The organism is Polynucleobacter rarus (assembly GCF_003072505.1).
GTDB lineage: Bacteria > Pseudomonadota > Gammaproteobacteria > Burkholderiales > Burkholderiaceae > Polynucleobacter > Polynucleobacter rarus.
This window is the reverse complement of the sequence record NZ_NTGB01000001.1, coordinates 1958969-2189654: the sequence shown is the minus strand read 5'-3', so window position 1 is coordinate 2189654 and position 230686 is coordinate 1958969. Positions and strand designations below refer to the sequence as shown.

At 41.1% G+C, this 230686-nt stretch carries 223 protein-coding genes and 2 pseudogenes (2 of these 225 cut by a window edge); 117 read left to right on the top strand and 108 right to left on the bottom strand.

Features of this window, described 5'->3' with window-relative positions; all coding sequences use genetic code 11:
- The 5 genes from AOC35_RS10425 to AOC35_RS10400 all read left to right on the top strand — a co-directional run.
- A protein-coding gene (locus tag AOC35_RS10425) for an HpcH/HpaI aldolase/citrate lyase family protein (RefSeq protein WP_108647026.1) crosses the window boundary here: on the top strand, positions 1-438 show its end. Its footprint begins 474 nt before the window's first position; the window shows 438 of its 912 coding nt (coding positions 475-912); the start codon falls outside the window, past its left edge; it ends in the stop codon at positions 436-438.
- The gene (locus AOC35_RS10420; protein WP_108647025.1) at positions 438-1379 is read left to right on the top strand and encodes a Gfo/Idh/MocA family protein; all 942 of its coding nucleotides are present in this window, start codon (positions 438-440) and stop codon (positions 1377-1379) included. The genes AOC35_RS10425 and AOC35_RS10420 overlap by 1 nt, the downstream gene beginning before the upstream one ends.
- Positions 1380-1658: 279 nt before the next feature.
- The gene (locus tag AOC35_RS10415) at positions 1659-2042 is read left to right on the top strand and encodes a GlcG/HbpS family heme-binding protein (protein ID WP_108647024.1); all 384 of its coding nucleotides are present in this window, start codon (positions 1659-1661) and stop codon (positions 2040-2042) included.
- 406 nt (positions 2043-2448) lie between these two features.
- A complete protein-coding gene (locus AOC35_RS10405) occupies positions 2449-2880 on the top strand; it encodes a VOC family protein (protein ID WP_108647022.1) in 432 nt (143 codons plus the stop codon).
- 5 nt (positions 2881-2885) lie between these two features.
- Entirely contained in the window at positions 2886-3848 is a 963-nt protein-coding gene (locus AOC35_RS10400; RefSeq protein ID WP_108647021.1) for a Bug family tripartite tricarboxylate transporter substrate binding protein, read from the top strand.
- Positions 3849-3878: 30 nt separating this feature from the next.
- Here the strand turns inward: AOC35_RS10400 and AOC35_RS10395 are convergent, their stop codons facing one another.
- On the bottom strand, positions 3879-4574 hold the full coding sequence (locus AOC35_RS10395) for a DUF6088 family protein (protein ID WP_108647020.1): 696 nt from the start codon (positions 4572-4574) through the stop codon (positions 3879-3881).
- A 254-nt stretch (positions 4575-4828) separates the two neighbouring features.
- On the opposite strand from AOC35_RS10395, the gene AOC35_RS10390 reads away from it, so the two are divergent.
- Positions 4829-5086, top strand: a complete 258-nt coding sequence (locus tag AOC35_RS10390; protein WP_245898480.1) for a hypothetical protein — start codon at positions 4829-4831, stop codon at positions 5084-5086.
- A gap of 72 nt (positions 5087-5158) precedes the next feature.
- The gene (locus tag AOC35_RS10385) at positions 5159-5359 is read left to right on the top strand and encodes a hypothetical protein (RefSeq protein WP_159077553.1); all 201 of its coding nucleotides are present in this window, start codon (positions 5159-5161) and stop codon (positions 5357-5359) included.
- Positions 5360-5461: 102 nt separating this feature from the next.
- On the opposite strand, the gene AOC35_RS10380 is transcribed toward AOC35_RS10385, so the two are convergent.
- The 3 genes from AOC35_RS10380 to mdoH are packed head-to-tail and all read right to left on the bottom strand — an operon-like array spanning position 5462 to position 9922.
- Positions 5462-6343, bottom strand: a complete 882-nt coding sequence (locus tag AOC35_RS10380; RefSeq protein WP_108647018.1) for a class I SAM-dependent methyltransferase — start codon at positions 6341-6343, stop codon at positions 5462-5464.
- A gap of 22 nt (positions 6344-6365) precedes the next feature.
- The gene (locus AOC35_RS10375; protein WP_108647017.1) at positions 6366-8141 is read right to left on the bottom strand and encodes a glucan ABC transporter ATP-binding protein/ permease; all 1776 of its coding nucleotides are present in this window, start codon (positions 8139-8141) and stop codon (positions 6366-6368) included.
- Complete coding sequence (gene mdoH, locus AOC35_RS10370) at positions 8141-9922, bottom strand: glucans biosynthesis glucosyltransferase MdoH (protein ID WP_159077552.1); 1782 nt, start codon at positions 9920-9922, stop codon at positions 8141-8143. The genes AOC35_RS10375 and mdoH overlap by 1 nt, the downstream gene beginning before the upstream one ends.
- Before the next feature lie 89 nt (positions 9923-10011).
- Here mdoH and AOC35_RS10365 point away from each other — a divergent pair, with 89 nt between their 5' ends.
- The 3 genes from AOC35_RS10365 to AOC35_RS10355 are packed head-to-tail and all read left to right on the top strand — an operon-like array spanning position 10012 to position 12508.
- Positions 10012-11013 (top strand): zinc-dependent alcohol dehydrogenase, encoded by a 1002-nt coding sequence (locus AOC35_RS10365; protein ID WP_245898479.1) that lies wholly within the window; start codon positions 10012-10014, stop codon positions 11011-11013.
- A gap of 9 nt (positions 11014-11022) precedes the next feature.
- Positions 11023-11424: a 6-pyruvoyl trahydropterin synthase family protein gene (locus AOC35_RS10360; RefSeq protein ID WP_108647015.1), complete on the top strand. Its 402-nt coding sequence runs from the start codon at positions 11023-11025 to the stop codon at positions 11422-11424.
- Between the two features lie 16 nt (positions 11425-11440).
- Entirely contained in the window at positions 11441-12508 is a 1068-nt protein-coding gene (locus AOC35_RS10355; protein WP_159077551.1) for a glycosyltransferase family 4 protein, read from the top strand.
- On the opposite strand, the gene AOC35_RS10350 is transcribed toward AOC35_RS10355, so the two are convergent.
- From AOC35_RS10350 to AOC35_RS10340, 3 genes are all read right to left on the bottom strand, one after another.
- Entirely contained in the window at positions 12501-13316 is an 816-nt protein-coding gene (locus AOC35_RS10350; RefSeq protein ID WP_245898478.1) for a RibD family protein, read from the bottom strand. The genes AOC35_RS10355 and AOC35_RS10350 overlap by 8 nt on opposite strands.
- 137 nt (positions 13317-13453) lie before the next feature.
- The gene (locus AOC35_RS10345; protein ID WP_108647013.1) at positions 13454-13999 is read right to left on the bottom strand and encodes a cytochrome b; all 546 of its coding nucleotides are present in this window, start codon (positions 13997-13999) and stop codon (positions 13454-13456) included.
- 51 nt (positions 14000-14050) lie between these two features.
- Positions 14051-15058 carry a tripartite tricarboxylate transporter substrate binding protein gene (locus AOC35_RS10340; protein ID WP_108647012.1) on the bottom strand — a complete coding sequence of 336 codons (1008 nt, stop codon included), beginning with the start codon at positions 15056-15058 and terminating at the stop codon, positions 14051-14053.
- 77 nt (positions 15059-15135) lie between these two features.
- Between AOC35_RS10340 and AOC35_RS10335 the strand changes: the two genes are divergently transcribed.
- The 24 genes from AOC35_RS10335 to AOC35_RS10220 all read left to right on the top strand — a co-directional run bounded on the left by AOC35_RS10335 (position 15136) and on the right by AOC35_RS10220 (position 42035).
- Positions 15136-15765 carry a glutathione S-transferase family protein gene (locus tag AOC35_RS10335; RefSeq protein WP_108647011.1) on the top strand — a complete coding sequence of 210 codons (630 nt, stop codon included), beginning with the start codon at positions 15136-15138 and terminating at the stop codon, positions 15763-15765.
- Positions 15766-15775: 10 nt separating this feature from the next.
- The gene (locus AOC35_RS10330) at positions 15776-16942 is read left to right on the top strand and encodes an enolase C-terminal domain-like protein (protein ID WP_108647010.1); all 1167 of its coding nucleotides are present in this window, start codon (positions 15776-15778) and stop codon (positions 16940-16942) included.
- Positions 16943-16988: 46 nt separating this feature from the next.
- Entirely contained in the window at positions 16989-17891 is a 903-nt protein-coding gene (locus AOC35_RS10325; RefSeq protein WP_108647009.1) for an alpha/beta hydrolase, read from the top strand.
- A 61-nt stretch (positions 17892-17952) separates the two neighbouring features.
- Positions 17953-18549 (top strand): cupin domain-containing protein, encoded by a 597-nt coding sequence (locus tag AOC35_RS10320; RefSeq protein WP_108647008.1) that lies wholly within the window; start codon positions 17953-17955, stop codon positions 18547-18549.
- Positions 18550-19554, top strand: a complete 1005-nt coding sequence (locus tag AOC35_RS10315; RefSeq protein ID WP_108647007.1) for a Bug family tripartite tricarboxylate transporter substrate binding protein — start codon at positions 18550-18552, stop codon at positions 19552-19554.
- A 22-nt stretch (positions 19555-19576) separates the two neighbouring features.
- Positions 19577-20140, top strand: coding sequence for a carboxymuconolactone decarboxylase family protein (locus AOC35_RS10310; protein WP_108647006.1), 564 nt, complete (start codon positions 19577-19579; stop codon positions 20138-20140).
- A gap of 122 nt (positions 20141-20262) precedes the next feature.
- Positions 20263-21453, top strand: a complete 1191-nt coding sequence (locus AOC35_RS10305) for an amidohydrolase family protein (protein ID WP_108647005.1) — start codon at positions 20263-20265, stop codon at positions 21451-21453.
- A gap of 117 nt (positions 21454-21570) precedes the next feature.
- The gene (locus tag AOC35_RS10300) at positions 21571-23313 is read left to right on the top strand and encodes a CocE/NonD family hydrolase (protein ID WP_245898477.1); all 1743 of its coding nucleotides are present in this window, start codon (positions 21571-21573) and stop codon (positions 23311-23313) included.
- Between the two features lie 258 nt (positions 23314-23571).
- A complete protein-coding gene (locus AOC35_RS10295; RefSeq protein ID WP_108647004.1) occupies positions 23572-24726 on the top strand; it encodes an ABC transporter permease in 1155 nt (384 codons plus the stop codon).
- Positions 24726-25478, top strand: coding sequence for an ABC transporter ATP-binding protein (locus tag AOC35_RS10290; protein ID WP_108647003.1), 753 nt, complete (start codon positions 24726-24728; stop codon positions 25476-25478). The genes AOC35_RS10295 and AOC35_RS10290 overlap by 1 nt, the downstream gene beginning before the upstream one ends.
- Complete coding sequence (locus tag AOC35_RS10285) at positions 25475-26413, top strand: MlaD family protein (protein WP_108647002.1); 939 nt, start codon at positions 25475-25477, stop codon at positions 26411-26413. The genes AOC35_RS10290 and AOC35_RS10285 overlap by 4 nt, the downstream gene beginning before the upstream one ends.
- A complete protein-coding gene (locus AOC35_RS10280) occupies positions 26410-27069 on the top strand; it encodes a hypothetical protein (protein ID WP_108647001.1) in 660 nt (219 codons plus the stop codon). The genes AOC35_RS10285 and AOC35_RS10280 overlap by 4 nt, the downstream gene beginning before the upstream one ends.
- An 87-nt stretch (positions 27070-27156) precedes the next feature.
- Positions 27157-28698, top strand: coding sequence for an efflux transporter outer membrane subunit (locus AOC35_RS10275; RefSeq protein WP_108647000.1), 1542 nt, complete (start codon positions 27157-27159; stop codon positions 28696-28698).
- Between the two features lie 7 nt (positions 28699-28705).
- On the top strand, positions 28706-29923 hold the full coding sequence (locus AOC35_RS10270) for an efflux RND transporter periplasmic adaptor subunit (RefSeq protein WP_245898476.1): 1218 nt from the start codon (positions 28706-28708) through the stop codon (positions 29921-29923).
- 49 nt (positions 29924-29972) lie between these two features.
- A complete protein-coding gene (locus AOC35_RS10265) occupies positions 29973-33050 on the top strand; it encodes an efflux RND transporter permease subunit (RefSeq protein WP_108646999.1) in 3078 nt (1025 codons plus the stop codon).
- A 103-nt stretch (positions 33051-33153) separates the two neighbouring features.
- Positions 33154-34410 carry an MFS transporter gene (locus AOC35_RS10260; protein WP_108646998.1) on the top strand — a complete coding sequence of 419 codons (1257 nt, stop codon included), beginning with the start codon at positions 33154-33156 and terminating at the stop codon, positions 34408-34410.
- Between the two features lie 28 nt (positions 34411-34438).
- Positions 34439-35428, top strand: a complete 990-nt coding sequence (locus AOC35_RS10255) for a Bug family tripartite tricarboxylate transporter substrate binding protein (RefSeq protein ID WP_159077550.1) — start codon at positions 34439-34441, stop codon at positions 35426-35428.
- 11 nt (positions 35429-35439) lie between these two features.
- Positions 35440-36831 (top strand): MmgE/PrpD family protein, encoded by a 1392-nt coding sequence (locus AOC35_RS10250; protein ID WP_108646996.1) that lies wholly within the window; start codon positions 35440-35442, stop codon positions 36829-36831.
- 3 nt (positions 36832-36834) lie between these two features.
- Positions 36835-37908 carry a 2-hydroxyacid dehydrogenase gene (locus AOC35_RS10245; RefSeq protein ID WP_108646995.1) on the top strand — a complete coding sequence of 358 codons (1074 nt, stop codon included), beginning with the start codon at positions 36835-36837 and terminating at the stop codon, positions 37906-37908.
- Positions 37909-37933: 25 nt separating this feature from the next.
- Complete coding sequence (locus AOC35_RS10240; protein WP_108646994.1) at positions 37934-38806, top strand: amidohydrolase family protein; 873 nt, start codon at positions 37934-37936, stop codon at positions 38804-38806.
- 52 nt (positions 38807-38858) lie between these two features.
- Positions 38859-39662 carry an SDR family NAD(P)-dependent oxidoreductase gene (locus AOC35_RS10235; protein WP_108646993.1) on the top strand — a complete coding sequence of 268 codons (804 nt, stop codon included), beginning with the start codon at positions 38859-38861 and terminating at the stop codon, positions 39660-39662.
- 9 nt (positions 39663-39671) lie between these two features.
- A complete protein-coding gene (locus AOC35_RS10230; RefSeq protein ID WP_108646992.1) occupies positions 39672-40652 on the top strand; it encodes a Bug family tripartite tricarboxylate transporter substrate binding protein in 981 nt (326 codons plus the stop codon).
- A 57-nt stretch (positions 40653-40709) separates the two neighbouring features.
- Positions 40710-41237 (top strand): carboxymuconolactone decarboxylase family protein, encoded by a 528-nt coding sequence (locus tag AOC35_RS10225; RefSeq protein ID WP_108646991.1) that lies wholly within the window; start codon positions 40710-40712, stop codon positions 41235-41237.
- Between the two features lie 36 nt (positions 41238-41273).
- Positions 41274-42035 (top strand): molybdate ABC transporter substrate-binding protein, encoded by a 762-nt coding sequence (locus tag AOC35_RS10220; protein WP_108646990.1) that lies wholly within the window; start codon positions 41274-41276, stop codon positions 42033-42035.
- Positions 42036-42086: 51 nt separating this feature from the next.
- On the opposite strand, the pseudogene AOC35_RS15750 reads toward AOC35_RS10220, so the two are convergent.
- From AOC35_RS15750 to AOC35_RS10165, 12 genes and pseudogenes are all read right to left on the bottom strand, one after another.
- Positions 42087-42905 (bottom strand): annotated as a pseudogene (locus AOC35_RS15750) (cyclase family protein).
- Between the two features lie 84 nt (positions 42906-42989).
- Positions 42990-43124, bottom strand: a complete 135-nt coding sequence (locus AOC35_RS15950; protein WP_483878504.1) for a hypothetical protein — start codon at positions 43122-43124, stop codon at positions 42990-42992.
- Positions 43125-43139: 15 nt separating this feature from the next.
- Positions 43140-43565, bottom strand: coding sequence for a PIN domain-containing protein (locus AOC35_RS10210; RefSeq protein WP_108646989.1), 426 nt, complete (start codon positions 43563-43565; stop codon positions 43140-43142).
- Between the two features lie 2 nt (positions 43566-43567).
- Complete coding sequence (locus tag AOC35_RS10205) at positions 43568-44047, bottom strand: helix-turn-helix domain-containing protein (protein ID WP_108646988.1); 480 nt, start codon at positions 44045-44047, stop codon at positions 43568-43570.
- Between the two features lie 153 nt (positions 44048-44200).
- Positions 44201-45400, bottom strand: coding sequence for a Fic family protein (locus tag AOC35_RS10200; protein ID WP_108646987.1), 1200 nt, complete (start codon positions 45398-45400; stop codon positions 44201-44203).
- A 157-nt stretch (positions 45401-45557) separates the two neighbouring features.
- Positions 45558-46394 (bottom strand): alpha/beta fold hydrolase, encoded by an 837-nt coding sequence (locus tag AOC35_RS10195; protein ID WP_108646986.1) that lies wholly within the window; start codon positions 46392-46394, stop codon positions 45558-45560.
- 44 nt (positions 46395-46438) lie between these two features.
- A complete protein-coding gene (locus AOC35_RS10190; RefSeq protein WP_108646985.1) occupies positions 46439-47422 on the bottom strand; it encodes a Bug family tripartite tricarboxylate transporter substrate binding protein in 984 nt (327 codons plus the stop codon).
- A gap of 56 nt (positions 47423-47478) precedes the next feature.
- Entirely contained in the window at positions 47479-48282 is an 804-nt protein-coding gene (locus AOC35_RS10185; protein WP_108646984.1) for an alpha/beta fold hydrolase, read from the bottom strand.
- Between the two features lie 35 nt (positions 48283-48317).
- Positions 48318-49349 (bottom strand): amidohydrolase family protein, encoded by a 1032-nt coding sequence (locus AOC35_RS10180; protein ID WP_108646983.1) that lies wholly within the window; start codon positions 49347-49349, stop codon positions 48318-48320.
- Positions 49350-49361: 12 nt separating this feature from the next.
- The gene (locus AOC35_RS10175) at positions 49362-50372 is read right to left on the bottom strand and encodes a Bug family tripartite tricarboxylate transporter substrate binding protein (RefSeq protein WP_108646982.1); all 1011 of its coding nucleotides are present in this window, start codon (positions 50370-50372) and stop codon (positions 49362-49364) included.
- Between the two features lie 21 nt (positions 50373-50393).
- The gene (locus tag AOC35_RS10170; protein ID WP_108646981.1) at positions 50394-51365 is read right to left on the bottom strand and encodes a Bug family tripartite tricarboxylate transporter substrate binding protein; all 972 of its coding nucleotides are present in this window, start codon (positions 51363-51365) and stop codon (positions 50394-50396) included.
- A 37-nt stretch (positions 51366-51402) separates the two neighbouring features.
- A complete protein-coding gene (locus AOC35_RS10165; RefSeq protein WP_108646980.1) occupies positions 51403-53016 on the bottom strand; it encodes an FAD-dependent monooxygenase in 1614 nt (537 codons plus the stop codon).
- Between the two features lie 178 nt (positions 53017-53194).
- Here AOC35_RS10165 and AOC35_RS10160 point away from each other — a divergent pair, with 178 nt between their 5' ends.
- From AOC35_RS10160 to AOC35_RS10145, 4 genes are read left to right on the top strand one after another with little or no spacing between them, the layout of a single operon-like run.
- Positions 53195-53917, top strand: a complete 723-nt coding sequence (locus tag AOC35_RS10160; RefSeq protein ID WP_108646979.1) for a class II aldolase/adducin family protein — start codon at positions 53195-53197, stop codon at positions 53915-53917.
- A gap of 23 nt (positions 53918-53940) precedes the next feature.
- Entirely contained in the window at positions 53941-54921 is a 981-nt protein-coding gene (locus tag AOC35_RS10155) for a Bug family tripartite tricarboxylate transporter substrate binding protein (protein ID WP_108646978.1), read from the top strand.
- Positions 54922-54948: 27 nt separating this feature from the next.
- Positions 54949-55962, top strand: coding sequence for a Bug family tripartite tricarboxylate transporter substrate binding protein (locus tag AOC35_RS10150; RefSeq protein WP_108646977.1), 1014 nt, complete (start codon positions 54949-54951; stop codon positions 55960-55962).
- 32 nt (positions 55963-55994) lie between these two features.
- The gene (locus tag AOC35_RS10145) at positions 55995-56984 is read left to right on the top strand and encodes a PhnD/SsuA/transferrin family substrate-binding protein (protein WP_108646976.1); all 990 of its coding nucleotides are present in this window, start codon (positions 55995-55997) and stop codon (positions 56982-56984) included.
- Here AOC35_RS10145 and AOC35_RS10140 read toward each other — a convergent pair.
- Genes AOC35_RS10140 through AOC35_RS10130 form a run of 3 tightly spaced genes read right to left on the bottom strand, consistent with a single transcriptional unit; the run spans position 56981 to position 60668 of the window.
- Positions 56981-58372 carry an SGNH/GDSL hydrolase family protein gene (locus tag AOC35_RS10140; protein WP_108646975.1) on the bottom strand — a complete coding sequence of 464 codons (1392 nt, stop codon included), beginning with the start codon at positions 58370-58372 and terminating at the stop codon, positions 56981-56983. The genes AOC35_RS10145 and AOC35_RS10140 overlap by 4 nt on opposite strands.
- Positions 58372-59277, bottom strand: a complete 906-nt coding sequence (locus tag AOC35_RS10135; protein WP_108646974.1) for an SGNH/GDSL hydrolase family protein — start codon at positions 59275-59277, stop codon at positions 58372-58374. The genes AOC35_RS10140 and AOC35_RS10135 overlap by 1 nt, the downstream gene beginning before the upstream one ends.
- Positions 59277-60668 (bottom strand): MBOAT family O-acyltransferase, encoded by a 1392-nt coding sequence (locus AOC35_RS10130; protein ID WP_108646973.1) that lies wholly within the window; start codon positions 60666-60668, stop codon positions 59277-59279. Before AOC35_RS10130 ends, AOC35_RS10135 begins: the two co-directional genes overlap by 1 nt.
- Positions 60669-60926: 258 nt before the next feature.
- Here AOC35_RS10130 and AOC35_RS10125 point away from each other — a divergent pair, with 258 nt between their 5' ends.
- Positions 60927-61592: a cytochrome b/b6 domain-containing protein gene (locus AOC35_RS10125; protein WP_108646972.1), complete on the top strand. Its 666-nt coding sequence runs from the start codon at positions 60927-60929 to the stop codon at positions 61590-61592.
- A 40-nt stretch (positions 61593-61632) separates the two neighbouring features.
- Here the strand turns inward: AOC35_RS10125 and AOC35_RS10120 are convergent, their stop codons facing one another.
- The 4 genes from AOC35_RS10120 to AOC35_RS10105 all read right to left on the bottom strand — a co-directional run bounded on the left by AOC35_RS10120 (position 61633) and on the right by AOC35_RS10105 (position 64309).
- Entirely contained in the window at positions 61633-62088 is a 456-nt protein-coding gene (locus AOC35_RS10120) for a c-type cytochrome (protein WP_108646971.1), read from the bottom strand.
- Between the two features lie 154 nt (positions 62089-62242).
- On the bottom strand, positions 62243-62533 hold the full coding sequence (locus tag AOC35_RS10115; protein ID WP_108646970.1) for a nucleotidyltransferase family protein: 291 nt from the start codon (positions 62531-62533) through the stop codon (positions 62243-62245).
- 46 nt (positions 62534-62579) lie between these two features.
- A complete protein-coding gene (locus tag AOC35_RS10110) occupies positions 62580-63374 on the bottom strand; it encodes an aspartate racemase/maleate isomerase family protein (protein WP_108646969.1) in 795 nt (264 codons plus the stop codon).
- On the bottom strand, positions 63332-64309 hold the full coding sequence (locus AOC35_RS10105) for a Bug family tripartite tricarboxylate transporter substrate binding protein (protein WP_108646968.1): 978 nt from the start codon (positions 64307-64309) through the stop codon (positions 63332-63334). The genes AOC35_RS10110 and AOC35_RS10105 overlap by 43 nt, the downstream gene beginning before the upstream one ends.
- Before the next feature lie 157 nt (positions 64310-64466).
- On the opposite strand from AOC35_RS10105, the gene AOC35_RS10100 reads away from it, so the two are divergent.
- Positions 64467-65456: a Bug family tripartite tricarboxylate transporter substrate binding protein gene (locus tag AOC35_RS10100; RefSeq protein WP_108646967.1), complete on the top strand. Its 990-nt coding sequence runs from the start codon at positions 64467-64469 to the stop codon at positions 65454-65456.
- 28 nt (positions 65457-65484) lie between these two features.
- On the opposite strand, the gene AOC35_RS10095 is transcribed toward AOC35_RS10100, so the two are convergent.
- A complete protein-coding gene (locus AOC35_RS10095; protein ID WP_108646966.1) occupies positions 65485-66270 on the bottom strand; it encodes a fumarylacetoacetate hydrolase family protein in 786 nt (261 codons plus the stop codon).
- An 81-nt stretch (positions 66271-66351) separates the two neighbouring features.
- On the opposite strand from AOC35_RS10095, the gene AOC35_RS10090 reads away from it, so the two are divergent.
- Positions 66352-68019, top strand: coding sequence for a thiamine pyrophosphate-binding protein (locus AOC35_RS10090; RefSeq protein WP_211307505.1), 1668 nt, complete (start codon positions 66352-66354; stop codon positions 68017-68019).
- A 32-nt stretch (positions 68020-68051) separates the two neighbouring features.
- Here AOC35_RS10090 and AOC35_RS10085 read toward each other — a convergent pair whose 3' ends face one another.
- The 7 genes from AOC35_RS10085 to prpB all read right to left on the bottom strand — a co-directional run bounded on the left by AOC35_RS10085 (position 68052) and on the right by prpB (position 75192).
- Positions 68052-69059: a tripartite tricarboxylate transporter substrate binding protein gene (locus AOC35_RS10085; protein WP_108646964.1), complete on the bottom strand. Its 1008-nt coding sequence runs from the start codon at positions 69057-69059 to the stop codon at positions 68052-68054.
- Between the two features lie 80 nt (positions 69060-69139).
- Positions 69140-70132 carry an alpha/beta hydrolase gene (locus AOC35_RS10080; RefSeq protein ID WP_108646963.1) on the bottom strand — a complete coding sequence of 331 codons (993 nt, stop codon included), beginning with the start codon at positions 70130-70132 and terminating at the stop codon, positions 69140-69142.
- Between the two features lie 51 nt (positions 70133-70183).
- Complete coding sequence (locus AOC35_RS10075; protein WP_108646962.1) at positions 70184-71005, bottom strand: alpha/beta hydrolase; 822 nt, start codon at positions 71003-71005, stop codon at positions 70184-70186.
- A gap of 12 nt (positions 71006-71017) precedes the next feature.
- The gene (locus AOC35_RS10070) at positions 71018-72100 is read right to left on the bottom strand and encodes a 4-oxalomesaconate tautomerase (protein ID WP_108646961.1); all 1083 of its coding nucleotides are present in this window, start codon (positions 72098-72100) and stop codon (positions 71018-71020) included.
- A gap of 48 nt (positions 72101-72148) precedes the next feature.
- Entirely contained in the window at positions 72149-73135 is a 987-nt protein-coding gene (locus AOC35_RS10065) for a tripartite tricarboxylate transporter substrate binding protein (RefSeq protein ID WP_108646960.1), read from the bottom strand.
- Between the two features lies 1 nt (position 73136).
- Positions 73137-74306: a 2-methylaconitate cis-trans isomerase PrpF family protein gene (locus tag AOC35_RS10060; RefSeq protein WP_108646959.1), complete on the bottom strand. Its 1170-nt coding sequence runs from the start codon at positions 74304-74306 to the stop codon at positions 73137-73139.
- Between the two features lie 4 nt (positions 74307-74310).
- A complete protein-coding gene (gene prpB / locus AOC35_RS10055) occupies positions 74311-75192 on the bottom strand; it encodes a methylisocitrate lyase (RefSeq protein WP_108646958.1) in 882 nt (293 codons plus the stop codon).
- A 113-nt stretch (positions 75193-75305) separates the two neighbouring features.
- Between prpB and AOC35_RS10050 the strand changes: the two genes are divergently transcribed.
- The 7 genes from AOC35_RS10050 to def all read left to right on the top strand — a co-directional run bounded on the left by AOC35_RS10050 (position 75306) and on the right by def (position 81775).
- Positions 75306-76304: an ABC transporter substrate-binding protein gene (locus tag AOC35_RS10050; protein WP_108646957.1), complete on the top strand. Its 999-nt coding sequence runs from the start codon at positions 75306-75308 to the stop codon at positions 76302-76304.
- Between the two features lie 48 nt (positions 76305-76352).
- On the top strand, positions 76353-76985 hold the full coding sequence (locus AOC35_RS10045; RefSeq protein WP_108646956.1) for a carboxymuconolactone decarboxylase family protein: 633 nt from the start codon (positions 76353-76355) through the stop codon (positions 76983-76985).
- A 68-nt stretch (positions 76986-77053) separates the two neighbouring features.
- The gene (gene ppk2 / locus AOC35_RS10040; protein ID WP_108646955.1) at positions 77054-77884 is read left to right on the top strand and encodes a polyphosphate kinase 2; all 831 of its coding nucleotides are present in this window, start codon (positions 77054-77056) and stop codon (positions 77882-77884) included.
- 27 nt (positions 77885-77911) lie between these two features.
- Positions 77912-79666 (top strand): IlvD/Edd family dehydratase, encoded by a 1755-nt coding sequence (locus tag AOC35_RS10035; protein WP_108646954.1) that lies wholly within the window; start codon positions 77912-77914, stop codon positions 79664-79666.
- Positions 79667-79801: 135 nt separating this feature from the next.
- Positions 79802-80059: a helix-turn-helix domain-containing protein gene (locus AOC35_RS10030; RefSeq protein ID WP_159077549.1), complete on the top strand. Its 258-nt coding sequence runs from the start codon at positions 79802-79804 to the stop codon at positions 80057-80059.
- A complete protein-coding gene (locus tag AOC35_RS10025; RefSeq protein ID WP_159077548.1) occupies positions 80046-81245 on the top strand; it encodes a type II toxin-antitoxin system HipA family toxin in 1200 nt (399 codons plus the stop codon). The genes AOC35_RS10030 and AOC35_RS10025 overlap by 14 nt, the downstream gene beginning before the upstream one ends.
- A 5-nt stretch (positions 81246-81250) precedes the next feature.
- Positions 81251-81775 carry a peptide deformylase gene (gene def, locus AOC35_RS10020; protein ID WP_108648798.1) on the top strand — a complete coding sequence of 175 codons (525 nt, stop codon included), beginning with the start codon at positions 81251-81253 and terminating at the stop codon, positions 81773-81775.
- Here the strand turns inward: def and AOC35_RS10015 are convergent.
- On the bottom strand, positions 81744-82505 hold the full coding sequence (locus AOC35_RS10015; protein WP_108646951.1) for a nucleotide-binding protein: 762 nt from the start codon (positions 82503-82505) through the stop codon (positions 81744-81746). The two genes, def and AOC35_RS10015, sit on opposite strands and share 32 nt — an antisense overlap.
- Positions 82506-82664: 159 nt before the next feature.
- Complete coding sequence (locus AOC35_RS10010; RefSeq protein WP_108646950.1) at positions 82665-83639, bottom strand: tripartite tricarboxylate transporter substrate binding protein BugD; 975 nt, start codon at positions 83637-83639, stop codon at positions 82665-82667.
- 186 nt (positions 83640-83825) lie between these two features.
- Here AOC35_RS10010 and AOC35_RS10005 point away from each other — a divergent pair, with 186 nt between their 5' ends.
- The 9 genes from AOC35_RS10005 to AOC35_RS09965 all read left to right on the top strand — a co-directional run bounded on the left by AOC35_RS10005 (position 83826) and on the right by AOC35_RS09965 (position 92476).
- Positions 83826-84689: an HTD2 family dehydratase gene (locus AOC35_RS10005; RefSeq protein ID WP_108646949.1), complete on the top strand. Its 864-nt coding sequence runs from the start codon at positions 83826-83828 to the stop codon at positions 84687-84689.
- Positions 84690-84708: 19 nt separating this feature from the next.
- Positions 84709-85872 carry an acyl-CoA dehydrogenase family protein gene (locus AOC35_RS10000; RefSeq protein ID WP_170107047.1) on the top strand — a complete coding sequence of 388 codons (1164 nt, stop codon included), beginning with the start codon at positions 84709-84711 and terminating at the stop codon, positions 85870-85872.
- A 2-nt stretch (positions 85873-85874) separates the two neighbouring features.
- A complete protein-coding gene (locus tag AOC35_RS09995; protein ID WP_108646947.1) occupies positions 85875-87053 on the top strand; it encodes a CaiB/BaiF CoA transferase family protein in 1179 nt (392 codons plus the stop codon).
- A gap of 76 nt (positions 87054-87129) precedes the next feature.
- Positions 87130-87378, top strand: a complete 249-nt coding sequence (locus tag AOC35_RS09990; RefSeq protein ID WP_108646946.1) for a prevent-host-death family protein — start codon at positions 87130-87132, stop codon at positions 87376-87378.
- Positions 87379-87753: a type II toxin-antitoxin system death-on-curing family toxin gene (locus AOC35_RS09985; RefSeq protein ID WP_211307504.1), complete on the top strand. Its 375-nt coding sequence runs from the start codon at positions 87379-87381 to the stop codon at positions 87751-87753.
- 85 nt (positions 87754-87838) lie between these two features.
- A complete protein-coding gene (locus AOC35_RS09980; protein ID WP_108646945.1) occupies positions 87839-89215 on the top strand; it encodes an MmgE/PrpD family protein in 1377 nt (458 codons plus the stop codon).
- Complete coding sequence (locus AOC35_RS09975) at positions 89212-90054, top strand: HpcH/HpaI aldolase/citrate lyase family protein (protein ID WP_108646944.1); 843 nt, start codon at positions 89212-89214, stop codon at positions 90052-90054. Before AOC35_RS09980 ends, AOC35_RS09975 begins: the two co-directional genes overlap by 4 nt.
- Before the next feature lie 138 nt (positions 90055-90192).
- The gene (locus tag AOC35_RS09970; RefSeq protein ID WP_108646943.1) at positions 90193-91410 is read left to right on the top strand and encodes an alpha/beta hydrolase family protein; all 1218 of its coding nucleotides are present in this window, start codon (positions 90193-90195) and stop codon (positions 91408-91410) included.
- A gap of 10 nt (positions 91411-91420) precedes the next feature.
- Entirely contained in the window at positions 91421-92476 is a 1056-nt protein-coding gene (locus tag AOC35_RS09965; protein ID WP_108646942.1) for an amidohydrolase family protein, read from the top strand.
- A gap of 123 nt (positions 92477-92599) precedes the next feature.
- Here the strand turns inward: AOC35_RS09965 and AOC35_RS09960 are convergent, their stop codons facing one another.
- Together AOC35_RS09960 and AOC35_RS09955 are read right to left on the bottom strand one after the other, a co-directional pair.
- The gene (locus AOC35_RS09960) at positions 92600-93979 is read right to left on the bottom strand and encodes a mechanosensitive ion channel domain-containing protein (protein ID WP_108646941.1); all 1380 of its coding nucleotides are present in this window, start codon (positions 93977-93979) and stop codon (positions 92600-92602) included.
- A gap of 18 nt (positions 93980-93997) precedes the next feature.
- On the bottom strand, positions 93998-95782 hold the full coding sequence (locus AOC35_RS09955; protein WP_108646940.1) for a cache domain-containing protein: 1785 nt from the start codon (positions 95780-95782) through the stop codon (positions 93998-94000).
- 201 nt (positions 95783-95983) lie between these two features.
- Here AOC35_RS09955 and AOC35_RS09950 point away from each other — a divergent pair, with 201 nt between their 5' ends.
- Positions 95984-97057, top strand: coding sequence for an ABC transporter substrate-binding protein (locus AOC35_RS09950; protein WP_108646939.1), 1074 nt, complete (start codon positions 95984-95986; stop codon positions 97055-97057).
- Positions 97058-97211: 154 nt separating this feature from the next.
- Entirely contained in the window at positions 97212-98096 is an 885-nt protein-coding gene (locus AOC35_RS09945) for an NAD(P)-dependent oxidoreductase (protein WP_211307503.1), read from the top strand.
- Between the two features lie 84 nt (positions 98097-98180).
- Here the strand turns inward: AOC35_RS09945 and AOC35_RS09940 are convergent, their stop codons facing one another.
- The 13 genes from AOC35_RS09940 to AOC35_RS09880 all read right to left on the bottom strand — a co-directional run bounded on the left by AOC35_RS09940 (position 98181) and on the right by AOC35_RS09880 (position 109106).
- Positions 98181-98657 (bottom strand): cupin domain-containing protein, encoded by a 477-nt coding sequence (locus tag AOC35_RS09940; RefSeq protein ID WP_108646938.1) that lies wholly within the window; start codon positions 98655-98657, stop codon positions 98181-98183.
- A gap of 90 nt (positions 98658-98747) precedes the next feature.
- Positions 98748-99800, bottom strand: a complete 1053-nt coding sequence (mnmH, locus tag AOC35_RS09935; protein WP_108646937.1) for a tRNA 2-selenouridine(34) synthase MnmH — start codon at positions 99798-99800, stop codon at positions 98748-98750.
- A gap of 103 nt (positions 99801-99903) precedes the next feature.
- Complete coding sequence (locus AOC35_RS09930) at positions 99904-101112, bottom strand: MFS transporter (RefSeq protein ID WP_108646936.1); 1209 nt, start codon at positions 101110-101112, stop codon at positions 99904-99906.
- 105 nt (positions 101113-101217) lie between these two features.
- The gene (gene ccmI / locus AOC35_RS09925; protein WP_108646935.1) at positions 101218-102420 is read right to left on the bottom strand and encodes a c-type cytochrome biogenesis protein CcmI; all 1203 of its coding nucleotides are present in this window, start codon (positions 102418-102420) and stop codon (positions 101218-101220) included.
- On the bottom strand, positions 102417-102899 hold the full coding sequence (locus AOC35_RS09920) for a cytochrome c-type biogenesis protein (RefSeq protein WP_245898475.1): 483 nt from the start codon (positions 102897-102899) through the stop codon (positions 102417-102419). Before AOC35_RS09920 ends, ccmI begins: the two co-directional genes overlap by 4 nt.
- 58 nt (positions 102900-102957) lie before the next feature.
- Positions 102958-103473, bottom strand: a complete 516-nt coding sequence (locus AOC35_RS09915) for a DsbE family thiol:disulfide interchange protein (protein WP_108646933.1) — start codon at positions 103471-103473, stop codon at positions 102958-102960.
- Positions 103470-105413, bottom strand: a complete 1944-nt coding sequence (locus AOC35_RS09910) for a heme lyase CcmF/NrfE family subunit (RefSeq protein ID WP_108646932.1) — start codon at positions 105411-105413, stop codon at positions 103470-103472. The genes AOC35_RS09915 and AOC35_RS09910 overlap by 4 nt, the downstream gene beginning before the upstream one ends.
- Positions 105410-105883, bottom strand: coding sequence for a cytochrome c maturation protein CcmE (gene ccmE, locus AOC35_RS09905; RefSeq protein WP_108646931.1), 474 nt, complete (start codon positions 105881-105883; stop codon positions 105410-105412). The genes AOC35_RS09910 and ccmE overlap by 4 nt, the downstream gene beginning before the upstream one ends.
- Entirely contained in the window at positions 105880-106032 is a 153-nt protein-coding gene (ccmD, locus tag AOC35_RS09900; protein WP_108646930.1) for a heme exporter protein CcmD, read from the bottom strand. The genes ccmE and ccmD overlap by 4 nt, the downstream gene beginning before the upstream one ends.
- A complete protein-coding gene (gene ccmC / locus AOC35_RS09895; protein ID WP_108646929.1) occupies positions 106029-106814 on the bottom strand; it encodes a heme ABC transporter permease CcmC in 786 nt (261 codons plus the stop codon). The genes ccmD and ccmC overlap by 4 nt, the downstream gene beginning before the upstream one ends.
- A 20-nt stretch (positions 106815-106834) precedes the next feature.
- Positions 106835-107545 (bottom strand): heme exporter protein CcmB, encoded by a 711-nt coding sequence (gene ccmB / locus AOC35_RS09890; RefSeq protein ID WP_108646928.1) that lies wholly within the window; start codon positions 107543-107545, stop codon positions 106835-106837.
- Between the two features lie 2 nt (positions 107546-107547).
- Positions 107548-108192: a cytochrome c biogenesis heme-transporting ATPase CcmA gene (ccmA, locus tag AOC35_RS09885; RefSeq protein WP_108646927.1), complete on the bottom strand. Its 645-nt coding sequence runs from the start codon at positions 108190-108192 to the stop codon at positions 107548-107550.
- 5 nt (positions 108193-108197) lie between these two features.
- Positions 108198-109106, bottom strand: a complete 909-nt coding sequence (locus AOC35_RS09880) for an alpha/beta fold hydrolase (RefSeq protein WP_108646926.1) — start codon at positions 109104-109106, stop codon at positions 108198-108200.
- A gap of 399 nt (positions 109107-109505) precedes the next feature.
- Here AOC35_RS09880 and hemA point away from each other — a divergent pair, with 399 nt between their 5' ends.
- On the top strand, positions 109506-110816 hold the full coding sequence (hemA, locus tag AOC35_RS09875) for a glutamyl-tRNA reductase (protein WP_108646925.1): 1311 nt from the start codon (positions 109506-109508) through the stop codon (positions 110814-110816).
- Positions 110817-110836: 20 nt separating this feature from the next.
- Complete coding sequence (dxs, locus tag AOC35_RS09870) at positions 110837-112720, top strand: 1-deoxy-D-xylulose-5-phosphate synthase (protein WP_108646924.1); 1884 nt, start codon at positions 110837-110839, stop codon at positions 112718-112720.
- A 27-nt stretch (positions 112721-112747) separates the two neighbouring features.
- Here the strand turns inward: dxs and ybiB are convergent, their stop codons facing one another.
- From ybiB to AOC35_RS09795, 15 genes are all read right to left on the bottom strand, one after another.
- Positions 112748-113665, bottom strand: coding sequence for a DNA-binding protein YbiB (gene ybiB, locus AOC35_RS09865; protein WP_108646923.1), 918 nt, complete (start codon positions 113663-113665; stop codon positions 112748-112750).
- 7 nt (positions 113666-113672) lie between these two features.
- A complete protein-coding gene (locus AOC35_RS09860) occupies positions 113673-116516 on the bottom strand; it encodes a nitrate reductase (protein WP_108646922.1) in 2844 nt (947 codons plus the stop codon).
- Positions 116509-116859 (bottom strand): nitrite reductase small subunit NirD, encoded by a 351-nt coding sequence (gene nirD / locus AOC35_RS09855; protein WP_108646921.1) that lies wholly within the window; start codon positions 116857-116859, stop codon positions 116509-116511. Before nirD ends, AOC35_RS09860 begins: the two co-directional genes overlap by 8 nt.
- Positions 116849-119302: a nitrite reductase large subunit NirB gene (gene nirB, locus AOC35_RS09850; protein ID WP_108646920.1), complete on the bottom strand. Its 2454-nt coding sequence runs from the start codon at positions 119300-119302 to the stop codon at positions 116849-116851. The genes nirD and nirB overlap by 11 nt, the downstream gene beginning before the upstream one ends.
- On the bottom strand, positions 119299-120594 hold the full coding sequence (locus AOC35_RS09845) for a CmpA/NrtA family ABC transporter substrate-binding protein (protein ID WP_108646919.1): 1296 nt from the start codon (positions 120592-120594) through the stop codon (positions 119299-119301). Before AOC35_RS09845 ends, nirB begins: the two co-directional genes overlap by 4 nt.
- Positions 120595-120832: 238 nt before the next feature.
- Positions 120833-121723, bottom strand: a complete 891-nt coding sequence (locus AOC35_RS09840) for an isocitrate lyase/PEP mutase family protein (protein ID WP_159077547.1) — start codon at positions 121721-121723, stop codon at positions 120833-120835.
- Positions 121720-122226, bottom strand: coding sequence for a LeuD/DmdB family oxidoreductase small subunit (locus tag AOC35_RS09835; RefSeq protein WP_159077546.1), 507 nt, complete (start codon positions 122224-122226; stop codon positions 121720-121722). Before AOC35_RS09835 ends, AOC35_RS09840 begins: the two co-directional genes overlap by 4 nt.
- Positions 122223-123506: a 3-isopropylmalate dehydratase large subunit gene (locus AOC35_RS09830; protein WP_108646916.1), complete on the bottom strand. Its 1284-nt coding sequence runs from the start codon at positions 123504-123506 to the stop codon at positions 122223-122225. The genes AOC35_RS09835 and AOC35_RS09830 overlap by 4 nt, the downstream gene beginning before the upstream one ends.
- Before the next feature lie 21 nt (positions 123507-123527).
- Positions 123528-124505: a Bug family tripartite tricarboxylate transporter substrate binding protein gene (locus tag AOC35_RS09825; RefSeq protein WP_108646915.1), complete on the bottom strand. Its 978-nt coding sequence runs from the start codon at positions 124503-124505 to the stop codon at positions 123528-123530.
- Between the two features lie 32 nt (positions 124506-124537).
- Positions 124538-125506, bottom strand: a complete 969-nt coding sequence (locus AOC35_RS09820) for a Bug family tripartite tricarboxylate transporter substrate binding protein (protein ID WP_159077545.1) — start codon at positions 125504-125506, stop codon at positions 124538-124540.
- 57 nt (positions 125507-125563) lie between these two features.
- Positions 125564-126565: a Bug family tripartite tricarboxylate transporter substrate binding protein gene (locus AOC35_RS09815; RefSeq protein WP_108646913.1), complete on the bottom strand. Its 1002-nt coding sequence runs from the start codon at positions 126563-126565 to the stop codon at positions 125564-125566.
- A gap of 2 nt (positions 126566-126567) precedes the next feature.
- Positions 126568-127623, bottom strand: coding sequence for an Ldh family oxidoreductase (locus tag AOC35_RS09810; protein ID WP_108646912.1), 1056 nt, complete (start codon positions 127621-127623; stop codon positions 126568-126570).
- Positions 127620-128753 carry a mandelate racemase/muconate lactonizing enzyme family protein gene (locus AOC35_RS09805; protein ID WP_108646911.1) on the bottom strand — a complete coding sequence of 378 codons (1134 nt, stop codon included), beginning with the start codon at positions 128751-128753 and terminating at the stop codon, positions 127620-127622. The genes AOC35_RS09810 and AOC35_RS09805 overlap by 4 nt, the downstream gene beginning before the upstream one ends.
- Before the next feature lie 25 nt (positions 128754-128778).
- Entirely contained in the window at positions 128779-129525 is a 747-nt protein-coding gene (locus tag AOC35_RS09800; RefSeq protein ID WP_108646910.1) for a GntR family transcriptional regulator, read from the bottom strand.
- 43 nt (positions 129526-129568) lie between these two features.
- Positions 129569-130492, bottom strand: coding sequence for an SMP-30/gluconolactonase/LRE family protein (locus AOC35_RS09795; protein WP_108646909.1), 924 nt, complete (start codon positions 130490-130492; stop codon positions 129569-129571).
- A 177-nt stretch (positions 130493-130669) separates the two neighbouring features.
- Between AOC35_RS09795 and AOC35_RS09790 the strand changes: the two genes are divergently transcribed.
- From AOC35_RS09790 to aptA, 4 genes are all read left to right on the top strand, one after another.
- Positions 130670-131596 (top strand): 3-hydroxyacyl-CoA dehydrogenase family protein, encoded by a 927-nt coding sequence (locus tag AOC35_RS09790; protein ID WP_108646908.1) that lies wholly within the window; start codon positions 130670-130672, stop codon positions 131594-131596.
- 33 nt (positions 131597-131629) lie between these two features.
- Positions 131630-132508 carry an enoyl-CoA hydratase-related protein gene (locus AOC35_RS09785; protein ID WP_108646907.1) on the top strand — a complete coding sequence of 293 codons (879 nt, stop codon included), beginning with the start codon at positions 131630-131632 and terminating at the stop codon, positions 132506-132508.
- Between the two features lie 12 nt (positions 132509-132520).
- Positions 132521-133744 carry a CaiB/BaiF CoA transferase family protein gene (locus tag AOC35_RS09780; protein ID WP_108646906.1) on the top strand — a complete coding sequence of 408 codons (1224 nt, stop codon included), beginning with the start codon at positions 132521-132523 and terminating at the stop codon, positions 133742-133744.
- 138 nt (positions 133745-133882) lie between these two features.
- Entirely contained in the window at positions 133883-135226 is a 1344-nt protein-coding gene (gene aptA / locus AOC35_RS09775; RefSeq protein WP_108646905.1) for an omega-aminotransferase AptA, read from the top strand.
- Positions 135227-135246: 20 nt separating this feature from the next.
- Here the strand turns inward: aptA and AOC35_RS09770 are convergent, their stop codons facing one another.
- The 7 genes from AOC35_RS09770 to AOC35_RS09740 form a co-directional block, all read right to left on the bottom strand.
- Positions 135247-135501 carry a DUF2442 domain-containing protein gene (locus AOC35_RS09770; protein WP_108646904.1) on the bottom strand — a complete coding sequence of 85 codons (255 nt, stop codon included), beginning with the start codon at positions 135499-135501 and terminating at the stop codon, positions 135247-135249.
- Between the two features lie 114 nt (positions 135502-135615).
- Positions 135616-136590 carry a Bug family tripartite tricarboxylate transporter substrate binding protein gene (locus AOC35_RS09765; protein ID WP_108646903.1) on the bottom strand — a complete coding sequence of 325 codons (975 nt, stop codon included), beginning with the start codon at positions 136588-136590 and terminating at the stop codon, positions 135616-135618.
- Positions 136587-137594 carry a Gfo/Idh/MocA family protein gene (locus AOC35_RS09760; RefSeq protein WP_108646902.1) on the bottom strand — a complete coding sequence of 336 codons (1008 nt, stop codon included), beginning with the start codon at positions 137592-137594 and terminating at the stop codon, positions 136587-136589. The genes AOC35_RS09765 and AOC35_RS09760 overlap by 4 nt, the downstream gene beginning before the upstream one ends.
- 46 nt (positions 137595-137640) lie before the next feature.
- Positions 137641-138765, bottom strand: a complete 1125-nt coding sequence (locus AOC35_RS09755) for a mandelate racemase/muconate lactonizing enzyme family protein (protein WP_108646901.1) — start codon at positions 138763-138765, stop codon at positions 137641-137643.
- Positions 138766-138792: 27 nt separating this feature from the next.
- Complete coding sequence (locus AOC35_RS09750) at positions 138793-139683, bottom strand: NAD(P)-dependent oxidoreductase (protein ID WP_108646900.1); 891 nt, start codon at positions 139681-139683, stop codon at positions 138793-138795.
- Positions 139680-140798, bottom strand: a complete 1119-nt coding sequence (locus AOC35_RS09745) for a TRAP transporter substrate-binding protein (RefSeq protein WP_108646899.1) — start codon at positions 140796-140798, stop codon at positions 139680-139682. Before AOC35_RS09745 ends, AOC35_RS09750 begins: the two co-directional genes overlap by 4 nt.
- 1 nt (position 140799) lies before the next feature.
- A complete protein-coding gene (locus AOC35_RS09740; protein WP_108646898.1) occupies positions 140800-141021 on the bottom strand; it encodes a hypothetical protein in 222 nt (73 codons plus the stop codon).
- A gap of 137 nt (positions 141022-141158) precedes the next feature.
- Here AOC35_RS09740 and AOC35_RS09735 point away from each other — a divergent pair, with 137 nt between their 5' ends.
- The 4 genes from AOC35_RS09735 to AOC35_RS09720 all read left to right on the top strand — a co-directional run bounded on the left by AOC35_RS09735 (position 141159) and on the right by AOC35_RS09720 (position 145253).
- Entirely contained in the window at positions 141159-142769 is a 1611-nt protein-coding gene (locus AOC35_RS09735; protein WP_108646897.1) for an NAD(P)/FAD-dependent oxidoreductase, read from the top strand.
- A 29-nt stretch (positions 142770-142798) separates the two neighbouring features.
- Positions 142799-143800 carry a Bug family tripartite tricarboxylate transporter substrate binding protein gene (locus tag AOC35_RS09730; RefSeq protein WP_108646896.1) on the top strand — a complete coding sequence of 334 codons (1002 nt, stop codon included), beginning with the start codon at positions 142799-142801 and terminating at the stop codon, positions 143798-143800.
- Positions 143801-143869: 69 nt separating this feature from the next.
- The gene (locus AOC35_RS09725; RefSeq protein WP_108646895.1) at positions 143870-144691 is read left to right on the top strand and encodes a peptidylprolyl isomerase; all 822 of its coding nucleotides are present in this window, start codon (positions 143870-143872) and stop codon (positions 144689-144691) included.
- Positions 144692-144923: 232 nt separating this feature from the next.
- On the top strand, positions 144924-145253 hold the full coding sequence (locus AOC35_RS09720; RefSeq protein ID WP_425440644.1) for a zinc ribbon domain-containing protein: 330 nt from the start codon (positions 144924-144926) through the stop codon (positions 145251-145253).
- Between the two features lie 216 nt (positions 145254-145469).
- Here the strand turns inward: AOC35_RS09720 and ahpF are convergent, their stop codons facing one another.
- Positions 145470-147047 carry an alkyl hydroperoxide reductase subunit F gene (gene ahpF / locus AOC35_RS09715; protein WP_108646894.1) on the bottom strand — a complete coding sequence of 526 codons (1578 nt, stop codon included), beginning with the start codon at positions 147045-147047 and terminating at the stop codon, positions 145470-145472.
- 127 nt (positions 147048-147174) lie between these two features.
- Positions 147175-147738 carry an alkyl hydroperoxide reductase subunit C gene (ahpC, locus tag AOC35_RS09710; RefSeq protein ID WP_108646893.1) on the bottom strand — a complete coding sequence of 188 codons (564 nt, stop codon included), beginning with the start codon at positions 147736-147738 and terminating at the stop codon, positions 147175-147177.
- Between the two features lie 122 nt (positions 147739-147860).
- Between ahpC and AOC35_RS09705 the strand changes: the two genes are divergently transcribed.
- On the top strand, positions 147861-148751 hold the full coding sequence (locus AOC35_RS09705) for a hydrogen peroxide-inducible genes activator (RefSeq protein ID WP_108646892.1): 891 nt from the start codon (positions 147861-147863) through the stop codon (positions 148749-148751).
- A 32-nt stretch (positions 148752-148783) separates the two neighbouring features.
- Positions 148784-149578, top strand: a complete 795-nt coding sequence (locus tag AOC35_RS09700; RefSeq protein ID WP_108646891.1) for a DODA-type extradiol aromatic ring-opening family dioxygenase — start codon at positions 148784-148786, stop codon at positions 149576-149578.
- 108 nt (positions 149579-149686) lie between these two features.
- On the opposite strand, the gene AOC35_RS09695 is transcribed toward AOC35_RS09700, so the two are convergent.
- Positions 149687-150964 (bottom strand): NRAMP family divalent metal transporter, encoded by a 1278-nt coding sequence (locus AOC35_RS09695; protein ID WP_108646890.1) that lies wholly within the window; start codon positions 150962-150964, stop codon positions 149687-149689.
- A 235-nt stretch (positions 150965-151199) separates the two neighbouring features.
- Between AOC35_RS09695 and AOC35_RS09690 the strand changes: the two genes are divergently transcribed.
- The 3 genes from AOC35_RS09690 to AOC35_RS09680 all read left to right on the top strand — a co-directional run bounded on the left by AOC35_RS09690 (position 151200) and on the right by AOC35_RS09680 (position 155254).
- A complete protein-coding gene (locus AOC35_RS09690; protein WP_108646889.1) occupies positions 151200-153515 on the top strand; it encodes a heavy metal translocating P-type ATPase in 2316 nt (771 codons plus the stop codon).
- Positions 153516-154020: 505 nt separating this feature from the next.
- Positions 154021-154554, top strand: a complete 534-nt coding sequence (locus tag AOC35_RS09685) for a helix-turn-helix domain-containing protein (protein WP_159077543.1) — start codon at positions 154021-154023, stop codon at positions 154552-154554.
- Positions 154547-155254, top strand: coding sequence for a VapC50 family PIN domain-containing toxin (locus AOC35_RS09680; RefSeq protein WP_108646887.1), 708 nt, complete (start codon positions 154547-154549; stop codon positions 155252-155254). The genes AOC35_RS09685 and AOC35_RS09680 overlap by 8 nt, the downstream gene beginning before the upstream one ends.
- 153 nt (positions 155255-155407) lie before the next feature.
- Here the strand turns inward: AOC35_RS09680 and AOC35_RS09675 are convergent, their stop codons facing one another.
- Both AOC35_RS09675 and AOC35_RS09670 read right to left on the bottom strand, forming a co-directional pair.
- Positions 155408-156256: a 3-hydroxybutyryl-CoA dehydrogenase gene (locus tag AOC35_RS09675; RefSeq protein ID WP_108646886.1), complete on the bottom strand. Its 849-nt coding sequence runs from the start codon at positions 156254-156256 to the stop codon at positions 155408-155410.
- Positions 156257-156323: 67 nt separating this feature from the next.
- On the bottom strand, positions 156324-156704 hold the full coding sequence (locus tag AOC35_RS09670; RefSeq protein WP_108646885.1) for a nuclear transport factor 2 family protein: 381 nt from the start codon (positions 156702-156704) through the stop codon (positions 156324-156326).
- Between the two features lie 103 nt (positions 156705-156807).
- On the opposite strand from AOC35_RS09670, the gene otnI reads away from it, so the two are divergent.
- Entirely contained in the window at positions 156808-157608 is an 801-nt protein-coding gene (gene otnI / locus AOC35_RS09665; RefSeq protein WP_108646884.1) for a 2-oxo-tetronate isomerase, read from the top strand.
- Between the two features lie 102 nt (positions 157609-157710).
- On the top strand, positions 157711-158313 hold the full coding sequence (gene ribA, locus AOC35_RS09660) for a GTP cyclohydrolase II (protein WP_108646883.1): 603 nt from the start codon (positions 157711-157713) through the stop codon (positions 158311-158313).
- Between the two features lie 20 nt (positions 158314-158333).
- Here the strand turns inward: ribA and AOC35_RS09655 are convergent, their stop codons facing one another.
- The 4 genes from AOC35_RS09655 to uraH form a co-directional block, all read right to left on the bottom strand.
- Positions 158334-158843: an ureidoglycolate lyase gene (locus tag AOC35_RS09655; RefSeq protein ID WP_245898473.1), complete on the bottom strand. Its 510-nt coding sequence runs from the start codon at positions 158841-158843 to the stop codon at positions 158334-158336.
- Positions 158840-159847 carry an allantoicase gene (gene alc, locus AOC35_RS09650; RefSeq protein ID WP_211307502.1) on the bottom strand — a complete coding sequence of 336 codons (1008 nt, stop codon included), beginning with the start codon at positions 159845-159847 and terminating at the stop codon, positions 158840-158842. The genes AOC35_RS09655 and alc overlap by 4 nt, the downstream gene beginning before the upstream one ends.
- A gap of 14 nt (positions 159848-159861) precedes the next feature.
- Positions 159862-161046, bottom strand: coding sequence for a urate hydroxylase PuuD (locus tag AOC35_RS09645; RefSeq protein WP_108646881.1), 1185 nt, complete (start codon positions 161044-161046; stop codon positions 159862-159864).
- A gap of 118 nt (positions 161047-161164) precedes the next feature.
- Positions 161165-161518: a hydroxyisourate hydrolase gene (gene uraH / locus AOC35_RS09640; RefSeq protein WP_108646880.1), complete on the bottom strand. Its 354-nt coding sequence runs from the start codon at positions 161516-161518 to the stop codon at positions 161165-161167.
- 174 nt (positions 161519-161692) lie between these two features.
- On the opposite strand from uraH, the gene puuE reads away from it, so the two are divergent.
- The 6 genes from puuE to AOC35_RS09610 all read left to right on the top strand — a co-directional run bounded on the left by puuE (position 161693) and on the right by AOC35_RS09610 (position 167408).
- Positions 161693-162622 carry an allantoinase PuuE gene (gene puuE, locus AOC35_RS09635; protein WP_108646879.1) on the top strand — a complete coding sequence of 310 codons (930 nt, stop codon included), beginning with the start codon at positions 161693-161695 and terminating at the stop codon, positions 162620-162622.
- Between the two features lie 38 nt (positions 162623-162660).
- Positions 162661-163167, top strand: coding sequence for a 2-oxo-4-hydroxy-4-carboxy-5-ureidoimidazoline decarboxylase (uraD, locus tag AOC35_RS09630; protein ID WP_108646878.1), 507 nt, complete (start codon positions 162661-162663; stop codon positions 163165-163167).
- Positions 163168-163318: 151 nt separating this feature from the next.
- Positions 163319-164344, top strand: a complete 1026-nt coding sequence (locus AOC35_RS09625; protein WP_108646877.1) for an ABC transporter substrate-binding protein — start codon at positions 163319-163321, stop codon at positions 164342-164344.
- A complete protein-coding gene (locus AOC35_RS09620) occupies positions 164344-165141 on the top strand; it encodes an ABC transporter ATP-binding protein (protein WP_108646876.1) in 798 nt (265 codons plus the stop codon). Before AOC35_RS09625 ends, AOC35_RS09620 begins: the two co-directional genes overlap by 1 nt.
- On the top strand, positions 165138-165896 hold the full coding sequence (locus AOC35_RS09615; RefSeq protein WP_108646875.1) for an ABC transporter permease: 759 nt from the start codon (positions 165138-165140) through the stop codon (positions 165894-165896). Before AOC35_RS09620 ends, AOC35_RS09615 begins: the two co-directional genes overlap by 4 nt.
- 141 nt (positions 165897-166037) lie before the next feature.
- Entirely contained in the window at positions 166038-167408 is a 1371-nt protein-coding gene (locus tag AOC35_RS09610; protein ID WP_108646874.1) for an 8-oxoguanine deaminase, read from the top strand.
- A gap of 8 nt (positions 167409-167416) precedes the next feature.
- Here the strand turns inward: AOC35_RS09610 and gpt are convergent, their stop codons facing one another.
- Positions 167417-167932 carry a xanthine phosphoribosyltransferase gene (gene gpt / locus AOC35_RS09605; protein ID WP_108646873.1) on the bottom strand — a complete coding sequence of 172 codons (516 nt, stop codon included), beginning with the start codon at positions 167930-167932 and terminating at the stop codon, positions 167417-167419.
- Positions 167933-167959: 27 nt separating this feature from the next.
- Entirely contained in the window at positions 167960-168988 is a 1029-nt protein-coding gene (locus AOC35_RS09600; protein WP_108646872.1) for an aromatic ring-hydroxylating oxygenase subunit alpha, read from the bottom strand.
- A 251-nt stretch (positions 168989-169239) separates the two neighbouring features.
- Here AOC35_RS09600 and AOC35_RS09595 point away from each other — a divergent pair, with 251 nt between their 5' ends.
- The 5 genes from AOC35_RS09595 to guaD all read left to right on the top strand — a co-directional run bounded on the left by AOC35_RS09595 (position 169240) and on the right by guaD (position 176547).
- Positions 169240-170358 (top strand): porin, encoded by a 1119-nt coding sequence (locus tag AOC35_RS09595; RefSeq protein WP_108646871.1) that lies wholly within the window; start codon positions 169240-169242, stop codon positions 170356-170358.
- A gap of 82 nt (positions 170359-170440) precedes the next feature.
- Complete coding sequence (xdhA, locus tag AOC35_RS09590; protein ID WP_108646870.1) at positions 170441-171931, top strand: xanthine dehydrogenase small subunit; 1491 nt, start codon at positions 170441-170443, stop codon at positions 171929-171931.
- The gene (gene xdhB / locus AOC35_RS09585) at positions 171924-174221 is read left to right on the top strand and encodes a xanthine dehydrogenase molybdopterin binding subunit (protein ID WP_108646869.1); all 2298 of its coding nucleotides are present in this window, start codon (positions 171924-171926) and stop codon (positions 174219-174221) included. Before xdhA ends, xdhB begins: the two co-directional genes overlap by 8 nt.
- The gene (xdhC, locus tag AOC35_RS09580) at positions 174214-175248 is read left to right on the top strand and encodes a xanthine dehydrogenase accessory protein XdhC (protein WP_108646868.1); all 1035 of its coding nucleotides are present in this window, start codon (positions 174214-174216) and stop codon (positions 175246-175248) included. Before xdhB ends, xdhC begins: the two co-directional genes overlap by 8 nt.
- Positions 175249-175251: 3 nt before the next feature.
- Positions 175252-176547, top strand: a complete 1296-nt coding sequence (guaD, locus tag AOC35_RS09575) for a guanine deaminase (protein ID WP_108646867.1) — start codon at positions 175252-175254, stop codon at positions 176545-176547.
- A 125-nt stretch (positions 176548-176672) separates the two neighbouring features.
- On the opposite strand, the gene AOC35_RS09570 is transcribed toward guaD, so the two are convergent.
- The 3 genes from AOC35_RS09570 to AOC35_RS09560 are packed head-to-tail and all read right to left on the bottom strand — an operon-like array spanning position 176673 to position 179806.
- The gene (locus AOC35_RS09570; protein ID WP_108646866.1) at positions 176673-177752 is read right to left on the bottom strand and encodes a BMP family ABC transporter substrate-binding protein; all 1080 of its coding nucleotides are present in this window, start codon (positions 177750-177752) and stop codon (positions 176673-176675) included.
- A gap of 28 nt (positions 177753-177780) precedes the next feature.
- A complete protein-coding gene (locus tag AOC35_RS09565; protein WP_108646865.1) occupies positions 177781-178710 on the bottom strand; it encodes an ABC transporter permease in 930 nt (309 codons plus the stop codon).
- The gene (locus tag AOC35_RS09560; RefSeq protein WP_108646864.1) at positions 178700-179806 is read right to left on the bottom strand and encodes an ABC transporter permease; all 1107 of its coding nucleotides are present in this window, start codon (positions 179804-179806) and stop codon (positions 178700-178702) included. The genes AOC35_RS09565 and AOC35_RS09560 overlap by 11 nt, the downstream gene beginning before the upstream one ends.
- A 238-nt stretch (positions 179807-180044) precedes the next feature.
- Between AOC35_RS09560 and AOC35_RS09555 the strand changes: the two genes are divergently transcribed.
- From AOC35_RS09555 to AOC35_RS09440, 24 genes and pseudogenes are all read left to right on the top strand, one after another.
- Entirely contained in the window at positions 180045-181586 is a 1542-nt protein-coding gene (locus AOC35_RS09555; RefSeq protein WP_108648794.1) for an ABC transporter ATP-binding protein, read from the top strand.
- Between the two features lie 257 nt (positions 181587-181843).
- On the top strand, positions 181844-183103 hold the full coding sequence (urtA, locus tag AOC35_RS09550) for an urea ABC transporter substrate-binding protein (protein WP_108646863.1): 1260 nt from the start codon (positions 181844-181846) through the stop codon (positions 183101-183103).
- A gap of 55 nt (positions 183104-183158) precedes the next feature.
- Entirely contained in the window at positions 183159-184784 is a 1626-nt protein-coding gene (gene urtB, locus AOC35_RS09545) for an urea ABC transporter permease subunit UrtB (protein ID WP_108646862.1), read from the top strand.
- Positions 184781-185893, top strand: coding sequence for an urea ABC transporter permease subunit UrtC (gene urtC, locus AOC35_RS09540; protein ID WP_108646861.1), 1113 nt, complete (start codon positions 184781-184783; stop codon positions 185891-185893). The genes urtB and urtC overlap by 4 nt, the downstream gene beginning before the upstream one ends.
- Positions 185894-185895: 2 nt before the next feature.
- The gene (urtD, locus tag AOC35_RS09535; RefSeq protein ID WP_108646860.1) at positions 185896-186765 is read left to right on the top strand and encodes an urea ABC transporter ATP-binding protein UrtD; all 870 of its coding nucleotides are present in this window, start codon (positions 185896-185898) and stop codon (positions 186763-186765) included.
- Positions 186766-186768: 3 nt separating this feature from the next.
- Entirely contained in the window at positions 186769-187461 is a 693-nt protein-coding gene (urtE, locus tag AOC35_RS09530) for an urea ABC transporter ATP-binding subunit UrtE (RefSeq protein WP_108646859.1), read from the top strand.
- Positions 187462-187488: 27 nt separating this feature from the next.
- Positions 187489-188364, top strand: a complete 876-nt coding sequence (locus AOC35_RS09525) for an urease accessory protein UreD (RefSeq protein ID WP_108646858.1) — start codon at positions 187489-187491, stop codon at positions 188362-188364.
- Positions 188365-188379: 15 nt separating this feature from the next.
- Positions 188380-188682, top strand: a complete 303-nt coding sequence (ureA, locus tag AOC35_RS09520) for an urease subunit gamma (protein WP_108646857.1) — start codon at positions 188380-188382, stop codon at positions 188680-188682.
- 8 nt (positions 188683-188690) lie between these two features.
- Complete coding sequence (locus tag AOC35_RS09515; RefSeq protein WP_108646856.1) at positions 188691-189266, top strand: HupE/UreJ family protein; 576 nt, start codon at positions 188691-188693, stop codon at positions 189264-189266.
- Between the two features lie 9 nt (positions 189267-189275).
- Complete coding sequence (locus AOC35_RS09510) at positions 189276-189581, top strand: urease subunit beta (RefSeq protein WP_108646855.1); 306 nt, start codon at positions 189276-189278, stop codon at positions 189579-189581.
- The gene (ureC, locus tag AOC35_RS09505; RefSeq protein WP_108646854.1) at positions 189578-191278 is read left to right on the top strand and encodes an urease subunit alpha; all 1701 of its coding nucleotides are present in this window, start codon (positions 189578-189580) and stop codon (positions 191276-191278) included. The genes AOC35_RS09510 and ureC overlap by 4 nt, the downstream gene beginning before the upstream one ends.
- 9 nt (positions 191279-191287) lie before the next feature.
- On the top strand, positions 191288-191851 hold the full coding sequence (gene ureE, locus AOC35_RS09500) for an urease accessory protein UreE (RefSeq protein WP_108646853.1): 564 nt from the start codon (positions 191288-191290) through the stop codon (positions 191849-191851).
- Positions 191852-191869: 18 nt separating this feature from the next.
- Positions 191870-192562 (top strand): urease accessory protein UreF, encoded by a 693-nt coding sequence (locus AOC35_RS09495; protein ID WP_425440643.1) that lies wholly within the window; start codon positions 191870-191872, stop codon positions 192560-192562.
- A gap of 3 nt (positions 192563-192565) precedes the next feature.
- A complete protein-coding gene (gene ureG, locus AOC35_RS09490; protein WP_108646851.1) occupies positions 192566-193195 on the top strand; it encodes an urease accessory protein UreG in 630 nt (209 codons plus the stop codon).
- A 94-nt stretch (positions 193196-193289) separates the two neighbouring features.
- On the top strand, positions 193290-194075 hold the full coding sequence (locus AOC35_RS09485; protein ID WP_108646850.1) for a substrate-binding domain-containing protein: 786 nt from the start codon (positions 193290-193292) through the stop codon (positions 194073-194075).
- Positions 194076-194104: 29 nt separating this feature from the next.
- On the top strand, positions 194105-194893 hold the full coding sequence (locus tag AOC35_RS09480; RefSeq protein WP_108646849.1) for an HpcH/HpaI aldolase family protein: 789 nt from the start codon (positions 194105-194107) through the stop codon (positions 194891-194893).
- A gap of 115 nt (positions 194894-195008) precedes the next feature.
- A complete protein-coding gene (locus tag AOC35_RS09475; RefSeq protein WP_108646848.1) occupies positions 195009-195620 on the top strand; it encodes a TetR/AcrR family transcriptional regulator in 612 nt (203 codons plus the stop codon).
- 18 nt (positions 195621-195638) lie between these two features.
- Positions 195639-197426, top strand: a complete 1788-nt coding sequence (locus tag AOC35_RS09470) for an acyl-CoA dehydrogenase C-terminal domain-containing protein (protein ID WP_108646847.1) — start codon at positions 195639-195641, stop codon at positions 197424-197426.
- A 17-nt stretch (positions 197427-197443) separates the two neighbouring features.
- Entirely contained in the window at positions 197444-199882 is a 2439-nt protein-coding gene (locus tag AOC35_RS09465) for a 3-hydroxyacyl-CoA dehydrogenase/enoyl-CoA hydratase family protein (RefSeq protein ID WP_108646846.1), read from the top strand.
- Between the two features lie 27 nt (positions 199883-199909).
- Positions 199910-201106, top strand: a complete 1197-nt coding sequence (locus AOC35_RS09460; RefSeq protein WP_108646845.1) for an acetyl-CoA C-acyltransferase — start codon at positions 199910-199912, stop codon at positions 201104-201106.
- A gap of 118 nt (positions 201107-201224) precedes the next feature.
- Entirely contained in the window at positions 201225-201983 is a 759-nt protein-coding gene (locus AOC35_RS09455) for an OmpW/AlkL family protein (RefSeq protein WP_108646844.1), read from the top strand.
- A 156-nt stretch (positions 201984-202139) separates the two neighbouring features.
- Positions 202140-203817 (top strand): annotated as a pseudogene (locus AOC35_RS09450) (long-chain-fatty-acid--CoA ligase).
- Positions 203818-203830: 13 nt separating this feature from the next.
- Positions 203831-204802 (top strand): NAD(P)H-dependent flavin oxidoreductase, encoded by a 972-nt coding sequence (locus AOC35_RS09445; protein WP_108646843.1) that lies wholly within the window; start codon positions 203831-203833, stop codon positions 204800-204802.
- Between the two features lie 26 nt (positions 204803-204828).
- The gene (locus tag AOC35_RS09440) at positions 204829-205968 is read left to right on the top strand and encodes a methyltransferase (RefSeq protein WP_108646842.1); all 1140 of its coding nucleotides are present in this window, start codon (positions 204829-204831) and stop codon (positions 205966-205968) included.
- A 28-nt stretch (positions 205969-205996) separates the two neighbouring features.
- On the opposite strand, the gene AOC35_RS09435 is transcribed toward AOC35_RS09440, so the two are convergent.
- The 5 genes from AOC35_RS09435 to AOC35_RS09415 form a co-directional block, all read right to left on the bottom strand.
- Positions 205997-206920, bottom strand: coding sequence for an EamA family transporter (locus AOC35_RS09435; protein ID WP_108646841.1), 924 nt, complete (start codon positions 206918-206920; stop codon positions 205997-205999).
- A gap of 2 nt (positions 206921-206922) precedes the next feature.
- The gene (locus AOC35_RS09430) at positions 206923-207681 is read right to left on the bottom strand and encodes an SDR family NAD(P)-dependent oxidoreductase (RefSeq protein ID WP_108646840.1); all 759 of its coding nucleotides are present in this window, start codon (positions 207679-207681) and stop codon (positions 206923-206925) included.
- Between the two features lie 2 nt (positions 207682-207683).
- Positions 207684-208091 carry a hypothetical protein gene (locus AOC35_RS09425; protein WP_108646839.1) on the bottom strand — a complete coding sequence of 136 codons (408 nt, stop codon included), beginning with the start codon at positions 208089-208091 and terminating at the stop codon, positions 207684-207686.
- Positions 208088-208366, bottom strand: coding sequence for a hypothetical protein (locus tag AOC35_RS09420; RefSeq protein ID WP_108646838.1), 279 nt, complete (start codon positions 208364-208366; stop codon positions 208088-208090). Before AOC35_RS09420 ends, AOC35_RS09425 begins: the two co-directional genes overlap by 4 nt.
- A gap of 107 nt (positions 208367-208473) precedes the next feature.
- Entirely contained in the window at positions 208474-209190 is a 717-nt protein-coding gene (locus tag AOC35_RS09415; RefSeq protein WP_108646837.1) for an alpha/beta hydrolase, read from the bottom strand.
- 179 nt (positions 209191-209369) lie between these two features.
- Between AOC35_RS09415 and AOC35_RS09410 the strand changes: the two genes are divergently transcribed.
- From AOC35_RS09410 to AOC35_RS09400, 3 genes are read left to right on the top strand one after another with little or no spacing between them, the layout of a single operon-like run.
- Complete coding sequence (locus AOC35_RS09410) at positions 209370-209861, top strand: cupin domain-containing protein (protein ID WP_108646836.1); 492 nt, start codon at positions 209370-209372, stop codon at positions 209859-209861.
- A 53-nt stretch (positions 209862-209914) separates the two neighbouring features.
- Positions 209915-210907, top strand: coding sequence for a Bug family tripartite tricarboxylate transporter substrate binding protein (locus AOC35_RS09405; RefSeq protein WP_108646835.1), 993 nt, complete (start codon positions 209915-209917; stop codon positions 210905-210907).
- Positions 210908-210959: 52 nt separating this feature from the next.
- On the top strand, positions 210960-211796 hold the full coding sequence (locus AOC35_RS09400) for a metal-dependent hydrolase (RefSeq protein WP_108646834.1): 837 nt from the start codon (positions 210960-210962) through the stop codon (positions 211794-211796).
- Positions 211797-211900: 104 nt separating this feature from the next.
- Here AOC35_RS09400 and AOC35_RS09395 read toward each other — a convergent pair whose 3' ends face one another.
- From AOC35_RS09395 to AOC35_RS09380, 4 genes are all read right to left on the bottom strand, one after another.
- Complete coding sequence (locus AOC35_RS09395; RefSeq protein ID WP_108646833.1) at positions 211901-212248, bottom strand: FKBP-type peptidyl-prolyl cis-trans isomerase; 348 nt, start codon at positions 212246-212248, stop codon at positions 211901-211903.
- A gap of 44 nt (positions 212249-212292) precedes the next feature.
- Positions 212293-212685: a hypothetical protein gene (locus tag AOC35_RS09390; protein WP_108646832.1), complete on the bottom strand. Its 393-nt coding sequence runs from the start codon at positions 212683-212685 to the stop codon at positions 212293-212295.
- Between the two features lie 4 nt (positions 212686-212689).
- On the bottom strand, positions 212690-213964 hold the full coding sequence (locus AOC35_RS09385) for a serine hydrolase domain-containing protein (RefSeq protein ID WP_108646831.1): 1275 nt from the start codon (positions 213962-213964) through the stop codon (positions 212690-212692).
- An 87-nt stretch (positions 213965-214051) separates the two neighbouring features.
- On the bottom strand, positions 214052-215176 hold the full coding sequence (locus AOC35_RS09380; RefSeq protein WP_108646830.1) for an RNA-guided endonuclease InsQ/TnpB family protein: 1125 nt from the start codon (positions 215174-215176) through the stop codon (positions 214052-214054).
- Between the two features lie 623 nt (positions 215177-215799).
- Between AOC35_RS09380 and AOC35_RS09375 the strand changes: the two genes are divergently transcribed.
- Positions 215800-216747 (top strand): Bug family tripartite tricarboxylate transporter substrate binding protein, encoded by a 948-nt coding sequence (locus tag AOC35_RS09375; protein ID WP_108646829.1) that lies wholly within the window; start codon positions 215800-215802, stop codon positions 216745-216747.
- A 60-nt stretch (positions 216748-216807) separates the two neighbouring features.
- Here AOC35_RS09375 and AOC35_RS09370 read toward each other — a convergent pair whose 3' ends face one another.
- The 3 genes from AOC35_RS09370 to AOC35_RS09360 are packed head-to-tail and all read right to left on the bottom strand — an operon-like array spanning position 216808 to position 220373.
- Positions 216808-219105 carry a xanthine dehydrogenase family protein molybdopterin-binding subunit gene (locus AOC35_RS09370; protein WP_108646828.1) on the bottom strand — a complete coding sequence of 766 codons (2298 nt, stop codon included), beginning with the start codon at positions 219103-219105 and terminating at the stop codon, positions 216808-216810.
- Positions 219106-219108: 3 nt separating this feature from the next.
- Complete coding sequence (locus tag AOC35_RS09365; RefSeq protein WP_108646827.1) at positions 219109-219567, bottom strand: (2Fe-2S)-binding protein; 459 nt, start codon at positions 219565-219567, stop codon at positions 219109-219111.
- Between the two features lie 20 nt (positions 219568-219587).
- A complete protein-coding gene (locus AOC35_RS09360) occupies positions 219588-220373 on the bottom strand; it encodes an FAD binding domain-containing protein (protein WP_108646826.1) in 786 nt (261 codons plus the stop codon).
- 193 nt (positions 220374-220566) lie between these two features.
- On the opposite strand from AOC35_RS09360, the gene AOC35_RS09355 reads away from it, so the two are divergent.
- Entirely contained in the window at positions 220567-221727 is a 1161-nt protein-coding gene (locus tag AOC35_RS09355; protein ID WP_108646825.1) for an acyl-CoA dehydrogenase family protein, read from the top strand.
- Between the two features lie 33 nt (positions 221728-221760).
- Positions 221761-222459, top strand: a complete 699-nt coding sequence (locus AOC35_RS09350) for a haloacid dehalogenase type II (protein ID WP_108646824.1) — start codon at positions 221761-221763, stop codon at positions 222457-222459.
- Here the strand turns inward: AOC35_RS09350 and AOC35_RS09345 are convergent.
- The 9 genes from AOC35_RS09345 to AOC35_RS09305 form a co-directional block, all read right to left on the bottom strand.
- Complete coding sequence (locus AOC35_RS09345) at positions 222456-223874, bottom strand: MmgE/PrpD family protein (RefSeq protein ID WP_108646823.1); 1419 nt, start codon at positions 223872-223874, stop codon at positions 222456-222458. The two genes, AOC35_RS09350 and AOC35_RS09345, sit on opposite strands and share 4 nt — an antisense overlap.
- Entirely contained in the window at positions 223871-225265 is a 1395-nt protein-coding gene (locus tag AOC35_RS09340; protein WP_108646822.1) for an MmgE/PrpD family protein, read from the bottom strand. The genes AOC35_RS09345 and AOC35_RS09340 overlap by 4 nt, the downstream gene beginning before the upstream one ends.
- Before the next feature lie 11 nt (positions 225266-225276).
- Entirely contained in the window at positions 225277-226275 is a 999-nt protein-coding gene (locus AOC35_RS09335) for a Bug family tripartite tricarboxylate transporter substrate binding protein (protein WP_159077542.1), read from the bottom strand.
- Between the two features lie 171 nt (positions 226276-226446).
- A complete protein-coding gene (locus AOC35_RS09330; protein ID WP_108646820.1) occupies positions 226447-226911 on the bottom strand; it encodes a cupin domain-containing protein in 465 nt (154 codons plus the stop codon).
- 33 nt (positions 226912-226944) lie between these two features.
- Positions 226945-227841, bottom strand: coding sequence for an NAD(P)-dependent oxidoreductase (locus AOC35_RS09325; RefSeq protein ID WP_108646819.1), 897 nt, complete (start codon positions 227839-227841; stop codon positions 226945-226947).
- An 8-nt stretch (positions 227842-227849) separates the two neighbouring features.
- Complete coding sequence (locus AOC35_RS09320) at positions 227850-228299, bottom strand: MaoC/PaaZ C-terminal domain-containing protein (protein WP_108646818.1); 450 nt, start codon at positions 228297-228299, stop codon at positions 227850-227852.
- Between the two features lie 23 nt (positions 228300-228322).
- A complete protein-coding gene (locus AOC35_RS09315; protein ID WP_108646817.1) occupies positions 228323-229513 on the bottom strand; it encodes a CaiB/BaiF CoA transferase family protein in 1191 nt (396 codons plus the stop codon).
- A gap of 9 nt (positions 229514-229522) precedes the next feature.
- Complete coding sequence (locus tag AOC35_RS09310; protein WP_108646816.1) at positions 229523-230665, bottom strand: acyl-CoA dehydrogenase family protein; 1143 nt, start codon at positions 230663-230665, stop codon at positions 229523-229525.
- Positions 230666-230683: 18 nt separating this feature from the next.
- A protein-coding gene (locus AOC35_RS09305) for an HpcH/HpaI aldolase/citrate lyase family protein (RefSeq protein WP_108646815.1) crosses the window boundary here: on the bottom strand, positions 230684-230686 show its final stretch. Its footprint extends 873 nt past the window's final position; only the last 3 of its 876 coding nucleotides appear in the window; the start codon falls outside the window, past its right edge; its stop codon occupies positions 230684-230686.

Genomic DNA, 230686 nt, shown 5'->3' with positions numbered 1-230686 from the left:
ATGAATGTCTCACTTGGCGCTACTTGGACAAGTCCTGGTCCTGAGATGATGTTTGTTCGCCAGTTCTCTTTAGTGTCTGCCAGAGCTGCAAATTTTGATTGCCCACTAGACGGTGTGTTTGCGAATGTGAAAGATCCAGAGGGATTCAGAAGTGATACACAACTGTCTAAGCGTTTAGGCTATCGTGGTCGTACTGTGATTCACCCCAATCAAATTGAGGATGCGAATAATATCTACACGCCAACTGCTGCTCAAATAGAGTATTACTCAAGGGTAGTGAGCGCGTATGAAGAAGCTCTCACTCGTGGTGTTGCAAGTACAACGGTCGACGGTAAGTTAGTCGATTTGGCGATGTCCAAAACGGCACAACGTTTATTGGATCATGTGGCGGCAATTAAAAATATCGAGGCTATTACTGGCTTTGTAGGAAAACCGTAATGATCAATGCAGCTATTTTTGGTTTAGGTCGATGGGGTCGAAATCTTGTTAATGCCGTTGAGCACAGTGAAGTCGTTCGCTTTAAAAAAGCAGTCGTTACGAACCCCTCCAAGCATTTAGATTTTGCAAAGGAAAAGCATTTAGAGGTCACCGCTGATCCAAATGAAGTCTTACTTGATCCCTCAATTGAGATGATTGTCTTGGCAACTCCTCATCTTTTACACCTACCTCAAATAACTGCCGCCGCAAAAGCGGGGAAAGCAGTTTTTTGTGAAAAGCCACTGGCATTGAATTTAGAGGAAGCCCAGCGGGCAGTAGCAGTTTGCCAAGAGCATCAGGTCTTGTTGGGAGTTGGTCACGATAAGCGCTTTTGGCCATCGATGCAACATGTGCAACAGGTTGTTAGGTCGGGGGAGCTTGGTAAATTGAGCCATATTGAGGGGATCTTTACCAATGAGAATTTAAAAAACTTCCAAACCTCTTGGCGTGATCTACCAGAAAATGTACCTGGTGGAAATTTAACAGCAACCGGCATTCATATCGTGGACGCTTTTACGAACTTAATGGGCCCTATCAAATCCGTCGAAGGTATTTATCGTCAAATGGATGGCGGCACGATGGATACTCTGGCCTTACTAGTCGATTTTGAATCGGGTGCAACAGGACTTCTATCTTCGCCAAGGCCGTCACCAGTATTTTGGCGTGTGCATGTGTTTGGCCAACAGGGCAACATCGAAGCTCGGGGACCATTGCAAAGTATTCAGAGCATGTCAGGTAAAGAGGCGGTCGTCAAAGAATTTGCCCCGATTAATGCCTTACAGTTTCAACTTGAGGCCTTTGCACGAGCAATCGAAAATAAAACGGATTACCTGATTTCTCCTGCCGAGATTTTAAACACGGTGGCAGCATTTGAAGCAAGTAGTAAGGCTGTTGATTCATAACACTTCATCGAATAAATTAAGTGTTATGAGTAATTCATTTAATAGGACTTAGTTGTTTAAGTCCTACTAAATTACCTTGAAACAATCGTCTCAGGGTTTACTCCTCTTACGAAAATAGGAAGAGGAGCTTAGGATGGGATAAATTAACATAATGGAGATAAAGATGAAAAAGTTTTCAAAATTACTAACTCAATCAGTTGTGTCATGTGTAGGATTCATGCTTGTTGCCAGTTCGCAGGCTCAGCTTCTGAACCATAAAGATATCCCGCTTCAATTGCCATGACGATGGCTCAGACGGCAATTGCTACTTGTAAAAGTAATGGTTATGGAATATCAGTCAGTGTAGTTGGCAGGAGTGGAGAAATCATTGTTCAAGTGCGTGGTGATGATACTGGAATGCATACAGTTGAAAATAGTTTCAGAAAAGCTTATACAGCGCGAACCTTTCGTGTGCCATCCGGTGAGATTGTGACTCGCTTAAAAAATGACCCAAGCTTTGCCTTAATCCATCTAAGTAATATTATCGCTAATCAAGGAGGATTACCTATTAAGTTTGGTGATGAAACAATTGGCGGTATAGGGATCTCTGGCGCACCTGGCGGTGATAAAGATGAAGCTTGTGCAAAAGCTGCTTTAGATAAAGTAGCAGATCAACTTAAATAGCCTAAGGTGATTTTGAAGGGTATCAACTGCGTTTAGTGGCAAGAGCTAAATAAGATCATATCGGGCATCTTATTTAGCTTCAAAAATTTAATTACAAACCTTAAAGATGATACCAAGTTTGTAGGCGCTTAATTTAGGTTGCCGGAGCAGACTTGAATAAAGAAATTGCATTATGCACATTCCATTGCTCTGCAAATTTTTTCTTGTGACCGCTAGCCACTTCCAACATCATATGAAATATTTCCCAACCTATCTCCTCAATAGATAGATGCGATTCCATCCTATGCAAAAGTTAACAAGGACGAAAATGTACAAGTAGATTGAACGGCTGTATAAGACACCGTTGAAGGTATGTTGTAAGATGTTTTTAAAGAATAATTGAATTCTTAAAAATATGGAGACAAAAATGGCTAAACTTCGACACATTACTCTGACAGTTGAGGACCCTGAATCCGCCGCTCAATTTTATATAGACACTTTTGATATGAAAAGAGTGGGTGGCACTGATTGGGAAAATGCGAAAGGAGTTTACTTGAGTGATGGCACGGTAAATTTGGCCTTACTGAAGTATAAAAATGATACTTCTGCAGGTGAGCGGGGCGCTAACTTTGTGGGGATTCATCATTTAGGATTTTGGGTAGATGATGTCAGTCAAACCAGAAAATCGCTAGAAAAAAATGGTGCTACCTATTGGATGGGGGATGTCAGACATGACGGCGGATTTTATGAAGTCAAATACTTTGATCCCAATGGAGTTGTCGTAGATATTAGCGAACATGGTTGGAAGGGCGCTACCAAAGATGTCATCCCAACGCCAATAGAAAATTCAACGAAGTGATTACCATGAAAACGCTTATAACTAGCTTGCTACTTTGTTTGATCGTCCCATTTGCTTGGGCACAAAACTACCCAGCTAAAACTATAAAAATGGTTGTTCCCTTTGAAACTGGTACACCCGATTCATTAGCTCGGATTTTGGCAAAAGAATTAACCTTAAAAAATAATCAATCTTTTTATACTGAAAACCACCCCGGTGCAAACGGTATTATTGGTACTGATTTAGTCGTCAAATCTAAACCGGATGGATATACGCTCTTAGTTACTTCATCATCAATTGTGGTGAATCCTAGTTACTATAAGAAACTACCTTTTGATTTAAAAAAGGACTTAATCCCAGTGACTAATCTTGGGAATGTCGAAGCACTGCTGGTAGTGGTCAATGCAAAATCATCCTATAAAAATCTGAATGATTTCTTGAAATTTGCCAAGGATCCCAAAAATAAAGTCTCTTACGGAAGTCCAGGCAATGGTAATCATTTACATATTTCGAGTGAATACTTTAATCAGAAAATGGGTTTAGATATGACCCATATTCCTTATAAGGGGGCTGGTCCTGCGACGACTGCTCTTTTGGGCGAACAAATTCAAGTATTAATTACGACGCCACCATCCGTGCTTCCCTACATTAAGGATGGAAGATTTAAGGCGATTGCTTACACTGGTCTAAAACGGGCATCTTTTCTACCAGATGTTCCCACCATTGCAGAACAAGGGTTTCCTAACTTTGAAATTGATGGTGGCTGGTTTGGTTTATTTACAACCGCTGGAACACCACCCGATACGGTCAATAAAATTCAACAACTGATTCAACAGGCTCTTGAAAATAAATCAGTAAAAGATAGTATTGTTCAAATTGGTTTAGACCCAGTGATTGATAGTCCAGATCATTTCAAAGCCTTTGTAGAATCTGAGCAAACTAGATATGCCGAGAGATTGAAATTACTTAATATCAAAGCACAAGAGTAAGAGCCTCAAGAATTTTAAGTAAATTGCTACTCATCTTTCATCGGTTTGTTGAGCGTTAGGTATTTGGGATAGATCTTTAGAAAGATCCTTAAGAAAAGGATGCATCCAAGTTGGTAAGTTTGACAGATTCTTTTTTAGATCCCGCTGAATGCTTGCACCAGCTTTAGGGTCATTAAGAATCTTGAATATGCTTGCTTTAATCTCAGCCTGAGTAGTGGAATTTTTTTCTTTAATACTATCCTTGAGCCAGTGAAGGGCCTGAACTAACCGCATTGCAGGTCGATCCGCCCAAATAAGCCTGCTAGGTGATGTCAGTTTGAACTGAATTGTGAGATTTCCAATTTGAATAGGCTTTATACGGGTATCGGTGTGCACAATAACCTTACCAGGAATAGCATTGGTTAGACCTAGATCATTGGCCGCTGTCATTCCATCAATTAGCATACGCGCACTATCACGCCTAGAAATGGCCCAGATTACATTTTGATAGTTGGGCTGAACGATTTTTCCAGTTAAAGGATTAACACGCGGACGATCATATAAGCCGTGATCGATACGACGCAAGTCACCCTTATTAGTTAGACGCTGTAAGGTTTTATCTACTGCACTACGACTGCCTAAATCGAGAAAATCTCTCGCTGTCCAAACCTTATCGGCTTGGCTACGGTTAATCCGCCGAGTAATCAGCTTATTAATAGTTGTTTTATGATTAACTAATGTATTCATAGTCTTTAAATTATATACAAATATCGGACAATATTAGTATAATTTTTTTGATATAAAACATAAGGTTAAATGAAGAATAAAATTTATTGGATTAAGGAGAAATAAGAGTTGTTCAAAAACTAACGGAAATTAATTCTCGATACAAAGTCTAATTTGGGATAAATAACCATGTCGATAACCTGCCTATTTAAATTATGTAATATTTAAATTTGTAAGGAAAAATATGAGTAGAAGTCTAAGAAAAACCCCCATCTTTGGAATCACAAACTCGTTGGCGTTGTCACGAGCGGACTGCTATCAGTCAAACGCCATTTTCTGATCTAGATAGTTACCTGACAATTCCTGAAAATCAAGTCAGTAATACTTGGGATATGGGAAAAGATGGGAGACAATATTGGCCAATTCAACGTCAGAATAAGATAGCTATCATGGTAGCGAAAACTTTAGCTAACTCCCCAAGAGAAATTCAAAAGATAAAGGAGCGACTGCTACACAAGTGGAATTCCAAATAAAAACAATCATTAATTATCTTAATAATGTTTGTTTGGAGTTCATGACAAAATTACTAAAAAAGGAATCGGATCGTGCAGATGACTAAACGCAACTTGTGTAATGAAATTATTGAAGGATTTGAAAGTCTAAAAAAGTCTCGTTTGATAAAAACTACTTTGCCAGGGTTTGAAAAAGAGTTAAAAACAAAGCCAACTTTAAGTTCAAAAACAGTAAAAGTAATTAGGAATCAATGGAATTTTTCAAAACAAGAATTTGATGACCATCAAGAGTAATGTTGGATAATAAAAACCCTACACCTAAAAGATTCGATTTAGGATTGCTTTAAGTAATACCTGTTATTTTCATCGAATAACTATTTATTAACTTTTAGGTTTTTAAGCTTTGTAGGAAAAAAAATCGATATGCCCGATTTCGCACTGATCTGCTTGTATCCTACTCTGCTCCCACTGATTGACTGAAGTCTGTGATACAGAGCCTATTTCTCTCACTGCCTTAGCACTACCAATGGCTAACTGTTCAATTAAAGCTTGATCTTGGTGATCTAAAACCCAAGGACTAGGAGCACAAACTGTAGTGAATTGTTGCGCACGTAGTAAGTTTTCTAGACATTGCGTAGCTGCTGGTCCCAAGGCAGAACCAAAACCTTTATCGGTTCGTTGATGTTCATGAAAAGCCTTCAAAATTTCAGCGTCAATGACTTGGGCAGGACTCCACTTTTCTACGCCGTCATAAGTAAGTACCGTATAGAGGGGCTTTGATAAATGGGCACAAAATTGGGTAAGCCAAGGTTGCGCTACAAGGTCAAAGAAAGCCGCCGCAGTAATCAGATCAGCAGGTTCATTCAGAATTGCTTGATAGTCATTGAATAAGTCGACATATTTAAACTTTACGACAATTGTTTTATTCTCTTTGAGTATTGATATTGGTTTGATGGTATCTAAGAGATTCACAGATGATTCATCAGTAGGCATATTTATTTCGCGATCAGCCCAAGCAAGAAGGGTAGAGCGAGCAACATTCAAAAGTGTTAAATCATAATCGACTAAAGTCCAATATTGAACCGAGTTGATGTGTGGTGCTAAAGCGCGTAAATTAGAGCCGGTACCAGAACCTAAATCAGTAATATGGACCGAACCAGGATATAAAGTTTTGATTTTCTCAAGATAGTTAAGTACTTGGGCTTGTAGGTCAAGATTACGTGATCGATGGTCTACAGGTTCACGTAAACTAAGCCAGTCAGCTGAAAAACCACTCATGAATTATCCATTCGCTTCATATTTATTTAATTAACTTATTCATTTCAGCCACGAGACCATATTGTTGTCGCATGATTTCAGTAAAACGTCCGCCCTGTTGATATAGCCTCTCGAAGCTGCCAGATTCAATGACCTTGCCGGCATCCATCACTAAAATATGATTCGCTTGCCGTATAGTACTTAATCGATGCGCAATCACTAGCGTACTACGCGAGTGCATAACTTCTGCTAAAGCATCCAGTAAACTTTCTTCGGTGGAAGTATCTAGGGCGCTAGTCGCTTCATCCAAAATTAAAATAGGAGCATCTTTTAATAGTACACGAGCGATTGATAAGCGCTGACGCTCGCCCCCGGAGAGGGTTCTACCACGCTCACCAATAAGTGTATTAAAGCCTTCAGGTTGACGCTCAATAAAATGTAATGCTTGTGCTCGAATACAAGCTTCTCGGACTTCATCATCACTCGCATCTGGAGATCCTATTCTGATGTTATCTGCGATTGAGCGATTAAATAAGAGTGGTTCTTGAAAGACAACGCCAATATTACGTCGTAGTGCACTTAGCTGCAAGTCCCGAATATCGATTCCATCAATCGTAATAAAACCAGACTGGGGATCGAAAGCCCGATAAAGTAGGCTAAGTGCTGTAGATTTTCCAGCCCCTGAAGCACCTACCAAAGCAATCGTTTCGCCTGATTTAATAGCAAAGCTCAAATGATCAACGGCTTTTTGTTGCGAATTGTAAGAAAAGCTGACTTGATGAAATTCAACCAAGCCTACGACACGTCCAGGATCGATAGCATCTTGACGATCTTTAATTTCTGGATTCGTATCGAGAACGTCAAAGAATTCTCTTAAGCGTGGTGCGTCGGTCGCTAGCTTGTTTGCAAATGCGATGACCTGCTCAAGGCGACTAATAATGATGCCAGCAAAGGCCACAAAGGAGACGATTTCACCCATCGTGATCAAAGATTGAGTAAACAACCAAACACCAAGAGCGATAATACATAAAACGCTAATAGTGGTCGCTGAGCGTGTGAGAACTGTCACAACTGCCCACCAGTAAAGTACTGGAAATTGGGCCCCTAAAACGCGCTGGCTAATTTTTTTGATCGACTTAAGTTCAATCTGAATACGCGCAAAACTTTGAACTAAAGCAATATTGCTCAGCGTATCTGAGGTGAGTTCAGCTAAATCAGAATGGTTGCTTTCAATTTGTAGTTGAAGGGCTTGAGTTTTACGTAAAATAAAATGGGTTAAAAATCCAAATACAAGACACAGTATGATGAGAACACATGCGAGCCGCCAATTAATATAGAGTGCGACCGGCACCAAAATAATGAGCGAAACAATTGCCCCAAGGTTCTCTCGAAAAAAACTCAGCCAAAGCCACCAAAGAGTATCAGTACCCTGCAGCATAATTTTCATTAACCGTCCAGAGTGCGTTCTTGCTTGTTGCGCTAAAGGTAAATGCAACACGTGTTCAACATATTCTCTTAATACGGTATGTCGTCTGTGGTGCGCTAGTCGATCGGAAAATAAAGCAATGCCTGTTGAGCCAGCAATTGTAAAAAGACCAAAGCCAATCCATATAATGAGAAGAGGCGCAACGGAATCCCAAGTTGCTGTTAAAGAGGCGTTAGGAGTCCGAGTTAAAACATCAATGACCTTCCCAAATAAAATAGGTTCAGCGAAAAGTGCGCATGCCATTACCATATTTGCAAATGCTAGTAACCAACCGAGACGCTGGTCTGGGCCCAATAACTTTAGCGCACGATAGTAAATGTTAAAAAAGCTCATTACGTATTTTTTAGCTGAGGCAAATCTAATTGAAGGGCGTTAAGTTGCAAGGGAAGTAAATCGATAGGGGGCGCAATTTCTTCAGGTAAAGATAAAAGTTGACGACGCATCATAAAACGACCAAGCCACGGCTGAGAGGTGAGCACAACTAAAGGTGCTGCAAATAAGAGGCCGCCAAAGAAAAGCAAACCGTAGATAAGCGTCGCTGGGTGCGTAAAATACAACATACTTGTTAGAACAACACCAAGAACGGTGTGAGGCCAAAATTGGTGGAGTGCATCTAATATAGAAATTGAATGATCGTCCCGCGCATGTGCAGACCAACCTCCCTTTTTCCCAAAGACCAAACGCGTAATGAACATTGTATGATTGAGCCAAGTAATAGGTGTCATCAGCAAGGAAAAAACCATCTCTAATAATAGGCTGATCGTAAAGCGCCATCGTCCCCCAAAGTCTTTACTTTTCGAGGTACGCAAAAGCACATCCAGGGCACCAGTCGTTTTAGGCAAATACCACATCATTAAGGTAACTACTAGTAAGGTAAAAAAATAATTTTCATTAATCAGATTAGCAGGCGTTGTACTTAAGCTAATAGCAACGGTACAAAGTAGAATCATGGCAATCCATGCCGGTGATCCAAAAAACATCGTGATTGCCAACACTAACTGGATACGATTTACGGGCAAAAGATTCGGTAAATTGAGTAATTTAAAATACTGTAAATTCCCTTCGCACCAACGTAAATCACGACGAATATATTCCGTTAAGGTGGGAGGGTTTTCTTCCCAGCTAGCATCTTCTTGTGGATAAATTCTGACCTCATAGCCAGCACGACGCATTAGAACTGCTTCAATCAAGTCATGACTAAGAATCGGTTTTGGTTCGCCAGATCGACTTTTTAAAGTTGGTAACTCACAGAACGACATGAATGGTGCTAGTCGGATCAGAGCATTATGGCCCCAGTAGGGTCCGCAGTCTGCTTGCCACCAGGCCGAGCCCATCGTGAAGGAGCGCATGCCAAGACGCATACCGTATTGGAATAAGCGTGTAAATGGACTACTAGAGGGTAAGCCAATCACTAAGCCCTGAAGAATGCCTAAACGCGGATTTGCTTGCATCATACGAACTAGTCGAGTGATAGCGCGACTAGTCATAAAACTATCAGCATCTAGTACTAAAGCAAAGTCATGATTCTTACCCCAACGCTGGCAAAAATCAGCAATGTTGCCTGCTTTATAACCAGCATTATCTTCTCTGCAGCGATAAGTGATTTTGACCTGCTCATGGTACTTTTTGCAAAGTCCATCAAAGTTGGTGCGCTCTTCAATTGCAATGGTTTCCTCATTGGTATCGCTGAGTATGTAGATATGAAAAAAAGGACCAAGTTGATCATTCACTAAACCATCAAGCATCACCTGGAGATTCCGAATTAATCGCTCTACGGATTCATTTCGTACACACAGAAGAATGGCCGTGGAATATGACAGTGGGGCAGTGTCCTGCTCACGCATACTTGCTGGCAAAATAATTTTAGTTGGATCTTTGAAACATTGGCAAAGCAAGAGTCCGATAATGGCATTCCAAAAACCAACTACCATCCAAGGCAAGATTAAGGCAAAGAGCCCTAAAAATAGGAAGTGCACCATGAGTGGAGTATCTAGTGCCAAGCTTTTATGAACTAGAAACAACATTAAAAATGCAGTCGTTAGCGATAAAGTAGAAAAAATTACTCGTCTTAGAGTGATGGCTGAATCAGAGACTATTTTTGTAGGAGGATTCAAATTATTCACTCTAGCTAACTTATAATATGCAAAATGCCTCAATAGTATAGAGTAGCTCGAAGTTTTTCACTTATCACTTAGGATTTTTTGTGCCACACAATGCAGCCACTTCTTCGAATGCAATCCTAAGTCAGTCTCTTTGGTATGTTGCCCCGGAATGTGCTGAAATTCGCTCCGAATCTCTTGCGCCATTACCTCATCAATTTCTGCGTGTCCGTGCTCTTTTTGGGTCTCTTAGTCGTGGTACTGAATCTTTAATTTATCGTGGGCTCGTACCAGAGTCGGAATATTCCCGCATGGCAGCCCCCTGGATGGGTGGCACATTTCCATTTCCAGTAAAGTACGGTTACTCAAATGTAGGTCTGGTCGAAGAGGGTCCTACTGAGTGGCTTGGTCAACGGGTTTTTGCCCTGCAACCCCATCAAACTTTGTATCAAGCAGATATGCAAAATGTAGTCCTGTTGCCGGAAAAAGTGAGTTCTGAGCGCGCTGTTTTAGCAGCGAATATGGAAACAGCCCTCAATGCAGTGTGGGACGCCACACCCGGTCCCGGTGATCGAATTGTGGTCGTTGGTGGTGGTGTAGTGGGTTGTTTGATTGCTTATTTATGTGGGCACTTGCCTAGCGCTGAAGTCACTTTGGTTGATATCAACCCTGAGCGAGCAACGATTGCAAGACAATTAGGCGTCAATTTTTCTCTACCGGAGGCGGCGCCGTCCGATTGCGATGTAGTATTTCATTGCAGTGCAAGTGCTGCCGGACTCGCAACGGCGATGATGGCTGCTGGCGACGAGGCAACCGTGCTTGAGATGAGTTGGTATGGCGATCGTCAAGTTCAAGCGCCACTTGGGGGTGCGTTTCATAGTCGTCAAATTCGCTTACAGTCGAGTCAGGTTGGTCATGTTGCTGCCTCACATCGCCCCCGCTGGACTCATCGACGCAGATTACAAGCCGCCATCAACATGTTACATGATCCAAGACTGGATGTTTTGCTTGAACCTGCCGTTCATTTTTCTGATTTACCCGATCGATTACCCGATCTTCTTGGTACGCGCAGTACTGCGTTGTGCTGTTTAATTCGTTATCCTTAAGGAACTACTATGTTTACAGTTGAAGTACGCGATCACATTATGATTGCCCACTCATTTCGCGGTGAAGTATTTGGACCCGCACAAGCTTTGCACGGCGCAACCTTTGTGGTTGACGCCGCTTTTATTTCTAAAGAACTTGATGAAAATGGCATTGTGATCGACATTGGCTTAGCACTGGATGTTTTAAAGGCAACTCTAAAGCCGATTAATTACTGTAATTTAGACGACCGTCCTGAGTTCAAGGGAGTGAATACGACGACGGAGTTTTTGACGAAGTACATTTTTGATCAACTTGCAGCAGCAGCGCGTGCAAAAGGCTTAGGTCGTAATGGTTCTGAATTACACGCCATTCGAGTAACGATTTCTGAATCCCATGTTGCGCGTGCTTGGTACGAGGCAGCGATTCATTAAGCTTCAAATTAGCGACATGCCGCAGCTGATTTTTGTTTATCCAGGCGACTTAAATACCCCTACAGGTGGTTATGCCTATGACCGGAAAATAATTGAGGGACTTAAGCAACTTGGTTGGCAAATTCAGTTAATCAGTCTCGGGGAAGGTTATCCTTTCCCGACGGATGGCCAAGTAGCGTTTGCAAAAAGCAGTTTAATGAAGCTCCCTGAAGGCGTACCGATGGTAATCGATGGATTAGCTTTAGGGGTTCTTCCTAATCTTGCTGCTGAGCTTGCAAAGCGACATCCCCTGATTGCATTAATCCACCACCCCTTAGCGTTTGAGTTGGGATTAACTGAAGTAGAAATAAAGTCATTGATGCTAAGCGAGACGCAAGCGTTGCAGCAAGTTAATCAAGTGATTGTGACTAGTCCGGCCACGGGTCGTGATTTAAGTGAACACTTTGGTATTACTCCAAAAATCATCGATGTAGTTTTGCCTGGAACAAATCGCAATCCTTTTCAGCCAATAAAGATACAAAAAAATTCAGATCACCTTGAGCCAGTTCATTTACTTTCGGTTGGATCCATTATTCCGCGTAAGGGCTTTGATTATTTAATGGCGGCACTCGCACCCTTGCTTGATTTACAGTGGACTCTTACGATTGCCGGTGACACCTCACGGAATACTGCAGCCTATGAACGTTTGATGATGGACATTCAGCGTTTTCAATTAGAGGAGCGGGTTAAGATTCTTGGCGCAGTGAGTAATCAAGAATTAGATGTACTGTATGCCAATGCGGATGTATTTGTATTGCCATCTCTTTTTGAAGGCTACGGTATGGTGTATGCCGAGGCAATGAGTTATGGCTTACCGATTATTGCAACAACCGGGGGTGCAATACCAGATACTGTACCACCGGAAGCCAGCTTACTGGTTCCGCCAGGCGATATTCCCAATTTAACTGCTGCCTTAAAAACTTTAATACAAGATTCTTCATATCGATCCCGCTTGTCTGACGGCGCATTACAAGCAGCAATAAAGCAACCAACTTGGGATCATGCATCACAGCTATTTGCTACTGTGCTGACTCATCTTATTTAGTATTGAGCGCAACTCTTTGAGTTTGTAAATCGCAATCGAAAACAACATCATTGCCGAGTTGGTGTGTTTGTATTGCTAGCCTTAAGGCTTGATCCATATGCTCAATGGGGGGTAGATTAAAACTGAGTCGACCTGACCCCATAATAATAGGCGCCACTATTAAGTGCAGGCGATCAAGGCATTTTGCTACTATAAAACGTGAAACAGTTTCAGCGCCACCCTCAATTAAAACGCGTTTGAGTGAGTGCAAATTCAAGCTTTTTAATATTAAGGCAGGATCAATTGCGCCACTTACTGCGGGAAGCATAATTAATTCAACTTGCGGAGGTGGGCTTGCCGTAACGCCTTCTGCAACAATCCATATTTTTTTCACCCCATCATCTTGCCAAACCAAGTGCTGATGCGAAAGACGTGCTCTTGGATCAATCACCACACGAGCAGGATTTCTCCCTTTGATTTGTCTAACCGTAAGTTGGGGATCATCTGCTAGCGCTGTGCCAACTCCAATGACAACCGCATCAACTAGTGCCCTTAACTGATGAAGGTGGGTTAAACCCGTCAGGCCATTCACATATCTTGATTGACCCGTAACCGTTGCAATTCGACCATCCAAAGTTTGGCCGATTTGACCTACTACGACCATGTCATCTAAAGTTGGGTTGCGTAAGGGCTCAAAAATAGCTTGTAAGGGTGAGATAGATAGCGGCCCATTGCCAAAAAAATTGACTAAAAATTCATCCCACTCTTGTTGTTTCTGGAGCGATAGGTTACTAGCAGGAGGAGATGACGCAAGCTGGGTTGAGAACACTATCGGAAGACCTTATTTACGGATTTTACTAAGCAAACTACGCACTGCACAATTTACCATAAGGTCAGGCAATTTGTTTGAGGGAGGAATTTTGCACTACATCGGATTCTGATGCGTAAAACCCTGCAAAAATAATCTTAGCGTCTAAACCAAATACGCTCAAATATCTCATCTTTTTTCAACCACAAGTGGCCGAGTCCAACAGTGATATGTCCTAAGGTAATGCCAATGAGAACAAAAACAAGATAGCCGTGGATCTCAAATAATTGTTTAGCCAAAGCTTCATCTTTGGGAATGCCAGGCATGCCAGGTAGATAGTAATCACCAATTGTGATCAGCGCCGGATAAGCAGTAACCCCAGCCCAGCCAAAGAGGGGTGCCAGAAACAATAACAAGTACAAAGAGCTTTGTACTGACTTGGCTAATAGTATTTGAATAGGAGAAAAGTCTTCAGGGTAGGGCGGTCTTTTCGAAATTGATTTGGTTAGAAGACGCACACCCGTAATCATTAGAACCAAAAAACCAATGAATTTATGCCAAGCGTACAGAGTATTTGTTAGTTCATCCCATAGATCGGCATCTGAGCGACTAGTCATCCAAAAGCCCAAGATAAGCAATCCGATGATTAACGCGGCAGAAAGCCAATGCATCAATCGCAGACTGAAAGAATATCGTTGCGTCATGAATTACCTCTTTAGATTTAAGTAAATAGACTAGTCCAGTTTTACAATGACTTAATCAGGTTTGATATTACCTACTTTGACCACCTTAGCCCACTTATCCACTTCTTGTTGAATAATCTGGGTTGTTTGTTCAGGTGTTGGAGTAAGAATAATATAGCCTAAACCAACTAGTTTTTCGCGCATCACTGGCTCTTGCACAATCTTTGTAATTTCCTGATTCAGGTAATTCACAATGGCTTTTGGAGTACCTGCGGGAGCGGATATAAATTGCTGGGTATCGCCTTCAAACTCAGGAAAGCCAGCTTCACTAATGGTTGGTACATTCGGGATGCTTGTAAAACGTACTTTACTCGTAATCGCTAGGGGAATGAGTTTGCCTGCATTGATCTGTGCCATGGCTGGCGGCAATGCAGAAAATCCGACAGGTACCTGATGACCCAATACCGCTTGCAAAGCAGGACCACCACCGTTGTATGGAATGTGTTTCATATCCAAGTTGCCACGAATCTTTAATAATTCCATACTGAGGTGCGGACCAGTTCCATTGCCAGGAGTTGCATAATCAATCTTGCCTGGATTGGCTTTGGCAAATGCGATGAAATCTTTAAAGTTTTTCGCAGCAAAATCAGGGCTTGCAACGAGCACATTCGGTGAACTGACAGGCATTGCTACGGGTGCAAAATCTTTTAATGGATGAAAGCCTGGATTTTCATACAAAGATGGGTTGATGACGTAGGCACTACTCATGAGTAATAAGGTATAACCATCGGGTGCTGATTTAGCAACTTGTGCAGCGCCGATATTGGCGGCACCACCGGGTTTGTTTTCGACAATAAAGGATTTACCAGAGTTTTCGGAGAGTTTTTGGGAGAGGAGCCTAGCAATAATATCTGAGGGACCACCAGGCGCAAATGGCACAATAATTCGAACCACTTTATCTGGATAGCTTACGGAGTTAGAACTTGCAGATTGGCTTTGGGCAGTCGTTGGAATCAACCAAAATAATTGAAAAAAAACTAAGGGTAATATTTTTTTTATACCCTGCACTCGAAAGATCATCTGAAGCTCCTAAAAATAGTAAATACTCTTCTATATCGTCTATCATATTAGTATAAATAACAAATATGGAGATATAAATGGATGAATTAATCCTTTGGGGGCGTCTGAACTCAATAAATGTCCAAAAAGTTTTATGGACTAATGAAGAACTTGCGATTCCATTTCAACGTATTGATGCGGGTTTGCAATTCGGCGTGAATAAATCGGCCGATTATTTACAAAAAAATCCCAATGGCTTAGTGCCCATGATTGATGACAATGGGTTCATCCTTTGGGAGTCCCATACTATTATGCGTTACTTGGCTAAAAAGCATGACACAAGTGGGCAAGTGTTTCCGACAGATCCTTTGATTCAGGCGAAGATTGAACAGTGGCATGACTGGTACAACACCGTCTGCTGGCCACCAATGAGAACATTATTTTGGGGCTATGTGAGAACACCTCTGGCGGAGCGTAATCCTCAAGAACTTGAAAACGCGCGCCAACTCATGATTAAGGTCCTAACTATTTTGGAAGAGCAACTTGGTAAATTCAAATATGTGGCCTGTGATCAATTTACGTTAGCAGATATTCCAGTTGCGTTAGTTGCCTATCGTTGGTTCAATATACCAATTGAGCGACCAAGTTTTCCGAATGTGGATCGCTGGTACCAAGAAGTGAAACAACGCCCTGGTTTTATCAAATATTCATCTGATCCATTGAATTAAGAAGAGTTTTATGAAGATAGTCGATATTCGAGAAATTGCCATTCCTTTAAAGTCCTCCTTACGTAATTCCGTCTTTGACTTTAGTGAAATGACAACTTCTGTGGTGGCAGTTATTTCTGACGTGATGCGCAATGGCAAACCTTTAATTGGGTATGCATTCAATTCAACTGGACGTTATGCCTGCGGCGCACAAATGCGCTCCCGTTTAATCCCTAGAATTTTAAGCGCTAGTCCGGATGAGTTATTGGACGCTAGTGGCGTGAACTTTGATCCAGCGAAAATTTTTGCCAGAATGATGCTACGTGAAAAACCAGGCGGACATTCTGAACGATCTGTGCCAATCGGTACGATCGAAGTAGCCGTTTGGGATTTAGTGGCTAAGGTTGCTGATAAGCCCCTGTACGCTGTTTTAGCTGAGCGCTTTAATCAAGGTAAGATTCCGACCAAAGTGCCTTGTTATGTTGGTGGTGGTTGGTACGCGCCTGGTAAAGGAATACCTGAGCTAAAAGAAGAAATCCAGCGTCGTAAAGATGAAGGCTATACCGTCATGAAAGTAAAAGTCGGTGGCGCTCCACTCAAAGAGGATTTATTAAGATTAGATGCCGCAATTGAAGTAATGGGTTCAGCCAATAGTATTGCTGTGGATGCCAATGCAGCTTGGCAACGTGAGAGTGCGCTTACTTATACTAAAGCGCTTGCTCCTTATGGTCTACGTTGGTTAGAAGAGCCAACTGATCCACTAGACTATGCGCTATTGGCAGAGTTATGTGGTTTTTATGAAGCCCCGATTGCGACAGCAGAAAACTTATTTTCGACCCAAGATATACGTAATTTGATTCAGTTTGGTGGTCTGCGCAGTGATCGGGATATTATCCAAATTGATGTGCCTCAGTCCTACGGTATTACCCAGTTTTCTAGAACTTTAGAAATGATGGCTGAAAGAAAATGGGCCAGATCTCAAGTTTTCCCCCACGGTGGTAATTTAATGACTCTTGCTATTGTTGCTGGCTTTGGTCTAGGTGGGTGCGAAGCATATCCAGATGTGTTTGGAGCATTTGCTGGGTTTGCGGATGATTCGATTGTGACGGAAGGTTTTATCAATTTGTCGGATCGACCCGGAATTGGTTTTGAAGGGCAGAATCAACTCTTTAGTCTGATGCAAACTATTAACAACTAAAGATGATGTAGTCGTTTGTTAAAAAGTATTTTAAAAATGGAGACTTATGTTTACGACTTATAAAGAGGCAGCAAATGCCCAAGCGTTAACTGGTGTGAAGTCAGCTGATCCGCTTACTCAACCGCTTGACCAAGCTCGTTTGCAGCAAGACGAGTATTTCAAGACACTCAATCAAAATTTGCCAGAAGTGGCGAAAATTGAGGACCGATTCATTGCGGGACCCGTCGGGGATATTCCAATTCGATTAGTCTATCCATCTTTGGGGGCACCTAGCAATTATTTAATCTTTATTCGCGGCGCAGGATTTTGGGCTGGGTCACTCGACTCTCACGCCCGCACTATGCGCACCTTAGCGCTTGAAAGTGGTTGTGTAGTATGTGGCATTGATTATCGCCGCGCGCCAGATTTTCACTTTCCAGTACAGCGTAATGAAGTGATTGCTGTCGTGGAATACTTAAAGGCACAACAGACGAGCCTGGGCATTCATGGTCAACCGGTCTTATTTGGCGAGTCTGCTGGAGCAACGATTGCACTCAGCACTGCTCAAGCACTGCGAGATCAAAAGAAGAATGAGTTAGCTGGCTTGATTTTGTTCTACAGTAATGCGGGTGGTTTTAAACCTAAAGCCAGAGAATACTCACAGTGGGTATGGAAACAGTATTTAGGGCCGAGTAGAGCCTTAGACGATCAAGCAGCAACGCCACTTTTGGCGAGTGTTGCAGGTTTGCCACCCATTTGGCAAGGTGTCGGGGCTGATGATCCACTGATTACTGATACTCAAAAATTAGCTGACCAATTAGATGCGATTGGAGTTGATGCACAAATGGTTACTTACCCTAACTTGCCGCATGGTTTTTTAATGTGGACTGGAAGTCTGCAACCGGCACTCGACGCGTTAAAAGAGAGCGTACAAGTCATGAAGCAATTTTTTAGTAGTAAGGGTAGTTGATTGAAATTCAATAAATACCAGTAGTAAAAATAAAAAACATCAAAATTGAGGAGACAAAGATATGCAAAGATGGACCCCAACCCAAGAAGAAATGAAAAAACAAATTGCACGCTTTAATGAAATCGTGCCTGTCAAAAAACACCACTTAGAAGAAAAGGGTATCCCGCCAGAAGTATTAGAAATGATTATGGCAAAGACCACGCGTAATGTAATGTCACCGGGTCCTCTGCCAGGTCAACTATCTCCGAAGCCAGCTGTGACGGGTGGTGAAGCGGGCGTGTTTCGTTTAGGGATTGCTACCTGTCCACCAAATCAAGGTCCTGGGTTACACGTGCATTACAACACGGAAGAAACCTTCATGGCGCTTACTGGTCGTTGGGAAATTCAGTGGGGTGATTTCGGTGAAGAGTCCATTATTCTTGAGCACTTAGATTTAGTAGCGATGCCTAAGGGTGTCACGAGACGGTTTATTAACCGATCAAATGAAGATGCCCATTTAATGGTCATCATTCAGGGTAAGCGCGAAGAATTTGATGATGTCGATCGTGTGCCACAAACTGCTGAGAATATTGCTCAAAAATATGGCCAAGGCATGGTTGAGAAGTTACAAAGTATGGGCTGGAAATTTACCATTGGTGTTGAACCAGAGGGGCAATAAATGCCGAATTTTCGATTACGACGGGGCGTTCTGCGCGCCAGCGCTTTAGCCCTTGGCTACCCATTGCTGAATGCCAACGCCCAATCAGATATCAGTAAATACCCATCTCAGCCGATTAAGGTGATTGTGCCATTTGCCGCTGGCGGTACGCTCGACGTTGCTCTGAGGCCGATAAGCCAAGCCTTACTTGAAAATCTTGGTCAAACAATCTTGATTGATAATCGTGCCGGTGCCAATGGCATGATTGGTAGTGATTTGGTTGCTAAAGCAAACCCTGATGGTTACACATTACTAGCAGTGACAGCTTCTTTTGCACTCAATCCTAGTATCTATAAAGATATTAAATATGATGTTTTAAAAGATTTCACACCGATTACCTGCATCATGCAAGGTGTTGGTTTTGTCATGGTAGTCCACCCTTCTCTGCCGGTGAAAACAGTGCAAGAATTTATTGCTTACGAAAAAAAATCGAATCAATCCGTTGCCTATAGTTCTCCTGGAGTTGGCAACACGATTCATATTGCTAGTGAACTGTTTAACCAAAAGACAGGTACCCATATGTTGCATGTGCCCTACAAAGGCAGTGCGCCTTCCTTAAACGCATTAGTTGGAGGAGAAGTACAAGTTGCAATCATGCCACCTGGGATTGTGATGCCATTTATTCGAAGTGGTAAGTTACGTGCGATTGGTTTTACTGGCGAAAAACGGCTTCCAGAGTTACCCGATACGCCGACGATGGCAGAAGTTGGCATTAAAGATATGGTATTTCAGGGGACTTGGATGGGGTTGTTTGGTCCCGCTAATTTACCGAAACCCATTGTTGAGCGCTTGAATAAGGAATTCACAAAAGTTCTTCAACAACCAACACTAAAACAAACTCTAACAAACTCCGTAGCAGGCTATGTACCGGATGGTGGTACACCAGAGCAGATGGCAAAACTACTTCGAGAAGATGTCAAAAGATATTCCGAGATATTACAGAAATTAAATATTCAACCCTCTTAAATGAAAAACGAAAGTTCAACACATGACAAATACAACACCTAGATTTCCACACTTACCGGTTGAATCTTTATCACCAGAACAAAAAGTTGTTTATGACAAACTCGTTAATGGACCGCGTAAAGGGATTCGTGGACCTTTCGGGGCGCTCCTGCGTAATCCAACACTCGCCGATCGGGTCAGTCAATTAGGGGACAGTGTCCGCTTTGAGAGTAGTTTGCCAGACACAATCCGAGAAATGATGATTTTGATGGTAGCGAGATTTTTTAAAGCAAGATACGAGTGGCATGCGCATGGCATGATTCTCAAAGGACTTGGTTTTGCGGATGACAAAATTGAGGCGATTGGTCGACGTCAGCGTCCAGAGGGACTCACTGAAGATGAAACGATCGTGTTTGATTTTGTGACTGAGTTACTGAACGATGGTGAAATCACTGATCCAACGTTTGATAAAGCGAAGTCTCGCTTTGGTGAAATCACAGTGCTAGATATTCTAGCGACAGCGGGTTATTTTGGTTTTGTATCAATGATTCTGAATGCGATTCGTCTGCAAGTACCGGAAGGCGGCATGATTATGCCGGAAGACTGAAAACTAGGATGATTCTATTTTTTTAAACTGAGTAAAAACCCCTATATCACCTTATATTGAATTGATTAAGATGGTTTGAGTAAAACTTTTGCATTACTAACTATAACTATCATGGAGACAACATGACATCAAGACGTTCATTTCTTAAAAATTCTGTTTTTTCAGGCATCTCTTTTTGTTCCTGCGCGATGTTAGATAGCGCCTTTGCCCAATACCCCTTAACGGAAGAGCAAAAACGCTTAGTGGCCATCACCAAAGATGCTGGTAATGATCCTAAAAACAACTATCGTCATCCTAATATGGGTAATAAGCGCAAGCCTACTTACATTGACGGTAGACGTATTACGACGATAGATACTCATGCTCACTGTTTTTTCCCTGAAGCAGTCGCTTTAGCCGGTGAAGGAGCCAATATTAATGCTTCTGTCAAAGGTGGCCCACAACACTACATCCCAATGAGTAATCGTGAGGCCGTACAGTATCGCCTCGATACGATGGATGCGATGGGTATTGATATGCAGATATTATCCGTCAACGTCTTTTGGTATAACAAATCAAGAGAAATCGCGACCGAGATTTGCCGGATTAATAACGAAAATTTAACAGCTCTTTGCTTAGCTCATCCTGGAAGATTTGCTGCTTTTGGTTGCATCGCTATGCAATTTCCAGACTTAGCTGTTAAACAACTCGAAGCACTCATGAAAATGCCGGGGATGAAAGGTGCAGCGATTCAGGCAAAAATGTTGGAAACAGATTTTTCTGACCCGATGTTTGAGCCGGTTTTGGCGAAGGCAGAAGAACTCGGTGCAGTGTTATTTATGCACCCACAAAGTACCCCTCAATTAGCAAATCGTTTCAAAGGTAATGGTTGGTTATCAAATACGATTGGCAATCCGCTTGATACAACGATTGCTTTAGAGCACTTAATTTTTGATGGTACTTTAGATAAGTTTCCAAATTTAAAGATTCTTGCCCCGCATGGCGGAGGATTCTTAGGATCCTACGCACCTCGGATGGATGTGACTTGCTTCATCTCACCAACTAACTGTAATCCAAATATTGTGCTCAAGAAAAAGCCAACGGAATACCTGAAGCAGATTTATTTTGACTCATTACTCTTTACTCCAGAAGGGTTACGCCATTTAGTTGCAGAAGTTGGGGCTAGCCAAGTCATGATTGGTACAGATCAACCAATTCCTTGGAATGATGACCCTATTACACACATTTTGAATACACCACTCTCAAATAAAGAGAAGGCGCAAATTTTAGGATTAAATGCAGCGCAGTTATTTAAAGTACAAAGTTTTTTCTAAATTAGTAAGTTAATCAATCCGGGAAAATCGCTGAATGATTTTTCCGGTTTTTTTTTACTATTGATTAAAATCAAATTCTAAAGAAAATAAAAAATAAACAATAAACAAGGAGATGTAATGAGTTTTAAAACAGAAATTCGAGCAGGTATGAAGGTTGATTGGGATGTGCCTATTCGCATGGATGACGGCATTGAAGTGCGTGCCGATATTTTCCGTCCCATTGCGGATGGTAAGTATCCCGTGATTATCACTTATGGTCCCTATGCAAAATACCTCCATTTTGAACAGCTTTATAAAACCTGCTGGGATCGAATGATTGAAACCTTTCCTGAAGTGGGTGATGGTTCAACTAATCAATTTCAATCTTGGGAAGTCGTGGATCCAGAAAAATGGGTACCCGATGGCTATATCTGTATTCGGGTCGATTCACGGGGTTGTGGCAGATCGCCTGGTTATGTAGAACTTTGGAGTGCTCGCGAAGCGCAAGACTTTGCAACTTGTATCGACTGGGCAGGAGTACAACCATGGTCCAACGGTAAAGTCGGGATTAATGGTATCTCGTATTACGGTATGAACCAGTGGCAAGTTGCCGCATTGCAACCAAAGCACTTAGCCGGAATTTGTATTTGGGAAGGTGCGAACGACTTTTATCGCGATTTATCACATCATGGCGGTATTCTTTGCAACTTTATCGAAAATTGGTACGACATGCAGGTGAAGTCAGTACAGTATGGTTTAGGTAAAAATGGTTACCGTAGTAAATTAACTGGTGATTGGGTCTCTGGCCCTGAAACCCTAACAACTGAAGAGCTTGGCGCAAATCGTTTTGATTTTGGTGGACTCACTTTTGAACATGAATTTGATGATGAGTTTTGGAAAAGCCGCACGCCTGACTACAGCAAAATCAAGGTACCGTTACTATCCGCAGGCAACTGGGGTGGACAAGGATTGCACACCAGGGGTAACGTAGAAGGCTTCTTGAACGCAGCCTCAGAAGATAAATGGTTAGAAATGCACGGTATCGAGCATTGGACCCATTTTTATACGGATTATGGTCGTAGCTTACAAAAACGCTTTTTTGATTACTTCTTAAAAGGTGTTCAAAACGATTGGCCAAGCCAACCAAAAGTCTTTTTACAAGTAAGACATCCGGGAGAGAAGTTTGTCCCTCGTGCCGAAACTTCTTGGCCACTCGCTAGTACGCAGTGGACTAATATGTACCTTGATGCAAGCAATCAGACTTTACAGACGAGTGCACCTCAAACCGCAGCCCAAGTTTCGTACCGGGGTTTGTCTGAAGGTTTAACCTTTTTGACGCAACCATCTGATCAAGACATGGAAATTACCGGTCAACTTGCCGCAAAATTATTTGTCTCTTCCAGTACGCAAGATGCGGATATGTTCATCATTATGCGTTTGTTTGATGCCAATATGAAGGAAGTGACTTTCCAAGGTGCGCTGGATCCGAATACACCGGTAGCGCAAGGTTGGTTAAGAGCTTCGCACCGCGCCTTGGATGCAGAGAAATCTAAACCCTATCGCCCTTATCATCCACACTTGAAGCGCGAAATGCTCACTCCAGGTGAGATTTATGAGTTAGATATTGAGATTTTGCCAACTTGTATCGTTATTCCAGCAGGTTATCGAATTGGTTTAACAGTGCGTGGTAAAGATTATGTCTATCCTGGTGCAACCGGTGCTAAATTGTCGAATATGAAACACCCATTTACTGGAGTTGGCCCATTCACGCACAACCATCCAAAAGATCGTCCGCCTGAGATTTTTGATGGTCAAGTAACCTTACACACTGGTGGGGCGCATCAGTCCTACTTGTTATGCCCGGTTATTCCTAAAAAATAAAGAGAACCTTTCTTCTTTTTAGGTAGTTTGTAGCTTAAACAGATTTGAACTTTGGGAGTAATACCCAAAAATCAAATCTGTTTTGCATTACTGAGGCACTTACCTCTATTAATAAGGTTTTAATCTGCCGCGATTAAAATTTGAAATGTTAAGATGAATGCTTAGCAAGTCATTATTCGGATTATTGTTTACTAATAAATCGACTTGTTCTCTTTAAATGACATATTGATAACCTAGTCAGCAAATCTTGATAGAAGTATGCTAAAAACAAAAAATCAATCTTCTAATGCAACTTGGCATCTTTACAGTCCCGCTTTAGCGAAGTTAGAGCTACAAGGTATTCTCAATATTCATGCTCTTCAAGATTGTTGGCGAAAGATTCGTAACGCTCAAGATGAATGGTTACAACTTTCCGCAACATCTCAACATTTAGAGATTGATGCGTCTAAAGTGACCTATCTAGACGGCGCTGGCGTTGCTTTTTTGATTGATGTGCAACACGCTCAAGTAAAGGCGCAAAGAGAAATAAAAATTGTTGGTCTAGCAGAACGATTTCAGCCACTATTAAAACAATTTGAACCGATTGAAAAATTTTTCCCAAAAGACACTGCACCAAGCAATGATGGTTTTATTGTTAGTTTAGGTAAAACTACAGCAAATATTTTGGAAGATGCGAAATTATTGATCACCTTTATCGGTCGATTACTGTCTGATTTGGTTTGGGCAATTAGTAATCTAGAGAAGGTACGTTGGCAGGACTTTGTGGTCGCGGCAGTGCAGGCCGGTATTGCTGCCATACCCATCATCGCCTTAGTATCTTTTTTAATTGGGGTGATCTTGGCGTTTCAGTCCGCAGTCGGAATGCGTCAATTCGGCGCTCAATCATTTGTGGCGCCTATCGTCTCCTTGGGGATTTTTCGAGAACTAGGTCCACTCATTACTGCTATTTTGTTAGCTGGTAGGTCATCGGCTGCTTTCGCGGCTGAGATCGGCACCATGAAAGTCAACAATGAAGTGGATGCATTAACCACTGCGGGCCTCAATCCCATGCGGTTTTTAGTAATTCCTCGAGTGCTTGCTGGCATATTAGTTGCACCCATTTTGACTATTTTTGCTAATTTAATCAGTGTTTTCGCGGTATGCTTCACCATGACGGCATATAAAATACCATTTATTGCATCTTATAACGGCCTTTTAAATACTATTCATCTCAACGATATTTTTTCAGGATTATTGAAATCTATTTTGTTCGGAATTGTTATTTCAGGGGTTGGTTGTATGCGTGGCATGCAAACCGGTACTGGAGCTGCTGCAGTTGGCATTGCTACGACAAGAGCGGTGGTGAGTAGTATTGTGATGATCGTCGTGGTTGACGGTATCTTTGCCTATATTTCTACAAAGACAGGTTTTTGATGAGCGTACTAGAAGTTAAAGATCTTACTGTCGGTTATGGGTCAAACATATTGTCTAAAAATCTGAACTTTCAAGTCAAAGAAGGTGAGATTTTTGTTATTTTAGGTGGATCAGGATGCGGCAAATCGAGTTTACTCAAAAATCTCTTTGGGCTTTATCAACCTATTGCTGGTGAGATATTTATCGACGGAGTTGATATTACTAAAGCCACCGGTGAGGAATTGCAAGAGATCATGACTCACTTTGGCGTCATGTACCAACAGGGCGCCTTATTTGGTTCGATGAGTCTGATTGATAACATTAAGTTGATGATGCAAGAGTATTGCACCCTAGATGATGATGCGATTACTTTGATTGCTAGATGCAAATTGGACTTAGTTGGTTTATTGCCCTACGAGCATTTTATGCCAAATGAAATTAGTGGCGGTATGCAAAAAAGAGCAGCCATCGCAAGGGCCATGGCCTTAGATCCTAAAATCCTATTTTTAGATGAGCCATCTGCTGGTTTGGACCCCGTTACATCTGCTGAGCTGGATCAAACAATTACTGATTTATCGAAAAATTTAGGTATTACCTTTGTCATCGTGACGCATGAGCTTGCTAGTATTGAAGCCATTGCAGACCATATTATTATGCTGGACAAAGCGTCGCAGAGCATTATTGCCAGAGGAGATCCAAGGCAATTAAAACTTGAAAGTCGTGACCCTCGGGTGCGCAAATTTTTTAATCGTGAAATGGGTAATCTCAAATGAAAAATCCTAATGCAGCTTATTATCGACTGGGACTTTTTGTATTAGTTGGAATTTTTCTGGCGATTGTACTAACTGTGGTTTTTAGTTCCGGAAAGTTATTTAATAAAACCTATGTAGTTGAAACTTATGTGGAAGGATCAGTTACTGGCCTAGATGTTGGAGCATCGGTGCGTTACCGAGGGGTACGCGTTGGCAAAGTGAAATCAATTCAATTATCGAGTGCTTTATACGAAGTTAAATTAGCACAATTAAGTCGCCATGATTATGTGGTGGTGCGCATGGAGCTTGAAGAAGAGCAAATCAAAGAAAGTGATATCGAAGATTTAATTGCCAAAGATTTGCGAACTCAAATGAAGAGTCAAGGTTTGACAGGAGTTAATTACATTGAACTCAACGTCATTAAAGACATCGCAAATTATCCAGCGCTTGTTTATGAGTGGCGACCAATTAATCCAGTTATCCCGTCCTTGCCTACCCAAACAGATATGGTAATAGGTGCAGTTCAAAAAGCGATCAATGCAGTCGATAACCTTAATTTAGATGAGACGAAGCAGCAATTAGAAACATTAATTAGTAATATGAATCTATTAATTGCGGGCGACAATAAAAAAAATCCAGGCTTAATTGCCACGGTTACTGAGTTAGATAACTTGTTGGTAAGTGTCAACAAGTTATCTAGCAATCCTGAGATTGGTAATGTCATCAAACACACAGCTGACTCTGCTCTTTTGGTTCGAAATCGATTAAGTAGCGGTGACAATGATACGCAAATGACATTGAATCAACTCAAAATCATGGCAGAACAACTGAACGATCTATCCCGCCAATTAAGCAGAAATCCATCGGGTGCCATTTTAGGGCCGGTACCTGCGAAAATTCAAATACCTTCAAATGTTAATTCTGGCGTTAATTCTGCTATTGAGACATCAAAATGAATATCATCAAACTCTTATCATGTTGCACCGTTTTAGTACTCAGTGCTTGCAGTATTACTAAACCTATTGATGAAGTAAAGCAATGGCGTTTATTACCAACTCGCACTGCAGAAGTCAGTTCTACAAAAGCTAACTTCTGGATTACGCAAGGCAATATTTCAGTTGTTTCGCCATTTGATACCAAATCTTGGGTTTTTATGGTCGATGAGGCAAGATTTCAGAAAGATTTTTATAACGAATACATTTCGATGCCTGGTGAAATGATTACGACCGCAACCCGTCAATGGTTGGAAGAGTCGGGTATCTTTCAATTTGTGAACACCAACAACAATAACCTGTTTGCCAATTATGTTTTACAGGGTAACGTAGAGGAGTTGTTCATCGATATTCGTAAAGAGCCTAAAGTAGTAATTAGGATTAACTACTTATTAACTACCAATTTAGATCTTGAAAATCCTATCGTACTCAGAAAAACCTATATGGCCTCAGAACCGATTCTGAATCGAGTCGAAAGTCGAGATATTTTAATTGCACAAGAAATAGCACTAGGAAAGATTTTTTCTCAACTAGAAGGAGATTTAGCGCAAATTAGCACCAATGTAGTGAAAAATCCGGCAAAAAAACCAATCCCTAGTACTATCGATAAGAAGAAGTGAAAATACCATCTCACCATCAGATTTCACGTCAAAATGATATGATGACGTTTAATTTCATTGCAATACTAAAAATACCTAATTTCATACATGATCAAAAAAACTGTTATTTCTGTTAGGTCTACAGCCATTTTGGGTACGATATCAGTGCTACTCAGCGCATGTGCTGCTGGTCCAGATTATCAGTCTCCAGCGCTGCCTAGCTTTTCTTCCCTAGATGCCAAAGCAACTTCCCGTGAATTAACCAGTGTGCCTAACACCGCTGGTGGATCGGCACAACGGATTGAACCCACACTTTTAGTTCCTTCTCAGTGGTGGAGTGAGTTTCAATCGGATGCTTTAAATCAGTTAGTTCAAGTCGCCTTAGAAAAAAATCCAAGCTTAGCAGCTGCAGACCGAAGTCTTTTAGCGGCTCAAGAAAACGCAAATGCCCAATACGGCGCCTTGTTTCCTGCCATTTCAGCAACAGGTAATGTGTCTCGTAATTCTTACCCGCCTGCTACTTATGGACAAACTAGTGGTAACAATAATACCTATAACCTGTATGGAGCTGGGGTAAACGTCAGCTATCGCCTTGACTTAACAGGTGGCGTCCGTCGTCAAATAGAAAGTGCTTTAGCGCAAGCTGATTTTCAAAAGTACCAATTAGAAGGTGCTTATTTAAGTTTGACCTCCAATGTGGTTGCTACTGCGATTCGTGAAGCATCTCAACGAGAGCAGTATGATGCGCTTGCAAAAATTCTGGAATCACAACAAGATTTTGCTAAGTTAGTGGCTAAACAGTTTGAAATCGGTGCTGTTTCACAAATTGATGTGAGTTCACAAAATACCTTAGTGGCTAATACCCAAAGCCAATTACTTACTTTTGAAAAAAATCTAGCGATTACGCAAAATCAGTTAGCTGCCTTATTGGGTGGATATCCTGGAACTGTTATAGCGAAACGCTTGGATTTAAAAAGCCTACAATTACCAAAGCAAATTCCTGATTTAGTACCCTCTAATTTAGTCGCGCAACGTCCGGACATATTAGCGGCTGAAGCTTTAGTTAAATCAACGAACGCTCAATTTGGTGTGGCAACAGCCAATTTATTACCCCAAATCAATTTAACAGCAGGCCTAGGTACTAGTGCCTTGTTGACCGATATGTTGTTTGGCCCACAGGCGACAATTTGGACCTTAGGCGCTGGACTTACTCAGCCACTCTTCCAAGGAGGCGCTTTAGTTGCTTCTCGTCGTGCAGCAAAGGCTAATTATGACCAAGCTGCTCTCAACTATGAAGCAGTGGTTACCAATGCATTTACAGAGGTATCGAATTCCTTAAAAGCATTAGAGGTTTCTGCTAGGAATTTACAAGCAAGCGCTGCTGCAGAAAAAAATGCTGGGATCAATCTGCGTTTAGTCGAACAGCAATATCGTTTTGGTACTGCTAACTACTTAGCGGTCTTAAATTCTCAAACCCAGTACCAACAAGCAAAAATTAATCTCATTAATGCTCAGGCCGATCGTTTCGCCTATTCTGCAGCTCTCTATGCCGCTTTAGGCGGAGGTTGGTGGGATCGTGCAGGACCAGCATCCTTACGTGTTAACGGGCAAACTAATTCCCAAATTTCTCAAACGCAATTATTGAAGTGAAAAGATTATGAATATGACTACTACAACGACTGACTCTAGTTCAAAAAACTCTTCAAAGTCACCAATGCGTAAAAGAATGATCATTATGCTGGTTAGCGTTGGTGTTTTGATGGGCCTCATTATTGCCTTTAACGTCTTTAAAGGCATCATGATTAAAAAATACATTGCTGGGGCAGGTATTCCTCCACAAACAGTGAGTTCAACTAAAGCCGAGTCTTTAGTTTGGCAGCCTCAATTAACTACTGTTGGTAATGTGAGAGCGTTTCGTGGTGTTGAGTTGGGAACTGAGGTTACTGGCCTAGTTAAAGAAGTATTGGTTAAATCGGGTCAAGAAGTAAAAAAAGGCGATTTACTGATTGAGCTCTCACAAGATGCTGATCGTGCTCAATTGCAAGCACTACAAGCCCAAGCTGAATTAGCCAGGGTGATTAATGAACGTGATCGTGCACAGTTAGAAATCAATGCAATTAGCAAAAATGCTTTTGATTCTAGCCAAGCTGATTACAAAGCAAAATTAGCACAAGTTGCCCAACAAACTGCACTTGTTGAGAAGAAAAATTTACGTGCCCCATTTGCTGGCAAAGTGGGCATTGTTTCAATCAATCCTGGTCAGTATATTAATACGGGCGATAAACTTTTTACGATTCAAACAGTTGATCCTGTCTTTATTGACTTCACTTTGGCTCAAACTACTTCAGAAAGCATTAAGGTTGGACAAGTTATCAATGTGAAGGCTGAGGGGATTAATAAAAACTTCACGGGCAAAATCACAGCAATTAGCCCTAAGGTGGACCCCAATTCTAGAAATATTCAAATTGAAGCTTTAGTTAGTAATTCTGACAAAAAACTTTTCCCAGGCATGTTTACCAACGTTCAAATTGAATCTGGAGAAAAAGTTAAATACATCACTATCCCTAATACTTCTATAGCTTATAACCCTTATGGTTCGATGGTTTATGTGGTAAAGCGCTCTGAGGCAACTCCAGGCAGCGATGCTTCGAAGGATAAAGATGCTAAAGATACAGCCCCTAAGCTCATTGCCCAACAAGTATTAGTTACTACAGGACCTACACGTGGCGATCAAGTTGCCATCTTGAGTGGTCTTGCTGAAGGGGCTGAAGTGGTTACTTCAGGACAGTTGAAATTAAATACAGGAACACCGCTCATTATTAACAATAGCGTAATCCCTGCAAATAATATCAACCCAACTCCGCAGGAAAAATAATGCTTTGTTATTTTGCTAAATTGTTGAATTGTAAGAAAAGAGTCAAAGTATGAATTTCACCGACGTTTTTATTAAAAAACCAGTAATGGCTTTAGTGGTAACTTTTTTGATTATCTTGTTAGGGTATAAGTCTTTTACTAGCTTACCATTTAGTGAATATCCAAAAACGCAAAACTCAACCATCACAATCACGACAGCTTATTACGGCGCTGACCCACAAACGATTGCTGGTTTTATTACACAGCCACTAGAAGGTGCAATTGCGCAGGTTCAAGGGATTGACTTTCTATCTTCAACTAGTGTTAATGGCCTATCAACCATTATTGCAACATTGAAGTTGAACTACGATGCCAACGCCGCATTAGCCAATATTACAACTAAGATTACTTCTGTCAAGAATCAATTACCACCGCAAGCACAAGCTTCTGTCATGGACATTAAGACAGGACAATCTCTAGCGGCGATGTATATGGGATTTAATAGTGAAAATTTTGAATCAAATAGCCTAACTGATTATTTATTACGCGTTGTCAAGCCAAAGCTGGATGCAGTGGAAGGTGTACAAAATGCTGAAATCTTGGGTGGTCGTAAATTTGCGATTAGAGCTTGGTTAGACCAAGATAAGATGGCCGGCTTAAATGTGAGTGCCGGTGATGTTTATAAAGCACTAGCTAGTAATAACTATTTGTCAGCCGTTGGTACCACCAAGGGCGATATGGTTAGTATCGATTTAAAAGCGAATACCGATTTACAAAAGCTTGAGGATTTTAATTCTCTTGTTATCAAGGCTAATGGCACTGACATTGTTCGCCTCAATCAAATTGCTACTGTGACCTTAGGCTCTGAAGATTACAGTGTCAATGTGCAGTTTAGTGGTAAACAATCTATTTTTATTGGTATCAATGCCGCTCCCAATGCGAATGTGCTTGATGTTGCAAAAAATGTGCGAGAAGTGTTTCCTGGTCTAGTTAAAGATCTACCAGAGGGCGTCAAAGGTCAAATTGTGTATGACTCCACGAAGTCAATTACCGCATCGATTAAACAAGTAGAGCATACGATTATTGAAGCTCTTGTGATTGTGACGGTCGTCATTTTCCTCTTTATGGGTAGCTTTAGAGCGATTGTAATTCCGATTGTTGCGATGCCACTCTCATTAATTGGTACCTTTATTGTGATGTCGGCCCTTGGTTATTCTTTAAACCTTTTAACTTTGTTAGCCTTCGTTCTGGCGATTGGTTTAGTTGTTGATGATGCGATTATTGTGGTGGAGAACGTTGATCGCCATTTAAAAGATGGTAAATCACCCATGGAGGCAGCCCTTTTGTCTGCTCGCGAGTTAGGTGTGCCGATTTTTGCCATGACCATCGTCCTCGTCGTAGTGTTTATTCCGATTGGCTTTCAAAAAGGGATTACCGGCGCATTGTTCTCCGAGTTCGTCTTTACCTTAGCGGGTTCTGTGGTGATTTCTGGGATTGTTGCGCTGACCTTGTCGCCGATGATGTGTTCTAGATTACTCAAGCATGACCATAATCCGAGCAAGTTCTTAAGAACAATTGATGGTCTGTTCTTGAAGTTAGAAAATGGGTTCCGTGTACGCTTAAGAAGCTTACTGACTACATGGCAAGTTTTAGTCATTATGGGTGCTTTGATTCTCCTCTCTTTGGGCTATTTATTTTCGACTGCAAAAACCGAATTAGCACCAACTGAAGATCGTGGCTTAATTTATTTGAGTATGACAGGTCCACCTAACGCTACCGTGAACCAAATGCAAACCTACGCAAATCAATTGTTTGAAATCTCTTCAAAAGAAAAAGAATTTATGCAAATGTTCCAGTTAACGTTTGCCAATAGCGGTTTTGGTGGTGTTCTGTTAAAGGATTGGGATGAGCGTTCGAAAGATTCTCTAACGGTCCAAAAAGAACTTCAGCAAAAATTTGCAAGTGTTGCTGGTATTCGGGCGCAAGCCTTCCATATGCCAGCGCTTCCAGGCGCAACTGGCGCACCACTGCAAATGATTATTAAAACGACTGAGCCCTATGAGAACTTAAACGAAGTTACCCAAAAGGTAGTTGAAAAACTCTATAAAAGTGGCCTGTTCTTCTTCGTTGATAGTGATTTAAAAATTAACAAACCACAAGATATCTTAGAAGTAGACAAAGACAAAATTGCTGCTTTAGGCATGACCCAGCAAGATGTAGCGAATGAATTGTCGATTGCAATGTCTGGTGGATACGTCAATTATTTTGCCGCAGCGGGTCGTTCATACCGAGTAATTCCGCAGGTCTTACAGGTGAATCGTTTGAATACCGATCAGATTTTAAATCAAACCATCCGTACCCTGAAAGGTGATTTGATTCAGGTCAGAAGTATCGCTAAGATTGTTCATAAGGTCATTCCTACCTCAATTAATCACTTCCAACAGCTGAATTCAGCACAACTGGTCGGAGCATTTTTACCGACAGTCTCTGAAGGTGAAATAATTGATTTTGTAACGAAAACGATTTACGAGGTAGCGCCCACGGGTTATTCAGTCGATTACTCAGGTCCAACTCGTCAATCTGTGCAAGAGTCCGGTGGCTTTGTGGGGATTATGCTGTTCTCCATTGCGATCGTATTCTTAGTGCTTGCTGCGCAGTACAATAGTTTCCGCGACCCGATTGTGGTTTTAGTCTCAGTACCAATGGCCATTTTTGGCGCCTTAATTTTCATTAATTTAGGCTGGACAAGCATTAACATCTATACCAAAGTCGGTCTGGTGACCCTGGTTGGGTTAATCAGTAAACACGGAATTTTGATTGTAGACTTTGCTAATCATTTGCAAGCAGAAGGTCGTTCAAAACTTGAGGCCATTATCGAAGCGACTAGTATTCGTTTAAGACCAATTTTAATGACGACGGCTGCGATGGTATTTGGGGTGATTCCATTAGTATTAGCTTCCGGAGCAGGAGCTGCTGGTACTAGTTCGATGGGCAAAGTGATCTTTACTGGTCTATCGCTTGGTACCTTCTTTACTTTGTTTGTGGTACCTGCGATGTATTATTTTTTAGCGGCAGATCACCATACCCAATTAAAAGAAGCCTCACAGGGTGATACACCGGATGGCTCTGAAGTTGTTTCAACGCACTAATGATTAATAATATAAGTGGCTCTACTCTTTCAAACAATTGAAAGATGTCAACTGTAAAATAGCGAAGTTCAATCACAGATTGAGCTTCGCTTAAAATGCTTCTATGCAATCAAAAAAATCAACCAATAAAACATTTAGAGACTTATTAATCTATCGTATTGCCTCAACCATTAGTTATCAAATGATGATGGTGGCAGTGGGTTGGCATATCTTTGAAATTACCAATGATGTGGTTTCACTTGGCTTAGTTGGGCTTGCTGAACTTGTCCCTTATTTTTTGTTTGCACTCTATGCGGGGCATGCGGTTGACTACTACTCTCGCAAACTCATTGCTTTTTTAGCCTGCCTTTTGCATGTGATAGTTGGCGTGTTTCTGATGTTTGTTGCGATGGATTATTTACAACCAGCGAGCGCCCTCATTTATCTTGGGGTAGCTTTTTTAGGTATTGGGAGAGCTTTATTAAGACCATCTTATCAGTCTCTATTTGGTGAGTTAATTCCACGCGAAGAAACGCCTAAATACTCTGCATACGCATCATCTGCTTTTCAAGCCTGCGTGGTAAGCGGTCCAGCTATCGCCGGTATATTAATTGGGTTGATTGGGCTAGAGTGGACGTATTTTATTTCTGGTGTTGTAGCCGTTTTTGGCATGTATGCCATTGTGCTGATTGATGAGAAGAAACATGTCAGTATGGAACATAAAAATCAATTTTTTAAAAGCTTAAAGATTGGTTTAAGTTATGTAAAAAATCATCATTTACTACTCACCACGATGTCGCTGGATATGATGGCTGTCCTCTTTGGTGGCGCTGTGTCGATGCTGCCAGCCTTTGTCAAAGAGGTACTTCATGCTGGACCAGAGGCTTTAGGAATTTTACGTGCCGCGCCCGCAATTGGCTCGATGTTAACGGGTTTTTATCTGGCTCGGCATCCGATCTTAAAATATTCAGGCAAATACATGATTGCCGCAGTAGCAGGTTTTGGCTTTTCTATCATAGCCTTTAGTCTGAGTGAAACGCTCTTTCTCAGCGTAGTTTTCTTATTCTTGACTGGATTTTTTGATTCTATTTCAGTAGTGGTTCGCTCCGCGGTATTTCAGTTAACAACCCCTGATCAAATGCGGGGCAGAGTGAGTGCGATTAATGGGATTTTTGTAGGTTCTTCGAATGAGTTAGGCGCACTTGAGTCCGGTGTTGCTGCAAGTTTAATGGGTCTGATTCCTTCGATTGCCTTTGGCGGTGCTGTCACAGTTGTAGTCGCTGCCGTAACTTATTTTTTTGCTCCAACCCTGCGAAAAATGGATTTAAAAGATTTAATAGAACAACATGCCCATGATCCAAAGCCTGAAATAGTAAAATAATTAACAAATAAAATAGAGGAGATGCAATTTGAGTTCTACCCATTTCAAGCGGGTATTGGTAGTTATTGGCGCTTATTTAAGCGCCTTTACGATAACAATTGGTATGGTCCAAGCAAAGGATAACTATCCAAACCGGACAGTTCGATTTGTGATTCCACACGCACCTGCCGGTCCAGCAGATTTGGTAGCAAGAGAACTTTCTCATTATTTATCTTCTAAATGGGGCGAGTCAGTCATTAATGACAATCGTTCAGGAGCAAATGGCAGTATTGGCGCTGAAATAGTTGCTAAAGCTCCTGCAGATGGGTACACCCTACTTTTAACTTCGATGGGCGTGGTGGCGGTAAACCCAAGTTTAAATAATCTTAAATTTGATCCTCTAAAAGATTTAACACCGATCGCCCTCGTCGCTAATTCTTCGAATGTATTAGTTGTATCGCCGAGTCTTGGCGTTAATAATCTACAAGAGTTTATTCGGTTGGTTAAAGCGAATCCTGGCAAGATGAATTTTGGTTCTGCAGGGGTTGGTACTGCCAGTCATTTATCGATGGAATTATTAAATCAAACAGCTGGTTTAAAAATGTTACATGTACCCTACAAGGGAGCTTCCCCAGCTTTAACAGATTTAATGAGTAATCAGGTTCAGGCATTTATGTCAGGCACAACAGGGGCTCTGCCTTATCTCCAGTCAGGAAAACTCATTGCTCTAGCTGTTACGAGTTCTGACAATATTGCCATATTGCCGAACGTGCCGCCGATTGCTAAAACACTTCCAGGATTTGAACTCGGTAATTGGTATGGTCTTTTTGCCCCAGCTGGAACGTCTAAAGAGCTTGTTCAACAAATCAGTCAAGATGTACAAGCCATTTTGCAATCATCAGATGTAAAAAAGAATTTATTTAAATCCGGTTTTGAACCAGTACCAAATCAAACCCCTGAACAATTTGCTCAGTTCGTAAAACGTGAAGTCGATCGTTGGTCCAAAGTTGTTAAATCTAGCAATCTTCAAGCAAACTAAATATATCCACAATGACAATTACCCAAGAACTCGTAAGACAATGCCTAGAAGGCCTTCCTTCCAAAATCACTAGCCGCGAACTCGAAGCTGCAAAAAACTGCATGATTGATAGTATTGCCTGTGCCTATACAGCCTATCAAGAAAAACCAATTGAAATCCTTAAATCTCTTTACCTTGATGGTGATGCTGGCAAGGCTGATTGCACTTTAATTGGTTACGGTAAGTCTGGTAGAGCTGCTGATATTGCACTCATTAATGGCACGATGATTAGTTTGCAACTCTTTGACGACAATCAAGCAGAAATGCGTGGCCATCCGTCAGGACCTTTACTGCCAGCTGTTTTAGCAGCTGCTGAAATAGCAGATGCGAGTATTGAGGAAGCATTAAAAGCATTTGTGATTGGCTACGAAGTCGAATGTCGATTTGGTACCATCTTAAATCCAACCCATTATGAAAATGGCTGGCACGCAACCTGCACTCAGGGTAGTTTGGCCGCAGTTGCTGCCGCTGGATATTTATTGAAATTAACGCCTGAACAAATGGCCTATGCCTTTGGTATTAATGCTTCTCAAGCAAGTGGTGTAAGGCGTAACTTTGGCACCATGACGATGTCGATGCATAGTGGTATTGCCGCAAGCAATGGTCTTAAAGCCGCTCAATTAGCCAAATTAGGATTTACCGGGGACCCTGAGATATTTGATGGAAAAATGAGTTTTGGCGATGTCTTTGCTAAAGATTGGAATAATGATTTATTAAAAGAGAACTTGCCAGAGTGGGGAGCTCCTTTTTTTATTGTCAAACCTGGTCCAACTTTTAAGTTATATCCTTGTGGTCGCCCTCCACTATTTGCGGTTGACGGCGTCTTACTCTTAAAAGAAAAGTTTGGCGTCAAACTGAGCGATGTGAAAAAAATCGTGGCAGAAGTGAGTTTTCTGTATCCAAGAACGCTTATTCATACGCGTCCGGTGAACGGCTTACAAGCAAAAGCTTCCTTAGAGTACTGTATTGCGACGAGCCTGGTTGACGAGCGACCCGTCTTAAATTCTTTCACGGATGAAGCAGTAACAAGAGCTGACGTGAAAGAATTGATTGAGCGTATCGAAGTAGTGGTGCCAGCGCATTTATCAGAGGATGTTCCGGCAGTTCGTAAAGCGCCTTTTGATCAACCGGTAACTATTACGATGCACTTGCATGATGGCCGAGTCATTAGTGAAACGGTACCTATTCACAAAGGTTCACCAAAAAATCCTGCGAGTAGCCTCGAGCTGCAAAATAAATTCCAAGATTGTTTAAGCTTATATTGTGAATCTAGTCAAATTCAGACAATCCTAGAGGGCATTGATCAACCGTCTATGAAACTTCGCGATTGGATGAAGTTGTTAGAGATTAAAAATAAAGGTTAAGTCATGCTTAAAATATTAGTTGAAGAGGACCGAATTCTGCGCTTAATGCAGGTTCTCTTAGATCCTAGTTGCTCTACTGAGCGAATCGCAGCCTTTGCTGATTTTAATTCTACTGATCAATCTGACTTTCAGGGTTGGTTAGAGCAAATGAGGACTCTTTTACCGAAACTATATCCTGCGCAAATTGTCTTGTTCCAAACTGAAGAAGAAATGCGTAGTCATTTGCCGGATACGGATGTCCTGATTGTGGAGAGTTCAAACGTTGGAGTGGCTGAATTAGACTTGGCTAAGCGCCTAAAAATAGTTCAAAATTTTGGTCAATTACATTTTAATGTTGATGCTAAAGCCTGTGCTGAGCGCGGCATTGAGGTTTTGACGCTGCGCAGAAGAACGAATATTGCGATGGCTGAACATACGATGACCTTACTATTATCGATGGCAAAAAGAATGCCTCTGATTAGCGGGCTAGTCACGACCGATCGCTTAGCGCAAGCAGGTTATCCCCTTCGACCTTATGACAAGAGACATACTGCGGGTGCTAATTTTGGTCGTATTCCTCAGTTGAAAACGATTTCAGGTATGCGATTAGGTCTTCTTGGTTTGGGTGAAATTGGCTATGAAGTAGCTCCCTTAGCGAATGCTTTTGGTATGCAAGTTTCTTATCATAAAAGATCGCGTTTGCCGACCTCAATAGAAGAAAGCTTACGACTTCAGTATTTAGATGTAGAAGCGCTATTTGCAGAAAATGACTTTGTGAGTGTACACATTCCTTTTAACGAAGAAACGACTGGGCTTGTCAATAAAAAGCTTTTAGAGTTGATGCCCCATGGTTCATTTTTAATTAATACTTCTCGCGCTCAAATCGTGAATGAAAAAGATTTAATTGAAGTTTTACAAACTGGTCGTATAGCAGGAGTCGGACTCGATGTGATGCGCCAAGAGCCGGCAGCAGAAGATGACCCTTTATTACAATTTCCTCAAGTATTAGTAACACCGCACTTAGGGGGTGCTTCAAGAATGAATGGTTTAAACGATGCACAGGAGATGTTACTGCGCATCCAAACTTATCTATCTTAATTAACTCAATGGACTAATTATCATCATGACAGAATTAATTAAAACTTACTTAGACGACATCTCACCAGTTAGCTTGAAGTTACCTGCTGGAGCCTGTGATTCCCACTTTCATATCTTTGGACCAGCCAATGTTTTTCCATACGTTGAAACGCGTAATTTCACACCGGTCGATGCTACCAAAGATCAACTCTTTGACTTACATCATCGTTTAGGTATTGACCGCGGCGTGATCGTACAAACTGCATTTCATGGCTATGATAATTCCGCAACGGCTGATGCTATAGCAGCAAGACCAAATGACTATTTAGGTGTGGCCTTAGCACCCGCAGTAATTAGTACGGAAGAGCTAAAGAAACTATACAAGCAGGGTTTTCGAGGTGTTCGTTTTAATTTTATGGCGCACTTAAAAACCAAAGATTCGATGGAAGATATTTTGGCATTAACGCACCGTCTTGAACCTTTAGGGATGCACCTACAAATTCATTTTGAGCCAAGCCTCGTGCATTCATTGAGTAGTGAGTTAAAAAAATCGGCTGTGCCCGTCATGATTGATCATATGGGCCGGGTAGATGCGAGTTTGGGAGTTAATCATCCCGATTTCCAAGGGTTACTGCAACTAATGAAAGATCCGAAATTTCACATGAAAGTAAGTGGCTTAGATCGTATTTCAAAGGTTCCACCATACGAAGACGGTATCCCTTTTGCCAAAACTTTAGTGGATGAGTTTACTGATCGTTGTGTTTGGGGAACGGACTGGCCACACCCTAATCATCACCATATTCCAGACGACGCAGTACTCGTAAATTCCATTGCTCGAATTGCCGATAATGCAGAAAAAATCGAGCATATAATGGTTAAAAATCCCGAGCAGTTTTATGGCTTCGGCGCTTCTAATTAAAAATTTGTAACTAAAGCAGATTCCATTTAAATTAACTTTAAAAGAAAAAATAATGAGTACAGGAAGATTAGCAGGCAAAGTAGCATTAATTACTGGCGCAGGTTCAGTGGGTCCAGGCTGGGGCAATGGTCGTGCGAGCGCAATCCGATTTGCAGAAGAGGGCGCACTCGTTTTTGCAACAGATATTGATCAATCTAGATTAGATGAGACCTTAAAACTAGCTGGTGATTTAGCCCCAAGAATTAAGACAGGTATTGTGGATATTTTAAAATCAGCTTCGATTGAGCAAATGGTAAAGGAATGTATCGCTACTTATGGCAAGATTGATATTTTAATGAATAACGTAGGTGGTTCAGCAAAAGGTGGTCCAGTCGAAATGCCTGAGGAAGTTTGGGATACGCAAGTAGATTACAACTTAAAGAGTGTCTTTTTAACTTGTAAATATGTCTTGCCACACATGGTTGCTGCCAACTCAGGATCGATTATTAATATGGCATCTACCTCTGGTATGCGTTGGACCGGGGCAGCACAGGTTGCCTATGCTGCCACGAAGGCTGGCGTGATTCAACTCTCGAAAGTCGTCGCAGTGCAATACGCCAAACAAAATATTCGGGTCAACACCATTGTGCCAGGTCAATTGCACACCCCAATGGTAGAGACACGTTTAGCAGGTCAGAGAGCGGGCGGCGATGTACAAGCACTTCTCGCACAGCGTCAGTCTAGAATCCCTTTGCCATTTATGGGCGATGGACGGGATACTGCTAATGCAGCAGTATTTCTAGCTTCAGATGAATCTAGATTTATTACGGGCACAGAAATTGTGATTGATGGTGGTATGTCTGCACGTTGCGACTAAGGAAAAATAATGAAACGAATACTTGATAAAAAAATACTCAATAAAAAACTAGTTCAATTTGGTTTGTGTGCTGTAGCAGTTTTCTCTTCAAGTTCTTTTGCACAAACGAACTCCATCAAGATGCTCGTTGCCTTCCCACCGGGCGGTCCCGTTGATTTTGTGGCTAGGACTGTTGCAGAACCACTCGGTAAAGAGCTAGGCGTGCAAATTATTATTGAAAACAAACCGGGTGCGAATGGGGCAATCGCTGCTGAGTATTTGGGTGCCAACCCAGCAGACGGCAAAGTGTTATGGTTTACCAGTGCGGGTGCCGTTGTAATTAATCCTGGCCTATACGAAAAACTTCCCTATAACCCTTTAAAAGATTTAGCGGCTATTTCTTTGGTCGTGAATAACGTTGAAGCCCTTGTCGTCAATCCGGCCAATCCTGCCAATAATGGTGTGGAATTCGTAGCGCTAGCTAAGCAACGCGACGTGACAATGGCATCATCTGGTACAGGTAGTGTGCCCCATTTAGCGATGGAGCAGTTAGCGGACTCTACTAAGGGACGTTTCTTACACATCCCTTACAAAGGTGCTGCTCCCGCAATTACCGATGTAATGGGTGGACATGTAGACGGTTTCTTTGGCGATATACCTGGTTTAATTTCTTACATCAAGTCGGGTAAATTAAAAGTAATCGGTATTGCAGCACCGAAGCGCAGTAGCGTTTTGCCAGATGTCAAAACCTTCGCAGAATTGGGGATCCCGGGTGTGGACTCCAACAATTGGTATGCTTTATTTGCCAAGGCTGGTACTCCCAAAGCAGAAATTGATCGAATCAATGCGGCGATGAAAAAAGCATTAGCCAATGAAGCAACCAAATCAAAGCTCTTAGCCTCTGGTGCAGAACCCGTTGGATCTAGCCCTGAAGAACTAGATACGATTATGAAATCAGATATTACTAAATGGACTAAATTGATCAAAGCGAAAAATATTAAGCCAGAGTAAACATATTTGAGTGAGTGGTTACTTTTAATGAGAAGATGAATTTTAAGGGTTGTAGACATGCAAAAAAGAATCTCACCAGTTGAACCAGGTAGTCGTCCTGAACTAGCTGAAATCGAAGCGAATATCTTAAAAGAAAGAGGCAGAATCTCGCCCCTTTACCAAACTTTGCTCAATAGCCCAGCTATTGCTCATGGTTGGGAGACTTTATTAACCGCGATTCGTAATAAAAATTCACTACCAGCATCAATCCGTGAAATGATTATCTTGCGCGTTGCTATTATTAACCGTGCGCCTTATGAATTTGATGCGCATGTGCCACATGCCTTAAAAGCCGGAGTTTCTAACGAACAACTCGACGCTCTAAAGGCACCGACTTTTGCACAAATCCCGTCAATTTTCACTGATCTAGAAATGGCAGTTCTACGTTTAACGGAAGAGATGACACTGCAAATTCAGGTTCCTGATGAGGTGTTTGAGCCTATTCGCGCGAGTTATAACGATCAAGAAGTATTGGAGGTAGTGACTACAATCGCTGCTTACAACATGGTTTCAAGACTTCTAAATGCATTACATGTAGGGCATTAACATCGCGTTCAATTCATAAATATATGGGAGATCAATATGTCACATCGAATTTTCAAATTACTAAGTGCCTTGAGTTTTTGTTTACTCGGAACTCTTTCACAAACCATCATGGCAGCTGATCTCAATGTAATGGCATCGGTTGCCTTTAAAGATGCATACTTAGAAATGCAACCAGAGTTTGAAAAAATTACTGGTAAAAAAATTAATACACTGTGGTTACCAACCGTAGAAATAATGAATCGCTTGAAAGCGGGTGAAAAATTTGACCTAGTGATTATGTCTTCAACCAACGTTGAACAACTCATGAAAGAAGGCAAACTACTGAATGGCACAAGACAAGATTATGTGAAGTCAGCAATCGGTGTCGGAATTCCAAAAGGCTCCAAAAAGCCTGATTTAAGTACTGCACAGTCCACCAAAGAAGCCTTACTGAATGCTAAATCTGTCGGTTATTCAACTGGCCCGAGCGGTGTTTATTTGGCAGCTTTATTTGATCGCATGGGTATTGCTGAAGCCTTAAAACCAAAATTGAAAATTGTGCAAGGTGAGCCAGTTGGCGCATTGGTTGAGCGTGGTGAAATTGAGCTTGCCTTACAACAAATTCCTGAAATATTATCTGTGCCGAAAATAGATTATGCTGGACCATTACCGGCAGAACTAAACAGTACAACCATTTTTTCATTTGTACTGATGGATACTCCGAAGAGTAAAGATTTGGTATTGGCCTGGATGGATTTTTTAAGAACACCTAAAGCAGTGCCGATTATTAAAAAGTATGGACTCAATCCTGCTTGGTAAATCCTTGCTTTTTATTGAAGCTCCTAATTTTAGGAGCTTTTTTTATACATATCAATCTTGTCGAATGGCAGCCACAATTCGCAAAGGTCCTCCGCTACCACCAGCAATTTTCATGGGTAAAGCTACGATGTAAGCTCCTTTTACAGGGATAGAATCGAGATTAGTTAAATTTTCAAATCCAGAAATATTATTGCCAAGTAATATGCGGTGAGTTTGAAAATCCTTCGACTGTCCATAATCAATACTTGCTGTATCAATGCCGACGGATTTTGGTAAGCGATTTTCTACCAGCCAAGTACTTGCCTGGGCTGAAATCCCCGGAAAGTGTAGTTCTGGAATAGCTTCCATACCCTTTTTATCAGTGCCGAAATATTCTTTTCTGTTAGGGTAAAACTTTGCGTATCCAGTATTAAATAAAACAATACTACCCTTCGGAATTTGGCCATTTGCTGTTTCCCAATCAATCAAGTCTTGAGGGCTAATCAGGTAATCAGGATTATTTTGAGTCTTGGCACTGACGTTAATTACTACGGCATAACCAGTTAGAGAATCGAGAGGAATTTGATCGACTGTCTAGCCTTTTTCTGCAAAATGAATGGGCGCATCTAAATGCGTGCCACCATGTTCTGGAGTACTAATGGTATAAGAAGAGTAAAAAAAGTTACCAGGAGTTTGCCCTTTAAATTCCTCAGTATGCTCAAAGCCTTTGACATTATTGGGCCAATAAAGAGTGGATTCATCATATGAGTGCGACAAGTCAACCCATTTCGCTTTATTGAAATCTATAGCTTGATTATTCTTGGAGGGAGAACAGGCGATAAGTCCAAGTGAAAGAAGTAAAGCAAATAATAAAGATGTGGATGTGCGCATAATCGTTATTCCTTTAATGTTAAGTCTTATTTATTTAATTGTAAAAAATTATACAAAGTATCTGTTTTAAGAACTTTAAATCCGTTAAATTAATCTTAGTAAATGATCAGCAGTTTTTGGCAATCCTACTTTTTTCATGGAATCTATAAATTCAATCTTGCTTATTTGGGGATTTGAATTTCTTTTTCTTAAACATTCCATAATTTCAAGAGCTTTCAGAGGCTCTAAAGATAATTAAAGCATCACAAAGTCGTCGGGATGTAGAGTCTTTATACCGTATTTCTCCAAGGTTTTAGAAGGAAAATCTTTAATGTTTTTTGTTAATATAAAGTCAACATCCCCGGCTATTGCAGCAGCTAAGACATGCCGATCATCAGGGTCTGGAAGTTGTAACGAGGATATCAATTTTTGGTAGCTTGATTTTTTAATTTCCCAATCAGGAATTGCTTGGTGCATTTTAAGTAAGCGGAATTTAACTTTATTCAAAGAAATATCGGGTCGATCTCGAAGAAGTGATCTAGTCCATTCATCATCAATATGTTTAGTCCATCTTGCTGAATAGGCTTCCTGCCATGCAAACTCAATTAGTAAATTAGCGATCGTTACTGGATAAAGAACACAAGCATCTAATAAAGCAGTAAATCTTGTTCTAAAAACCATCTCTAATTTAGGCCTAACTCTTGGGACTGGTTGATTAAATCTTGCATCGCATTATTTTGAATTTCTTTCATCTTCTCCTTATAGTTTAATAAATCGTCACTATTCACTCTGCGATGAGACCCTACTGTTGAGAATGGAATTTTCCCTTCTTTAAGTAACTTTGTTAAAAATGGTCGTGAAACATTTAATATACTTGCAGCCTCTGCGGTTGTAAGCTCTCGACTTTGAGGGATTAGTAAGAACCTTTGTCCCTCCGCTAAAGCGCCTAGAGTATAAGCAATCAATTGAAGTATTTTTGGAGGTAATCTTAAAATTGGGGTTTCATCAGTGATGACAAATTGATCCTTATTGAGTAAGGCTAATTTATCTGGGCCGGAATGATTTAGAGCAGCTAAGATGCTTTGTTGTGCAGTTCTTGCTAAATCAGACTCCTTTTTATTGAGAAATTCATTATTAAAGTGTTTGTCGATAATTTTTGTCATGTTGCACCCTTGGTAAAAAGAAAAATGCTTATCAAGCAATATTAACTGAAATAAGTGTAACAAGTGTAATATCTTATTTAAATTAAGGGTTTTAAAATAGATTTTGACATCAGTACTAGAACTAATGTTTGAGAACTGCCAGGGAATTATCAACTACTCATCATTTGTGGTTGCTGCCTCAGGATAGAGATTAGGCATTAGAAACTGTAAGGCGCTCAATGGAAATGCAAATTGGACAGGGGATTTATGGTTCTTACTTTTCACTAATCCGGTATCAATCAAGCGCGATAGTAATGACCTTGCAGAACGTTCACCCAACCCCGTCATCTGTAAAAATTCTCCTCTTTTCAAAGGTCCAGCTATGAAGAGATGGTAGAGAGGCATGATTGCTTCTCTACGAATCAATTTATCTTGTGTCGACCAATAAATGATAAGTGCCTCAATATGATTTTTCATATTACTTAGATCGAGCATTTTTTCCATGAAACTTACTTGGTCGTTAGCGATTTTTAGAAACCAATCGCACCATTCCCATAGAGCTTTTTCACTTAAATTACCTCTACCATCGAGGTCACCTTGTCTAGGAGAGTCAGCGGCTGAAAGGTATGCATAATAGGAGTCACGATTGCGAGCAAGTCCTCGGTTCATTGACCACAGTCCTTTTGTTAAGGGAAGCAAAGCTAAATGGGTTTGTAAACGTACAGCCCTGCCGTTACCATCCAAGAAAGGATGAACCCACATCGCCCGTTGGTGTTCACAAGCAATTGAAATGACACCTTGCTGAAAGTTGCCTGATTTTGCGTAAACTTGATCCATTCTTTCTAAAAAATGAGGAACGCTACTCCAAATCGGTGGTTCATGGTTACCAACGATGACATCTTCATGCCGAATATGGCCGGGCTCAATAATTCTGCCATCAGAAGTGGTTCTATCTTGAGTTACAAGGCGACTATACAAAGCTTGGTGAGCATTCACTAAAACAGTGGATTGAAGAGTGGTATCTAATCCAAAAGAAGAAAATTTTTCAAGTTCTTTCTCAGCATCAATATATGCGATGGCGATTCTTTGAAGTTTTGCAGTGTTTGGCTGATCAGAAAAGTCCTTTACCAACGCACGCTCAATATTTGCTGGATGAGTGCTTTGGCCTTCGATACGATTCGAATAATAGGAGTTCATCGAGCGAACTAGTTCTTGAATGGATGCAATTGTAGTGAAATGAATACCATTACCTAAGCGGGCAGATTTTTGGATAAGTTCGTCAGCCTGCGTACGCAGTATTTCAAGCTTCGTTTGGGGCAACAAAGGCTCAAATTGATGTATTTTTGAATAATGAAAAGATGAATTTTGATTCATTTTTGCCGGTAAAAATGCCAGTAAAAAATTAAATAATATCCAATATTAACAGTAATTTAAGAAAATAAAAAGACTTATTTTTTAATTTTTTTTGCCGGTAAATTTTCCGGTAAATTACTTCTTCTCAGTTACGAGAAAAAGTAATCTCCAGATACTTTTATAGATTTTTTTGCATGAACTCGTGAAACTTATCTGCCATCTGCGGGTAGTAGTCCTTCCACATCGGGAAATGGATTAAATCAATATCTTGATCTTCTATCGGCAACTGAAATAACTCACTATTCGGGATTAATTCTGCAGCAGCTAGTCCGTTGACACTAGCGTGGGTTTTATCATTGCCCGGAATCACTAAGACTGGTAATTGATAAGCTTCTAATTCAGCATTCTCCATCCCCATCACTGGGCTTCTTGGACCTAGTAAGAATTTTCCTAACCAATGTTCCATTTGTGCAATGTAAACCTGGGGATCCATTTTCATTAAGTAGTCGCGGTTTGCAGGATTAAGGGCTAAGCGATCTTGATAAGGCAGTGTTTCACATAGGCCAGCCATGCCGCCTTCTTTCACTGCATTAATGTATTGCAAATAATACATATTGGGTAACCGTCCGGCAGCAAACTCTCCACCCGTAACACGCATTAAAAGTAAACCACGCACAGCTTCGGGGTGTCTACGTTTTACCAGCATACAAAGTCTTGCACCTGCGGAGGAGCCACTGAAAAATGCAGGCAGAGCACCTAAGCTTTTCATTAGTAGATATAAATCATCTGCCCAAATTTCCTCTTCTCCTTCGTCACCCTCATATAGCATTTGGGAGGCGCCAAGATTTCTGCGGTCATGTACCACCACCCGATAGCCATGCTTCGCAATCGTTTGGGCAAATAAAACCATCTCTTGATGGCTATTACGTCCGCCAGAATTTAAAGCTAACCAAGGGCCCTCAGTACCAAGCACTTCATAAAAAATTTGTACACCACGAATATCAGCGTAAGGCATTTCGATTACTTTCTATCAAGATATTTAATAAGGCAATGATCAATTTATTCAATTTTAATATTGGCATCTTTAATCACTTTGTCCCATTTTGTGACTTCACTACGCACAAACTGTTTAAAGCTTTCTGGACTCTCACTACCGATGTCATAGCCATAAGTAGCTGCCTGAGCTTTATAGGCATCCGTACTCATTACTTTATTTAAGTCAGTAAATAACTTCGTAACCACGGCCGCAGGTGTGCCTTTAGGTACGAAAATACCATTCCAACCAGAAGCTTCTACACCTGTTAAGCCAGCTTCAGCGAGAGTTGGTACGTCAGAAAGAATATTAATACGCTTAGAACCTGCAACACCTAAAGCTTTTAATTTGCCACTTTTAATATGCTGAGCAATGACTACGGGAGCTAAATAAGCAACCATCACATGTCCACCCAATAAATCAGGCATTTCAGCACCAATTGCTTTGTAAGGGATTTCTGTCATTTTGATACCAGCTCTTGATTTGGTAAGCTCACCCAAGAGTTGAGTAATGGAACCGGCGCCGCCAGAAGCTGAAGTAATTTTCTGTGGATCTGATTTAGCAAGAGCGAGAAATTCTTTTAAATTATTTACACCTAGCGATGGATGCACCACCATCACTAACGGCACACTGACAACTCGTGTCACTGGCTCTAAAGCATCACCCAATTTACAACAAGTATTCTTTGTTAATAGATCATTCAGAGCGTTATTTACATTACCATGGAATAAGGTATATCCATCAGCAGGAGCCCGCGCCGCTTCAGCAGCGCCTATTGCACTATTCGCGCCAGGTTTGTTATCAATAATAATTTGCTGACCAAATAGTTCGGATAGGCCAGGTATTAAATCTCTAGCAGCATTATCCACAGCACTGCCTGGTCCAGCTGGTTCAATGATTTTGACGACCTTATTGGGATAGTTTTGTGCAATACCAGGAAGTGAGCAGAACATCATCAGTCCTGTAAGGCTGATTAATAAACTCTTTTGTAATAGTCGCTGTTTGATCATGCTGTCTCCATTATTTTGTTGAATCGTTCTTTGATAACTTATTTACTTTTTCTACCTTAGGCGCTTTGCGACACTTTAAGTAAAAAGCCCTTCATAATTTCATTAAATCCTGCTGGGTTTTGTAAATTCGCAATATGCGCAGCCCCAGGCACTGGTGTGTAGTAAGCATTTGGTATTTGCTCTGCAATAGCTCTCATGATTGGTTCAGGACCACCCACTCTATCCTCAGCACCACCCATTAACATAGTAGGAACTTTGATTTTCCCGAGTTGACTTTCTACATCAAGACCTACAAAGGCACTGACGACCCCTAGATAACCTTCGGTACTCGTGCCACGAATCATCTGTCTAACCGCTTCTAATTTTTCTGGATAAGCTTGTTTGAATGATTCTGAAAACCAACGTTGGGCAGTGTTTTCGACAATCGCTTCAATCCCACCTTGTTTAACTGTATCCATTAATTGATGCCACATCGCGGCAAACTCTGGCACCATTTTTGACCTGCAACAGCAAGGCAGTAGACTCAATAAACGATCCGAATGATTGATTCCCATCGCTAAAGCAATCGAGGCGCCAAGACCTAATCCAGTTAAATGGCTTTTTTGAATACCTAATGCATCCCACAGTGCAATTAAATCTGCGCTGAGGAGTTCAATCGAGTAAGGAGCTGGAGTCGCAGCGGTTTTACCCTGTCCCCTGAGGTCATATCTGAGGATCTGAAAATCATCTTTTAACGCAGCGACTTGATCTACCCACATCGTTGTATCGTTAGTGATGCCTGTGACCATAGTGAGCCATGGACGATTTGGATTGCCGTCAATCTCGTAATGCATTTGAATGCCGTTTGCTGTAATCAACATATTCTTTCCGATTTCTTTTAATTTATTAGTGAGGATTATTTGAAGTAGTCTTGTTTCATGAGTCCTGCTGCGTTACCACAGCATACTTTGTGAATATCTTCAGGAGAAAGTCCTACTGAAAATACGGATTTAATACCTTCACGAATGTACATCTCGCCACCTTCAGGATCAAAAGGACAGTCGCTAGCAAACACCACATGTTCGCTACCAAAAAAGTCCAAGCCACATCGCAGCGCCGACGCAGAACCGCCAAGAACGGTGTCGCCATAAAACATCTTGAAGTAATCAATTGGGGCTTTTTTTAAATTTTTTAAAACATCTTTTTCTGCACCATCTGCACTTCTTGCGCCTAACTGTGCCCAAAGTGTTTCAGCTCGACCACCGAAATAAGGTAGCATGCCACCGCAGTGATGGGTGATTAATTTTAGGTTTGGAACCTTATCGAACAAGCCCGAAAAAACCATACGTGTCATAGCTAGACTCGTTTCAACAGGCCAACCTAATACCTGCCAGAACTCATATTTCGATTTTTCTTCATCAACATAATCAGGCTTGTTTGCCAGCCGAATAGGATGCATCCAAATAGGTAACTGATAATGATTTGTCATGCGCTCAAAAATTGGCAAGAACTCAGGATTATCAATTGCCCGACCATTGACGCTGGTTAAAATTTGCACTCCAACAGCCCCCATCTGATTAATTGCAAAGTCCATTTCTTCGATTGCAGCCGCTGGGTTATTCATAGGTAGACTGGCCACAAAACTAGGGAACTGATCAGGCCAAGTTTGACACATCTCATACATTCCCTCGTTGGCAATTCTAGCGAGCTTAGGAGATAAATCTGGGCCACCTAACATGTCTGGTGAGGGAACGGCAAGTGAAAGAATCTGTTTGACCTGAGGCCATTTTTTTAACATTTCTACACGAGCAGGAATATCCCAGAGTAGTTTTAAGCTGCTCATGCGCTTAGCAAGACCAGGGTCACTACTATGAACTTTCATTTCCTCTAAATATTTCAGAGGCATGACGTGGTTGTAAATATCAATACAAGGTTGATTCATGTCCATAAATTATCTTTTTTAGTCTTGGGTAATATGCGCTTGCGTTACAACATTCTTCCAGCGTTGCATATCGGATTTCATCAAGGTACTCAGCTGATCAGCATTCATTAGATTGACGAAAATACCTTGTTCTTTTAATTGTTTTTTCACGTCATCTAGTTCCATGACTTCTGTAAAGTCTTTATATAATTTATTTTGAATTTCTTTAGGGGTTCCAGCAGGAGCTAAGAGCCCATACCAAGGGAATAGATTTTCAAATTCAGGGATACCTTGTTCTACAAAAGTTGGGATTTCAGGCAATAACTCTGAGCGCTTAGAACCAGTAACGGCTAACATTTTTATCTTGCCTGCCTTTGCAAAAGGTAATAGCGAGTTAAAGGTCGCAATCATGACTTGTACTTGACCACCAATCAGATCCGTTTGAGCTCCAGACAGACCTTTATAAGGAACGTGGACCAAATCTAAGCCCTTCAGATTTTTGAGTAACTCCATCGACAAATGGTGTGGTGTCCCGCTACCTGGTGTCCCATAATTCATTTTGCCTGGCTTACTTTTAATCAAGGCAAATAAACTATTTAAGTCTTTAGCTGGCACGTCATTATTAATCGCTAAGCCATAACTGGAGGTTGCTAATCTAGCAATCGGTGCTAAATCACGGATCGGATCATAGGGTAAGGATTTATAAATGGACGGCGTCATCGTAATCGTATCAATCGCCATTAATAAGGTCAGTCCGTCTGGGGGCGCTTTTGCCACCTTATCTGTTCCTAAGTTACCACTCGCACCAGGTCGATTCTCCACAATCACAGCTTGTTTCCAGCGCTCCGATAATTTAGGGCTAATAATACGAGCAATCGTATCGCTACCACTGCCTGAGGTAAAAGGCACCACTAAGGTAACGGGTCTACTCGGATAGTTTTGCACATCTGTTTGAGCATGACCTGTAAAAGAAAATGTCGCAATAACGGTAGCCACAATTCCGCAAACAATCGAGGAAGATCTTAATCTCCAAAGAGGGTAATTTTTCATAAGAAGCTTTCCCAGATACGATTAGTCAATCGACATTTTTGCTTGTTTAACGATGACTTCAAATTTCTTTGATTGGAGTTCAGCATCTTTTGTCACTTCAGAAGGAGTTGTTAACCAAGGTTCAAAGCCAAAAGTTGCCATATTCTTTTGCACATCTGGATCTTTGAGAGCAATCAACGTTTCTTGATGAAATTTATCGATGGCCGCTTTAGGAGTTCCCCTTAAAGCGTAGATTGCCACCCATGTTTTGAGTTCGAAATTCTTCGGTCCACCCGCTTCAGATACGGTAGGGATATCGAGATAGCCAGTTAAGCGCTTAGGAGCAGCGATACCCAAAAATTTCACTTTTTTGGCACGGAAAAGAGGGCCAGCTGAGGCAGCAGTACCAAAGGCCCAGTCGACTTCACCGTTCGCAACGGCGTTATAGACAGAAGGTAAATCCTTGTAGGGAACATGGTTCATTTGGGCGCCAATTTCCGCTTCAAACATTGCGGCACCAACGTGACCAGCACTACCCACACCCCAAGAAGCAAATGTCAAAGCACCACTTTTTTCTTTAGCAGCAGCGACGAGATCGCCGACGGTATTCCACTTAGAGTTCGCAGGAACAACGATAAAGAAATTGGTCCAATACAGAGGGGCTGCTGGTTCAAAGTCCTTATTAAAATCAAAGGGCATTTTTTTAAATAAATGCTGTTGTAAGGAAACATGGGTGTTGTCGACTTGTAAAAAGGTATAACCATCGGCAGCTGATTTTTTCACTGCATCAACCGCAAGCCAGCCATTGGCACCAGGACGATTATCCATAATGATGGCTTGACCAACTTGTTTTCCCATTTTATCCCCCACATTACGCATGAGGGCATCAGGGCCGCTGCCAGCAGAGAATGAAGTCACAATCCGAATCGGTTTATCGGGATAGTTTTGCGCCTGAGCAGTAAGAGTGCTAGCAATGAAGCTAAAAAATAAAGCTGTTTTTATAAAAAAATTCATGTTTGCCTCCTCCAAAAGAGAGATGATGTACTAATCTTTAATGTTGACCACTGATTTTATATAGGAATACTTTAGCATCATTTGCTATCTCATCACCAGTCCAAGCGACATGCTGATCGGGGCGAATCAAAGTAAAGCGTTTTGGATACAGCTGTCCAATGGCTGATTCGGTCGGATGAATAACTTTTAATGGAATTCTCAGTTCCTGGGCCGCAATAATTAAGGACTCAGCTGCCGGATGAGAATTTTGATCGGAGAACAACAATGTAAAGCCCATGCCAAAATGATCGTATAGAGAAGATCCGTCGTGTAGCCAAGCATGAGGGGCTAGACAACCAGCGCGCGAGGACGGAACATAATTGATGAAATCATTCTCAGGGTAGGGTTGACCGTCATACAACATTACCGGTGAATGTTCGTAACGATATCCAAGAATTACACCTAAGGTCGTAAATTCGCGCATTTTAGAACGCTCAATTTGTTGACCAATTTGTTGTCTTAGGGTTTCACCGTTTGCGTCATTATCTTCAAGTCCTTCGCGCCACAACTGATTACCAAGAACGGCGTGGTTGACAACTGCTTCGTTCATCACTAAGTCATGCACTGGTCGGCGCTCTAATTCGTAACTATTAAGCAGTTCTGTTCCACCCCAACCCTGCAGATTGGCAGCAATTTTCCAACCAAGGTCAACACCGTCAGCAATCCCCATATTCATGCCGTAACCACCAAAAGGTGGATGTAAGTGACAAGCATCACCCGCTAAAAATATTCTTCCTTTGCTATAGTGAGTGGCAATGAGTCTGCTAGCAATCCATTCGTCCGAGGAGAGCACTTCGTAAGGTAGGTCAATACCAGTCGATTTTTTAATCAGCTCTGTAGCGCCGTTCAAATCAAATTTTGCATCTTTATCGACCCCAGTTGGCATAAAGAACCAACGATCACGATCCATCGGCCCAATTAAGCCGGGAGCCTCTGGGTTCACTTGCCAATACATAATAGCTGGTCCAAGCTCATGCGCCTTATCCAAACCAGGGGCACTAAACACAATATTGTAATTTTTGGATAAACCTTGTTGGCCTTCCATTTTGGCATCAATCACTTCTCTGACTTTCGAGCGAGAACCATCGGCACCAATTAAATAAGCGCATTGAATTTGCGTAATATCTCCAGATTGGCGATTTTTATACGAAGCAAGGACATGTTGTGGGGTATTTTGTACTTCTAGTAACTCTGTATTAAATAGAATCTTCACGCTAGGCAAAGTTAAGGCATAAGCCCGCATGACTTCCTCAACGGTATATTGCGGAATCCACTGCGAATGTTCTGAGTACAAAGGGTTACGTCCAGGGGCACAATAAAATGAGTTCTCAAACCGCATCAACTCATAACCAGATAAACGGGTACAGAAAACGACGTTCGATGGATAGTTAAGACCTAAAGGGGAGGCTTTGCGTAATTGATCAGCAATGCCCCAACGACGAAAATGCTCTCTCGTTCTGGCATTCGTGGTTTTGGCACGTGGCGCATAACCAACCCGCTCATTGCGCTCAATGACTAAACATTCAATTCCACGTCGACCTAACTCAATGGCACTAGCCAGTCCAACTGGACCCGCACCGACAATTAATACGGCTGGATGATTCTTTTGCATACGCTGTCTCGATGATTTGTATAGTAAATATAGAAATAATAATGACTAGAATCAAATCATTAAAATGATATGATAAATAACTATTTTAAATCTAGTATAAATTCGAATGCCCATTGTTTGGAGACAGGTCTTTTGTGATGATTTCCAAGAAGTGGCAATAAATTAAGAGGAAAATCAAATGGCAATTCCAGTTAATCCCGATCTCGTCGAAAAAGTCGTTTTAGGTAATCGTATTTTGTATCATCTCGGAGTTTTAGACGGTTTTGGACACATTAGCTGTCGTTTAGATAACTCCCCAGAACATTTCTTACTCTCGGCCAATCGTGCACCCGGCCGCGTCACAAAAGATGATATTCTCTGTTTGGATTTAAATGGGGATATTGTCAATCCGACTGATAAACGCTCCTACTTAGAGCGTTTTATCCATAGCGAAATTTATCGTAGTCGTCCAGATGTGATGTCTATCGTGCACAGCCATTCAGCGAGTGTGATTCCATTTGGTGTAACGGGCACTCAACTAAAGCCTATCTATCATATGAGTGGATTTTTGGGAGGTGGTACAGCCCTATTTGAGATCCGTGATGCAGTCGGTGAAGATAATGATTTGCTTATCCGAGATAAGTATCTTGGTGAAGCTTTAGCCAAGTCTCTTGGTGGTTTTAATTGTGTATTGATGAGAGGTCATGGAGCAACGATTGTGGCTCCTAGTGTTGAGGTTGCAGTGTTTCGCTCGTACTACGCAGAGTCAAACGCAAAACTACAATTAACCGCGATGGGAATGAACGCGCCAATCACTTATTTGCATGAAAAAGAAGCTCATAATGCGATGGTGACAAATGAAGGTCAAATTAAACGTGCCTGGGATCTTTGGGTTGGTCAAGTAGCTGATCAAATTGAATAAACTTCATTAAAGGGTTAATACAAATGCTTACCAATTATGTTAAAAATGGTTTAACTTTGTTGATTGGCGCAGTTTGCTTCGTTGGTAGCATTGCGCAGGCTCAAAGCAACTATCCAAATCGACCTATTAAAATGATTGTGCCTTATGCGACAGGTGGTGGTTCGGATATTTTGGCTAGAGCTATTGGCGCTAAACTACAGGTGCTTTGGGGGCAAGGGATTGCGATTGAAAATCGGCCTGGCGCATCGGGTAATATTGGTACGGAAATGGTGGTTCATTCGCCAAGTGATGGTTATACCTTAGTCATGCAAAACTCCACTATGGTGGGCAGTGCCGCAGTTTCTGGTAAGTTAAGTTACGATCCAGAAAAGGATTTAACACCTATTATGGTGCTTGGTCTCACACCAATGTCCATTGTGGCAAGTGAGGCTTCTAAAATTAAAAACCTAAAAGATTTAGTTGCCTTTTCTAAAGCAAATCCTGATGTTCTTAATTATGGTTCCTGTGGTATCGGTTCGCCACAGCATATTTTGATGGAAATGGTGAAGTTTGAAACTGGCGTTAAAGCTAATCATATTGTTTATAAAGGTTGCGCACCTGCTGTAACTGATGTGGTCGGTGGTCAAGTTCAGTTGGCAGTAGTAAGTGCTAACTTGGTTTCGCAATATGTGAAGACCGGACGTCTACAATCGATTGGTATCTCAACTGCTAAGCGCTATAACTTAATGCCACAGTCATTAACTTTCTCAGAACAAGGCTTCAAGTCGATTGATGACTCTATTTGGTATGCACTGATGGGACCAGCAAACTTGCCACCAGAAATAGTAAAAAAATGGCAAACTGAAGTGACCAAGATATTGGCTGATCCTGCTGTTCGAGAGAATTTATCGAATGCAGGTGTAGAAGCTTATGATGGCAATCCTTATGAACTTGGCAATTTGATTAAAAAGGATTTAGTTAAGTTTGGTAAGTTAGTCAAGTCTGCGAATATTAAACCTGAGTAAATTTTAAACTTCCAATTTCTTTCAGTCATGATTCAAAAAATTCGCATGCAGGGTTTAAAGCACGCCTCTAAATTGTTAATAGGCGGTGGGTTGATTCTTTTTTCGAGTTTAGTTTTTAGCCAAACTAGTTCGAATACAAACTCAAGTAATTATCCGAATAAGTCGATTCGTTTAGTTTCGCCGATTCCGCCAGGCGGCGCTCCTGATTTAGTTGCTCGAGCCCTAGCCAATCGATTGAGTAATCAATTGGGCTTATCTGTCTTTGTCGAAAACAAAGTAGGTTCCAACGGCAATATTGCTGCCGATGTCGTTTCCCACTCGCCGGCTGACGGATATACATTGCTGATTGGGATGGATAGTTTATTTGTGATTAATCCCTACCTATATTCCAAATCAGTGAATGCGAATAATGAATTTCGCCAAGTTGCAACCCTTGCGAGTAATCAATTTGTTTTAGCCGTTAATAGTAAATTACCAGTGAAGAATTTAGCTGAGTTTGTGGACTATGCCAAAAAAGCAAATCCTATCGCGGCCTATGCTTCTGGCGGTAATGGTAGTCAACACCATTTAACGATGGAAATGCTTAAAGCCCGGGCTGATATTGATTTGTTACACGTACCTTATAAAGGTGGCGTAGAAGCCACTACTGCTACGATTGGCGGAGAAAGTATTGCCATGTTTTCGGGTACATCTAATGCGAATTTGATTCGCTCAGGCAAACTCAAAGCCATTGCCGTTTCTGGTTTAAAACGGTCTAAGGATTTACCGGAAGTGCCTACCATTGCTGAATCCTATCCAGGCTTTGACAACACAATTTGGATTGGTTTGTTTGCCCCAAAAGATACTCCTGATGCAGTGGTTGCGAAGTTACGACAAGAAGTCAATAAGGCACTAACTGATCCAGAAATGATTGAGACTCTCGCTAAAGCCGGCGGGATTGAGCCACTCATTACTACTCAGGAAGAGTTTACTAATTTAATCAAAAAAGATCAGCTCAAGTACAGTACGATCATCAAAAAATTAAATTTAAAACTCAATTAAATAACTATTTCAAACATCACTAGGAGCAGCTCTTGGCCAATTTACCTTTATCGATAGCAGTCGGAGATTATGATCACATGCGTGATTTAACAACAGGTAGAGTGGTTCCTGACGGTATCGAAGTTCGCCCAATCAATGTTCCTACTGAGGAAATGTTTTTTCGGTTTATTAAGTTTCAAGAGTTTGATGTGTCTGAAGTCTCCTTTGCAAAAGCATTGGCCATGGTTTCACAACCTAATCCTTGGCTTGTATTAATTCCGGTCTTTCCCTCTAGAGCATTTAGACATTCATCCATCTATGTCAGACAAGATGGTGACATTAAAACGCCAAAAGATTTAGCCGGTAAAAAAATCGGGATTCCAGAATGGGCTCAGACCGCTTCGATTTACTCAAGAGGGATGTTAGCGCATGAATATGGGGTTGACCTAACCTCGATTGAATGGTTTCAAGCAGGGGTCAATGATGCTGGTCGTCGCGAAAAAGTGAAACTCAACCTGCCAGCAGGCATTCGTTACACCGCCTGTCCGGATAAAAGTATTTCACAAATGTTACTCAGCGGGGAAATCGATGCCGCCTTGTCTGCTCGCGCACCGGATGCTTTTATCCATCATCCAGAGGTGGTGAAGCGCTTGTTTACGAATTACCGCGAGGTGGAGCAGGAATACTGGCAACGTACCCAGATTTTTCCAATCATGCATGTGATAGCCATTAAACGGACGGTGTATGAAGCGAATCCTTGGATTGCTAGGAGTTTAATGAATGCTTTTGAATTAGCCAAAGATCGTAGTTTAGAGCGAGCTGCTGACATTACTGCTTCCTATTATCCAATCCCTTGGGCAGCAGATTATGCACACGCTTCTCAAGCGATTTTAGGTAAAGATTTTTGGCCTTATGGCTTTAATGAAAATGCTAGTACTTTAGAGGCCTTTACTCAATACGCCTATGAGCATGGTATTACGTCGCGAAAAATGGCCATTGATGAAATCTTCGTACCTGAAGTGCGCGAAAAGGTTAAAGTCTAAGGATTAATGAGACTTTTTAGAAGAAAGTCACTACTAAATTGGCGCGCACTTCTTTGATAACCGGGGATGGTCAAATGAATCAAATCCTTGCTCATCAAAGGAGGCTTTTCGAAGGCCCAAGTGTAAGCAGATCCCATCCCACCCATCGCCTTTTGCCAATCCCAAAAAGCACAACCTGCAATGCTAGCTTCACGTTCTTGAATGCTCGAAATAGTTGCATGGACTTTCGAGTACTTCAACAAATCAGGAATCGGCTTGGGCTTTACCCCTTTTTTTAAGTGCTTATTACTTGGCACTAAAATACCTCGATCAGTAGGACCAAGTAGAACGCAAGCAGTGTTTGGATAGATTCGCCGAAAATTAGTTAGTCCTAGTTGAAGATCTGCTTGATAAGTTGTACTGTCAAATTTGGGATTGTTTCCTTCATTAGTGCCGTAAGCCAGAATGACCAAATCATAGGGTGGGATTTCGCCATTTGCTGTTGATAAATTTGTCCAAGACTTCGCCGTCGAGCCGGGAATAGCTAAGTTATCAATGTTTATTTTCGGGGTTTTTGTATAGTGTGGAATGAAACCATCTAGACTCAGAGACCCTCGAATCAACCTGATCTTCATCGTTGAAAAAGGAAAGTCGGCATTGATACTAAGCTTGGATAGACGGCCTACCTCAACTCTATTCTCTGCGATACCCTCATCTAGGGTAATACCTAAAATTGTCTGCTCATCTGTTCCAACGGGGTCGAGCAAGATTTCGAGGGATTGCATTGCAGGCATACTCAGTGCCTGCGTTCGAAAGTCGAGCCAAAGGTAACTGTCCTGATTTTTTGCCTGCATACGGATCATCCCGATCGGAAAACCATTTGACATCACCGCGTTGGAAGAGTTTTGAGGGGTAGCATTGTAAGCATAGCTATATTTCCAACCACCTCCTAAGCAAGATTTACGCAGGGGGAGTCGCACACCGGCCCGTCCAATATTCGCCGCAAAAAAAGAAGGCAAAGTATCCTCTTTGGTTATACCAATTGATTTGATTAATTCTTCAGAAAAGAAATTTGCCGCCAAATGACTGTCTCCCCAAAGACCAACTTTGATGGGTTGTTTGAGATCTTTAGCGAACCGTAAGGGGGTACTTTGAGTGGTATTTTCTATCGTTTGATGCGGGTAAGTGGCCAGAGCTGTACTGAGTAAATCTAAGCTGGGCAGCCCCAACTCTTCTTCATTACTTGGTGAAGAGGGTTTGGCTTTAATTGATTTTTGACCAGGGCAAATGAAGGGTTCTGGCGCAAGCTCTGTATTGTTAAAATTTAAACTGAGTTGCGCCAAGACAGCGCTCGGATGAAGTATTAAAAAGAACTTAAAAATAAAGAAGAGGACTAGACGCAAACCCATTAGAACTTTTCCTTTAAAGTTTTAATTACTTGAGTACTAACTAAACGATAGCCATAGGGTGTAAAGTGTATGCCGTCATTTGCTCTAACTAGGATAGAACCTTTCACAGGATCTTGTAGATATTTTGTAAAAGGAGCATCGATCGCTCCCAGAATTTCTTCGGTCGATATGAAGTCAAAGCCATATTTTTGCGTTTCCGATTGAAAGACACTGTTTTGCAAGAGGGCGCCAGTCTTAATACGATCAACTTCCATATTGGGTAAACCAACCCAGATAACATGAATTTGGTGCTCTTTGGCAAATAATAGAACTTCATTCACTCGTTGTCGATAAAGTTCTTGCCACTCGCTGGAGGGAAACACGATGTGTTTTTTATTTTCATAGATATCCCAAGGATCATTTGCACCAAGGAAAATGACGACAACGTTAAATCCTTGTTTCAGACTCTCCTCTTCAATTTTCTTAGGCCAGTCAAAATATCTACGAACCGTTAAGCCGGTACTTTGTTGAGACAGATCAATAAATTTACCGTTTGGATAAGCTTTTTTTAAATCAGCGATGGCAATAGGAGCCACTCCTTGCATCAAAGAATCACCAGCAAATAGCACTTTGGGTGATGAATTGAATGGAGTATTGTCTATTTTTAAAACATACTCGACAGTTGGTTCCGCCGATTTACTTTTGTTGGGTATAAGGCTCATTTTGCCGAATAAGTCAGCAGATTGTGTTTTTAAATGTAATCGTTGAGAGGGAGTGAATAACCAATTAGGCACGATACTACTTATGAGAATATGCTTTTGATTATTGAAGTAATTATCCAGTGAGTCTAACCATAAAACAGTGTTTGTCAGAATGACAAGTGCAAATAAGACAAATAAGCGAAGAGGCGAAAAGTGTCTAGGCATCAGAACTGATAATAAATAAAAGAGGGAATTCCTGGGGGAGAAAGCTCGATGATGATGTATCCAATTAAACACAAGATTGGAATTAATAGCCACAAGTTAAGTCGACTAATCCAATTGATCATTTGGCTCTCAAACCAATTCGCATATTTACTGAGTAGAAAAAATAACAGGGTGAATGTCCATAAGTAAACCCATGATAAGTTGAATTCACCCAAGGGTGCTGACAATCTTTCTAGTAAACGAAGAGCACTTTCCATCGAGGATACTTTAAAGAATACCCAAGCAAAGGCAACAAATAAGAAAGTGAGTATTTGCCCACAAAAAGCGGGTAAGCGCAAAGGAACATAGCGACGTAAGAGATTTGAGCCCACTAAGCCTACCCCGTGAATCACACCCCAAAGTAAAAATCCCAATCCTGCCCCATGCCAAATGCCACTGATAAGCATGGCTATAAAAATATTCACTTGTGACCAAGCAAATCCACGTCGATTACCCCCCATAGGGATATAAACAAAATCTCTAATAAAACTGGAAAGGGAAATATGCCAACGTTGCCAAAATTCTTTTAAATTATGAGATAAGTAGGGTTGAGCAAAGTTGAGAGGTAATGTAAAGCCAAGTAATAATCCAAATCCAGTAACAATCAAGGTGTAACCTGAGAAGTCAAAAAATATTTGTAAGGTGTACGCCAAAATGCCGTGTAAGGTATCGACCGCTAAAAACTCCTCAGGATACTTAAAAACTGCGTCGACATAGTGATTCGCCAACCAAGTCGCCAGAACCATTTTTTGAAAAAGTCCCAAGAAAATAAAATAAATTGCTTTTGATGATGCCATGGGTTTGCCAAAGTTTTGGCTGTATAGCTGTTCATGAAAGTCTTTGGCGCGAATAATTGGACCGGCAAAAAGTGTCGGCCAGAAAGATAGATACAAGAGGAGATCTAAAAAAGAAACCTTCACTTTTGCTTGGTATTCCCAGAGCAAATAAGTAATAGCTTGGAAGGTGAAAAAAGAAATTCCAACGGGGACGATGACATCAACCGCAGGCAAAAAGAACGGTAATCCGACTTGGGTTAGGAGTTGGGTTAGTAACTCCCTAAAAAATTCGTAATACTTGGTCACAAAAAGTAGCGATAGAGCAAAAATAAAGCTAATTGAGAGCTTCATTTTTTTGGCAGGATTGAGGCCTGTTCGAACCCAAATACCTAGAAGCCAAACAACGGAACTATAGGCGCCTAAAAAAAGAGCTGTTTTATAGGACCATGTTGCGTAAAGACTGTAACTAGCAATTAGTAAAAAGACTTTTTGAACAGTTGGACGAGCTGATAGTAGCCAATAGATTGGGAAAAAAATCAGGGCTAGGTAGGCAAATTCAGGGGATAAAAAGCTCAAAGTAACACCACATTCGCGTTCGGATATTGGATTTTGAATACATGATATTAAACTCAATGTTAAGTATTTTTACATAAAAAGTTTGCAAGTGACGTTTCAATGGAGTTTCATGGAGGCTATTTAAAGGATGCTGAGAGAATAATGATGATACTTTGCAAAAATAATTGATTAATTCGCTGAAAATGTTCGAATTGAAGACAGATTTCCTTGCTGGTACTTATAATTAAGCTTGTTCACTATAAACAAAGCAAAGCTAATATGTTGAAAAAAATTCGGGTTTGGGATTTACCTACAAGAGTGTTTCACTGGTTATTTGCCATCGTGATTATTGGTGCGTTGATTACCATCAATCTCGATGAAACGGAGTTGCATGCCAAGTTCGGTTATGCAGCCTTTGTTTTAGTCACTTTTCGGATAATCTGGGGTTTTGTTGGGCCACAACATGCGCGTTTCTCAAGTTTTGTACCGAGCATTGCGCAAGTCAAAGCCTTTATCAAGCACCCTGTTTATGATCAATTGGGCCATAACCCATTAGGGGCACTTTCAGTCATTGCCATATTATTCATTATCCTTTTACAAGCAACGACGGGTTTATTTACGGATGACGAAATTATTTTTCAAGGTCCCTTATCGCATTTGGTTTCTTCAACAGTTGCAAGCTTCTTAACTGGGGTACATGAAGTCAATTCGAATTTGATCTACGCTCTTGTAGGCCTTCATTTTGCAGCCATTTTTTACTATCAAAAAGTAAAGAAGGAAAACTTAATTCAACCGATGCTGACTGGTGATAAGGATGTTTCTGAAGAAACAACTACGCCAACCGATTTAATTCCCTCAAAAGATCATTGGGGAGTTCGTGGGTTGGCACTTTTAATACTGCTAGTGATTGGAGTGAGCTTTTACATTTTAGTCATTAAAAAGTAATTTCTGACTCACCCCATTCGAAGTCACAAGCTGATTTCAATTAACCTTTTTTCTTGAAATCATCATGACATGCTTTACAGGCTTGACCTGTAGCACCAACTGCTTTTTTAATCGCATCTAAGTCGCCGCTTTGTGCCGCAGTATTAAGCGCTGCAGTAGCCGCAGTTAACTTCTCAGAAAGATTAGTAAATTTTGCTGAGTCGGACCAAACTGACGGTAGGGCATCTCCACCTTCCGTACCAGGACCAAAACCTTGCCATGGCAAATGTGACATAGAAGAAACGATGGCAGCATTTTTAGCAACTTCTTCTTTGTTATATGGAACTTCACCCTTAGCAACTGCACCAATTCTTGCAAAGTGCGTACCCATTACTGTTAATGCAGCTTTGCGATATTTAATAGCGGCTTCAGGTTTAGCAAATTGAGCGTTTACGATGGTTGCAGTCAATACTGTTGCAGTAACAATCGAAGAAATAGCGATTAATTTTAATTTCATTATGGTTCTCCAAAAGATTAAAAAAATGTTTAAAAATCAGAGCATAGGATACAACAGAATTTAATCGTTTGTTTGACTAAAAAGCTCTATTTTCATTTGTGCTCAATGGCTGCAAAGAGATAACTTAAGAATTCTGAGTTTCGGAGTGCTCTTTTTACAAAGGCACGGCTTCAGCCAAGACGGAATTTCTGAACTTTTCGGGTAATTCCTTCGGAGTCAGCACATCTACCGAAATACCTAAGAGCTTTTCTAGCTCAACTTGAATTTTGGCGATATCCATCAAACTAGTGTTTGACGTCGGATCAACCAATATATCTAAGTCACTATCTTCATGATCATCTCCATGGACCACCGAGCCGAAAACACATGCATTGGATGCATTATTGGTCTCAATCACTGAAAGAATGGCCGCACGATGTATTTTTAGAATGAGTGATGGCTTCAAGGATTTCTTCTTTCAACGAAATCTCACTCTAGCATAATATTTAGACTTAAATATTCGATAAAACTTTCCCCCACCTAGGGTCGGCTTTGGGCGCAGTTAAACCGGAAGACTTCTCATAAGCACGCATTGCACTTGCAGTTGTACTCAAAATGTTAAGTAATACCGGTTTATTAAATCGATCTTCTAATACTTTTACAGCATGTATAGCAAACCATAAGCCACCTGGCATTAACAGAGCCTGTGCCTCTGGCGCGGCGGTCATCACTTCAGTACCGAGTGCAATGGCTAATTCATGATCTGCTAGCGCACTAGCTGATTTATTCTGAGCGAGAGAGCGGCCTTTTGAGCGAATCGCCAAAACAGTAATACCTGCTTGGCGTAAATATTCAGTTAAGCCTTCATTAACAGCGTCTGACCATCTTGAAGCAATGGCAATTTTTGTCACACCAAGGTGATGAAGGGTGGCAATATGCGCTTCTAAATCGGTGTCACAGACTAGACCAGTGCGTTGGGAACCCTCCTCAAGTAACTTAAGCATCCGCTCACGGCCAAGTGCAGCGGCAACTGGTACACCACTTAAAGAGATACGATCAACCGGCCTTTTAGCCAAAAGATCCAAAGCTTGATAAAAATCCGGCATTTGATCCTCAACGGAGGCTAAAGTATATTCCGCTAAATTAAGACCTGTCGTCACGAGTAGCATCCCTTCGGGTGCAACTTTGTAAAATTGGTAAGCATCTAAATCGGTATATTTGTGGGGAATAATATAACCAAGAGAATACCAAGGGCAAATGGGACTCATTGGACTTTGATGTCCGCTGCTTTGATGATTTTCGACCATTTAAGTGTTTCCTTATTAATAAATTGTGTTAGCTCTTCCGGAGAACTACCGATTGGGTCAATCCCACTGGATACTAGCAATGCAGTAAAGTCAGGTTGTTTTAAGATTTTTATAAAGGCTTGATTAAGTCTAGTTATGACTTCTTTTGGGGTGCCTGCTGGAGCCATGACGCCGTACCAAACTCCCGAGTTATAACCAGGGACGCCAGCCTCAGATAAAGTAGGAATATTCGGCAGTCCTGCAGAGCGGTGCGAACCTGTAACAGCTAATGCTCTTAATTTACCACTTTGAATATGTTGAGTCGCACTCACTGGTGGGGTAAATAGTACTTGAACATGACCAGCTAAAACATCAGATAGAGCTTGTGCACCCCCTTTATAAGGGGCGTGGACCATCTTAATTTGGGTTAAGCTCATGAGTAACTCAGCTGCCAGGTGTGCACCACTGCCATTACCTGAAGTTGCATAATTAAGTTCGAGTGGCTTTGCTTTAGCCAGGGCAATCAGTTCTGCTACATTTTTTACAGGAACATTGGGGTTGACTACCAAGAGATAGGGTCCATCCGCTAATAGGGTGATGGGTGTGAAATCCTTTTGAACATCGTAAGGAATTTTTTCAAATAAGCTGACATTTGCTGCGAGTTGGGGAGTTAAGCCAAGAATCAGGGTGTAACCATCCGGAGCAGACTTTGCCACATACTCCATCGCAATACTGCCCCCTGCTCCACCTTTGTTGTCAACGATGACGGATTGACCCAGTTCAGCCGTTAATTTTTGTGCCAATGGTCTAGAAATCGTATCTGAGCCACCACCAGCAGGATAGGGCACAACAATTTTAATTGTGCGATTAGGATACTGAGCAAAAGCGAGGTGGGAGGTAAGGGCACTGAGCCCAAATCCTAAAAGGAATAATGCATTACGAAAGTTAAACCACATGTTTGTCTCTTTATTTTTATATGAGACTCTATTTTAATGGCAGTTTAGGGAATAACCAATATTCTTCCGGGTGTAAATCATCTTCAATCTGACTAAGGTTCTTACGGATTGCGTTGATATTCCTTTTCGATTAGGATTCAATAAAAAAGGAGACAAAATGCATAAGAATGAATGGTTTAAAAACATCATTTATTGGTTAATTATCGGTTTACTCTTGATCTTGATTCCGAAGGGTTTTGCCCAAACTAATTATCCAACGCGTCCAATCAAAATGATTGTGCCTTTTCCGCCAGGGGGGCCAACAGATAATTACGCCAGACTGCTTGCTGCAAAAATGTCAGAGTCTTTTAAACAACCGGTATTAGTCGAAAATAAAGCTGGCGGTACAGGTTTGCCTGGAAGCTTAGCTGTAATGAATGCACCAGCAGATGGCTATACCCTCCTTTTTACATCCAACAGTGCGCATGTCATTAGTCCATTACTGCGCCAACCCATCTCTTATGATTCAGTGAAAGATTTTTCACCTATTTCGATGGTTCTTAAGTATCCGATGTATTTACTGGTTAATCCTGGCTTGGGACTCAAGACTTTGCCTGAGTTTATTCAGTATGCCAAGAGCAATCCGGGCAAGTTAAATTACTCTAGTGTGGGTATTGGGAGTGGGGGTCACTTGGCCTGTGAGCTTTTTAATAGTGCTGCAGGAACGAGTGTTGTGCACGTACCATACAAAGGAGCAGCGCCAGCGCAAGCTGCTTTAATCGCTGGTGAGACACAAATGTTCTGCGATAGTGTTGGGAACTCTCAAGGAATGGTGAATGCCGGTAAGATGCAAGGCTTAGCACTCTTCTCTGATAAAAGATCGACTGCCGCTCCAAGTGTCCCAACCATGGGGGAGATGGGCTTGCAGGATATGGCCGCTTATATTTGGCTAGGGCTGCTCGGTCCACCCAATTTACCCAAGGATATTCTAGCCAAACTCAGTACAGAGGTGATTCGGATTATGAATTCCCCTGAGGTGAGTTCGATGGTGCTAAAGGGTGGTAGCGATCTCGTTGCTAACACCCCAAGTCAGTTCAGTCAAAATATGGTCGACGAGAAAGAGCTTTGGGCTAAAGTAATTCGCGAAAAGAATATTAAACCTGAATAGTTAAGCTTGAATAGTTAAGCCTAAATAATTATTGGCCTTCTTTAATGAAACGATTGCGTAAAACACCCAGGCCGCTAATTTCAATTTCTACAACGTCGTTATGAACTAAGTTGGGTGAGGTACCTTCGGTACCCATCCACATCACGTCGCCGGGGTAAAAGGTGATGTACTGACTTGCTCTACTTAGGAATTCGGCAAAGTTAAAAATCATCTCTTTGGTAGCAAATTGGATTTCTTCTTTACCATTGACCCGAATGGTCGTTGTCGCAGTATCAATATCAAAATCTGTTTCAATCCACGGGCCCATTGGCTTAAAAGTATCCGTGTTTTTACATCTAAAAAAAGTTCGATCTGTTTTTTGCCAAGATCGTTCACTGACATCGTTACCAATGGTATAGCCGAAGACACAATCTAAAGCTTGTTCAGGCGATACATTTTTAACTTTTTTGCCGATGACATAAACGATTTCACCTTCATATTGAACTTGTTCTGTCGCATCAGCCGGAATAATGACATCTTCATCATGGGCAATTAAGGCATTATTGGCACGATATCCAATGTCGGCACTAGTTGGTAAATTAGGTTTCTCACCCATAGCTTTGGCAATTTCTGCCACGTGAATTGCGTAATTAAATCCAGCTGCATAAAAGGTTCTGGGGATAATTGGAATCTCAATTTTTACAGCCGATAAGGGATAGGTTTCACCTGTATCTTGCCACTCATCTAAAAAATTGCCTTGGATAGCATGAATTTGTTCACCTACTAAATAGCCACTTTGGATTTTATTATTCACTGAAAACTGTAACCAACGCATGTTCTGCCCTTTGAAAAATGATCCTGCGAAATAAAAATAACTTTAGAATTGAATTTAACAATACTTTAAACGAATTTAATAATGAATGAGACTGATATGCCAAATAAGCCTGAGATTCATGGTGGAAAGATTTTAGCCAATGCATTAGCAAGCCAAGGAGTTGAATATGCCTTTGGAGTGCCTGGCGAGAGTTTTTTAGCGCTGCTTGATGGTTTGTATGACCAACAGAATCAAATCGAATTTGTCACCTGCCGGCAAGAGGGCGGTGCGGCTTATATGGCGGATGCTTACGCTAAATTGACAGGTAAGGTCGGTGTTCTGATGGTAACTCGTGGACCTGGTGCATCCAATGCGATGGTAGGAGTCCATACGGCATATCAAGACTCAACCCCAATGGTCGTTTTTGTCGGTCAAGTTAGCTCAGAGATGATTGAACGAGAAGCCTTTCAAGAAATGGATTTTCGGCAAACCTATAGCCAATGCGCTAAATGGGTCGGTAGCATTGATCGAGTAGACCGTATCAATGAATACGTCTCTAAAGCATTTCATTTGGCGCAGTCAGGACGTATGGGACCCGTCGTGTTAGCCCTGCCTGAGGATATTTTGTCAAGCCTAGGACCTGATCACGTTTCACAGCAAGCTCACCGGGTTCAGCCAGGTGTGGATATCGATGCATTTGCACATGCACAAGAATTACTTGAGAAGGCTAAAAATCCGATCATTGTTCTAGGCGGAAGTTCTTGGGACGCTAGTAGTTGTGCTGATCTTCAGCGCTTTGCTGAAGATCAGCAAATTCCAGTTGTTAGCTCTTTTCGTTATCAAGATTTAATCGATAATGAAAGCCCTGCCTACGCTGGATTTTTAGGACTTGGTATTAATCCCAAATTGGTACAGCGGGTTACGGATGCGGATGTAGTTTTAGTGATTGGTGATCGATTAGGCGAGATCACCACACTAGGCTATACCCTGTTTACAGTGCCTCAGCCAAAACAAGCGATGATCCATGTGCATCCTGGAGCAAATGAGTTAGGCTTTGTTTATCAACCGACTGTGGCCCTCAATTGTGCTCCAACCCATTTTGTAAAACACTTAATAGCTGCTAATTTGAAACTCCAAAAAAATACGGAGTGGTATGTACAGGCTCGTCGTGATCAAGAGGCTTTTCAAGTACCACTACCCATCGTCGGGAATATTCAATTAGCTGAAATTTTCACAAGACTGAATGAGGTTTTACCAAAAGATACCATCATCACCAATGGTGCCGGAAACTTTACGACTTGGTTACATCGTTATTATTCATATAGCGGATTTAAAACACAATTAGCCCCAGCTAATGGTTCGATGGGTTATGGTTTACCTGCCGCCATTGTGGCGAAAATTGCGATGCCAGACCGAACTGTCGTCTGTATTGCTGGTGATGGGGATGTCATGATGAATATTCAGGAACTCGCAACGGGTATGAAGTATCAAGCAAAACCGATTGTGATTATTCTCAATAACGGGATGTACGGTACTATCCGGATGCATCAAGAGCGAGAATACAAGCAACGCGTCTCTGGCACCTTCTTAACGAATCCTGATTTTGTCTTACTAGCAAAAAGTTTTGATATGCAGGGTTACCGAGTAACGAAGACTGAGGAGTTTTTCCCAGCCTTACAGGATGCGATTGCACACGGCCAGGGTGCTTTGATTGAACTGATTACTGAACCGAATGCCATTACGCCAACCAAAACATTACAAGAGCTTTAATCATTGGTAATGTTTTAGTTGGAATGTTTTGATTACTCTACTTTTGCACCAGAGTCTTTAACAACTTTTGTCCATTTAGCGATTTCGTTTTTAATGTAGTCGCTAAATTGTTCATTCGTATTTCCTACTGGATTTGCGCCCATCGCAGAGAATTTTTCTTTCACACTTTGGCTCTTAACAGCTTTAATGACTTCTGCAGAAATTCGGTCAGCAACATCTTTAGGCGTTTTGGCCGGAATCACTACACCGAACCAAGAGGTGGCCTCATAACCTGGTAGGTCGCCAGCTTCAGCAATCGTTGGTAAATCTGGAAAGAGTGGTGAGCGCTTTGCACTCGTCACTGCGAGGGGTTTTAACTTGCCTGCGCGAATAAAATTAATCGAAGAAGGTAAATTATCAAACATGATATCGGTATTACCCGCCATGAGATCCGTTAGCGCTGGGCTACTACCCTTATAAGGTAAATGCAACATGTAGGTTTTCGTCATACTTTTAAAGAGCTCACCAGCCATATGGATGGAAGTGCCACTACCACTTGAAGCCATGTTGACTTTGCCTGGATTAGCCTTGGCGTAAGCTATCAAATCCTTGACGTTATTAATCTTATGTTTTTCTGCAAAATCAGGATTAACAACGAGTACATTGGGCAACTCTGCCACTAAAGTGATGGCTCTGAAATCGGCTACTGGATCAAAGGGCAGGCGGTAATTACCTTGGTTATACAGTGGCGGATTAATACCATGGGTGCCAACAGAGGCCATTAACCAGGTGTAACCATCGGCAGGTGACTTAGCAACAAAGTCAGCGCCAATATTTGCACCAGCGCCGGGCTTATTTTCGATGATGACATTCCAACCAGCACTATTAGCGAGTTCCGCTGCAAGTGGCCGGGCAATATTATCGGTAGCTCCCGCGGCAGGAAAGGGAATCACAAATCGAATTGGTCGATTTGGAAATTTTTCTTGGGCACTAACTAAATTACTATGCGTACCAATATTTAAAAGTAGTAGTGAGCCGATTAGCCATTTTGGAAAATGCATTCTTTAGTCCTTAATTTAAAGATTAGTTCTTTCAATATACCTATTTTTTCAAAAAATCACATAGGGATTAACGAGGAAACTTACCTTGGATATTGTTTTGCAATAAAGGCTTTTACCGTTGCACGAGCTAGATCAGTTTGGGCACTTTCTTTAGCAACCCATTCATGCTCACTGTCTTTAAACTCACGCAGTTGAATTTCCCCACCTGCCCGGCGATACGCTGCGGTAAACTTCTCCTGTAAAACTGGCAAGACGTTATCGTCTAAATCACCATACATGAGAAGGAAGGGAGGGAGTTTACCGTGAGGCTCATTACGGTCTAAGATTTCTTGCGGATTGGCTTCATGAATGGTTTCAAATGGTTTGAAATAGGTGTAATGATTATTAATCATCCGATCCCTTTTCAAACGGGTTGCATTGGCAAATCGACCAAATGGATCACTAATCGGCGAGCGCGTTGCAACGTAGGCGATGCTGGTATCAATTTTGGGGTTTTGCTCTAAAACGATGGCGTTATAACGAGGATCATTTGGCCTTAAAGCTAATAGTTGAGCAACGTGTCCGCCACTGGAACTGCCGTAAATACCAATTTTTTTAGAATCACCATGCCACTGAGGTGCATGATGTTTAACCCACCGAATGGCATAACTTGCATCTTGCACATTCGCTGGATAAGGTGCATCACCTGCTAAGGTTAAATCAACTGCTACGACTAAGACGCCACTTTTGGCAATTGCCCGATCCATCGGTTCTTCAGCAAAGCGATCTTTATTATTCCAAGCACCACCATGAAAATCAACCATTGTCGGAAACGGACCCTTACCAACCGGTTCATAAATCCGTGCCTTCAGTACTCTGCCACTTGCGTTGGTGCGGTATGGTATTTCTGTAATTTTTATTTCGAAATTTGCTTTGGGATTGTAATGAGGAACAGATTCGCTAGCAGTGGATTGTGCGTGACTAAGGTTAATAAATAAAAGACTAGAAGTTAAGGCTAACAAACTTGCTTTTAGGAAAAGCCATTTGCTAGAGAGTGAATCGAAGCTATTTTGATTGCTGATTAGTTGCGTCATGATGTTTCCAATCTTCTAAATTATTCAAGTTGAAGGATTCTGCTAAGTTCTTTATTTCAGTTGATTTTGCAGCCATTGATCAATCAAATTAGCAACAACATCTTCTTGTTGGTTGTAAAAGTGATCACAATTTTCAATGATTTCTACATCACAATTTCCAGCACAGGCTTTGGCAAAATCTTCAGCTGGATATCGATGCACATCTTCCATATCCCCTCTGATTGCTAGTACTGGACAATGGATTTTTGCTGCTAAAGCAATGGTATCTGGCACATTTTGCAGACGATCTAAGTAGCTTTCTGCGGAGATAACATACCACCAACCTGGCATCAACATTAAATCTTTGGGTTTGCCAAGAGCAACGAGTTCATTAGCTTGCTTTATTAGCTCAGGGCCCTTGTCCATCGAAAAGAGCTTCTCCGTACCAGGGACTTGATCTTGGTCACGACCACCTTTACCTGCGGACAGGAGAACTAATGCCGGCGTATTGGGGTGATCAGCGACAAACCTTGTCGCCAACATACCACCATAACTATGACCCATCACAATCGGATTTTCAAAACCCTTTTCTGCTAGCCACTTTGCCGCGTATTCGTGATCGCTCAGTGATTCTGCGACAGTCTGAAATGCACCACCTTCAGCGATACGACTGTTGCGTGTTGACAAAACATCATGTCCGCGACGATTAAAGGCTAAAAAAGCATATCCTGATTGTGTCAAGGTAGGCGGTAAAAATCTTGCTCCTCCTGTGTAAAAATTCATCGTATTGCCATGGAAATAAATAATGGCATTTTTAATAGGACCTTCAGGGGTATAGAAAACGCCCTCTAAAGAAAGAGTGTCTGTTTTAATGGTGATTAACTCTGTATGCATAATTTTCCTTAATTAAAGAATACCCGATGGTACGAGTAAATTACCTTCCATAACGAGTCTTGCTGTTCGAACTAAGGCAGCTCTCCTCATGAGGGGTTCTTGGATAGTGAAATCAGCATCCAAATCAATTGTGATTTTTCCAGAAGGATGTTCGATGTCGATCATGCCTTGCGGGCCATGAGCCGAAACACCTGACAAAATAGATGCTACTGTGCCTGGAATCGCACAAGCAGATGCTACACATACCGCACCTGTGACAGCATGCGCTTTATGACAAGAGTAGGGTACAAAATATCTAGAAGTAATCGTGCCACCATGCTCGGGGACTGACAAGAGGCCTACTTTAGGGACTACCATTTTTGATACGTCACCGAGCCCCATAAGTAAGCCAGCTTTGAGTCGGATAGCTTCCATGCGCGCCATAAACGCTTTATCACCATCCAGTTCAGCAGGAGTTTCATGACCAGTTTTACCTAAATCCTTTGCATGAATATGAATCATAGGCATGGCTACATCAATACAACTGACCGCAACCCCGTCGATCATATCGACCACATTACCAGTCGGTAATAACTTACCCGTCACTGAGCCAATTGCACTTTTAAAATTAAGTAGGATGGGGGCTGCAGTGCCAGGGACGCCGTCAATACTGACATTGCCTGCATAGTTGACAACACCTCCTGGTGTTTGGACGATCGCTTCTACTACTGCGCCAGTATTGACGTTATAGATAGTCACTAAAGTTGTGCCTTCAGTGGCCGGAATTAATCCTTGTTCAATCGCAAATGGACCTACTGCGCCAAGCATATTGCCACAATTGGGTTTGGTATCAACTATCTTTTCATTCACAATAACTTGAGCAAATAAATAGTCCACATCAATACCAGGACGCTCTGATTTACTAATCATGGCGACCTTACTAGTGAAGGGTGTCCCACCACCAATACCGTCCACTTGATATTCATGTGGCGAGCCCATGACTGCTAATAGAACTTCATCTCTTTTAGCGATATCTTTAGGTAGGTCTTTTGTGTTAAAAAAAGGACCGCGTGATGTACCGCCACGCATAATGACACAAGGTATTTTTGTTTGCATATTTGTTTCGTTTTCTTCTAGTTAATATTTCTTTTACTACGATTTCTTTTACTGCGCTGAGTCAACTTTGATTTGAGCTTCTGATACTACTTTTTTCCAGAGATTGACCTCATCAAAAATAATCGACTGTAACTCGTCAGGACTACTAGGAGAAGCCACATCTCCAGTTGCCTTAAATAATTCAAGAGTTTTTTTATCTACTACAGCTGCTGTTAAAGCGAGATTTAGTTTTTTTAAAATCTCAGGCGGTAAATTTTTAGGACCTACTAAGGCGTACCATACGGTTACTCCGTAGCCTGGTAAACCTGACTCGGCAACAGTTGGAATCTGGGGCTCGACAGCACTGCGTGTATTAGTAGATACAGCAATTACCTTCAGTTTTTTAGCTTGTAAATAGGGTAGTGCTGCGCCGGTAGTACTAAAGAAAACATCAGTGACGCCGCCCACAATATCAGTAATTGCGGGAGCAGTTCCCTTGTAAGGAATATGCATCATTTGAATGCCAGCTTGTTTCAAAAAAAGTTCAGTAGATAAGTGCGAAATCCCACCTTGTCCCGAGGACGCATAAGACAATTTACCTGGATTTGCTTTTGCATATTGAATGAGTTCATTAACCGAATTGACTGGTAAATCTTTTCTTACCGCAAGCAGTAAAGGAGTTTTAGCGATGAGGCCAATGGGTGTAATGTCTTTAATGGGATCAAAGTTGATTTTAAAAAGACTCGGGTTTGCTGCATAACTATTCGAGATCAAAAGGATCGTATAACCATCAGCATCCGCTTTAACGCCACTTTCTACACCAAGTCGTCCCCCAGCACCCGCCTTATTATCAACAATCACCGTTTGCCCAAGTAGCTCACCCAGATTTTTTGCTATTACGCGTCCGATGGCATCATTACCGCCACCGGGTGCGAAAGGAACAATCATTTTGATGGGTTTACTAGGATACTCTACGGCAAAGCTGGGCAGGTAACTAGAACTAATTATGGTTAGGCTAATAATGAAGAAATGCTTAAGAAAGTTCAGATTGAGCATTTTAAGGGTTATCCATATCGACTTGAGGATAAACAAAGCCTTCAAATAAACGTCGCGCTGTTCTATAAAAGCTACCTTTTTGGGCAACCCACCCTGCAGTGGTGTTACTCACCTGCGCACCAACTGTCAAAATGCCAGACGGCATACCAATGCGAATTGCCTGCCCTGTTTCTTCAGTTTGAGTTTTTTGATTCTGTAGGACATCTGCGACGATACTGCCGGGCATTTTGGCTGCAACACCAAGACATAAGGAAACGGTTAAGGGTAAGGCAAGGTGGGGTTGGCCATTAGAAATAGCTCTCGCTATCAGGTCAATTTTTGCGCCATCAATTGGACTATTACTAATTGTTGAACTGTTTTTTGCAGGACTTACAAAACCTACATAGGGTACGGATTTAATTTGAGAAGCTTCACTTATGTTTTTACTAATTCCCATTTTTACCGAAGCTTGGAGACGAATTTCTTGCAAAAGATCAAGAATCTCGGGGCGTTGATTTAACTCATTAGGAAATTCATCTCCGCGTAAACCAATATCTTTTGCTTGTACAAATACACAAGCATTGGCAGCGTCAATCATCGTGACTCGAATTGAGCCAATCCCAGTTATTTCTAAAGTGTCAGTGAGGTTTCCAGTAGGTAATAATTTACCCGTTGTTGCACCACCAGGATTTAAAAAATCCAAACGAATGGGTGCATTTGTTCCTGCTACACCAGGAATTTCTAGATCACCAATCACTAAGGGCTTACCATTTCGAACTTCAAAAACACTATGAATAATTTTTTTAGTATTGGTGTTAAAAATACGAATTGTGTTTTCACCTTCTACTGCCTTGACAAGACCCTCAGACACAGCAAAGGGACCTACTGCTGAGGAAATATTGCCACAGTTACCGCTGTAATCTACTTTTTTTTCATTGATCATGACCTGACCAAAAGTGTAATCAATATCAGCATCAGGGCGATTTGATTTTTCAAGGACGGCAACCTTGGATAAGGAAGAAACGCCACCACCCATCCCGTTTAACTGTCTCATGTAAGGATCTGGACTACCCAACAAGGATAAAAATAATTGATCCCAAGAGGGCTGATCAGGTAAGTCTTTTCGATGAAACATGAGAGCCTTACTTGTTCCACCGCGCATAAATATGGCTGGAATTTTTTCGGGCAACATGTACTTAGTCCTTTTTAAACATAGAATCTAACTTTTGCTCGAAAGCATGATAGTTGATGCTCGCGTAAAGTTCTTCACGTGTTTGCATTTGCTCTATCAATGTTTGTTGAGTCCCCTGCGCACGAATGGTGCGATAGACATTATCAGCTGCTTTGTTCATTGCCCTAAAAGCGGATAAGGGGTACAAAGCGATATCAACTCCAACTGATCTTAACTCTTCGAGGGTAAATATGGGGGTTTTGCCAAATTCTGTAATATTGGCTAAAACAGGAACCTTCGTAGCTGCTTTGAATTTTGCAAAGTCAACGAGGTTGGTTACAGCCTCTGCAAAAATCATATCAGCCCCACCCTCAACATAGCGTTGTGAGCGCTCAATTGCAGCATCTAATCCTTCAGAAGCAATCGCATCGGTTCTTGCCATCACAATAAAATCGGGGTCGGTACGGGCGTCAACTGCAGCTTTAATGCGGTCTACCATTTCTGACGTTGTGACAAGTTCTTTATTTGGTCGATGACCACAACGTTTAGCGCCCACTTGATCTTCCATATGCACGGCTGCAACGCCCACTTTTTCAAGAGAGCGAATCGTACGTGCAATATTAAAAGCTGAAGAACCAAACCCGGTATCAATATCTACGAGCAATGGCAAATCACAAACATCCGTGATGCGTCTTGCGTCAATCAGAACATCTTCCAACTGAGAAATCCCTAAATCAGGCAGACCTAAGGAACCAGCTGAAACGCCTCCGCCGGAGAGATAAATTGCTTTGTAACCTGCTTTTTGAGCGAGTAGGGCGTGATTAGCATTAATCGCGCCAATAATTTGAAGTGGAGTTTCTATATGAAGAGCGTCTTTGAATGCTTTACCGGCTGATGTCTGTCTCATAGTATTTAGATAGAAATTATTAGTCTTAGAATAACACTAGTATACAACTTGACACTTTTGAATCCAAGTTTAGTGATGTATCATTTAACGAATCATTCAACATAAGGGACAGTATGCAATCAGCTTTATTTTTAAGAGGCTTTATCGGTGGAATTACATTGGTTATTTCACTTTTTTTTGGACAAATTGTTCATGCTCAAAATCAAAGTCTTGAAGCGCTGAAGATTACTGTATTCCCTGGAGCACAAAATTTACCTTTATGGGTTGCTCAGGAGAGAGGTTTTTTTCTTGAGCAAGGCTTAGATATTAATGTCACCTTAACCATGAATTCTGATGATTTACGAAATGGATTAATCAATGGTAAGTTTCAAATTGCTCATTCAGCCGTTGATAATTCGGTAGCAATTGTGGTGCAGACAGGCAGCCCCTCCGTTATTTTGATGGGTGGTGATAGCAGTATGAATGAACTATTTGTTCAACCCAATATTAAAACGATGCAGGATATGCGTGGTAAAAAGCTTTTAGTAGACGCTCCTAATACTGCTTATGCTTTACAAGCGATTCGTGCTTTGAGTCTCGCCGGCGTTAAGGAATCTGAATTTAGTTTAAAAATAGTTGGCCGCACAGGTCTGCGCTTAGAAGAAATGTTGAAAAATCCTGAAGATAGCGGCGCCTCAACACTGAATCCACCGTTTTCTTTTGAAGCTAAAAAAGCAGGCTTACATAGCCTTGGCCGAATGGTTGATTTTGTAGGGCCTTATCAAGGTCAAGGCATGTTTGCTTTAAGACCTTGGATTGATAGTCATCGTCAAACAGTTGAAAAATACATTACTGCTTGGGTAAAAGCTGTTCGGTTCGGCCTTGATCCAAAGAACAAAAATGAAGTCATCAGTATTTTGCAAAAAAATATGAAGCAACCACCAGAGATTATCGAAGCCTCTTATCAAACTCTAGTAACGACTGGATTTGGCTTAGACAAAGATGCAAAATTTTCTGAAGCTGGCTTTAAGAATTTATTAGAAATCCGTGCAGCATTTGAAAAAGCTAAACCATTAGATCCAACTCCTTTAGTGGATCTGAGACATTACCAAAACGCATTGAGCAAAATGTAATTGAAAGTTAGTGCGATTTAATATTCATTCTTTTAAAAAGGAAAAATAATGAAGTTTTTTATCAAAAGCAGTCTCATTGCTTCGGCTTTGATGGTTTTGAGTTTATCTTGCGGTGCTCAGTCAAGAATTGAGCCTGTCCAGCCTAGTGAGCTTACTGCAGAACAAAAAAAAGCGGCTGAAGATTTTTTTCAAAGTCGTAAAGCCCCCTTAACGGGCCCTTTTTTAGTCTTACTTCACAGTCCAGAAATGTTAACGAATGCGAGCAATATGGGACTGTATTTACGCTATCGTTCAGCTCTCGGCAATCAACTTAGCGAAATGATTATTTTGCTGACTGCAAGGCATTTCACGCAAGACTATGAATGGTTTATCCACGCCCCTATTGCCCTTCGCGAAAAAATTAGTGAAGAAATCATTGATGCGATTCGGGACGGTAGACGTCCGACAAAAATGAGCGAAGATGAGACGATGGCGTATAACTTTGCTTATGAATTATTGCAAAATAAACGAGTTTCTGATCCGACTTATCTTGCAGTTGAAAAGCGCTGGGGTAAAAAAGGGGCGATTGACTTGACTGGTATCGTTGGCTATTACTCACTTCTTGCGATGGAGCTCAATATGGCTAACCATCAAATTAGTGATCCTAGTAAAAAACTTCCTCGCTTTCCAAGCGACAGGTAACATGAGATTATTAACTCAATTCAATCTTGAATTGAGTTAATTTTTCACCTAATCTGTTAGGAAAAATAATGGCTAAGTCTAAAGATCTAGAGAAGTCTGAACTTTCAGAAAATCATTATGGTTTAAATGTCTTAACAAGTTCTCATTTCGAAAGCGAAATGAGAACATTGCAAGATGAGCTAGTGAAGTTGGAGCGTTGGGTCACGGCCAAACGCTTAAAAGTTTGTATCTTATTTGAAGGTCGAGACGCCGCAGGTAAGGGCGGCATTATTAAGGCGGTTACTGACCGAGTTAGCACTAGGACCTTTCGCGTGTTTGCTCTACCAATTCCTAATGATCGCGAAAAGGGACAGATCTATATGCAGAGGTATTTGTCCTTGATGCCTACAGCAGGGGAAGTGGTTATCTTTGATCGAAGTTGGTATAACCGTGCAGGCGTTGAAAAAGTCTTAGGTTTTTGCAAACCACACGAAACGGAAGAGTTTTTAACGCAGATGCCTGTGCTTGAAAAATATTTAGTTGAATCTGGCATTATTTTGATTAAATATTATCTAGATGTGGGAGCAGAGGAGCAAAAGAAAAGATTGGAAGATCGTTACCGCGATGCTAGTAAAAACTGGAAACTATCCGCAATTGATGGTAAATCCATTAGCCACTGGTTTGATTATTCAAGAGCGAGGGATGAAATGATCAAACGGACCCATACAGAGTGGGCGCCTTGGCATGTGGTCGATTTTAATGACAAGAAGCGCGGTCAACTGAATCTCATTAAGCACTTATTAAGCCTAATTCCGTATCAAGATTTACCCTTTGAAAGTACGAAGTTGCCCAAACGACAAGCGATGAAAGATTACGTTGAGTTTGATCTCACTCCTTATAAAGTCCCAGAAGTCTTTTAATTTACTAATTAAACATTGACGAGAAAAATGACAAATCCTAAAAATAATAAAGATGAAATAGCAGCTATTGGTTTAAATAAGGGTCTTACTTCTTATGGAGACCAAGCGTTTTCACTTTTCTTAAGAAAAGCTTTTATCAAAGGCGCTGGATTTAGTGACAAAGCACTAGATCGTCCGGTGATCGGGATTACCAATACCGGTAGTTCCTACAACCCTTGTCATGGCAATATGCCACAACTGATTGAGGCGGTGAAACGCGGTGTTTTAATGGCAGGCGGTTTGCCCATGGATTTTCCAACGATTTCGATTCACGAGAGTTTTGCAAATCCAACGAGTATGTATTTGCGTAATCTCATGTCCATGGAAACCGAGGAGATGATTAAAGCGCAACCAATGGATGCGATTGTTTTAATCGGTGGCTGTGATAAAACCGTGCCTGCGCAGTTAATGGGGGCAGCAAGTGCTGGTGTTCCCGCAATTCAACTCATTACTGGATCGATGTTAACCGGGTCTCATCGAGGGGAGCGGGTAGGCGCCTGTACTGACTGTAGAAGATACTGGGCAAAATTTAGAGCGGGTGAAATTGATCTAGCAGAAACTGATGAGATCAATGAACAGTTAGTACCCAGTGTCGGTACTTGTTCTGTAATGGGAACAGCAAGTACGATGGCTTGTATTGCCGAAGCTTTAGGGATGACAGTACCCGGTGGTGCAAGTCCACCAGCAGTGACAGCCCAAAGAATGCGTATTGCTGAACAAACGGGTGAGCAAGCTGTGAAGATCGCAAAAGAACGCTTAACGATTGATAAAATCCTCACACCAGCTGCTTTTGAAAATGCTTTAAGAGTCTTGTTAGCAACGGGCGGCTCCACTAATGGCTTAGTTCATTTAGCTGCGATTGCAGGGCGCATGGGAGTAGCTATCGATTTAGAAGCCTTTCACGCTATGGGGCAATCTACTCCTGTCTTGATTGATTTAAAACCGTCCGGTCAGCATTACATGGAAGATTTTGATGCTGCTGGTGGGATGCCGACTTTACTGCGCACACTAAAGCCTTTATTGAATTTGGACGTCCTTACTGTTACTGGTCAAACTTTAGGGCAAGTGATTGATTCTTACGGCCCCTCTTATCCCCAAGAAGTAGTCAAGTCACTAGATAAACCTATTTATCCGCAAGGCGGTATTGCCGTGTTAAGGGGTAATTTAGCTCCAGCTGGTGCCATTATCAAACAATCCGCTGCCCAAGCTAGCTTGATGGAACATACCGGTCGAGCAGTTGTTTTTGAAAATGCGCAAGATTTAGCGACCCGGATTGATGATCCGGAATTAGATGTAAAGGCTGATGATATTTTGGTGTTAAAAAATATCGGCCCTAAAGGTGCCCCAGGGATGCCTGAAGCAGGGTATTTGCCGATTCCAAAAAAGTTAGCCAAACAAGGTGTAAAAGATATGGTGCGCATCTCCGATGGCAGAATGAGCGGAACTGCATTCGGAACAATCGTTTTACATGTGACCCCTGAATCAGCGATTGGTGGTCCTTTGGCCCATGTTCAGAACGGGGACCAAATACGCTTAAGCGTAAAAAATCGACTAATTGAACTTTTAATTAGTGATCAAGAATTAAATCAACGGATGTTAGACAACCCAATACAAGAGCCAAGTGCCACGAGGGGGTACCTGAAACTATTTTTAGATGAGGTGAACCAAGCAGATCAAGGGGTGGATTTTGATTTTTTAACTGTACCGATTACTTCCCACATTCCGCGCAATAAAGGTAGTTGATGCAAGATTGAAATCCCCGAACTTTGCTGGTGCAAGGAGATCTAAAGCAAAAGTTGAATCACTTGTTGACTTAAACCGTCATTAAAGGTTATTTAAAGATAACAAATTATGACTAAATCTGCTAATATGTTATTTATGAATAACATAATTTTAGATCTAAAAACCTTTGGGCAGATGTTTCGCAAAGAGCGGAAAGCGGTTGGTCTTACCCAAGCTCAAGTTGCCATCAATGCAGGATTAAGGCGTGAAACAATCATCAAGTTAGAATCGGGCGCTCAAGTGGATGCGAATACTTTAATCCAAGCAGTTGCTGCTCTGGGTAAGACACTGGCAATTAATGATAGGCGAGTTGATTATGATAATTTGAATGAAGCCTTCAATGAAGATCACTAAAATAAAAAAACTCCATGTTGGCACACCACAAGGCCACGCTGGGTCGCTGAATAAAGAGTCTCGCTTTGTATTTAATTATGAAACGACCAACCGAGATGCGGAAGTTTCTTTAGTGATGCCGATTAGAGCAAGAAGTTATGACAACGGGGGCTTATTTTCTGTTTTTCAGATGAATCGGCCAGAAGGTTATTTGTTGGAAACTATTAAGCAACGTTTTGCTAAGTTTGGTGTTCTAGATGATATGGCATTACTAAAGATTACTGGAGCAAATCAAATTGGTAGGCTGACATATGTTGACCCTAATGAGCCTATATCTCGGGCAAAGGCGCAGGTAAGTAAAGAAGAACTTATTCAATCTCAGACCTCAGAAGAGTTGTTTAATTTCTTGGCTGATTTATATTTTGATTCAGGCGTTTCAGGTTTTCAACCCAAAGTGATGATTCCGGAGTCAATTGGGAATGTTAGTGAAAAATCATCTTTAATAACATCATCCTTGATTGTTAAAGCAGCTGGAGAAGATTATCCATTTTTGGCACAAAATGAATTCATGTGTATGGAAGTGGCTAGAAGAGCAGGTATGAGAGTCCCTCCATTTTGGTTATCTAAAGATGGCGGTCTTTTCATCATGGAACGATTTGATATCGAAGAAAATGGCCAAAGATTAGGATTGGAAGATATGGCAGTTTTAACTGGGAATTCTCCAGAAGAAAAGTACCAAAGCAGTTATGAGATTATTGCAAAAGTAATCGATGCATTCTGTGGAAAAAACTCTGTTGAGAGCAAAGCTCGCTTTTTTGATTACATTGCTTTGTCTGTTTTATTACGTAATGGTGATGCACATTTGAAGAATTTCTCATTAATTTATGACACTCCAAACGGGGATGTAAAACTATCCCCACTTTATGATGTGGTTTCAACCATGATTTATAAAATAGATCATCCTAAGACAGGTTCAACTAAGGTAGATCATACAATGGCTTTAAATATGTTTAAGACTAAAAGCTATCCTACGACTAAATCATTAATTGAATTTGGTAAGAGTGTTTGTATGGTAAAAAATGCTGAAAAAGTGATTGAAAAAATTCAAACATTTAAAGAAGAAACCTTGATTGATTGTCGTTCAAGAATCGATCCATGGCTCTTTGATAATCTAAAAGCGGTTTGGTCTGGAAAGGAACCAATATAATTATGATTATTCGTTCAATTTTGAAGATGGGTGATCCCCGCCTTTTAAAAAAAGCGACAACTGTAGACGTTACCAAAATTTCAACACCAGAGATTCAATTGATTATTCAGGATCTTTTAGAAACAATGGCCGCAGCTAATGGAGCTGGTTTGGCTGCTCCACAAATCGGGATTGATTTACAAATAGTGGTGTTTGGCTTTGAGAAAAGTTCCCGTTATCCGAATGCTGAACCGGTCCCACAAACCATCTTAATTAATCCAATAATTACACCACTTAGCACTGAACTCGAAGAGGGTTGGGAGGGATGTTTATCCGTTCCTGGACTTCGAGGTGTAGTTCCTCGGTATCAAAAAATACGATACCAAGGACTAGATGAAAAGGGACAAATTATTGATCGCCAAGTTTCTGGCTTTCATGCCAGAGTGGTACAGCATGAGTGTGACCATTTATTTGGTTACTTGTTTCCAATGCGAGTAAAAGACTTTACCCGCTTTGGTTTTACTGAGGTGCTATTTCCTGATCTTGGTTAGTATCCAACTCAGTTTCCGTAGTTTTAGGTTTTTCAGTATGAATAGGTAAGCCCCCTAATACTTCATAGCAAGCCTTAAGCCAGATTTTGACGCGTTGACGATCAATTAAACTCAATGCACCTGTAGCATTTTGATGATTCAATGCGCGCCAAAAACTCATGTTCGACTCATCAATTTTACGCATAGTAGACTCATATAATTTTGGTATTTCAACTAATAGAGCACCAAGAGTGATGGCATTTTTTAATGAATCTGACTGATGCAAAATATTAAAATTAACACCGCGGCCTTTATTCTGAACCAAAATATAATTGGGACCTATGCCGTATGAATTAGTTAATTTAGCAAGTAATTCAACTGAGTCTTTACCGTCATCCATGACGTGCCAAAAATTAACAACAACACCCATACTCTGGAGTAAATCCAACAAATTAGCCTCTTTAATCCATAATGCTAGCGGTGCTGAGGTTTGGGCTGCCAAGTCAACAATTAAATTAGCATTTGGATTGCTTTCTAAAGTGTCGATAATTTGATCTAGGCCTTCAAAGCTATCTACCAAAACATTCGAAGCGAAACCCTCATAAAAACGCTTAAAAGATTGATGTGATCGGTCAGTATCAAAACCCTGAAAGTCCATTTCATGATCGATATAGTACTGCGCTAATAAACGAGCAGTAACGGATTTACCAACTCCACCTTTTTCACCACCAATAAAATTAATTGTTGCCATGATTTATTCCTTTTTGTAACATCCATTGAAATACTATTATCCGTAAGACTTGATTACATTAAAAAGAATAAATTCTAAAACTTTATAAAAGCACTACTATGGGGCAAAAAAAAGGACTGAAAACATTCAGTCCTTCTTGCCTAACTAATTAAACTAAGGTTAATCAGCGTAAATACCTGCTTTACGGATAACAGGACCCCATTTTTGAATTTCAGCTTCGAGGTGAGTTTGTAAACCCTGTGGGGAAACTTTATCCATACTTGGAATTTCCACACTTAAATCAACCATTCTTTGTTTAACAGCTGGATCTTGAAGAGCAGAACGAAGAGCCGCATTGATTTTTTCTACAATTGCTGGAGGAGTTCCTTTTGGCGCATAGATACCATGCCAAACTTTCACTTCAAATCCTTTGAGACCCTGTTCATCCATGGTTGGTACATTTGGGAGTGCACTTAAACGCTTCATGGTAGTGACGCCAAAAATTTTCACGCGACCCTCTTTAATCAAAGGTACTGTTTGAGTCGTTTGGTCGCAAAGTAAATCAACCTGACCACCCATTAAATCATTCAAGGCTGGACCAGTGCCTTTGTAAGGAATAGTATTGAGTTCAACACCAATCGCTGACTGAAATAACATACCGCACAAATGAGACACTGCACCTAGACCAGCATTTGCCAGCGAAATCTTATCTTTGTGTGCTTTGACGTATGCAATCATTTCTTGTAAATTGTTCGCAGGGAAATCTTTACGACCTAACATAGTCATTGGCACATCAATCACTTGGCCAATGTATTCAAAGTCTTTTAACGGATCAAAAGGGAGTTTTCTGTAAAGCGCAGGTGCTGTTGCCATACCCATGTGATGGATAAAAATCGTGTATCCATCGGGATTTGCTCTCGCAACACGTTGCGTCGCGACAGTACCACCAGCACCAACTGTGTTTTCAACAATCACCGTTTGACCTAATGATTTGCCCATCGGAATTGAAATCATACGAGCTGCCACATCGGTAGGACCACCAGCTGCAAAAGGAACCACTAGAGTAATTGGTCTAGTTGGGTATTGTTGAGCCTGGGTGATTGAACTTAACCCAATCAATGCTGTCAAGCTGATTAATTTAATAAATGATTTCATAATTACTCCAATGGGGATTTTTACAATGATGAAAAACGTGATAAATATTAACACTTTTAGGCCTACTTATCATCAAATTAACATTAATCTTTAATTAAGTTGTAACAATTATGACTTTTAAACAAGGAGTTAATCAAAAGGTTAAAATGACTTCTTGTTTGACTAGCAGATAAACATCATAAAATCATGACAATACTGGATATAGAGCACTTAAAAAAATGGATCGGTAGTAAAGAGTCTTTTACCGATCAAATGACCTTAGCCCCTGTAAAAGCACTTATTGCTACCTTAGACCGCAAAGATAGGGACCCAGTTTTAGGTGATCGACTACCAGAGTTGTGGCATTGGCTCTACTTTTTGCCCATGGCTAAGCAATCTGAAATCGGCCCAGATGGTCACCCACAGCGTGGCGGATTTTTACCGCCAGTCCCTCTGCCGCGAAGAATGTGGGCGGGTGGTCGTTATACCTGGCATCAGGAAATTCAACTGGGCCAAGAAATTACCCGTCACTCAGAAGTAAAGTCCGTTACCCATAAATCAGGGCGTACGGGAGATTTGGTCTTTGTTGAGGTTCATCATGAATTACATGGCTCTCAAGGTTTAGCCTTGACTGAGGAACACGATATTGTTTATCGCCCTTTAGCAAATCCAACAGATGTTCCCCCAAAACCTAGTTTAGCGCCAAGTGATGCAGACTGGGAAGTCCGAATTGATCCTTCTCCAGTGCTGTTATTTAGATATTCTGCAATCACATTTAATGGTCACCGAATTCATTACGACCGTAAATATGTGACGGAAGTTGAGGGATATCCAGGCCTTATTGTCCATGGCCCATTAATTTCAACTATGCTAGTTGATCAATTCCGTTTGCAATTCCCTGATAAAAAACTACTTACTTTTGAATTCAAAGCCCTGCGTCCGACCTTTGATATTAATCACTTCTTTGTTTGTGGCAAGGTCGATGCGGCAAGTTCAACAGCTGATTTATGGGCCAAAGACCATGAGGGTTGGCTCACGATGCAAGGTCGTGCAACTTTTACTAATATTTAATTGACTGAATAATATGACAATGATGATTCCAGCAGCAGATCAGTATCAAGAGTTACGTGAAGCTTTAAGAGATTTATGCGGTAGTTTTGATTCACAATACTGGCAAAAAGTAGATGAAGCTCGCGGCTATCCAGAAGCCTTCGTCGATGCTTTAACCAAAGCAGGTTGGTTATCTGCACTCATTCCAACAGAGTACGGCGGATCTGGTCTCGGGCTATGTGAGGCCTCCGTGATTATGGAAGAGATTAATTTGGCAGGCGGTAATGCTGGCTCTTGTCATGGCCAAATGTATAACATGGGCACACTTTTGCGCCATGGTTCAGAAGTGCAAAAGCAGTTGTATTTACCTAAAATTGCCACAGGGGAATTACGTTTGCAATCCATGGCGGTGACTGAACCAAGTACTGGCACGGACACTACAAAACTGAAAACCACTGCAGTCAAAAAGGGTGATAAGTATGTTGTGAATGGCCAAAAGGTATGGATTTCTAGAATTCAGCATTCTGATTTAATGATTCTTTTAGCTAGAACCACTCCCCTAGCAGAAGTGAAGAAAAAATCAGAAGGGATGTCTATTTTTATCGTTAATATTGCCGAGGCTCTCGCCAGTGGTATGAGTATTTCACCAATCTTAAACATGGTGAACCATGAAACGAATGAAGTGTTTTTTGACAATTTAGAAATCCCTGCCGAAAACCTCATTGGTGTCGAAGGGATGGGCTTTAAATATATTCTGGATGGTTTGAATGCAGAAAGAGCTTTGATTGCTGCTGAGTGTATAGGTGATGCCTACTGGTTTGTGAATCGTGCGCGCAACTATGCCAATGAGCGAGTGGTCTTTGATCGTCCGATTGGTAAAAATCAAGGGGTTCAATTCCCAATAGCGGATAGTTATATTGAAACTGAAGCTGCTAATTTAATGCGGTTCAGAGCTTGTGAGTTATTTGATAACAACTTACCGTGCGGCGCAGAAGCCAACATGGCCAAATATCTCGCAGCTAAAGCGTCCTGGGAAGCAGCTAACGTTTGTCTTCAAACACATGGTGGATTTGGTTTTGCTTGCGAATATGACATTGAGCGCAAATTTCGTGAAACAAGACTCTATCAAGTTGCCCCGATTTCTACCAACTTGATTTATTCTTACGTCGCAGAACACATCCTCGGCTTACCAAGATCCTTTTAACCATGAAACCTTTATCAGGTATTACGGTGGTTTCGATGGAGCACGCCATCGCAGCGCCATTTTGTTCCCGACAATTAGCAGATTTAGGAGCGCGCGTGATTAAGGTAGAGCGCCCTGAAGTTGGGGACTTTGCCAGAAATTATGACCAGCGTGTTGCAGGTATGTCCTCTCACTTTGTTTGGACGAATCGTTCTAAAGAGAGTTTGACTTTAGACATTAAACAGCCCCTAGCCTTGCAGGCAATAATGACCTTGCTGAAAACTGCGGATGTATTTATTCAAAACCTAGCGCCAGGTGCTGCTAGTCGGTTAGGCCTAGGCTATGAGAACTTAAAAACAATCAATCCACGTTTGATTGTTTGTGATATTTCAGGTTACGGTAATGACGGTCCATTCCGGGATAAGAAGGCTTATGATTTATTAATCCAAAGTGAAGCGGGTTTTTTATCCGTAACAGGAACTCAAGAAACTCCTTCGAAGGCTGGTAATTCGATTGCTGATATTTCTGCTGGTATGTATGCTTATACGAACATTCTGTCAGCATTGCTATTACGTAATCAAACTCAAGAAGGCTCACATATTGATGTTTCAATGCTAGAGTCCTTAAGCGAATGGATGGGTTTCCCACTGTATTATGCCTATCAAGATGCTTCACCACCCCCTAGAAACGGGGCGTCGCACGCCACGATTTATCCTTATGGACCATTCCCAGTTGGTAAAAACGATACGGTCATGTTGGGTTTACAAAATGAACGCGAGTGGCAAGTTTTTTGTGAAAAGGTATTGTTCCAACAGGAGCTTGCACAGGATCCTAGATTCTCAAACAATTCGCAGCGTAATGAAAATAGAAATGCTTTGAAAGCAATCATTGATCAAAGCTTTTCAGCTTTAACAATTGCCCAAGTAGAAGAACGTTTAGATGTTGCTCAAATTGCCAATGCCAGAATGAATGATATGGCTGGACTGTGGAATCACGAGCAGTTAAAGGCGCGTAATCGTTGGCAAGCAGTAGGCTCTCCGGTTGGAGATATTCCTGCTTTATTACCCCCAGGAAAGAATAGTGCTTTTGAATACCGGATGGATCCAATTCCGGCAATTGGTGAACATACTGAGCAAATCTTGACAGAATTGGGGTTTAGTTCAGAGCAAATCAAAGAGATGCGAGACTCAAAAGCTATTTAATTTTTTAGTTTTACCCTATTTTAAGTGTGTATTTAAATGCATGTTAATATATATATTAAAATAGTGAGGAGTAAGTATGGAAAAGTTGCTGACACGCAATATTGCTTCTTTAACAGAATTTAGGGAGCCTGGAAAGGTTTTGGCTAAATCAGGAAATGAACCAACAGCAATTCTTAATCGGAATGAAGTTGTTGCATATCTTGTGCCTGTTGGAGCTGTAGCTGACATTTCAACATCTCCTTTAGGTAAAGAAAAGTTGCGTAACTACATAAAAAATGGATTACCTAAGATTAACCATGTGATTGAGTATCTTAAGGATAAATAATTGCATTTTAATTTATTAGATGAGTCTGATGTAATCGAAATCCACGACAGTGTCATTGGGCCTAATGAACTGCAAGGTTTAGCTGGAGATAAATCCCTATCAGGTGTTTTATCTCGATTACAAAATCGCATTGATTATGGATTAATGAACGATGTTTTTCAATATGCTGCGTGTGCAGGAATATTTATAGCTAAAGCACATTGTTTTAACGATGCAAATAAAAGAACTGCTGCAGCGATAGTGCATTTGATCTTACTTACTCACAACTATTCGCCTAAGTTTGATGATTATGAATTAGGTAAGTGGATTGTTCTAATAATTAAGGATAATTTAGATGAAGAAAAATTTACCGAATTTTTGCGACAGTCTTGTTAGGTTCAACTGTTTCTTGGTAAGTCTTCGACCCAGATTTAGGTGCCAGCAAAAGCCTTGATTTAATTTTTATTTCGAACTAAATATTATGACAATACAGACAGATTTTCCATCACAAGTTTTAGCGCAATATGCCGCCAATCTCCAGTTTTCAGATATCCCAACCAGAGTCATTCGTAAAACGGAAGACTTACTTGTAGATTGGGTGGGATCAGCACTAGCTGGTAAGGGGGCTCGTGCAGTTGAAAGTGTCGCGAAATTCACTGCTCAAATGACTCCAGTGCAGAATCAAGCTTATCCCGGCGGCGCTGAAATATTAATTCATCGCACTTTCTCCTCCCCAATGTTTGCGGCGATGGTAAACGCGGCAGCTTCGCATGTGGTCGAGCAGGATGATGTGCATAATGCCTCTGTTTTTCATCCAGCTACGGTAGTTTTCTCGCCCGCGCTGGCAGTTGCTCAAGCCATCGGTGCAAGTGGCCAAGAGTTTTTAACAGCCTGTGTTGCTGGTTATGAAGTAGGGATTCGAGTTGGTGAATTTTTAGGCAGGTCACACTATAAGATTTTTCACACCACAGGAACTGCCGGAAGTTTAGCTGCGGCAGCAGCCGTTGGTCGTTTGTTGCATTTAACCCCTGAACAAATGTTACATGCCTTTGGCTCAGCAGGAACGCAGGCTGCTGGCTTATGGGAGTTTTTGCGTGACGCGGCTGATTCGAAACAGTTGCACACCTCCCACGCTGCAAGTACTGGATTGATGTCAGCTTATTTAGCAAAAGACGGTTTTACTGGGGCTAAACATATTTTAGAAGGCCCACAAGGTATGGCCGCGGGGATGTCAACTGATGCAGATGTAACAAAGCTTACTGCAGGTTTAGGAACTCGCTTTGCTACTGAGGAAACCTCATTTAAGTACCACGCTTCTTGCCGACATACGCATCCTGCTGCAGACGCCTTATTAAAAGTAATGCAAGATAACCAATTAAAAATTGATCAAATTGCTAGAGTAATTACGCATGTGCATCAGGGCGCGATTGATGTGCTGGGTCCGGTAATAGATCCAAAAACCGTTCATCAATCTAAATTTTCGATGGGAACCGTATTGGCTTTAGCAGCACGATTTGGCTATGCAGGTTTGAATGAGTTTGAGTCCTCTTTTTCTAGTGAAGACATTCAAGCATTCTGTCAGAAAGTGGAGATGGTTTTAGACCCAGAAGTTGATCAGGCTTATCCGCGTAAGTGGATTGGTAAGGTCACAGTGATGACGCAGGATGGCAAGACTTATTCAGGTCGAGTCGATGATCCAAAGGGTGATCCGGATAACACACTATCTAGATCAGAAATTGAAGAGAAAGCCATTCGTCTTGCCTTATTTAGTAAAGCGGCAACTGAAGTGGAAATGCGTACATTAATTGTTCAACTATGGCAAATTGAAACGCTGACAAAGATTGGAAAATTGATATGAGTCAAGATAAAGCAAATTCAACTAGTGGTCTAGCAAAAGCATTTTTATTTGTTCCAGCCAATCGGCCTGAGCGCTTTATCAAAGCGCTTGAGACAGGTGCTCATATTATTGTTGATTTAGAAGATGCCGTGGGCCTCATTGATAAACCAGCAGCAAGGCAATCTATTATTCAACATTTAGTTCCCCTTTTTGAAAAATTTGGTGATCGAATTCTGCTTCGGATGAATAGCCTCAGTACCGATCAAGCTGCCTTAGACCTAGACTTAATTAAGACCTTACCTTTAAAGGCTTTAATTCATCCAAAAACAGAGTCAAGCGATCAGCTTGATTTAATTAGTACTTACTTGTCCTCAGACAGTTACATTATCCCAATGATTGAGTCTGCTAAAGGAATCGATCAACTTCGTTCTATTGCAGCTCATTCCAAAACAATTCGACTAACTTTGGGGAATATTGATTTACAAGCAGACCTAGGTTTACGTTGTGACAGCAGTGAGTCCGAATTGCAAGGACTGCGGTTCCAAATGACGGTACTAAGTCGCTTGTTCGATCTTGCTCCGCCGATTGACGGTGTGACGGTTGATTTGCAAAATGAGGCGCAGCTTCTGGCAGATTTAAAACGTGCACGTGGTATTGGGTTTCTTGGAAAGCTATGTTTGCATCCTAAACAGATTCCGACAACACTGCAATTTTTTCAGCCAAGTCAGGATGAAGTATTAAGAGCACGAAGTATTGTTGAAGCTTTTGAAAAAGCCCAGGGTGGTGCGGTTCAGCTCGATGGCAAAATGATTGATCGCCCCGTTTTTTTACTAGCTCAAAGATTGCTAAACTCTATTTGAAAAGAGTGTTTCTCCAAAAAGTCTCTCAATTTGGACGATTCTTATTAGGATTTACTCTGATTTTTTAATTAAATCAGCGTAAATCAAGGTATATTTATACAAGAAGTTTTTTATAAAAATATCCTAATAGAGACAATAATGAGCAAATTTCTCATCAAGTATTTGATGATTGCCCTAGTCGGTTTTTCAGTTCAGGCATCAGCCCAAGTGAAAGATCGCAATATCGAGGAAATCAAACAAGAGGCCTTACATCGTGCTGAAAATGGTGGCGCATATCCCCTTTTGAATATGGAAGTGCCAGATGTCAAGGAAGCCCTCGGACTTATTAAAACCAGAAATCCCGATGAGTGGGGAGCAGCTTGGAGTCAAGTCGCTGATAAATATATGCAACAGGCTAAGGCTGCAACCAATAAAGAGCAAGCAGGGGCTTTGTATAAAAAGGCTTGGCGTTTATATTTCTTTGGTCAATGGCCAGCACCAACTTCACCAGGTAAAGAAGTCGCTTATCAAAAGGCGCTAGACGCTTATTTGAAATATGCCCAAAGTTTCGACATTCCACTGGAAGTGGTTAAAATTCCTTTTGAAGGTAAGCAAATCGTTGGTTACATGCGACTGCCAAAAGGTGCCAGTGCTAATCAAAAAGTCCCCTTGATTTTTGCAGTTAGCGGCCTAGATAGTCGTAAAGAGACAGTGGCGGATAGCTATAGCCAAATCTTGCAACATGGGGTTGGTATTTTTGTCGTAGACGGTCCAGGCACTGGTCAAGCACCTTTAAAAGTAAGCCCAACAGCCGAAAGAATGTTCTCTGTCGCCCTAGATTATTTACAGACCCGTCCCGAGATTGACCAGAAACGGATTATTTTCTCAGGGGTGAGCTTTGGGGCCTACTGGGCAACGAAAATGGGCATTCTCGAAAAAGATCGTTTATTAGCCTCAGTGGCTCAATCTCCACCAGTTCACTCAACGTTTGATTCAAAGTTTGTTGAAAAGAAACTGAGTACGCCAGAGTATTTATTTGATTACTTACCCGCCAGCATTAATGTTTATGAGGGTGTTACTAATTTAGAGCAATTATTAGCCTATGTGCCAAAAATGTCTTTAAAAGATCAAAACCTATTGCAGCGTCCAACAACACAGATGTTAATTTTAGCGGGAGCAAATGATACTCAAGTCCCTTTAGATGATGTCAAGAGGTTAATGGAGGCGGGTGATGTACCGAAAGATTTTTGGATTAATCCAAAAGGGGGTCATTTGGGACGCGAAGTAAAAGGATGGACCGATGCAAATATTTTTTCTAAAGTGATTATTCCTTGGGAATTACGCATATTAGAACAATCTGGCTGGAAAAAACCTTAAAGGATAAAAAATGAAAAACTTATACTGTTCTTGCGGCGTTTCCCGCAGAAATTTTTTAAGTAGCTTAGCCGGCTTAGGTGCGGCAACCGTTTTACCAACTACGGCAAATGCGCAAGCTAATTCCGCGGTGATTGGTAATCGCGACAAGATTGATACGCATCATCACTTTTTTGCGCCTACCTTGGTCGCTGAAATGGTGTCCAAAAAGTTGGCACAAAAGCCTGCACTTGATTGGTCTGTGAAAAATACCATCGATGATATGGACGCTGCCGGTACCAAAACTTCGATTCTTTCTGCAACTACACCGCAAGTCAGCTTTTTAGATCCAGCGATGGCGAAAAAAATTGCTCGTGAAAATAATGAATACGCTGCAAAAGTGGCTGGTGATCATAAAGGTCGCTTTGGCTCCTTTGCAATGTTGCCAATGCAAAATATGGATGACGCCTTGCGTGAAATTGAATATTCAATGGACGTCTTAAAAGCAGATGGTATTGGCTTATTAACGAGCTATGGCGATAAATGGTTAGGTCATCCTTCTTTTGCGCCAGTGATGGAAGAGCTCAATCGTCGTAAAGCAATTTTATATACCCATCCTACTTCAGCGAATTGCTGTAATAACTTATTACCGGATACCCCACCAACCGTGGTTGAATATGGTACGGATACAACGAGAACAATTGTCAATATCGTATTCTCTGGTACTGCTGCTAAGTGTCAAGATATTAAGTTTATCTTCTCACACGCTGGTGGTACTTTACCGTTCCTCACAGAGCGTTTACAAAAAATGCCAGTGATTGATAAAAAATTGGCAGAGCGGGTACCGAACGGTGTAATGCATGAATTACAACGTTTTTATTACGATACAGCATGGGCTTCCAATGGTTATGCCTTACCATCATTGCTCGCTTTAGTAACGAAGGATAAAGTGTTATTTGGATCTGATTATCCGTACCGGACCAGTGAAGATAATATCAAGGGTCTCTTGGCTTATGGATTTAATCAACAAGACATGAATTTGATTACACGCGGTAACGCAGCTAAATTGATGCCACGTTGGAACGTTTAATTAGCATTTCGAAAGTGAGAATCCCCAAGCATTAGGAAAGAGTTGAATTCTCAATGATGGTTGGTGCTTTGATAGAAAACCGGTGAAAGCCGGTTTTTTTTATTGATCTTTTAAAGTCGTCTTTTACATCAATGGCGTACTCTGCCCATAGTTAGCATAGATTTGTCCAGAATAGAAATTTTCTAATGGTTCTAATTCTTCTGGTTTTATCGTATCTTCATAGCGGTTTCGGTTTAAAGCCTTCCATTGGATGAGGGCTAGATTTTTAGCAAAGGCTTCTTTGAGTTCTGGCATTTTAGCGAAGATACTTTGGAGTGCTTCTTGAGTAATTTCATAGATCAATACATCAGATTGTGAAACAGCATTTATTTTTTGTGGCATACCGGCAAAAAGTGCATCAGTGCCAAAGAATTCCGTTGTAATGTAATTCTGATTAATCAGTTGATCTTCTGAGTCAATCATGGTGCATTTCACTATACCCTCTGCAATGATAAAGAGGGAATTTCTTACTTCGGAAAAATGTACGATGGTTGCAAGGGGAGCGTATCTTCTTTCCAATAAATACTTAGTGACAGTTAAACATTGTTCATTACTGAATTGATTAAATAATTTGACCTGTTGTACAAGGTATAAAAGGTCGGAAGATCGGTTCGAGACTGTGATATCTGATTTACGCATACAGTCTAAGATACTACGAATGACAGCATGTTCAGAATTTAAACCATCTCGATTATCTGCAATGGTAAATTGGACTTCATAGAGTATTCCATTGGATAGTAACTTTCTTGCAAATACACTTGGGGTACCCACAAATTTTGGGCCCTTTGAACTCAATACTGCTGCATACAAGATACGCTCTACACTTTCAACCGAAATATCGTAATCGATAACGACTTCAACGGACCGTAGTGAATTTGAGTTAGGTAAATCGAAATTAGTAATATTGGTGGAAAAAATAGAGACATTGGGGATAAAGATGGTTGCCCCAGTGGATGTTGTGAGAACCGTATTTCTCCAGGTAATTTGTGAAACAGTTCCCTCCATACCGTCGATACTTACCTCATCGCCTACTTTAAAACTTTTCTCAACATTTAGAACAAGACCGGTAACCAAGGCCACAGCATAATCTTTCAGAGCAAAACCTAATAAAGCTAATGAACCAGCAAGTGTCGCTAATAGTGTTGAGATACTTTGGTCAAATACGAGAGACAAGATGATACATATGCCGACTGACAAGACAAACCCGGTTACTACATTGCCAATTAAAAACGGAATTTTCGTTTGCGTAACTCGCTCTAAGTAGCCATGGACGAACTCATTTTGCACGATGACTGCAATGAGTAAAAAGATGAAAAAAGTATAAGTAGCAGCAATCACTTGCCAAATTGTCTCATCAGGAATTCCTGTCACAAAGGCGATAGGACCTATAAACCCTTCATATAACTTACTCAGAATAAAGAGGGTAATGATGACGAGGATTAAGTTACGATAGATTTTCTTCATTGAGTAGGCTCTTATTTTTTAGGCTACTGTTGGTAACTGAATGAGGAAACCAAAGGGCTTTTCTTCATAAATAGATAATGAGCCACCAAAATATTCAACGATATTTCGGGTTAGAATAATTCCAACTAAGCTCGCATCTCTTGCATCGATCTTACCGGCTCCTTGATTGAGACGAATCATAAACTGCTTGGCTTCATCTAAAAGAGCTAGATTAGGGATTTCACTGTATTCAAAAGCAGACCCTTGAATTCGAATATTCAGCCAATGTTCGTCATCGATTTCAGAGGATATCTGAACATCTCCTTGAACAGTCAGAGAAGCTGCATATTCAACCAGATTCATAATAGCTAGGCTCAATAGCGAGGCATCAACTTGAGCATCAGGTACATGTGCTGCAGAATGAACATGGACTTTAAATTGTGGGAAGCGATGATAAAAGGCAATGTCTTTTGCCAAAGCAGAAAGTACCTCAGCAATGGATGTTTTGACTACTTTTGCATTGACCAGTTCTTCTCTGAAAAGTTCAATCCGTTGAAAATCACCAACTAATTTTGAAAGTCCATTCGTTTGGGAAAGCGCTGCATCGAGCACACGCAGATCGTTGGATGATGATTGTGACTGGATCAAAGATGCTTTAGCATTGGCTATTTGACCAGATATCGAGATGAGGGGTTGATGAATTGCCATCATTAAGTTACCAAAAAAACGGCGTTTCGTATTCTCAAGGTCTTTTACTTTTTCAAGTGCAAGTTGTCCCATCTCTAGTTGGGATTTCATTTGATTGCGTTCAATGCCAATTGATCCAAAAAGAGCAGATTTAAAGATTTCAAATTTAAAATAAACAAAATTAAAAGCCAAAATCAAGACAATAAATGCTATGCCTGCATGAATCAAGGCGTCCAGTAGTGCATCCTGAAAGGAGTCTGTGAGATCATCAATTAAGGCAATCGTAACAGTTGGAGTACCTGTAAAATCTAAAACTTTAACAGTACGTAGATAAATTTTTCTATCTCCTGACTTTAATATTGCATACCCTTTAGATCTTGGATCAAAATCTGCATTGAGAATTAAATCATGGGCTATAGGGTCAGAAAAATCATAATAAACTTCATCCTCTTTTAAGACATCATTTTTTTCATCTTGCGGTTTTTGGGCTCGAGTAGCAACCGATTGGGACATACTCAATGCCCATTTGAGATTAGTGGCTTTCGCCGCTGCACCAAGAGGTATGTTGAAATTAGAAACCATTTCAATGGTCCCGACATATTTATCTTCATGAAATATGGGAACCAAAGCGCGAATCCCTAACAGACCTCCTATACCATTTTCTACCGCCATTAAACGTTGCTGGTTTTGAACCGCTTGCACTAGGGATGGCCGAATTTGGGTGAGGTCAATCAAGCCAAGTTCAGGATTGAGCGCACGATAAAAAAGCAGGCCTGGAGGAATATAAAAGTTGATTTGTTCAATGCTATGTTTTTTTTCAATATACTCGGCAACAGGATCAATGATTTCAGCAAGACCTTTTCGATCTCGCTCGAAAAAACGATTATTAAGTTTTTTACTGACAAGTAGCATGTCAGTCCCAATTCCCATAGATCTAAATCGTGCTTTTTTCAACTCATCAAAAAGAGTCTCAAATTGTTTGCCACGGCTATCCGTTAACTGGATTAAATGATTCGTGGATTTCTTGTATTGAGAAATACCTACAAAACCTGAAATTAATAATGCAACTAAAATCAATCCGGCTAATATCCAGATATTAAATTTAATGTCTTGAATAGGCTTGATTTTTTTCTTCATTGATATCCTAAATAGATTAGATAATGATTTTTATATTAATTCCTCTGATTATATAAAACATTTATTCGGTTTTTGGAGTTTATATTTACTCTAATTAATTAATTTCCCTATAATTGAATTAATTTAGATGTTAATGATGAACATCTAGTCCATACATTGTGATAGGCCTGCATTTAAATCATTGAAAGAAAATTGCTCACCATGAAATCCCAGCGTTATTTACTGCAGATCATCTCATTTGGTATCATATCAGCCTTGTTGGGCTTAAGTCCTTTCGCAGAGGCAAAACCCAAAAAAAACTTAACGGTAATTAAGGTCAGTTATATTCCTGCACTTTATTGGTCTTTGCCTTTTTTTATTGCTACAGATCGTGATTGGTGGTCAGAGTTAGGTTTAAAACCTGAATTGAAAACCTATCCTGGAGGGGTGCCTTTAATCAATGGAGCATCTTCTAAAGCCTGGGATGTCGGTGGAGCTGGCTCTCTCGTTTCGGTTGTAGGTTATTCAAAATTCGGCGTTAAAACTATTGGAATTACCAATGACGAATCTCAAGCCAATACGATTGTGGCAAGTAAAAGTTCTGCTGTCGCTTTCAAAAGTAACCCAGGCTTTATCAAAGGTAAGACTATTTTGTTGACAAATCTATCTACCGGTGAGTTTACGGTCTCCTCTTGTTTGAAACATTACGGTTTATCAATATCTGATGTGAATATTAAACTTGGCACTCAGGGTGAAATCATGAACAGCATCGCTTCAGGTACTGCTGAATTCGGTGGTTTATGGGCACCGAATATCTATACTCTCGAAGAAAGATCCAATACCCAGGTGATTTGTTCTGCCAAAGATAGTGGTGTGACAGTTTTGGGTGCTTTAATCGTTCGCGATGAGTATGCGAAACAGAATCCCGAAAACGTTGCTAAATTTCTTGCAATTTATTTGCGCGCTTGGAATTGGATGCATGCCCATCCATCTGAAGCATTAGAATTAATGAGTCAATTCTATGATGTAGGTGGTGTAACTGTTAGCGATAAATTTTTGGTCCGAGAATTTGATACTCGTCCTACCTTTAATTTAGAAAAACAAATATCGCTGATGGACCGTAGTAAAAGTGGTACTTCTCAAATGGACTTTTGGTTTCAAGAGTATAGTGATTTCTTAAAAAATAAAAAAGCATTAGAAGTTGCCCCATCTCCTTCTGATTTCATTACAGATCAGTATATGAAAATGATTAAAGCGGATAAAAAATTGGTGGATTTTGTGAATAACACTAAATAAGTGTTAGTAAATGCTGATTGTCAAAGCATCCGCCTAGAATTTAATGTCATCTAATATAGTTAGTATGCGTATATTGTTAAAGCATACTCTTCGTATTAGATTTAATTTTAGTTAAACTAACAACCAAATATTAAAAACTCACTTAGGAAAATGAATGACAAATTTAAAAGAAATTAAATCGGTTGGTTTTATTGGCGTGGGTATTATGGGTCAAAGTATGGCCGGTCATATTCTTGCGAGTGGTTATGCGGTGAATGTGTATAACCGTACTAAAGCAAAAACGGATGCGATTGTTGCCAAGGGTGCAAAGTGGTTTGATACGCCAGGTGCTGTTGCCGCGAACTCTGATTTGGTCATCACGATGGTGGGTTTCCCATCTGATGTTGAAGAAGTTTATATGGGGGAGGCGGGGATTCTAAACAACGCCCAGCCTGGAACTATTCTCATTGATATGACAACTTCAAGCCCATCGCTTGCTAGAGCGATTAGTGAAGCTGCAACGGCTAAAGGATTAGCTGCTATTGATGCACCAGTTTCTGGTGGGGATATTGGTGCTAGGGATGCCAAATTAACGATTATGGTTGGTGGTGATAAGACTACTTTTGAGCATGCTTTACCAGTTCTCAAGTTAATGGGTGCAAGCATCGTTTTACAGGGCGGTCCTGGTATGGGTCAACATACCAAGATGTGTAATCAGATTGTGATTGCCTCAACGATTATGGGCGTGTCTGAAGGCATTGCTTATGCGAAAAAAGTCGGCTTAGATCCAAGTAGTGTGATGCAATCCATTGGGGGTGGCGCTGCCTCAGGCTTTCAGCTCAACGTCCTTGGACCAAAGATGATTGCCGGTGATTATGCTCCTGGCTTTTATATTGAACACTTCATTAAAGATTTAACCATTGCTTTGAGTGAAGCACAGGCTATGCAACTAGAGTTGCCTGGTTTGATTCAAGCTAAAAAGTTATATGATCAAATTGCAGCTGAAGGTCATAGTAAAGATGGTACACAAGGACTGATTCAGTTGTACTTGGCACAGTAAATCTTCACGCCAAGCTGTTCAAGTAGAAGTAATAAAAAAGCCATTTCATAAAAATGGCTTTTTTACATTTCAAACATTAAATATTTATTTCGTGTCTCTAGGATCTTTCTCTAATGGTGTGCTGCCTGTTGGTCCAATGCCGTAGAAAAGCAGGATTGCACCTTCAGCATTCGTTTTACCAAAGTGAGCAGTATTAGCTGGCTCAGTAAAGTAACTACCGACTGGATGTGCGTGTAACTTTGACTCATCAAACTTGGTGTCATAGCCAATGTAATGCAATCCAGAAATCACCATGCCATAGCGGTCTTCAGGATGTTTATGGGCATAGGCTTTATCAAATGGAGTCCATTTAACCAAGTAGAGATAAGGACCTGGTTTATTAGGATTGCCCATGAGGAAGGCTTGCTCACGACCTGAAGGAGTTTTTTCCCACTTAATCTTATCTGGTGGAACATTCATGACCCCAGGAGGTAATGGATGATCTGCTGCACTGGACAAAGTGCCACTGACAGAACCCAATGCAACTAAACTGCAAAAGGCTAATTTAATAAAAGTTTTCAATCTTGTCTCCTTTAATTATGGGTTATAAATTAAAGGATACTCCGGAAATCATTTAAAACAATCAGCGTTTTTACTTAGATACTTGAATAATTAAGAGAATCTTTTCTGAATTTCTGTAGCGATAAGGTGGATGGAAGCTGGACTGAGATCATCGACTTCAATTTTAGGTGCGTCCATATACTGGCTAAAGTTTTTTCCTTGAGAGCGCTCATAGAGTCTGTCATAGTGCCTCACAAGTAAATCTCTAATTAAATCTTGCCAAGCATGATTGTTAATCCAATGCGTCCAACGATCTAACACCTCATGCCCATGTAACTCCTTTAAAAAAGATAATTTCTGAATAAGTTGATTGGGGTTATTAATCAGGTAGTCATAGTCTCTAATGAGAAACTCTACTCGCGCATCGGTACTTGCTTCAATTCTGACACACTCACTTTGACGAAATCTTTCCAATAAGGTATCTGGTACTTGAATGTTGCCTATTTTTTTACTTTCGGCTTCAATAAATACAACCCGAGTCTTATCAAAGTTTTCTAATTGATCAAGGACATAACTCTCAAAGTATTTTTGACTTGGTTGATTTGAGTCCGGCATATTGCCCAGAACTGAACCTTTGTGGTTAGCAATTTGTTCCAAGTCTAAGACTTGTTCACCAAGTTCATGTAAGGTCTCCAAAATACGACTCTTACCACTCCCTGTAGAGCCTGTCACCACCCGATAATTAAAGTCATTGGGTAAGTCACATAATCTGGCTAGTACATGACTACGATAGGCTTTGTATCCACCTTCTAATACATGGGCTTGCCACCCAATTTCTCGAAGAATATATCCCATCGCATTACTGCGTTTGCCACCCCGCCAACAGTAAATCAGTGGACGCCAGTTTTTTGGACGCGTATAAAAATCCTCCTCGATATGGGCAGCGATTCTTCTTGCAATGAGGGTGGAGCCTACTTTTTTAGCCGCAAAGGGCGATTCTTGATGATGGATGGTCCCAACTACTACGCGCTCATCGTCACTTAATACGGGGCGGTTAATGGAACCAGGAATATGATCCAAGGCAAACTCTGCCGGGGTTCGTACATCGATGATTTCATCAAATGTATGAACCTGTGCCATATCTACGGTGGTTCTGGGCTTCATGGAAACAATCTTAAAATCTTAAAAGACTATTTTCTCATGAACGATCTTCTGAGATGAGAAAATAAGCCTATTGTCATCATAGTATTGCAAGACAGTTTGCAAATTAAGCGATTGCTGGAGTGTTTTTTCTTTGATGAAAATATAAATAAACAAGAGCTAGAGCCATTACAGTAGTGGGAATGAGTGAACCCATAGTAAGGATATTCCAACCACCGGAAATAATAATGGCACCTGAGCCAATAGAACTAAAAGCCATTGTGCCAAATACAAAGAAGTTGACAATGGCTTGTGCCTTATTTTTTTCTTCCGGACGGTAGGAAGTAATAGCCAGTGTTGTGGCAGCGGTAAAGACAAAATTCCAACCAAGACCAAGCAATGCTAGTGCAAAAAGAAAATGGTAGAAGCCGCTACCTAGTTGCAAAATACCAATGCTGACAAAAATCAAGAAAACACCGACCCTCATTATCATTTGCGAACTAAATTTCTTAATCAGGTTACCAGTAAAAAATCCAGGAGCAAACATACCAATCACATGCCACTCTAAAACAATGGCTGTATCAGAAAATGGAAATTTGCAAATTTCCATAGCAAGTGGTGTTCCTGCCATGAGTAAATTCATGACACCATAACTTAAAGCACTACAGATGAGCACGACCACAAATACTGGTTGAAAAATAATCTCTTTCACCGATCTTCCAGTATTGGTATTTTTATCGGTCTTAACCTCTTTGGGGAAATCAATGAAATGCATGATAAAAATCCCAAGAAGACCTGCTAGTGACAAAATCAGATAGGGTCCTAAAAAGGGAGTAGGAAAGAGATTTTTTGTCCAATTCGTCATATTAGGACCCACTACCGCACCAATCACTCCTCCTGCTAATACTAGTGAAACTGCGCGTTCACGAAAGCTTGAATGGGTGAGTTCAGGAGCAACAAAGCGATAAAGAAGTCCGTTTGCACTGTAATAGCCAGCGATTGCAGTACCTAAAACGAGTAACCAAAAATTCTGACTATAAGCCGCATATGCACAGAGGCCTGTAGAACCTGAGGCAACAGCAAGAGCAATCTGAAAAGAGGTCTTGCGACCAAAGTGATTTTGTACTTTTGCCACCAGTGAGGTAGCTAAAGCGGCACCTACGACATACGCCATCAAAGGCAATGTGGCCAACCAAGGAATCGGAGTTAGACTCATGCCGACTAGTCCATTAACTGCTATAAAGGTGACATTGTTGGTTAAATACAGGCCTTGACAAAGAATCAGCAAGAATAAGTTTTTATTAAAAAACTTGGGTACGTCTAAAGTATTTGTCATTGCTTAGTTCTTTGTTGAAGAGGATGCAGTAGATTATAAACCTCCCTTTAGGATCTGAACTCTAAAACTCTCTAATGGTTTAGAACGTTAGCATTACCTTTTATCCTATGGTTGAATATCCTGAATGATGAGTTGTATATTTTTTTCACCAATTTTTAGCTTAGGAATGAAACCAATGAGGTCCCCCTTCTCAGGTATAGCGTTACCTGATTTAGAAATTCTGGCAGTCAGACTGACCTCTTTAAATTGACTCAACTTAAATTGTGGGGACATTGACTGCGCATCGGAAAGGACGAAACTAGTCGGCAGTTGACCTGCAGTAGATTTTATAATCGCAAGAGGCAGTTTTGGACCCTCAATTGCTTTAGCGTAAATAAACACAATATCGGTAGGGCTGACTTGACCTTGGAGACCTGGGGTAATCATTACTTTTCCAGAAATGGTCAGTGCAGGGTTGGTGGCGACTACTTGATTTGGCTTTAAAAGATTTTTCGCTTCCGCGATACTTGCATTTAAGCCTTGAGCAAATGCAGCCTCACTGGGGCCTAGGTTCGGTATTGCCAACTCCCAATTTTTAATTGCGCTAGCATAATCGCCTTTTTCAAAAGCTGCTGTACCTTTGAGGGCGAGTGCTTTCGGATTCTTGGGATTGGCAGCAAGAGATTGATCGATTAAATCTAGGGCTTGTCCATTCATTGACTTATTTTCATAAGCAACTAAGTCTGCTAAATCAGCTAAGGTATCACTATTTTTAGGATCTAAAGAAAGAGCTTTATTAAAGGCATTTTTTGCATCTGTTAGACGATTCAGTGCACCATAAGTTCTCGCTAAAAAGACCCACCCTTGAGCATTGTTTGGGTCCGTTTTTAATCGATCCTCTAACTGTTTTGCCATCTGCAAAATTTGTTGTTCTTGGGGATCGGCTGGAGGGTTAATTGCATTTGGATTACCGGTAATAAAATACAAACCTACAACTGCTAAGGGAATAAAAATTGCCAGAAAAAGAGGTAATTTTTTCACAAAGTTATTTTCTATAGCGATATTTTGCTGAGCGTCAGATAGGACCTCGTCTAAGGCACGCTTTTCAAGCTCTTCCTGTTGTTTAGCAAAGTCTTCATCTGTTACATGCCCCATCTGATGCTCAACTTTTAGTTGAGATAAATTTTCTTGCAGGATAGAAAGACTTGTTTGTGATTGAGGTAATTCGTTAGAGCTTGAATTCTGCTTAGCGCTTCTAAAAAAAGGCAATATGAGTAGAGTGGTGCCAATACCAATAAGAACAACTGCAATGATTAAAAATAGAATCACTCGGCATCTTTCTTTAAATAATCTTTAGATTCGAGCATTGCTCGTGCTTGGGATAAATCTTGATCAGAAAAAACTGTCACTTTTTTTGTTTTAGATTGCTTTTTAATAAAACGCCAAAGCGTCCACATCCCGAGAAGCAAAAGTAAGAAGGGACCTAACCATAAAACAAGAGTAGATGATTTAACTGGGGGCTTGAACAAGATAAAGTCGCCATAACGATCCACCATATATTGCATGATCTCGTTTTTAGATTTCCCAGCTTCGAGTTGATCTTGAATTTGATTACGCAAATCGATTGCTAAGTCAGCGTGCGAACCAGCGATCGTTTCATTTTGACAGACTAAACAACGTAAATCTTTCGCAATATCCATCACCCTTGCTTCTAGAGCAGGATCTTTCGCAAGAGGTTGCGCTATATTTGATTGCGCATCAGCATTGACCGCTAATAGACCCAGACTGCTTAGAGTGAGAATAAACAAGACGCTCCGAAAAAAACCATGAGGCCAGTTTTGAATAGTCAATTTCTTGTGATGCATATTATGAGTTTAGCTTTTTAAGTAAAGGCAATATATCCTTGTTCAACGCCTCAGGTGTTAAAGGGCCAATGTGCTTATGAACAATTTTGCCAGACTTATCAATGACAAAAGTTTCTGGAACGCCGTAAACCCCATAATCAATTCCAACTTTACCTTTTGCATCTACCACTGAAAAATCATAAGGATTACCAAGATCATTTAGCCATTTGATAGCTTCAGGATCTTTATCTTTATAGTTCAGTCCAATGATTGGAACGAGTTTTTGTTTACTAAACTCGATTAATAGTGGATGCTCTTCACGACAAGAAGTACACCATGAAGCCCATACGTTTAATAACCAAACACGACCAAGCATTGATTTTGGTTCAAAGCGCTCAGTTTGACTAAGAATACTTAATTCAAAAGCAGGAGCTGGTTTGCCAATAAAGGGCGATGGTATTTCTTTAGGCTTGAGCGTAAGACCTATTACTAAAAAGACGACAAGAATAGCGAAAATGATGAGGGGTAAACGTTTCATAGAGACTTATTTTTTTTAAAGCGATATTTTTTATCCATGACTGCAAAAAAACCACCTAAGGCAATTAGGAATGCACCACCCCAAATCCAATTGATGAAGGGTTTAAATTGAATTTTGACCCCCCACTCAGTGTTACTAATAGCTTCTGCCATTGAGATATATAAGTCACCAGTGAAACTAGTGTGAATCGCTGCCTCAGTCATTAGCATTTGTGAGGAAAAGTATTTTCTCTTTTCAGGCTTCATTACTGTAACGAATTGATTATCTTTTGTGACCGTAATGGTTGCCTGGGCGGCAACATAATTTTCACCTTGGACTTGTTGAATATTATTAAGAACAAAATCATAACCCGCCAAGGAGTTTGAAGTACCAGCCGACATTCTTAGATCTTTTTCTTCCTCAAAGCCATTGACCATCGTGACGCCAAAGATAAAGACTGCCACACCAATATGTGCAATTAACATCCCATAGTAACTGGCACTTTGAGCACGAAGTGCCGAAATTGCATTAGCAGGATGAGATTTGATCCGGTTGAATAGGTTGACTAAACTGGCTGTTGTAATCCAGATTGCCAAAAACAGGCCAAAGCCAATGCCAGGAGTCCAACTCCGCAGCACAAAAGGCGTAAAGACTGCACTAACAACCGTTGCTCCAAGCGCCCACCTTAACTGTGTCACTAGGTCGATTGGTTTTGCACTACGCCAACGAGTGATTGGCCCAACGCCCATTAGAAAAAGAGCAGGAGTCATCAATGGTACAAAGACAGCATCAAAATAAGGTTTACCAACAGATAATTTGCCCAGACCTAATGCTTCCAAGATGAGGGGATAAAGAGTGCCAAGTAAGACGGCAGCAGCAGCTACCAGCAAAAGAATATTATTGGTCAGCAACATCGAATCTTTGGAAACTAGATCAAACTCCTCACCAGCAACCGCTTTGGGTGCTCTGATGGAGAAAAGCGTTAGAGAACCACCGATTAAAATAGCCAAGAAAATGAGGATGAAAATACCTCGTTCTGGATCTGTTGCAAAGGCATGAACTGAAGTAATCACACCGGAACGAACCAAAAAAGTTCCTAGCAATGACATGGAAAATGTCAAGATTGCCAACAGGGCCGTCCACATCTTAAAGCCACCGCGTTTTTCAGTAACAGCAAGTGAATGGATCAAAGCTGTACCGAGCAACCATGGCATAAAAGAGGCATTTTCGACAGGGTCCCAAAACCACCAACCACCCCAGCCTAATTCGTAATAAGCCCAACCACTTCCCAGTGCAATACCGATTGTTAGAAAACACCAAGCAACCGTAATCCAAGGTCTTGACCATCTAGCCCAAGCGGTATCTAATTTACCGGAAAGCAAGGCAGCAATAGCTAGCGAAAACACTACTGAGGTACCAACATAACCCATGTATAACATCGGCGGATGGATAATCATTCCTGGGTCTTGCAGAAGAGGATTGAGATCAGTCCCGTTGCTGGCTGCAGGAATCATTCTTAGGAAAGGATTCGAAGTAATCAGTGTAAATAAGATGGTGCCAAAACTAATAAATCCTAATACACCTAAAGTTCTGGCTAAGATGGGTAGGGTTAAATGTTTTGAAAAGCGAGCAACAGCACTGCTCCATAGAGCAAGCATCAAGCCCCAAAGTAAGATAGATCCTTCGTGACTACCCCATGTAGCACAAATCCGGTAAATGGTTGGTAAATCCGCATTGGAGTTTTGGACCACATTAATCACGGAGAAATCTTTATTGATAAAAGAAGTCATGAGAGCAACAAACGCAATGATCACAAAAAATAATTGGGTATAAGCTGTTGGTCGAGCCACTTGCATTAATTGGGTTTGGTTGGTATGTGCACCCCACATTGGTAATACACATTGAATGAGTGATGCGACGAGGGCAATAATGAGCGCTAAGTGGCCAATTTCTGGAATCATTTTTTCGGGTCCGTGTTTTGCAGAGTCTTAGCTAAATTATTTTGATTTTCTTGTGCAGCTTTTACTGCATCTTTCGCCTCAGGAGGCATATAGTTTTCATCATGCTTTGCTAAGACTTGGGATGCTACAAAGACGCCTTGTGCATTTAACCGCCCTTCAGCCACCACGCCTTTACCTTCTTTGAAAAGGTCAGGCAAGATCCCAGCGTATTGCACAGGAACGGATTGTGCGGTATCAGTAACAATAAACTTCACTTCCAAGCCACCGGGTTCACGCTGCAAGCTGTTCTCAACGACCATGCCACCAATACGAAAACTTTTATTCGTCGGTGCTTCATGATTGGCGATTTGGGATGGAGTGTAGAAAAAAACTAAATTTTCATTAAAAGCACGCAACACAAAAAACGCAGCGACTCCAAGAGCCACTAGTCCTATCAAAATCAATAATATACGTTTGTTCCGTGGTTTCATACATCGCGCCCTAAATGGAGTTCTCGTTTTTTCTTACGCAATTGTAGAACTTCCCAGGCCATCAAGAGTGCAGTCATCCCAAAAGACCCCCAAACATAAAGGGCATATCCTCGCATACTAATAAATTCTGAAAAAGATCCCCAAATCATGATGAAGCTTTCGAAGGAGTTAAAACTGCTTTAACCCAATCAGCATGATGATCCTCAATGAGGGATGTTTGATTGGTTCTAGTAAAGACTGCAGCAAAAGCGTAGGCCCAAAAAGCCACTGTCATGAGTAAGAGCGCCAGTAACATGGAACTTTCCATACTGGGAGCTTTGGTCATGGTGATGGTGGCACCTTGATGTAGGGTATTCCACCATTTCACTGAAAAATAAATAATCGGTACGTTGACGACGCCAATGATAGCCAGCAATGACGCTGCTTTAGCTGCTTTGCGTTCATCATCAATCGCTTGGTAAAGGCTAATGTAGCCAATATACAAAAATAATAGAATCAACTCGGTAGTCAGCCGCGCATCCCACACCCACCAGGTCCCCCAAGTAGGTTTTCCCCATAACGCGCCAGTCCATAATGCAATAAAAGTCATTAAAGCGCCAGTTGGAGCAATTGAAATAGAAAGTCGATAAGCCAGTCTGGCGTTAAAAATTAAACCGATTGCCGCCCAAAAGGCCATTGCTGTATAGAGGACCATTGACATCCATGCGGACGGTACATGAATGAAAATAATTCGGTAAGAATCCCCTTGAGTAGCATCTGTTGGGGCATATAGCAGCCCAATCACTAGACCAGCAATACCAAAGCTTAGAGCCATAAACCAACATAAAGGGATTATTTTTTGAGTCAAGGCATAAAAGCGACTGGGAGCAGAAAATGCAAACCAGTTGATTTTTTTAGTCGGTTGAGAACTGCTTAAATGCGAATTGTCCATTATGTTGTCAAATTATTTGGCTAGTCCAAGGCAATTCTTAGACCGGCAGCACTTGCAATGGGACCAAAAAAAATGGATAACACACACAGCGCTGCTAATAGATTCAAGTATACCGAAAAAGATACATTCGAGCCCACCGCACCGACAGCCAAAGTCCCAAGAATTAAGACCGGAATCAAGAGTGGTAAAGCTAAGAGGGAAATAAGAGCCCCTGAGCTTTTTAGACCTAAAGTGAGGGCAGAGCCAATTGCGCCTATACAACTTAAAATAGGCGTGCCAATGGCAAGACCCATCATTAATACCTTAATCGTTTCAGTGGTCATATCAAATTGGATAGCTAAGATTGGAGAAACAATCAATAAAATTAGACCAGTACAACACCAATGCGCCAATATCTTGGTGAAGACAATCAACTCTAAGGGGCAAGGGGACAATAATAACTGCTCCAAAATGCCATCTTGATAGTCGTCGTTAAATAAGCGATTGGTTGAAAGCATACTTGCCAAAAGGGCACTAACCCAGATCACCCCTGGCGCAATTTGGCGCAGAAGGTTGGGTTCAGAACCAATTCCTAAAGGAAAAAGACTCACTACTAAGGCAAAGAAAAAAATTGCGCCTAGCGTATCGGTTTTTCGAGTTAGGGCAAGCCCTATATCCCTTTTAAAGACTGAATAAAGAATTACAAAGTTTGAACTACTAGTCTTGGTAGTGGAATTACTTTGAGTTGTCATTTTTATACCCCTTGCAATTCGATAATTGACTCTGCACAGTCTTGCAGAGGGGAATTGGGTAAGCGTAAACTCGAATGGAGGTGGCTGGTTAATACGATACTACCTTGTTGGCTTAAATGTTTAGCAAAGGCAGTTAACAATAAATTCGACCCGCTCAAATCTAAACCATTAAAAGGTTCGTCAAGAATCCATACTACACTTTGACTTAAATGAAGTTGGGCCAAGCAAACTCGCTGTTTTTGACCTTGAGAAAGCAGTTTAGCGGGTAGGTGAATGGTTCTAGCTGGTAGGCCCCAATCAAGTAGTGCTTGCTCAATAACATCATTGCTATAACTTAAACCATGAATCTGCATGAGGTAACTTAGATTATTGATCGCACTAAGGTCCCCTTTCAGAGGAATGGTATGACCAAAATAGCTGATTGAGCGATGAAAATCATCAAGATTTTTTTTCAAAAGCTCACCTTGCCAAAGAACTTGGCCCTCATAAGGAGTGCTAAGCCCCGCTAAAATTCTCAGCAAAGAGGATTTACCTTGCCCATTTGCACCTCGAATAAAAGTGATCGTGCCAGGCGCAGTTTCCAAGCTAAGGTCTTTCCAAAGCATTTGGCGACCTCTTTGACAAGAAATATTGATAGCACTAAGCATGAAATTTAGTTGGACACTTTAATATCAAAATAAACATTTTGAATTGTAGTATGAATAATTTCTAGAGCCCTAAGGGGATTTGCTTCGTGAAACAAATGACCACCTTCTTCTTCATAAATCAAGGCTTTGGGATAATACTCTTTAATCACCGACTTGACAGATGCGATTTGAATCCAAGAGTCCTGTTTAGCAAGTACGAATGCCAAATGACTGTGAATTTTGCTACTTTGTTTTAAAAGTTTAGGAATATCAATGGCGGCGACGAAACTTAAAGCACTATTAATATGATTCGATTCACTAAATAGAGTTTTATAGCGCGATCTTTGCAGAGAAGTTAATTCTGAATTGGTCGAATCAAGTATTTTATCGATAGCACCCGATAATCTGAGGGTACTCGCCAAAAAATGGGCCATGAATGATGAAGTCGCAATTGGATTAATTAATGGACCTAAAAATATTTTATATGCATTGGGTGGAGGGACTAGGGCAGGGTTCATCCCAATGAGTAAGTCAGGTTCACTCTCACAAAGCAGGCTTAAAGCCAGGCAAATGTTCGCTCCAGCCGAATGACCAATGAAGATATTAGGACTAGGAATGCCCAACTCTTCGATTAATAAATGCAGGTCGAATGCAATATCATCGATCTTTAATAAATTTTGATCATACCCAGTAGTAAAGCCGTGCCCTGGTAAGTCGGGAGCAATGACTGTAAATTCTTGCATTAAATTGGGCAAGATATTTTCCCAAGAGTGGGAACTAGCTCCCGCCCCATGAATCAATAAGATAGTTTTCGCCTCAGGGTCGAGGTGTCGATGGATTTGTACATGCCATTGGATATGATTTACTAAAATACTCGTACTCAAGTTACGGTTGGGCCAATCTTTGGGTATGAGGGATAAATTAGAGTTGGACATATGATGGACGCAAGAAAATACGCAATGAACTTACTTTTAAAGCGAATATTTCCTTAAATCGTCTTTTATGGGAAGTGTTTAAAAGGCTTTCAGGCATAGAGTCAAGTATAACCTTAACGATTATCAGTGTTGTGAACGTATTCACTATTGTTGAAATACCCCTTTGGTATACTTCCTCTCAATAGTTTTTCAAAAGTGAATGCAAGCTCACTTTCCCGCAAGAACGAGTTCATAATACGGTTAAAAGCCTAAAAATGGGATAAAATTCAGTATCCCACTAATTCTCTAGCTAGAGATGCAACTTATTTGTAACGATTTGAATCGTTAATCAGAGGAAGTTTGGCCCTTTTTTATGAATCTTGATCAACATAATTTACCGCGCTGTGTTTGGAGGAAGGTGTGAACCTTCTTACCATCGGTATTAATCACCAGATTGCTCCGGTAGATGTTCGGGAAAAAGTCGCCCTTGCGCCGGACACTATGCAAGATGCTTTAGCTGATTTAAAAAATTATTTAAACCACACTTCAGATTCATCATCTGAGGTCGCTATTTTATCGACCTGTAACCGTATGGAGGTTTATTGTGCGGCAAATGATCAACACATCTCCGAAAATCAGATTCAGGCCAAGACCTTAGATTGGCTAGCATCCCAGAAAAAATTATCAGTTAAAGATTTAATGCCTTATGTGCAGACAACCGTTGCTTCAGAGGCAGTCAGACATGTATTCCGAGTTGGTTGTGGTTTAGATTCGATGGTGCTTGGCGAAACGCAGATTTTGGGTCAGATGAAGCAGGCAGCTGCCGAAGCTCAAAAAGCAGGTTCGATTAGTACTTATCTAAATCAATTGTTTAATAAAACCTTCTCTGTTGCCAAAGAGGTTAGGGCGACCACGGAAATTAGTACCCATGCAATTTCTTTGGCAAGTGCTGCCGTAAAGTTAAGTTCCCGTGTGCTAGGCCCGATTGAAAATCAACGGGTATTGTTTATTGGTGCCGGCGAGATGATTAATTTGTGCGCGACGCACTTTTCGGCGAAGTTACCTAAATCCATTACGATCTCCAATCGGACTCCACAACGTGCTCAAGCTTTGGTGCAGACGCTCAATAATCAAGGCCATCAAGGGGTGTTTTTACCACTTGCAGAAGTTCCTAAGCGTTTACATGAGTTCGACATTATTGTGTCTTGTACCTCTAGCACCTTACCGATCATTGGCCTAGGCATGGTCACGACAGCTTTAAATCTACGTAAACGTCAACCTATGGTATTAGTTGATTTAGCGGTGCCACGTGATTTTGAACCAGAAATTAATCGTCTTCAGGATATTTATTTATATACCGTAGATGATTTGGGTGAGATTGTTAAAGAGGGTATGCAGTTTCGATCCAAGGCGGTTAAGAGTGCTGAAGAAATCATCGATACCCAAGTAAACCACTTTATGCATTGGTTACATCAACGCTCCAATGTGCCTTTCATCAATAGTTTGATTGAAAAAAGTGAAGCACTCCAGCAAATCGAGATTGAAAAAGCAAAAAAACGACTCATCCGTGGAGAAGATCCTCTAAAGGTCATGACAGAACTTGCCCGAGGGCTTGCTAATAAGTTCATGCATGGGTCTTTACATTCTTTACATCAGTCTGATGAGCAGTCTATGGAAGAGTATCAAAAGATGTTGACACAAATCTTTATGGCAAATCAGCGTAAGCACTAAAATTTAAGTATTCTTTCTTCATGACAATTCCACTTAATTTCATTCAATTCCCCCACGAACTTCGTAAACTTACCCGGTCTGATTTACCTTCACTGGCTCATGAGTTAAGGCAATATATTCTTGAATCGGTAGCTTCAACTGGTGGACATTTATCTTCTAATCTGGGGACAGTTGAACTTGCCGTTGCCTTGCATTATGTATTTGATACGCCTGATGATCGTTTGGTTTGGGATGTGGGACATCAAAGTTATGCGCATAAAATTTTGACGGGTCGCCGTGAGCAAATGGCACATTTGCGTCAATTTGGGGGCATTTCTGGTTTTCCAAAACGATCCGAAAGTGAATATGATGCTTTTGGAACAGCGCACTCCTCAACGAGTATCTCAGCCACAGCTGGCATGGCTTATGCCTCTCAACTGAAAAAAGAACGGCGCGTTGCAGTAGCCATTATTGGTGATAGTGCTATGACTGGTGGGATGGCCTTTGAGGCAATGAACCATGCTGGCACCAACCGAACTTTGCCTTTAGTGGTGGTACTCAATGATAATGATATGTCGATTTCACCTGCGGTGGGTGCGCTGAATCGCTATTTAGCTCGTTTAATTAGTAGTCCTTTTTATGAAGCGACAAAAAATGGGGTTGGTAATGTATTGTCAATCGTGCCACCACTCAAAGAATTTGCCAAACGCTTAGAAGCACAAGCGAAGGGCATGCTCGTGCCTGCGAATATTTTTGAAGAGTTTGGCTTTAATTACATTGGACCGATTGATGGTCATGATTTAGACTCACTCGTACCCACTCTTGAAAATATCAAACGGATGTCCCTAGAGGGCGATGGTCCACAGTTTTTACATGTAGTGACAAAAAAAGGTAAAGGTTATCCTTTTGCTGAGGCGAATCCGATTCTTTATCACGGGCCAAGTAAATTCGATCCATCGATTGGTATCGTTAAAGCGCCGGCAGGGGCAGTAACTAAACCAAGCTTTACCCAGGTATTTGGTCAGTGGCTCTGTGATATGGCACAGGCGGATGAACGCTTAATTGGCATCACACCTGCGATGTGTGAAGGCTCAGGAATGGGTGGTTTTCAAAAACAGTTTCCTACTCGGTATCACGATGTTGGGATTGCTGAACAGCATGCGGTGACTTTTGCGGGCGGTCTTGCCTGTGAAGCTTTGAAACCAGTGGTTGCGATTTACTCAACATTTTTACAAAGAGGCTATGATCAGCTGATTCATGACATTGCTTTGCAAGATTTGCCAGTAGTCTTTGCGATTGACCGCGCGGGCTTAGTCGGCGCTGATGGCGCCACGCATGCTGGTTCATTTGATATTGCTTATTTGAGATGTGTACCCAATATGGTACTCATGACACCAAGTGATGAAAATGAAACAAGGCTTCTTCTCAATACCGCTTTTGCAACGGAGCACCCTAGTGCAGTCCGTTATCCTAGGGGGACTGGCACAGGTGTTCACATCACAGAAAGTCTTGAACCTTTGCCAATCGGCAAAGCAGTAATCCGAAGAACTTCTAATCAAGAGAGCGGTCAAAAGTTGGCAATTCTTGCTTTTGGTACGTTATTACAAGCATGTATTCCTATTTGTGAATCATTGGATTTAACATTAGTGGATATGCGCTTTGTAAAACCTCTAGACGAAGAATTACTCAAAGAGTTAACCCTTTCGCATCGTGGCTTTGTGACGATTGAGGATGGTGTGATTGCGGGTGGAGCCGGTAGTGCCGTTCAAGAATTTTTTAATCGTCAAAATATCCAAGTCAATCTTCTTCAAATGGGCTTACCAGACCAATTTATTGATCATGGTGATGTTGCTAAATTAATGTCTCAGCTTGGCCTTGATCACCAAGGAATAGAAAAATCCATTCAGGATCGATTTTTCTCTTAGTTACAGAGGTAGTTTAAAAACCGGGATTTAAGACTTCACTAAATGACTGACGTGATCGGCAATGAGTTCTGCTTGTCGGATCAAAGACATCGGGCCAGAGCTTGGATTATTTAACATTTGTAAAGTCCAATTAGCAGTTGCCTCAGCATTGATTTCTTCAAATGGGGGAACAAAGTCGAAGCGCTCCTCATTCGAACTACTGGTTGATTGATTGGCATATAAAAAATGCATTTCAGGTAGTCGTTGGTATGAAGCAGTCGGTTCCCCTTCATTACCCCTCATTAAAATCGCATTTGAGGCACTTGCTAAAAAATACTCTTTTAACTTTTCCGGATACTCAGGGTGCGTATAGTTAGAGATCTGCCAAGCTGTTTTTTTAAATGGATTGATTAATTTCGCCAAGACATGGGCAGAGTTACGTAAGCCAATTTGCAGTCGTAAATCTAACATGCGTTGTAAATCAGGTGAGAGTACCTTTAAAGGACAAAAAATCGGTAAGTTGAGCGCGCTGAGTTGAGCGAATTGATCTGAATTTTCTAATATGGGCCAGTTTAAATGTTCAAAAATGGCATGACTAGTGACCCGGGTAGGATCTTCAATAACCCCTTGAACAATGACTTGAAAGCCTTTGGCTACGAATAATCCTGCTAATAAGGGTGTTAAATTGAGTTGCTTACGAGCACCGTTATAACTAGGCAAAATAATGGTCGGTTTTGAGCTGGTATCTAAGGAAATGAGATGCGGTTCTACCGCATCCATGAAGCCTAATAATTCAGATACGGTTTCGCCCTTGATACGCATGGCAATGCAAAATGCACCGAGCTCAAGATCGCTGACTTCGCTTGCGAGTATTTTAGAAAAAACTTCGTGCGCTTGTTCACGACTTAAATCGCCAGAACCTTTGCTACCTCTACCAATAATTTTCAAATAGGATGAAATACTCATGAGTGGATTATGCCACCGGTTGCGCTTGAAAATATTTTACGATTAATTGTTTCACTTCCGGTTTGCAAGATCCACAATTAGTACCGCACTGTGTTTTATCTTGCAGCATGGTCATGCCGTCTTCAACTGAAGCGAGGGGTGGATGGCATGCGCTTAATAAGGCGTTGATCGTATCTTCTTTGACATTGAAACAATTACAGATTGCTTTACTACTAGCTTTTAACTCTAAAGGAGGCTTACTAAAAGGGACTAACAAGGATCGTCCTAGTAGTTTGGCATCAAAACCCTGTTCAACATATTGCCTGAGCCAAACGGTACTAGGTAGACTGTCAATCGGCCCTGTTAGCATCGCAGAGAGTACCTTTTCTTTAGCGCGCACAAGGCGCACAACTCCCCTGCGATTGTCAGAATAACGCAATACTGGATCTAAGGAGGATTCATCTAATTTAAAAAGTCTCATCACCTCTTTAATCGCCTTTGAAGCGGTAGAATCTTGATCATTCGTTGGATCTTCATCGTGGGCTGCTTTAAAAGAGACACCAATTTGTGAACTATCTTGTTCTCTACCAAATAGGACGCAGTAGGCGGATCCAAATTGAGGTAAGAGTTTACGTAGAGAGTTTTGAATCGTAAAAGCCTCATTTTTCGGAAATAAACCAAAAGCAACTAATTGCCAAGGTAAGTTGGCCGGCAAAATTTTAATTGCAGCATGTTTTAACTCCGGCTGACCAGAGATGGGATCTATTTGATGATTAGTAAGGCCATTGACACCGCGTCCAGGATTTTTACTCGCTGAACCTGAAATAAATTCCGAGCCCCAATGCATTGCAATAAAGGCTTGTGAGTTCGCTATATCTTCAGAAATTTTGACGGGAAATATTTCGCTACCACGCCGACTCGTGACGTGAACAAGATCACCATTCGTCAGTAACATTCTGCTAGCGTCTTTCGGAGAAATTTCAATACTTGGTTCTGGTGCATGAGCAAAAAGAGTGCCTAAGGTTCCTGTTCTACTCATGCCGTGCCATTGGTCCCGAAGTCTTCCGGTGTTTAATGCAAATGGATAGCGGGCATCTACTTTTTCGGCCGTGGCTTTATAAGGGGTTGCTACAAAATGCGCCTTTTGGTCTTTGGTTGGAAAAATACCGTCCTCATATAAGCGCTTTTTCCCATGCGTAGCACCCTTTGGCATTGGCCATTGTTGCGGTCCGTGATTCTCTAAAATCTGATAACTGAGACCCGTAATATCTAAGTCGCGCCCCTCTGTCGTTCTGCGGTGTTCATTCCAAATATCTTCAGCAGTAGCGTAAGGAAATAAACTAGAGACGCCATCTTTTTTATTGTTTGGTAATAACTTTTCGAGAGCAAGGGCAATCTCTAAAGCAATCTCCCAATCGTGTTTAGCTGATTCAAAAGCATCAATCGCTGGATTTACTTTAGAAATCGTACGTTCTGAATTCGTCACAGTACCAATTTTCTCGGCCCATGAGGTTGCTGGTAAAAGCACATCCGCATAGAGGGTTGTGGCAGTATTCGCATAGGCCTCTTGGACCACTACAAACTCAGCATTCTCTAAACCTTCATGCACCGCATTCAGGTTTGGCATGGACTGAGCCGGATTCGTACAGACAATCCAAATCGCCTTTAAGTCTCTTGTGCGCAGGGCTTCGAACATTGGAATCGCCGAGAGTCCAGGCTTATCAGGTACTTGTTGAACACCCCATAAATTGGCTACTTCACTGCGGTGATCAGGGTTACTTAAATCCCTGTGTGCTGATAGTAAATTCGCAAGACCACCTACTTCACGTCCACCCATGGCATTAGGTTGACCAGTTAAGGAAAAAGGTCCAGCGCCAGGTTTGCCAATCTGACCTGTCGCCAGGTGGAGATTAATGAGCGCTGCATTTTTAGCGGTGCCTGAAGAAGACTGATTGAGACCCTGGCAATACAATGACAAGCTAGCAGGAGATTTTGCAAACCACTCTGTAGCTTGATATAGATCTTTTTCGGCAATCCCACAAATACCTGCAACCGCTTTTGGGGTAAAGTCCCTGACAATATTTTTTAGTTCATCAAAGCCGGTCGTGAAAGAGGCAATATAAGATTCATTAAGCCATTTTTCCCAGAGCATGATGTAAAGCATGCCATGATATAAAGCAACATCAGTACCCGGTTGAATCTGTAAGTGAAGATCCGCCTCTTTCGCTGTATCCGTTCTTCTGGGATCAACGACAATTACTTTCATATCAGGGCGAGCTTGACGAGCAGCCTCTAAGCGACGATAGAGGATTGGATGCGCAAAAGCCGTATTAGAGCCTGTGATAAAAAGAGTTGAGGCGAGTTCGATATCCTCATAAGAACAAGGAGGGGCATCCATACCCAGAGTTTGTTTGTAACCTGCGACTGCACTAGACATACAAAGTCTGGAGTTGGTATCAATATTATTCGAACCAATTAGACCTTTCATGAGCTTGTTAAAGATGTAGTAATCTTCAGTTAATAGTTGACCCGAAACATAGATGCCAACCGAGTCTGGCCCGAACTTCTCAATGATTTGTGCAAAGCGTGTGGCAATCGTTTCGATTGCTTCCGACCAATTTACAGGGGTCGGATCACTAGTTCTACTTTTTCGAATCGCCGGAAAACCAAGGCGTGCTTGTTGTTGTAAAACTGGATTTGCGGTGAGATGAAGAGTAGAACCTTTACTACACAACTTTCCAAAGTTTGCAGGATGATTTGGGTCTCCCCGCACGCCACTGACTTCTAATTTGCCAGCTTGATTTTCGGTGGTTTCAATGATGACACCACAACCTACCCCACAATAGCAGCAGGTGCTTTTAACTTCAGGCATGAGGTGCTTTGATTTCTTCTAAATTGAGATAAACGTTTCCCGCATCGACTTTGAGCATGAATGCCTTTGCACAACCAACGTCCGGTTCTAGCGCACAACCAGTTGATAAATCAATATTCCAAGCATGCAGGGGACAGGTCACACTTTTACCATGAACAATCCCTTGCGATAAAGGACCGCCTTTATGAGGGCATTCATCTAAGATGGCAAAGACTTCATCTTGGGCATTTCTAAAGATGGCGATTGGTCCCACTTCAGCTTGTAATACTCTTGCCCCCATTACTGGGATATCTTCGACAGGCAGAATTTTTTTCCACAATACACTATCCACATTATTTGGCATGATTTTCCTCAATAATCGGAATGGATTTAAATTGACGAATATCAACCCCAGCTCGTTCAAAATCTTTCCAAGGATCTGGAGCATCTTTTAAGTCAAATAGTAGTCGTTCATAAAGTGCTTTGCGACTTTGAGTATCCTCAACAATTTTTTGTTTGATATATTCCATACCCACGCGGGCTAAATAATGCACAGTACGGTCTAAATACCAAGCTTCTTCGCGGTAGAGTTGTAGGAAAGCACCTGAGTACTCACGGACTTCCTCATCTGTTTTTACCTTACATAGGAATTCAGCCACTTCCGTTTTAATGCCGCCGTTGCCTCCGATGTAAAGTTCCCAACCAGAATCAACGCCAATAATACCAACGTCTTTGATGCCTGCTTCTGCGCAATTTCTCGGGCAGCCTGAGACTGCTAGTTTGACTTTGTGGGGAGCGTACATGCCAAATAACATTCGCTCTAAATCGACACCCATTTTCATGGAGGATTGAGTGCCAAAACGACAATGTTCATCACCAACACAGGTTTTGACAGTTCGAATCGATTTACCGTAGGCATGACCTGAGGGCATATCCAATTCTTTCCAAACAGCTGGTAAATCATCTTTTTTGATACCCAGTAAATCAATCCGCTGACCGCCAGTAACTTTGACGGTTGGCACTTTATATTTTTCTGCAACATCCGCAATTCGACGCAGTTCAGCAGGAGTTGTCAAGCCACCAAACATCCTCGGTATAACCGAATACGTGCCATCTTTCTGAATATTTGCATGAGCGCGTTCGTTGATAAAACGTGACTGTGGATCATCTTGGGCTTCGTGAGGCCAAGTTGAAATCAAATAATAGTTCAGTGCTGGTCTACAAGTAGCGCAACCATTGGGTGTGCGCCAAGCGAGTTCAGCACGAACCTGGTCTTGTGAAATCAGATGTTTAGAACGGATTGCCTCTCTAATTTCCTCATGGGAGTGTTCTGAGCAGCCACAGATGGATTTTTTACGTGGAGTAGCCGAATAATCAGTACCTAAAACATTCATGAGTACTTGCTCTACTAAGCCAGTACAAGATCCACAAGAACTACTCGCTTTTGTACATTTTTTAACTTCATCGAGTGTGAATAAGCCTTGTTCACGAATTGCTTTAACAATAGCCCCTTTAGAAATACCATTACAACCACAAACTTCATCGGCATCATTCATGCCAGCGATCTTATTATGTCCTTGATGTCCAACATCACCAATGTTCGACTCACCAAACATTAAGGAGTCACGAATTTCAGAGATGTTTTTTGCATCTCGCATGAGCTTAAAGTACCATGTACTATCGCTCGTATCACCAAACATACAAGCACCAACCAAACGATCATCTTGAATTACAAGCTTCTTGTAAACCCCGCCAATGGGGTCAGCTAGGGTAATTTCTTCAGTACCTTCACCCCCCATAAATTTACCGGTAGAAAAAAGGTCTACGCCGGTCACTTTCAATTTGGTAGAAGTTACCGAGCCGTTATAAACACTAATACCAATTTCAGCTAAATGATTCGCACAAACTTTAGCTTGCTCAAATAAGGGTGCCACTAAGCCATAAGCAATCCCGCGATGATTGGCGCATTCACCTACTGCATAGACTCTTGGATCAAAAGTTTGCATCGTGTCATTGACGACAATCCCGCGGTTACAGTAAAGTCCAGCAGACTCTGCTAAGGCTGTATTGGGCTTAATACCTGCAGCCATCACAACGAGGTCAGCCGGTATTTCTAGGCCACCCTTAAAACGTATGGAGCCAACTCGATCACCTGCAGCATTCGGTAAAATCGCTTCGGTAGACGTGCTGAGTAAAAATCTCAAGCCTTTTTCTTCTAAAGAGCTTTGTAATAAATCAGCTGCTACTTGATCTAATTGCCGTTCCATTAACCAGGATGCTAAGTGAATGACTGTGACACTCATTCCTCTGAGGGCTAAACCGTTTGCTGCCTCTAAACCTAATAAGCCACCACCAATCACGACAGCATTTTTATAACGCGTCGCCACATCAATCATCTCGTTCGTATCTTTAATATCGCGGTAAGCAATCACACCCGGTAAATTGTTGCCAGGCACAGGCAAAATAAAAGGCATCGAACCAGTTGCTAGTAATAATTTGTCGTAACTTTCGACAATACCGTCATCCGTCGTAACAGTTCGCTCTTTACGATCAATCTTCACAACCTTTTTATTGAGATGAAGATGAATGCCATTGCTTTGATACCAGTCCAAGTCATTTAGGACGATTTGTTCAAGCGTTTGCTCACCGGCTAAGACCGGTGAAAGTAAGATGCGGTTGTAATTGGGATGGGGCTCAGCACCAAAAATCGTAATATCGTACAGATCAGAATCCAATTTGAGTAATTCTTCAATCGATCTTACACCCGCCATCCCATTACCAATTAAGACAAGTTTTTGCTTTCTCATGCCTTAACCTTGAAGCTATCTGCATAGGCAGCAGGGTTAGTACCATTCCAAGTAACGCCGTCAAATAATTTACTAGAGCGCATCTCGCTCTTTGGTAAAGGTGTTTTAGTGGCTGTGGCAGCGTCTTTGTAAACTGCTATATTGGTCACTTTTTTGGCCACACCAAGATAATCAGGGTGATCTTTTAATAAACCCCAACGTTTATGTTGCGTTAAGAACCACATGCCGTCAGATAAATAGGGGTAATTCACCATACCATCGTTATAAAACTTCATCGCATTGGGATCATCCCAAGACTTGCCAATACCATTGTTGTAGCGTCCCATCATACGGTCTTGAATCACATTAATGTCGGTATTAACAAAGGAGGGAGCTGAGACGACCTCAGCAGTTGCATGTTTGCTAGTTACCGATGAATCGATGTATTTACCAGCTTCTAAAATGGCTGATGCGACGGCTCTACAGGTGTTGGGATAACGCTTAGTAAATTCTGCAGTTGCACCTAGAGCTTTTTCTGGATGGTCTTGCCAAATGGCTTGCGTTGTTGTTGCCGTAAAACCAACGCCGTCGATAATTGCTCGGGCGTTCCAAGGCTCACCCACGCAATAACCATCCATGTTGCCACTGCGCATGTTGGCAACCATTTGTGGTGGCGGCACAGTGATAATTTTGGCATCTTTAAATGGGTTAATGCCGTAATTGGCTAACCAATAATAAAGCCACATTGCATGAGTTCCCGTGGGAAAGGTTTGGGCAAAGGTGTAATCGCGTTTCTCTTTATCCATAAGGGCTTTTAAGCTCGCACCATCAGTCACTCCTTTTTGGTAGAGTGCTTTGGATAGAGTGATTGCTTGGCCATTATGGTTAATTGACATGAGAACAGACATGTCCTTTTGTTGTCCCCCGATACCCATTTGAAGACCATAAACTAGTCCATAAAGAATGTGGGATAAATCGTTTTCACCATTAATTAACTTATCACGAATCGCAGCCCAAGAGGCTTCTTTGGTCGGAATAATTTTGATACCGTATTTTTTATCAAGACCGAGATGATTGGCCATTACTACGGAGGAGCAATCGGTCAAAGCAATAAAACTAATCTTGACATCTGTTTTTTCTGGAGCGTCCGACCCTGCGGCCCAAGCACCGGATTTAACTAGAGGATCAACCAGAGAGTAAATACTAGCAGCGCCAATGGTTTGAATCAGTTTACGGCGACTAGAATCAGGTTCTGGTTTAGTGATTGATGTGAGGGTATTTGATGAAAGGGTTTTAGTGTCGATGTTTGCCATGATTCCTCCATAAGTCTTGTCTTCAATATAGAAGAACCAAAGGGGGAGATGTTACTGAAGGGAACTTTAATGGTGCAGAAACCACAATTTGGGGCAAGGCTTTCGGTCGCCTCATTTGTTCAAGATCAAGCTTGATCTTGAATTCAAGCTATTGATAAGATTGAATTAAATTTGAAAATTTTAATGAGATTAAATGCACAACATTGGTGCTTCAATACTGACTTTTACCCTTGAGGATTTAAGTGAATTTCTTTTCCCAGTCTTCCAAGGCGGCAAGTCCGAGCGCTGCATTGTATTCTTTGCCACTCCATATTTGATTTTGGATAGACTGCAAATTATCATTTTCTTTTAGACTGTTTAAAGCTTGTGACATCGCAAAACCAAATACACCTCTTGCCAGACTAGGACGAATGCCAATGTCGATGCCTAAGGCTTTCATATCGGCTGTTTTTAATTGGGAGATGGGTCCACCCACATCGAGGTTATACAAACAGGTTGCATTGACCTCTGCTTTGACACTGGCAATTTTTGCTAATGCATCAGGATGGGGTTTTAATTCGACAAAAACGGCGTCAGCACCTTCAGCAATAAAAATTTTCGCCCTCAGAATTGCTTCCTCTAATCCCAAACTCTCAGCACAATCCGTTCTCGCAATGATCATGAAACTGGAATCGACTCGGCTAGCTACTGCCGCCTGTATTTGCGAAACAGCTTCCTTTCGATCTAGCACTTTTCGAGCGCCTTCAAATTGCGCGCAGCGTTTTGGGAAAATTTGATCCTCGATATGAATCGCGCTGACTCCTGAAGCTTCAAACTCTTCAATTGTGCGTTGAATATTAAATACCCCACCATAGCCTGTGTCAGCATCGCAAATTAAGGGCACATTAATACTGTGGGCTACGCGTCTGGCGTGATCTGTCATGAGCGTTAAATCTACCTGCCCAATATCTGGACGACCAAGCAAAGAGGCTGAGACACCGTTGCCGGTCATATAAGCGGCAGCAAACCCTGCGTTTTCAACTAACTTAGCACCGTAACCATCATAAATACCTGGCGCAATTAAGGTTTGGTCTTGCGCGATTAACTGGCGTAATTGTTGTCTTTTTTGTAGAGCAGTAGATTTTGTCACGCTTGAAAATTCCAGTCGGGATGTTGATTGAGGAATGGAATTAGACCACCCATCGAAATGATTTTTAATACTTCTTTCGGTAGTAGACTTGCTTGAATTGTCTGCTTGGACTCAACCTGTACTAAACCAGTTAGTAAATCAATATTTAAATTTGCGCCATCTGAAATTTGACTAGTGTCACATTCCAAAATGGCCAAGCCATTATTAATGGCATTTCTGAAAAACTGGCGTCCAAAAGAGGGGGCCAAGATACAGCGAACTTGCATGAGGTGTAAGACGGCAATGGCTTGTTCGCGTGAGGAGTTGATACCAAAATGCTCACCCGCCACAATGATGCCACCTTGAGCTTGTTTTAGCCGTTGACTAAATCCAGGGTTCAATTGCTCAAAAGCAATCGTACTGATAAATTGACTATCTTTACCTGGCGCATATTTACTTGAACAATTGATGTCAGTATTGACATCGTCCCCTAATTTGAAAGCTTGACCAATAATGTTGTTCACGCTACAGCCCTCCATGTCCCACCATCAATGGTTCTTGGGTCAGTAATATAGCCAGTTAAAGCGGAGGCTGCAACAGTTGCGGCTGAGCCGAGCCAAATATCTGCATTCGGATTGACGAGTCGACCTTTAAAATTGCGATTAGCGGTCGAAATCACCACTTCATGATCACCAGGTACTAAATGGTTGGTAATGCCTACACAAGTCCCACAGCCGGCAGATTCAAAGGACGCGCCAGCCATACTGAAAATCTCAATCAAGCCCTCGCGAAGGGCGGCTAAATAGATTTGACGAGAAGCTGGAGTAATAATCATGCGCACACCAGGAGCAAGTTTCTTGCCTTTTAAAATAGCAGCAGCTTGGCGAATGTCATCTAGTCGTCCATTCGTACAGGTACCAATGAGGGCGAATTGAATTTTTTGTTGGGTAATTTCGTTGACACCGACAATATCATCTACGGCATGTTTTCTGGCAACTTGTGGTATCAGGTCACTGACATTGATTCGGATTTCTTGTTCATAGCGCGCATCCGCATCCGCAAAAACTGGTTGTGGTGTTTTGGCCCCGTGGGCATTTAACCAATTAATCGTTTTTTCATCCGCCTCAAGAATAGCAGCTTTAGCCCCTAACTCGGCGGCATGATTACACAAGGTCATGCGATCATCAATATCCATCGCACTCACAGCAGTGCCAACATATTCGATCGCTTTGTAATTGAGGCCCTCGGCTTTGAATTTACCTAACATCGTTAAAGTAATATCTTTTGCCCACACACCCGGCTGCAACTGGCCATCAAGATGAACCTTCACTGTTTGAGGAGCCCTTAACCAGATTTTGCCACTGGTCATAACGCCCACAACATCGCTACCTTCAATCCCTGTTCCAAAGGCGTTAAATGCGCCGTAAGTCGTCGAGTGCGTATCTGTGCCAACGATTAAATTGCCACTTGTTAAATGACCACCTTCTGGCAGTACTTGATGACAAATGCCATCACCAATATCATACAAATGCGTACCAGCTTGCTTTGAGAAGTTGCGCATTGATTGATGGGTTTGGGCTGCTTCCTCGTGAGGTGGGGGAGAGTAGTGATCTAAAACCATGGCAGTATTTTTAGCAAAGCCTAAAGCGGGCTTGTCTAATTTTTTCATGACTTGAAATGCGTTGCCCGCCCGCGTGTCAGTCACCATCGCAAAGTCAACATTGCAGACCACGACTTGTCCTGCCTTGACTTCACTGACGCCTGCATGTGCAGCTAAGATTTTTTCTGAAATAGTGGAACCCATATTTAAGCCTTTGTTATGGAATTATTTTTCCCATTGAATCGTCTTGATGATCTTGCCCCAAGTTTCATACTCTGACTTGGTATATTCAGCGAGTTCATTTGGGGTGGATGGTGCCGGTTCAACTCCGATATTTCGAAGTTTTTCCGCTGTACCAGGATCTTTGAGCGTTGCCACAATTGCTTGATTCAATTTGTTCTGTATCTCAGCTGGAATCTTTGCTGGGCCAATGAAGGCATACCAATTTTGTGCTTGATACCCTGGATATCCTTGCTCTGCAATCGTAGGAATATTCGGTAAAGAGTCTGCTCTTTTCACTCCCGTAGTCGCAAGGGCGCGAAGTCTGCCAGCTTCAATAAAAGGAATTGCGGTGGGCGTACTAGCAAAAATGGCCACAATATTGCCACCAAGGAGGTCATTCATTGCAGGACCTCCACCTTTGTAGTTCACATGTTGACCATTCATACCAGAACGAACTTTTAAAAGCTCCCCAGCAAGATGCCCGGTACTGCCTTGACCCGATGAGCCAAAGGTAATAAAGCTGCCAGATTTTTTACCGGTTTCAACAAAATCTTTCAAAGTTTTAATTGGCGAATCTGCTTTAACCACTAGTACATTCGGAAACACGACGCCTTGTGATAAGAAAGTAAAGTCTTTCAGAGGGTTGAAGTTCGTCCCGCCAGGCATATGCGGATTAATCGCTAAAGAACCAATTGTCGTGAGAGCAATGTTATAGCCGTCAGGAGGAAGCTTCAATAAAAAGTCACTAGCAAGGTTTCCACCAGCACCGGGCTTGTTATCGATAATGACAGTTTGACCTAACATTTCTTGTAATTTTGGAGCCAAAACTCTAGCTGTCGAATCAGATCCTCCACCTGCGGCAAACCCAATGATTAAATGGACGGGTTTGCTCGGAAAATTCTTTGCATCTTGAGCATGAGCGAAGAATGAAGTAATAGTCAGTGACGCTATTAGAATGCACGAAATACTTATTTTCTTCATCTACATCTCCTTTGACTCATTAAAATTGATTCTTAATTTAATTTGATATTCGATTTTTTAGCGATATCTTTCCAACGATTAATATCCGATAAAAATAATTTCTTAAAGTCATCTTGATTCAGCGGCGCCATTTGAATACCTGCCTTAGTGAAACTGTCTTTGACACTCTGCTGACCGAGTACCTTTAAGGTTGCTTCACTAATCCTCTTTTGAATTTCAATCGGCGTTCCTGCTGGCATAAAGATACCTTGCCATAAGGTGATTTCATAATCTTTCACGCCAGCCTCTAGCATGGTTGGTACTTCAGGAGCGCCTGAAAAACGTTCTTTACTGGTCACCGCTAGAGCCCGCATCCTACCACCTTTATATTGCGCAAGCCCAACTGGCATGCCGGCGAAATAATAATCAATTTGCCCACCAATCGTATCTGTGGATGCGGGGGCGCCACCTTTATAGGGGACGTGAATGGCGCTAATTCCAGAGAGAACACCAAACATTTCCCCCGCCATATGGTCAGAGTTACCAATGCCTGACGAGGCATAGGTTAACTTACCAGGTTCTTTTTTTGCCGCTGCAATAATATCTGCAACGTTTTTATAGGGGGAGTTGGCTCCCACGACTAAGATGTGGGGCGTAGCAGCAAAACCAGCAATTGGAATTAAATCTTTTGTGCCGTTAAAAGGCAAATTGTTATTTAAAGCAACACTGATAGCAAGTCCATTTTGTGCGACCAAGATGGTGCTGCCATCCCCCGCACTTTTTGCCGTTGCATCTGCTGCAATATTGCCTGCCGCACCGCCGCGATTTTCAACGATGACGTTTTGTTTGAGTTCATCTCCGAGTGCTTGCCCAACGATTCGAGCTGCAATGTCAGTTGAACTACCTGCTACATATCCAACATAGGCGCGAATAGTTTTGTTCTCATTAGCTTGTAATTGAAAACTCATGCCTAAGCTAATCAGCAATCCTAGTAATACGCGATTCATCAATTGATTCGTCATAACCATCTCTATGTTGAAAAATAAAACTGTTTTTAAAAAGTAATTTTTAGATCATGCCTAGTCTAAACTAATGCCACCATCTTTGATAATCTTTCTCATCCGGTAAAACCCATCTTTATTTGCCTTATTAAAAGCGGCTTGACCCGTTGGTACCAGTTCAAATCCTTGCGCAATGATTTGTTCTTTCACTTTTGGATCTTTTAATACTTGCGTGATCGCATCATTGATTTTATTAACCACTTCATTCGGTGTACCTTTCGGGGCAACTAAAGCAGCCCAAGCCATTAATTCATACCCTGGAACTGTTTCAGCGACGGTTGGTACATCGGGTAAAAGTTGCGATCTTTTCGAACTAGTAATCGCAATTGCTTTGAGTTTGCCAGCTTTAATGTGAGGTAATACCACGGCGAGAGCGCTAATCATTATAGGAACTTGTCCGGCCATTACATCTGTCACCGGTGCTGCTGCACCTTTGTAAGGAATATGAACGAGGGGAGCGCCCGTCATTTGTCTCAACATTTCCATGCCAATATGCTGAGGTGAGCCGTTACCCCCAGAAGCATAGTCCAATTTACCAGGGTTTGCTTTGGCATATTCAACTAGTTGCTTAATCGTATTGGGTTTGAAATTAGGATTTGCTACCAACACGAAGGTAATACCAGCTATTTGAGAAATTCCTGTAAAACTGGTAAGTGGGTCATAGTCAACCTTTTTATAAAGGTTTGGCACCATATTTAAGATACTGTCGTTAAAGGCCCCAATGACATAACCGTCTGGTGTTGCTTGGGCAACTTTGTTGGCGCCAATCAAGCCAGCACCACCGGTAATATTTTCGATAATGAGAGGTTGGCCGAGTGATTCAGATATTTTCTGGGCAAATGGACGCATCAGAACATCCACTGCAGAACCTGCCTGAAGCGGCATGGTTATTTGAATAGTTCGATTAGGGTAATTGGATTGCGCCATCACAGCACCAGAAAAAATGCAACTCAGTACTACATTGACTAAGAGTAATTTTTTCAAAAGGCTAGATTTGCTACGAAGGTTATTATTCTGCATTTTTATTCTTCAAGAGGAGCAACACCAGCAAGCTTAGCCGTTGCTTGTAAAGCAGTAAAAAGGTTATCCGGAATCGGAATACCCTCTACTGTGCGTTTTGCTTTTGATTTAGCAATGCCGTCGCCTGGTACCCGAATTTCTGTAACACCAGGCAGCTTTTTCGAATCCTTGATTTCTCCGACTAGACGATTTGCATCACTAATCAAATGTTCTGTGCCACCTAAAAAGTCTGGGTTGATTGCTATGATTGTCTGTCCAGTATTCGTGACCGCTTTGGAGTCCGCGTTAAAGTCAACTAATTCAGAACCTACCGCTGCGCCGTTCATACAACCGGCGAGAAGGGCAATCATGAGGGACAAACCATAACCCTTATATTCACCAATCGGAACTAACATTCCTTCATGAGAGCGGTTTGGATCCGTGAGAGGTTGACCTTGTTTATCAATCATCCAGCCCACTGGCATTTCTTCACCTTGTTGGGCTTTCATTTTTACTTTGCCATATGCCGCAACAGTGGTTGCCATGTCTAGCAGTACAGGGGGTTTGCCTGCACCCATTGGTACCGAAATAGCAATTGGGTTGGTTGAAAGTAACATATCAATCCCACCCCAAGGTGCCATGTGATTAGCACTACCAACTGCTAAATACATGCCTACTAAACCAGCCTCTGCAACTAAATTGGTGTACATGGAACCAGCACCGGCATGGTTACCATAGCAGCAACCGACCCAACCAATACCATTTTTCTTGGCTTTTTCGATGGCGAGTTCAGTACAACGATGCATGATGAGGTGACCCATGGCGTTATCGCCATGTAATAGTGCGATGGACGGTGCATCCTTTAATAACTTCATTTGTGGATGTAAATTAATTCCGCCTTCGACAATGCGTTTTGAATATTGTGGTAATCTAAAAATACCGTGTCCATCTGCACCGGATAAATCGGCTGTGACCATTAATTCAGCAATGATTTTGGCGTCTGCACTAGGCATACCTAGTCCTACATAGACGCGTGTGATGAATTCCTCTGCTTGCTGCGCTGTAATGATGTGACTCATTTAATTGTTCTCCATGTTTGTCCGTTACTATATTTTTTGATTTCTGCTTCATCAAAATGAAAGCCTAAACCTGGGGATTGATGCAGCATTAAATCACCATTTTTAAAGTCTAATTGACGATTGATGAGGCGTCTGAAGTTGAGAACTTGGTCGTCCGTAAAGTATTCTACAAATCGTGCATTCGGTGTGGCTGCCACGAGGGGGGCATGCAAGTCGTGAAACCAGTGAGGACTCACTGTAATTCCTTTGGCGCTAGCGTAAGCCGCAATTCTGCGCCATTCACTAATACCGCCACAAACTGCTGCGTCCGTTTGTAGTATTTCACAGCCACCCGCTTCAATCAGTTCCCGAAAACGCCAACGACCTACTTCAATTTCTCCGGTAGCAACCGTAATCGAAGTTCTAGCGGCCAGTCTTGCATGTAAATCAATCGCATCTGGTGAGAAGGGCTCTTCAATCCAATAAGGGTTGTACTCTTCAAAGCGTTTAATATATTCCATGGCAGTAGGTAAATCTGCCCAAGCATTATTAGCATCCATCGTGACTAAAATATCTTCACCGACGGCGTCTCGCACTGCTGCTAAACGCTCTTCTTCTTCGGCAGGCGACAAGCGACCTGTTTTCATCTTGACTGCTTTAAAGCCAAGAGAAACATAATTCTCCATTTCTTTGGCAAGGTGACTCGGCGTTTTTCCATCGACATAATAGCCGCCACTTGCGTAGGCAGGAACCTTGTCTAAGGTAACGGCACCTAGGTATTCATGTAGTGGTAGTTTTGCTGCTTGAGCATTGAGATCCCATAAAGCATTATCCAAAATAGATATGCCACGCATAACTGAGCCTGAGCGTCCCTGCAGAATTGCCTCTGCGTACATTTCCTGCCAAAGTCCTTCAGAGCGATGACTATTTTGACCAATTAATTTGGGAGCCAATAGTTCTTCTACCGCAACCCGCGCTATTGAGCCAGCACCACTGCCGACATAGCAAAACCCAATGCCCTCGAGACCTTCTTTATTTCTGACTTTAACTAAGCAATAATGTCTCTCAGAAACTGTTCTGGTTGAGAAAGAAGTTACCTTATCAAGGGGGATAGCTACATTAATGACTTCTACAGACTCAATGATTGACATAAAGTATCTCCAGGTTTTTGTTTAATTAGTTATTTTCCAGATTGGAACTTCTCAGACTCATCTTAAACGTATATCGATGTTCAGGATGCTGTGTTACTGATACTTCAAATGGTTGACCATCTTTATCATAATACTTTCTGACGACAACTAAGCAAGGCGATCCGACTTCTACACCTAATAAGTCAGCAGGTTGCTTAGTAAATGTCGAGGCATAAATTTCTACATCCGCTTTAGCCATGCTAACCCCATATTCCTCTTCAATTTGGGCGTAAACCATATGTTGACCGTGGTTTTTGTTTTGGGTCAATTTGGCAAATTGTTGAAGTATATATATATCAGTCCATGCTAATCGTAAATCAGAATCTTCTTCTAGTCGAACTGCTCCAATGTGATACCAAGCTGAGCCGATGGGGGCGTCCAATAATTTTTGTAATTGCACATCACATTCAACATATTCTTCAATGTGATTCTTACGGTAGGTATTACGCGGATAGTTTAAAATTTCGCCAAGAGAATTGAAGCTTTGACTAAATTTTCTAGGTGATGAGGTTGAAATTACTCTTGTCGCAGCACCTTGTCGCCGATGGATATAGCCAGCTTCAGAAAGGTGTTGTAAGGCATGACGGATTGTCTGCCGACTAACCTTGAGCATTTCACATAACTGCGCTTCAGAGGGTAGATTGTCTCCTACCGCCCAAACACCTGACTGTATTTTTGAAAGTAAGTCTTTCGAAACATTTTTATACAGTACAGGACGTTTGGAATTTTCCATCTTTTTAATTTTTCTAAGCTACTAATTAAATAAGATGGATTAATTAACTTAAACCGAAAACTTTTTTACCTGGAACAGGTAATTTTGCCTTCAAAATATCACCAGACATTGATTCAGTAATGTATAAATCCTGACCATCAGGACTGCAAGCAATATTGGCTAAATGGTGATGATGTTTGTTTTCTGAATAAATGAGGTGAGTTGGCAACATATTGTTATCAAAACGCCAAACACCAACTCCTAAATGGCAAACTAACAGGCCGTTTTCAGAGTCCATTTCAATCCCGTCAGGACCAGCAGCGCCGCCAGACAATTGAATAGCAACGCCTGTTTTAGAAACTGAACCGTCGGCCATTAAAGGTAAGCGCCAAATTTGTTGTGCACGTGTGACTGCTACAAAAACGTGCTTCTCTGAAGTGTTCAGAGTAATACCGTTTGGACTTGGTACGTTAATCGCCAAGCGATCTAATTGTCCACTTGCCGTCAATCTAAAGACGCGACCAGTTGGATCAACGATACCTGTTTGACCTTGATCGGTAAAGTACAAGTCTCCATTTGAAGCAAAGTGCAAGTCATTCAAACCTTTAAAGGACTCGCTGTACATCGAGCCGAGAATCGTCGTGATGTTACCTGTCTTGGTGTCTAACTCAAGCAAGCCCATTTTGTAATCGCAAATGAACGCACGTCCGTCTTTATGAAACTTCAAACCATTTGGCCATCCATCGTACTGAGTAATGAGTTCCCATTCGCCTTTAGTAGAAATACGGAAAATACGGCCGTAAGGAATATCGGTAAACCATAAATTACCTTCTCTATCAAAGGAAGGACCTTCCAAGAAGCATTCAATTTCTGCACCCTGACGATTCGGAATAGCCCATGAAGTTGGTTTAGCATTCCTAAATTTTGCAGGCATAGACATAAAAACTTCAGTTTTAATCAGTTCTACGGGCTTAAATGGGTTAATCATTTTTTTTCCTAACTTGTTGTGACAGGTTGATAAAAATTTTATTAGATTGATAAATTATTTTTTTTATTTCAATTTAGACGATAGTATATACTTGTTTAATTGTTCATTTACGCACATCAATTTTAGGTTACTTATTTTAACTTGTTAGTACAAGTTGTTTATAGTTAGGGATTATTCATGAAAAAAGTGGTAGTCGTTGGCACTGGCATTATGGCTGTAGGCATTGCGGCTGGCTTTTTAGCAACCAATATGAGCGTCATTCTATTGGGTCGTAGTAAATCTCGGGCTGATGAGTTTGTAAATGAAATTGAGCAACTTACAGCAACAATTAATCCGAATTGGCAAGATTCTGGCGCACAGGTCATCACCGGTGAAATGACAACATGGTCGGACTGGGACGAGGTGGTTTGGGTGATTGAGACCGTCAGTGAAGATATGGCCTTAAAGCAGAAGGTTTTTGCTATGCTGGATCAGCAGGTTCCTCCGCATATTCCCATTGGAAGTAATAGTTCTGGCTTTCCGATCTCAAAAATTTCAGCAGGTTTGCCTACCGCAAATCGGATGTTAAACGCCCATTATTTTATGCCTGCTCACATCGTACCTCTAGTGGAAGTCGTGCTAGGTGAAAAGTCGGATCCAGCAATTGGCGAACAAGTTTGTGAAATGTACCGCGCCGCTGGTAAAAAACCTGTTTTAGTGAAAAAAGATATTCCAGGCTTTTTAGCAAATCGTATTCAACACGCTCTCATGCGTGAAGCTTTATCTCTCGTTGACGCTGGGATTGCTACGCCAGATGATGTGGATGCCGCCGTTCGGTATAGTTTTGGATTCCGCTACGCAGCAGTAGGACCAATGACACAAAAAGAAATTAGTGGTTGGGAGGGGATGGCAGGTGCTTCTGTCGAAATTTGGCCAGATTTATACAACGTCAAGGAATTGCAACCTTGCATGGCAAAGTTGATCGAAGAAGGAAAATATGGCATGAAATCCAAAGAAGGATTTAGAACTTGGAGCGATGAGGAAATTGCCCAAATGCGTAAAAAATATAACGCAAGACTCAAAGCAGCCTTTAATGTTTTACAAGTAGAGCCAGACGAATTATAAAATTTGCATTCATTTATATAACTAGGAGAAAGTATGTCAGTAGATCAAGGTAAGAACTTTAAAGATATTTTGTTTGAGGTAAAAGATCAAGTAGCTTGGATTACGATTAATCGTCCACGCGTATTGAACGCATTCAGAGAGCAAACTTTGGATGAAATGATTGAAGCAGTTAAATCAACAAGAGAAGATCCTTCAATTGCATGTATCGTTTTCCGTGGTGCTGGCGATCGTGCTTTCTCAGCCGGTGGTGACTTTTATGCAATGAAGCGTTTAACTTTCACGAATGGATCTATGTGGAATGATCGTATGCTTGGTTTAGCTATGGCTATTCGCGGTGTACCGATTCCAGCGATCGCTATGGTAAACGGTTGGTGCGTAGGTGGTGGACATGAACTCGCGCTTTGGTGTGACTTGGTAATTGCTTCAGAAAAATCAGTTTTAGGTCAAACAGGTGCAAAAGTTGGTGCTTGTCCAACCGTCGGTGCAACACAGTACCTACCAAGAATCGTTGGTGAGCGGATCGCTAGAGAAATGATTTTCTTAGCAAAACGTTTTGATGCAAAAGAAGCAGAGCGCATTGGTTTGATCAATAAATGTGTTCCAGAAGACAAGTTAATGGAAGAGACTTTAGCTTGGTGTGAAAACATTAAGAGCAATAGTTCACAAACGATTCGTATGACGAAGAAGAGTTTGAACTTTGAATCAGATCAGTTGTATGCATCATGGCAGCATGGTATGGAATTACTCGCTTACGTATGGGGCTCTGAAGAGAGCTTAGAAGGTATGAATGCCTTCTTAGAAGGTCGTAAGCCTGACTTCCAGAAATTCCGTATGGCAAATAAAGCGGCTTTAGCGGATTACATGGATGGTTTCCATAAGAACCTCAATGCACCTCCTGATATGCGTGATTAAGGATTGATCGATATGACTTCTACTACTTCACAAAACCAACTCCCTGAAGGTGCTCTCTCAGGCTTTAAAGTACTTGATTTAAGTCGAGTGCTAGCTGGACCCTGGTGTGGCATGCTACTAGGGGATTTAGGTGCGGAGGTAGTAAAAGTTGAATCTCCAGGCTCGGGTGATGACACCCGAGGTTGGGGGCCGCCTTTTTTGGAAGGTGAGTCGGCTTATTTTTTAGGCGCAAATAGAAATAAAACAGGTTTAAGTATTCATTTTGGATCAGCAGAAGGTAAAGCACTTCTCGCAAAATTGATTCCGCAGTTTGATGTTGTTGTTGAAAATTTTAAAAATGGCACGCTCGAAAAATGGGGCTTTGACAGTCAATGGTTTGAGACCCATGCATCAAAAGTAGTTCGTTGCTCGATCACTGGTTATGGTACCTACGGTCCACTTTCACACTTGCCTGGATATGACTTTATTTTGCAAGCTGAGTCGGGTCTGATGAGTATTTGTGGTGAAGAGGGTGGTGTACCTAGTAAGTACGGCGTTGCGATTGTAGATTTGGCGACAGGTATGATGGCCTGTAACGCTGTGCAAGCAGCCTTATTAGCAAGATATAGAACTGGCAAAGGGCAACACGTCGAAGTGAGTTTGTTTGATACCTCAACAGCGCTCTTAGCAAATGTTGGTAGTAGTCACTTGGCTACTGGTCGAGATGCGAGAAGATTTGGGAATGGACATCCAACCATTGTTCCGTATACTACCTTTCCAGCGGCCGATAAGATGATTGCTTTAGCGGTTGGTAATGACGGTCAGTTTGCTAAATTAGCAGAAGTTTTAGGTCATCCAGAATGGGCTCAAGATGAGCGCTTTAGAACCAATACAGCTAGAGTTCAACACCGTGAAATCGTTGATGGACTCGTTGCTGAGTCATTTAAAACGATGCAATCCAAAGATATTATTTCGACCTTAAGAAAAAATGGTATTCCGGTCGGTGCTGTGAATACGGTTGCTGAAGCCTTGAGTAGTGAACATGCTCAGGTCAAAGAAATGGTCGTAGATATTGCTCATGAAAAAATTGGTAGTTTTAAGAGTTTAGGTACGCCTTTAAAAATGCATCAAACACCAACCAGTGTTAGATCCGCGCCGCCGATGCTTGGACAACACACTGATGAGATTCTAAAAAAATATTTACAACTGAGTGATACAGAACTCAGTGAATTGAGAGCAAAAAATATTATTCAGTAATCTAGATCTTTTTTAAGATACCTAGTTTCCTTGTAAAATCAACGGCTATTTAGGCTAACAAGAATGAGAAAGCGAATATACTAAAAGTGTTCGATTTTTAAACAATTAGTTACACTTCGTTTTCGATTAGGGGAATTTATGAGCAATGACTCTCGGTTACCAGCGCAAGAGCTGGATATGTCTGCTTATTGGTTGCCGTACACTCCCAACCGTTATTTTAAGAAGACCCCTAAACTCATGGCCTCTGCCAAGGGTGCTTATTATTTTGATACCCAAGGCCATCAAATTTTTGACGGTATCTCAGGTTTATGGTGCTCGCCCTTAGGACATGGCGATCCTCGAATTGGCAAAGCTTTGCAACAGCAATTTGAGACGATGGATTACTGTACTGCTTTTCAAATCGCTAGCCCTAATACGTTTACCCTTGCTTCTAGGATTGCTAAGATGGCTCCAACTGGGCTTGGTAAAGTATTCTTTACGAACTCCGGCTCGGAAGCGGTGGATACGGCCTTAAAAATTGCCATTGGCTATCATAAAGTTTTAGGTCAAGGCGGTCGGTTTCGTTGCATCGGTCGTGAACGCGCCTATCATGGGGTCGGTATCGGTGGAATCTCGGTCGGCGGTATTGTCGCTAATCGAAAAATGTTTGCAACGATGATGATGAACGGTGTAGACCATTTGCCGCATACTTATAACTTATCGCAAATGGCCTTTTCAAAAGGGCAACCAACGTGGGGTGCCCATTTAGCTGAAGAACTAGAAAGACTGGTTGCTTTGCATGAGGCGAGTACCATTGCGGCGGTCATCTTAGAACCCATGCAAGGCTCAACTGGAGTGCTTGTGCCCCCACAAGGGTATCTGCAAAGAATTCGTGAGATTTGTACAAAACACGGCATTTTATTGATATTTGATGAAGTGATTACAGGCTTTGGGCGTTTAGGTACACCTTTTGCTGCTGATCGATTTGGGGTGGTACCCGATATGATTACTTTTGCTAAAGCAATCACCAACGGTGTCATACCTTTAGGTGGTGTGATTGTGCGGGATGATATCTATGAGACCTTAATGAATAGCGGCGGTCAAGAACAGTTCATTGAGTTTTTCCATGGCTACACCTACTCAGGTCACCCAATGGCTATTGCGGCAGGCCATGCGGTATTAGATATTTTCGAGAGTGATGATCTAGTAAATCGGAGTAAGACACTAGAGCCTGCGCTTGAGCAAGCTATTCATGGCTTAAAAGGGCAAAGTAAGATTTTAGATATTCGTAATATTGGTTTAGCTGCAGCTATCGATATTGAGCCGAACGCTAAAGAGCCAGGCAAAAGAGGCATGCAAGTACTGGAGAAATGTTTAGAGAAGGGGGCTTTAGTGCGGATTTCGGGTGACACGATCGCAGTTTGCCCACCCTTTATTTCGACTGAAGCTGAAATTACAAAACTCGTGGATATTTTAGGCAGCTCTATTGCAGAAGTTGCCTAAAATTGATTAGTCTAAAAAGTTCAGCGCAAAATCCATTCGCCATGAGATTGGATTTGAGCGTACATTGTATCTGGAGCTAGATCGATATCTCCTGGCCAAGCAACAGCCCCATTATGAATGTGAACTTGATCAAAGATGGCTGGGTTCTTTAGTGCCTCGAAAACACCTGTTAAATGACTGTTTTCAAATCTAACTTTACCAATAGTGCCATCCTGAAACTTCACTTGTAAGACAAGCGGCGCAATCTTCTTTACTTCAATAACATCCCACTTCATCGGTCACCTCATTCCAAGGATTTAATGTACATTGACCTAGATTAGCTGTCAATAACACATCATGGAACTTGCAATTACTTAGAATGAAGTTACCTAAAAATAAGCAGAAATCAATTAATCAATCTTACCAATAGCTTTCAGTAAAGTTAACATTCTTTTACCGTCTTCTTGGGCAAACTTTTCAAATTCTGGCGCATCACGATAGTCCATGATGATGTTTTGTTTTTGGAAACCAGAAGTAAATTGAGGACTCTTTACGGCTTCCTTTAAAGCATTTCTGAGTGTCATGATGATTGGCACAGGAGTTCCTTTTGGTGCATAAATACCCGCCCAAATATAGTACTGAGCATCATATCCAGCCTCACGATAACTTGGGACATCCGGAAATGCTGAAATACGTTTTGCACTCGAAACGGCTAAAGGACGAACTTTTCCAGAAGCGATTTGTGCAGCGGCAACACCTGGAGCTGCGGTCGTAAAATCAACTTGACCACCTAGCAGTGCTAAAAGTGACGGGCCACCACCACCGAAGGGAACTTGGGTAAACTTCACGCCAGCTTGATACGCTAACATTTCAACTGAAAGATGAATCGGTCCAAAATTACCGGAAGAGGAGTAGTTGTATTTACCTGGTTCTGCTTTGGCTGCTTTGATTAAATCTTCCAAAGTTTTAAATGGCGATTCTGTTTTTACGAGAATAATCATTGGATCACTTGAAATCAACGCAATCGGCTCGAGTTGATTCAGTTCGTATTGTGGTTTTCTGCCAGAAATACGCTCTGCCTCTGGGTGAACCACCACAGAAGAGAGTGACATTGCTAAGGTGTAACCATTGGGTTTTGCATTAGCTACATAAGCGGTACCAAGGGCACCACCAATTCCGGGTTTATTCTGAACCACAATCGCTTGTTTTAAAACAGTACCTAAAGGTTCTGCCAAGATGCGTGCATTTAAGTCAGCTGCTCCACCTGGAGGATTCGCCACAATTAAAGAGATCGAAGAACTAGGATATGGGTCTTCTGCTTGAGCAGTAAATACACACAAAAGATTTAGAAACAGAGTAAATGCAATAGCAAAGGACTTTTTCATTGCGGAACCTTAACGGTTTGTTCATTGTTAACAGATAAAACGATGGATTCAAACATTGCAATGGTTTGTTCCATTTGTAATGGAGAAATCGGATATGGAGTTGGCACTCTAGTTGCATCAATACCAGAATGGAATTGATTTGGAATTGCTAAACTAAAGGCGTCTAACTCGGCCCGAATGGAGTCGAGTGGTGGCATGACAAAACGCTCAACACGACCGCCTTTATAACGGACAACAACCTCATTTTCACCAAGGGCTTCAATCGAAGCTTGATCGCCAAAAACATGTACACGCCAAAAAATGGGGGTTGCTCGCACCATTGCAAAATAACCACTTAAGCCATTATTGAATTTAACGGTAACAGTCGTTGAATCTCTTGGATCGTGTCCCTTACGCTGACTACACACCATCGCAGTGACAGATTGTGCAGGGCCAATAATGTTCACAAATGCTTCAATCATATGGATCCCTGTACCGGTGAGACCACCAGCAGGAGATTCATAAGGAGACTCACGCCAATCAGAAAAGAATTTTGTAGAGTGTTCGTTACTGTAATGACCTTCAATGTGCAACACATCACCTAAAATGCCACTTTTTACAAGTTCTCTTAACTTCGCCATGGAAGGCCAGAAGTGTTTATTTTGTCCAACAGCCAGCACAACATTGTTTTGTTGGCAGGCTGCTATGGCAGACTTCGCTTCATTAAAAGTTAAGGTTAATGGTTTTTCACAAAAAATATGTTTACCAGCATTGGCTGCTGCAACGATTTGCTCAGCATGTAAGGAGTGTGGAGTTGCTAAGACCACGGCCTTAATTTCTGGATTTTGCAGAGCATCCGATAAGTCGCTTGCCAAAGCCATGCCTTGTTGATTGGCAAACGCACGAGTTTCTTCTACTTCTTTCGTGATTCCTAAACTAAAGCGAATTTCTGTACTTTTATTTTGTACTGCAGTGGCAATATTTTTACCCCACCAGCCCATTCCTACTAATGCTGCATTAATCATTTTTTACTCAGTCTCTTAGGTTAAAACTCTTTGGTTAATAATTTCTTTACTGCATTTGATATTTTCTTACTAAATCTTCATCTACTTCAATTCCCAGTCCAGCTTTATCCGGAATCGGTAATAAGCCATTGATAGTTTGGATTGGCGTTTGCACAATGTCTTGCGCTAATGATAGATGACTTGGACTGACACCCCAACGAACATGAGGGAGCGCAGCGCTAAGATGTAATAAAGCAGCCGAAGCGATACTGGACTCAGCTAGTTTTCCGGCTAAGTTTAGTTCTAAACCCAAGGCCGCGCAGGCATGTCCAGCTGCCATTAAGCCACTGATGCCACCGAACTTTAAAGTTTTTAGAGATACGCCGGCAATCCCTAAAGGCAGATGTGCCATCACGGCAGCCATATCCGTCACTGATTCATCTAAACCGATCTTGACAGGACTTAAAGCAATCAGTTTTTGCAAATCATCCATGGCATTTTTGTGCAGGGGCTGTTCAAAATAAGATAAGTTGGCATCTTTTACACCCAACACATAAGTGGAGGCTTGCTCAAGATTCATGCCCATATTGGCATCGCCACAATACTGAATGTCATTACCAAATTCTTTACGCAGAGTGTTGGTGAGAAGAATATCATCAGCTAACGATTTAACACCTAACTTTAATTTAAAAAATCGATATCCCTGGTCAATCATCTTGCCTGTTTCGATAATATCTTTTTCAACACTCTTATTGCCAATCAACCACAACGGCACTGCATGGTCACGTTGCTTACCACCAATCAAAACGTGGATTGGTACTTGTAAGTAACGCCCAACCAAATCATATAGGGCAATATCAATTGCTGCAATCGCGCTCTTACCTTGCTTTACAAAGGAGAAAAGGGACTTTGTAATACCGGATAAATCGAGAGCGTTTTTACCAGGGAGCCGATCTTTTAATGAGCCATTAAAGGTACTTAAAAGCTCCTCTAAGGTCGAACCACCATGACTGGGTGCAGAGGTGGTTTCTCCCCAGCCGACTAAACCGTTTTCAGCCTCAATCCGAACCAGCATTGTTTCTGCTTCGCGTAACTCAACCCCAGCCATGAGGACCGGTTTGATCATCGGTAAACACACTCCGAAAGCTTCAACTTTTTTAATGATTAGTGGTGGCAATGTACTTGTGTTCATAGGGGTATTTTCTAGGTTAAGGACTATTTAAGGTTTGACTAAACTATTCTTTAAGATGGCTTCAAAAATAATGGCGTTATCTAAGTGACCATTGCCATTCGCTGATTCTGTTTCGAGTAATTCGATATAGCGCTGAGCAAGTGGAAGATGCTGCCCTTTGGCATCAGCGAGGTCTTGAATTAAGTGAAAGTCTTTTAAACTTTGATCGACTTTGCTTTGTGGATTTTCGTATTGGCGATTGACCATTAAGTTACCCTTGACTGCCATGACACTTGATGCTGCAGCAGATAGTTGTAGTGTTGCTAATAACTTTGCTGGATCTAATCCTAATTGTTGACCAAATACTAAGCCTTCTGCCATGGATGCGCGGTGTAAGCCCAGCACTAAATTGATGGCTAGTTTTGCTTTACCCGCATCACCCACCTCACCAATATGTTGTCGCTTCGGTGTAACGATATCTAATAGTTCGCTCACTGCTTCGAATTGCGACTCAATACCGCCCATTAGTCCCAGCGCATCGCCACGAGCGAGTTGTAAACTGGTACCAGAAATTGGTAACTCTAAAAAATGATGACCGAGATCTGTAAAAGATTTTGCAATTTTTTTAATTTCATCTGGGTCACAGGTACTGGTACAAATGACACTAATCGGCTCTTTCGGTTGATCTTTAAGTAGGCCGTCCGGCCCAAGTAATGTGGCTTCAACCTGTTTAGTATTAAATACAGCCAAAAAAATGACGCGACACGAAGTTCCAAGACCTGCAATTGTTCGTATGCGGTCTGCCCCAAATTCAGTACACCGGTTAAGATCCACATCAAAGCCTAAAAGAGGCACTCCAGCCGCGTCTAGTCTTCTGACTAAGGCTTGCCCCATGAGGCCAAGACCAATTACCCCAACGGATTGAGAAGAAGTGCTCATGGTAGTAAATCCATAAAAGGATTGTCTAAAGATTCTTGCATTAATTCATCCGAAGTAAATTCAGCATAGTGCTTTGCCCATTGCAAAATATCTTCAACAATTTCATCTCCGTTATAACCTTGGTCATTTAATTGATCAATTAATTGTTGCTTGACTGGCGCAACACGATCACGCCAAAGAGTTTGCTCTTCCGGAGTCAAAGAAATAAATTCCATACCGTTTTGAATAAAGGCTTCACATCCCCGAGCACCAGCTAGACCATAAAATAATTGCGCGCCTGCCTGAGCTAAACCTCTTAGCCATTCATTCAGAATGATCTTTAAATCTTCCGGTAACTGCGCGTAAAAACTGGGCGACAAGCCGTACTCTAAATTCACTCTTACTAAATTAGCACTGGTACGATAATTCGCATGCTTGTAAAGGCCTACAGTGTGGGCCGCGCTATCCGAAATAGAGATAGCAAAAACTTCATTGCTTTCGTAAGCCTTTTTTCCTTCGGGAGTACTACAACCCACAGGTATGGCGCCTAAGGCAGAAAATAAATCGGATTCAACCCCGTTACTACAAGCAATTTTTTTTCCGGCAATATCAGCTAAGGTACGAATGGGCTCACGACTAAATAAGTTGTACTCACTCGTGGCAACCATACGTCCCATTAACACCCCTTGACCTTCGAAATCTTTCCTAAAGTGTTTGTGATAGAGAGCTTCAGAAACAGCCGTTGCACCTTCTGCACTATCAAAAATGAAGGGCAAGCTCAGTGCTTGCGCGGCAGGAAACATCGTTGCATCCCAAGCTGAGTAGACAGGGCACATATCCGTAATCCCTGCTTTGAGAGCTTCAATTCCTTCTCGTTCTTTATGTAAACTACCACCCCAAAAAGCTTTAACTTGAATTGCCCCATCAGTCATTTGATGAAGACGTTTAAAGGCGGGCTCAAACACATCGACTACGGCTGGAGAACTACCGGGAATGTGAGCGCTAACGCGCAGTACAAACTTCGGTTCAACCGCCGTTAAGTCCGCTGGTGAAACATCGAGCCATGCTCTGGCAATCGTTGTTTTTTGGAGGACTTGCTCTACGCTATCGTTTCCTGCAATTTGTAAATTAGACATATTAATCAGAATCTTTCAAGTTTGTTTCTTTTTCATATCTTACAATTTCTGCTTGATAAAATTTGGCAAATTCGAACTGAGAAATATTGATCTGACGATTCGGATAATTATCGACTTGACTATAAGATAAGGCTGGTAACGTGGTAAGGAGGGTCATCAAACCCCATGACAAAAATTTTGCTCGGATGTTGATTTGAGAATGATTTAGTAACTTTAAAAGCAAACTTGTCTCCTGAGGTGATGATTTTTTTAATCTTTTGTTTAATTTTAGCTGAATTAAAACGAAATAGGTAGAACGCCAACTCAAAACAAACTGCCTAATCAGTGGATAATTGACATAATTTAATTTCTGACTAAAAAATGATTCAAATTACTGAATTACGGTTGCCGATCAATCATGTGCCACAAGCACTTGAACAAGTGATTCTTGATCGTCTTAAAATTTCCACAAATGAGTTAATTCGCTTTGAAATTTTTAAGCGTAGTGTTGATGCGCGTAAAAATGTAGATCTTGCTTTAATCTACACCGTACATGTCTCCGTCAAGGATGAGGATGCTGTGTTAGCCCAGTGGTCTTTTGATGGACATATTAGACCAGCTCCTGATACCGCATACCATTTTGTTGCCAAAGCGCCTGCGTTATTTGATGAGCGTCCAGTAGTCATTGGTTTGGGACCTTGCGGCCTTTTTGCCGCCTTAGTTTTAGCCCAAATGGGCTTTAAGCCCATCGTGCTTGAGAGAGGTAAAGCGGTACGGGAAAGAACCCAAGATACATGGGGTTTATGGCGTAAAAATGTTCTCAATCCTGAGTCAAATGTTCAGTACGGAGAAGGTGGAGCCGGCCTTTTTTCAGATGGTAAGTTATATAGTCAAATCAAAGATCCCCAATTTTTAGGTCGCAAAGTTATTGCTGAATTTATCAAAGCTGGCGCTCCGGCTGAAATTGAATATGTAGCCAAGCCACATATCGGTACTTTCCGACTGGTCGGCGTGGTGGAGCGGATGCGAGAGGAAATTATTGCCTTAGGTGGAGAAGTCAGGTTCTCAAGCAAAGTAAGCGAATTTTTAATTGAAAACGGAAAGTTGGAAGGCCTCCGATTAGAAAATGGTCAAACGATTGCCACGAAAAGGGCAATTTTAGCCCTAGGTCATAGTTCACGAGATACCTTTGCAGCATTGCACAGTGCTGGTGTTTATTTAGAGCAAAAGCCGTTTTCTATTGGGTTTAGGATTGAGCATCCTCAGTCGGTGATTGATCGTGCACGCTTAGGTCCACACGCTGGTAATGCAATTGTTGGCGCGGCTGACTATAAACTGGTACATCATGCTAAAAATGGTCGCTCTGTCTATAGTTTTTGCATGTGTCCTGGTGGCACCGTAGTTGCTGCCACCTCAGAGCCAAATCGAGTTGTCACAAATGGTATGAGTCAATACTCCAGAAATGAACGCAACGCTAACGCGGCGATTGTGGTCGGTATTAGTCCAGAAGACTATCCAGGTGGGCCGCTTGCTGGAATAGAGTTTCAGCGCTCAATTGAGTCAAAAGCGTTTGTCATGGGGGGATCTAATTACGAGGCACCAGGTTCACTGGTTGGAGATTTTTTAAAAGGGCAGGTATCTCAAGAGTTCAGAAGTGTATTACCATCCTATAAACCCGGTGTTCACTTAACCGATTTAACGCAATGTTTACCAGATTATGCAATTTTAGCTATCCAAGATGCATTGCCCCATTTTAATCAAAAAATACCTGGTTTTTCGATGAATGATGCAGTGTTGACAGGTGTTGAGACGAGAACCTCTGCCCCACTGCGAATCACGCGCGGTGTAGATTTTCAGTCTCTGAATGTACGAGGTCTTTACCCTGCTGGTGAGGGAGCCGGATATGCCGGTGGAATTTTATCGGCAGGTGTTGACGGCATTAAAGTAGGACAGGCTTTGGCACTTGATATTATGAGAAATAAAGTAAATTAATTTTTGCCATCAAATTTTAAGGAATCATCATGCAAGCAATCAATCAGTTAGGCACTAATTTAAGCACTCGTTTTGTAAAATCAGGGTTGATAGCATTTTTAACAATCACGTCTTTAACTTACCAAAGTGCTTTTGCCCAGGCTTGGCCAAATCGGACTATTAAAATTGTTGTGCCATTTGGTCCCGGCGGAGCTAATGATTTGGTTGCGCGCGCAGCAGCAGAAGGGATGTCCAAAGAGTTGGGGCAAAGCGTCGTGATTGAGAATAAACCTGGTGCGGGGGCAACTTTAGGGGCTGATTTTGTAGCAAAAGCCGCACCTGATGGTTATACATTTCTTGTTGCTGCAGCAGGTTTGGTCACCAATAGTTTGATCAAATCCAAAATGCCCTATAAAGATTCTGACTTAACCCCAATTGGCATGATTGCGGTAAGTCCATCTGTAATTGTGGTGGCTGCAGACTCCCCTATTAAGAATTTGAAAGATTTATTCGAAGCATCTAAAAAAGGGCAAGGCCTCAATTTTTCTACTGCAGGCACCGGAAGCACACCTCATTTCGTCGCCGAAATGCTAAAAATTAGTGGGGGTGGTAAGTTCGATATCATCCCTTATAAAAGTGGCTCTGAAGGCATGGTTGCGGTAGTGGGTCATCAGACCGATGCGACATCAGAAGCTAGCGTAGTAGTTATTCCACAAATTTTGGGGAATAAGTTGCGTCCTATCGCCTCCACTTGGAATACCAGAATCTCTGCACTAAAAGATGTGCCAACGGCCAAAGAGTTGGGTTACCCTAATATTTTTATTGGTCACTGGGCAGGCTTACTTGCTCCAGCTGGCACACCAGTTGAAGTTTTAGACAAGATGAACGATGCTTTAAATAAGGCACTGAAAAGACCTGAAATTAAAGATCGATTGATTGCTCAAGGAATTGAGCCAATTGGAGGTAATCGGGCGTCCTTCGTGAAGTTTATTGACGAAGAAAGAGCAAGATTAAGTGCGATTGTTAAAGCTACTAATATGAAAGAAGATTAAAAAAGTTTGTCATCATCCGACTGACTTATTGAAGCAGTATAGTATTTAAAATTTTATAAAAAGGTAATAATGAAAATTCAGCAAAATATTCTAATTAGCATTTTGGCTATGCTAGTCTCTAGTGGTGTTTATGCCCAATCTCAATCGAATTCTGGGGTAGTTGCGACAGTTAATGGCGTCAAAGTATTAAATAAAGATTTGGAGTTGATGGTCAAAACAGCTGAGGCTTCGGGAGCTAAAGATTCACCAGATCTACGCAATGCGATTCTGAATGATCTCGTTATTCGTGAGGCAATTTTGCAAGATGTTAAAAAGAATAATCTTGAAAAACGAGGTGATAATGAATCCCGCATAAAAATTGCTAACCAAAACATCCTAATTGATTTATGGTTTGCAGAATTTATGAAAGCCCATCCAATTACTGATACTGAAATCAGAGCTGAATATGATCGTCAGGCTGCGATCACTAAAGAGGGTAAAAACTCTAACGAATACAAAATCTCACAAATTATTTTGGGTTCCGAGTCTGACGCAAATGATGTGATTGCTAAGCTCAATAGTGGGTCCAATTTTAATCAGCTTGCCAAAGAGAAATCTTTGGACAAACAAAGTGCAGCGAATGGCGGAGAAATACCTAATTGGATATTACCCGATCAGCTCGTCCCCCCACTAGGTGATACCGTAATTGGTCTTACTAAAGGAAAAGTTGCAACGAAAGCAGTTCGAAGCAACTTGGGATGGCATATTGTCAGACAAGATGATATGCGTAAATTTAAATTACCTACTTTTGAAGAGTCGAAAAATATTATCTCTCAGTCAATCCTTAATCGCCGTAAGCAAGAGGCTATTTCTGAGCTGATGAAAAAAGCTACGGTAGTACCTACTAAATAACAGATTTGTTCTGTAAAGACCATCCGATCAATTCGGAGGGTCTTTTTAATTTATCTAATTAATTTATCTAATCGTGCGGAAAACCTCGTCGTTCAAGGCGAGGATGAATAGCACGGACATCCTGTCTGTCCTAGACCTTTCTAAGTACGCTTCTGACCCAACCATTAGATTCAGCTATACCGTCTTAGCAAACCTACTTCCGCTGGGGAAGCAAGATCCGAATCTTTCCTGACTGAAAGAGTCCCCAAGTCAAGCCTTACAGCAAACCCTGAAAGACCTAGAGCGCGCCTATATAAACTTTTTCTCTAAGCGTGCTCAGGGGTGGGGTGAATTTAGGTGGCAACTTGAGTACAAGATGACTTGGCGAGGAGGTATTTTGCTAGCCGTGCCACCGCACAGCACCAGCCGCATCTGCACGGGTTGTGGTCATCTATCGAAAGACAATCGCAAGACGCAAGCCAAGTTCGAGTGCGTAGAGTGTGGCGATGAGAATCACGCCGATCTGGTGGGTTCAATCAATATTTTAGAGCGAGGACATCGTTTTTTAGCCTGTGGAGAGTAGGTGCAGTCAGACCACTCTGTGAAGCAGGAGCCCGCCGAAGTGACTCAAGCTCTAGCAGCGAGAGCGCAGTAGGAATCTCCGTCCTTTCAGGCGGGGAGGCTGTCAAGTCCGCGATCCGGATCAAAATCTGATTCAAATTAGTGAGTTAATCTAAAAAACTCTCAATCCATCAACTGAATTGAGAGTTTTTTCTAACTTGATGCTTTGAAGACTCGATTACGCTGCAATTTTTTCTGCTGGTACTTCTATAGGTGAGCGAATGAGGAAATCAAATGCTGATAAAGATGCCTTAGCTCCTTCGCCCATCGCAATGATAATTTGCTTAAATGGGATAGTCGTACAGTCACCCGCTGCAAAAACACCAGGAAGAGATGTCTCACCTTTTGGATCAATCATAATTTCGCCACGAGGAGACAATTCAACTGTACCTTTGAGCCAATCAGTATTTGGTAAAAGACCAATTTGCACAAAGATACCTTCAAGTGTAATGACTTTTTCTTCTTTTGTTGCACGGTCTTCATAACGTAAACCATTCACTTTTTGGCCATCACCCAATACTTCTTTACTTAGTGCATTCGTAATCACCGTGACGTTAGCTAAGCTAAAGAGTTTTTTCTGCAAGACAGCATCAGCACGCAACTTTGTATCAAACTCAATCAAGGTGACATGACTCACTACACCTGCCAAATCGATCGCAGCTTCTACACCAGAGTTACCACCGCCGATGACAGATACACGCTTACCTTTAAATAAAGGACCATCACAGTGCGGGCAATATGCAACCCCTTTGTTCCTATATTCCTGTTCACCAGGCACATTCATTTCTCTCCAACGTGCACCAGTACTGATGATGACCGATTTGGATTTTAAGACGGCCCCATTTGCGATCGTTACTTCAAAGCCGTTGTTGGTTTTATTTAGTGCAGTCGCGCGTTGCAAATTCATGACATCCACTTCATATTCTTTGACGTGTTGCTCTAAGGCTTGGACTAACTTAGGTCCTTCAGTTTCTTTTACAGAAATAAAGTTTTCAATCCCGAGAGTATCCATGACCTGGCCACCAAAACGCTCCGCTAATATACCTGTACGAATTCCTTTACGAGCAGCGTAGATGGATGCTGACGCTCCTGCAGGACCACCACCAATGATGAGCACATCAAACGCTTCTTTAGCGTTTAATTTCTGTGCATCTTTCTCAGGGCTACTTGTGTCGAGTTTAGCAATAATCTCTTCAACAGTCATCCGACCTTGTCCAAAGTTTTCACCGTTCAGCATGACTGTCGGTACTGCCATGATCTGGTGTTCATTTACCAAGTCCTGATAAATGGCTCCATCAATCATGACGTGTTCGATATCTGGATTCAGTGCTGCCATGAGATTGAGGGCTTGTACTACGTCTGGACAGTTGTGGCATGAAAGAGAGATAAAGGTCTCAAATTTTAATTTGCCACTCATATGACGAATACGTTCAATGATGTCAGCTTCTACCTTTGGTGGGTAACCACTGGCTTGTAAGATTGCCAAGATAAATGAAGTCATTTCATGACCCATTGGCAAACCAGCAAAGGTAATACGTGCTTCATCACCAACCTTACCTACGGTAAAACTAGGCACCTTTTGTGCAGAGCCGTTGGTCTGGACAGTAATTTTTTCAGACTGCTCAGCAACTTCGTTAAGTAGTGTCAACATTTCAGATGAGACGGATGAGTCATCTAATGTGGCGGTCAAGACGATGGGTTGTACGATTCTTTCAAAATACCCTTTTAATTGCGCTTTTATGTTGTTATCTAACATGATGTTTCCTTTATTTAAAATAAATGAATACGAGTGAATTGAGTTAATTCCTTAAGTGAGTCCATTGGACAGAATCGCTTTCTCTCCAATAGACTCTCCGAAGAGAGTCTATGTTGAATCTAATTAATTAGATTTTTCCAACTAAGTCTAAAGATGGAGTCAAAGTCTGTGCGCCTTCTTTCCATTTAGCTGGACATACTTCACCTGGGTGAGCAGCAGTATATTGAGCAGCTTGTAATTTACGTAATGTCTCTGATACATCACGAGCGATTTCATTGGAATGAATCTCAGCAGTCTTAATCATGCCCTCTGGATTGATGATGAATGTTCCGCGGAGTGCTAAACCTTCTTCTTCAATATGAACACCGAAAGCGCGTGTTAAAGCATGTGTTGGATCGCCAACGAGTGGGAATTGTGCTTTGCCAACTGCTGGTGAAGTTTCGTGCCATACTTTGTGTGAGAACTGTGTATCAGTTGTAATGATGTAAACTTCTGTACCTGCTTTTTGGAAAGCAGCATAGCTATTAGCAGCATCTTCAATTTCAGTTGGGCAGTTAAATGTGAAAGCTGCAGGCATGAAAATAAATACTGACCATTTTCCTTTGAGGGACTCTTCTGTTACTGTAATGAACTTGCCATTGTGAAAAGCTTGGTTTTTAAATGGTGCTACTTGTGTATTAATAAGTGACATGGTTTTTCCTATAATAAAATTAAAGTGGGTTACGACAGATGCTATTGTGTAGTATTGTCGAATAGTTGTAAATTGAATAAAATTGATCTTGTTAATCGATTTTATTGATAAAGAGGAAATTCATGGCTGCAATACCAACTATCAAGCAGTTACGCTATTTACAGGCGTTAAATAAAACCCTTAGTTTTACTGAGGCAGCTGCACTTTGCTTTGTTGGTCAATCCACTTTAAGTGCAGGTTTGAAAGAACTTGAAACTACTTTAGGGGTACAGTTAGTTGAAAGAGATAAACAAACTGTCTCGATTACCCCAATCGGTCAAGAAGTGATCGATCGAGCAGAACGTCTGCTAGCGCAAGCTGATGATTTAGTTGATTTTGTCGATAGTTATGCTGGTTCCATGGTTGGTGTGATTAAACTCGGCGTCATCCCAACCATAGCCCCTTTCATATTACCAACTCTGATGCCGAAAATGAGGGAACAATACCCTGATTTACAAATTGCCTTAAGAGAAGACTTATCAGGAAATTTAATAAATAAATTAGATCGACATGAACTGGATTTTGCATTGATTGCCCTACCTTATGATACCGAGGGATTTTTAGTCAAAGAGCTGTTCGATGATGAGTTTTGGTTAATTGCGAAAGAGGGCGATCCGATCTTTAACAAGAAAGATCTCCATTTAAGCCATCAGATGAGTGATCGTATTTTATTACTCGAGGACGGTCACTGTATTCGGGAACACACCTTAAAAGCTTGTCGTAGAAGTGAACTTGTGAGCCATAATGGCATTGAGGCGACCAGTTTATTGACATTAGTACAAATGGTGGAGTCGGGTTTAGGAATTGCCTTATTGCCTAAAATGGCAGTACATTCAGGATTGTTAAGTAATACGCAGTTAATTGCCAGACCACTAGCAATCCCAACGCCGAAGCGAAAAATTGCCTTGATTGCTAGACCATCTACGGCCAGGATTGAAGAGTTTAATGCCTTAGTTAAAGTAATCAAGAGCTAACTATTTCAAGTTTTATTTAGAAAGAGACCAATATGCCTTTACCAATTGCGCCACTATCATTTATTTCACACGGTGCACCTACCTTTGCATTGGAACCAGGAGTGCTTGGGCAAGAATTAAATATGATTGGGAAGAGCCTCACTAATATCAACGCCATTTTGGTTGTTTCTCCACATTGGCAGACAGACGTCTTGGAAGTCATGACAACTGCTAAGCCAGAAACAATTCATGATTTTTATGGGTTCCCTAAGCCTCTGTACGAATTAAATTATCCAGCGCTTGGAAGCCCTTCAGTCGCATCGCACGTGTTAGATGTTTTAAAACAAGCGGGTTTTCAAGTTCATGAAAATAATACACGGGGCTTGGATCATGGTGCTTGGACGCCACTCATGCACCTATTACCTGAGGCAAATTTACCAGTGTTTCAAGTATCTCTACCCCATTCTTTTGATTCGCGTGATTCTTACCATTTAGGGCAAGCAATTGCTGGTTTGCGATCAGAGGGAGTTTTGCTTCTTTGCTCAGGTAGTATGACTCATAATTTAAGCGACTTAAGACTGGGTTCACAAGGTGATTTGCCCTATGTGAAGGAGTTTTCCGCTTGGGTTAATACGGCTATTGTTGAGGACAGACTCGAAGAACTTTTGAATTATCGACAATGTGCACCAAATGCCTTAAGAGCTCATCCAACAGAAGAACATTTCTTACCCTTGTTTATTGCCTTAGGTGCCAGATTCGCAAATGATCAACTTGAAATGATTGATGGTGGTATTAGTTATGGAATCCTAGCAATGGATGCGCTACTTTGGAACAATCAAAATCTCTAAAATAATGCAGCCAATCATACAAAAAATAACTCCAATACTCTACCGGTTCAGTATATTTTTGACCTATTCCTTTTTAGATGATCCAGCGATGTTAGCTTTTGCTTTTACCTAAAATTGAAGAAACATCAGAGCGACTGCCAATAACATGATGAAAGTTGCAAGCCAACCCAGAAAACTAATATGCCACGGTAAAGATAACACGCCCATTACTTTTTTATTCGCAGATAAAATCATAATCACCAACATTAAAGGTACTGCAATAATGCCATTGGTGATCGCGCTCCATACCAAAGCTTTCATCGGACTAATGGATAAATACTGTAAAAAGATCGCTGCCCCAACACATAAGGTAATGGTTATATAAAAGCCTGGTGCTTCACGCCAATTTTTTTCTAAGCCCCAAGACCATCCCATGAGTTCTGATAAGGCATAGGATGCAGAGCCTGCTAAAACTGGTATACCTATTAGTCCAACCCCTAGCATACCGATTGCGAATAATTCAAATGCAAAGTCGCCAGCTAAGGGACGAAGCGCCATGGCTGCTTGAGCAGCAGTTTGAATATCATGTATACCAGCAGCAAACAAGGTGGCACCAGTCGCCAACACAATAAAGTAAGCGGAAACATTCGAGTAGAACATGCCAGACCAGGTATCCCAAGAAATGCGTTTGAGCTCTAATTGCGCTGTGCTTGTATCGGATACCAGTGGCCCACCGCCTGACTGGTTCATATCTTCTACCTCTTGGGAAGCTTGCCAAAAAAACAAGTAGGGACTGATGGTTGTACCAAAAATACCAACAATTATTGCCGCAGCGCCGGCATTCCATTCGAACTCGGGAAAAACGGTCTTTCTTAACGCCTCTGACCAATCAATATGAACTACAAAGAGAATTAACGCATAGGAAATTAAAGATAAAGTGAGCCACTTTAAGTACATCACATAGCGGTGATAAGGAATGAAAACCTGTAAGAAAATCGTCAAAAATGCAAAGGCGACTGCCATGAGATGTCGATTGAAACCTAATACTAATTCAGCCACCTCACCCATTGCCGCCACATCTGCCGCGATATTTAATGTGTTCGCGATCACTAAGAGGCTAACGACTAGCCATAGTATAACGGGTGGGAAATGGGTTTTAATATTCGCCGCTAGTCCCTTTCCGGTAACTCTCCCTAGCCTTGCACAAACCACCTGTATGCCGACCATCAAAGGAAAGGTGAGTGGGATAGTCCAGAGCATATTAAAGCCAAATTGAGCACCGGCTTGAGAGTAGGTGACAATTCCACTTGGATCGTCGTCAGCAACACCGGTTACAAGTCCAGGCCCAAATTTTGCTAAAGGATGTTCTTTGATTCGAAGAATTAAAGCTTTAAATCGACTTTGCATTGTCAGCACTTTGACTCTCGTAGTTTAGGATCTGAAATTTAAAATTATTATTAAAAAGATTAAAAGTACTCTTTCATTATGTACCTAATTTAAAAAATAATATGATTACGATTTCCAGCATTACGCAATTGAATTCACTAAAATACACATTTATTAAAATAGGGTGTACATTGAAAGATCAAGTCTTTTTCGTGTTGACTGTGCAACATAAAAAATTAGCTTCTAGGATTTCTATATGACTTCAAACCAACCGAATGAACAGAATTTAAATATAGATTTAAGAGATTTAGTCTGTGGCATGAAAACCAGCGAGCAATCAAAGCATCATACGATGTTTGAAGGTAAGCCTTACTATTTTTGTAGTGCAGGATGTTGCACAAAATTTTTAAAATCTCCCTCCACCTATCTTCACCCAGAAACTCAAAAAGAGATTCCTGTCGTTGCTGGTTCGATCTATACCTGCCCAATGCATCCAGAGGTCATTCAAGACCATCCTGGTAGTTGTCCAAAATGCGGCATGGCACTAGAAGCAATGATTCCTGATTTAGACGAGGAAGAAAGTCCCGAGTTAATTGATTTTCTTAAGCGCTTTTGGTACTCATTACCCCTAACCCTTATTGTTTTTGTATTAGCCATGTTTGGTCATCAGTTACATTTGTTAGAAATGAGCCAACAGTCTTGGGTAGAATTTTTGTTAGCAACCCCAGTTGTTTTATGGGCGGGATTACCATTTTTCGTTCAGGGGTGGAATTCAATCATCAATCGTAGTCCTAATATGTGGACCCTGATTAGCGCTGGGACGGGTACTGCTTATATTTATAGTGCTGTTGCAACGATTGCCCCAGAAATTTTTCCACAATCTTTTATTTCGATGGGGCGCGTATCAGTCTATTTTGAAGCGTCTGTTGTGATTATTTCTTTAACTTTATTAGGTCAAATTTTAGAGTTGAAGGCACGCTCTAAAACTTCTGCAGCGATTAAATCATTACTAGGGTTGGCACCTAAACAAGCAAGAATTATTCATTCAGACGGTATTGAGGAAGATATTGATTTAAATGATGTCGTGGTGGGTGATATTCTTCGTATTCGTCCTGGTGAAAAAGTCCCAGTTGACGGCGTGGTGGTGAGTGGTTCCAGTTCAGTTGATGAATCGATGTTAACGGGTGAGCCAATACCAGTGACAAAAAGTACCGGAGATGCATTAATTGGCGCGACGATGAATGCAAGCGGTGCTTTAATCATGCGTGCTGAAAAAGTCGGCTCAGCGACAGTACTTTCCCAAGTGATACAAATGGTGGCACTTGCCCAGCGTTCTAAGGCGCCGATGCAAAGAATGGCGGACCAAGTCTCTTCATATTTTGTTGTCTCTGTGGTTTCAATAGCAGTTCTCACCTTCTTCATTTGGGGGTTCTTTGGACCAAATCCAAGTTGGGTATTTGGACTCATTAATGCAGTATCTGTCATGATTATCGCGTGCCCTTGCGCCTTGGGTCTAGCTACCCCCATGTCAATTATGGTGGCAACAGGCAAGGCGGCTACTCAGGGAATATTATTTCGGGACGCTCAGGCAATTGAAAACCTTAAGAAAGTAGATACCCTCATTGTGGATAAAACGGGTACTTTAACTGAGGGTCATCCCACTTTTGTGGAAGCAATTGGTATCAATAATGTTAGCAATTTGGAAGTCTTGAGAATTGCGGCGAGTATAGATCAAGCTAGTGAACATCCTCTGGCTGCGGCCATTGTGACTGCCGCTAAAAAACAAAACTTAGTTTTGGATAAAGTTGAGAATTTCCAGTCACAAACTGGTATAGGTGTTCAAGGCCAAATAGAGAGTCAAATGATTAGTCTCGGCAATACTGCCTTCATGAATCAGTTAGGCATATCTATAGAAGCCCTTCAACTAAAAGCAGAGTTTTATCGAGAGAATGGAGCAAGTTCAATCTATCTTGCGATTGATCATGAGTTAAAAGGATTACTGGTTGTAAATGATGCTATTAAATCGACTACCTCAGAAGCATTAAAAAGATTAAAAGCGTCTGGTTTGAAAATTGTGATGGCTACTGGAGATGGCTTAACAACTGCAAAGGCAATTGGTCTTCAACTCGGTATTGATGAAGTTTACGGTGAGTACAAGCCGGCTGATAAATTAGCACTTGTGAAAAAATTTCAAGAAGAAGGTTTGATTGTCGCCATGGCAGGCGACGGTATTAATGATGCCCCGGCCCTTGCGCAGGCGGATATTGGAATTGCTATGGGCACAGGTACAGATGTAGCCATGAATAGTGCGCAGATTACCTTGGTGAAAGGTGATCTTCGTGGTATTGCGACAGCTATCAATATTTCGCACCAAACAGTGAACAATATGAAGCAGAATTTGCTTTTTTCATTGTTTTATAACGCTGTAGGTATTACTATCGCCGCAGGTGTGTTCTACCCTATAACGGGAGTCTTACTTTCACCGATGATCGCAGCACTCGCGATGAGCTTGAGTTCAGTTTCAGTGATTGGTAATGCGTTACGCTTGCAATTCACCAAGTCACAAGCTTAACTACCTGTGAAAAAAGGTGTGGTGTGAACCAAGCCGTTCGCTTAATCTATTGAAATTTCAGGGGCCATGTGCTCTGATGATTTGACAGAACCATTTCTGCGAAAGAAATCTTCCACAGCCAGCGACCCGGGGTCCGCACATGGATCAACCTCGACCCTGAGACTTGCCCGGCTAAGGTCGATGCCTGGGCAAAGGGTTCGATGCTGGCTGGGCTGCCACCTTTCGCTTCCTCACCTGGCTATGGACGGTCTTTGACTACGCCCGCTTGGTACAGGCCTATCCATAGCACCGTCTCCAACGAATCGGATCTCCTAATAGACCTGATTTGGTCGGATCGTTAATCTGTTGAAAAATGAACGGACTTCGCCCTGACCGCAAAGGGCCTCCAAGGAGGGGCTATGTCCTCCCTGTCCGGCCAAAGTTCCCCACAAAAGTCGGGGGTGGGGTTGAAGTTTTTCGAATTTCGAATATAATCGAAAAACAAATCGAAATAAGGTCAACGCCTATGCACTCCACTCTTAAAAAGACCAACCGTTCCAGTTCCGCCTTGGTTGGACTGGACATGCTGAGCCAAGTAGCGGAGTTGATCGCCGAAAAAATCCCCAATGGCACTTTGGACAAAGCAACCTTATCAAAGGCCTTGCATGACGTGCTCGACGCCCGTGACGAACATGGCAGGATGGCGCGCAAGCAAATCCAGTTGCACATCTTGGAGGTCAACGAGCTCCTCGCGTATGGGCGCCAATCCGGGCCGGAAGACCGATTGCTCTCTACTGAGCAAGCCGCTCAGATGATGATGAAGAGCCGCCCTTATGTGGCGATGCTTATCGATGCAGGAGAACTCGAAGGGGCCTCGGCGACACCCAAGGGGCATCGCCGAGTGCCAGAGTCCTCCGTTAGGGCATGGTTGAGTAAGCATGGGAAGGCTACTATGCCAGGCTCTTCCGACTACAAGGCTGCAGCAAGGGAGGCTGGTATGTATGCCATCGCAGAATCGGTCTACGTCGAAATCGCCGCGCCGGGCCGCGGTCGTGCCTGATCATCCGCTAACGCCGACGGGTTCTACCTACGCCATACTGGATGCGAACGCGCTTCTGCCGCCCAGACTGTCCGATGTACTGTTTGATCTTCGCGACCTCTATTTCCCGCGCTGGACCGTTGACATCGAAACGGAGTTTCTGCGGAATTGGGCGCAAGTGGTCAAAAGGCTCAAGGGCGCAGAACTTAAAGCCTATAAGGCGGCCTCTCCCCATGCCGACGACAAGTGCAAAGCCGAAAAAAGGTTGAACGCTTACCGCAATGCCGTTGGCGACGAATACAGGCTGATTGGTTATGGCGCCAATCACATCGCGAAACAGGTTCCAACCGCAGTCAACAAGGGTGACATCCACGTCGCGCAAGCGGCGATATTAATGCGCCACCTATTGGCTTGCGAGGGGATGGTCTCCGATAGGATTTTTCTGGTGTCCAGCAACGTCAAACACTTGGCGGCCAAAGACATGGCGGGGCTTGGCATCGAAGTGATACGTCCTGGCGCCTTCGTCGATCTGTTGTTCCAATCGGCCCAGGATCGGGTGTCCGAGGCGTTGGAAAAAGCCGTTTCCGACTTGACAAATCCGCCTTACACCAAGGGCGATCTGTTGGGTTCACTGAGCTTGCATGGGGCCAAGGCTACCGTCAAACACTTCTGCAAGGCTTGGAGTGTGAGGCGTCCACCTATTAAAGAGCGTCAGTTGTAGGGGCGGCCTCCATAGACCGCGCCACTTCGTGATTCTGCGGAAGGTTTTTTCTGCAAGGATTTGCCAAAAAAATGAGGGTGCGCCTCTAGTTTTAGGCATCCCCTCAAAATTTCAACAGATTAAACGAACGGCTTGGGTGTGACCAATACTTTTTTAGTATTGATAAACACCACGTCCCGTTTTACGTCCTAAGTAACCGGCATCGACCATTTCTCTGAGTAATGGGCAAGGGCGGTATTTGGAGTCATTAAAGTTATTAAAATAGACTTCCATAATCGCAAGACAAGTATCAAGACCAATTAAGTCCGCAAGAGCTAGGGGGCCAATCGGTTGGTTACAACCTAACTTCATGCCATTATCAATATCTTCAGCACTGGCTAAGCCTTCGCCTAAAACAAAAAATGCCTCATTAATCATGGGGACTAAAATTCGGTTAACTACGAACCCAGGTGCATTTTTCACGGTAATAGGCGTCTTGCCTAAACGGAGAGCTAAGTCATGAATACTTTGATGTGTTGCGTCGTCAGTTTGTAAACCACGGATGATTTCAACTAATGACATCAAGGGTACAGGATTAAAAAAATGCATCCCGATAACACGCGATGGATTGGAAATATTTGAAGCTAATTGGGTAACGGAAAGGGAAGACGTATTAGATGCGATGATGGTGTGAGCATCACAAACCCCATCAATTTGCTTCAGAATTTTTTCTTTGATGGGTTTGTTTTCAGTTGCAGCTTCAATCACAAGGTGTAAACCTTTTAGATCTGCATAATCGAGCGAAGGCTTAATTCTTGCCAGCGCAGCAGCTTTATCGTCAGCAGTCATTTTTTCTTTTTTGACTAAACGATCAAAACTAGAAGAAATACTTTGCATGCCTTTATCAATGGCGGCTTGATTGATGTCAATCATTATCACCTGCAGTCCACTTGCGGCTAGGACCTGAGTAATTCCATTGCCCATAATACCCGCACCAATCACACCGATAGATTCAATTACCATATTCTTTCCTAATGAAAAACTGACGATTTTTTCTTAATTTAAACCACAAGCATTTAATAAAAATTACTTATTTCTTTGCTGCTGGGGCACCATGTACCGCCAAGAGTTTCCAATCATTACCCTCAGCAATCCAAGTAGATTGATAGTGACTACTGATCTTATCTGGTTGGTCGATACGCATTACATCAGCTTGCATATTACCCATAATCAATGCGACTTGTTGATTACCGTTTGTAGAGATAATTACTCTTGGATTTGAAAAAACCACATTGGAGTATTTTACTAATTTCTTTTCGAACTTCTCTAGGTAAGTTTCTAGCGTATCTTCTACTCCTGAGCCGTGACGATAAATCATGGATGGATCGCAAAGGGCGCTAAATGCTGATTGATCTGCAGCTTCCATGGCGATGCGACGTTTTTCTTCAAAGGCTAAGACTGGGTGATTCATTTAGTTCTCCTGGTTATTTGATATTCTATTAATTATTAGTTTAGCAATTTAATTTATTAAATTAGATAAATCCATCTCAACCAATGAAAAATGAGGTTAAAACATGTTCCAATTTGCAGCGAATTTAACCATGATGTATACAGAATTTGATTTTCTGGACCGCTTTTCTGCGGCGGCTCAAGATGGATTTAACGGGGTTGAAATTTTATTACCTTATGATTATTCGCCGGAGGTTTTGGCAAGTCAATTAAAGTCGAATCAATTAAAACTTGTTCTATTTAATGCTAAGGGGGGTGATTTTGCCAATGGTGAAAAAGGGATAGCGTGCATACCTGGCCGCGAACAAGAGTTTCGAGAAGGCTTTTTGGAAGCGCTAAATTACGCAGCTAAGTTAGATTGCCAACAGATTCATGTTCTAGCTGGTATCAAACCGGCAGGGGTTGATTATGCTGTTTTGTTAGAAACGTATTGTAAGAATATACTTTGGGCAACAGAGCAAGCCAAATCAACTGGAACTTTAGTATTAATTGAACCAATTAATACTAGAGATATGCCGAATTACTTTTTGAATTACCAAGCACAAGCTCATGAGATCGTTAAATCCATCGGTGCTGACAATTTACGGGTTCAACTTGATTTATATCATTGTCAAATCATGGAAGGTGATTTAGCCATGAAAATAAAACAGTATTTACCAACCGGACTTGTGAGTCATATACAGATTGCTGGGGTGCCAGAGCGTTTTGAACCTAATATCGGTGAAATTAACTACCCTTATTTGTTTTCATTGATTAAGAGCCTTGGTTATGAGGGATACATTGGTTGTGAATATCGTCCTAAAATCAAAAATACCGCCAATGACACGTCAATAGGACTAGATTGGCTCAGAAATTTGCAGCTTTAACCAACTACAAGCTATTTAAACTCAATAAAGGTCATTTAATCCGCAAATGTCTTTTGTAGATGCTTTCTGAATTATTGCTGTGATTAGTTTAAAATCTAGTCAATGAAAAATATTGAAATAGTGAATTGTTCACTCCCAACCGAGTATGGGCTCTTTCAGTTATATGTTAGAGACAACGGACAACCCGGTAACGAAAATGTGGCACTTGTGATGGGGGACGTTCAAAATGGTGAACCTGTCCTAACTCGACTCCATTCAGAATGCCTCACGGGTGATGTCTTTCATAGCTTGCGTTGCGATTGTGGTCCACAGCTCAATGAGGCGATGAAAATGATCGCTCAGGAGGGTCGTGGGGTGATTCTTTATCATCGTGAAGAGGGTCGGGGTATTGGCCTTCTGAATAAAGTCAAAGCTTACAAATTACAAGAAAATGGTGCCGATACGGTCGAGGCTAATATCATGTTAGGTTTTGATGTTGACGCCAGAGACTATAGAGATACAGCCCAACTGCTCCTAGATTTGGGCGTTACTTCTTTGCGTTTAATTACGAATAATCCCAAAAAAATAGAATCCTTGATTGAGTACGGCTTCATTATTGAAGACCGAATTCCTTTGCATGTTGGTCAATCTCCATTCAACTCCAATTATCGATTAACCAAAGAAGAAAAGATGGGCCACTTCAAAGATATTGAAATTGAAGAGTAATTAACTGCAATGACTGAGCTTTAATTGTCAATGACGACTGAAGAGCTGATAGGAATTTCATCACAGTTATTGCCAGGACCTGATCGATCAACCACGATAAAATCATTAATCTGATCCAAACTTATCAAAGGGTGATGCCAAACTCCCTTTTTATAGGTTACACCCTCAAATCCTTGAGCGATAAAAGCGCTCAGATTATTGATGATTTCTTCCTCACTCTCGCATTCCGCCGGAGCAACAACAATTAAATAACGTTGTCCTAAACTTGGATTTAAAGGAATAAACGTTTGCGAACCTAGTGGATGTCTTTCCATCACCTTCAGCGCAAACGGCAAATGAAAAGCCTGACCTCGAAACATACTGATAATTGTTTTACCATCTTGAGTGCTGGTATCCACTTGAGATAGGGCGTGAAAACGATCGGTAGAACCACCGTTGATTTTGAAATGATTGGCGTCTTCTAAGGTCAGAAAATCACCAAAACGTTCAAAATTTTGGTGATTGAGTGGAATTGAGTTAATCGATTTCACTTTAATTTACCCCATAGCCTTAAACGTGAAACACCACCATCAGGAAAGATATTGAGCCTTACATGGCTTACTTTACCTAAGGGGAGAATTTCTTGAGCATAATAATGTTGTTTATGCATTTCTAGCTTTTGTTCTTCGACCAAAGTTGGCCAAAACATACATTGAGTAACGAGAGAGCTATCTGTGCCTATTTGAACCATATTTGCTTGTAATGAAAAACGATCTGGGTAGTTTCCTTTGAAGTGACAAGTATCCACTTCAATTCGATCAATCACTGCAGGTCTTGCTAGTTGTATGACGCACCAGTCGTTACCGGGTTCGCGTCTTCTTCTGGTTTCCCAACCGTCACCCATGTTTTGTCCACGACCAGGCATCAACATATTACTTGCCAAGCCAAAATGTTGATTATTAACTGCAACAATTCTTGCACCATTTTCTGCGGCTGCGAAATCAATCTCCTCATTTGGGTTGACTGTGCTCCAATCGATTTCAGCATCACCATAAACTTTTAAACGTGCAATACCACCATCTGGAAAAATAGTAACTTTTAAATGGTTCATTTTAGTTGTTACAGGTATTTCAAAGTAGTGGTGTTGATTTGGGGATAAATTTTTTGGAGTTAATATTTCAAACCATTCAGTATTGCTGTGATTTGGGTCATTAGCAAAGCATCCCTTAATAGAAACTGCAGGAGCATAATTCCCGGTGAAGTGACTAGTATCCACATCAAAGCCGATAATTTTTCCAGGACGAGCGAGCTGAATGATGGCCCAATCTTCACCAACAGATCTTTTGCGCCTTGTTTCCCATCCATCCATCCATTTACCGTGGTCATCATATTTGCCAGGAATAAAAACGGCTGGTTCAGGGTTTAACATTCTTTCTAATGGACCAAAAAACTCATCGGAACAAATAACAGGCTTTGCTCCTAAGCGCAAATCGGCGAGATTTAAATGTTGCCTAGTAAATTCAGGTGCGTTGATATCTAGTTGAATTGCCATCATGTTCTCTCAATAAGTTATTTAGATCTTGATTGAAACCATAAATCAATCAAGTTTCTTTCTTCATCCGTGATGTTCGTTGCATTTCCCATCGGCATAATCTTGCTTACTACTACTTGTTGATGAATTAGCGCCGCTTGATCTTCGATTAATTGACGCTCATTTAAACGAATATTTTTGTTAGCGATTTGATTATTATGACAAACTACACAGCGCTCCTGAATGATAGCTTCCACTTTTTCAATTGTCGGAGGTGTTAATACAACTGTTTTCACTGGGCGATCAGGAGCAATCTTCCAAAAGCATAGAATTAGCAATACGATACTGATGATAAGACTTGGGTAATGTGGTTTATTTTTGTGCCTAGAAACAAAAAAATAACGGATCAAAGCACCGCTAGTCATGATCATCACCAGTACTAACCAATTATCTTTTGCCTGATAGGTCATGCTGTAGTGATTAGAAATCATACAAAACAAAACGGGCAGTGTAAAAAACGTATTGTGGACACTTCGTTGCTTCCCAATCATGCCGTGAACTGGATCAGCGGCCTCGCCGGCTTTGATGGAAGCGATTACTTTTTTCTGACCTGGAATAATCCAGAAAAATACATTGGCCGCCATGATGGTTGCCATCATGGCTCCAGTCATTAAAAAGGCGGCTCTACCTGAAAAAACATGACAAGCTATCCAAGTTGCGATGATGATATAAATAAATATACAAATCGCAACTTTTTTATCCGCCTTAGGACCTACACCAAAAAATTTACACAATTGGTTATAAATTAACCAACCAACCGTTAAATAGGCAAGTGCGGCGGCAATGGCAACATTACCCGAAATATCAGCAACTCTTGCGTCGACCAACATCACGCTAGCATTCGCCAAATAACTAACAGTAAAAAGGGCAATACCACTTAACCATGTTGAGTAAGCCTCCCAGTAAAACCAATGGAGATTGTTAGGGATCAGTTTAGGGGCAATGGCATATTTTTGAGGGTTGTAAAAACCACCCCCATGGACTGCCCATAATTCTCCACTCACTCCCAATTCTTTTAGTGCAGCCTCTTTGGGTGGGTGAAGGCTGTTATCCAGCCAAACAAAGTAAAAAGATGCGCCAATCCAAGCGATTCCAACAACTAGGTGGGTGCCTCTTAAAATGAGGTTCAGACTATCGATGAAAAAAGGAAATAAATATTCCATGAAAAATTCCTACTAAATTAAACAATATCATCTGCCACGGCGGGACTGCAGATGTAGTGGGTCGTGCCAATATATTTGGACTTTTCCGCGACGACCGATAATTTAACTAGTCAAATAATCATGAGCCTCTATAAGTTGAGTAACTCCAAGGTGTTACCAATAATGGAACGTGATAATGCGTATTTGCATCGGCTGCATAAAACTGAATCAATACTTTATTTAAAAAATGAGGTTCAGTAATTTTTAATGAAGAATTTTTGAAATATTGGCCAACATCAAACTCCAAAACATATTCCCCTGCAGTAAAGTCATTACCTTCAATTAATGGGCCATCACACCTGCCGTCATCATTCGTTATTTTTGTTGCAATTAACTTTTGAGTCTCGCCAGTTTTAAAATATAAATTAACACTAATGGACTTTCCTGGGATGCCTTGTGCGGTATCTAGAACGTGTGTAGTTAACCTGCCCATCTTATAGCCCAATTAATTAATGATTAAGCATATTATTACTCAAAACAAAAAGTTTCGAGGAAATAGTTCAGCACCAAAATAGTGTGAATGTTTTTTTTAATTTCTTTTAAAAATGATAATTAATAGTTATCATTTTGGCATATCAACGTAATAATTAAGTTTAAAAAAGTAAATATGAGTGATTATTATCCCCGAAATTTAATTGGTTATGGCAACCAGCCAATCCACCCAAAATGGCCGAATGGCGCCAGAATAGCCGTTCAATTTGTTCTCAATTATGAAGAGGGTGGTGAAAACTCGGTATTACATGGTGACAAAGCTTCTGAACAGTTTTTGTCTGAAATTATCGGCGCTGCAGCCTTTGAGGCTAGACATCTTTCGATGGAGTCCATTTATGAATACGGCTCTAGAGCAGGAGTCTGGCGCATATTGAATGAGTTTAAAAAAAGAAATTTAAACCTTACTGTCTTTGGTATTGGAATGGCGCTTGAACGGCATCCCGAGCTAGCGAAGACATTCGTTGATCTTGGCCATGAAATCGTTAGTCATGGATGGCGTTGGATTCATTATCAAGATATCGATCTGGATACCGAACGAGAACATATGCGTTTGGCCACCGAAAAGATTAAAGAAATTACTGGGGTCGCTCCATTAGGTTGGTATACCGGTCGAGATTCTCCCAATACAAGGGCATTGTTAGTTGAGCAGGGTGGGTATCTTTACGACTCAGATTATTATGGTGATGATTTACCCTTTTGGACAAAACAAACAACGAGTGATGGGACCGAGAAAGATCATCTGATTATTCCATACACATTAGATTCTAATGATATGCGCTTTGCCTCTCCTCAAGGATTCAATACGGCAGATCACTTTTATCAATATTTAAAAGATAGTTTTGATGTGTTGTACGCCGAAGGTGATCCTAATGGCCAAAATCAACCAAAAATGCTATCAATCGGGATGCACTGTCGGATTCTGGGGCGTCCAGGAAGATTTATCGCCTTACAAAAGTTTTTGGACTATATCGCCCAGAAGGAAGATGTTTGGGTTTGTCGTCGGATTGATATTGCTCATCATTGGTACCAACATCATCCTGCCTAACCTCTTTAATTCGAAGTAAAGTTTTGAATCGTTAAATAATGAAAATAGACCAAATTAATCAATTTAGTAAACATGAGTTTCTGGATGCCTTTAGTGGGATTTTTGAACATAGTCCTTGGGTTGCAGAGCAAGCATTTTCGATGATGCCTTTTATTTCGATGACAGATTTGCATGAAAAAATGGTTGCCATAGTCAGTCAGGCTAGTCATGAAATGCAACTCAAGTTAATTTGCGCTCATCCAGAGCTGGCTGGTAAAGCCGCGATTAAAAAGGAACTTACCGAGCACTCTCTGAATGAACAGAGCGGTGCTGGTTTGGATCAATGCTCTGCACAAGAGTATGAACTTCTTCAATCGCTGAACGCAAAATATCAATTGAAGTTTGGCTTCCCATTTATTTTGGCGGTTAAAGGACACAATCGGCAGAGCATTATTGAAAATTTCTCAAAGCGACAGGATAACGAAAAATCAGTAGAATTTTTGGAGTGTCTGCAGCAAATTTATAAAATTGCTAAATTTCGATTAGAGGTTTATGAGGGCTTATAAGTCATAGATGTAGAAGATTATTTGCACCATGTTGGGTAAGATGCGTGTTGTTTAAGTATTTTTACATCATATGAATACAGCATTCATATAAAGTTTAATCTGATGCGTAAAACTAATTTTTTTAACAAGCTTAATTAATACAGGACGAACCATGTCGATCAATTTTCAATTTTTAAAGCGCTTGCTGCTTGTTTTAACAATCGCTTATTCAGGTAATTCTTTTGCTCAAACCCCCATCAAGTTTCAGTTGGACTGGCGCTTTGAAGGCCCTGCAGCATTGTTTTTGCAGCCCGCAGCCAAAGGATACTTTAAGCAAGCTGGTTTAGATGTCAGTATCGATGCAGGTAATGGTTCAGGAAATGCTGTGAACCGGGTTGCCTCGGGTTCTTACGATATCGGTTTTGCTGATATGGCTGCGCTCATGGAGTTTTATGGTAACAATCCTGACGCACCCAACAAACCAGTAGCTGTAATGGTTGTCTATAACAATACCCCGGCTTCTGTTATTACGATTAAGGGATCGAATGTTAAGAAGATTTCTGATTTAACAGGTAAAAGATTAGGCGCACCAGTTTTTGATGCTGGCAGAAGATCATTCCAGCTTTTCCAAGATGCCAATAAATTAGGTCCAGTGAACTGGACTAGTATGGACCCTGCATTACGAGAAACTATGCTGGTTAAAGGTGATCTCGATGCGATTACAGGTTTTGGTTTTACATCTATTCTGAATCTTGAGGCCAGAGGAGTGAAGCCTGAAGATATTATTGATTTCCCATACGCAAAAAATGGTGTCAAACTTTACGGTAATGCAATTATTGTTTCACCAAAATTAATCAAAGAAAATCCTGCTGCAATTAAAGCGTTCCTTGAGGCGTTTACAAAGGGTGCAAAAGAGGTGATTGCAAATCCAGATGATGCTATTCAGTATGTCAAACAAAAAGATGGCATTATTAATGTGGATCTTGAAAAACGTCGCTTAAGACTTGCGATTAAAGATGCTGTTGTGACAGCGGATGCAAAGGCAGAAGGTTTCGGTACTTTATCCTTACCGCGATTAGCATTAATGGCTTCCCAAGTTTCAGATATCTATAAAACCAAGACCAGAGTAAATCCTGATCTAGTTTGGGATGGTTCTTTCCTTCCCTTAGCAAGCCTTAAAACAGTATTACCAAAATAATGTCTGATTCCTTTATAAAATTTGATGACGTTTCTCATGGGTACGGAGATTTGCCGGCCCAAGGGAAGTTTGCCGTAGAAAATATTTCATTAGAAGTTCATGCGGGTGGGTTTATTGCTATCGTAGGCCCATCAGGGTGCGGTAAGTCGACTTTCATGAAGTTGACAACGGGCTTACAAAAACCAAGTCGAGGAATGATTACGGTTGGTGGTAATCAGGTCAATGGTCCTTTGAGTTTTAGTGGAATGGCCTTTCAGGCTCCAACCCTACTACCTTGGCGCACAACACTCGATAATATTCTCCTACCCTTAGAAATCGTTGAGCCATTTCGATTTGATTTTCGTAAAAAAAAGGGTGAGTACATTGAGAGAGCCCTTAAGCTTCTAGAAAGTGTTGGTCTAAAAGGTTATGCGGATAAATTTCCTTGGGAACTTTCTGGTGGTATGCAACAACGTGCCAGTATTTGTCGAGCGCTAATTCATCAACCGAAGATGCTATTGCTTGATGAGCCATTTGGTGCTTTAGATGCTTTTACCCGTGAAGAGCTTTGGAATATTCTGAAAGATTTATGGACTGAGCAAAAATTTAATGTCATCTTGGTAACCCATGACTTAAGAGAAGCCGTTTACTTAGCTGATACAGTCTATGTGATGAGTAAAAGTCCGGGAAAGATTGTCTTTAAAAGAGAAATTGATTTGCCTCGTCCAAGGGATTTAGAAATCACCTACACGGAAGCATTTACAAGTATTGTGCATGAACTCAGAGGACACATTGGTTCAATAAGGTCCGGCAAATGAAAAAGAAAAATATCCTAGAAAAAAATGCAGCGCTAGTATTGTTTATTGCATTACTAGTAATTTGGCAACTCATCTGTTCAGTCTTCAAGGTCAGTGAATTTATCTTCCCAAGCCCAATTCAAATTGGTCAAAACCTTTTTGAGTTTAGGTTAGAAATCTTAAAACACTCATGGGTGACGTTTTGGACAACAATGGTTGGCTTTGGCATTTCAATAGTTGTTGGAGTATTGTTGGGTTTCCTGATTGGTTCGTCAAAGTTTGCTTATGACGCCCTCTATCCCATCATGACTGCTTTTAATGCACTGCCCAAGGCAGCCTTCGTACCGATTCTGGTTGTCTGGTTTGGTATTGGCGCTGGACCAGCGATTTTGACAGCTTTTTTAATTAGCTTTTTCCCTATTATGGTCAACATTGCAACAGCGCTTGCAACTATTGAACCAGAACTTGAAGACGTGTTGAGAGTTTTAGGAGCCAGTAAGAGGGACATCATTATTAAGATTGGTATGCCAAGGTGCCTGCCTTTTTTCTTCGCTAGTTTAAAAGTGGCTATTACCTTAGCGTTTGTTGGTACACCTGTGTCTGAGATGAGTGCCTCCAACGAAGGAATTGGTTATTTATTAATTTCAGCGGGATCCTCGATGCGGTTACCACTCGCTTTTGCTGGTCTTGTTTCCATTGGTGTCATGGCAATGAGTATGTATGAGCTGTTTGCTGTGATCGAACGCAAAAAGACCGCTTGGGCACATCGTAGTTAATTGTTAGTTATTGAAAATGAACTCTGTAGCAGAAAGATTGTTGTTATCGAGTTCATTGAATAATTTAAAGAAGAGTGGCTTCTAAGTAACTAAACCTCAAAAGCTTAAACCATCTTTTGCTTGATAAAAACGGCTTATCCTATGTCAAAAAGTAATCAACAATTACTCTTCAATATTTCCCATTTAGTCACTATGGATACGCAGTCTTCCGAATTGAAGGATGCTGCTATCTATATTGAGGACCATCATATCAATTGGATTGGTAGGACCTCTGAAATTCCGAGGGAGTATCTTGAGAATGCTGAAAAAATTGATATGCGAGGATATGTTGTTTTACCTGGCTTCATTAATACCCATCATCATATGTTCCAGTCTTTGACGAGGGCAGTTCCACAGGCTCAGGACGCAGAGTTATTTGGCTGGTTAAAAACACTCTATCCAATCTGGGGAAAAATTACACCAGAGATGATTAATGTCTCAGCCCTTACCGCAATGGCTGAACTCATGTTGTCTGGTTGTACGACAACGAGTGATCACTTATATCTATTCCCTAATGGATCGGTCTTAGAAGATGAAATTAGCGCAGCCCAATTCATCGGGATTCGCTTTCACGCGGCGCGCGGATCGATGAGTGTTGGTGAAAGTTTAGGGGGCCTGCCGCCTGATGCGCTGGTTGAAGATGAGAAGTTTATTTTAAAAGATACTCAACGATTGATAGAACGGTGGCATGACTCCTCAAAGTATTCCATGTTGCATATCGTTGTTGCTCCCTGTTCCCCTTTTTCAGTTTCAGAAAACCTGATGAGGGAGTCTGCACTTTTAGCCAGACATTATGGCGTCAGGTTACATACTCATCTCGCTGAGAACATGAATGATGTTTTATATTCAAAAGAAAAATTCAATCAAACACCAGCTCAATATGCAGAAAGTCTTGGCTGGGTGGGGGATGATGTCTGGCATGCGCACTGCGTTCATTTAGACGACTCTGGGATTCAGTTATTTGGACGAACTAAAACGGGTGTATGTCATTGCCCAAGTTCAAATATGCGCTTAGCCTCAGGGATTGCTCCTGTGCGTCAAATGCTCAATGCAGGGGTTCCTGTGGGGCTTGGGGTTGACGGTTCAGCGTCCAATGACTCTGGGAACCTCATACAAGAGGTAAGGCAGGCGATGTTATTACAGCGCGTTGCGAATAATGATCCTCAAGCCATGAATGCAAGACAAGCCTTAAGGATGGCAACGGTTGGCGGCGCACAAGTACTGGGGAGAAATGATATTGGTTCTCTCCAAGTGGGAATGGCTGCCGATATGATTGGTTTCAAGCAAGAGCAACTTAGTTTTGCCGGCTGTATTGACCCCGTTGCAGCCATTGTATTTTCACCGCCGAGTCAAGTCGACTTCAGTATGATTCATGGCAAGGTTCGGGTAAAGAATGGCGAGATTCTCAATCTTGATTTACAAAAGCACATAGCCCATCATATTGAGCTCAGTCAACAGCTAATGACAAACTAGTCAGCTATTTAAGCTTTTGGTTCGATTTTCGGCCTATGATGAATTGGAATTGAAAATTGATATTCAATATCCCATGGGAAAAAGATCCATTCCGATTGTGCGAATTCTTTGACGTATAAATCTACTAAAGGTTTACCTTCAGGTTTAGCATATAAAGTACTGAAATACGCTTTAGGTAATTTTTCTCGAATGAACTTAGCTGTTTTACCGGTATCCACTAAATCATCAATTAGTAAAAAACCATCGCCGTCCCCTTCGATCATTTTGATCACTTCTAATTCTTTTTGATTTTGGGCGGCGCCGTCAGTGTTGCCATCATAACTAGAGATACATACTGTGTCGATGAGCTTGATATTTAATTCACGAGCAATTAATGCTGCGGGGATGAGACCACCTTTAGTAATCGCAATAATACCTTTCCAAGGCCCCTTTGCCAGTAGTAGATGTGATAAAAAACGTGCGTCTCGATGAATTTCAGTCCAAGAAATAATAACTTCGTTTTGATAAGGATTAGAGACTGACATAGTTTTAAAGTGAAGAAGATAAAGAGTTTAAATAATTGAAGAGTTCATTACACCATATTGTAAGTTATTCGTCCGTAGGTATTTGCGATAGGCGATGGAAAGCCGATCACTGACCACTGAAACTTCTGTTTCAGGCTGTAGTGGTAATAATTTTGGAATTTGATTTTCAAGAATTGATTTATCTTGTAAAAAAATAAAATCTTGGAATTCTCGTAACTCTTGATCGGAGTGCTCAAAATCTCTCAAGGCCATGATGATCCAAGCCCTTGTGGTTGTGGGTTCGATTGGTTGGAGATGAAGACTAATTGCATCATCCAATCCTCCGGGATTAGATTTGGAGTCATTATTTTTTTTATTCAATATGGCTGAAAAAGGGTGTACTACGCGGTAAGCATATTCTATTAATTCTGCTTGATCTGATTTTTTACTAGATTGAGGCTGCCAAGAAAAACATTGCGTTGCACGTACTACATGACCATAAATATCATCCGAAAATTCTTCTACTAAATAATCAAGGATGTCCATGTGGTTTTTGTCACCGAGTGTTCCTTCATGGACAAATGGGAAATGTGCCATATCTAGGAAATTTTCAATAATGCGTGGCCCACTGGTATTGATGTCGTAGGGACCACAAAAAACAATTCGGCGCTTTGTAATATCAAACTCTGGAAATAAAAAGAGATCAGATGCAGGATCTCCTAAACATGCCCAAACTAAACCATATTTAACTTGCACTTGAAATTTTTTAACTTGCGCTTTTAAATTGGCATCTAATAAATGGGGTAAGGCTGGAATGAAACTACATTTCCCAGTCGTATTAAATTGCCACCCATGATAAGGACAAATGAGATGATTATTTTCAATTGTGCCCAGTGATAACTTCATGCCACGATGAGGACATTGATCCAACCATAAATGAAATTGTTGTTGTTCATCACGCCATAAAACAAGCGATTGACCCAATAGAGTGATAGGGGTAAGCACATTGATAAGAAGTGTGGACTCAATCGCAATTGGGTGCCAATCATTTTGTAACTGATCGAAGGGGTAAGTCATAGCAGAGTTTTTAGCATGAATAAAAGAAATAAATTACTAATAAGAATATTTCAAAAATTAATATGAAAAAAATATTAAAAATATTTTGTAATGAAGTTGACATATTTTGGTGCAAGACATGATTAGTTAGCACTTATTTGGAACAGATGAGCGAAGTATAACTTTTTTTAAAGTTCATTATTAAATTGTGCAGATTATTACTGCTCAAATTTTAGGGTAGATATTTTTTAATTTTTTAGGGAGAAACTTGTATGCAACACCAATTTTTAGGTAAGAAAACAGCTATAGCATTAGCGCTAGTCGGTGCTTTTGCAGCTTCAAGCGCCCATGCTGATGTAAAAGTCGTAGATGGATTATCAGTATTTGGATTAGCCGATTTATCATTACAGGCAAGCAAAGCGCCAGTATCTGGAACAACTTCAAATTTAACACCAACAAGTGGTGCAATGACTACTTCGTATTTTGGTATTAAAGGTGAGCGTGCAGTTGGAAGTACTGGTTTGACTGCTGGTTTCAGTGCTTCAGCCTTCTTGGATTTAACACAGGGTAACTATATTGGACCAAATTTATTTACACGTAACGCTAGTGGCTCTTTAGCTGGCGACTTTGGTAAAGTAACTATCGGTCGTGATATTGCTCCACACTTCTTGCCAACGATTTTATTTAATGCCTATGGTGATTCAGCTGGATATGGTCCACTTTGGCATGCAATGTATTTTAACTTTAATACACCGTCACAGAATATTAGTAACAGTACTGCAAACGGCTTATACGGTGATACAGCATGGGATCGTCAAATTATTTATACATTGCCAAAATTTGGTAACGCAGAAATTAACTTGCACTATGCACCTAATAGTGGTACTTCAAGCGGTAATAACTATGGTGCAAACGTCTTGTACTTTGACGGCCCTTTAGCCTTAACTGCTTATTACTCCAATACACAAGTAATGCCAATTGGTAATAGCGAAATTGGCATGGACATTTTCACAGTTGGACATAATTCAGCCCAAGCTTACATGGGAGGTGCTTCTTATGATTTTGGTATGGCTAAAGTATTTATGACTTACCAAGATGCTAAGCAGTCAAGTGCTGGTACAGAGTCAAAGACATTCCAAGTCAGTACAAAGATTCCTGCTGGTCCAGGCAAAATCTTGATTGAATACGCAAACACAAACTATTCATCAAACCTAGTAGCATTAAATCCCGCATTGGGTGGTGTATCTTCAACTGTGAACGAAACAGTTGTTGGGTATGACTATCCATTAGATGACAAGACTGATGCTTATGTAAACTATGGTTACACAAGTGCCTCAAACACATCTGGTACTGGATATGTTTATGGTGCTGGTATTAGAATGAAGTTTTAATCGTATGAAGTTTTAAGTGGTTTAATAGTTCATAACCAACAAGTGAAATATCCACTTGTTGGTTATTCAGTTCAGGGCATACATGATTCCTAACTCAAACCGAACAGTTCAATTCTATTTAGATGACGAATTAATTCAAATTCCGATAGAAAATCAACAAGAAACTTTGTTAGATTTTATTCGTTTAAAAAAAAATAATACGAGTGTTAAAGAAGGCTGTGGTGAGGGGGACTGTGGAGCTTGCATGGTACTTCAGGCAGAGACAAAGGAGGGGGAATTGGTTTATAAACCGATTAACTCCTGTATTAAGTTTGTACCAACATTACATAAAAAATCACTCTATACCGCTAAATATATTTCGAGTTCCCTGCAGGAACTGCATCCAGTTCAACAAGCTATGGTAACTTGTCATGGATCTCAATGTGGATTTTGTACACCTGGTTTTGTTATCTCCCTATTAGCTCATTATTTAGATCAAGCATCAACAAATACTAATGAATCTGATGTGATCAATGCGATTTCTGGCAATCTATGTCGATGTACTGGATATCGACCAATTATTGAAGCTGGGATGCAAATGATGACCTTGGATGAGCCTAGCCGTTTTAGCCGAGAAGATGCATTTTCTGAGCATCGTTTGCAACAACAAATCAATTTAGAGCTACAGCCGGATTTAGTCACAGAAAAATTCATAGCACCGAGTGATTTAGAAACATTTGCAAATATATATGCAGCAAACCCAGATTATCAAATCCTCGCGGGTGCAACTGACGTAGGATTGTGGGTTACACAACATTTAAAACAGTTAAATACCCTATTATTTATTGGTCAAGTAAAAGAACTTCAAGTAATAAAAGAGGGTAGCCAATTTATTTGGATTGGAGCAGGGGTAAGTCTCGAATCTGCCTATGAGAAGATCGTGCAACATTATCCTGACCTCAAAGAATTACATCAACGTTTTGCTTCTTTGCCGATTAGGCAATCAGGTACGCTATGTGGGAACGTGGCTAACGGTTCTCCTATTGGCGATAGTATGCCTATCATGATAGCTCTTAATGCTTTGATTGTGCTTCGGCAAGGACAATCGACGAGAGAAATGAATCTTGAAGATTTCTATTTAGGCTATCAGAAAAAAAATCTGTTGTCTGGAGAGTTTGTAGAGGCAGTAAAAATTCCTTTACCCACAAAAAATGATCGAATCGCTAGCTATAAAGTGTCAAAAAGATATGAGCAAGATATTTCTGCAATTTGTTTTGGTGCAAAAGTCATTTTAGAGAACGATCATATTCAATCGATTCGTATTGCTTATGGAGGGATGGCAGCAATACCTAAAAGAGCAATTGAGTTAGAGAAATTTTTAACTAACAAACCTTTGACTCAGGCAGTCATTCAAGCAGCCATAGAGCTCATTGATCAGGATTTCCAACCATTAACGGATTTAAGAGCAACGGCTGGTTATCGATCACAAGTAGCAAAAAATTTATTAATCCGTTTTTATAACGATGTGAATCAAACGAGATTTTCTTTAAAGGATTTTTCCTCAATCATCAGCGAGAGTCTAGCTAATGAGTGACGTAATCAATGTTAGTACGATGGGGCATCAAATACATCATGAGAGCGCACATTTGCACGTTTCTGGAAATGCGCAGTATGTTGATGATATTTCTTTACCTATCAACGCCTTGCATGTGGCTTTAGGCGTAAGCCGAATTGCAAGGGGAAAAATTCTTGAACTTGATTTAACTCAAGTCAAAGAATTTCCGGGCGTTATTACCGTCTTGACCACTGCAGATATTCCTGGTGAAAATAATTTTGGCGGTGCAGTTAAGGATGATCCCATTTTTCCAGAGTCGCAAATTGATTTTTATGGGCAACCCTTATTTGCTGTAATCGCAACATCTCATTTGATTGCTAAACAAGCCGCTCAATTAGCGAGAGTGAAAGTTGAGGAAGAAACTCCTATCTTTGATATTCGTGAGGCAATTGAAAAAAATAACTTTGTTTTACCTCCAGTTGCAATCGAAAGAGGAAATGTTGAGCAGGGTTTTTTATCATCTACTCATCGACTTAAAAACTCTATTCAATTAGGTGGACAAGAACACTTTTATTTAGAGGGACAAATTGCTTGTGCGATACCAATGGAAGATGGTGAATTAACCATCTATTCGTCTACCCAACATCCAAGTGAAGTACAGCATTTGGTATCTCATGCCCTCAATAAACCAGCTGCCATGATTCGAATTGAATGTAAGAGGATGGGTGGCGGATTTGGTGGTAAAGAGAGCCAGCCAGCCTGGTTTGCGATTATTGCCGCTTTGGCAGCAGAAAAAACAAAGCTTCCAGTGAAGTTAAGAGTAGATCGTGAAATGGATATGACGATCACAGGTAAGCGGCACGATTTTGAATTTGATTATGAAGTTGGTTTTGATGCAAATGGAATGATCCTCTCGTTTGATGTGATGATGGCATCTCGGTGTGGCTTTTCAGCTGATTTATCTGGCCCAGTCAACGACAGGGCATTATTTCATTTAGATAACTGTTATTTCATCCCGAATGTAAGAGCCATCTCCTATCGCTGTAAAACTAATACTGTATCTAATACCGCATTTAGAGGCTTTGGTGGTCCCCAAGGCATGTACTGTATTGAGTATGCAATCGAAGACATTGCTGATTACTTAAAGATAGACCCACTTGAAATTCGTCAAAAAAATTTTTATAAAAAAAATATGCTGACCCATTTTGATATGCCGGTGGAGGATATCATTATTGAAGATTTAGTTGACCAGTTATCGCAGTCCTCTCATTATTTAAAGCGACGCGAACAAATTAACAAATTTAATCAACAAAACAATCACTTCAAAAGAGGTATTTCTTTAACCCCAGTAAAGTTTGGAATTTCTTTTACGGCTACGCATTTTAATCAAGCGGGGGCCCTAATACACATTTATACCGATGGCAGTATTTTGGTGAATCATGGTGGCTTAGAAATGGGACAGGGGTTAAACACAAAAATTCGACAAATTGTTGCTAATGAGTTTAATGTGGATTACTCAGTGGTCAAAATGTCAGCGACGGATACAAGTAAAATTCCGAACACTTCGGCTACTGCCGCTTCCTCCGGAACCGATCTGAATGGTATGGCCTCTCAAAATGCAGCACAAACTCTTATCTCAAGAATGAAAGAGTTCTTGGCCTCTAAATATCAATTATCGGTAACTGATATTAAGTTTAAAAACAATGAAGTTCTCTTAGGTTCTCAAGCCATTAGTTTTGAAAAAGCGGTTAAAGAATGTTATGTAGGTAGGATTTCTCTCTCTGCGACGGGGTTTTATGCGACGCCAAAAATTCATTATGATTCAAAAACGCGTAAAGGAAGACCCTTCTTTTATTTCTCCTATGGGGCGGCTGTTTCAGAAGTAATTATCGATACTTTAACTGGTGAAATGAAACTATTACAAGTAGATATTTTGCATGATGTCGGTCAATCGATTAATCCTGCAATTGATATAGGCCAAATTGAAGGTGGTTTTGTTCAAGGACTAGGATGGCTAACTACCGAAGAATTATGGTGGAATCCGAAGGGTAAGCTGATGACTAATTCACCATCCACCTATAAGATTCCAACTGCCTTAGATTGGCCAAAGCATGCCAAAACAAATTTATATGTTTCAACAGGAAATATTGAAAATACAATTTATAAATCAAAAGCAGTTGGAGAGCCTCCACTAATGTTGGCATTTTCAGTTTTCCACGCCATTAAACATGCGATTCGTTCAAAGGTGGGGCAGGAATGTACCCTACACTTGAGTGCACCTGCGACTCCAGAGTCAATCTTAAATGCCTTAAATTCTCATAATGATTAAAGAGTTCGAACGTATTAAACAACTAATTCTCACTAATCACGTAGTGGTGCGAGTGGTAATTGCTGAGGCGAAGGGTTCAACCCCAAGAGATCAAGGTACCAGCATGTTGGTATGGTTTAACCGGGCAGGAACGGTTGAAACATATGGGACCATTGGTGGTGGTTTCTTAGAAGATAAAGCAATTGAAATTGCGCTTCTCAGCATCAATCAGCTTTATGCAAAAATCTATTTGCAGGCTTTTATACTTGGTGTGGAATTAGACCAGTGTTGTGGAGGAACTGTTCAATTAATTTGGGAACGATTTGAATCAATCGCTGATATTGATTGGTTGTTTCAAACTCGATCTTTAACTGACTCCTATCAAAAGGTCCTCAATTTAAAAACTGGAAAAAATCAACTTTTAGTTCAAAACTCTAATTTAACAAATAGGGTCCTTCCTGGACTGATTGAATTTCCGCAGGGTACTTTTCTTTATGAGACGGTTCTACATCCAACACCTGAATTATGGTTGTTTGGAGCAGGACATGTTGCAACTCATTTATTAAAAAATTTACCAGCATTGAATTTCCAAGTCCGATGCTTCGATAGTAGAGAATTAATTTTAGGAAAGTCTGTCAATGATTATCAGTTGGAATATCCAGATGTAAATTTTGATTTTCAACCCGAGTTTCTAGAGTTAATAAATTCTGCACCGATAGGGAGTTATTTTTTGGTAATGACGCATAGTCATCAATTAGATTTCTTGATTTGTCAGAAAATTCTCCAAAATGATTTCTTTGGATTTTTAGGGTTAATTGGTTCAAAAACAAAATCAGCGCGATTTAAAAAAAGATTATTAGAAACTGGTCTAAGTAAGCAGGTGGTGAATAGTTTAATGTGCCCCATTGGAAATAAATATCAATTTTCTAAAAGTCCAGCTGTGATTGCAGTAGAGATTATGGCTACATTATTAGAGTTACAAGAAGATCAATTTATGATGATGAAAGAAAGAAATTCTAGTCAATTATTTAACTCAGGCAGTCAGTAGCAAATGGCAAAAAAAATAATCAAAGCTAGGATACTTCACTTTCTTGATCCGCTTGATGCAAATGTAGCCAAGTATGAATATTTTGCGCAAGGAGGTCTTTTAATTAGTGACGGGATTATTGAGAAATGTGGACCACTAAGTTCCTTATTGCCCATAATGAGTGAAGAAATTTCAATCATTGACTATAGTGATAAATTAATCATTCCGGGCTTCGTTGATACACATATACATTACCCTCAAATCGATGTCATCGCTTCCCCGGGAAAAGATTTGTTGGATTGGTTAGAACGATTTACTTTTCGGTCGGAAGCAAAGTATCAAAATCTTGACTGGGCACTTCAGTCGAGTGAATTCTTTTTAGAGGAACTGCTTCGTAATGGTACAACCACTGCTTTAGTTTTTGGAACGGTTCATTCTGAATCAGCGAAAGCTCTTTTTACTAAAGCATTTGAGCGTAATGTTAGATTGATAACGGGTAAAGTTGCGATGGATCGTAATTGTCCTGATTACTTGCAAGATACTCCTGAGTCAAGCTTTGAAGATGCATTAGAACTGATCGATAATTGGCACCTAAAAGGCCGTTTACAATACGCAATCACACCCCGGTTTGCCATCACTTCAAGCGAAGCACAATTGGAAAAGACGGCTGAGCTGGCTCGTCTTTATCCGGATATGGTCATTCAAACTCACTTAGCTGAAAATGTAGATGAAGTCGCTTGGATGAAAGAGTTATTTCCAAAGCATCGTAGTTATCTTGATGTTTATGATCAATATGGTCTTTTACGACCCAATGCAGTTTATGCCCACTGTATTTATTTGGATGAACTCGATATCAAGCGCTTAAATACTACGCAAAGTTCGATTGCCTTTTGTCCATCCTCGAATCTTTTCTTAGGTAGTGGCTTAATGAATTTGCAACATTACCTCAATGAGCAAATTCAAGTTTCTCTAGCAACTGATATTGGTGGTGGTACGAGTTTTAGTATGCTCAGAACCATGGGGCGAGCCTACGAGGTTGCTCATTTGCGAGGAGATGTGATGAGTGCATTTGATTTATTCAATCTGGCTACATTTACTGGAGCTAAGGCACTCGGACTAGATCAACATATTGGCAACTTTATGCCTGGTAAAGAAGCTGATTTTATTGTCTTAGATTTAAAAGCTACACCACTAATGGAAAGAAGGATTAATGCTTGTCAAACTCTAGAAGAGGAGTTATTTGTTGCCATTATTCTTGGGGATGATCGTAATATTCAAGCGACATATTTGATGGGTGAGAAAAAATTTGAACGAAGGTAACAACACGCTTAAAAAAGAAAGAAGGCTTGAAACTTTTAAAAGTCTCAAGCCTTTTTTAATAGGCTATACAAAATAAAAAAAACTCCCCAAAAATAAAAACTATCTTCGGGGAGTCAACTCCAAAATTATTTCGGTAACTGACCTTCTACACCTTCAACATAAAATTTAATGCTATCAATTTCTTGATCAGTAAATGATTGACCTGCAGCTAACTTCATTGAGCCATCTTGTAATTTCATTGGTCCTGAAAATACTTTGAACTTGCCAGAGATGATATCTGCTTGTTTAGCCTCTACTTCTTTTTTGACAGAAGCGGGGATATTACTGTTTAATGACACAAGTCCATCCATACCATCTTTCATGCCACCCCAAACGTTTTCTTTAGATGGTTTTCCATCCAATGCAGCTTTCAGAGTTTTTACATAGTAAGGACCCCAGTTGTGAATGACTGAAGCCAAGTGTGCTTTAGGTGCAAGTGCAGACATATCTGAATTCCAACCAAATGCATAGACACCTTTTTCAGCAGCTGTTTGTAGAGTTGCGGTTGAGTCCGTATTTTGTAGCAACATATCAGCACCTTGACCAATTAATGTTTCTGCTGCTTGACGTTCTTTTGCTGGGTCATACCATGAACTAATCCAGATCACCTTTGTTTTTACTTTAGGATTTACGCTACGTGCACCCATTGTGTAAGAGTTAATATTACGAACCACTTCAGGAATGGGGAAGGATGCAACAAAACCAAGAGTGTTGGATTTAGTCATTCTGCCTGCAATCATTCCTGCAAGATAGGCTGGTTCATAAATTCTTGAGTTATAGGTATGGACGTTTTCAGATGACTTGAATCCTGTATTGTGATAGAACTCAACCTTTGGGAATGACTTGCCAACTTTGAGTGTTTGTTCCATATAGCCAAATGATGTTGTAAAAATATATTGATTACCTTTGGCTGCTAGATCACGAATGACGCGCTCTGCATCTGCACTTTCTGGAACGTTTTCAACAATCGTAGTTGTGACTTGTGAACCTAATTCTTTTTTAACTAACTTTACTCCTGTGTCGTGAGCAAATGTCCAACCAGCATCTCCTGGTGTTCCAAAATATACAAATGCTGCTTTTAGTGGTTCTGCAGCAGTTACACTTTGAGCTAATCCCAAAGTCATGAGTGAGGCTGAAATTAATAACACGCGTTTAGAAAGCTTCATTTACTTCTCCTTTTATATAAAAAAAACACTATCGATCATCAAAAAATGGTTTTCCTAACCACGCTGGGGCGTGACGGCGAATAGTTTCTTTATCCATTGATAAATAAACTAAAACTAGGATTGTTGTGACGTAGGGAAAGCTAGCCAACACAAAGGCAGATACCTTGATATCTACCAATTGAAAGTAAAGGCCGAGGACTGTTACACTCCCAAAAAGTAAGGCTCCTAAAGCAACTTTAAATGGACGCCAAGTACCAAATACAACTAAGGCAAGAGCAATCCATCCATTGCCAGAGGTTAAGCCATCTTGCCAAACTTTGAATTGTGCAAGAGCATAGTAAACTCCTGCTAAACCAGCAAAGCCGCCGCCAAATAAGACGGCTAAATAACGTATTTTTGTAACTGGCAAGCCTAAAGATCTTGCCACTGATGGAGACTCACCAACAGATCTTAAGGCTAAGCCGGCTTTTGATTTGGTTAAAAACCAAGCTATAGCAATTACAGAAAAGAGACAAAAATAAGCAACATAGTCTAAAGAGAATAATGACGGTCCTAACAGGGGGATATCTTTTAAAATAGGAATCGGTGCGGGAGCAAAGCTTTTTGCAGCAGAAAAACCAACATAGGTTTTACCGATAACAGCCGAAAGACCAACTCCTAGTATTGTTAAAGATAGCCCAGTTGCCACTTGATTTGCTTGCAAACTGATCGTTACAAAAGCAAAAAGTAAGGTAAATAACACACTTACGGCAACTCCAATTAATAAGGCTAAAAACAATGAGCTACCTTCTGCAACAGCCAAGAAACTCGATAAGGCTCCCATTAAAATAGTGCCTTCAAGACCTAAATTGAGGACACCAGCTTTTTCCGCAATTAATTCCCCCAAAGCTGCAAACAGTAATGGAATAGCTGCGCCAATGGCACTGACTAATAATGGAGTGAGGGACTCAATTAACATACTTGGCCCCTATTTTTTTTAAAATGACGATTTCGTAATTGATTAAAACATCACAAGCTAAAAGGTATAAGAGGAGAAACCCTTGAAATACTTGGCTCACAGATTTTGGGAGCTGCATGGTTACTTGAACAGATTCTCCACCCAAATAAAGTAATGCCATTAATAGTGATGCTAAGACTACTCCTGATACTTTTAAACGTCCAAGTGTGGCGACGATAATCGCTGTAAAACCATACCCTGGTGTCCACTTATCGTTTAACTGACCAATTGGCCCAGCTACTTCAGTCGCTCCAGCAATACCCGCAATCAAACCACTAAAAACTAACACAATCCAGATAATCTTTTTTTCATTGAAGCCTACATATTTTGCAGCTCCTGGAGCGATACCCACCACTAAATTTTTAAAACCAGCAAATAATTTTTCGTTATATATCCAAACTAATGGTATAAAAAAAAGCGTGATAAAGATGGAGGTATTTACTCTTGTCCCATCCCAGAAAGACCAGCCAAGAAATGCTAGTGGTGTGAATAGTGCCTCATCAGCAAATGAAATCGTAATAGGAAAATTATTGCCCATTGGATCTTTCCATGGACCGTAGACTAAAAACTTGATAGTTAAATCAGCTACATAAGTCAGCATTAAACTAACAAGAATTTCGTTAGTATTTAATTGAGCTCTACATAAGGCAGTAATACTTGCCCATATCGCACCGCCTAACGCACTAGCCAAAATCATGACTATTAGGGTCCAGTGTCCAAGGGTCTCTGTATAGTGAATTGCAATACCTGTCGCAAAAATTCCGCCAATGTACATTTGTCCTTCTGCACCAATATTCCAAATATTTGCTCGATAGCAGATGGTCAGACCCAAGGCAATTAGGCATAAGGGAGAAGCCTTTAACAATAATTCGCTAATGCCATTAATGTCACTAATGGGGTCAAAAAAGAAAGCTTTGTAGGCAATAAATGGGTTTTCACCTAACAATTGAAACAGTAATAAACCTGACAGCAGAGTCAAAGCAATAGCAATTAAGGGTGCATAGACTTGCATCCTTTGATTTGGTTCGGTACGTGGTTTTAACTGTAACTTAATCATGAAGCCTATAAGACGTAAGAAATTTTTGTGAATTACATAATTCTTACTATGCTCGGATTGAAATAGACAAAAGGAGAAGAAGAATCCAAATTGGTACATTTTTCTATTGAACTTGCACCAAATTAGTACTTGACTAGTGATTTTTATAAATAAGACTTAGATCTCTAGATAAACTGAATCTGTTAGTAAAGAATTTGTGTTTATTTCAATTAGCTATTTATTCTTGGGAAATCCGATGATGAAATTTGAACAAGACAGTAAAGAATCATTTAGGCTGGTTCTTGATAATATTTCTAAGTCTTATCCGCTTATCAAAGCGAACAATGGAATTTCCTTACAAGTAAAACCCGGCGAGATTCACGCTATTCTTGGAGAAAATGGAGCAGGTAAAAGTACTCTGATGAAAATTCTTTATGGGGTGATTAAACCCGATGAGGGAAGTATTTTCTGGGAAGGTGAAAAGGTAGAAATCAATAATCCAGCTTTCGCTAGAAAGTTAGGTATTGGCATGATATTTCAACACTTCGCATTATTCGAATCTTTAACTGTTTTAGAAAATATATGGCTTTCAATGGATAAAAAATATTCATTAAAAGACCTTGATGAGGAAGTATTGAAAACTTCCGAATATTATGGATTACCAATTAATCCAAACAGAATGTTGCATAGTATGTCGGTTGGTGAACGTCAGAGAGTTGAGATCGTTCGATGCTTACTACAAAAGCCAAAATTGCTAATTATGGATGAGCCTACCTCAGTTTTAACACCTCAGGCAGTACAAATATTATTTAAAACGATTAGGCAGTTAGCTTCAGAGGGATGCTCAATTTTATACATTAGCCATAAGTTAGAAGAAATTCGGCAGTTATGTGATTCAGCAACTGTTTTAAGATCTGGAAAAGTTACTGGTTACGCTAATCCGAAAAATGAAACTGCAAAAACCTTAGCAACATTAATGATTGGAGCAGAATTACCAACGATTCAATTACAAACGGCTCAAGTTGGAAAGCCAATGTTAGAGGTAACGGGTCTAGATTTGAAAACAAGCGATCCTTTTGGAACAGCGTTAAAGGATGTTAATCTTCGAGTCAGAGCTGGAGAGATTGTCGGTATTGCTGGCATCTCTGGTAATGGCCAAAAAGAACTCATACAAGCATTATCCGGCGAGACACTGATCGGTGATGCCCAATCAATTTATATGAATGGTATGCCCGTTGGAAAATTATCACCAGCCAAGAGAAGATCATTAGGTTTATGCTTTGTACCTGAAGATCGATTAGGCAGAGGAGCTGTGCAAAATTTAAGCCTTGCTGAAAATGCTCTATTAACCGGTTATCAAGATGGCATGGTTCGTAATGGCTTCATTTGTAAATCAGTCATTAATCAATTCGCAGAAAAAATCATTGATCAATTTAATGTGGTTTGTACTGGTAAAAATGCTTCTGCAGGCAGTTTATCGGGTGGAAATTTACAAAAGTTTATTGTTGGTCGTGAAATTTCTTTACAACCTAAGTTCATGTTGGTGGCCCAACCGACATGGGGTGTTGATGTTGGCGCTAGCATGTTAATTCGACAAGCATTATTAAATTTAAGACAACAAGGAGTAGCTATTTTAGTGATCTCTGAGGAGTTGGAAGAACTAATGATGATTTGTGATCAGATGACGGTAATAGCGAATGGTAGATTATCAGAATTGCTACCGGTAAGCCAAACTAATATTGAGGAAATAGGATTATTGATGTCAGGCGAAAAAAATAATATCGCAACAGAAATTATTTAATCTGAATATTTTTTAAAACGTTTCAACTAACAAATCTCGATTTAGAAAAAAATGAAAGCACAACTGAGGTGCTTTCATTTTTTTTTGCACCATTTTGTTGAATCATTCTGATTAATTTCTAGAACAAAAGAACAAAATAAAACTGTAATTTAAAAACATTTAATTTCGAAATACTCTTTTTCTATGTAGGCCGTTTTTCCCTAGGGAGAAATAATTTTATTGTGGATTTTCTAAAACTTTTTTAAAGGAATTATCAAATGAATCGTAGATCGTTAATTAAGTTAACTGCATTAGCTGCTGCATTAACAAGTATTGGCTTTAGTCAATTAACTTTGGCACAGTCCAAAGAACCCATCAAAGTTGGTATTTTGCATTCTTTATCTGGAACAATGGCAATTTCGGAAACTGCGCTTAAAGATGTGGCATTAATGCAAATTGAAGCAATCAACAAAGCAGGTGGAATTTTGGGTCGTAAACTTGAGCCCGTGGTAGTTGATCCAGCTTCTAATTGGCCATTATTTGCTGAAAAAACTCGTCAATTATTGACTAAAGATAAAGTAGCTGTCGTGTTTGGCTGCTGGACTTCTGTATCACGTAAATCAGCATTGCCAGTTTTCGAAGAATTGAACGGATTGTTATTTTACCCGGTTCAGTACGAAGGTGAAGAGATGTCTAAGAATGTTTTCTACACCGGCGCAGCTCCAAATCAACAGGCAATTCCAGCAGTTGAATATTTGATGAGTAAAGAAGGTGGTGCTGCGAAGCGTTTCGTGTTGTTGGGTACTGACTATGTATATCCAAGAACAACAAACAAGATTTTGCGCGCATTCTTGAAATCTAAAGGTGTTGATGAGAAAGATATCGACGAAAAATACACTCCATTTGGACATTCTGATTATCAAACCATCGTAGCTGACATCAAGAAATTCTCACAAGGTGGCAAAACAGCCGTGATTTCTACTATTAATGGTGATTCAAACGTACCTTTCTACAAAGAATTAGGTAATGCTGGCTTAAAAGCTAAAGATGTTCCAGTGGTTGCTTTCTCAGTTGGTGAAGAGGAACTACGTGGTGTCGATACAAAGCCACTAGTTGGTCACTTAGCAGCATGGAACTATTTCATGTCAGTTAAAAATCCTGCAAATGATGCCTTCAAAAAAGAATGGGCTGATTACGCAAAAGCAAAATCATTGCCAACAGCTGGCAAACCGCTTACAAACGATCCAATGGAAGCAACGGTTGTTGGTATGAAGATGTGGAAAGCGGCTGTTGAAAAAGCAGGTACAACTGATGTTGATGCAGTGCGTAAAGCGATGTATGGACAAAAAGTGGTTGCTCCAAGTGGCTTTACTTTAGAAATGGGTAATAACCATCACCTCTACAAGCCAGTCATGATTGGTGAAGTGAAAGCTGATGGTCAATTTAACGTGGTTTGGAAAACACCGACTACAATCAGAGCTAAACCATGGTCACCATTCATTGCCGGTAATGAAGGTAAGCCAGATATGGTGAAGTAAGCAGTAAGAAATATGTAATACCCTGGTTACCTTAGAAAAAAGTTGGATATAAATAATGAAATATCGAGTTTTGCAATGCCTTTTAACTTTGGTAACCAGTCTATTTATTGGAAATAGTTTTGCAGTTGATTTAACTCAAAAAGATTTAGTTCTAATCTTTGGAGAAGAGTTTGCTGCAAAACAAACCAGTATTAATAAAATTATTAAAGCTCCCCCTGAGCTAGCTGCTGAAGTACTTGCAGCATTACAGGATGAAAATTTATTTAGTAACGGACAAATTGTCGTTATTAAAACAAAAGAAGGTTATATTGATCCGATTAGTCAGACAATCGTTACCGTCGATGAATCTACCCTAGAAAGTCCTAATTTAAACAATATTTTAAGATCAGATATTGAAACTTCAGCCAGTCAGTTCAAGCTTCTTTCAAAAGATACTCTCGTCAGAGAACAATCGCTTAATGCCCTCATTGCTGATACGACAGGATTAAATGTTGCAATTGTTAAAAGCGCAAAAGAAAAAGAGACTAAGCCTGAACTAATTACCAAGTTTAATGAACTCATCGCAATACTAGATTACTCATCAAGCACGCAAGAAGAAAAACTAAAAGCGATTCAAACCATGGGTAATTCAAGTTCCGACAAGGTGCAAGAATTTCTGAAAAGTTTGCTGAAGAAAAATGACTCAGGAGAATTTGTTGAACCAAATAAAAATTTAAGGGTCGCAATCGAATTAGCCTTGCACGATTATCAATCTAGAAAATCCCGTAGCGAGATTGTTTCTAATATTTTCACTGGTCTAAGTTTAGGTAGTGTTTTATTACTAGCTGCGATGGGACTTGCCATTACCTATGGCCTCATCGGTGTAATCAATATGGCGCATGGTGAATTTTTAATGGTTGGCGCTTATGCAACCTTTATTGTGCAAACTGTTTTTAGAAACCATTTCCCAGGTGGCCTTGAATACTATTTAGTACTTGCAGCCCCTTTTTCTTTTTTAACAGCTGCGTTCTTAGGGTTGGTTTTAGAGTATTTGGTTTTGAGACATTTATATGGACGTCCTTTAGAAACTTTATTAGCGACCTTTGGTGTGAGTTTATTAATGATGCAGTTGGTAAGGTTTTTATTTGGCGCGCAAAACGTTGAAGTTGCTAATCCGTCATGGATGAGTGGTTCTTTCATGCCTTTGCAAAGTATTCTGCCAGGATTATTGATTCCTTATAACCGCTTAATTATTTTCTTCTTCGCACTTTTTGTAGTGTTTATTACTTGGCTCGTTTTGAATAAAACCCGAATGGGATTATTTGTTAGAGCTGTAACCCAAAATAGAACTATGGCAAGTTGTGTAGGTGTCAGAACTCGTCAGGTTGATAGTTATGCTTTTGCGTTTGGTGCTGGTATTGCTGGCCTGGGTGGATGTGCTTTATCTCAAATTGGTAATGTGGGACCAGATTTAGGTCAAACTTATATTATTGATTCTTTCATGGTAGTGGTACTTGGTGGTGTTGGTCAACTTGCAGGAACTATCCTAGGCGCCTTTGGTTTGGGTATTTTAAGTAAATTTAGTGAACCATTTATTGGTGCAGTATTAACAAAAATTGGGGTTTTAGTAATGATTATTTTGTTTATTCAAAAACGTCCCCAAGGTATGTTTGCCCTCAAGGGTAGAAGTGCGGAGCAATGATGAAACAACCCTTCTCTCTCCAAATTGCCCAGCGTGAACCCATTTTAGATAGAAAATGGTGGATTGCTTTAGCAGTTCTATCCAGCCTAGTTTATCTTTTAGTACCGATTTGTTCTTTGTTGATTCCAGAGGGTAGCTTTTTTCATTTATCTGCCTATTCATTGACCCTTGTTGGAAAGATATTATGTTTTGCATTAGCTGCGCTCGCATTGGATTTAGTTTGGGGATATTGCGGAATTCTCAGCTTAGGACATGGCCTATTTTTTTCTTTGGGTGGGTACATCATGGGGATGTACTTGATGAGGATGATAGGTACCGACGGAGTATATCATTCTGAGTTACCTGATTTTATGGTTTTTCTAGATTGGAAAGAATTACCTTGGTTTTGGTACGGCACTAACAATTTTGGCTGGATTATTTTATTGATCTTAATAGTTCCTGGATTGATTGCTTTTATATTTGGTTTTTTTGCATTCCGATCACGGATTAAAGGCGTTTATCTTTCCATCATTACTCAGGCATTTACCTACGCTGCGATGTTACTCTTTTTTAGAAATGAAACTGGCTTCGGCGGAAATAATGGCTTTACGGATTTCAAAAGAATTTTAGGGTATTCAATATCCAACCCTGGTACTAGAGTAGTCTTATTTTTGATGAGTTTTACCATGCTAGTTTTGGGTTTTATTGCTTGCAGACGAATTGTGCAATCAAAATTAGGTCGGGTGACAATGGCGATCCGTGATGCTGAAAGTCGCGTGATGTTTTCCGGTTATGACCCCCTGGGATACAAGTTATTTATTTGGACATTCTCTGCGTTTTTATGTGGAATTGCTGGAGCTTTATATGTTCCCCAGGTCGGAATTATTAACCCAGGAGAAATGTCCCCAAGTAATTCTATTGAGTTAGCTGTGTGGGTTGCTGTAGGTGGTCGGGCTACTTTAATCGGACCGATTATTGGTGCTTTTATGGTGAATGGGGCTAAAACTTTTTTCACTGCACTGGCCCCGGAATATTGGTTATTTATTTTAGGAAGCTTATTTGTTTTAGTTACCTTATATATCCCGAATGGTGTCGTTGGGCTCATTAAAGAAAAAATACTAAAGAAATAACAATGCAAACATCTCAATTAACAACATCTGAAGAAAAGGTGGATTTTCAACCTGAGTGGGAATCAAAGGGAAACTCTGGACATTTTCTTGAAAAAGGTAAGATTGATTTATCACACGGGGAAATTTTATATATTGAAGATTTAGTAGTTTCCTTCGATGGATTTAAAGCTATTAAAGGTTTAACTTTAGACATTTTAAGTGGCGAATTAAGATGTATTATTGGCCCCAATGGCGCTGGTAAAACTACCATGATGGACGTGATCACTGGTAAAACTGGCCCAAGAAATGCCCAAGTATCCGGCAGAGTTTTTTTAGGACAAACAATCGATTTACTAAAATTAAAAGAACCGCAAATTGCGCAAATCGGCATCGGGCGTAAATTTCAAAAACCAACTGTATTTGAAAATCTAAAAGTTTGGGAAAACCTAGAGTTAGCTAGGAAATCAAATAAATCATGGCGAGTCGCTTTGAATGCAAAAGTAGATCAGAATGCGATTAAAGATATTGAGCTTACCCTCTTGCAAATCGGCCTTGAAAGTGAAGCTTATATTCCGGCAGGAGCACTTTCTCATGGACAAAAACAACGTCTTGAAATTGGTATGTTGTTAATGCAAAAACCAGAATTATTATTGTTAGACGAGCCAGCTGCAGGGATGACAGATGAAGAAACGATGCAATTGGCTGATTTATTAAATCAATTACGCGGTAGTTGCTCCATTGTGGTGGTGGAACACGATATGGAGTTTGTAAGTGCACTTTCCGGTCAAACTGGTATTGTTACCGTGCTTGCCGAAGGGGCCGTTTTGGCTCAAGGCACGATGGATCAAGTGAAAAATGATCCTGCTGTGATTGAATCCTATTTAGGTAGATAAGTTATGCTCAAAGTACAACAAATTAATCAATACTATGGCGGTAGTCACATACTAAGAGATGTCTCGTTTGAAGTGCCGAAGGAATCCTTAACTGTTCTCATGGGACGTAATGGAGTTGGTAAAACCACCATGTCTAAAACTATCATGGGTGTGGTCCCTATTAAGTCTGGAGATATTCTTTTAGAAGGGAAGTCGATCATCAAAATGCCTTCTTATGAACGGGTCGCAAATGGTATTGCTTATGTTCCGCAAGGCCGAGATATTTTCCCTAGACTGACCGTTGAAGAAAATTTACTCGTAGGTGCGGCGAGCTTAAAGTCATCAAAAAAAATTCCAGGCATGATTTATGAGTTATTCCCTATCCTTAAAGAAATGTCGCACCGCAATGGCGGTGATTTATCTGGTGGGCAACAGCAACAGTTGGCTATAGGCCGTGCTTTAATGAGTGAACCAAAGCTCATTATTTTGGATGAGCCAACTGAAGGCATCCAACCGAATATCATTACCCAAATTGGTGAGACACTCGTAAAATTAGTCAAGGAACAAGGAATTACCATCTTATTAATCGAGCAGTATTTAGACTTTATTAAAAAAGTTGCTGACAAATATGTTGTAATGAGTCGGGGAGAAATAATTGCCCAAGGAAATGGCTCTGAGATTGATCAAGATGGTATTGGGCAATTAGTTTCAGTTTAATGTGTAGAAGATCGTAAGCTTGACTCTATGGAAAATATGCTTGATTCGGAATCAACACAATTAGCATGGCATGCAAAGTTAAGATTAGATTTTTCTTTTTCTAGCGAGAAAAACAAAACTCTTTTATCTCATAAAGAACACTCAGGCCCCCTTTTAGTGCAAAAGTCTTTATATCCCGAGGGTGATGCTATTTGTCATGCAGTCATTTTGCACCCACCTGCTGGAATAGCAGGTGGAGATCATTTAGTTATTGATTTAAATATTGAGAACGATGCTAAGGCCGTGATTACGACCCCTGGTGCGACGAAATGGTACAAGGCAAATAAAAAGGAAGCTTCGCAAAAGATCAGTATAAAAATTGAAGCTGACAGCCATTTAGATTTTTTACCACAAGAAAATATTTTTTTTAACTCTTCAAATGCCCATAATCAAATTATCATTTCTCAAGATAAAACTTCAAGTTGTATCGGGTGGGATATTGCCCAGTTAGGAAGAACTGCGCAAGGTGAAAGTTGGGAAAATGCTACTCTAAGAAACGATATCGAGTATTACTTTAATGAGGAATTGTGTTGGGTAGAGTCGACATTGCTTGAGTCGAAACATGATTTTTATAATGGAAGTTGCGGTTTAGATGGCTTTCCAGTCTTTGGCACGATGTGGTTGAGTTCGCCCTCAGCTAGCGAAGAGTTGCTGGAAGAAATTGCCGAACTCCTTAGTTGGGATGACACATTACGGGTTGGAGTTACAAGAATTCAGATCGACGAACAATGCGGATTAATTCTTGTTCGTGGCTTATCAGATGAGGTAGAGTATTTAAGGAATTGTTTTATTCAAATTTGGTTATACGCTAGGGAGAGAATTACCGGTATTCAAGCGTCTCCACTGCGTATCTGGAAAACTTAAAGGAAAAATGGATTCATGGAATTAACGCCAAGAGAAAAAGATAAATTACTCATATTTACAGCAGCCCTATTGGCTGAGAGACGTAAAGCGCGAGGTCTTCAATTAAATTACCCTGAAGCAGTTGCCTTTATTTCTGCGGCCATTATGGAGGGTGCAAGAGACGGCAAATCAGTTGCTGAGCTGATGCACTTTGGTACGACGATTTTAAAAGCACAGGATGTGATGGATGGTATTCCAGAAATGATTCCTGAAATTCAAATTGAAGCTACTTTTCCAGACGGCACCAAATTAGTTACAGTTCATCAACCCATTCAATAGGATTAATCATGAAAAAAATTATTATTCTTGCTTCTGGTCTTTTATTTTCAGGCTTGATATATGCTCACCCCGGCCATGGTGAGAATTTTATGGGTGCTTTCATGCACCCTATCTTAGGTTGGGATCACTTATTAACGATGTTAGTGATTGGCATGATGGTGAATTCCTACACCCTTAAAAAGGGTATCTTATTACCGATAGTTTTTGTTAGTGGATTTACGATAGCAGCTGTAGCTGGCGCAAGTTTTAATTTTATTTATGATGCAACTAACTGGATTAATCAAGCAACACTCATGACCTTGATCTTGTTATCTGTGATCAATATTTTTAATAAAACGATTTCTTTTAATTTCCTAATAGCCATCTTCGGTGGTATTGGTTTGATTCATGGCTTAGCCCACGGTTTAGAGTTGCCGAGTAATCAGCCAGCAATTATTTCTGGATTAATTCTCTCTACTGTTGTGATTCATTCGATTGGTTTTTTACTCTGTAAGTTTATCTCTAAGAAATTTAGTCAATTTATACGCTACTTTACTTTGGCTTCTGGCTTTATTGGTGCCATTGCCCTTATTCAAACTGTTTGAGGTGAACAAATGATTCCAGGAGAGATTAGGGCAAGTGGTGAAGACATCGAAATTAACGTTGGTAGGAAAGTGTTAGATTTGGTCGTTGCAAATGCAGGTGATCGACCCATTCAGGTTGGCTCGCACTTCCATTTTTTTGAGGTCAATACGGCACTACAGTTTGATCGTAATTTAGCGAGAGGTTACCGTTTAAATATTGCATCTGGGACCGCTATTCGTTTTGAACCTGGTCAAAAGAAATCTATTCAATTAGTGCAATTAGCCGGTGATCAAATGGTGTTTGGATTTAATGGGTTAGTGATGGGAAAACTATAATGGTCAAAATATCCAGAAAAGCATATGCTGAAATGTATGGTCCAACGGTTGGTGATCATGTCCGTTTGGCGGATACCGATTTATGGGTTGAAGTAGAAAAAGACTTTACTATTTATGGTGAAGAAGTAAAGTTTGGTGGGGGCAAAGTCATTCGCGATGGGATGGGGCAAAGTCAACGTCTCACGAAAGATTGTGTAGATACAGTTATTACTAACGCTTTAATTTTAGATTATTGGGGTATTGTCAAAGCGGATATCGGTATCAAAAATGGGTTCATTAGCGGTATCGGTAAGGCCGGAAATCCAGATATCCAACCTGGTATTACGATTGTAGTTGGCCCTGGTACAGAAGTCATTGCAGGTGAGGGCATGATTATTACAGCGGGTGGCATTGACTCCCATATTCATTTTATCTGCCCTCAACAAATTGAAGAAGCTCTCATGAGTGGGGTCACGACAATGATCGGTGGCGGCACCGGTCCAGCAACTGGTACATTTGCCACTACCTGCACGCCTGGCCCTTGGCATATTCACTCAATGCTCAGTGCTATCGAAGCTTTTCCAATGAATATTGGCTTATTAGGTAAAGGTAATGCAAGCTTACCTGGACCATTAAAAGAACAAGTTCAAGCTGGGGTAATCGGTCTGAAATTACATGAGGATTGGGGCACAACCCCCGCTGCAATTGACTGCTGTTTAACTGTAGCTGATGAGATGGATGTGCAGGTTGCTATTCATACGGACACATTGAATGAGTCAGGATTTGTGGAAGCAACAATTGCTGCATTTAAGGATCGTACGATTCATACTTTCCATACTGAGGGAGCTGGAGGTGGTCATGCGCCAGATATTATTCGTGCCGCTGGTTTAGCAAATGTCTTACCCTCTTCAACCAATCCTACCATGCCTTATACCGTTAATACCATTGATGAGCATTTAGATATGTTGATGGTTTGTCATCATTTGGATCCATCAATTGCTGAGGATATTGCATTTGCAGAAAGTCGGATTCGACGCGAAACGATTGCAGCAGAGGATATTTTGCATGACCTTGGCGCCTTCTCAATGATGAGTTCTGATAGTCAGGCAATGGGTAGAGTGGGCGAAGTCATCATGCGGACTTGGCAAACTGCTCACAAGATGAAATTGCAGCGAGGTAGTTTGGCGACGGATCAAAGCGCTGATAACTTTAGAGTAAAACGCTACATCGCTAAATATACGATTAATCCTGCTATTACTCATGGTATTTCTCATGTTGTAGGTTCGATTGAAAAAGGTAAATTAGCAGATTTGGTTATTTGGAAGCCGGCCTTTTTTGGTGTGAAACCTAGCATCATTCTTAAGGGGGGCATGATTGCAGCTGCAGCGATGGGGGATCCTAATGCATCTATTCCAACACCGCAACCAGTGCATTATCGCCCTATGTTTGGAGCCTTCGGTGGTGGATTAAAAACTTCACTCACTTTTGTCTCTCAAAGTGCGATGGATAATCCTGAAGTCCATTCCTTAGGTCTTAAGAAAACCCTAGAACCTGTCAAATCAACTAGAAATATTAAAAAGTCAGACATGATACTGAACGACTGGCAACCTAATATTTCAGTTGATCCGGAAACATATCAAGTTTTAGCTGATGGCCTCGATTTGACATGTGAGCCAGCAAAAGTTCTGCCATTAGCACAGCGCTATTTCCTGTTTTAAAAAGTTTACATGCAAGTTATCACTAAAAACTTAAAACAGTTGAAGTTAGCGAAAAAATTGATGGAGGGTGCTCGCATCATTTGTTTGCCTTTTTTGGAGCGAAGCAAAAGTAGGCAGAGTTACCTTTTTGAAGATGGTGAGAAAGTTTTAATTAATCTACCACGTGGGGGTGTTATGCGTGGAGGCGACGTTTTAGTTGATGAGGATGGCAAGTTTTATCTTGTGAGTTCGTTACCTGAAAACATCTTAAAAGTGAGCTCTTCTAATCGACTCAGTCTAATGAGAGCTGCTTATCACCTAGGTAACCGTCATATCCCCATTGAAGTAGGCCTAAATTATTTGCACTTAGAGGAAGATCCTGTTTTAGCCGATATGTTAAAGCAGTTAGGAGTAGAAGTAACAAAAGAGTGCTTAGCATTTGAACCTGAACATGGAGCTTATGGTGGTGGTCATAAGCACGGCCACGATGAAAGCTTTGCTGAGGATTACGCTGTTGCTCAAAGTGTATTCGAGAGCCATCAACACACTCATCATGAGCATCCACATGACCACGATCACGACCATTCGCATTGATTGAAGAATTAAGCCATGATGCCTAATCCCAAGGTTCTCAATGCAATGTTGCATTTAGCCTCACCAGCATTACCGATTGGCGGGTTTAGTTACTCTCAAGGCTTAGAAGCTGCCATCAATATTGGTCTGGTTCATGATCAGGTGTCAGCGAAAAATTGGATTCAGACCAATCTCCACTCAGTAATTGCTAATGCAGAAGCCATTATTTGGGTATATTTGTTTCAGGGGTGGCAAAACTCAGATTTGGCGAAAATATCCTATTGGAACCAGTGGTTTTGGGCATCTAGAGAGACGAGTGAATTTAGAGCTGAAACGATTCAAATGGGTTGGTCTTTAGCGAAGTTAATGCAAGAATTAGAGCGTGGAACGGATGAGCAGTTAAAGCTTTTAAAAGACGTGAAAAAAATCACCCTCCCTTGCGCCCATAGTTATGCCTGTCAGATTACTGGGATGACTGAAAGAGAGGGATTACAAACGTATCTTTACTCTTGGATAGAAAACCAAGTGATGGCTGCCATGAAATCCGTACCACTTGGACAAGTAGCTGGTCAAAAAACTCTACTGGCAATTTTGGACACTATCTCAGATATGATGGACGAAATATTCATTAAGATAGCACTTCAAGAAAAACCAATTAACACTTTCTCAATACAACTGAGTGTCTTGTCTGCAAGGCATGAAAGTCAATATTCCCGCTTATTTAGGTCTTAAAAAATGACAAATAAAAGAACAAAGAAATTACCACCTCTTCGAATTGGAATTGGTGGTCCTGTTGGCTCTGGTAAAACCACTTTACTAGAAATGCTTTGTAAAGCCATGTCAGAAGAATTTGATTTAGTCGCGATTACAAATGATATTTATACCAAAGAAGATCAGCGATTACTTACGATTTCAGGAGCATTACCTGCTCAGAGGATCATGGGTGTTGAGACGGGTGGCTGTCCTCACACCGCTATCCGTGAGGATGCCTCGATTAATTTAGAAGCAGTGGACCGCATGTTAGAAAGATTCCCCGAAGCCGATATTGTATTTATTGAATCGGGTGGTGATAATCTTGCTGCGACTTTTAGTCCTGAGTTATCTGATCTAACGATTTACGTGATTGATGTTGCTGGTGGTGAAAAAATCCCACGTAAAGGTGGCCCAGGAATTACTAAATCAGATCTACTGGTGATCAATAAAATCGACTTAGCTCCTTATGTAGGGGCGAACTTAAATATTATGGAAGAAGATACCAAAAGAATGCGTCCAAATCGACCTTATACGATGACGGATTTAAAAAGGAAAACAGGGCTGAATGAAATCATTTCCTTCATCAAGGAAAAAGGGATGTTTAAGGAATAAAAAGGTTAAACTAAGGGTACTTGGTAGGAAATCGGTGCTATGTTCCTATCAGACTAACAGTATTAATATAAATAATTACTAGGAGATCAGTTTGATGGTTAATCGTATGCTTCGGAACATTCTTTTGTTACCTTTGACATTGAGCGTTTTCAATTTTTCTTACGCAGCAGAAGTTAAGGTCCTGATTTCTTCGGGCTTTTTTGGCGTTTATCATGAATTGGGACCTATTTTTGAAAAAAAGACCGGTCATAAATTAATCACTGTTCGTGGCCCTTCCATTGGCGACTCCCCTGAAGCGATTCCTACGAGATTGGCGCGTGGTGAGATAGCCGATGTTGTGATTTTAGATGGTGAAGCAGCTCATGAATTAGCGCATAAAGGATTTGTTAAAGAATCAAGCGTTACCATTTTGGGACTTTCACAAATTGGTATGGCAATCAAAGAGGGTGCTACTAAGCCTGATATCAGTACAGTCGATGCGTTTCGGAAGACACTATTAGCAGCAAAATCAATTGGCTATTCAGATAGTGGCAGTGGTACTTATATCGCTAGCCAAATGTTTAAGAAGCTGGGTATTGAAGATCAAGTGATGGGTAAAAGTAAGAAGGTAAGAGGACCGCCATCTGGAGAGCCTGTGGCGGCAACGGTCGCCAGGGGTGAGAATGAAATTGGCTTTCAACAAGTGAGCGAAATTTTACATGTACCTGGTATTACCTACGTTGGCCCAATTCCTAAAGAAGTTCAACCAGGTTTTACATTTGCTGGAGCTGTAACAACGGCCTCGAAACAAGAGCAAGCAGCAATTGAGTTGATTAAATTCTTAAGAGCGCCTGAAGCTGAGGCCGTGATTGTGAAAGCAGGTTTAGGATATCCTCGTTAAATCTCCTCGCGGAATGAAGAAAGATCATTATGAGACAAAATCTTTTACGTGAAATGTGGGCAAATCATCAACCGATTGTGAACGGTTGGGTTGCTACCTCTAATAGTTTTAATGCTGAAATCATGGCAAATCAAGGATGGGATTCCATCACAGTCGATATGCAGCATGGAGTGGTCGATTACCAAGCCATGGTGCAAATTCTTCAGGCCATTTCAACCACGAAGACGGTGCCGATGGTTCGGGTTCCGTGGTTGGATGCTAGTCATATCATGAAAACCTTAGATGCGGGTGCTTACGGCATTATTTGCCCGATGGTAAACACTGCAGATGAAGCAGCAAAACTAGTTGAGTGGTCAAGTTATTCACCAATGGGTTCTAGGAGCTTTGGTCCCATCAGAGCTTTTTTGTACGGTGGACATGACTATCCTCTTTATGCCAATCAAACGATATTGCGTTTAGCAATGATTGAGACAGCAAAAGCGATTGATAATCTAGATGCCATTTTGCAAGTTGAAGGACTCGATGGAATTTATATTGGTCCGGCTGACTTATCTCTTTCTTTAGGATGTACTCCTAAATTAGATAACTTGGATCAGAAAGCTGCGCAAGCTGTTGAACATATTCTTTCTAGAGCAAAAGCACATAATAAGTTTGCCGGCATTCACAATGCTGAATCACCACAAGCCCTCGCTAGGGTTCAAATGGGCTTTGACATGGTTACTGTCAGTTCAGACGTACGCATGATTACGAGTGGTTCACAAACCATTCTCAAAGAAATGAAAGCTGGACTACCGTCCAAAAATTCCTCCACGTACTAAATTTAAACTTGTAAATGCAATATCCCTATAGAAATGTAGAGATATTGCATTATTTGAAAATCTTGTGTAATCTTAAATACGAACGGTCGTTTTATTTTTATACGAGGATTTATAAATGGTCACTGCAGAAAAATCTACCCTTGCTGATTATGCGAAGGGGGCGGTAACGAAAGCATTCATCCTGCAAGGCGCTATTGAGATCGCTGGTAAAGAGGGTCTTGAGGGCATTACTATCGGTAATTTAGCTGAACGGGTTGAGATGAGTAAAAGTGGAGTATTTGCTCACTTCGGCTCCAGGGATGAATTATTAATCGAGGTGATTAAGGAGTATTACCGAAGGTTTGAAAGAGATGTTTTCGAGCCTGCCTTATCTTTGCCAAAAGGATTGCCACGTCTACGAAAAATGATTCGAAATTGGATTGATGTCAGTAGTGATAAAAATAGTCCGGGATGCTTTTTTATTTCCGGAGCTATTGAGTATGACGATCGCCCAAGTCATATTCGAGAAGAGTTATTTAAGAGTGTTGAAGTTTGGCGAAACGCCATTCGTCGTGCAATCAAAGAATCGATTGAGGAAGGTCAACTCAAGTCAGATACCAATGTTGAGCAAATGTTATTCCAAATCTACAGCGTAGTCTTAGGCGTTCATCATGACGCACGATTTTTGAAAATACGTCAAACCAAAGAAATCGCAAACAAAGTGATCGAAGCACTTTTTATTCATTAAATAGATAAAGGAAACCACATGCCAAGCTATAACGCACCAATTCGAGATATGCAATTTGTGCTACATGAAGTATTTAACGTGTCATCAGAACTAAAGAAATTTAAAGCATATGAAGATGTTGATAAAGATGTTATTAACCAAATTTTAGAAGAAGCAAGTAAATTTGCTACCGAAGTTTTACAACCTACTAATCAAGCTGGTGATTTGATGGGTTGTACTCGTAATCAGGATGGCTCTGTTACAACTCCAACCGGTTTTAAAGAGGCATATGCTGCTTATGTTGAAGCGGGTTGGCCAACTTTGTCATGCGACAGTGCCTATGGGGGACAAGCCTTACCTCAAATCATTAATACTGTGCTTTACGAAATGTTGAACTCTGCTAATCAGGCTTGGACAATGTATCCTGGACTCTCTCACGGCGCCTATGAATGCCTTCATGCACACGGCACTGTTGAGCAAAAGAATCGCTATCTCAAGAACTTAGTTTCTGGTAAATGGACCGGTACCATGTGTTTGACAGAACCACACTGTGGAACAGACTTGGGACTCATTAAAGCAAAAGCTGAAAAAATAAGTAATGACGAATACAAAATTACTGGTACTAAAATATTTATATCGAGTGGTGAGCATGACTTAGCTGAAAATATTATTCATTTAGTACTTGCAAGGTTGCCAGATGCGCCCATGGGAACAAAGGGTATTTCCTTATTTGTAGTACCTAAATATCAAATTGAAAATGAAGTACTTTCGACTCAAAGAAACCACCTAGAATGCGGCTCTCTTGAACATAAGATGGGTATTCATGGGAATGCCACTTGCGTGATGAATTTTGATGGCGCGATTGGTACGCTTCTTGGAGAGCCGCATAGAGGACTTCAGGCTATGTTTGTCATGATGAATGCAGCCCGCTTAGGGGTTGGTATGCAAAGCCTTGGTTTAACTGAAGTTGCCTATCAAAATTCTGCTCAGTATGCTAAAGATCGTTTACAAATGCGAAGTTTAAAAGGACCACAAGCGCCTAAATTAGCCGCTGATCCGATCATTGTTCATCCTGATGTACGAAGAATGTTATTGACGCAAAGAGCCTATGCAGAGGGCGGTCGAGCTTTTACTTACTGGATCGCTCTGATGATTGATGAGTGCGCGCAAGAACAAGATGCTAACCGAAAGCAAGAATTAGAAGGTTTGATTGCATTATTGACACCTGTGATTAAGGCCTTTATTACGGATAATGCATTCGAAGCGACTAATGAGGGACTTCAAGTGTTTGGTGGTCACGGATATATTGCAGAGTGGGGAATGGAGCAATTTGTTCGCGATGCAAGAATCAATATGATTTATGAAGGAACGAACACAATCCAATCTCTGGACTTACTAGGTCGTAAGGTTCTCGGAGATATGGGAGCGAAATTAAGAAAATTTGGAGATATTGTTAAAGAGTTTATCGAGCAAGAAGGAGTCAAAAAGGAGATGATGGAATTTATCGATCCCTTGAATGATCTCGTTGAACAGGTTGAAAAACTAACTAAGGAAATTGGCTTAAAGGCAATGCTCAATCACGAAGAAGCTGGAGCAGCAGCAGTTCCCTACTTAAGAATCATAGGGCATCTCGTTTACTCCTACTTATTTGCAAAGATGGCTAGAGTTGCCCTAAATCAGAAAGGTAGCAATGACAGATACTATGAGGCAAAACTCGATGTTGCAAGATTCTATTTTGCTAAATTATTGCCAGAAACTGCCTCTTTGCTTGTGTTGGCAAGATCAGGTTCAAAAAGTTTAATGAGTATGGATGAGGCTTTATTTTAAAGAAAAGGTGTGCTGAAATGAATCGTGAACAAAAAATTAATAAAGTTGCCATCTTAGGTGCTGGCGTAATGGGTGCACAAATTGCTGCACATTGTATTAATTTAAAAGTGCCAGTTATATTGTTTGACTTGGCAAAACAAAGTACTGATGGAAAATCTAATCCAAATGAAATTGTTGAAAAGTCGATTGCCCAATTAAAAAAACTTAAGCCATCTCCCCTGTGTGTGGAAGATGATGCAAGTTTGATTCAGGTAGCCAATTACGATCAAGATTTAGAGTTATTAAAAGATTGCGATTTGATTATTGAAGCTATTGCGGAGAGACTTGATTGGAAACATCAGTTGTATGAAAAGGTCGCACCTTTTATTTCCTCAACTGCAATCTTTGCAACGAACACTTCGGGTATATCGATCACTGAATTATCAAAGGGTTTTTCGGATGATTTAAAAGAACGTTTTTGTGGAGTACATTTCTTTAACCCCCCAAGGTATATGCACTTACTAGAATTGATTCCTACCGCACAAACTAATCCAGTCATTGTGGATCGATTAGAAACCTTTATGACTTCTGTATTAGGTAAAGGGGTGATTCGAGCAAAAGATACCCCCAATTTTGTGGGCAATCGTGTTGGGGTATTTTCAATCCTGGCAATTTTTAAAGAAGCTGAAAAATACAATTTAAGTTTTGATGAGGTAGATGCTTTAACAGGTAGTAATTTAGGTAGAGCGAAATCAGCAACTTTTAGAACGAGTGATGTGGTTGGAATTGATACGATGGCCCATGTTATTAAAACCATGGAAAACGGTTTGCCGAATGACCCGTTTCGCAATCTATTTAAGATGCCAAAGGTGGTTGAGTATTTATTAGAACAAGGAAGTTTAGGTCAAAAAACTGGTCGTGGTTTTTTTCAAAAAGTAGGTCGTGAGATTCATGTTTTAGATTTTGCAACGAAATCTTATGTGCTTTCTAAAGGAAAAATGACTCCACTAGTTGAAAGGATCTTAAAGAAACCAATCGGTGAAAGACTTGAATTACTAAGATCAACCGATGATCCACAAGCGAAGTTTTTATGGGCAATATATCGGGATATATTTCATTACATTGCGCTTCATTTAGGAGATATCTCACAAAGTGCCCGTGAAATCGATTTTGCAATTAAATGGGGTTATGGTTGGAAAAAAGGTCCCTTTGAGGATTGGCAAGAAGCTGGCTGGTTAAAAGTAGCTAATTGGATTAAGGAAGATATTGATAATGGTGAAACTTTATGCGACGCGCCTCTTCCAGAATGGGTATTTAATAGTGAAGTTGCAAAGCAAGAGGCGATTCATAGCCCTGCAGGATCTTGGTCCGCATTAAACGCACAATATGTATCAAAATCAAATTTACCCGTTTACCAAAAACAAGTTTACCGAGATACCTTATTTGGTGAACAGGCAATTGATCCCAAAACTGCTGGTAAAACTATTTGGGAAAATAGTGAAGTTCGAGCATGGCTGGATGAGCCGAACTCTGAGGTATTGATCTGTTCATTCAAGTCCAAGATGAATACAATTAGCCCCATTGTTCTTGAGGGTATTCAAGAGTCAATTAAGCTTGCTGAAAATCAGTACCAAGGTTTAGTGATTTGGCAGACTAGTTCACTCAAGTTGGGTGCCCCTGGCGGGCCTTTTTCTGCGGGGGCAAATCTTGAGGCTGCATTACCGATGGTAATGCAAAACGGAGTCAATGGGATTGAGCCATTTGTCAAAATGTTTCAAGATACGATGATGCGAGTCAAATACGCCACGGTGCCAGTTGTGAGCGCAGTGTCAGGAATTGCGCTTGGCGGTGGTTGTGAATTAGTTTTGCAATCAGCTAAGCGGGTTGCTGCTGTTGAAAGTTATATTGGGTTAGTTGAAGTTGGCGTTGGTTTGTTGCCTGCTGGTGGTGGCTTAAAAGAGGCTGCCATTAGAGCACACAACATGGTTAAGACGAACGCTAATAATAACTATTTAGATGCCTTGAAATTTTCTTTTGAAAATGCAGCGATGGCCAAGGTATCTGGTTCAGCACAAGAAGCCGTAAAAATGAATTACTTAAAGTCTGACGATATTATCGTAGCCAATGTGTTTGAACTCTTGAGTCAAGCTAAAAACCAAGTTAAGGCAATGGCATTTGCTGATTATCGACCACCTATTCCTCATCTGATATCTGTTGGTGGTCGCTCGGTTGCGGCAACGATTATGGGACAGGTCATTAATTTGCGTGACGGTGGTTTTGCCTCAGAGCATGATGCTTTGATTGCTGGCAAAATTGCGAGCATCATCACTGGTGGTGATCTAGATATGGGTACTTTAGTTTCTGAAGAATGGTTGTTGAAGTTAGAACGTCAAGCTTTTGTGGAACTCATGGGACATCCGAAAACGATGGAACGCATCATGAGCTTATTACAAACTGGTAAACCACTCCGAAATTAATTAAGGTCTTTCTGACAGGAAAAAATTATGACAAATATTCAACAAGCATATGTAGTAAGTGCCATCAGAACCCCAATTGGTAAATCCGGTAGAGGTTCATTAAGTAAGTTACGCCCTGATGATTTATTGGCCCAAACTCTCAAACAATTGGTGGCAATGAATCCAACTTTAGACCCCAATGCCATAGAGGATGTCATTGTTGGTTGTGCGATGCCAGAGGGTCCTCAGGGACTCAATGTGGCTAGAATTGGTGCGCTACTTGCAGGACTGCCACAAAGTGTTGGCGGTGTAACGATTAACCGGTTTTGTTCTTCGGGTTTAAATGCCATTGCAATGGCTGCTGACCGGATTAGAGTAGGTGAGGCGGATGTAATGATTGCAGCGGGGACTGAGTCAATGAGTATGGTGCCTATGACAGGAAACTCCCCTTCATTTTCGCCAGATATTTTTACTCGAGATGAAAATATTGGTATTGCTTATGGTATGGGATTAACCGCTGAGAAAGTTGCACAGCAGTGGAAAGTGAGCCGTGAGGATCAAGATCAGTTTGCGCTTCTTTCTCATCAAAAGGCGCTCTTAGCGCAGGCGAATGGTGATTTTAATGATGAGATGATGACGCTTCAATTAGCGCATCGTACGATGAACCTTGAATCAGGGCAAGTGGATATCTCAATGAGAGAGTGTCGTAAAGATGATGGCCCAAGAGTAGATACGAGCTTGGAAGGCTTAGCGAAATTAAAGCCCGTCTTTGCGATGAAAGGTAGTGTTACAGCGGGTAATAGTTCGCAAACCTCTGATGGCGCTGGAGCCTTATTAATTGTTAGCGAAAGGGCTTTAAAGATGTTTAATTTAAAGCCTTTGGCAAGATTTGTCTCATTTGCAGTTAAAGGAGTACCCCCAGAGATTATGGGGATTGGGCCGAAAGAAGCGATTCCCCTTGCACTAAAATTTGCAGGTCTTGATTTAAAAGATTTAGGTTGGATTGAATTAAATGAGGCTTTTGCCGCACAATCACTTGCCGTTATTCGTGATTTACAGCTTAACCCTGAATTAATCAATCCCTTGGGTGGTGCAATCGCTTTAGGCCATCCTTTGGGAGCGACTGGTGCAATTCGAAGTGCTACGGCAATTCATGGGATGCACCGGAAAAATTTGAAGTATGCAATGGTGACGATGTGTGTAGGAACCGGTATGGGTGCAGCCGGAATTTTTGAGCGGTGTTAATCCACTTAAAAGAACGAACGTTCTATTTTTAAGTGAATACCCCGATTTAATTTAAATTATTGTTACCCTAGAATGAAAATTAGTATTTTTTTATAGACCAAAACTTAAGGAACTATTCATGACATTTTTCAGAAAATCAGCGATTGCTGCTATAGCTTTAACAACTTTAGGCGTCTCATCACAAGCTTTTGCACAAAAAGCAGGCGATATTGTTGGCTATGTTGGCGGTGCGCTTATAACTCCAAATGCTTCACTTTCTCCCTTAACAACAACATCTGCTAGTGCAGGTGTTGCTGCTGCGGTTACAAGTCAATTAAATGGTGCCACTGCATCGATTGATTCTTCCACTACTGTCACACTAGGCGCTTTATATATGTGGACAGACAATATCGCAACTGAATTGACGCTTGGTATCCCACCAAAAATGACAGTGGATGTTGGCACATCATCTCCAACAGCAAGTGCTCCAAATCATCCTGCAGCGGCAACTACTAAAGTATTAAATCCTTCATTAGTTGCGAAGTATTTGTTCAACGCACCGAATGACACAATTCGTCCTTACGTTGGTTTAGGCTTGACTTATACCTCTTTTAGCGATGTAACTCCGAACCTTTCAGATGCAACTGTTAAAACATTAGCTGGAACTTCAGCGTCGCTATCATCTGCATGGGCTCCAATCTTTAACGTGGGTGCCATTTATAACATTGATGAAAAGTGGTCAATCAATGGATCTTTTTCTTATGTACCTTTGAAAACTGATGTGACTTTTGTGGGAGCAGTTCCTGTAGGTCCAGGTGTAGCTGTTCCAATTACAACTACTGGCACTCTGACTTTAAATCCATGGGATTTTGTTATTCGCGTTGGTTATAAGTTTTAATAGTTCATTCTGGAATAGTGAGGAAGTAACTTCACTATTCCTTTTTTTTAAATATCCATCCATTCATTTTCATAATATTTAGCTTGACTAAACCTTGTACTCAAAAGGTAGAAACTGTTAGTTAAGTTAATTCTTGAAATACCATTATAGGAATTTATGAATACACTAAAACCCTGGCTAGAGCAGTATTCCCCCGGTATTCCAGCAGAAGTTGATTCCTCAAAATACTCTTCTCTGAACGCAATGTTCGAAGAAGTCTTTGCGACTTATTCGCAAAGAAATGTCGTTGAATACATGGGAAAAATGATGAGTTACCACGAACTCGATCATCTCTCAAAACAAATTTGTAATTTTCTCCAATCTCTGGGTCTCAAAAAGGGTGATCGATTAGCAATCATGTTGCCTAATGTCTTTCAATATCAAATTGCCATGATCGGAGCTCTAAAAGCAGGCTGTGTGGTTGTGAATGTTAATCCTCAATACACTGCAAGAGAACTCGAGTACCAATTAAATGATAGTGGTGCAAGTGCACTCATTATTTTAGAAAATTTTGCCCATGTCTTTGCTTCTATCCAATCTAAAACAAATGTTCAACACGTTGTCGTAACAAGTCTCGGTGAATTGATAGGTTTCAAAGGAAAAATAGTAGATTTTGTTGTTAGACATGTTAAAAAGATGGTTCCAGCTTGGAATCTTCCTAACAGTATTAGTTTTAGGCAAGCTCTAGAAATAGGTAGTAAAAAAACCTTTCACCCAACTCAACTAGAACCCAGTGATATTGCTTTTTTACAATATACAGGGGGAACTACGGGCGTTTCGAAAGGAACAATCTTAACGCACAAAAATATTCTGGTTAATGTCTTGCAAATAGAAGCCTGGCTAGAACCAGTTCTAAAGCAAAATAAATTTGGTGAACAATTAGTGTTTTTGTGCGCTTTACCGCTTTATCATATTTTCGCTCTCACAGCCTGTGGAGTTCTGTGTATGCGCAAGGGGGGGCATTGCACTATTTGTTCCAAACCCTAAAGATATTCCGGGATTTATCAAATTCTTAATGAAGCATCCGAAGATTCATATTTTCCCTGCGGTTAATACGCTCTTTAATGCTCTGATGAATCACCCACAATTTAATGAAGTCAAGTTACCAGAATTACTGGCAACTGTTGGTGGAGGTATGGCAGTTCAAAGGGTTGTTGCTGAAAAATGGAAAAAATTCACTGGTAAACCGATTATCGAGGGTTATGGATTAACAGAAACATCTCCTGTGGCCTGTGTAAACTTAGCCTTGAATCAAGACTATACAGGCAATGTGGGTTTACCTGTTTCCAGTACAGAAGTCGTTATTCTTGGTGATGATGGCATTGAAGTACCATTCGGCTCACCTGGAGAAATTTGCATAAGGGGTCCTCAAGTAATGACCGGTTACTGGAATAAACCTGAAGAAACTGCAAAAGCTCTTACAAGCGATGGTTATTTTAAGTCAGGTGACATCGGCATTATGGATGAGAAGGGCTTTACCAAAATTATTGATCGTAAAAAAGACATGATTCTTGTCTCAGGTTTCAATGTTTATCCTAATGAACTTGAGGATATTATTGCCACTCATCCTGGTGTTTTGGAGTGTGCGGTGATTGGTGTACCTGATGAGAACTCTGGTGAAGCTGTCAAAGTCTTTATTGTTAAAAAAGATCCATTATTAACTGAGCAAATCATTAGTGAATTCTGTAAAGAGAATTTCACTAATTACAAAAGACCGAGATATATTGAGTTCAGAACCGAACTACCGAAGTCGAATGTCGGAAAAATTCTTCGCCGCCATTTAAGACCAAATTAAAGAAACGAATAAAATGATTCCTAAAGTATTACAGGGCTTAAGTCTGCCCATTATTGCTGCACCGATGTTTACGGTGAGTTATCCAGAACTCGTGATTGCACAATGTTGCTCTGGTATTGTTGGCTCTTTTCCGGCACTCAATGCAAGGCCACCTGAACTCCTTGATGAGTGGCTGAGTGAAATTCAATCCTCCATCAAATCTTTTCAAAAAAACAATCCTGAAAAAAAAGTAGGACCGATTGCAGTAAATCAGATTATTCACCAATCCAATCAACGATTGGAGCAGGATGTCAGAGCCTGTGTCAAACATCAAATACCGATTTTTATTACTAGTCTTCGTGCGCCTGTAAAAGAAATCATTGATGAAGTACATCGTTATGGTGGGATTGTTTTACACGATGTGATTAATTTGCGACATGCGGAAAAAGCTTTAGAAGCAGGGGTTGATGGCTTGATTTTAGTCGCTGCAGGCGCTGGAGGCCATGCAGGTACAACCTCCCCATTTGCTCTTGTCAACGAAATCCGACACATCTTTAAAGGACCGATTGCTCTATCAGGTTCCATTTCAACTGGAGCGGATATATTAGCGGCTCGGGCGATGGGTGCTGACTTTGCCTATATGGGAACACGTTTTATCGCCAGTAAAGAGGCTCATGCATCTGAGCACTATAAAGAAGCAATTGTGAGAGCGAAAAGCTCCGATATTATTTATACCGATTACTTTACAGGTGTTCATGGTAACTATCTGCAAGAGAGTATTGCCCAAGCTGGACTTGATCCAAAAAAACTTCCCCAAAAAGAGCAAAAATCGATTGGAGAAGCTTTAAATCAAAAATCTGATCATTCGGCAAAAGCCTGGAAAGATATTTGGGGTGCTGGCCAAGGCGTCGGTTCTATTGACGATATTCCGTCAGTCCAAGCCATTATGGATCGCTTAGAGCTTGAGTACCAAAGTGCATTGAAAGCAATTTGCGAAAAGGCTTAATTCACTCATGACATTTATAATGAGCCATGAAGATAAAATTAAGTCAGAGACTCAATTGGGAGCGTGATCAGGTATCGTACTCAAGATTGTGGTTTTCAGAGGCTGGGGTGCCACCAAGTGAAAAAGTGGTTTTAGCGGATGATACCTTTTCTGCTAATACCCTTCATCAATTAGCTCAGCATGGTCATGCTATGTTATGGCAAGGTGACTATCAAAATGCAAGGCAAGCCCTTACAGCGCTAATACGTCGAGTTGATCGTCCTAAACGTGTAGGCTCAGAAAAAAAACTAACTAGCCCAGCTGATATTTTTAATCAGCACCGCGAAGAGCAAAGAAAAAGAGCAACGATTCTTGGGCAATTACTGATACCTATCTCTAAGACATTTGAGATACAGCTAAGGCGCGGTCAAGACGTTAAAGAGGCATTTTCTCAAATCTTGGAAGAGCCCACGGAAGATTTCGTCATCTCTTTACGAGGATTACTTGCTATCATCAGTGCGTACGAATGGTATAAAAAGGGAATCTTTATTCCTTTCCTTGGTCAAAATATGACGCCTTGTTTTGGAGTGTTTTCTCCAGCCCGCTCAGAGTATCTTGATTTAGTTGCGCATCAAGCTCTTCCAAGTCCATGTGAACTTGCCTTTGATATAGGAGTTGGTTCTGGCGTGTTAAGTGCAATCTTAGCAAAAAGAGGAATTAAAAAAATTATTGCGACCGATATCGATTCAAGGGCAATTGCTTGTGCTACTGTGAACATGAAAAACTTGGGATATGCTGCGCAGGTTGAAGTGATTCAGCAAGCATTGTTTCCGAATATGAAAGCAGATTTGATTGTATGTAACCCACCATGGGTACCAGCAAATCCGAGCTCGCCAATAGAAAGTGCTGTATTTGATCCTGAATCAAAGTTCCTGAAAAGTTTTTTACAACAGGTCAGGGATCACCTTGCAGAACAGGGGCGAGCTTGGTTAATCTTATCTGATCTTGCAGAACATTTAGGTTTACGCTCTAGAGAAGAATTACTTCAATGGATGAATGAGGGTGGTCTCAAGGTCATTAGCAAAGTCGATATTCAACCGAAACATCCTAAGACAAGAAATAATGACGATCCATTGTTTTTTGCGAGAAGCAAAGAAGTGACATCCCTTTGGGAGTTGTCGAAATAAAAGTAATAGGGAAGATTTATTAGGATTCTTATTTCTTCAGGAAGGCCATGGCGTCTCGCCCTACCATCGTAATCACTAGGGCAATAAAGCAAAAAAATATACCAGCCCATTGCCATGGAGAAATGGTTTCGCTCAATATGATCATTCCACTGAGAAGTCCAACCATTGGCACACCTAGGCTAAATGGGGAGATTCGATTGGCACTATAGGTTTGTATTAAACGAGTCCAAAGTGCATAAGCAACTAGGTAGGAAAAAACAGCTAAATAAATAATAGAAAGCCATGTACTAGGGTTGTGGGCAAACCAACTTGAAACATTTTTTTCCGGAAAAAATATCCAATTTAAAAATATGAAAGTAACGATCGGAACAAAACTACTCCAAACAATAAAATTGATGGCATCAAAGCGATGATACTTTTGATGTATTTTTCGAATCGCAATATTAGAAGCACCCCACATCACGGCACCACATAAACACAGGACTATTCCTAATAAGGGAACTTGCAAATCCTTCACGCTGTTCGGGAAAACATAATTGAGTCCAAAGCACGCTAAACCGATGGCGGCAAAACCAAGACCAACTAAAAAAGATTTGCTCGGTTTTTCAGTCAAGATAAAGTAACTAAATAGCGCAGTGAAGAATACTTGGGTCTGTAATAACATCGAAGCGAGGGCAGCGCTTAAACCAATATGTAATGCAACGAACAAAAATCCGAATTGCCCAACACCTTGAAGTAAACCATTGAGCAATAACCATTGCCAAGCAATTTTGGGTGGTTTAAAAATAAATATAAAAGGGATTAAACTAAATACAAATCGCCAAGCTCCTAACTGAAAAGGTGTTAATTCTTCGAGTGCGAATTTCATTGCAACAAAATTAGTGCCCCAAATTACTACAATTAAAAAAATGGCAAAGTAATCTTTAGGCGAAATAGTTTGGTGATTTGGCATCTTTAGTAGACGGTTAAGCCTCCATCGAGAGTCAGCGTTTGTCCAGTAATAAAACTTGCTAGGTCACTTGCGAGGTATGCCACAGCACCAGCTATTTCATCACTCTGAGCAAAGCGTCCTAGCGGAACTCGATTTAACATTTCAGCTTTCCTAACTGGATCTTCTAAGCTTGGTGCTCGTGATTCTGTAAAGGTAGTTCCTGGGGCTATCGAATTTACACGAATTTGATGAGGAGCAAGTTCAATGGCGAGCATTTTACTTAAATGAATAATTCCTGCCTTACTAACACCATAAGTACTAGCTCCTTGAAAGCCCACTAAGCCGTGGGTAGAAGCAAGTTGGATAATACTTCCCGACTGTTTATTTTTGATGAGCTGTCTTGCAAATGAAGTGCTCATAAAAAAGGTACCAGTTAAGTTGGTATTGATAATGTTGTCCCACTCTAACCGAGAGGTGTCGATTGCTAATTTTCGTAAAGACGGCAAGCCAGCATTATTGACTAGGGTATTTAGATAGGGAAAGATCTCGAAAGCTTTCAAAAGGGCCTGATCAATACTTTCTTGAATCGTGATATCTAGGGGAAGTGGCAGTACTTTAACGCCATGTACCTTTATCTTTTCAATAGTTTGATTCAGTGAGTCTGTATTGAGGTCCGTGATAACAAGGTCAAACCCTGCTTGAGCCAAAGCAATAGAGCTTGCCTGGCCTATACCGTATGATGCACCTGTGATGAGAGCTGCTTTATTTTTTGTTGAAAACATTTTTATCTTTTTTCTGCCGAACGATGAGCGATTTGAAATGCATGAAAAACACTTACATGAAGCGTTCCAAGCTTAGGCGTATGCCCGTGAAATTTTTTGCCAGGTACTTTGAAATATTCATCAGTCCAAGGAACATCAATAATGACCTTGAAATCAAATTTTGTGTCGTAGGCTAATCCAGCAAGAGCATAAGCCGAAGAGTGGTTTGCTTTAGTGATTGCAACCTCACCAATCTTTAGTTTGGTTACATTTTTTGAAGTCCCGTAAACAACCCGTACAAGAATCCCATCTTCCCGTTCTTCCACTCCAATTATAAGTGCTGGGCGCGGTTTAGGTCCAGGATTGCAATTCGGCAGTTGTGGAAACAAGTACCAAACAAAGTCTCCTATTGAGGGGGTACCCCAAGTCATGCAAATAGGTCTTTACGTGACATTACCTTGCCTTTGGGCAAATTTTTTCCTGCGTGATCGCGTAACAATTTAATTTGTTTAACAGTTAATGGACCATCATCTGCTTCATACGCTGGTAATACATCGGCTGCAAACTTAGATAAAGCCATATGAATCGCTTGAGTTTCATTAATGTCTAACTCTTTTGCGATTGCTTTAACTGTCGCTCTAGTAACGCCAAATTGGGTATCTTTCGAACGAAATTTAACCAAAATATTTTCATTTGAATTATTCATTAAGTACTCCTTGTATATATACTTAATATATACCTATTTTGGTTGTTTGACAATGACTCGTTTTATTGTGGGTAATAAAGAAATACATATCACTAACCCACCTTTTTTTATTTCAATTGTGAAGTTAGAAACTCTACAATATCCTCAAGTTGATTGGTCTTAGGATCAGTATGACCTCCTGGGTAAGACCTTAACTCTTTTTGGTTACTTGCAATAAGATCATACAAGTGTTGTTGCCCTTCTTTTGTGAAAATCTCATCGTCATGTTTTGTTTGGAATAAAACAGGAGTCGTTGTTTTTTTTGCATCTTGAATCAAACGCTCGTTAGGAATGCGACAAGTTCCCCACATCCCTAAAGCTGAAGCTTTAATACGAGAATCTACGGCAACTAGAGGTAAGCCATAGGCAGTTCCCATCGAGATTCCGTACCAAGCAATTTTGGCAGAGTCAATACTCGGCTCTTTTAGAAGGTGATCAATCGCTGCTTGCCAATCTTCCACCATGGTATCAACACTATTTCCCGATTGCCAGAGATCTCTGAATTCTTGTCGAACGATTGGACCATCACTGAAAACCTCTCTACGGTCACCATGCACTGGACCATCAATCGCTGCTACTGCAATTTGATATTGTCCAACTAAAATTTGGGCGATATTAAGCACGAGTTGTGATTTTTTATGTCCACTGCCACCATGTCCTACTAATACTAAGGGAAACTTCTTTGTAGATTCGGTATTTGGTTGCTGAGGTAGCCATAAACAAAAGGGAACTTTTCTTTGGTTTACTTCTAATACAAAATCAATAGGGGATGAGATTGGGAGCATATTTAGTGATTTGAAACTTCTATTATCAAGCGATTATTGAAAAAGATCTTATGGTTTACCCTAGCGGGTTGAATCAATGCGAAACTTATTAGCTACTATAAATATAATTAATTTAATTAGAACATAACATGTTTAGCTAATTATCTTATCAAAAGAATTGAATCTAAATGGAGACCAAAATGACTACTGAAAAAGTATATGAAATGCCAATCATTGATGTAACACCTGAGCAGATGTCAAAACGAGTTGCTAGGCATAGTGAATTGAAATATCCACCAGATCGTTATCCAGATAGTTTAATTCCCGGTCATGTCAGAAAAAACTATTTAGTAGTTGGAACTGGTCTGATTGTTGAGGGTGGTAAAGATCCCATGTCAGCAATTCCAATTTCCGAGGGCTTTCAAATGTCTTATGTGACTGCTACGCCGGGCAACGGACCAATGCTCCACAACCATGATACGAATGAAACGTTTGTCGCTATCAAAGGCCAGTGGAGAGTTATTTGGGGAATAGGCGATAAGTACCATGTGGACTTAAATGAATTGGATGTATGTTCTGTTCCTCCATTTGTGCCAAGAAGATTCATTAATTTAACAACTGGTGAAGGTCGCGAAGAAGGTTTGTTATTAACAGTACAACCAGGTAACGTTGCCAAAGTTGAGTTTGTATAACCCCAATACATTTAAAAATGATTGGTAAGTAAAAAATAATAGGAATACTAATAATGAAATTAAGTCTTTTGAAAAAGCACTTTTTACGTTCTGTGCTGATGCTTGGCTTGGGGTTGATTACTCTTGGTTCTGTTAGTGCGCAAAACACGGATTGGCCAAATGGCCCAATTCGCTTAGTCATTCCTTTTGCGCCTGGTGGTGGAGTAGACGGCATTGGTCGGATCATTGCCCATGCCTTAGAAGAGCGGTTAAAAGTCGCAGTCTTCGTAGACAATAAAGCAGGTGCAAATGGTACCATTGCAATGAGTTTTTTAAAGCAATCCAAACCAGATGGTTACACTTTATCAATGGTCTCAACAGGTGCTTTAGATGTGAATGCTGCATTAATGAATCTACCCTATGATCCAGTTAAAGATTTTACTTATATCGCCCCGATTGTTAAATTCCCTTTCTATTTGGTAGTTAATCCACAATCAGGGATTAAATCGCTTGATGATTTAATAGCTAAGGCAAAAGCAGATCCTGGGAAAATTTCTTATAGTTCTCCAGGGGTTGGGAATGGCACCCATTTAGCTGGGGCCTTACTCAGCAAAATGACAGGTACACAAATGACCCACGTACCATACAAGGGTGCTGGTCCAGCAGCAGTTGCAGTATTAGCGGGGGAAGTTGATTTCACCTTAGGTTCCGGACCATCTATCTTTGGTTTCGTTGAACAAGGTAAGTTAAATGCCTACGCAACAACCAGTCTCACTCGCGTGCCCAATCGCAGTATGTACCCAACCTTAAATGAACTTGGATTAAAAGGCTATGATGCTAGTTCTTTATCCGGGATGGTAGGCCCTGCAGGTATGCCCCCAGCGGTTACAGCTAAACTTGCTAAAACAATTGATGAGATTTTAGCCAATAAAGAAATACAAGAAAAGATTTTGCAAGCAGGAATGGTCATTTGGAGTGGTTCTGGAAAAATGTTCGAAGAGGCTATTTCAAGTGATCGAAAAAAATGGGGTGATTTAGTCGGATCTTCAAATTTGAAGTTGAATTAAATGACATAATAGTTCGCGTAGTAAACCTTCACTATTTTTAAAGGGAAAGAAAATGCAAAAAATTGGATTAAAAAAACTCGTTTTGACAATGATTGGTTTCTTGGGGTTACAAGCATTACCTAGTTTGGCTGAAAATCAACCTGAATTACTTTGGTTAGGCCAAGCTGGCTATCGTATTAAAACTTTATCAAATCAAAATATCATTATCGATCCATGGATTTTAGGGGGGCCAAAGGCTCCTGCAGAATTTAAGAAAGATTTGTCTGCTCTAGGTAAGATTGATTTAGTTTTATTAACACATGGTCACGTTGACCACTTAGGTGATTCAGTTGCAATTGCAAAATTAAATAATGCAAAGTTGTATGCTCCAGCTGACTTAATTACACCTCTAGTGACTCTAGGTGAAATTCCAGCCGAGTTAACACATCGTTTTAATAAAAGTGGAACTCAAAGCCCATTGCCTGGAATTAAGGTAACTCCTGTAAAAGCTGAACATTCATCTTTAATTGTTTGGAAGAATCCAGTAACGGGTAAGAATGAGTCACATCCTGCTGGTGAACCAGTTGGTTACATCATTGAACTCGAGAACGGCTTCAAAATTTGGCATATGGGTGATACTGGCTTGTTTGGCGATATGAAGTTTATCGGAGAATACTATAAACCTGATTTAGTGCTGATTCCGATTGGGGGGAACTTCACAACTGGCCCTGAAGATGCTGCCTATGCAATTAAAAATTGGATTAAACCGAAAATGGTTTTGCCGATGCATTACAACTCAAACCCAATGGCAACTGGCACTTTTGCACAATTCGCAGAAGCAATGAAGGGTAGCTCAGTCAAGGTACTACAAATGACTGAAGGTCAAATCATGGCGATTCCAAAAAACTAAATTAGGCAATCACTTTGATTGTTATTTATGAAGTGTAAAAAAACCCAAGAAATAAATTCTTGGGTTTTTTTATTTCAATCTACTTGTTAGATTAGTTTTACTACTTATCTAACATCGTGTAATTCAACATCAAAGACTAAGGTCGCATTCGGCGGAATCACACCACCGGCTCCACGTGCACCATAGCCGAGTTCAGCCGGAATAATTAAAGTTCTTTTGCCACCAATTTTCATCCCAGCAACGCCTTGATCCCATCCACGGATCACTTGACCGGCACCCAAGGCAAAACTAAAGAGTTCCTTACGATCTACTGAACTATCAAATTTAGAACCTTTCTGATTTTCAGCAGACTCATTAAACAACCATCCAGTGTAATGAACCCATACTTGAGTACCAGCAACCGCTTCAGTACCTTCTCCAACAACTTGCTCAATGATTTCTAAATTTGACATATATTTTCCTGAAAAACATCTATTAAATCACAAAAGTTCAAGGATTAGCTTGAGGCATCCTCTTCTAATACGATCAAACTTGGATTTACTAATCGAATACGTTGATCTACATAATATCCACCGAACTCCGTGTACCTTAAATAGACTCGCTTGCAATGAGAGCATTGGACAACATCCGAGCGATTGTAGGGATAGTAGCGAAGAGCGATTGGGGCGTGATTAGACCACATTGTGGTTTTATCTGGGTGATACTCCTCCCAAATATCTGAAGAGCCTTCAAACCTACAATTGCCTACGACAGGATATTCACTAAGTACAAAACTACTTGGTAAAGTTTCCCAACTTTCACATTGAAAAGTATCACAAAACTCACATTTTATTTCACTAGACTCACAGCTGAGTTGATAAAGTTCTGTGGCGCTAAGGTTGAGTTCCATCAACTTACTTTTCTAAGGCGCCGTAAATTACCGCACTGACTTTTTCACGATAAATTTTACGAAGTTCACCTGGAGCTGCCGCCATCATTACAACCACTAAGTTTTCTACTGGATCCACCCAAAAGAGAGTGCCATTTGCACCATTCCAAGTGAAGTCACCAATATTGCCATTAGTGGCAGCGACTCCCCTAACTTTTCTCACAGCAACGCCTAATCCAAAGCCATACCCTGCGCGACCTGGTTCAGTGCCAGCCAATTGATTTTTGATATTCTCCCCCAAATGATCTGAGGTCATCAGTTTGACAGTATTTGGACTTAACACTCTGGTGCCATTTAATTCACCTTGGTTTAACAACATTTGTCCAAACCGTAAATAGTCTGCAGCAGTACTAAACGCACAAGATCCAGCACAGTCAAATTTAACTGGTTTATCTACGACTTCAATTTTCTGAGGTTTGCCGGTTAGTGGGTCGTTCGCAAAAGGTTGAGCTAAACGACTACGATCTTTGATACTAAAGCCAGTATCAACCATTTTTAGTTTTTGCCAAACACGGTTTTGCAATACTTTATCTAAAGGTTGTCCATCAATTTTCTCTTCAATTAGACCAAGGACATCAATTCCAAAACTATAGTCCCAAGCTGTTCCGGGTTCATACAATAAGGGCGTATTTGCTAGTTGGGAAATAAATTGATTACCATCATAAGTTAAAGCGGCGGTTGCTGAACTAGGCATGGATAATTTATGGATTGGAGTATTTGCCCGAGCGCCATAAGTAAGACCGTTGGTGTGACGCATCAAATCTTGAACCGTAATCATTTTCTTTACAGCTTGGGTGGTGATGGAGCCATCGGGATTTACTTGACCCACTTTGATATCCTTAAACTGCTCAAACCAGTTTGTAACGGGATCATTCAGAGTGAATTTACCTTCTTCATACATGGTGAGTGCGCCTACCGTAGCCATCACTTTTGTCATCGATGCTAAATTAAAAATAGCATTTTTGGGCATAGGCTGTTTAGTAATAGGATCTTGGTAACCATAAGACTTATAAATTGCAAGCTTGCCATTTTTAGCTACCGCTAGAACTGCACCGGGTAATCTTTTTTCATTGATTTCACTTGCAAAAAAACCATCAATCCTTTTTAGCCCCTCTTGACTAAAACCTGCCTTGATGGGATCTACTGCGGGTAAGGGAGTTTGCGCATACGTCAGATGATGAACTGATTGAAGTGCTAACAATGTATTTAGAAAAATGAAACCTTTATAAGATCTTTTCATTGGGGGGGGCCTCTTTATCTATTGGTGTTAGTAAGTTATTAAATCTAAAATAGATTTATCAACGTATCGATGGAAACAAATCTCTGACTACTCCCCATAGCTAAAGCAAGGGGGTTCTTTAAAACCTTCTTGTTTTAGCTTAGAGGCTCCTACTACTAGCGTATCTAGTCCGATACGGAGAATGTTCTTGCTGGCATTGATGTCTCTATCGTGGATCACTCCACAACAGTCGCAAGTCCATTGTCTTATTCCAAGTCCTGCGATACCTTTCGGCCTCGACGGTGGTTTTTCACCACACGAAGAACAGGTTTGGGTGGTATTGCTCTCATTAACCTCTAAAAAGACAACACCTGCCTCATGGCACTTGTATTCCAACATTGTCTTAAATTGACTCCAGCCAGCATCATACACAGACTTAGCCATCTTGGTTTTAATGAGTTTGCTACTTGAGATATTTCCTACAAAAATCGCACCATACTTATTGGCTAAAAGCCGTGAGAACTGGTGTTGATCATTGCTGCGACGATTTTTGATCTTGGCGCTAATCGTTTTGGCGAGCTTATTTTTGTTGGCTCTTTGAGCCACGGCTAATTTCTTTTCCAACTCTCGATAACGCTGCGAAACCATTTGAATCCCATCGCTAGTGACGGCGGTGGTCTTTAAACCTAAGTCAATGCCAACGGCACGAGGGCTGCTATTGTTTGTGCAAATTTGTACCTCAACAGTTAAATTAACATACCAACGTCCACGAGCATCTTGACTAAAAGATCCAGACTTCATGACTTTGTCTTGAAGATCATAAGACTTAAAAATGCTAATGGGTTTCTTTTGAAAAAAGATTTGACCGTTGCGATAATGAATTGAGTCCTTCTTAAATGGTATCCAACCGAGAGAGCGCTTGCTACCGCCACTCTTACGCCAGGCTAGTCGTCGTTTCTTAAATTGCTTGCGTCGAGCACAATACTCAGAGCTAATCGCTTGAACCGTTGATGCGGGAATATTTAACCCCTCTTTAGTAGCACCAGCGGTGTACTTGTCCATTGTGTAGCTGGACATAAATTGCCCAGTGCGATCAGTGTGCTTAGAAGATAGTTCATTGCAATAATTCCAAACAAGGTTTACCTCTTTCGACAGGTTATTAAGGAGCGTGCAATGTTTGTCTTTTACCCGTTCACGCAGTACTCGAATATTAGTTTGTTGCGTCTTCTTCATGCTGTTATTTTATACAGTTGCCAATGATTTTTCAAGTGTTGCAGCTTATATCCCCATAGATAAATCAAGGGGCTTTACGCTGCTTTTGGTAAAGAAACCAAAGAATGTAGCTATATATAAAGTTAAATAAAATTAAAATATCAGTTTGGGAATTTATTAATACTAATACTATTTCCACATAATTAGCATTGAATTTACAAAAATCATAGACCTTATCAATATGTTTTCTGGTCAGTAATCATACACTCACCATCTCGAATATTTACGTTGAGTGGATGTCATCGAAGACACCAATAGTGTTGCCTATTACAACGGGCGGAAATTTAGCCTGGGTAGCTGGATTTACATTCCTCCTAGTGGGAGTAAAAATAGTAGGCGTGGCACGCAGTGTTCAACCAAGGGTATTAAATTTGGTCGCATGAAAAGTAAAAAAAGTTAGAGAGTGTTTCGGTTGATGTATGGATGATGTTTTGGCTAAGTTAGCCACATTGATTTCATAACAAAACTGTTTGGGTCAAAATCGACTATCTATGTATACTAAGCAAAACTGTCACCTAATCAGAAAAAAGTAATTTATTCAAGGTTGGATATTGAGAAACTTCTTCCATAAAAGAAATTAGCAAATGAACCTCAAGTACCTCTTTAATTTTTTTGCCTTTGCCGCTTTACTTGGTTTGATGAGCCATGCAAACGCTACATTTCCAGATAAACCAATCCATTTTATTTCCTCTACAGCTGCCGGAGGACCGTTAGATACGATGGCGCGTACGATGGGAAAAATGCTGAGTGATGAACTAAAGCAACCCGTAATTATTGAAAATAAACCTGGTGGTACGGGGATTATGGCTATGAATTATGCTTTGAACCAACCGGCTGACGGTTATACAATCGTTACTGCTACCGGTTCAACTTCATTTATGCTCGCTGAAGGCAATGCTTCCTTTACAGAAAATGATTTTATTTTTATCAGTGGCTTGCAATCCGAGCCTTCTGCATTAGCCGTGGTTAAGTCCAGCCCGATTAAAAACTTAGAAGATTTTTTACAGTTTGTTAAAAATGAGCCCGAAAAAGTAAATATTGCTGGGTATGGTAATTCAGGATTTAATCAATTGGTTTATTCAAAGTTTCAACAACAAGCTAATTTCAAAGGTGCTTGGGTACCTTACACAAGTGCTGGACAGGTTGTTTTGTCCCTGCTTGGTGGGCAAGTCTCCGCAGCGATCATTACACCTAGTTCTGCCATTGCCCAAATACAAAATGGTGATATTCGATTATTGGCAATGAGTACGGCTAAAAGAGATTTGTATTTCCCCAAGGTTCCTACTTTTAAAGAAAAGGGTTTCAATATTGTCGAGTCCCTTTGGCGGGGGATTATGGTGAAAAGAGGGACTTCTAATGAAGTGTTGACCAAATTAACTACCGCTATTACTAATGTAGAAAAATCTTCTGAGTGGAAGAGATTTATGGCAGAAAATGCTCAATCTTCGATGAACCTATCGGTAGATCAAATGCAAGAGTTTGTTAAAAACGAAATTGTGACTCGGAAGGCTTTTCTAAATCAGTTGAAATGACTCGTATGGAGAATACCGTTACAAAATAGTATGAAGCTCATTTTGTAACGGTAACGAAGACTACTGGGCGTTCAGCAAGCCCCAAACCCTTGACGGTGTGAAGGGCATGTCTAAATTTGTAATTCCCCGAATCTTGAGAGCATCCACCATTGCATTAGACAAGGAGGGGAGTGATCCAGAGCAGCCAGATTCGCCTACCCCTTTGGCGCCTAGAAGGTTGGACTTGGTAGCTACTTCAATGTGATCACAAGTAAACTTGGTAATGCAACCTGCTTTAGGTAAAGCATAATCCATTAAAGACCCGGTGAGTAACTGTCCTGACTCATCATAAACGGTTCTTTCATAAAAGGCTTGTCCGATCCCTTGCACAACACCACCATGAATTTGGCCTTCAACTAACTTTGGTGAAATAATCACCCCAGTATCATCAACCGCTGTGTAGGAACATATTTCTGTAATACCAGTATTCGGATCAACTTCTACTTCTGCAACATGACAGCCATTCGGGTAGGTCGAGCCAGATTGTGCCTCACCAACCACACTGAGGTCGTCAAGTTGAACGTCAGGGTTTCTAAGGACACTTTGTATTATTTCAACAAATGTCACGGATAGATTCTTGGCGGAGCTTACCCACTTTCCGTCCTCAAAGCTTAATGAATCAGGACTTACTCCAAGATGATCAGCTGCAGTAGCTTGGTATTTTTCAATCACTTGTTGGCACATATTTTTTACAGCACTACCTGCACCATAGAGCGTTCTGGAACCACCAGTACTATTGCCGATGACCTTCTGATCTGCTTGACCGGCGGTGTATTGTATTTTTTCAACAGGATAGCCCAGAGTATCGGCAGCAATTTGGGTAAAGGAGGTTTCGTGTCCCTGCCCTGATGCACCTGTCACGCCGAAAATATGTAACTCTCCATCTTTCGTGAAGCTACCACGAATTTGGTCTTTTGCAACATTCCCCGCGGCGGAGGATTCAATAAAGTAAGCAAGTCCTATACCGCGTAATTTGCCGTGCTTGGCGGAGTCTTGTCTTCTTTGTTCAAAGCTAGTGTACTGGCTCAGTTCTAAGGCTCTATCCATGACTTGTATAAAATCTCCACTGTCAATCGTCGTGCCAACTGCATTGGTGTAGGGGAAATCTTGAACAGGAATAAAGTTCTTTTTACGTAAAGCAACTTTATCAAATCCATGCTCGTTGGCTGCATGATCAACCAAACGTTCAATTGCATAGGCAATATCCGGTCTGCCAGCACCACGATAAGCTGACACAGGCACCGTATTCGTATAGTAAAGTTCAGAGCTCATTGCCAACGCTGGTATTTGATATACCCCGCTCATGGTGATGGAGATATTCCTAGTCCCAATAAATGATCCAAAGTAACAGTTGAAAGCACCGATATCTACTTTGTCAGCAAACTTGATAGCGAGAAACTTACCACTTTCGTCAATGGCAATCGAGCCATTGAGTTCTAATGCACGGCCATGCCAATCTGACAAAATCACTTCTGAGCGAGTTCCGACCCATTTGATCGGACGTTGTAATAATTTAGATGCAAGTATTGCTAATGCATATTCATTATATGCACCGCTTCTGATCCCAAAAGAGCCCCCAACATCGTGGGTTTCAATTTCAATTTTATCAGCCCCAAGTCCTGTGATGTGGGACAAGAAACCATGCATTCCCATAACGCCTTGCGTTGGTACGTGGAGTTTTACAATATCAGACCTAGCGTCATAGTTTGCCACAACAGCTCTTGGCTCCATGGGGTTAGCAATCAGACGTTGACTGTGAACAGTAACGTGACTCACGTAAGCTGCTTTTCTAAAGGCTTCTTCCACTTTAGCTTGATCGCCATTGATATAAGTAATGGACCGGTTATGCGGCGCAATGGCGTGTAGTTCTGGCGCACCATCTAGGGTTGCACTGGCATAATCCGTCACAGCATCTAACACCTCATAATCAATCATGGCTAGTTCAGCTGCATTGATAGCATTCTCAAGTGTATCTGCAAGCACCATAGCGACGGGTTGACCGACGAACAACACTTTGTCTTTTGCTAGGATTGGCATCGGTGCAATTTTTTGCGTTTGGCCATCAGGATTTTGCGCAGTAGTCCCGGTTGGAAGTCCTTTAAACTTCGCTTCATCTACGTCATGATGACTTAAAACCTTGATAACTCCAGGCGCTGATTCAACCGCAGAGAAGTCCATCTCGCCAATGCTTGCATGGGCGTAGGGTGAGCGGATAATAAAAGCATAAAGCATGCCATCGTAATACCAATCAGCAGAATATTTACCATGACCAGTAATGAGGCGCTTGTCTTCTTTACGAAGTAAGTGATCGATTGACATTGTTTATTGTCCTTGCATTTTCTTGGCTGCTGATTTGACAGCGGCAATAATATTGACATATCCGGTACAACGGCAAAGATTACCTGCTAGGCCTGCCATAATTTGATCGTCAGTTGGATTAGGGAAGTCTTTCAGCAGTTGTACTGTACTCATGATCATGCCAGGTGTACAAAAACCGCATTGCAGTCCATGCTCTTGGGAAAAAGCCTCTTGAACAGGATGTAAACCTTGATTAGCTAATCCTTCAATCGTTGTAATTTGCGCATCTTGTGCTTGGAGGGCCAGTATCGTACAGGACTTGATGGTAGAACCGTTCATTTGCACGGTGCAACAGCCACATTGGCTCGTATCACATCCAACATGGGTGCCAGTTAAATGTAGTTGGTCCCTTAAGACATCAACTAACAAAGTATTATCGTTCACTGCTATATCTTGAACAGTGCCATTAATAGTAATTTTCATGATTTAAAAACCTAAATGAATTATCGGGTGAGCTGCGTGAGCGCTTTTTCTAGTAAAACTTTTGTCATGTGTGCACGATATTTACCAGAAGCATGAATATCTTCCATTAATTGATCATGATTTAAGACTGGAATTGCTTTATTTTTACTTAAGGCATTTTCAGCATCAGTCCAGCGAAAGACACCGTTGCCAACTCCCGTGACTGCTACATTAAATTCATTCGAGCCATACTGCGCAACAAATACCCCGGCTAAGGCATAACCGGAAGCGGCTTGTTTCAATTTGACATAGGTGCTTTGAAGTGGGATTTGGAATTGGACCTCCTTCATTAACTCACCCTCTTTTAAGCAAGTTGTATAAAGTCCTTGGAAAAAGTCCTTAACAGCAATGGTTCTTTGATCAGTTACGATGTTGGCGTTCAGAGCAAGGGCTGCAGCGGGATAGTCGGCTGAAGGGTCATTATTTGCGAGTGAACCGCCCAATGTTCCCCTTGCCCTAACTTGAGGATCACCAATCAAGATCGCAAGCTCAGCTAGTCCTGCAATATTGGATTTGACTAATGGATCGCGCGCAACGGTCATATGTTTGGTTCCAGCGCCAATGACCAGATAAGCATCTCTTTTTTCAATGCAGTCTAATTCTGGCAAATGACCAATGTCAATTAAATGACTAGGATTGGCTAATCGATGCTTCATAGCAGGAAGCAAGGTCATACCGCCAGCGATAAATTTAGCCTCAGAATCAAGAAGAATTTGTTGTTGGGCTTCTGGGATGGATGTAGGTCTAAGATAATGGAATGGATACATAGGTCTCAATAGAATAATATTTCTTAATAATCATATCGTAAAAGTAAACACAGAGTTAAATCAATCATTTTTTTTGGTTTTGAGATATCTGGCACTTGTTGAATTAATGATTAGAATAATGGATACATAAGTAAACTTAAATTTCAAACTGAAGATTACTATTTAGAAGTAATCTTACTTTAAAGGCGCTGATATGAACTTTGCACTGAGTCCCGAATTGCAATCTCTGCAGGAGAAAGTTAGAGAATTCATCCGAACAGAAATCATACCGATGGAAAATGATCCCCGTCAAGACTCACATGGCCCTCATGAAGAACTCAAAAATGAATTGATAGCTAAGGCTAAAAAAATAGGCTTACTTACCCCGCATGGCGCTAAAGAATATGGTTGTTTAGCCCTAAGTCATGTTGAAAAAGCGATTGTGTTTGAAGAAGCAGGCTATTCAACTTTAGGGCCGATTGCGCTCAATATTCATGCGCCGGATGAGGGTAATATTCATTTGCTCCAAGAAGTTGCGAGTCCGGAGCAAAAGTTACGTTGGTTAAAGCCCTTAGTTGAAGGCAAAATCAGATCCTGTTTTGCGATGACAGAACCAGCTCCAGGAGCCGGTGCCGATCCATCTATGCTCAACACAACCGCTGTGTTAGATGGTGATGATTACGTGATTAACGGTACAAAATGGTTTATTACTGGTGCTGTAGGGGCTTCGTTCTCAATCATCATGGCCAAAATGGCAGACGGTAGCGCGACGATGTTCTTGTCTGACATGAGTGCGCCTGGGATTAAAGTTGTTCGTCAAATGGAGGCATTAGACTCCTGCTTTACTGGCGGACACGCTGTTGTGGAGTTCAAAGACTTACGCGTGCCAAAAGAAAATGTACTAGGTGAAGTGGGTAAAGGTTTTCGATATGCTCAAGTGCGACTTGCACCTGCTAGATTAACGCATTGCATGAGATGGCTTGGACAGGCCAGAAGAGCTAATGATATTGCTGTCGAGTATGCCTGCAATCGTCAAGCCTTCGGACAAGTATTGGGCACGCATGAAGGTGTTGGTTTTATGTTGGCTGACAATAACATGGATTTACAAACTGCAAGACTACATATTTGGCATACTGCCTGGTTACTCGATCAAGGTGAAAGAGGTAATTTTGAGTCGAGTCGTGCTAAAACGATTTGTTCAGAAGCGCAGTGGCGAGTGGTGGATCGTTGTGTACAAATCTTGGGCGGTCAGGGGGTCACAGGTGAAACAATCGTGATGCGTATTTTTAAGGATCTGAGAGCTTTCAGAATCTATGATGGTCCAAGTGAAGTACATCGCTGGAGTATGGCTCGAAAAATCCTCAGCCTTAAATGATTGACACACCTTTTCTGACTTGAGGGAATCCCAATGTATAAATTAGTGGCATTTGATGCTTACGGCACTCTGTTTGATGTGTATTCAATGGGACAACTAGCTGAGGAGTTTTTTCCAGGGCAGGGTGGGGTACTGTCTGTGATGTGGCGCGATCGTCAGATTGAATATACGCGGTTAGTGACCATGAGTGATCCAAGCCCTCAGGGAAGTAAATACTATTTACCTTTTTGGGAAATTACGATTCGTGCTTTACGTTATGTCTGTAAAAGGTTGAAGTTAGAACTGACAGAACAAAAAGAAGCGCAATTGATGGCCGAATATGCCAGATTAAAGGCTTTTGGAGATGCCTCAAGCGTTCTAGAGCAACTTCATCAAAAAGGGATCGCTACTGCAATACTATCAAATGGTAGTCGCGAGATGCTGCGAACTGTGGTACAAAGTAATGGCCTCGAATCTTATCTAGACCAAGTCGTCACGGTTGAGGAAGTCAAACTTTTTAAAACAGCGCCACAGAGTTATCAGTTACTGATTGATGCATTTTCGTTCAAAAAAGAAGAGATTCTTTTTGTCTCTTCGAATGCTTGGGATGCACTGGGCGCTAGTTGGTTTGGCTATGACGTCTTTTGGGTAAATCGATCCAATTTACCTTTTGAAGAAATCGGGCCATTACCAACTTATCAAGGCAGTAGTTTGTCTGCTCTGCTTGAACTTTTAAATGGCAACAATTCTTAGTTCGGCAGTAAAAAAGTACGGCTATTTTTTACTAAGCCGAAACAACTGGCAGTTGAAACAATCTCATAAGTGAAGGTTGGCTCATACCGACTGAGTAACTCGGTCCTAAGTAAAGCCTGCATATCTTCAATAGCGTAAGGTCGGGTAATACTACCTTGCGGTGCTGTGATAAATTTGGTAAACACTGTACCATTCGCTAAAGTAAGTGTTAACTTAGCACTCACCGATTCACTTGAACTTGTTTTTTCTACATCCTCATCTAGTTCACATTGAACCATTTTTGCTAGACGAATAACCTCTTCATTGGCAAGACCATCTTCGAAATCAATAATACTGAGGATTGGATTAAATTGGCGAATTGCGTGATGTAAGCTCAGAGCTACAGCAAATGGTGCGCTCATTTGAGCAGCCTGTAGATCAGTGGGTTCGTTTTTCGTTAGTCTGCCTTGAATCACTTTCGGAATCCCTAAAGTAATCCCGACAATATCCGAACAGCTAAGAGGAGTTGTTAGTTGATCCTGCGTCATCTCCTCGGTGATTAGCTTGGCTGCTTCTATTGCTGAGAGCACCCGCGCACTGCATGCGTGTGGCTTGATGGATACCTCATGAACCACAAATGTTTGGCCGAGCCCTGCAAATGCTTTTGCAAGATCAGACTCATCAGCATATGCTTTAGCAAAACCATCTTTTCCTTCTAGGATATCCATAGGCCCAGAAAAGCCAGCTTCTACTAATAAGGCAGCGCGCACACCAGAACTGGATGCTTGCGCGGCATGCAATCTTTTGACGGTAGAGCCAGAGTGAAAAAACTGTACTAAACCACCCGTAAATGAAGAAGCGATACCTAGAGTTTGAGCAATTTTCTCAATTTGGATTTCTCTACTTTGCTGCCAATGGAGTAATTTCGCAGCAGCTACTGCAGCTCCCAAAACGCCGCAAGTTGAAGTGCTTTGAAAGCCTCTTTTAAAGTGACTGGGTTGAACTCCTAGGCCAATCCGAATCATGGCTTCATAACCACAAATAACTGCGCTCATAATTTGTGAACCAGAGCAATTTAAACTTTGACCAATAGCAAGAGCCGCTGAAAAGACGACGCAACCTGGATGTAACATTGAACCAACATGAACATCGTCCGCATCAATACTGCCTGAGTAAATAGCATTTAAAAAAGCAGCACTTTGAGAATCTAGTTTTAAATTCGAAAACAAGACTGGACTTTGTCCAGTCTGCGAACTACCTTGAATAAAATTCTCAGCCCACTGACTCCACGGCATCCTTTTTCCAACTGAAGCGACGCGTAAATAGTCTAAATAAAAAAGATGAAGTTTGCTTTGAACATCTTCTGGTAATTTTTCAAAAAATGTATCTGCTACGAAAGTGGCGAGTTGAATAGTGGGGGAGTTAATGGTATTCACTTGATTAGTTTAAGAGAGAATAATGAATCAATTGATTCAAGTCGGCTTAGGTTTAGTGCGCTTTCGAGCCAGGTATCTAAGGCTTCAATACCAAAAGCAGGGGTAGCAATCGATTTAAACCGAAGCGCAACTTCCTCTAAGGTGATTGGATTTTGAGGACAACCTTTTGGAAACTGAATAAAGTGCTCTAGCACTTGGCCATTTTTTAAGGTGCAAGTAACTCTAGCAGGGACGGACTCCATGGTAGTTTCTTTTTCAACTTCTGCATCAACGACACAAATGGTTTTTTTCGATAAGTCGTGTACATCGGTTTGATTAAAGCAATGTTCGTAATCACTAATAGCAAGTGATAATGGCCCAGAGCGTTGTGGCGCAAGTTTGATTGCCATCGCTACCGCAAAAGGTGTACTTAACTGGGCTTGTTGAAAATCACGTGGAGTGTTCGTGGTGAGTTTACCAACCATGGCACCATGCACACCAATCACAATCGATTCAATTTGATCAATCGTGGCACCTTGTCTGGCTAGCACGGCTGCTGCTTCAATGGCTGCTTGCATACGCACACTGCTCGCATGGGGCTTCAGTGAGATGGACTCGGTAGGAAAGTAGCTACCTAAACCTTCAACGACTGTTTGGGCAGAAAAACGATCGGAAAATGCTTTCGCAAATCCCTGAGATCCTTCAATTGCATCGTGCGGCCCGGTTAAACCTGCTTGAGCCAGTTGGGCTGCCTCCACACCATTAGCAGCCGCTTTGCCAGCATGAAACCTTTTAATATCTGAGCCTGAAACAAAAAATTGTGACAAACCACAGGCAAAGGTAGCTGCGATACCTAGCGCATTTTGGATTTTTTCTTCTGGCAATTTAAGTAGTTTTGCACAGGCCGCCGCAGCGCCGAAAGCACCACAAGTTGGCGTGCCTTGAAAACCTCTAAGTGAATGCTCAGGTTGAATACTCATGCCAATCCGAATCGCAGTTTCATACCCCGCAACAACGGCTGTTAGAAGCTCCTTGCCAGTTGATTTTTGTAAATAGGCGACATTTAATGCTGCTGGCCAAATACAAATACCCGGATGAATAATGGCTGCCACATGGGAATCATCCCAGTCTAGGCTGCCACAAGCGGTACCGTTAATAAACGCAGCTTTTGTAATTTCTGCCATATTATTAGAAAACCAAATGGGGCTATTAGTCGTGTTTGATTGAACGGATTGAAAAGTATCTGTAATAGTTTTGGTCCATGACTGTTCTACTCCGACAGAGGCTGACCGAAAAATATCAATCAACAAGACAGGCATGAGCTCTTGTATATGTTTTGGAATTTTGTCCCAAGTTAAATCAGAGATGAATTTTGCTAGTTCGGCTGTAACGGGAATCGAGTTAGTTTGCATAAATTGCTTAATTAGTTGAGAGTGAATTTACCAGTAGAGATGACTTTCCCCCATTTGTTGTAATCACTGCGCAAATAGTTTTTCAAATCATCAGGAGAGCCGCCTAAAACGAATATGGATTCTTCGGCAAAGCGCGCTTTTGTTTCTGGTTGTTTGAGGATTTTATTGACGGCTTCATTTAATTTGTTTTGGATACTGACTGGCATATTTGCTGGACCATATACTGCCCACCACTGCAGCGATTCAAAATTTGGTAATCCAGATTCATTTAAGGTTGGGATTTGGGGTGCAATTTCCATTCTTTTTAAACTGGTTACTCCTAAGGCTTTTAACTTACCAGATTTGACTAAAGGCCCAACACTCGCAAACGCTGCAAAAAGTCCAGTAACTTGTCCGCCAGCAACATCAACTACAGCTGGGGATGCACCTTTATATGGCACGTGCAAGAGTTCAATACCAGCACTCTGCTGAAATAGTTCCCCGGTTAAATGACTTGATGTGCCGGGGCCGTTGGAGGCAAAGTTATATTTACCTGGATTTGCTTTTGCTGCGGCAATAAACTCTTGGATATTTTTGAATGGCAAATTAGGAGTTACAACAAAGACATTAGGTGAATAACCGATTAGCGAAATGGGTGTAAAGCTAGTAAATGGGTCATATCCAATCTTTTTCATAAAATGTGGATTGATGGACATGGTGCTACTAGAGGTAATTAATAAGTTATAGCCATCAGGTGAACTTTGTGAAACGAACTTGGCACCAATGGATCCACCAGCTCCAGGTTTGTTATCCACGATAAAAGAAGCGCCTAGTTCTTCGGTTAATTTTTGACTAACTAAACGTACCACTACATCAGCAGCGCCACCGGGTGGAAAGGGAGTTGTAACGTGGACAGTTTGATTAGGGTAAGTCGTGGGTTCAACCGCTTGAGCGCGGATCAGTAGAAGACTTTGAGCCAAAATAAAAACAACGAGATAGGGGAGTTTGGTAAAGAGTACTAATGTTTTCAACGGGTTCTCGCTGTAGTAAAGTGGGCCAATTAGGGACGAGATTAATTATAGTCGCTTGAAATGTTTTACTGGCTTTAGGCTTGCAGCACTATCTAAAGAAGAGAGCATAGAAGAAATAAGCTTCACTTCAGTGCTTGAGAGGTTGCCACTGAAGTGGTAGATGTCTACAAATTAGTAATGCGATTTAAAACTAATCGCATCGCGGTAATGAATATCTTCCAAGTCAATATACGATCTCATCGTTTCTTTGTCGACGGTATATTGCATTTTGCGATTGGTTTCATTACATGCACGAATATCTAAAATTTCTAAATGTTCTTTCACTTCCCATTCATGCGCACCTGCAATGCCCGGGGGAGCATAAATGATAGAGCCTGGACGTACTTCATATTCTTCACCGGCGACATTTCTTACTGTTGCACTGCCAGCAATTACATAATAGCAAGCTTCAATCGGATGCCAGTGTAGTTGTTCATAAGTGCCTGGGGCATAGGTCGCTCTGCCTAACCTTACACGATCAGTTTCATTTACCTCTGGCCACCCGACTAGACGCTGATAGGTTTGACCATCAGTTACTCCCCGTCTACCAGGATAATCTGCTTGATGATGAATTTCTAAAGTAGGTTTTAGGTCCATGAGTTATCCTCAATATTGATGTTGATGATGAATCTAGTATGTTTTTGAAGGCGTGATTAAACCATCGTAATAGCAAATAATGGCAGAGCTATCTCGGTCGTGCTGACCTTTGGACATTTCTGAAGCAAGTGCCTGCGCAGCAAGGCTAATAGCAGGTACTGGACAGTACAAAGAGCCTGCATAAGAAACCATGAGTTGAACATCTTTATAGTGGGTGGACAAATGACCGATCGGAGGGTAAAAGTTACGCTCTACCATTCTTGAGCCTTTTTGATCCATAGATTTTGAGTAGGCGGCGGATTTCTTTAATACTTCCAATGCTTTTGCTTGATCAATTCCGGCCATTTTGGCCAAGGTTAAACCTTCAGCCATACCCATCCGGTTAATTGCCAAAACTAAATTGACCACTAGTTTAATGGCTGATCCGGTTCCGCTCTCGCCCATGAAGACCGACTCTCGGCCCATATCTTTAAAAAGCTCCGCCCATTGCTTATAACGTGATTCAGATCCGCCCACCATAAAAAGAGTATCTTTTGCCTTACACATCTCACTTGTACCACTGACTGCAGCGTCCAAGAAATACATTCCGCTATTCGATACTTCTTCTGCTAATTCTTTTGAAAGTCTTGGATCAGCTGTCGATGTATCAATCAGGACGAGATCTTTAACAGGGTTCTCAATTAAACGGAGGCCCTGATGCACGACTTCACTAACAATTTTAGAAGTTGGAAGTGAGAAAATAATCACATCCACCATTTTCGGCATTTCAGAGAGTTGCTTTACAGCAGTAAATCTATCACCTAAGAGCGCATTGATTTTCTCTTCATTGGTGTCGTAGCCCAGTACGGTATGACCACTGGCTAATAAATGTTTTACCATCCAACCACCCATTAGACCAAGACCAACAAAGCCGATTTTTTTTGGTGTCATATTATTTCTTAAGTAGGTTTACGTTTGACTAAGAATGCTTGAATGCCTTCTTGGACCATTTCATCACGTTGGTTAAATACTTGTAAGACACGTTTCATCACGCCACGATCTGGTTTGGATGTTTCAGAAACTTCAGTGACGGTTACCTTGGCGTAAATCGTGTCATTAATTTTTACAGGTTTAGTAAATTTAAGACTCTCAAACCCTAAAAATGCGATGAGTGTATCGTCATATAAATGCAGCTGAAATAAAAGACCTGCAGCTACTGCATAAATCAATGGGCCATGCGCAATACGCGTACCAAATTGCGTATTTTTACAGTACTCTTCGTTAATGTGTAATGGATTGTAGTCGCCAGATATGCCGGCAAAATTGACAACATCTGTTTCAGTAATTGTTCTTGCCGCTGTTGTAAATGACTTCCCAACTTCCCATTCTTCCCAATAAAGTCCAACCACTTGAATCCCCTTATAACTAAATATTAATAAATTGCACCTGAATTTTTTAAATTGGTAATTTGCTCATCACTCATTGATAAAATTTCTTTTAGAACGCTTGATGTATGTTGACCAAGATCGGGCGCTGGCTCTGCGATCATAGCACTGCTATTCCCCATTTTTACTGGATAAGCAGGCATCCTAAATTTACCAACTGCTGGATGGTCACATTCAATTACCGCTTCATTTTGAATCGCGGGTGGTTCATTAAAGGCTTGATCAAAATGATTCACTGGACTTGCTGGAACATCGTCAGCACGGAATTTCTTCATCCAATTTTCAGTACTATCGGTTTGTAGGATAGGTATCATCAGAGCCATGAGTTCATCACGATGTTTGACGCGTGTGAAATTGGTCAGAAAACGAGGATCTTGCGCTATATCATCAATCTTGAGAGACTTACATAAGTTTTTCCAGTGACGCTCTTCTCGAGCAGCAATCACAACGTATGAGTCACTAGTTTTAAAAGCTTGCCATGGCACCGAGTATTCATGACCTGAGCCAGGCGGTTTAGGCAACTCGCCATTATTGAGCCACATGGTTCCCATATAAGTTAAAAGACTTAACATGGCGTCGAACATGGCCAGTTCTAAATGTTGACCTTTCCCCGTCTTTTCTCGCTCATACAGCGCAGCAAGGATACCTTGGCTTGAAAAAATACCACCGCTTAAATCAGCTAAAGGAATACCAAGCCTAACAGGTGGACGATTGGGTTCTCCCGTAATTGCCATATGACCACTAATGGCCTGAATAATAATATCGAGAGCTGGATAATCTTTATAGTCACCCTCAGAGCCAAAGCCGGTAATAGAGCAATGAATAATACGCGGATTGACTGCTGCTAAAACGCTGTAATCAATTCCTAAGCGCTGCATGACACCGGCTCTAAAGTTGTCGACCACCACATCAGCATGCTTTACCAAATCCAGAAAAGTGGCTCGACCTTCAGGGTTTTTCATGTCAATGACGATACTTTTTTTATTTCGATTAAAAGTCAGAAAAAGTCCGCTGTGTCCCTTGTAGGGAGCAACGGATGGATTACGACCTAGATCACCAATTGGTGACTCTACCTTAATGACTTCAGCACCTAGGTCCGATAAAATTTGACCACCGTAAGTACCAGCAATAATCTGGCCTAGCTCGATGATCCGAATACCCTTCAAAGATTGAGACACGGACTACTCCTATAGGCCTAGTGAACTTGCGATAATGTTTTTTTGAATTTCAGAGGTTCCGCCACCAATGGTTGCTAAGCGAGAATCTCTAAAGAAACGTTGCATTGGGTATTCCATGCAATAGCCGTAACCACCAAGAATTTGTAGGCACATATCACTAATCGATTTATACGATTCACTCGTGTATAGCTTCAAAATCGCAGCATCTTGGCGTGTATTTTTGCCTTGCTCCATTAACCAAGCGTATCGATATACCATGGTCTGGGCAATATCTAGCATCGACTTCATTTCGGCAAGCTTATGAGATACAGCCTGAAATTTGCCAATCGGTTTACCAAACTGGACGCGATTTTTTGCATAATCTAAGGCAATTTCAAAAGCGGAGCGGGCCGCACCAGTTCTAGCCGCTGATAAACACAAGCGCTCGTAACACAAGTAATCATCTGCACCAGTCCAACCATGATCTAGTTTGCCAAGAATCGATGAAGCCGGAATATGTACGTCACTATAAAGCACTTCAGTGGTACCGATAGAACGCTGACCCAAAGTTTGTAATTTTTTTACTTCAATGCCAGGTAATTTAGTATCCACTAAAAAAGTGGTGATTCCTTGTTGCTTTCTTTCTAAAGTACTAGTTCTAGCGACTAATAAACAGTAGTCGCTAATATCCATGCCGGAGGTATACACTTTGCGACCATTGAGGATGTACTCATCGTCATGTTTGGTTGCTTTTGTAGTGAGGGCACTAGCATCAGAACCAGAGTCGGGTTCAGTTAAGCCAAAACAAAACGACATCTCGCCTGTAATAACCTTCGGCACTAGATAGTCAATTTGTTCCTGAGTGCCATGTTTCATGACAGCGTAGCAACCGTAGGTCAGATTTCTAAATACCCACAGTCCCAACTCTTCAAAGTGATAGCCTAAAACATCTAACATGACAGCTAAATCAGTCGCAGAGCCACCAGCTCCACCGAGTGACTCAGGAGCAATCAAGCCTAGCCAGCCATTTTTTGCGAGCGCGTCAAATGCTTCTCTGGGTGGCTTTTGTTGCTCATCGCAATTTTGTACATACTGTGGAGTACAAATATCAGTCAATAAATCGGTTAGGTGACGCTGGATATTTTCTTGGTCGGTGCTGAGAGCGAAGTTCATAGAGGAATAGTTATTTTTTTA

Coding starts and splice junctions, on each gene's coding strand:
- AOC35_RS10420 (WP_108647025.1), top strand. CDS start 438: ATGATCAATGCAGCTATTTTTGGTTTAGGTCGATGGGGTCGAAATCTT.
- AOC35_RS10415 (WP_108647024.1), top strand. CDS start 1,659: ATGACGATGGCTCAGACGGCAATTGCTACTTGTAAAAGTAATGGTTAT.
- AOC35_RS10405 (WP_108647022.1), top strand. CDS start 2,449: ATGGCTAAACTTCGACACATTACTCTGACAGTTGAGGACCCTGAATCC.
- AOC35_RS10400 (WP_108647021.1), top strand. CDS start 2,886: ATGAAAACGCTTATAACTAGCTTGCTACTTTGTTTGATCGTCCCATTT.
- AOC35_RS10395 (WP_108647020.1), bottom strand. CDS start 4,574: ATGAATACATTAGTTAATCATAAAACAACTATTAATAAGCTGATTACT.
- AOC35_RS10380 (WP_108647018.1), bottom strand. CDS start 6,343: ATGAGTGGTTTTTCAGCTGACTGGCTTAGTTTACGTGAACCTGTAGAC.
- AOC35_RS10375 (WP_108647017.1), bottom strand. CDS start 8,141: ATGAGCTTTTTTAACATTTACTATCGTGCGCTAAAGTTATTGGGCCCA.
- AOC35_RS10360 (WP_108647015.1), top strand. CDS start 11,023: ATGTTTACAGTTGAAGTACGCGATCACATTATGATTGCCCACTCATTT.
- AOC35_RS10355 (WP_159077551.1), top strand. CDS start 11,441: ATGCCGCAGCTGATTTTTGTTTATCCAGGCGACTTAAATACCCCTACA.
- AOC35_RS10345 (WP_108647013.1), bottom strand. CDS start 13,999: ATGACGCAACGATATTCTTTCAGTCTGCGATTGATGCATTGGCTTTCT.
- AOC35_RS10340 (WP_108647012.1), bottom strand. CDS start 15,058: ATGATCTTTCGAGTGCAGGGTATAAAAAAAATATTACCCTTAGTTTTT.
- AOC35_RS10335 (WP_108647011.1), top strand. CDS start 15,136: ATGGATGAATTAATCCTTTGGGGGCGTCTGAACTCAATAAATGTCCAA.
- AOC35_RS10330 (WP_108647010.1), top strand. CDS start 15,776: ATGAAGATAGTCGATATTCGAGAAATTGCCATTCCTTTAAAGTCCTCC.
- AOC35_RS10325 (WP_108647009.1), top strand. CDS start 16,989: ATGTTTACGACTTATAAAGAGGCAGCAAATGCCCAAGCGTTAACTGGT.
- AOC35_RS10320 (WP_108647008.1), top strand. CDS start 17,953: ATGCAAAGATGGACCCCAACCCAAGAAGAAATGAAAAAACAAATTGCA.
- AOC35_RS10315 (WP_108647007.1), top strand. CDS start 18,550: ATGCCGAATTTTCGATTACGACGGGGCGTTCTGCGCGCCAGCGCTTTA.
- AOC35_RS10310 (WP_108647006.1), top strand. CDS start 19,577: ATGACAAATACAACACCTAGATTTCCACACTTACCGGTTGAATCTTTA.
- AOC35_RS10305 (WP_108647005.1), top strand. CDS start 20,263: ATGACATCAAGACGTTCATTTCTTAAAAATTCTGTTTTTTCAGGCATC.
- AOC35_RS10300 (WP_245898477.1), top strand. CDS start 21,571: ATGAGTTTTAAAACAGAAATTCGAGCAGGTATGAAGGTTGATTGGGAT.
- AOC35_RS10295 (WP_108647004.1), top strand. CDS start 23,572: ATGCTAAAAACAAAAAATCAATCTTCTAATGCAACTTGGCATCTTTAC.
- AOC35_RS10290 (WP_108647003.1), top strand. CDS start 24,726: ATGAGCGTACTAGAAGTTAAAGATCTTACTGTCGGTTATGGGTCAAAC.
- AOC35_RS10285 (WP_108647002.1), top strand. CDS start 25,475: ATGAAAAATCCTAATGCAGCTTATTATCGACTGGGACTTTTTGTATTA.
- AOC35_RS10280 (WP_108647001.1), top strand. CDS start 26,410: ATGAATATCATCAAACTCTTATCATGTTGCACCGTTTTAGTACTCAGT.
- AOC35_RS10275 (WP_108647000.1), top strand. CDS start 27,157: ATGATCAAAAAAACTGTTATTTCTGTTAGGTCTACAGCCATTTTGGGT.
- AOC35_RS10270 (WP_245898476.1), top strand. CDS start 28,706: ATGAATATGACTACTACAACGACTGACTCTAGTTCAAAAAACTCTTCA.
- AOC35_RS10265 (WP_108646999.1), top strand. CDS start 29,973: ATGAATTTCACCGACGTTTTTATTAAAAAACCAGTAATGGCTTTAGTG.
- AOC35_RS10260 (WP_108646998.1), top strand. CDS start 33,154: ATGCAATCAAAAAAATCAACCAATAAAACATTTAGAGACTTATTAATC.
- AOC35_RS10250 (WP_108646996.1), top strand. CDS start 35,440: ATGACAATTACCCAAGAACTCGTAAGACAATGCCTAGAAGGCCTTCCT.
- AOC35_RS10245 (WP_108646995.1), top strand. CDS start 36,835: ATGCTTAAAATATTAGTTGAAGAGGACCGAATTCTGCGCTTAATGCAG.
- AOC35_RS10240 (WP_108646994.1), top strand. CDS start 37,934: ATGACAGAATTAATTAAAACTTACTTAGACGACATCTCACCAGTTAGC.
- AOC35_RS10235 (WP_108646993.1), top strand. CDS start 38,859: ATGAGTACAGGAAGATTAGCAGGCAAAGTAGCATTAATTACTGGCGCA.
- AOC35_RS10230 (WP_108646992.1), top strand. CDS start 39,672: ATGAAACGAATACTTGATAAAAAAATACTCAATAAAAAACTAGTTCAA.
- AOC35_RS10225 (WP_108646991.1), top strand. CDS start 40,710: ATGCAAAAAAGAATCTCACCAGTTGAACCAGGTAGTCGTCCTGAACTA.
- AOC35_RS10220 (WP_108646990.1), top strand. CDS start 41,274: ATGTCACATCGAATTTTCAAATTACTAAGTGCCTTGAGTTTTTGTTTA.
- AOC35_RS10210 (WP_108646989.1), bottom strand. CDS start 43,565: ATGGTTTTTAGAACAAGATTTACTGCTTTATTAGATGCTTGTGTTCTT.
- AOC35_RS10205 (WP_108646988.1), bottom strand. CDS start 44,047: ATGACAAAAATTATCGACAAACACTTTAATAATGAATTTCTCAATAAA.
- AOC35_RS10200 (WP_108646987.1), bottom strand. CDS start 45,400: ATGAATCAAAATTCATCTTTTCATTATTCAAAAATACATCAATTTGAG.
- AOC35_RS10195 (WP_108646986.1), bottom strand. CDS start 46,394: ATGCCTTACGCTGATATTCGTGGTGTACAAATTTTTTATGAAGTGCTT.
- AOC35_RS10190 (WP_108646985.1), bottom strand. CDS start 47,422: ATGATCAAACAGCGACTATTACAAAAGAGTTTATTAATCAGCCTTACA.
- AOC35_RS10185 (WP_108646984.1), bottom strand. CDS start 48,282: ATGTTGATTACAGCAAACGGCATTCAAATGCATTACGAGATTGACGGC.
- AOC35_RS10180 (WP_108646983.1), bottom strand. CDS start 49,349: ATGGACATGAATCAACCTTGTATTGATATTTACAACCACGTCATGCCT.
- AOC35_RS10175 (WP_108646982.1), bottom strand. CDS start 50,372: ATGAAAAATTACCCTCTTTGGAGATTAAGATCTTCCTCGATTGTTTGC.
- AOC35_RS10170 (WP_108646981.1), bottom strand. CDS start 51,365: ATGAATTTTTTTATAAAAACAGCTTTATTTTTTAGCTTCATTGCTAGC.
- AOC35_RS10165 (WP_108646980.1), bottom strand. CDS start 53,016: ATGCAAAAGAATCATCCAGCCGTATTAATTGTCGGTGCGGGTCCAGTT.
- AOC35_RS10160 (WP_108646979.1), top strand. CDS start 53,195: ATGGCAATTCCAGTTAATCCCGATCTCGTCGAAAAAGTCGTTTTAGGT.
- AOC35_RS10155 (WP_108646978.1), top strand. CDS start 53,941: ATGCTTACCAATTATGTTAAAAATGGTTTAACTTTGTTGATTGGCGCA.
- AOC35_RS10150 (WP_108646977.1), top strand. CDS start 54,949: ATGATTCAAAAAATTCGCATGCAGGGTTTAAAGCACGCCTCTAAATTG.
- AOC35_RS10140 (WP_108646975.1), bottom strand. CDS start 58,372: ATGGGTTTGCGTCTAGTCCTCTTCTTTATTTTTAAGTTCTTTTTAATA.
- AOC35_RS10135 (WP_108646974.1), bottom strand. CDS start 59,277: ATGCCTAGACACTTTTCGCCTCTTCGCTTATTTGTCTTATTTGCACTT.
- AOC35_RS10125 (WP_108646972.1), top strand. CDS start 60,927: ATGTTGAAAAAAATTCGGGTTTGGGATTTACCTACAAGAGTGTTTCAC.
- AOC35_RS10120 (WP_108646971.1), bottom strand. CDS start 62,088: ATGAAATTAAAATTAATCGCTATTTCTTCGATTGTTACTGCAACAGTA.
- AOC35_RS10110 (WP_108646969.1), bottom strand. CDS start 63,374: ATGGTCGAAAATCATCAAAGCAGCGGACATCAAAGTCCAATGAGTCCC.
- AOC35_RS10105 (WP_108646968.1), bottom strand. CDS start 64,309: ATGTGGTTTAACTTTCGTAATGCATTATTCCTTTTAGGATTTGGGCTC.
- AOC35_RS10100 (WP_108646967.1), top strand. CDS start 64,467: ATGCATAAGAATGAATGGTTTAAAAACATCATTTATTGGTTAATTATC.
- AOC35_RS10095 (WP_108646966.1), bottom strand. CDS start 66,270: ATGCGTTGGTTACAGTTTTCAGTGAATAATAAAATCCAAAGTGGCTAT.
- AOC35_RS10090 (WP_211307505.1), top strand. CDS start 66,352: ATGAATGAGACTGATATGCCAAATAAGCCTGAGATTCATGGTGGAAAG.
- AOC35_RS10085 (WP_108646964.1), bottom strand. CDS start 69,059: ATGCATTTTCCAAAATGGCTAATCGGCTCACTACTACTTTTAAATATT.
- AOC35_RS10080 (WP_108646963.1), bottom strand. CDS start 70,132: ATGACGCAACTAATCAGCAATCAAAATAGCTTCGATTCACTCTCTAGC.
- AOC35_RS10075 (WP_108646962.1), bottom strand. CDS start 71,005: ATGCATACAGAGTTAATCACCATTAAAACAGACACTCTTTCTTTAGAG.
- AOC35_RS10070 (WP_108646961.1), bottom strand. CDS start 72,100: ATGCAAACAAAAATACCTTGTGTCATTATGCGTGGCGGTACATCACGC.
- AOC35_RS10065 (WP_108646960.1), bottom strand. CDS start 73,135: ATGCTCAATCTGAACTTTCTTAAGCATTTCTTCATTATTAGCCTAACC.
- AOC35_RS10060 (WP_108646959.1), bottom strand. CDS start 74,306: ATGTTGCCCGAAAAAATTCCAGCCATATTTATGCGCGGTGGAACAAGT.
- prpB (WP_108646958.1), bottom strand. CDS start 75,192: ATGAGACAGACATCAGCCGGTAAAGCATTCAAAGACGCTCTTCATATA.
- AOC35_RS10050 (WP_108646957.1), top strand. CDS start 75,306: ATGCAATCAGCTTTATTTTTAAGAGGCTTTATCGGTGGAATTACATTG.
- AOC35_RS10045 (WP_108646956.1), top strand. CDS start 76,353: ATGAAGTTTTTTATCAAAAGCAGTCTCATTGCTTCGGCTTTGATGGTT.
- ppk2 (WP_108646955.1), top strand. CDS start 77,054: ATGGCTAAGTCTAAAGATCTAGAGAAGTCTGAACTTTCAGAAAATCAT.
- AOC35_RS10035 (WP_108646954.1), top strand. CDS start 77,912: ATGACAAATCCTAAAAATAATAAAGATGAAATAGCAGCTATTGGTTTA.
- AOC35_RS10030 (WP_159077549.1), top strand. CDS start 79,802: ATGAATAACATAATTTTAGATCTAAAAACCTTTGGGCAGATGTTTCGC.
- AOC35_RS10025 (WP_159077548.1), top strand. CDS start 80,046: ATGAAGATCACTAAAATAAAAAAACTCCATGTTGGCACACCACAAGGC.
- AOC35_RS10015 (WP_108646951.1), bottom strand. CDS start 82,505: ATGGCAACAATTAATTTTATTGGTGGTGAAAAAGGTGGAGTTGGTAAA.
- AOC35_RS10010 (WP_108646950.1), bottom strand. CDS start 83,639: ATGAAATCATTTATTAAATTAATCAGCTTGACAGCATTGATTGGGTTA.
- AOC35_RS10005 (WP_108646949.1), top strand. CDS start 83,826: ATGACAATACTGGATATAGAGCACTTAAAAAAATGGATCGGTAGTAAA.
- AOC35_RS10000 (WP_170107047.1), top strand. CDS start 84,709: ATGATGATTCCAGCAGCAGATCAGTATCAAGAGTTACGTGAAGCTTTA.
- AOC35_RS09995 (WP_108646947.1), top strand. CDS start 85,875: ATGAAACCTTTATCAGGTATTACGGTGGTTTCGATGGAGCACGCCATC.
- AOC35_RS09990 (WP_108646946.1), top strand. CDS start 87,130: ATGGAAAAGTTGCTGACACGCAATATTGCTTCTTTAACAGAATTTAGG.
- AOC35_RS09980 (WP_108646945.1), top strand. CDS start 87,839: ATGACAATACAGACAGATTTTCCATCACAAGTTTTAGCGCAATATGCC.
- AOC35_RS09975 (WP_108646944.1), top strand. CDS start 89,212: ATGAGTCAAGATAAAGCAAATTCAACTAGTGGTCTAGCAAAAGCATTT.
- AOC35_RS09970 (WP_108646943.1), top strand. CDS start 90,193: ATGAGCAAATTTCTCATCAAGTATTTGATGATTGCCCTAGTCGGTTTT.
- AOC35_RS09965 (WP_108646942.1), top strand. CDS start 91,421: ATGAAAAACTTATACTGTTCTTGCGGCGTTTCCCGCAGAAATTTTTTA.
- AOC35_RS09960 (WP_108646941.1), bottom strand. CDS start 93,979: ATGAAGAAAATCTATCGTAACTTAATCCTCGTCATCATTACCCTCTTT.
- AOC35_RS09955 (WP_108646940.1), bottom strand. CDS start 95,782: ATGAAGAAAAAAATCAAGCCTATTCAAGACATTAAATTTAATATCTGG.
- AOC35_RS09950 (WP_108646939.1), top strand. CDS start 95,984: ATGAAATCCCAGCGTTATTTACTGCAGATCATCTCATTTGGTATCATA.
- AOC35_RS09945 (WP_211307503.1), top strand. CDS start 97,212: ATGACAAATTTAAAAGAAATTAAATCGGTTGGTTTTATTGGCGTGGGT.
- mnmH (WP_108646937.1), bottom strand. CDS start 99,800: ATGAAGCCCAGAACCACCGTAGATATGGCACAGGTTCATACATTTGAT.
- AOC35_RS09930 (WP_108646936.1), bottom strand. CDS start 101,112: ATGACAAATACTTTAGACGTACCCAAGTTTTTTAATAAAAACTTATTC.
- AOC35_RS09915 (WP_108646933.1), bottom strand. CDS start 103,473: ATGAAACGTTTACCCCTCATCATTTTCGCTATTCTTGTCGTCTTTTTA.
- AOC35_RS09910 (WP_108646932.1), bottom strand. CDS start 105,413: ATGATTCCAGAAATTGGCCACTTAGCGCTCATTATTGCCCTCGTCGCA.
- ccmE (WP_108646931.1), bottom strand. CDS start 105,883: ATGAAACCACGGAACAAACGTATATTATTGATTTTGATAGGACTAGTG.
- ccmD (WP_108646930.1), bottom strand. CDS start 106,032: ATGATTTGGGGATCTTTTTCAGAATTTATTAGTATGCGAGGATATGCC.
- ccmC (WP_108646929.1), bottom strand. CDS start 106,814: ATGGACAATTCGCATTTAAGCAGTTCTCAACCGACTAAAAAAATCAAC.
- ccmB (WP_108646928.1), bottom strand. CDS start 107,545: ATGACAACTCAAAGTAATTCCACTACCAAGACTAGTAGTTCAAACTTT.
- ccmA (WP_108646927.1), bottom strand. CDS start 108,192: ATGCTTAGTGCTATCAATATTTCTTGTCAAAGAGGTCGCCAAATGCTT.
- AOC35_RS09880 (WP_108646926.1), bottom strand. CDS start 109,106: ATGTCCAACTCTAATTTATCCCTCATACCCAAAGATTGGCCCAACCGT.
- dxs (WP_108646924.1), top strand. CDS start 110,837: ATGACAATTCCACTTAATTTCATTCAATTCCCCCACGAACTTCGTAAA.
- ybiB (WP_108646923.1), bottom strand. CDS start 113,665: ATGAGTATTTCATCCTATTTGAAAATTATTGGTAGAGGTAGCAAAGGT.
- AOC35_RS09860 (WP_108646922.1), bottom strand. CDS start 116,516: ATGCCTGAAGTTAAAAGCACCTGCTGCTATTGTGGGGTAGGTTGTGGT.
- nirD (WP_108646921.1), bottom strand. CDS start 116,859: ATGCCAAATAATGTGGATAGTGTATTGTGGAAAAAAATTCTGCCTGTC.
- nirB (WP_108646920.1), bottom strand. CDS start 119,302: ATGAGAAAGCAAAAACTTGTCTTAATTGGTAATGGGATGGCGGGTGTA.
- AOC35_RS09845 (WP_108646919.1), bottom strand. CDS start 120,594: ATGGCAAACATCGACACTAAAACCCTTTCATCAAATACCCTCACATCA.
- AOC35_RS09830 (WP_108646916.1), bottom strand. CDS start 123,506: ATGGGTTCCACTATTTCAGAAAAAATCTTAGCTGCACATGCAGGCGTC.
- AOC35_RS09825 (WP_108646915.1), bottom strand. CDS start 124,505: ATGAAGAAAATAAGTATTTCGTGCATTCTAATAGCGTCACTGACTATT.
- AOC35_RS09820 (WP_159077545.1), bottom strand. CDS start 125,506: ATGACGAATCAATTGATGAATCGCGTATTACTAGGATTGCTGATTAGC.
- AOC35_RS09815 (WP_108646913.1), bottom strand. CDS start 126,565: ATGCAGAATAATAACCTTCGTAGCAAATCTAGCCTTTTGAAAAAATTA.
- AOC35_RS09810 (WP_108646912.1), bottom strand. CDS start 127,623: ATGAGTCACATCATTACAGCGCAGCAAGCAGAGGAATTCATCACACGC.
- AOC35_RS09805 (WP_108646911.1), bottom strand. CDS start 128,753: ATGTCAATCATTGAGTCTGTAGAAGTCATTAATGTAGCTATCCCCCTT.
- AOC35_RS09800 (WP_108646910.1), bottom strand. CDS start 129,525: ATGGAAAATTCCAAACGTCCTGTACTGTATAAAAATGTTTCGAAAGAC.
- AOC35_RS09795 (WP_108646909.1), bottom strand. CDS start 130,492: ATGATTAACCCATTTAAGCCCGTAGAACTGATTAAAACTGAAGTTTTT.
- AOC35_RS09790 (WP_108646908.1), top strand. CDS start 130,670: ATGAAAAAAGTGGTAGTCGTTGGCACTGGCATTATGGCTGTAGGCATT.
- AOC35_RS09785 (WP_108646907.1), top strand. CDS start 131,630: ATGTCAGTAGATCAAGGTAAGAACTTTAAAGATATTTTGTTTGAGGTA.
- AOC35_RS09780 (WP_108646906.1), top strand. CDS start 132,521: ATGACTTCTACTACTTCACAAAACCAACTCCCTGAAGGTGCTCTCTCA.
- aptA (WP_108646905.1), top strand. CDS start 133,883: ATGAGCAATGACTCTCGGTTACCAGCGCAAGAGCTGGATATGTCTGCT.
- AOC35_RS09770 (WP_108646904.1), bottom strand. CDS start 135,501: ATGAAGTGGGATGTTATTGAAGTAAAGAAGATTGCGCCGCTTGTCTTA.
- AOC35_RS09765 (WP_108646903.1), bottom strand. CDS start 136,590: ATGAAAAAGTCCTTTGCTATTGCATTTACTCTGTTTCTAAATCTTTTG.
- AOC35_RS09760 (WP_108646902.1), bottom strand. CDS start 137,594: ATGATTAATGCAGCATTAGTAGGAATGGGCTGGTGGGGTAAAAATATT.
- AOC35_RS09755 (WP_108646901.1), bottom strand. CDS start 138,765: ATGAACACAAGTACATTGCCACCACTAATCATTAAAAAAGTTGAAGCT.
- AOC35_RS09750 (WP_108646900.1), bottom strand. CDS start 139,683: ATGAGCACTTCTTCTCAATCCGTTGGGGTAATTGGTCTTGGCCTCATG.
- AOC35_RS09745 (WP_108646899.1), bottom strand. CDS start 140,798: ATGTCTAATTTACAAATTGCAGGAAACGATAGCGTAGAGCAAGTCCTC.
- AOC35_RS09735 (WP_108646897.1), top strand. CDS start 141,159: ATGATTCAAATTACTGAATTACGGTTGCCGATCAATCATGTGCCACAA.
- AOC35_RS09730 (WP_108646896.1), top strand. CDS start 142,799: ATGCAAGCAATCAATCAGTTAGGCACTAATTTAAGCACTCGTTTTGTA.
- AOC35_RS09725 (WP_108646895.1), top strand. CDS start 143,870: ATGAAAATTCAGCAAAATATTCTAATTAGCATTTTGGCTATGCTAGTC.
- ahpF (WP_108646894.1), bottom strand. CDS start 147,047: ATGTTAGATAACAACATAAAAGCGCAATTAAAAGGGTATTTTGAAAGA.
- ahpC (WP_108646893.1), bottom strand. CDS start 147,738: ATGTCACTTATTAATACACAAGTAGCACCATTTAAAAACCAAGCTTTT.
- AOC35_RS09705 (WP_108646892.1), top strand. CDS start 147,861: ATGGCTGCAATACCAACTATCAAGCAGTTACGCTATTTACAGGCGTTA.
- AOC35_RS09700 (WP_108646891.1), top strand. CDS start 148,784: ATGCCTTTACCAATTGCGCCACTATCATTTATTTCACACGGTGCACCT.
- AOC35_RS09695 (WP_108646890.1), bottom strand. CDS start 150,964: ATGCAAAGTCGATTTAAAGCTTTAATTCTTCGAATCAAAGAACATCCT.
- AOC35_RS09690 (WP_108646889.1), top strand. CDS start 151,200: ATGACTTCAAACCAACCGAATGAACAGAATTTAAATATAGATTTAAGA.
- AOC35_RS09685 (WP_159077543.1), top strand. CDS start 154,021: ATGCACTCCACTCTTAAAAAGACCAACCGTTCCAGTTCCGCCTTGGTT.
- AOC35_RS09675 (WP_108646886.1), bottom strand. CDS start 156,256: ATGGTAATTGAATCTATCGGTGTGATTGGTGCGGGTATTATGGGCAAT.
- AOC35_RS09670 (WP_108646885.1), bottom strand. CDS start 156,704: ATGAATCACCCAGTCTTAGCCTTTGAAGAAAAACGTCGCATCGCCATG.
- otnI (WP_108646884.1), top strand. CDS start 156,808: ATGTTCCAATTTGCAGCGAATTTAACCATGATGTATACAGAATTTGAT.
- ribA (WP_108646883.1), top strand. CDS start 157,711: ATGAAAAATATTGAAATAGTGAATTGTTCACTCCCAACCGAGTATGGG.
- alc (WP_211307502.1), bottom strand. CDS start 159,847: ATGATGGCAATTCAACTAGATATCAACGCACCTGAATTTACTAGGCAA.
- AOC35_RS09645 (WP_108646881.1), bottom strand. CDS start 161,046: ATGGAATATTTATTTCCTTTTTTCATCGATAGTCTGAACCTCATTTTA.
- uraH (WP_108646880.1), bottom strand. CDS start 161,518: ATGGGCAGGTTAACTACACACGTTCTAGATACCGCACAAGGCATCCCA.
- puuE (WP_108646879.1), top strand. CDS start 161,693: ATGAGTGATTATTATCCCCGAAATTTAATTGGTTATGGCAACCAGCCA.
- uraD (WP_108646878.1), top strand. CDS start 162,661: ATGAAAATAGACCAAATTAATCAATTTAGTAAACATGAGTTTCTGGAT.
- AOC35_RS09625 (WP_108646877.1), top strand. CDS start 163,319: ATGTCGATCAATTTTCAATTTTTAAAGCGCTTGCTGCTTGTTTTAACA.
- AOC35_RS09620 (WP_108646876.1), top strand. CDS start 164,344: ATGTCTGATTCCTTTATAAAATTTGATGACGTTTCTCATGGGTACGGA.
- AOC35_RS09615 (WP_108646875.1), top strand. CDS start 165,138: ATGAAAAAGAAAAATATCCTAGAAAAAAATGCAGCGCTAGTATTGTTT.
- AOC35_RS09610 (WP_108646874.1), top strand. CDS start 166,038: ATGTCAAAAAGTAATCAACAATTACTCTTCAATATTTCCCATTTAGTC.
- gpt (WP_108646873.1), bottom strand. CDS start 167,932: ATGTCAGTCTCTAATCCTTATCAAAACGAAGTTATTATTTCTTGGACT.
- AOC35_RS09600 (WP_108646872.1), bottom strand. CDS start 168,988: ATGACTTACCCCTTCGATCAGTTACAAAATGATTGGCACCCAATTGCG.
- AOC35_RS09595 (WP_108646871.1), top strand. CDS start 169,240: ATGCAACACCAATTTTTAGGTAAGAAAACAGCTATAGCATTAGCGCTA.
- xdhA (WP_108646870.1), top strand. CDS start 170,441: ATGATTCCTAACTCAAACCGAACAGTTCAATTCTATTTAGATGACGAA.
- xdhB (WP_108646869.1), top strand. CDS start 171,924: ATGAGTGACGTAATCAATGTTAGTACGATGGGGCATCAAATACATCAT.
- xdhC (WP_108646868.1), top strand. CDS start 174,214: ATGATTAAAGAGTTCGAACGTATTAAACAACTAATTCTCACTAATCAC.
- guaD (WP_108646867.1), top strand. CDS start 175,252: ATGGCAAAAAAAATAATCAAAGCTAGGATACTTCACTTTCTTGATCCG.
- AOC35_RS09570 (WP_108646866.1), bottom strand. CDS start 177,752: ATGAAGCTTTCTAAACGCGTGTTATTAATTTCAGCCTCACTCATGACT.
- AOC35_RS09565 (WP_108646865.1), bottom strand. CDS start 178,710: ATGTTAATTGAGTCCCTCACTCCATTATTAGTCAGTGCCATTGGCGCA.
- AOC35_RS09560 (WP_108646864.1), bottom strand. CDS start 179,806: ATGATTAAGTTACAGTTAAAACCACGTACCGAACCAAATCAAAGGATG.
- AOC35_RS09555 (WP_108648794.1), top strand. CDS start 180,045: ATGAAATTTGAACAAGACAGTAAAGAATCATTTAGGCTGGTTCTTGAT.
- urtA (WP_108646863.1), top strand. CDS start 181,844: ATGAATCGTAGATCGTTAATTAAGTTAACTGCATTAGCTGCTGCATTA.
- urtB (WP_108646862.1), top strand. CDS start 183,159: ATGAAATATCGAGTTTTGCAATGCCTTTTAACTTTGGTAACCAGTCTA.
- urtC (WP_108646861.1), top strand. CDS start 184,781: ATGATGAAACAACCCTTCTCTCTCCAAATTGCCCAGCGTGAACCCATT.
- urtD (WP_108646860.1), top strand. CDS start 185,896: ATGCAAACATCTCAATTAACAACATCTGAAGAAAAGGTGGATTTTCAA.
- urtE (WP_108646859.1), top strand. CDS start 186,769: ATGCTCAAAGTACAACAAATTAATCAATACTATGGCGGTAGTCACATA.
- AOC35_RS09525 (WP_108646858.1), top strand. CDS start 187,489: ATGGAAAATATGCTTGATTCGGAATCAACACAATTAGCATGGCATGCA.
- ureA (WP_108646857.1), top strand. CDS start 188,380: ATGGAATTAACGCCAAGAGAAAAAGATAAATTACTCATATTTACAGCA.
- AOC35_RS09515 (WP_108646856.1), top strand. CDS start 188,691: ATGAAAAAAATTATTATTCTTGCTTCTGGTCTTTTATTTTCAGGCTTG.
- AOC35_RS09510 (WP_108646855.1), top strand. CDS start 189,276: ATGATTCCAGGAGAGATTAGGGCAAGTGGTGAAGACATCGAAATTAAC.
- ureE (WP_108646853.1), top strand. CDS start 191,288: ATGCAAGTTATCACTAAAAACTTAAAACAGTTGAAGTTAGCGAAAAAA.
- AOC35_RS09495 (WP_425440643.1), top strand. CDS start 191,870: ATGCCTAATCCCAAGGTTCTCAATGCAATGTTGCATTTAGCCTCACCA.
- ureG (WP_108646851.1), top strand. CDS start 192,566: ATGACAAATAAAAGAACAAAGAAATTACCACCTCTTCGAATTGGAATT.
- AOC35_RS09485 (WP_108646850.1), top strand. CDS start 193,290: ATGGTTAATCGTATGCTTCGGAACATTCTTTTGTTACCTTTGACATTG.
- AOC35_RS09480 (WP_108646849.1), top strand. CDS start 194,105: ATGAGACAAAATCTTTTACGTGAAATGTGGGCAAATCATCAACCGATT.
- AOC35_RS09475 (WP_108646848.1), top strand. CDS start 195,009: ATGGTCACTGCAGAAAAATCTACCCTTGCTGATTATGCGAAGGGGGCG.
- AOC35_RS09470 (WP_108646847.1), top strand. CDS start 195,639: ATGCCAAGCTATAACGCACCAATTCGAGATATGCAATTTGTGCTACAT.
- AOC35_RS09465 (WP_108646846.1), top strand. CDS start 197,444: ATGAATCGTGAACAAAAAATTAATAAAGTTGCCATCTTAGGTGCTGGC.
- AOC35_RS09460 (WP_108646845.1), top strand. CDS start 199,910: ATGACAAATATTCAACAAGCATATGTAGTAAGTGCCATCAGAACCCCA.
- AOC35_RS09455 (WP_108646844.1), top strand. CDS start 201,225: ATGACATTTTTCAGAAAATCAGCGATTGCTGCTATAGCTTTAACAACT.
- AOC35_RS09445 (WP_108646843.1), top strand. CDS start 203,831: ATGATTCCTAAAGTATTACAGGGCTTAAGTCTGCCCATTATTGCTGCA.
- AOC35_RS09440 (WP_108646842.1), top strand. CDS start 204,829: ATGAAGATAAAATTAAGTCAGAGACTCAATTGGGAGCGTGATCAGGTA.
- AOC35_RS09435 (WP_108646841.1), bottom strand. CDS start 206,920: ATGCCAAATCACCAAACTATTTCGCCTAAAGATTACTTTGCCATTTTT.
- AOC35_RS09430 (WP_108646840.1), bottom strand. CDS start 207,681: ATGTTTTCAACAAAAAATAAAGCAGCTCTCATCACAGGTGCATCATAC.
- AOC35_RS09425 (WP_108646839.1), bottom strand. CDS start 208,091: ATGACTTGGGGTACCCCCTCAATAGGAGACTTTGTTTGGTACTTGTTT.
- AOC35_RS09420 (WP_108646838.1), bottom strand. CDS start 208,366: ATGAATAATTCAAATGAAAATATTTTGGTTAAATTTCGTTCGAAAGAT.
- AOC35_RS09415 (WP_108646837.1), bottom strand. CDS start 209,190: ATGCTCCCAATCTCATCCCCTATTGATTTTGTATTAGAAGTAAACCAA.
- AOC35_RS09410 (WP_108646836.1), top strand. CDS start 209,370: ATGACTACTGAAAAAGTATATGAAATGCCAATCATTGATGTAACACCT.
- AOC35_RS09405 (WP_108646835.1), top strand. CDS start 209,915: ATGAAATTAAGTCTTTTGAAAAAGCACTTTTTACGTTCTGTGCTGATG.
- AOC35_RS09400 (WP_108646834.1), top strand. CDS start 210,960: ATGCAAAAAATTGGATTAAAAAAACTCGTTTTGACAATGATTGGTTTC.
- AOC35_RS09395 (WP_108646833.1), bottom strand. CDS start 212,248: ATGTCAAATTTAGAAATCATTGAGCAAGTTGTTGGAGAAGGTACTGAA.
- AOC35_RS09390 (WP_108646832.1), bottom strand. CDS start 212,685: ATGGAACTCAACCTTAGCGCCACAGAACTTTATCAACTCAGCTGTGAG.
- AOC35_RS09385 (WP_108646831.1), bottom strand. CDS start 213,964: ATGAAAAGATCTTATAAAGGTTTCATTTTTCTAAATACATTGTTAGCA.
- AOC35_RS09380 (WP_108646830.1), bottom strand. CDS start 215,176: ATGAAGAAGACGCAACAAACTAATATTCGAGTACTGCGTGAACGGGTA.
- AOC35_RS09375 (WP_108646829.1), top strand. CDS start 215,800: ATGAACCTCAAGTACCTCTTTAATTTTTTTGCCTTTGCCGCTTTACTT.
- AOC35_RS09370 (WP_108646828.1), bottom strand. CDS start 219,105: ATGTCAATCGATCACTTACTTCGTAAAGAAGACAAGCGCCTCATTACT.
- AOC35_RS09365 (WP_108646827.1), bottom strand. CDS start 219,567: ATGAAAATTACTATTAATGGCACTGTTCAAGATATAGCAGTGAACGAT.
- AOC35_RS09360 (WP_108646826.1), bottom strand. CDS start 220,373: ATGTATCCATTCCATTATCTTAGACCTACATCCATCCCAGAAGCCCAA.
- AOC35_RS09355 (WP_108646825.1), top strand. CDS start 220,567: ATGAACTTTGCACTGAGTCCCGAATTGCAATCTCTGCAGGAGAAAGTT.
- AOC35_RS09350 (WP_108646824.1), top strand. CDS start 221,761: ATGTATAAATTAGTGGCATTTGATGCTTACGGCACTCTGTTTGATGTG.
- AOC35_RS09340 (WP_108646822.1), bottom strand. CDS start 225,265: ATGCAAACTAACTCGATTCCCGTTACAGCCGAACTAGCAAAATTCATC.
- AOC35_RS09330 (WP_108646820.1), bottom strand. CDS start 226,911: ATGGACCTAAAACCTACTTTAGAAATTCATCATCAAGCAGATTATCCT.
- AOC35_RS09325 (WP_108646819.1), bottom strand. CDS start 227,841: ATGACACCAAAAAAAATCGGCTTTGTTGGTCTTGGTCTAATGGGTGGT.
- AOC35_RS09310 (WP_108646816.1), bottom strand. CDS start 230,665: ATGAACTTCGCTCTCAGCACCGACCAAGAAAATATCCAGCGTCACCTA.